The sequence below is a fragment of the Haliea atlantica genome, assembly GCF_054779855.1.
Map to the genome: position 1 here is coordinate 284,754 of NZ_BAAGXL010000003.1, position 228,148 is coordinate 512,901.

The following is a 228,148-nucleotide window of genomic DNA, read 5'->3' on the forward strand; positions in this document are numbered from 1 at the left end:
CATCGGTCAGGGTATAGATGATCTTTGCTGTCATGGTGCTTCCTTGACGTCTAAGGAGTTTCAGGAAAGAGAGGCACGCCGCCTGTCCCATCGCCGGGGGAATCGCTTATCATGCAGCCAACTGGAACTTGCAGCACGGCAAAACGGGCGGGATTGTAGCACGCAGGCCCGCCCTTGTGCAGCGCAACCCGGAGCCGGGATGGCCCGTATTCTCTTGTTCAACAAGCCCTGGGGAGTCCTCAGTCAGTTCACCGACCGCGAGGCCGGGCGCCCCACCCTGGCCGACTACCTGGACGCGCCGGGCTTCCGCGTGGCCGGCCGCCTGGACCGCGATTCCGAGGGCCTGCTGGTGCTCACCGATGACGGCCGCTGGCAACAGCGCATCGCCAACCCGCGGCACCGGCACTGGAAAACCTACCTGGTGCAGGTGGAAGGCGAAGCCAGCGAGCAGGCACTGGCGACCCTCGCCGGCGGCCTGCAACTGAAGGACGGCCCCACCCTGCCGGCCCGGGTCCGCCAGGTACCCGAGCCCGACTGGCTGTGGCCCCGGGATCCCCCCGTGCGCGAGCGCAAGAACGTGCCCGACTGCTGGCTGGAGATCCGCATCCGCGAGGGGCGCAACCGCCAGGTGCGGCGCATGACCGCCGCGGTGGGGCTGCCCACCCTGCGCCTGCTGCGCGTCGCGGTCGGCGACTGGTCACTGGCCGGCCTGCCCCCGGGGGGGCACTGTTTCCACGAGCTGCCCGAATTGCCTGGCGCCACGGAGGGCAGGCCATCGACCGGCACGTCACAGCGACGCCGGCCACCGAATCGCCCGCAGCCGAAGCGCCGCGCCGGCGCGCGAGCCGGGAAGCGCCATTCGAGAAGGAACACGTCATGAGCAGACACTGGCACCCCCACCTGACCGTGGCCACCGTGGTGCACCGGGACGGCCGCTACCTGCTGGTGGAGGAGCGCGACAAGCAGACTGGCGCGGTGGTCTTCAACCAGCCCGCGGGACACCTGGAGCCGGGCGAGAGCCTGGCCCAGGCAGCCCTGCGCGAGACCCGCGAGGAAACCGGCTGGGGGGTGACGCTGGCGGGCATCCTCGGTTTCTCGCTTTACCGGGCCCCGTCCAACGGCGAAACCTATTACCGCAGCAGCTTCCTCGCCACCCCCGTCGGCCCACTGGAGGGCGCGACCCTGGACCCGGACATCATCGCCACCCACTGGTTCAGCGGCGAGGAATTGCGCGCCATTTCTGATAGAATGCGCAGCCCGCTGGTGCTGGCGGACATCGAGCGACACCGCCGCGGCACCCTCTACCCCCTGGACCTGATACACGAGTACTGAAACCGCCAGCATGGGCCTCAATTCTGCCACCAAGGTGATCGTCGGCATGTCCGGCGGCGTCGACTCTTCCGTCGCCGCCCTGCTCCTGCGCGAGCAGGGCTATCAGGTGGAAGGCCTGTTCATGAAGAACTGGGAAGAGGACGACGGTACCGAGTACTGCACAGCGAAAGAGGATTACGCGGACGCCCAGGCGGTCGCGGACAGCCTCGGCATCACCCTGCACGGGGCCAATTTTGCCGCCGAGTACTGGGACAATGTGTTCGAGCACTTCCTCGCCGAGTACCGCGCCGGGCGCACCCCCAATCCGGACATCCTGTGTAACCGCGAGATCAAGTTCCGCGCCTTCCTCGACTACGCGCTGCTGCTCGGCGCCGACTGCATCGCCACCGGGCACTATGCCCGCCGCGGCGAAGCCGATGGCAAGGCCACTCTGCTGCGCGGTCTCGACAGCAACAAGGACCAGAGCTACTTCCTGCACGCGGTGGGTCACCAGGAGCTGGCCCGCACCCTGTTCCCGGTGGGCGAGCTGCCCAAGCCGGAGGTGCGCGAGATTGCCCGCCGCCACGGTCTGGCCACCCACAGCAAGAAGGATTCGACCGGCATCTGCTTTATTGGCGAGCGCCGCTTCAAGGATTTCCTGCAGACCTACCTGCCGGCGCAGCCCGGGGAAATCCGCAGCCTGGAGGGCGAGCACCTGGGGCAGCACCAGGGCCTGATGTACCACACCCTGGGACAGCGCCAGGGCCTGGGCATCGGCGGCCTGGCGGGCCACGACGAAGCGCCCTGGTACGTGGTGGGCAAGGATCTCGAGCACAATGTGCTGCTGGTTGGCCAGGGCAATGAGCATCCCGCCCTGTTCAGCAATGCCCTGGAAACCGGGGAGTTTTACTGGATTGCCGGCGAAGCCCCGTCGCTGCCCCTCGCCTGCAGCGCCAAGGTGCGCTACCGCCAGCCGGATCAGGCCTGCCGGGTGGAAGCCCTGGATGACGGACGCTGCCGGGTCACCTTCGACAGCCCCCAGCGCGCCGTGACCCCCGGCCAGTCCGTGGTCTTGTACGCGGGCGAGCGCTGCCTCGGCGGCGGCGTCATCGAGACCACGCGCTGAGATGCCTATGGACACGGACAATCCCCTGGTCCAGCAGACCATCGCCCTGGCCGGCGTGACCCAGGCCGCCAGACTGGTGGAACAGGTGGCCCGCACCGGCAGCTGCCCCGAAAACTTCCTGCAGGCCTCCCTCGATAGTCTGTTTGTCTTCGAGCAGGAGCGCGCCGAGGAGATTTTCGGCGGCACCGCCAACCTGCGCCTGGGTCTCGATAGCCTGGCCGGATTCATGCTGAATCGCGCCGAAGTCCGCCAGGCGGCGGTGGTGCGCTACCTCTTCAACCTGCTGCACCTGGAGCGCCGCTTCGCCGCCAACCGCGAGATGATGTCGGTGGTGCGCTCACGCCTGGAGCACACCGGCTTTCGCAGCGAACATTTTGACAGCTCCCTGAACACCCTCTGTCACAGCATTTCAGGTATTTACCAGGACACCCTCAGCACCCTGCCCTTCCGCATCCAGGTCACCGGCAGCGCGGAGCAGCTGCAGAAGCCCGAGTGCGCGGACCGCGTGCGCGCGCTGCTGCTGGCAGGGGTACGCTCGGCCTTCCTCTGGCGCCAGCTGGGCGGGCGGCGCTGGAAACTGCTGCTGCAGCGCCGCAGGCTGGGACTGATCGCCCGGGACCTGGCCCGGGATCTCGACACCGCACCTCATCACTGAATTACCGGAGAACGGCATGAACCTCACCCCCCTCACCGCGGTATCCCCCATCGACGGCCGCTATGGCAACAAGACCGACAGCCTGCGGGCGGTGTTCAGTGAGCACGGCCTGATCCAGCGCCGGGTGCTGGTGGAAGTCCGCTGGTTGCAGCAGCTGGCCGCCCTGCCCGGGATCCCCGAGGTGCCGGCCCTGTCCAACGCTGCCAACGCCTACCTGGAGAACCTGCTGGACAACTTCAGCGTACAGGACTCCCAGCGCATCAAGGATATCGAGGCGACCACCAACCACGACGTCAAGGCGGTGGAATACTTCATCAAGGAGCGCCTGGCAGAGCAGGCGGAGCTCGCCGCGATCAGCGAGTTCGTGCACTTCGCCTGCACCTCCGAGGACATCAACAACCTGTCCCACGCCCTGATGCTGCGCGACGGCATGCAGCAGGTGCTGCTGCCCGCCATGCAATCCGTGGTCGAGGCCCTGACCGACCTGGCCGAGGAGCACGCCGCGGTGCCCATGCTCTCGCGCACCCACGGCCAGACCGCCAGCCCCACCACCCTGGGCAAGGAGCTGGCCAACGTGGTGGCGCGCCTGCGCCGCCAGCTGGACGGCCTGCAGCGGATCGAATACCTGGGCAAGATCAACGGCGCGGTGGGCAACTACAACGCGCACCTGGCGGCCTATCCCGACGTCGACTGGCAGGCCAACGCCGAACAGTTCGTCACCGGGCTCGGACTGACCTGGAACCCCTATACCACCCAGATCGAGCCCCACGACTACATGGCCGAACTGTTCGACGCCATGGCGCGCTTCAACACCATCCTGATCGACCTGGACCGGGACGTCTGGGGCTACATTTCCCTGGGTTATTTCCGCCAGCGCACCGTGGCAGGGGAAGTGGGTTCCTCGACCATGCCGCACAAGGTCAATCCGATCGACTTCGAGAACTCCGAGGGCAACCTGGGCCTGGCCAACGCCATCTTCCAGCACCTCGCCAGCAAACTCCCGATCAGCCGCTGGCAGCGCGACCTCACCGACAGCACGGTGCTGCGCAACATGGGCGTGGGCTTCGGCTACTCGCTGATCGCCTACCAGGCCAGCCTGAAGGGCATCGGCAAGCTGCAATTGAACGCAGCAAAGCTGCAGGAAGACCTGGACCACAGCTGGGAGGTGCTGGCCGAGCCGATCCAGACGGTGATGCGCCGCTACGGCATCGAGCAGCCCTACGAGAAACTCAAGGCGCTGACCCGCGGCCAGGCCATCACCCGCGAGTCCCTGGAGACCTTCCTGCAGACCCTGGAACTGCCGGCGGATGCACGGGAGGCGCTGCTGGCCCTGACCCCGGCCAATTACACCGGCAACGCCGCCGACCAGGCCCGGGCCATCCGGAAGTCCTGAAGTGGCAGCCCGCGGCCTGCTACCCGATCCCGCCGGCTTTCTCGAGCGCCACTGGCAACGGGAGCCGCTGCTGATCCGCGGCGCGCTGGCCGACTTCCAGCCGCCGGTGAGCGCCGGGGAGCTCGCCGGGCTGGCGCTGGAGGCGGAGGTCGAGTCGCGCATCGTGGTGCGCCGCGACCAGGACTGGGAACTGCGTCACGGCCCCTTCGACGCCGGGGACTTTGACTGCCCCGATCCCTGGACCCTGCTGGTGCAGGGCGTCGACCAGCTGCTGCCGGAGGTGGCCGAACTGCGCCGGCTGGTGAATGGTCCACCGCTCTGGCGCCTGGATGACATCATGGTCAGCTACGCCAGCGACGGCGGCGGTGTCGGGCCGCACTTCGACCGCTACGACGTCTTCCTGCTGCAGGGCAAAGGCGAACGGATCTGGCGTCTCGGCCAGCGCTGCGACGAGCACAGCGCGCTGCTGCCCCACGACGAGCTGTGCCTGCTGGAGGACTTCAAGTGCCAGGCGGAATACCGCCTGCAGTGCGGCGATGTACTCTACGTGCCCCCCGGGGTCGCCCACTGGGGCATTTCCTGTGGCGAATCCACCTGTTTCTCCATCGGCTTTCGCGCACCGCGCCTGGCCGACCTGCTCTCGCGCTGGACCGACGTGCGCCTGGAACAGCTCGGCGACCACCAGCTCTTCGGCGATGCCTGCCGCGGGCCGGCGCGGCGCCCGGGGGAAATCGACCCCTCGGACATCGACCGGGCCGTCGCGCAGCTGCGCGCCCTGCTGCAGGCAGACAGCGACCCCCAGTGGTTCGGCGAAGTGATCACGGAGGGGCAGCCCCCCGACCCCGACCGCGAGGTGATCGACGCGCTCCTTGTGGCGCTGTCGACCCCCGGCGCCCGGGTCTGCCTTTCACCCGAGGCCAGACTGGCCTGGCAGGCGCTGCCCGACGGCGACCTGCGGGTCTTTGTCAACGGCCACAGCCAGCGCTGTGCTCCCGCCCTGACCGACACACTCGGCGCGCTGTGTGACGGGCAGACTCTGCCGGTCTCGACCATACTGGATCAGCATGAGAGCGCCGGCGCGGTGCTCGAGTTCCTGGTGGTCATGGGAGGACTGGATGTCGACTGAGGAAGCGGAGACCACGATTCGCCGGGCGCAATGGCCCGAGGAGGAAAGCCTGTTGCGCCAGCTGCGACAGGCGGTATTCGTGGAAGAACAGGGTGTGCCCCCGGAGATCGAGTGGGATGGCCGCGACGCCGAGGCAAGCCATGTGCTCGCTCTGCGCAACGGGCGCCCCCTGGGCTGCGGCCGACTGCTGCCGGATGGCAAGATCGGCCGCATGGCGGTACTGCCGTCGGAGCGCGGCCGGGGCATCGGCCATCGACTGTTGGAAGCACTGCTCGACGCGGCAAGCGAGGCGGGGCTCGAGGAAGTCTACCTGCACGCGCAACAGCATGCTGCGGATTTCTACCGCCGCGCCGGCTTTGTTCCCACGGGCGCGCCTTTCGAGGAAGCCGGCATCCCGCACGTTGCCATGCGCCGTCCGCTGCTGCAGCTACCTCCAGCGGGTTTCCAGGGCGGCGTCACCTATCCGCAGCCCTTTGCCGACTATGCGGTCGCCCTGGCACAGTCGGCCCGGCGCAGCCTGTGCCTGCTCTCCCCCGCCCTCGATCACCGGGTGTTCGACCGCCAACCCCTGGTGGACGCCCTCAGCCAACTGGCCCGGGACTCCCGCCAGTCGGAGGTGCGCATCCTGGTCAGTGACTGGCGTCCGATGGTGCAGCGGGGCCACCGCCTGCTGGCACTGGCCCGCCGGCTGCCCTCCTCGGTGCGCCTGCAGCAGCTCACCGAGCATCCCGACTGGAAAGGCGAGACCCTGCTGATCCGGGACCGCAGCGGTCTGCTGTGGCAGCCGGGGGAAAGCGACAAGAGCGGCTTCTGGCAACCGGACTCAGCCGCGGAGGTCCGCCCCTACCTGGATCGCTTCGAGGAGCTGTGGCGACACAGCGCCACCCACGTGGAGTTTCGCAGCACGCCCCTGTGACAGACGCTGCCTCGGGCAGGTCTTGGCCGGAGCTCAGGGCAGCATGACGCCCACGGCATTGCCCTCGTAGACCAGGGAGTAGGACCTCAGCATGCGACAGGGCTCCTCGCTGTGGCGCAGCACGGCACCCGAGTCCAGGGCAAAACGGTAACCGTGCAAGGGGCATTCGATGGCGCCATCCGCCACAGCGGCGTCCAGCAGCGGATGCCCGCGATGGGGGCAACGGGCCGCCAGCAGATAGCGCTGGCCCTGCTCCTGAATCAGCAACAGTTCCAGCTCGTCGATCTTGTACTGGCGACGGTAGCCGTCGTGGAGGTTGATGAGCTTTTCCAGGGAGAAGAAGCGCATCAACCGCAGCTCACATCAGGTCAATCAGCTGCCTGGCCGCATGCCAGGCGGTGATTTTGCCCGCCTCCACCTGCTGCTCCAGCTCGGGCAGCAGGCGCTTGACCTCGGGGTTCTGCTTCAGGCGCAGCATCAGCATGTCGTTCATCAGGGAACGCATCCAGTCGCGGTTCTGGCGCGCGCGCTTGGCGTCGAAGGCGTCCGCCTTGCGGGCCGCGCTCCAGTAATCCACCACCATACCCCAGACCTTGTCGATGTTGATGTTTTTCAGGGCGGAGCAGGTCGTCACCTGGGGCGTCCACCAGGTGCTGTGACGCAGCAGATTCATGGCCGAGTTGTAGTGCTGGCGAGTGCGTTTGGCGGACAGCTCGCTGTCGCCGTCCGCCTTGTTGATCACCAGCGCGTCGGCCAGCTCCATGATGCCGCGCTTGATCCCCTGCAGTTCGTCGCCGCCACCGGGGAGCATCAGCACCATGAAGAAGTCCACCATGCCCGCCACCTGGTACTCCGACTGGCCGACACCCACGGTTTCCACCAGGATGACGTCGAAGCCCGCAGCCTCGCAGAGCAACATGGTTTCGCGGGTTTTCTGGGCCACCCCACCGAGGGCACCGGAAGACGGCGAGGGCCGGATATAGGCCTCCGGGCGACGGGACAGCTGCTCCATCCGGGTCTTGTCGCCCAGGATGGACCCGCCCGCTACCGGGGAGCTGGGGTCCACCGCCAGCACGGCGACACGCTTGCCCTGCTCGATCAGGTAGAGGCCGAAGGCCTCGATGAAGGTGGACTTGCCCACCCCCGGCACGCCGGAAATACCGATGCGGATGCTTTTGCCGGCCTGCGGCAGCACCTGCTCGAGTACCGTCTGGGCCTCTTCGCGGTGTTGCGGCAGGCTGCTCTCCACCAGGGTGATGGCCTTGGCCAAAGCGCGACGATTGCCGCCAACCAGAGCTTCCAGGTCAAGGGCAGTCACGTCAGGCCGACTTGCCCTGGGCTTCGCTGACCGCGTCCATCACCTCCCGGGCGCAGACCGGGATCGGCGTGCCCGGGCCGAAGATGCACTTGACCCCCGCCTGGTAGAGGAAGTCGTAGTCCTGCCGCGGGATCACGCCACCGGCGATTACCACGATGTCCTCGGCGCCCTGCTTGCGCAGTTCTTCCACCAGCTCGGGAATCAAGGTCTTGTGGCCGGCAGCGAGGGAGGAGGCTCCCACCACGTGGACGTCGTTCTCGATCGCCTGACGCGCCACTTCCTCGGGGGTGGAGAACATCGGCGACAGGTCGATGTCGAAGCCGACATCGGCGAAGGCCGTGGCCACCACCTTGGCGCCCCGATCGTGACCGTCCTGGCCCATCTTGCACACCAGCATGCGCGGGCGGCGACCGAATTTCTCTACGAATGCATCGATATCCATGCTGATCTGCTTCCAGTTCTCGTCTTCCTGGAACGCCGAGCCGTAGACCCCGGAGACGGTCTGTGCCTGGGCATTGAAACGCCCGTATTCGCGCTCCAGGGCGAAGGAGATCTCCCCCACGGTGGCCCGGCGGCGGGTGGCCTCGATGGACAGCTCGAGCAGGTTGCCCTGGCCGCTCACCGCGGCCTGGTAGAGCTGCTCGAGGATATCCTCGACCGCGGCCTCGTCGCGATTCTCGCGCACGGCAGCCAGGCGTGCCAGCTGCGACTTGCGCACGGCTTCATTGTCGATTTGCAGGACGTCGACTTCACTGGCGTCGTCGGTCTGGTATTTGTTGACCCCGACAATCACGTCGTCACCGCGGTCGATGCGCGCCTGCTTGCGGGCCGCCGCCTCTTCGATGCGCAGCTTGGGCATGCCGGTCTCGATGGCCTTGGCCATGCCGCCCGCTTCCTCGACCTCCTCGATCAGCTCCCAGGCCTTGTCGGCGATATCCTGGGTCAGCTTCTCCATCAGGTAGGAGCCGCCCCAGGGATCGACCACATTGGTGATCCCGGTTTCTTTCTGGATGATCAGCTGGGTGTTGCGGGCAATGCGCGCGGAGAACTCCGTGGGCAGGGCAATCGCCTCGTCCAGGGCGTTGGTGTGCAGCGACTGGGTGCCGCCAAAGACCGCGGCCATGGCCTCGATGGTGGTGCGGACCACATTGTTGTAGGGGTCCTGCTCGGTCAGGGACCAGCCGGAGGTCTGGCTGTGGGTCCGCAGCATGGAGCTCTTCGGGTTCTTCGGGTTGAACTCGGAAACGATCTTCGCCCACAGCAGACGCGCGGCGCGCAGCTTGGCGATCTCCATGTAGAAGTTCATGCCGATGCCCCAGAAGAAGGACAGGCGCGGCGCGAACTGGTCGATATCCAGGCCCGAGGCCAGGGCGGTACGGATGTACTCCTTGCCGTCGGCCAGGGTATAGGCCAGTTCCAGGGCGGCGTTGGCGCCGGCTTCCTGGATGTGGTAACCGGAGATCGAGATGGTGTTGAAGCGCGGCATGTGGTTCGAGCAGTAGGCGATGATGTCGCCGATGATCTTCATGCTCGGCTGCGGCGGGTAGATGTAGGTGTTGCGGACCATGAACTCCTTGAGAATGTCGTTCTGGATGGTCCCCGCCAGCTGCTCCTGCTTCACGCCCTGCTCTTCCGCGGCGACGATGTAGCCCGCCAGGACCGGCAGCACCGCACCGTTCATGGTCATGGAGACCGACACCTGCTCCAGCGGGATGCCGTCAAACAGGATCTTCATGTCTTCCACGGAGTCGATCGCGACACCGGCCTTGCCGACATCACCCGAAACCCGCGGGTGGTCGGAGTCGTAGCCGCGGTGGGTCGCCAGGTCGAAGGCCACGGAAACCCCCTGGCCACCGGCTGCCAGCGCCTTGCGGTAGAAGGCGTTGGACTCCTCGGCAGTGGAAAAACCGGCGTACTGGCGGATAGTCCAGGGACGACCGGCGTACATGGTCGCCTGGGGCCCGCGGATATAGGGCGACAGACCGGGCAGTGTATTGGTGAACTGCAGCTCGTCCAGGTCCTCGGCGGTGTACAGCGGCTTGACGGCGATACCCTCGGGGGTCTGCCAGGTCAGGCTGTCCAGCGGCTTGCCCTTGAGGCTTTTCTCCGCCAGGTTGCGCCAGTCGTCCAGGTTGGTTTTGCTCTTGTCGTAGATCTTGTCGCTCATGGGGTTCTCCGCGGGTCCGCTCAGTGCTCGTCGCCCGGCTGGTTAATTTCAATCAGGACGCCGTCACAGCTCTTCGGGTGAATGAAAATCACCTTGGAATTGTGGGCACCCGGCGCCGGCGCATCGGACAGGAACTGGTAGCCCTTTTCCTTCAGTCGCGCCACGTCCTCCTCGATGTTGTCCGAGCGGAAACACAGGTGGTGCAGGCCGCCGCCGCGCTTCTCCAGATAGGTGGCGATGGGGCCCTCACCGTTCAGCGGGTGCACCAGCTCGATGTTGGTCGGCGGCAGCGGGAAGAAGGCAGTGCTGGTCTTCGCCGGCACCACGTCCTCGGTACCCTCGAAGGGCAGGCCGAAGTCTTCCATAAAGCGCTTGATGGCCTTCTCCAGGTCGGGCACGGCAATGGCGATGTGATCCAGTGCGGTAATCATGGCAAACCCTCTCAGATAACCTGTGTCAGGAAGCGTGCGGTGGCCTCGCGGCGGCGCTCGGCCAGTTCCTCGGGGGATTCCACCTCGATCTTCTCGTCCGGCGTGATCTTGAACAGGGGCTGCCCCTTGTGAATGATCACGCCATCGGTGTCCACCAGCACCTTGTCGATGGTACCCGAGAACGGCGCGTAGACCTTGTTGAACATCTTCATCACTTCGACGATGTACAGCGGATCGCCGGCTTCGAAGTGGTCGCCCTCCTGTACATAGAGCTCGTGCTCCGGGGACTCGCGACCGTAGAACATACCGCCGCTCTCGGCCAGGATCTCGTCGGACTTGGCCACCGGTGGCGGCACCAGCACCTTGGCCATGCGGCCCTGCAGCTCGGCGTCGAGCAGGCGCTCCGGAATGTGGATGGACAGATCCTCGTTCACCGTCAGATCGTAGAAGCCGGTGGCCTCGGCAATGCTGGGCAGGATGGCCAGGATGCTGACCCCCGACTGGAAGCCCTTGTGGGCCGCGCGCACCTGCAGCCAGGTGGCTTCGGACATGCCCGCCGGCGCCTGCTCGCTCTCCAGTGCCGACTGCAGGGCGATCCAGTCCTCGGCATCCAGCTGCTGGGACAGCTCGGCGTAGAAATCCAGGGCCTCCTGCAATACCTGGTGATCGTGATCCCAGATCACCGTGGCCGCCGGCGCCTCGGGCGAGTAGTCCATGTTGAGGAAGTGGTAGGTGTCCGCCAGCAGCTCGATCGGGTTCTCGTTCCAGCTCACCTTGCCGTCGATCAACGTGTAACAGTCGCGGTTGACGCTGAGCCAGCCGCTGAGGATATGCGGCTCCTGGAGCAGCCGCTCCACCGGGCGCAGCAGCAGGGTGCCCTTGCGGTCCAGGCTGTCCCGCAGGGCCTTGGCGGCCGCGTCGCTGTGGCCTTCCAGGGCCCGGCGGCAGATCTGATCCCAGGCGAAGTGCAGGTCCAGGTGGTTGGCCTGGCTCTTCAGCTCACCCACGGCCGTCAGGTAGGGAACGATAAAGCGGGTGGTCGGACGGGCGTTGATGTTCTGGCCGATGAACCAGTTGACCAGGCCATAGTGGAACTCGAGGTTGGTGGCCAGGTCTTTGCCGCGCATGCGGGTGCGGCGAATGACCTCGGCCATGCGCTCGTAGGTCTCCAGGCGCGACTCGCCCACGGTCAGCAGCAGGGCGATGTTGGAGTCATAGGCACCCGCCAGGGTGTATTTCATGAACACGTCGGTGTCCGGGTTGTGCAGGCTGATGCCCTGGTCGTCGCGGATCTCGCCTTCCAGGGCATCGCTCCAGCCTTCAATGACACCACCGGCCGAGGGCTGCAGAGCCTGGTTGGTGGCGTTGAGGCGCGCCTCCACGGAGTCGTTGTGGCGCAGGTGGCGGGTCGGCCGGGGCAGTTTCGGGCCGTGGGCCGCCAGCAGTACCATGGCTTCCACCAGGGACTCGACCACGAAGTAGTCGTTGTCGTCCTCGGGGTTGCTGAAGCGCAGGGAATAGCACAGCTCGGTGACCCGGTGCTCCACCTGGATCCGGGTGTTCATCTCCATGAAGAAGTGCTTGTCGCGGTCGACGATGCACTCGAAGGTGGAAACCGAGTCGAGACCGACGGCGGCGCCGAAGCGGGAGGCCTCGTCTTCCATCTCCTGCAGGGTCTTCAGGTCCTGGCGCAGGATAGCCGCCTCGGTGCCGCGGCCGGAGGCCTCGGCCTGGGCGATGGCCTTTTCCAGGGACTCCACGGTGACCGAGACTTCCAGCAATTTCTGCTCGTGCATCTGCAGGGAGCAGTCGCGGCCGCCCATGGTCATGCACCACTCACCGTTACCGATCACCTGGATTTCCTGGTGACGGGTGGTTTCGATGTTGAGCTCCACCAGCACGTTCTTGTTGTCGCCGACGCCAGTGGTCTTGACCTCGTTGAGGATCTCGCGGACCAGCTCGGCGGTGCGATCCGCCTCGCCGATACCCAGGATGCGCTGGCCCTTGCCGCCGCCGCCGCTGATCGCCTTGAGGCGAACACGGTTTTCCGGGTAGTCGGCGGCCATTTTCTTGACCGCCTCGGTCAGGGTTTCGCACAACTCGTCAACCGTGTACAGGTCGACGCCCTTGTTGTAGGACGCGGCGAGCACCAGATCCGCCTTGTCTTCCAGGCTGATGTCCGGATCGTCGAGTTTCGCATCGTCCACATCCAGACCGTTGGCCTGGCACAAGGCTTTCAGCGCATCCACGTCGGGGTGCTTGCGCAGCAGCGTCAGTGCAGTGCCGTTGTCGATCCCGGGAGTGACCGATACCCCGGACTTCAGCGCGGTGCGCTTGGCTTCATCCTTGAGGCCCGCATCGTGGACCGTGCGCGAACAGGGGCCAATGAAATTCAGGCCGGCCTTTTCCATGGCCGCAACCATGTTTTCGTCCTCGGCCATGAAGCCATAGCCGGCGAAAACCGCGTTGTAGTCATTGTCCCGGGCGATGCTGATGATCTGCTGGATACGCTGGTCGCGCTCTTCCTTGTTGGCCCCCGTGTAGTCGGGCACCCGGTGCACCCGGTCGGGATCGGCAATGGCGCGCAGCTCGGGCGCCAGGGCGTTCTGGTAGACGATCGAGTCCTTTTCCGAGAGCAGGATGCCGTAGTGCTCGATCCCCATCTCGGCAAACACGTCCATGGCTTCCTTGCGGATCGGACCACGGCAGATGATCAGGGGACGCAGGCCGGTGCAGTCGAACTGGCGGACCCAGGGTGAATGGTGGCGACCCAGGCGACGGTCACGGTGAATCAGGGGGTTGCGCAGATAGTATTCGTTGGACACGCTTTTTTCCTCAATCAGGCGTTGGCCGGGGCGTCGATCAGTGGAATTCACGCTGGACAGAGCCCAGCGGTTCCGGCGTGTAGTGTCGGAGACAGAAGTCCATGTGCTCCGCCAGGACGGTGCGCAGGTCGGAGGGCATCACAATCTGGGAGATGGACCCCAGGCTCAGGGCTTCGTTGGGGTTCATCAACTCCTGTTCGTAGCGCTGGGCCAGGGCCTGCTCCTCGGACTTGACCCAGGCGTGCACCAGCTGCTCGGCAGCGGATTTCGCCTGATCCGCCGGCAGGCCCGCGCGCATCTGCGCCTCGGTTTCATCGGCCACTTTCTTGCCGATACTGCCGCGGATCTTGCGCAGTTCATCCTTGTAGACGTACTCGACCCCGGCCGGCCCCATCACGGCGACCCGCGTGGTGGGCAGGGCCACCACGAAGTCGGCGCCGGTGGCGTAGTTGTTGTAGGAGGCATAGGCGCCGCCGAAGGCGTTGCGCACCAGCACCAGGAAGCGCGGGGTGCGCAGGTCGACGATGGCATCCAGCATGGCGCGACCCGCCTGCACGATACCGCCCGCCTCCTGTTCCTTGCCGGGCAGGAAGCCGGTGGTGTCCTCGAGGAAGATCACGGGGATGTTGTAGAGGTTGCAGAAGCGGATGAAGCGCGCGTTCTTGTAGGCGGCGGCAATGTCGATCTGACCCGAGGCCACCGCGGAGTTGTTGGCCACGAAGCCGACCACGTTGCCCCCCAGGCGACCCAGGGCGGTGATGGTGTTGCGCGCACGCTCCGGCTGGATTTCCAGGAAATCGCCGTGATCGCAGAGCTGCTGGATCATGATGCTGATATCGAAGGGCGTGTTGTAGCCGGTGGGCGAATTGAAAGCCTTCTTGAGCAGGATATCGATATCCCAGGTCTTGCGGTTTACCGGGTCGGAAGAGGCCTGGTAAGGCGCCAGGGAACCGTTATTGCTGGGGAGGTACTTGAGCAGCTCGCGCACCTTGCGCAGGGCCGCCACCTCGTCGGGCACGACAAAATCGGTCACACCGCTCTGACTGTGCACACCCGGCCCGCCGAGCTCGTCGGGGGTCACGTCCTCGCCGAGGACCGACTTGACCACACCGGGGCCGGTCAGGCCGAAGAAGGTGTCGTTGGGCTGGATCAGGAAGCTGCCCTGGCGCGGCAGGTAGGAGCCGCCGCCGGCATTGAAGCCGAACATGCACATGATGCTCGGCACCACGCCACTGATCTTGCGCAGGGCGGTGAAGGCATCGGCGTAGCCGTCCAGCCCGCCAACACCAGCCGGAATGTAGGCACCGGCGGAGTCGTTCAGGCCTACCAGGGGAATGCGGCGCTGGGCCGCGAGTTCGAACAGGCGCGCCAGCTTCTCGCCGTTGGTGGCGTCCATGGAGCCGGCACGCACGGTGAAATCGTGGCCGTAGATGGCGACGTCGCGCCCCCCTACCTGTATCAGCGCGGTCACCAGCGAGGCGCCGTCGAGATTCGGGCCCCAGTTCTGGTAGAGGACCGTCGGCTCGTTGTCAGACAGGCAGCGAATACGCTCCCAGATGGTCATGCGGTGCTTCTGGTGCTGGCGCTGGGTGTTCTTCACGCCGGCGGCGCGGAAGGGCCGCTGCTGCAGCTCCCAGCCAGCCTTGAGCGCTTTCTCGTAGAGGCCCGGCGCAGTGGCCAGCTGACCCGGCACCCGGAACTCCTGTTCGTCATGGGTGGCGAAGGGGTTGCTGAGGGAGGCGATCAGGTCTGAGTGCTTGTCTGTCATAGGTGTGTAGTCCATGCTGATGGGCTGTCTGCTCTTCCGAGCCGGCAGATACCTGTACCAGTGGTCGTGGGTCCCGGGTTTACAGTCGACAATGGCGGGGCTTACGATGACCGACCCGGCCTGAAATCGGCGCACCACCTTAATTCCACGACCCGCAAAAGTCAATTTGGACAGGCCCGATACGAGCCATTGTTTTTTTGCGTAAGCCCTTGTATTTACTTGAACAACCGAGTAATTGCGTAGCCTTGGCGGCAGTGTACTACGCAACAAGGCAATGCCCATTCACTGCAGGTGACAGGAAAATCGACCCTTGACGACACCGCGACTGCAGCTGGACGAAATCCCCTACCGGGAAGACGCCAGCACACTGTTCGAGACACTGCGCCAGCGCCCCGGTGCCGCCTGGCTCGACAGCGCGCAACCCGCCGCCAGCGGGGGCCGCTACGACATCATGGTCGCGGACCCGATGCCGGACTGCCCGCGCGCGCCCGCCGCAAACGCCCAGGCCGCCGCCTGGCGCAGCTGGCTCGAGGACCTCAAGGCCTTTCATTCCCAGCACTGGGGAAACTACCCTCCCACCGACCCACCGCTGCCTTTCTGCGGCGGACTCCTCGGCTACCTGGGCTACGAGGCGGGCAGCGCCCTCGAGGGCGTAGCCGTCCCCTGCCAGGCCCCGGGCGAGGTCGCCGCCCCTGTCGCCCAGGTTCAGGGCTACCGCTGGTGCGTCGTCCAGGATCACCTTCTGCGCCGGGCCCTGCTGGTCAGCCAGTCCGCCCTGCCCGCCAGTGAAAAGGCCGGGCTGCTGCGGGCACTGCAGGCCGCGCCCACCCAGCCCCCGCGGGCCCTCGCCCCGGGCTTCGCCCTGCAGCGGCGCTTCGAGCCGACCCGCAACCGCCAGTGGTATCGACAGGCCTTCGAGCGCATCCAGGATTACATCCACGCCGGCGACTGCTACCAGGTCAACCTGGCCCAGCGTTTCACCGCGGCCTGTGAGGGTGATCCGTGGCTTGCCTACCAGACCCTGCGCCGGGTGGCAGCGGCGCCCTTCTCGGCCTTTATCAGCCTCGACCAGCAGGATGCGCTGCTGTGCCTGTCCCCCGAGCGCTTTCTCTCGCTTCAGGGCCACCAGGTGGAAACCCGCCCGATCAAGGGCACCCGCCCCCGCCACCCGGACGCCGCCGAGGATCTGCGCAGCGCCCAGTCCCTCAAGAACAGCACCAAGGACCGGGCAGAAAACCTGATGATCGTCGACCTCCTGCGCAATGACCTCGGCCGCAACTGCCTGCCGGGCAGTATCCGCGTCGATGCCCTTTTCGCCCTCGAGAGCTACCCGACGGTGCACCATCTGGTCAGCACCATCCGCGGCGAGCTGGCCCCGGGCCGCCACGCCCTCGATCTCCTGCGCGACAGTTTCCCCGGTGGCTCGATCACCGGCGCGCCCAAGCACCGCGCCATGCAGATCATCGCCGAGCTCGAGGCCTGCCCGCGGGAGGCCTACTGCGGCTCGGTGTTCTATCTCAGCGCCGATGGACGCATGGACAGCAACATTGCCATCCGCAGCCTGCTCTGCCAGGACGGTGAACTGCGCTGCTGGGGAGGAGGCGGCATCGTGGCGGACTCGCAGGCGGATGCGGAGTACCAGGAGACGCTGGACAAGGTCGGGCGACTGCTGGCGGCACTGGAGGAGCGTTTCCTCTGAATCACCCCGCGCACTGATCGCCCCGTAGCTTTGGTTTCGCTGCCGGGTACGTTAGCGACATCTCGCTCCGACATGAGTATTGCCCGCATTAAGGTCCGGCGGTGACCGGAAACACTGACGCTTCGATCAAGCGCCAACGAGCTCAGCGGGAGGGCTCGTAGTAAACAGCGCGCGGTGATAGCGCGAGGCGAGCAGCCCCTCGGGCCAATGCCGAGAACACATCCTGGAGTGGGGCCAGCACAAACGCTTGAGCGAGTGAGTAGAGCGCGCAGAAACCACCACGCCGCAAATTTGCCGCGGAGGTGCCGGTGCGCAGGGCGCCGGTGGGGACCTTCGGCGGCATGGACGCCGCCGAAGAGCTACAGGGACGTACTTGCTGCGTGTCCCCACCGGCGCCCTGCGCACCGGCACCGGAACCCGCTAACGAAGCGGCGAGGTGTCCGCGGCAGGGTGTCAGAGGCTGAGCTTGCGGTTGCTGGCGTCGAGGAAGGCCTGCTTGAGGGCGGGGAAATCGTGCACCGCCGTGAACTGCGGGAACTCGTCGATCACATTCTGCGGCGCATGGAACAGGATGCCCACGTCCGCTTCGCCGAGCATGGTGGTGTCATTGTAGGAGTCCCCCGCGGCAATGACCCGGTAGTTGAGGCCGTGCAGGGCCTGTACCGACATCCGCTTGGGGTCCTTCTGGCGCAGCTTGTAGTCGACCACCCGCCCGCTGTCGTCGACTTCCAGGCGGTGGCAGAACAGGGTCGGCCAGCCCAGCTGGCGCATCAGCGGCTGGGAGAACTCGTAGAAGGTGTCGGAGAGGATGATCACCTGGAAGCGCTCGCGCAGCCAGTCGAGAAACTCCGCGGCGCCGGGCAGCGGCTCCAGGCCGGCGATAACTTCCTGAATGTCGTCAATCTTCAGGCCGTGCTGATCCAGCAGGCGCAAACGCTGCTTCATCAGGACATCGTAGTCGGGAATGTCGCGCGTGGTGGCACGCAGTTCGTCGATGCCGGTGCGCTCGGCGAAGGCGATCCAGATTTCCGGTACCAGTACGCCTTCCAGATCCAGGCAAGCCAATTCCACGTGCTGTTCTCCCACTCGTTCAGAAAGGCGCACAATCTACCCAAGGGCGGCGGCTGCCACAAGGGGCCGTCAATAGACCGGCAGCTCAATATGCGAGAAAAGCTCGTCCAGTTCAGTCTTGCTGTGCTGACGGAAGGCCTCCTCGACGACGTCGCGGGTCAGGTGAGGCGCAAAATCGGTGATGAAATCGTACATGTAACCGCGCAGAAAGGTGCCGCGGCGACAGCCGATCTTGGTGATGCTGCTGGCGAAGAGATGGTTGGCATCCAGCGGGACCAGGTCGCTGTCCGCCTTGGGGTCGTAGGCCATGCCGGCAACGATCCCGATACCCAGGCCGAGGCGCACATAGGTCTTGATGACGTCGGCGTCTGCCGCGGTGAATACGACCTTGGGTGTCAAGCCCCGGGCGACAAAGGCCTCATCCAGCTTCGATCGTCCGGTGAAGCCAAACACGTAGGTGACGATGGGGTGGGCGGCAACATCCTCGAGGGTGAGCTGTGACAGCTGCGTCAGGGGGTGGTCCCGGGGCACCAGCACGCAGCGATTCCAGCGGTAACAGGGCAACATGATCAGGTCGCTGAAGAGCTCGAGCGCCTCGGTGGCAATAGCGAAATCCACGGTGCCATCTGCGGCCATTTCGGAAATCTGCATCGGCGTTCCCTGGTGCATGTGCAGCGACACGTCCGGGTAGCGCTTGATAAAGGCGCGAATGGTCTCGGGCAGGGCATAGCGCGCCTGGGTGTGGGTGGTGGCGATCGACAGGCTGCCCTTCTTCTCGTTGGAGAACTCCTGGGCCACCTGCTTGATGCTCTCGACCTTGCGCAGCACCTCCCCCGCTGCCTCGAGGATGGCCTCCCCGGCAGGCGTGACATGGGTCAGGTGCTTGCCGCTGCGGGCAAAGATCTCCACCCCGAGCTCGTCCTCCAGCAGGCGAATTTGCTTGCTGATGCCCGGCTGCGAGGTGAACAGACTCTGGGCGGTCGCGGACACATTGAGCTCGTGATGGGCAACTTCCCAGATGTAGCGCAACTGCTGCAGTTTCACGACCCACCTCCGCGACAGATTCCGCCACCGGCGGTGTGTCCGGTAGCGCCCAAGGCTTATGAAACAATAGTACCTCAGGGCACTGAAAGCCAACAGTTTTGGAATAAGAATGGTTGCAGATGCTGATCAGAGCCACCACCCCGCGACGTTACCGCGGAGGTGCGGGCGTTTACTTGGCCTTGGGGGACCGTCGCCGGCCATGGATGGCCGGCGACGAGCGTACAGGGATGTACTCGCAGCGTGTCCCCCAAGGCCATGTAAACGCCCGCACCGAACCCGCTAACAACGTCGCCCAAAGGCCGATGGCACAACCCCCTCAGGTCGCCCGCGGATTCGCCACCCCGTGCGGCACATGCCCGGTGGCGATGTGTGGACTCGCCAGGCGGCAGTGGGTCTCCTGGTCGTCGAAAAACACATCGGCCTGATAGGCGCGCAGGAACTCGGTCTTGTTCAGCCCGCCGAGGAAAATCGACTCGTCGATGCGGATGTTCCAGGCCCGCAGGGTGCGGATCACGCGCTCGTGGGCGGGCGCCGAACGGGCGGTCACCAGGGCTGTGCGAATCGGCGCCTCACTGGCGGGAAAGGCCTGCTGCAGGGTGTGTAGGGCGGCCAGAAAAGGCTTGAAGGGACCGCCACTCAGGGGCGTGCGCGCCGCCGCCCGCTCGCTGGCGGTGAAGGCCTCCAGTCCCTCCTGTTTGTAGATGCGCTCGGCCTCGTCGGAGAAGATCACCGCGTCGCCATCGAAGGCAAAGCGCAGCTGGTCGGTGCTGCTGCTGGCGGCCTTGTTGGACACCAGGGTGGCGGCGGCAACGCCGCTATCCAGGGCCGAGCGCACGTCGTCGGGCTCGCTGGAGAGAAACAGCTGGCAGCCGAAGGCGTGGATGTAGCGCCAGGGGCTTTCGCCGCCACAGAACGCCGCGCGACTGATGTCCAGGCCGTAGTGCTGGATCGAGTTGAAGACCCGCAGGCCGGTATCCGCACTGTTGCGGGACAGCAGCACCACCTGCACCCGCGCGGCATCCCCCAGCAGCGTATTCAGCCGGAGCATTTTCTGCACCATCGGAAAGGCCTCCCCGGGCTCCAGGGGCTCCTCCTCGCGGGCAATCTGGTATTCGGAATAGGCCTGCAGCCCCTCCTCCCGGAACACCCGGTGACTCTCGTCCAGGTCGAACAGGGCGCGGGAGGAAATGGCCACCACAAGTTGGCGATCGTCGCTTTGCGTTGCTGCACTCATGCCTTCAGCTTACTCCCTCAGGGGCTCTGCTCGCCAGCCGCAAAATACGTGCGGGTCATGCGAAAAACCAGGGGGGAAAGCAGCAGCAAGGCGACCAGGTTGGGAATCGCCATGAAGGCGTTCAGGGTGTCGGCAATCAGCCATACCAGCTCCAGTTCGATCAGGGTGCCCACCGGAATCGCCAGCACCCAGAGCAGGCGGAAGGGCAGACTGCCGCGCACGCCGAACAGGAAGACCACGCAGCGCTCGCCGTAAAACGACCAGCCGATCATCGTGGTGAAGGCAAACAGGCACTGACCGATGGTGACCACATATTCGCCCCCGGGGAAGGCTTGCCCAAAGGCCATCGAGGTCAGGCTGGCGCCGCTGATACCCGAGGGCAGGACGTCCATGATGACAATCACCAGGCCGGTGATCGAGCACACCACCAGGGTATCGATGAAGGTGCCCAGCATGGCGATCATCCCCTGGTGGATCGGCTGATTGGTGCGGGCCGCTGCGTGGGCAATTGGCGCACTGCCCAGGCCCGCCTCGTTGGAGAAGATGCCCCGGGCCACACCAAAGCGCAGGGCGGCCCAGACCGTGGCACCGGCGAAACCGCCTGCGGCTGCCGAACCGGTAAAGGCGGACTCGACGATCGTGATCACGGCCGCGGGAACGGCCTGCAGGTGGCTGACAATTACCACCAGCCCCATCAGCAGGTAGGCCACCGCCATGAAGGGCACCAGCAAGCTGGCGACCGAGGCGATGCGCCGCACCCCGCCCAGCACCACGGCGGCGACCAGCACCGCCAGCACCAGCCCTGTCGCCAGGGGCGGTACCGACAGTGCGTCCCCCAGCACCTGGGAGACCGCATTCGACTGCACGGTGTTGGCAATCCCGAAACCCGCCAGGCTGCCGAACAGCGCAAAAGCCCAGGCCAGCCAGTGCCAGCGGCGGTGCAAGCCGTTGCGGATGTAGTACATCGGGCCGCCACTGTAGTTGCCGCGCGCATCCTGCTCGCGGAAGCGCACCGCCAATACGGCCTCGGCGTACTTGGTGGCCATCCCCACCAGGGCTGTCATCCACATCCAGAACAGCGCCCCCGGCCCGCCCAGGGCCAGGGCCGTGGCCACGCCGGCAATGTTGCCGGTGCCGATGGTGGCGGACAGCGATGTCATCAGGGCACTGAAGGGCGAGATATCGCCGCCGCCCTCCCCCGTTCGGCCAGCAAACAGCAGGCGGAAGGCCCGGGGGATATTGCGCACGGTCATGCCCCGCAGGCCCAGGGTTAACCACAGCCCGGTACCCAGGAGAAGAACCAGCATCACCGGGCCCCAGGCCCAGCCGTTGACGGTGCGAATGATTCCTTCGATGTCCATCGACACCTCGTTGTTATTCAGCGGGAAAGATCGAAGCCAGCCGCCTGTGGAAAGACCCCGAACACACCACCGGTGTGCAGGAACACGATGTCCCGGCAGCCCTCAAAACGGCCCGCGGCAATTTCCCGCAGCATGCCCAGGAAGGCCTTGCCGGTGTAAACCGGGTCCAGCAGCACCCCCTCGAGCGCGGCCAGGTCGGCGATCAGCTGGAACACCTCGCGGCTGGCGCGGGCATAGCCCTCGCCGACATAGCCGTCCAGCACCCGCACGTCGAGTTTTGCCGGCAGCGCTTCACCGCTGCGGCGGGACCAGTCGGCGGCGTCCGCGGCCACCTTGTCGAGAAAGGTCTGCTCGTCATCGCAGACATTGACCCCCCAGACCGTCAGCGGCAGGTCCAGGAGTCCGGCCCCGAGAGTGAGGCCGGCCTGAGTGCCCCCCGACCCGGTGGCAGTGACCAGGTGCGCGGCAGGCAGTTCCGCCGCAGCCATGTCCCGGGCCAACTCCTCGCAGGCCGCGAGGTAGCCCCAGGCGCCCAGACCATCGCTGCCGCCGGTGGGAATCACCAGTGCCTTGTGCCCGCGACGGGCGTAGTCAGAGCGCCAGTGCTCGAGCAGATCGGCCTGCTCGCGCAGGTACTGCGCCCGGGGATAGCAGCTGACCCGGGCCCCGGCGAGATGGTCGAGCAGATAGTTGCCTTCGGCCCGCTCCGGAGTATCACCGCGCAGCACCAGATGGACCTTGAGACCCAGCTGCGCGCCGACAAAAGCCGTGGCGCGGCAGTGATTGCTCTGCAGGCCGCCGCAGGTGATCAGCGTGTCATAACCGTGGTCGAGAGCGTGGGCGGCAATGAATTCCAGCTTGCGCACCTTGTTGCCACTGAGCAGGCAGCCGGTCAGGTCATCGCGCTTGATCCACAGCCGGTGCCCCCGCCCCCAGTGTTCGGTGGCCCGGGTCAGCAACTGGAGGGGGGTTGGACGGCGGGCCAGCTCGACCCGCCGCGGGAAGGTCAGCGAGGTCATGCCTCAGCCGATGGACTTGAGGGTTCCCTTGGGAAGGACTGCGTGTACATGGATACGCTGGAACTTCATGTCCACATTGTTGGCGACGTTGAGCACCATGTAATTGTCGTCCAGCGAGGTGATGCGACCGAGGATACCCGAGGTGGTCACCACCTCATCGCCCTTGCTCAGGGCGGAGACCATGGCGGCGTGCTCCTTCTGCCGCTTGCGCTGGGGGCGGATGGCGATGAAATAGAACAGGGCGAACAGACCGATCAGGAACACGATCTGGAACAGTTCACCGCCACCCTGGGGAGCGGCGCCCTCGGCCTGGGCCCAGGCACTGCTGATAAATAGGCTCATGCAGAATTTCCTTGCTGCGAATGGTCAGAACAGGCGCCGTCGACGCCGCGGGAAGACGCACAATGTAACCGTAATGGCCGACCCGCTGCAATCCGTAGACCATCGCCGCGGGCGCCTTTGAGAGACATAAAAACCTAACCACGGTCAAGATATGACGCCGACCGAGGGCGGTGTATCATACCGCCTGCATCAATCAACCCACGGGGCACCGCTGCCCACTATAACAGGGAGACACCCGAGATCATGAGTGACTTGGCCGAGATCACCCAGCGACTGCAGACCGCGACCGAGCAGTTGACCGCACCCGGCGCCCCGTTCGAGCTGGAAACCCGCGAGGTCAACGGCATACCGCTGCGGGTCTACAAGAACGCACCGCGCACCCTGCCCGCCGCGCTGGCACAGGCGCGGGAGCACGGCGACAAGACCTGTATCACCTACCAGGACGAACGCTACAGCTTCAACGAGTTCTTCGCCGCCGCCGACCGCCTGGCCCACTACCTGGTTAATCAGGCCGGCGTGAGCAAGGGCGACCGGGTGGCCATTGCCATGCGCAATTATCCGGAATGGATGATGTCTTTTGTCGCCATTGTCTCCGTGGGCGCAGTGGCGGTCCCCCTGAACAGCTGGGGCCGTGCCGAGGAGCTCGGCTACGCCCTGGGGGACGCGGCGGCGCGGGTGGTGATCTGCGACATCGAGCGCCACGTCCTGGTTGCCCCGCAGCTCGGGGAACTGCAGTGCAAGGCGATTGTGGTGCGCGCCGGCGACACGGATATCGGCGAGGCGACATCCTGGGAAACCACCCAGAGCGCCCCCGCGGAATGCCCGCAAGTGGAGATCGCCCCTGACGACCTGGCTCTGATCATGTACACCTCGGGCACCACCGGCAAGCCAAAGGGTGCCGCCTCAACCCACTTCGCGATCGGCCAGTCCCTGCACAACTTCAACCTGCACGCTTTCAGTTCGGCCATGGCCAACCCCGAGGCCGTGGGCCGGATGATGGAGTCCGGCTTCGAGCCCTCCACCCTGCTCGCCGTGCCGCTGTTCCACGTGTCCGGCTGTTACGCCGTGTTCCTGCTCAACCTGGTGGGCGGGCGCAAGACCAGCATCATGTACAAGTGGGACCCCGAGGAAGCTCTGAAGATCATCGAGCGCGAGCGCATCACCGTGTTCACCGGGGTGCCGGCCATGACCATCGCCATGCTTGAGTCAGCGGCCTTCGAGGAAGCCGACACCCGCAGCCTGTTTTCCGTAGGAGCCGGCGGCACCGCCTGCCCGCCCCACCTCAAGGACATGATCTACGGCAAGCTGCCCCACGCCTACCCCGGCACCGGCTACGGCATGACCGAAACCAACGCCGCGGGCAGCAGCTGCACCGGGGAAGCCTGGCGCCTGCAGCCGCGCTCTTCAGGCACGCTGCCGCCGATCATCGAGATGCGCGCCGTCAGCCCCGAGGGCGAGGTCCTGCCCCGGGGCGAGGCTGGCGAACTCCAGGTGCGCAGCCCGACCAATATGCGCGAGTACTGGAACCGCCCCGACGCCACCGCGGAAACCATCGTCGAAGACGGCTGGCTGCGCACCGGGGATATTGGCTACGTCGACGAGAATGGCTTTGTTTTCATCGTCGACCGTATCAAGGACATGGTGATCCGGGCGGGGGAAAACATTTACCCGATCGAGGTCGAGGGTGTGCTCACCGCCCATGACAAGGTCATCGAGGCCGCCGTCTACGGGCTGCCCCACCCCCAACTCGGCGAAGAACTCGCGGCGACCGTCTACGGGCGCGGTGGCGTCACCGCCGAGGAGCTGCGCAGCTACCTGAAAGCGCACCTCGCGGGTTTCAAGATTCCCACCCAGTGGGTGCTCGCCAGCGAGCCGCTGCCGCGCAACGCGACCGGCAAGATACTCAAGCGGGATGTTCGCCAGGCGCACCTGGCGAACTGGGAATACAACTGAGGAAGGCCGGCGGCGCCCCGCACCGGGGCGCCATCAGCAGGTTCTCGCGCGAAAGAGCGCCAATGCGTTCCCGCGCGAAAGAGAGTCAGTGGAACCCGGCGTCTAGCGCACTCAGAGCCCCATGAAGTCCGGGGCGTTGAAGACCCAGCTTTTTTCCTCCACCCGGCGACTGATGCGCCAGCCAGCGTCCGTGCGGCGGTATTCATCCAGGTACCACAGACCGATCAGGAAAATCTGGGTGCCCCCCTCCGGCAGGTTCATCTCCATCGGGTTGAAGCACATGATGCGCCCGCGACCGGTGTCGCCGTCCACTGTCACCTGCAGATTGGCGTTGAGGTGCTGGGAATGGGGAAAGCGCGCGTCGGAGACGGCATCGCTCAGATAGGCAACGGTCTCCTCGACATTGCCGACACCGCCACCAAAGGCCGAGTAGTCGATGTGGGCATCGGCGGTGAAGACTTCATCGCGCAGTCGCTGAAAGTCCTTGCGATCGATCAGGTCAGCGTAGTGATAGAGCAAATCCTGGATTTCAAAGCGGTCTGAAATTTCCTGTTGAGACAACATCTTATAAATTCCTCTTAATGTTATTTATTACTAGATATAGACCGCGGACCAAGGCCGGGCGTGGCCCGCGGCAAGGCTAGAAGTCCATCGGCAGGGGGATATGGCTGGCGAACATGCGGTCGCGGTGGGCCAGCAGTCGCGGGGTCAGCACCGCTGCCACCGCCGGACTGAGATCGCTGTACATGGCGCGCAGGCCCTGGTCCATCGGGCAGTCAGTCGCTGACAGGGGCCGCAGCATGCCGGCGAAGGCCGCCCAGTAGAAGTCGGGCGCGGCCGGCTCCGCCCCGAGGAAGTAGGCGTGGCCTTCCGCCTCACTGGCCGCCAGAACCTCGTCCAGGTGAGCCAGCAACGCGACCAGTCGCGGCTCGGCCTCCGCGGCGGCCGTCTCCGACCAGCCAAAGCGCTGCGCTATCGCCGACACCATGGCCGGCGGCTCCGGCATCTGCATGCCGGGTGCCAGCAGCTGCAGGCGGCGCTGCCAGCCGATGCCCTCGACCCCGGCAACCAGGGCCGAGAGGCCTATCGCCCGGGCCCGCCCTGCGGGGTCCGCGGGAAGCAGCGGCCGCTCCGGCGCCAGGCGCTCCGCCAGGCACAGCAGATCCAGCCAGTGACAGACCGGCGGTTCGTCGTTGTAGACCGCCACCGGCGCGGAGGCCTGGCCAGTCCACTCGCGAAGCTCGGAATTCTCCTCACCGGCCACCTGACGCACCGGCAGGTAATCCAGGCCCTTCCAGCCCAGAATGGCCTTGGCGGCCTCGCCCCAGGGACCGGGCGCACCCGCCGTCAGCACCAGGCGCAGCCCCGTGGCTCGACGCCCCTCCTCCACACTGGCGTATTCCATGGCTACTGATCCAGCTTGAATACGCGGATGGCGTTCTCGCGCAGGAACTTCGGCCACACCTCGTCGCGGAAGGGCACGTCAGGCAGCTCGCGGAAGATACGATCCAGGGACAGGCCCATGGGGAAGTACCCGGCGTACATGACCTGATCGGAACCGCGGGTGTTGGCAAAATGCACGATATCCTTGGGGTAGTGCTTTGGTGCGAAGGCACTGGTCATGTAGTGCAGGTTGGGATACTTGAGCATCAGCTTCCAGGCGACGTCGGTCCAGGGCTCGCAGCCGTGGCGGGTGACCACCCGCAGCTCGGGGAAGAACCACAGCACCTCGTCCAGCAACTCGACCTTCTGCGGGCCGAAGGGCAGACGCGGGCCGGGAATGCCCATGCAGGGGCAGAAGGGAATGTCCAGCTCCACCAGCTTGGCGTAGATGGGGTACCACTTCTTGTCGTTGACCGGGACCGGCGGGCAGATCATCGCCGGAGACGCCGTCACCGCCTTGATGTCGAACTCTTCCTTCATGGCGACGATGGTGCGCACTTCGTCCATGCCGTTGTTGGGGTTGGCTTCGTAACAGGCAAAGAAACGATCCGGGTAGCGGCGCAGGGCCTCCTTGTGCTGCTCGGCGTAGGGGCCGACGCCGATCATCGCCCGCTCGATCCCGTGCTTGTCCATCTGCGCCACGGTGTAGGCGACGTAGTCGTCCTGACCGTCAATCTGCGGAATGTCCTTGAACATGTACTGGGCCGGCATCTTGAACATCTCATGGCTCTGCTTGTCCATGAGCATCGGCTTGATCCACTCGTAGAAGTGGCTGTTGTCATCGCCGGGCACTGCCAGCATCAGGTCAATAACGCCGACATCCGTGGGCATGGGCATGGGGGCTTCTCCTGTCATTGGGCAAACTGACATTGTGCGCGCTGGCGCCGGGGATCCCAAGCTTCAAGGCCCCCGGATGCGCACAATTTGCCCCGGGGCACAAAAGCATGAACCGCCCGCCAGCGGCGCCGACAGCAGGTTACGAAGCGACCTCAAATGCTATCGGCATTTCCTTGATTCCATTAATAAAGTTCGATCTCAGCCAGCGTATCTCGCCATCCAGTCGCGGCTTGCGGATGCGCTTGACGATCTCGCGGAATATCACTTCCAGCTCCAGCCGGGCCAGGTGCGAACCCAGGCAGAAGTGCTGCCCGATGCCGAAAGCCCGGTGGCCGTTGCGCACATCCTCGTACTGGTTGCGCTGGATATCGAAGCGGTCGGGGTCGGAGAATACCGCCTCGTCGGCGCTGGCGGCGCCGTAGAAGAGCTGCACCAGGTCACCCTTGCGGATCGTCGCACCGCCCAGTTCGACGTCCTCCATCGCGGTGCGCCGGAAGGCGATCACCGCCGGGTTGTAGCGCAGGAACTCCTCGATGGCATCGGGAATCAGCTCGGGGTCATCCACCAGCTTCTGGTACTGCTCCGGGTTCTCCAGCAGCAGACGCATGCCGTGGCTGGTTACCGTGCGGGTGGTTTCGTTGCCCGCCACGATCAACAACAGGAAGAAGTAGCAGAACTCATCGTCGGACAGGGGTTCATCCTCGACCGTTCCCTCCAGCAGGGTGCCGACAATGCCCTCGGAAGGGCTTTCCCGATGCGCCGCCGCCAGCTCCATGCCGAGCATGAACATCTCCATCATCGCATTCATGCCGTCCTCTTCCGAGGTGGTCAGCTCCGGGTCGTCCATGCCGAGCATGATATTGGTCAACTCGAACAGGCGTTTCCGGCGATCCAGGGGAACCCCCATCAGCTCGCAGATGGCGATCAGCGGCAGCTCCATGGCGACATCCTCGACAAAGTCGCAACGTCCACCTTCGACGGCGCGATCGAGGATCTCCGAGGCGATCTCGCGGAAGCGCGGGCCATAGCTGTCCACCTTGCGCGGGGTAAAGGCGCTGCGAACCAGGCGGCGATACTTGAGGTGCTTGGGCGGGTCCATGTTGATCATCAGCAGGCGCTGCATCGCCAGCTGATCCGGGGGAAGGTCCTGGAGAAAACAGGTGCGCTCCTCGGAGGAAAACAGATCCGGGTGTTTCGACACGTAGTCCAGATCTTCCTGGCGGGTAATCACCCAGTAGCCAGGCTGATCGTCCCGGGGCTCGTGCCAGGAGACCGGCTGGTTTTCCCGCAGCCAGTGGAAGGAGGCCCGCGGCAGGCCGCCGTGGTAGGTATCCGGGTCGTTCAGGTTGATGTGATAGGGACAGACAGACATGGCAGCAGACCTCGACAGGGCATCCGCCACACAGGCGGACTAATGATCGTTAGTCTATGCAGTGTAGCCGCTTTCTGCGACTCCTGAAAACCCCCGCCCGGGGCGGGGGTCTTCAGCCGATTTCAGCCAAGCTGCAGGGGCAGCCGTCGCTGCCGCTCGCCGGTGGCGGCAAACAGGGCATTGGCCAGGGCGGGGGCGGCCGGGGGCGTACCCGGCTCACCCACCCCGGTGGGCGGCGCGTCGCTGTCCACCAGCACCACGGTTACATCCGGCATGTCAGTGTGGCGTAGCATGCCGTAATCGTGGAAATTGCTCTGCTGCACCGCCCCACCCTTCAGGGTGATCTCGCCGGAGAGGGCCGCACTCAGGGCAAAGGCGATGCCGCCTTCCATCTGGTCCTTGACGATCTGCGGATTGATCACCTGACCGCAATCGATGGCGCAGTAGACATGCTCGATGCGCGGCTTGCCGTCCTGCAGGGAGACTTCCACGACTTCCGCCACATAGCTCTGGAAGGAGGCGTGTACGGCGAGGCCCTGATAGCGCCCCGGCGCGGCCTCTCCCCACCCGGCGGCGCGCGCCACCGCCTCCATGACACGGCGCTCGCGGGAGCCCTCCGGCAGGTGGCGGCGACGGAAAGCAAGCGGATCCTCGCCAGCCGCATGGGCCAGTTCGTCGACAAAACTCTCGACGACAAAGGCCGTATGGCTGTGGCCCACCGAACGCCAGTAGCCCAGCGGCACCGGAATGGGCAGGTTGTGGTATTCAACCTGGATACCATCGAACTGGTAGGGCAGGCTGTCGGCGCCCTCCACCGAGGCGAAGTCCTCGCTGGCCACGACCGTGCCGATCAGCTGGCGCGCCCCCCCGGGGACCCACTGGGGCAGCATCGCCTTGGCCAGCTCGGGCATCATGAACTGGTTGATGCTGGGGCCAACCAAACGGTGGCGCCAGTGGGAGACGACACCGTCGGGATGCACTCGCGCCTGCAGCTCACCGGCAAAGGGCGGCCGGTAGTGATCGTGCTGGATATCGTCCTCGCGACTCCAGACCAACTGGACGGGGCGCTGCACATGCTGCGCGATCGCCGCCACCTCGGCCACGTTGTCCGCCGCGGCACGGCGCCCGAAGCCACCGCCGAGATACTGGTTGTAGACCCGCACCGATTCCCGGGGAATGCCCAGCTGGCGGGAGGCCGCATCGCGGGCAATATCCGGTGCCTGGCTGCCCACCCAGATTTCGCAGTGGCCGTCGCGCAGGCGACAGGTGGCATTCAGGGGCTCCATGGGCGCGTGCGCCAGCAGGGGCAGCTCGTAGCGCGAGCGCAGCAGCTTGCCGCCGGCCTCGCGGCTGGATTCATCCTCGCGGATACTGGCGAAGTCATCGGCGTCCAGCGCGGCCTGCATGGCGGAGGAGATCGCCTCGCTGTCGCGCAGCTCGCCCTCGGGACCGGTGAAGCGAACCTCGACCTTTGCGGCGGCCTGACGCGCGTACCAGTAGCCCTCGGCCACCACCGCGACGCCGTAATCGGTGGCAAAAATATCCACCACCCCCGGCATGCTCCGCGCCGCCTCGGCCTCGAAGCCCTCGACGCTGCCGTCGAACCAGGGGCAGCGCAACAGCACCGCAACCAGGGCGTCCGGTGGCGCGGCGTCGATGCCGAAGCGGGCACTGCCGTCCGACTTGACGCGGGCATCGACACGCTCGTCGTAGCGACCGATCCAGCGGAACTGGTCCGCGGTTTTCAGGGCCACGTCCTCCACCACCGGCAGACTGCCCGCCAGGGGCACCAGCTGGGCATAGGTGGCGCGGTAGCTGCCGTTGCTGGCCAGCACTTCGCCGTCACTCACCTCGAGGCTCTGCCGCGGCAGCCCGCTCTGCTGCATGGCCGCAGCCACCAGGGTTTCGCGGGCGGAGGCACCGACCTGGCGCAGGACATCGTAGAACACGCGGATGGAGGCGCTGCCCCCGGTAATCTGCAACTGCATTTCGGGGTCGGCAAAGGCGCTGTGTACCGGGGCCATCTCCCAGTCGATGCGCTGTGGCGACACCTCCAGCTCCTCGGCCACCAGCGTCACCATGCCGGTCACGATCCCCTGCCCCATTTCCGCCTTGGGAATCTGCAGGGTGATGGCACCTTCCGGGTCAATGCGCAGGAAGGCATTGGGGCGGAAATCCTCCGGCTCGCCCACCACCAGGGGGCGGTCGGAACAGCCCGTCAGGTGGAAACCCAGGGTGAGCGCCCCACCGGCCACGGAAACATTGCGAATAAACTGTCGACGCGAGAGCTTCACGCTTGCTCCTCCTCGGCCCCGGGCTCCCAGTGGCCCACCTCGGCGGCGCCGAGCACCGCATTCTGGATACGGTTGTAGGTGCCGCAACGGCACAGGTTGCCCGACAGGGCGTTGCGCACCTGCTGGCGATCCGGCGACGGATTCTCCGCCAGCAGTGCGGCGGCAGCCATCACCTGCCCCGACTGACAATAGCCACACTGGGGCACTTTGTGTTCGACCCAGGCGGCAAACAGTGGGTGCTCGGCATCCAGGCCTTCAATGGTGGTGACGGAACGCCCGGCAACCCCCTGCAGCGGCAGCGTGCAACTGCGGGTGGCGACACCGTCCACGTGCACGGTGCAGGCACCGCACAGCCCCATGCCACAGCCGAACTTGGTGCCAGTCATGCGCAAATTCTCGCGCAGGGCCCAGAGCAGGGGCATGGACGGGTCGGCCTCGATGGCTACCGGCTGGCCATTCAACTGGAATTCGACACTGCTCACAGCTGCAACTCGCGGATCAGCGCCAGCACATCATCGTGGTGGGTCTTGGTCTTGACCTTGTCCATGACGTGCTTGAGCCGTCCGTCCTTGCCGATAATGAAGGTGGTGCGCAGAATCCCCATGAACTCGCGCCCCATGAACTTCTTCAAGCCCCAGGCGCCGTACTTTTCCGCGATCGCGTGGTTCTCGTCGGACAGGAGCGTGAAGTTGAGCGACTGCTTGTCGATGAACTTGCCCAGCCGCGACACCGGATCGGGGCTGACGCCAAGAACCACCGTGTCGAGCGCTTCCAGCTCCGCCCTGGCGTCGCGCAGACCGCAGGCCTGCACGGTACAACCCGGCGTCATGGCCTTGGGGTAGAAATACAGCACGACATTCTTGTCGTCACGGAACTGCCGGAGGCTGACCTTGTTACCATCCTGGTCCGGCAGCGTGAAGGCCGGAGCCAGATTGCCGATCTTGGGGAATGCCATGCTTGCTTTTCTCCTTGTTTCTGCCGGGGCATGCCGCCGGGCAAAGCCGGTTTCAGAGACGCCCGCGTCGCTCGATCGCGGAAATGCGCACCGGAAATTCGCCATCGGGCCGGTCCTCAAAATACTCCCGCAGCGTTTCCCGCACAACCGGGAAGGCGATCTCGTCCCAGGGTATCTCGCTCTCGCTAAACAGGCCGCTGTCGGTGCTCTCGGGGCCCACCCCGAAAACACCGTCAACCAGGTCGCAGCGGTAGAACAGATAGACCTGGTTGATGTGCGGGACATCGAACAGGCGGTAGAGCTCCATATTCTGCACCCGGGCACGGGCCTCTTCCCAGGTTTCCCGGGCCGCGCCCTGCTGGCTGGTCTCGCCGTTCTCCATGAAACCGGCGGGCAGGGTCCAGTAGCCGCGGCGCGGCTCGATCGCCCGTTTGCACAGCAACACCCTGCCCTCGTGAACGGGCAGGCAGCCCACGATCACCCGCGGGTTGATGTAGTGGATTTCCTCGCAGGCGGTGCAGACATAGCGCTCGCGGTCGTCACCCTCGGGGATGCGCAGAGTGACGCTGGCGCCGCACCAGGTGCAGTACTTCATGCTCAGGCCAGGGCGCGGTAGGCGCCGCCGTAGAACAACAGCGGGTCACCTTCGGCGAGGTGAACCCCCTCGACCCGACCCACCAGAATGATGTGATCGCCACCGGGGTGCGCCGCTTCCAGACTGCACTCCAGGCTCAGCAGAGCCCCTTCGATGATCGGCGCGCCGCTGTCGCCCATCCGGTAATGGCCCGCTTCGAGACCGTGATCGCCCTTGCGGGCGTAGCGATTGGACAGCTCCTGCTGGCCGTCGGAGAGCACATTGATGGCGTAGCGCTTGGCCCCGGAGTAGATGTGGTACACGTCCGAGTTGTTCTGCAGGCTCCACAGCACCAGCGGCGGCTCCAGGGACACCGAGCTGAAGGAGTTGGCCGTCAGCGCCAGCGCCTCGCCCTCCTCGTTGACGGTGGTAATCAGGCATACCCCCGTGGCAAAGCGTCCCAGTGCATTGCGCAGCTCGCGCCCATCCAGTTGCATAGTCATCTCCTGTGGTTGAATCCCCCCGGGGGGATCTGGCTAAAATCAATCTACGGTCGACAGCGCCCGGGCGATCACCGCCGCCAGCGCGAAGCCCGCTGTTCATCTGCCTTTCTCGCCTCGACCCAGCGGGCTGCCCCCGGGCCGTGCTCCTTCTTCCAGAAGGGCGCCTCGGTCTTCAGGTAATCCATCAGGCACTCGCAGGCGGCAAAGGCGTCGGCGCGGTGAGCGGCACTCACCCCGACCCAGACAATACATTCCCCGGCAGCCACGAAGCCGACCCGGTGCACCACCGCCGCCGCCGCCAGGGTCCAGCGCTCGCGCACCCTGTCGATCAAGGCCGCGAGGCTGGCCTCGGTCATGCCCGGATAGTGCTCGAGCTCCAGGCCAGCGACCTCGCGACCGCCGTCCAACCCGCGCACCCTGCCGATAAAGGTGACCGCGGCACCCGCCTCGGGACTGGCCGCAGCCAGTGCCTGCTCCAGGGCCGCGGGGTCCAGGGCCGGCGTCTGTACACGACTCCAGAAACGCCCAGTCATCCCTCAGCCCCCGGTCACCGGCGGGAAAAAAGCCACCTCGTCGCCATCTTCCAGGGGGGCCTGCAGATCGGCCACCTGCTGGTTGCGCGCGCAGCGCAGATCCGGCTTATCCAGGGCTTCCGCCCAAAGCGGACCCCGCGCCATCAATGCCGCATGCAAGTCGGCGATGCAGGCCCATTCGGGCTGCCAATCCAGGGTCAGCGCCGCACAGTCGAGGCGCTCGCGCAGGCTGGCAAAAAAGCGCACGGCCAGCATCAGTCCGCGCCGCCCCCGTCGCGAACCCAGTGCCCGGACGCGCCGCCACGCTTCTCGGCCAGCCCGAGATCGCGGATACGCATGCCGCGGTCGACGGCCTTGCACATGTCGTAAATCGTGAGTGCGGCGACAGAAGCCGCGGTCAACGCCTCCATCTCCACACCGGTGCGGGCGTTTACCCGGCACAGGGCGCGGATACCGACACAATGTGCCGCTTCGTCCAGATGAAAATCGATATCCACCTTGCTCAGGGGCAGCGGGTGGCACAAGGGGATCAGGTCGGCGCAGCGTTTCGCCGCCTGGATGCCGGCAATACGCGCCACTGTCAGCACGTCGCCCTTGGCGTGTCCGCCGCGCTGCAGCAGCGCGAAGGTTTCTGCCTGCATCTCGACCACCGCCTCGGCGAGAGCCTCGCGGGTGGTCACTGGCTTGTCGCCCACGTCCACCATGCGCGCCGTGCCGGTGGCATCGAGGTGGGTCAATTCGGCCATGCCTGTCCTCGGTATCCTGATTGCGCAAGCCGCGAGTGTATCCAATCACCCCCGGGAATGCACCGTCGGGCTTTGTCCCGGGTCGCGATTCCCTTACAGTAGTCTGATAAATAACGATAAGGATAGCAGCGTGCCTCAGTCCCGGGATGCCTCCACCGGCTACAGGCGATTCGTGCTGGTCATGCTCACGATCGTCTACGCCTTCAACTTCATTGACCGCCAGATCCTGGTCATACTCCAGGAGCCTATCAAGGCCGACATGGGGCTCAGCGATGCCCAGCTGGGCCTGCTCAGCGGCTTCAGTTTTGCCCTGATCTACGTTACCGCCGGCATTCCCATTGCCTGGTGGGCCGACCGCAGCAACCGGCGCAACATCGTCTCCCTGGCTCTCGCGGTGTGGAGCGGGATGACCGCCCTCTCCGGCTTTGCCCAGAACTACACGCAGTTGCTGCTGGCCCGCATCGGGGTCGGGCTCGGCGAAGCCGGTGGCAGCCCACCAGCGCACTCCATGATCAGCGACTACTTCCCGCCCGAGCAGCGTGGTCGCGCACTGTCGTTCTATTCCACCGGGATCTACATCGGCATCCTGCTGGGCTTCATGTTCGGCGGGGTCATCGCCGATACCTTTGGCTGGCGCACGGCCTTCCTGGTGGTGGGGATACCCGGCGTCCTGTTCGCGCTTGTCCTGCGTTTCACGGTGAGGGAGCCCCCCCGGGGACGCTGGGACGGCGGCGGTGACAGCCAGCGACAACCCAGCCTGCGCGAGACGCTGAGGGTACTGCGCAACCGCCCCTCCTTCTGGTACATCTGCTTCGCCTGCGCGCTGACTTCCTTTGTCAGTTACGGCGTCGGCAACTTCTTTCCATCATTTCTGATTCGCAGCCACGGCCTGGGCATCGGCGAAGTGGGAGTCATTCTGGCCCTGGTATCGGGTGTCACCGGCGCGCTGGGCACCTGGTTCGGAGGCTACCTGGGGGACCGCCTGGGCGCCCGGGACCCACGCTGGTACCTGTGGGTGCCGCTGGTGGGTGGCGCGACCGCCTTTTTTCCCTATTTCTACGTGCTGCTGGGCAGCAACACCGCGCTGGTTCTGAGCGTCCTGGTGGTGACCAACCTCCTCACCACCCTGTATCTCGGGCCCTGCATCGCCATCTCCCACGCCCTGGTACCTCCGGCCATGCGCGCCCTGACCTCGGCCATCCTGTTTTTCGTGCTGAATATCATCGGCCTGGGCCTGGGCCCCTTCCTCACCGGCCTCGCCAGCGACTTGCTGGCCCCCCGTTTCGGCACCGAAAGTCTGCGCTACGCCATGGTGATCAGCGCCATGACTGGCCTGGTGGCACTGGGCCTGCTTTGGCTGGCAGCGCGGCAGCTGCCCGCCGACCTCGAACGGCGCCGGGAAGAGGGCCTGGCGGTGGCGTGAGTCAGGCCACCCCGTCCTCGGACACCGCCGGCGATTCCGGTGGCCCCGCGGGCTCGGCGTAGAACTCCAGCATGAAGATCTGCCAGAAGGCCACGAACAGGGCCGCTATCAGCGGCCCGATAACGAAGCCATTCATGCCGAACAGGGCAAAGCCCCCCAGGGTTGAAAGCAGCACCACGAAATCCGGCAGTTTGGTATCCCGTCCGACCAGTATCGGGCGCAGGACATTGTCCACCAGGCCAATCACCCCGGCGCCAAAGGCCACCAGCACCGCCCCTTCCTGCCATTCGCCGACGGCGAACAGGTAGACGGCAACCGGGGCCCAGATCAGGCTGGCCCCCACTACCGGAATCAGCGAGAGCAGGGTCATCACGGCCCCCCAGAGCAATGCCCCGGGAATATCCAGCACCCAGAAGATCAGGCCACCGAGGCTGCCCTGAACCACGGCCACCATCAGGTTGCCCTTGACCGTGGCGCGAGTCACCTCGGCAAACTTGCCCAGCAGCTGCCGCTCCCGCTGGTCGCCAATCGGCAGTGCGCGCACCAGCAGATCGACCAGGTAGTGGCCGTCGCGCAACGCGAAAAAAGCCAGGTACAACATGATCGCCAGCTGAACGAAGAACTGCAGCGTGTTCTGTCCGACCTGCCAGGCATTCTGCGCAAGCTGACGGCTGCCGCTCAGGGCAATGCCCGAGAGCTGCTCCAGGAGGGCATCCAGGCGCACATCGAAGCGATCCAGCAGGTTTTGCACGACGGGAAAGGCCCCGCGAATCTGCTCGAGATAGCGGGCCGGGTCGATCTCCCCACTCTGGAGTTTCTGGTACAGCGCCGCGCCCTCCTGAACGAACGACGTAAACAGAAATACCGCGGGCAGCACACCGATGGTCATGCCCACGAGCAGCGTCACCAGGGTTGCCGCGCTGGGGCTGGTGATGCGCCGCTGCAGCCGCTGCTGCAGCGGCGAAAACAGAATGGCAAACACACAGGCCCAGAAAATGGCGCTGAAAAAGGGCTCCAACAGGGCCATGAAGAGCAGGCTGACGGCAAGCAGGAGTGCGAGAAAAGAGCGCCGCTCCAGCGCCGCATGCTCCGCCTCGTCCGCGGAATTGCCCGGGCCCGGTAAATTCATTCCAAGTACTCCATTAAACTTGACGCTTTCTGGACAGACCCCCACACTCCGCGAACGGAAGCACCCCAGACAGGTAGACAGGCAATGCCATACCCGGACGCACTTTGGCATGAAAACTGAGCGCATGACAACACAGATGCCAGAACCGAGTCAGCCGTGAACACCGGCCGTATTGTCATACTCGACGACGAGCCCGATGTGGCGCAGACCGTGGCGCTGGTAGTCGGCTCGGTTGGGCTGGAACCGGTGATCACACCCACAGCCAGCGCGTTTTTCGAGGAAATCGACCGGCGCATGCCCGAATTCATCGCCCTGGACATGGTGATGCCGGACATGGATGGGGTCGAGGTCATGCGCCGGCTGGCTGAGCGCGAGTGCTCGGCTCAAATTATCGTGATCAGCGGGCTGGGCGGACGTGTCCTCGGGGCGGCCGAGCGCTCGGCCCTGGAACACGGCCTGAATATCATCGGCGCGGTGCCGAAACCCTTCTCCAGCCTCGAGCTGCGCAAGCTGATCATCGGCGCGCGTCCAAATGCACCGGCAGCCAGTGCGCCGTTCCCCACCAGTGAGCCCATGGTCTCCGAGAGACAGCTGATGCTGGCCCTGGAGAGCGACCAGTTCCGACTGGCCTATCAGCCCAAAGTACACTGCGGCCACGGCCGACTGGCCGGCTTCGAGGCGCTGCTGCGCTGGCACCACCCGGAGCACGGGGTCATCATGCCCGACCGCTTCATTCCCCGTGCCGAGCGCCTGGGCTTGATGGACCTGATTACCCGGGAAGTGCTGCAACAGGGGCTGGCGTGGTTCAGCAACCACTTCAAGGCCTGCCGCCCCTGCTACGGAGCTGGCGAGGGAGAAGCGGCAGACGCCTCGCGCCCCACCCTGTCCTTCAACCTGTCGGCGAAGAACCTGCATGACATCGATTTCGCCGACACGCTCCAGGATCTCTGCCGGCACCATGCAATCGACTGTGACCAGGTGATTCTCGAACTCACGGAAACCAGCGCCATGGACGATCCGGTCACGTCACTCGACCTGATGACACGCTTGCGCATGAAAGGTTTCCAGCTCTCCCTGGATGACTTCGGCACCGGCTACTCCTCCATGGCGCAGCTGGTGCGTCTCCCCTTCTCCGAGATCAAGGTGGACAAGACCTTCGTCATGAGCGCCAACCGCTCGCGGGAATCGCGCACCGCCATCCATTCGATTGTCGAGCTCGGCCACAACCTGGATATGCGCGCGACCGCCGAAGGGGTGGAGGAACTGGCCACACTGGAATTTCTGCGCGAGGTCGGCTGCGACCTGGCCCAGGGCTACTACATCGCCCGCCCCATGTACGGCGACGACGCCCTGGCCTGGTGCCGCGCCCACGCCGGCAGTAGCGACCCGACAGACAACGACGCCAGCTAATCCGCGCCCCGCGGCCGCTCCCGAGGGCCCTGGTCATCCAGCACCTTGCGCACTTTCAGCGCCAGTTGCTGACGCCGGTAGGGCTTGGAGAGCAGTTGGACCCCCTGGTCCAGACGCCCCTGGTGAACAATGGCGTTTTCCGTATAGCCCGAGGTATACAGCACTTTCAGCCCGGGGTAGCGCCGGGTCGCCTCCTCCGCCAGCTGCCGACCGCTCATGCCACCTGGCATCACTACGTCGGTAAACAACAAATCCACTGTCGGGCTCCGCGCCAGCGCCTGCAGGGCGCCCTCCCCGGAAGCCGCCTCACTGACGCGGTAACCCAGGCCCTGCAGCAGTGACACGACATGCTCACGCACCAGCGCATCGTCCTCCACCACCAACACGTGCTCGCTACCGCCCATCACCGACAGCTCGGGTGCCGTCGCACTGGCCGCCTCGTCGCGGGCCGAGGCACGCGGGAAATACAAACGAACCGTGCTGCCCTCACCAAGCTCCGTGTAGATCTTGGCGAAGCCCCCCGACTGCTTGACGAAGCCGTAGACCATGCTCAGACCCAGGCCACTGCCCTTGCCTGCCGGCTTGGTGGTGAAAAAGGGCTCGAAAGCATGCGCGACAACATCGGCTGTCATCCCGCTGCCGGTATCCGACACCGAAACCATGACATATTGACCGGGTATGGCGCCGGGATTGGTCGCCGCGTAGTCATCATCGAGCCGGCTGTTGGCGGTTTCGATGGTCAGACGGCCACCGTCGGGCATGGCATCGCGGGCATTGATGGCCAGGTTAAGTACCGCGGACTCGAGCTGACCGGGATCCACCTCGGCGGGCCACAAGCCGCCTGCACGAATCCACTCGATCTCGATATCTTCGGTAACCGTACGTCGCAGCAGGCCCTCCATGCCCCCCACCAGGCGGTTAACATCGACCTGGCGCGGCGCCAGTGGCTGCCGGCGGGCAAAGGCCAGCAAATGGCTGGTAAGCTCCGCGGCGCGTCCGCCGGCCTTCACCGTCATATCCGCGAGGGCTTTCAGCGGCGGCCGGTCCTCCAGCTGCTCGCTGAGCAACTCGGTATTGCCGAGAATTACGGTCAGCAGGTTGTTGAAGTCATGCGCCACCCCGCCGGTCAACTGGCCAATGGCCTCCAGACGCTGGGACTGGTTGACCCGCTCCATGAGGTTGCGACGTTCGGTGACGTCGACCATGGAGCCCAGCATGCGCACCGCGCGGCCGCTCTCGTCGCGTACGAGGAAGGCGCGGTCGATCACCGTCAGCGCGCGCCCGTCCGCGTGCAGGAAGCGGTACTCCTCCTCCCAGTGATCGCCCTTGCTCGCGATCACCGCGTGCAGACTGCCGGTCACCCGCTCCACATCGTCGGGGTGGACGCAGCGAGCCCAGGCCGCCTCACCCCCGCTCAGCGCCTTGACCGGATAACCGGAAAAGGACTCGACGGCGTCATTCCACCAGATCCGGTCGGCGCGCAGATCCCAGTCCCAGATCACATCGTTGGTGGCCCGGGCGAGCAGGCGGAAACGCTCCTCATTGTGGCTGGCGGCAGCCTCGAGAGTCTTGCGCCGGTCGATATTGCGCACCGAGACCGCCAGCCCTTCCGGGGTTGGATTTGCCGTGACCTCGAACCAGCTGGACGGCGCGGGGAAAAACACTTCCCGGGTAGCCTGACTGTCCCCGGCCAGCGCCTCCGCGTAGAGCTCCTGCAGGCCGAGCGCCGCAGCCTCGGGAAACACATCCCAGATCACCCGCCCCAAAAGCTCGTCGCGGGAGTGCTGCAACAGTTCCTCGGCCAGTGGGTTCAGGTAGATAAAACACTGCTGCCGGTCCAGCAGGAAGAAGGCATCGCGCATGCCCTCCAGGGTGTGATACAGGGTATTCGACAGGCGCTGGGTCTCCTCGCGGGCCTGCATCAGATCGGAGACATCCTGAAAGGCGCCGTGAACTGCGAGCCCCGGCTCCCCGCTGCCTCCGTCGCGCTCGCCAATGGCGCGCACATGCCGCTTCACCCCGCTGCGGGCATGCAGCCTGACCACCAGATCATAGGGCTCCCCCCGCTCGACACAGCGCCTGAAGGCCTGCTGGATCGCTGCGCGGTCCCCCGGCGAATAGAAGGACAGGGCGTACTCCAGGGACACCACGCGATCCCCCGAGTGCTCGTGAATCTGCGCCGTCTCCTCGGACCACACCACGGTACCGGCATCAATCTCGGCACGCCAGTAACCCAGCTTCGCCACCCGGCCGGCAAATCGGGCCAGGTGTGCTGCGGCTCGCTCCTCGTCACGCATGCTGACGCTCCCTCCTCAGTAGCCCGCGCGGGTATCGACCTCGCCCTGCAGTGACTGACCGGCCAGGAAACGTTCGAGATTGCGCAGGAAGGGTGCCATCAGGCGCTGATGCGCCATGGGGTCACTCCAGGAAATATGGGGACTCAGGTGCACTCGCGGGTGAGCGTACAGCCAGTGCCCCTCGGGCAGGGGCTCGGGGTCGACCACATCCAGGTAGGCGCGGGCGACAATGCCCGCTTCCAGGGCCCAGTGCAGCGCCTCCTGGTCCACCAGGCTACCGCGCGCAATATTCACCACACGCAGACCGGGGCGCGCGATGGAGAGGCGCTCCCGATTCAGCCAGTGGTGAGTTTCCGGCGTTGCCGGCGCCGCCAGCACCAGGTAGTCGCAGTCGGCGAGCAGTGCCCGTTCGTCCGCCACACCCTCGATACCCTGGGGAAGATCGCGGGGTGAGCGCACCAGGGCACTGACACGCATGCCAAAGGCCGCGGCGCGCTCGGCCACGGCCTCGCCGATGGTGCCCAGCCCCAGCAGCCCCAGATGCCTGCCGTGCAGGACCTCCAGGGAAGCGAAATACCACCGCTCGGGCGGCTCCTTCACCCAGCTCGCCGGTAGCTGCTTGGCATCCGCGAGCAGCATGGCCATGACCCACTCCGAAATCGGAATTGCCGCGGCTCCCCGGGAGCAGGTCAGCTGCCGCCCCTGTACCTGCGCCAGCGGAAAGCCATCGACACCGGTGCCGTAGACGTGCACCCAGCGAACCCCCCGCTCCGGCGCCAGCAGCGCTTCGCGGTGACGCCCCGCAAAGGCCGTGGTCAGCAGGACATCCCCGGTGACGGATGCGGGCAGCTGCTCCAGCTGGCCGAGGCGCACCAGCTCCACTTGCCCGCCCAGGGGCGCGAGGTCTTCCTCAAGTTGGGGAATTTCGAGATCAGTCAGCAAGCGCAGGGGCATGGCGTATCCTTTCACCAGGGGTCGCGACGGAAGGCCGCGACTCGCAATCACGTTGGGAAGGATGATGCCGCTGCGGGCCGTAAAACGCAAAAGGGCCCCTTGCGGGACCCTTCTGCTTGGATATGGCGGTGAGGGAGAGATTCGAACTCTCGAACGGTTTCCCGTTACACACTTTCCAGGCGTGCGCCTTCGACCACTCGGCCACCTCACCGTGAGGGCGCGCATCATACCACAACGCGCCTTGTTTACCAGCCCCAAGAGGCCGTTTGTCACTTACTGCCGCGCCAGACGCCACCAGGGCGGTGCAGCGCCCCCGCTGCTGCGGAAGGGATTGATGTCGAGGCCGCCGCGGCGGGTGTAGAAGGCCTGCAGGTGCAGGAACTCGGGAGCGATGACGGCGTGAATGTCGCGGAAGATCTGCTCCACACACTGTTCGTGAAAGCCGCGGTGTTGACGGTAGGACAGCAGGTAAGTCAGCAAGGCACCGTGATCCAGTGCACGACCGCGGTAGTGCAGCCACAAGGTCGCCCAATCGGGCTGACCGGTTACCGGGCACAGGGAGCGCAGGCCATGGCTGAACAGCGACTCCTCAACGACATCATCACCCGCCACCAGCAGGCCCGCATCCGGCTCGCAGCGCGGCCAGCGTCCATCACTGTCATCAATACAGGTGCCTGTCGGCTGGCTCGCCGCCATGGCCGGGTCATCCGGCGCGAAGGCAACCACCGCCACGGGTGCGCCCACAACCGCGCTGACATCGCGCGTGATGCAGGCCAGCGCGGCGGCGTCATCGTCGAAGACCACGTTGTTGAGCGAATTCAAGTACAGCTTGAGGGACTTTGACTCCACCAGATTGGGCGAACTGGCGGGAATGGTGAAGCGCCCGATACGGCTCTGGGGCCGCTCCGCAGCATCCAGCCAGGACAGCTCCCAGGCGTGCCAGACGTCCACGCCCTCGAAGGGCAGCGGCTCGCCCAGGCCCAGGGCATCGCGGCCCTCGCGCCGGGGAATCGGATAGAGCAGCTCCGGAGCGTAATGGTCGACAACCGGCGTCTGCCGCCCGAGCAGGAGGTCACCCTGTTCCATCACCACCCCCTACTGCCGCAGCCGCTTGCCGGTGTTCAGCAGATGCATGCTGTAGAACCAGGCGATGGCGGTAAACAGCCCGATCATGCCAAAGGCAATCCAGATGCTCACGTCCGAGATTCCCAACACGCCGTAGCGGAAGGCATTCACCACGTAGACCAGGGGATTGAGCTTGGACACCGCGGCCCAGAAGGGCGGCAGCAGATCCATCGAGTAGAACACCCCGCCGAGGTAGATCAGCGGCGTCAGCACAAAGGTCGGAATGATGGAAATGTCGTCAAAATTGTTGGCGTAAACCGCGTTGATGAAGCCCGCCAGCGCGAACAGCAGCGACGTCATGGTGACGATGGCCACCACCACCAGCAGGTTGTGGATCTGCAGGTGGGTGAAAAACAGAGACACCAGGGTCACCACAATGGCCACCAACAGGCCCCGGCTGACACCGCCTATCACATAGCCCAGCAGGATCACGTAGTTGGGCGTGGGCGAAACCAGCAGCTCCTCCACGCTGTGGTTGAACTTGGAGCCGAAAAAGGAGGACACCACATTGCTGTAGGAGTTGGTGACGATGGCCATCATGATCAGGCCGGGCACCACGAACTGCATGTAGGTGAAGCCGTCCATTTCACCGATGCGCGAGCCGATCAGCGAGCCGAAGATGACGAAGTACAGCGACATGGTGATCGCCGATGGCAGCAGAGTCTGGGTCCAGATGCGCAGGTAGCGCTTGACCTCCTTGCGCAGGATGGTCATGAATGCAACGTATTGCTCCTGCAGCGTCATGCAGCCCCCTCTACCAGGTTCACGAACATTTCCTCCAGCCGGTTGGCGCGGTTGCGCATGCTGCTGATGCGGATACCCCGGTCATCGAGCAGATCGAAGACCTGGTTGATCGTCTGACCCTTTTCCACCTCGACCTCAAGTGTGTGCTCGTCCATGCGTCGTACCGTAAAGGCCTCCAGGCTCACCACCTCGGGCAGGCTTTCCACGCAGTCCAGGATAAACACCTCCCGGTGCAGCCGGCGCACCAGCTCCTTGATCGAGCTGTGCTCGACGATCTCGCCGTGGTTGATGATCGCAATATTGCGGCACAGGGCCTCGGCTTCCTCCAGGTAATGCGTGGTGAGGATGATGGTGGTGCCCTCGGCATTGAGCTTCTTGAGGAAATCCCACATGCTGCGACGCATCTCGATATCCACGCCCGCAGTGGGTTCGTCGAGGATCAGCAGGCGCGGCTCGTGCACCAGCGCACGGGCAATCATCAGGCGCCGCTTCATCCCGCCCGAGAGCATGCGCGACGCAACGTCACGCTTGTCCCACAGGCCCAGCTCGCGCAGATACTTTTCGGCGCGCTCCGCCGCCACGGGCAGGGGCAGACCGTAGTAGCCCGCCTGGTTGACGACAATGTCGAAGACCTTCTCGAACATGTTGAAATTGAATTCCTGGGGCACGATACCGATATTCTTCTTGGCCCCCGGAAAGTCCTGGTCGATATCCGTCCCGTAGACCGCAACCCGGCCACCGGTCTTGCTGACCAGGGAGCAAATGATACCGATGGTGGTCGACTTGCCTGCGCCGTTTGGCCCAAGCAGCGCAAAGAAATCCCCCTGCTGCACTTCCAGGCTGATGCCCTTGAGGGCCTCGAAGCCATTGCCATAGGACTTGCGCAGGTTTTCGATGGTCAGTGCTGGTATCATGACTCCCGACTTTTTCCGCAATCAATGAAGCAGGCCATTGTACTCGCAATCGGCCCGGTACACGACACGATGGATGACGCCCGCTACCTTCAACACTGCCGCCAACTTTGGCACGACTTCGCCACTACCCTGGAATTGCGCACCCGCAGTCTGGAGGAAGACGAGCCCCTGCGCCAACTGGCACAGGGCTTTTGCGCCGTGGATCGCGGCGAGGCCGATATCTACGAAGACGGCCCCGGCCTGATCATGCGCCTGTTCACCCATCACACCGAGTTCGCACCCACCCTGCCCCGCACACTGCTATGGTTTCTCGGCAGCGACTGCCTGCAGATGCTGACGGACGAGGAAATTGAAGGGTTCGAGACCTTGGAGGCCCGGCGCGAGGCCGCCGCGGCGCGCGGCGAAACTCTGGACTGGGACGCTGCTGCCAGGGACGTCCTGCCCCTCGCCTGACACAAAGCCGGGAAAATTATTGCCCAGGGTATTGACGCCCCCCCGGCCGCTGCCTAAAATGCGCGCCTCTTGTTTGAGACCGCTGCGTCCCCTTCGTCTAGTGGCCTAGGACATCGCCCTTTCACGGCGAGGACAGGGGTTCGAACCCCCTAGGGGACGCCACTCAAATAAGAGCGTTTGTTGCGGGAATAGCTCAGTTGGTAGAGCGCAACCTTGCCAAGGTTGAGGTCGCCGGTTCGAACCCGGTTTCCCGCTCCAATCTTTAACTCCCCACTTTACTCCCTACCCGAACCGTTCCAGGCATTGCCTCCTACCCGAATGTTGCCCTGCGACTGAAGGTTGCCGGTTCGAAGTGGATCGCCACCCCGGCCGTTTCCCGCTCCAGTCTTTTCACTTCCCCTAGAGATCCGCGACGACGGCCACCTGGTCTCGGCCACTGGCCTTGGCATGGTAGAGCGCCCGGTCAGCCAGCCGCTGCAGGGTTTCAGCGTCATCACCATCCTGGGGGTAGGCGGCAACGCCGAAGGACGCGGTGATGCTCGGCAGCCTGGCGCCCTGGTAATCGACCGCCAGGGACACCAGGCTCTGGCGGAGTGTCTCGGCGCGTTTGACCGCATTTTCCAGGCTGGCCTCCGGCATCACCAGCATGAACTCCTCACCACCGTAACGGCAGGCGATATCCTGCCCCCGCACATGGGCCCGGAGGTTATTGCCGAACTCCTTGAGCAGCAGGTCGCCCGCCTGGTGCCCGTGATGATCGTTGAACTGCTTGAAGTGATCGATATCCAGCATGATCAGGCTGAGCCGCGTATTGCCGCGGCGCGCGCGATGGAGTTCGCGGTCCAGGGTTTCCTCAAGGTATCTGCGGTTGAACAGACCCGTCAGAGGGTCCCGGATATTCTGCTGTCTCAGGGATTCCCGCAGCGAGATACCGGCGAGCGCTGCGCCGATGTGGGTGCCGGTGAATTCGGCGAGAGGTTTGATCTTCTCCAGCGTCTCCAGGGTAGAGCTCTCAATGTGAATCATGCCGACAATGTCCCCCTGTGCCGTCAGCGGCACACAGAGGGTGGAATGATCGTCGAGGGTCAGGTGGTGGCAACGCAGATCACTGTCGCCGCTTCGCTGATAGGTCCTGCCAAGGCGCAGCGCCCAGCAATCCGATGGCGCCATGGACACCGCCATGGCGCTACCGGGCTCCCCCCAAGTGGCCACCAGCTCCAGATGGTTGCGCGATGAGCGCATCAGGTACAGGCCACCCGCAGACGCGGGAAACAACCTCGTCAGGTAGTGACTGAGGATAGCTGCTGCGTCTTCACGACTCTCCGAGGATTGCAGGCTGCTGCTGAGCTCATTAATGACCCGGATGTCCCGACCGGTGCTGTCGAGCTCGTCGAGCAGACGCTGATTGCGTCGCATCGCGGCGAGGGTAAAGACAATCGCGATGATGAACAGCACAATGCTTACACCGGATGCCAGCGGGACCATCACCAGCAGTTGCTGCAAATGTCGCTCGGTAATCATGCTGCGCGCTGTTATCTGGTCTTGTTCAAAACCGAGGAGCGCGGATGCCGAATTGCGGATTTGATCCATAAGGCGCTTGCCAGTGCCGAGCGCAATTTGGTCGATTGCGGCATCACTCCCCTGCGCCTCGACGGTGAGTATCAACTCGTCCATCATCGCCAGGCGCTGGCGAACCAGCCCGACGAAATCCCGCGCCAGCGATGTCTCGCTGTGGGCCTTCGCAACACTTTCCAGCTCTGCAATGCCCCGGGCGAGGTGGTCTCGCTGCACCTGGTGCTCTACCAGAAAAATTCCGCTGCCCGTCGCGGCATAGGCCCGCTGGCTCGATTCCGCCTCGAACAGGGTTGTCACCACGCTATCCAGCAAGAGCAGATGCTCGACGCTCTGTTCCGACAGGCGATTGTTGGCCTGCTCCTGACGCGTGATCACCAGGGTCACGGCTGTCAGGCTGCCGAGAATCAGCAGGGCGACAATAAAAAAAACGATCAGTTTGTGCTTGAGTGTCTTCATCAACGATTGGGGAACTGCAAGGCCGGGCGAATGGAGGATGCACGAAAATGGCATTGGGTGTGGCTGAAGCCGGCGTCTATTGACGGATATGTCCGTCGATCAGCCACTTAACAGGCAACTTTGCCACTCCTTTCAAGGGTAGCCACACGGGTTCAAGGAAGCAAATACGGGAACGCCGGGTCGTGCGGCTCGCTCAGCCGAGAGTCACCTGACAGCCCAGCGCCTCGGCAAATTCGCGCTGGTGCTCCGTCGCCACCTGCACGCGACTGCCCGCCAGTTCCCGGCGCTCGCGGTAGTGGCGACGCAGGGCGTCAAAACCGGCGGGCACCTGCGCTGGCTCCGAGGCGCTCACCAGGGCACGCAGGGCGCTGTCGTCCTCCCGCGGGTCGTAGCGACTGCCGAGCAGCACCCGCCACAGGCCGGCACCCGCCAGGTGGCCGGGCAACGCGATGGTCTCGGGTGAAGGAAGCGCACCCGCCATGGCACCGGCGCGACCGAGAAACTCGGCCAGTGCATCGGCGAGCAGGCGTGTGGCTGCCCACTTCGCATCCAGGCTGTAACCGGCAATGTGTGGCGTGCCCAGCGCCAGGCGTTCGAGCAGTGCCGCATCCACCCGGGGTTCCGCCTCCCACACGTCGAGCACGGCACGGGGGGCATCAGCGGCGCGCAGACGCGCGGCCAGCGCGCGGTTGTCGACCACCGCACCGCGCGAGGCATTGATCAGCAACTGTTGCGGAGTCAGGGCCGCAAGACAGGCAGCATCCAGCAGGTGGTAGCTGGGCCAGGGGGCCTGGCGGGTGAGCTCACAATGCAGACTGATCACATCGCAGGCCAGCACCTCCGCGAGACTGCCGGGCGTCGGCAGCCTGTCCTCCGCCAGCCAGGGGTCGTACTGGCAGTTGGCGATGCCCAGCGCATCCAGGCGCGCCGCGAGCGTGCGCCCCACGTGGCCACACCCGACAATACCCACGCGGCCGCCATTCAACAGGCGCTCGGCAAAGTCATCCACCGCGCCGACAACCGCCAACACGTATTCAACCACGGCGTTGGCATTGGCACCCGGGGCCGCGGCGAAACCGATGCCCATGGCCCGCAAGCCGTCGCGGTCGACGTGATCCAGGCCCGCCGTGCCGCTACCCACAAAGCGCACCGGCGTACCCTCGAGGAGGTCGCGATCGACGCGGGTCACCGACCGGACCAGCAGCACATCGGCCTCGAGCAGGTGTTCCCGCTGCAGCGTCCGACCCTCTACCCGCCGCACCTCGCCCCAGGGTGAAAACACCGTCTCCACACCGGGGAGGTTACTGTCGGCCACAATGCGCAGTGCCGTCATCCGGGCTGCCCCGTCCGCAACTCGAGCAGACTGAATGACTCCGCCAGGGGATCCCTGCACTGCCAGTGTCGCGCCAGGGCGCTCGCGAAAACCGCCGCGCGTGGCGGCAGACCACGCTTTCGATAGTCATTGGCCTGCACCACCACGGCCCGCTCGAAGCGCGAGTGATCCGCTGCCTCGGGCCCCTCCCCCATCAGGTTGTCGATACTGACCCGGAAGCGGAAACCGCAAGCCCGCGACAGGCACCACTCGAGCGCCTGGGGCCTGACCTCCACCCGCTCGAAGGCAGCCTGTTGTGCCGGGCTGCGCCCGTCGGGGTGATACCAGTAGCCAAAGTCCGGCAGGCGCCGACGCTCGGGGCCGGCAATACACCAGTGGGAAACCTCATGGAGCGCACTCGCGAAATAATCCTCGCGGTACCAGATCACGGCATGGCCCTGGTCCGGGGAAGCGGGCACATACAGCGGTTCGTCGACACCGCCGCGCAGGCGCGTCGCCTCACTCCCGGCAAAGCAGCGATCAAAGATCGCCTCCAGTGCAGCGGCACAATGGGGTACTGGCTGGGCTGCCGTCACCCGGCCCCCTTGCGCAGCAGGTAAACAAACACCCCGTCAGCGACCTCCTCGACCAGCAGTTCGTGCCCGAGAAAGCGACAGAAACGCGGAATGTCGCGTTGCGTGGTGGGGTCGGTGGCAATGACCCGCAGGGTCTCCCCCGTCTGCAGCTCGGCGACCTTGTTGTGCAACAGCATCACCGGCTCCGGGCAGAACAGACCCGAGGTGTCCAGGGTGTGTTCCGCTTCAACTGTCACCGGGTGCATCCTGTGTCTGCAGCAGTCGGTGGGCCTCCTCCCGCGGGCACAGGTCCCAGGTTTCGCTGTCCTGGTCGAAGAGCAGGCAGAGCTCACCACGGGTCAGCTGACTGCGCAGATCGGCCACTTTCTCCGCCAGGCTGCGCTCCCGCTCGCCGTAGTCTGTGCCATCGCGGCTGGCGAACTCCTCAAGCAAACCCTCCAGGGCTTCTTCGCTGAGCGCCAGCGGGGGAATGTCCAGAAATGCCGCCAAGCGCTTACTCCGGCTTGCGGAAGCGCAGGGTCATGCGATCGCTCTCGCCGATGGCCATGAAGCCTTCGCGACCCTCGTCCCCACCGACCAGTGAGGGTGGCAGTGACCACACCCCCTGGGGATGATCGCGGGTATCGCGCGGATTGGCATTGATCTCGCTGCGACCGTCCAGGGTGAAGCCGGCGGCCTCGGCGGCGGCGATCACGTGGGCCTCGGTCACATAGCCGGTGCTGGCCATCTGCTCCTCGCTGCGACCGGCCTCGGCGCGATGCTGGACAATACCCAGCACACCACCGGGCTTGAGCGCGGCATGGGCGGCCTGGAACACGGCGTCGAGGCTGTCACTGCGCATCCAGCTGTGGACATTGCGGAAGGCCACCACCAGGTCCGCCGAACCGGCCGGTGCGACGGTGGTCTCCGCGGGGGGCTGCAACTGCGTGACCACGACCGGGCCGTAGAGCTCGTGGTTCGCCGCCAGCTTCTGCAAATAGCCGCCCAGGGATTTGCGGAAATAGGCGCCCGGTGCGTTGAGGCCGAAGTGCGCGGCATAGAGGGTGCCATTATCCACCAGCAGCGGCGCCAGGACTTCGGTATACCAGCCGCCACCCGGGGACAGCTCCACCACCGTCATGCCCTCACGCAAACCGAAAAACTCCAGTGTTTCCCGCGGGTGCCGGGCGTCATCGCGGGCGCGATTGGCTTCGCTGCGATGCTCACCGGCCAGTGCCGCATCCCAGTCCAGCTGCGCGTGCGCGGGCAGCACCGCGAGGGCGAGCAACAATCCGAGCAGTGTTTTCATGGCAAACTCCTTATCCCTGAAGGCGTGGCGGTTTACTATACGGGCTCAAACTCACAAAGTGGAGCCTGCAGCGTGGAATCAGCTTTTATCGTGACCTTTATCGGGGACGACCGCCCGGGGCTGGTCGAGGCCGTCTCCAGCGCCATTGAGCGCAGTGGTGGCAACTGGCTGGAGAGCCGGCTGTCCCAGCTCGGCGGCAAGTTCGCTGGCCTGGTGCTGGTCAACCTGCCGGAAAGCGCGGGCCCCGGACTGGAGGAGACCCTGCGCGGCCTTGCCGACAGCGGTCTGAGTGTGCGCGTCACGCCGGCGGCCAGCGAGGTCGCACCCCGCGGCGAGCGGCGGGTTACCCTGACCGTCGTGGGCCCCGACCGTCCGGGTATTGTCCGGGAAATCAGCCGCGCCCTGGCGGCCGAGCAACTGAACGTGGTGGAAATGGAAAGCGAAGTCAGCAGCGCGCCGATGAGCGGAGAGCAGCTGTTTCACGCCTGTATCGAGGCGGAACTGCCGGCGGGCGCCACCCTCGAGGCCCTGCAGGGCGCGCTGGACAGCGTCGCCGACGCCATGACCCTGGACATCGACCTCAGCCCCGCGGGCTAGGCTGTCAGCGCGGGCTGCGCCAGTGCCGCCAGGCCACCCAGAGCGCCGCTGGCAGCGCGGCGGCCAGCACCAGGAGGCCGACCAGCAACAGCGCTACCTGGAACATTTCCCAGACCCGCTCCGCGGGCACCTCGAAGCGATCCACCGCCGCCCAGACCAGCACCCCCATGGCGGCCGTACCCAGCACCGCCGTGCGCAAGTAACCGCGGCGAAACAGGCGCATACCTAGCCCCGCTCCGGCGCTGCCGCGGGGATGACCGGGGTCTCGCACTGGACATCGGCGTTCTGCCCCCGGTGGCGCAGCAGGTGATCCATCAACACCAGTGCCAGCATGGCCTCGGCAATGGGAGTTGCGCGAATACCGACGCAGGGATCGTGACGCCCGTGGGTCACCACCTCCAGGGGCTGCCCCGCAGTGTCGATACTGGCACCCGGCTGGCGAATGCTGGAGGTGGGCTTCAGGGCCAGGCTGACCGTGATGTCCTGGCCGCTGGAAATACCGCCCAGCACACCGCCGGCCTGGTTGCCGACAAAGCCACCGGGCGTGAGCAGGTCTCGGTGCTCACTACCCTGCTGCTCGACCACCGCGAAACCGGCACCGATCTCCACGCCCTTGACGGCGTTGATGCCCATCATGGCGTGGGCGATGTCAGCATCCAGGCGATCGAATACCGGCTCGCCCAGCCCCGGCATGACGCCACTGGCCACCACGTTGATACGTGCGCCGATGGAGTCCCCGCGCTTGTTCAGGGCCGCCATGTAGTCGGCCATCTCCGCCACACGATCGGGGTCCGGGCAGAAAAAGGGGTTTTGTTCCACCTGGTCCCAGTCCAGCTGACTGATCCTGATCGGCCCCAGTTGAGCCAGGTAGCCGCGCACCTGAATGCCGCAGCGCTCCCGCAGGTATTTCTTGGCGATGGCCCCCGCCGCCACCCGCATGGCCGTCTCACGGGCCGAGGAGCGCCCGCCACCCCGGTAGTCGCGGAAACCGTATTTCTGCTGGTAGGTGTAGTCGGCGTGAGCGGGGCGGAAGGTCGTCGCAATGTTGGAGTAATCCTTGGACCGCTGGTCGGTATTCTCGATCAGCAGGCCGATCGGCGTACCCGTGGTACGGCCCTCGAAAACCCCCGAGAGAATGCGCACTTCATCGGCCTCACGACGCTGGGTTGTGAAGCGCGAGGTTCCCGGCTTGCGGCGATCGAGGTCGGTCTGCAGGTCAGCGCTGCTCAGCGCCAGACCCGGGGGGCAGCCGTCAACGATACAACCCAGCGCCGGCCCGTGGCTCTCGCCAAAGGTGGTCACGGTAAACAGTTTCCCCAGGGTATTACCGGCCATGCTGCCTCGTTCTCCGCAAAAGTGACAAGTATACCGCTTATTGCCGCAGGCTTGCCCGGTGTTCGGCCAGTTCCGCGGCCGTCATGACAAATACACCGTGCCCGCCGTGCTCGAATTCCAGCCAGGTAAAGGGCACCCTGGGATAGGCCGCCTCGAGTGCCTCCCAGCTGTTGCCGACCTCGACCACCAGCAGACCGCTGGGCTCCAGGTAATCCTCCGCCTCAGCCAGGATGCGCCGGGTCAGATCCAGGCCATCGGCGCCAGAGCCCAGCGCTAGCGCGGGTTCGTGATGGTATTCCGCGGGCATGCTGGCCAGGTCCGCGGCATCCACGTAGGGCGGGTTACTGACAATGATGTCGTAGCGCTGCCCCGCCACCGCGGCAAACAGGTCCGACTGCAGCAGCCGGGTTCGGGCCCCCACACCCAGCAGGGCGGCATTCTCCCGCCCCAGGGCCAGCGCATCGGCGTCCAGGTCCACCAGGTCCACCGCCAGCGCCGGCTGGTAGTGCGCGGCGGCGAGACCGAGACAACCGCCGCCGCAGCAGAGGTCCAGCAGACGCAGCGGCTCGGGGCCGGTGTACCAGGGCTGAAAGTCAGCCAGCACAAGCTCGGCGATCGGCGAGCGGGGAATGATGGCGCGCGGGTCACAGCGCAGGTGCAGGCCGGCGAAATGCACCCAGCCCAGCAGGTAAGGCAGGGGCACGCGCTCGCGGATACGCCGGTCCAGCAGCGCCTGCAGGCGGGCCTGACGGGCCTCGTCGAGGAGATGCCCGAGGACGCTGTCATCGCTGTCCGCGGGCAGGTCAGCCACTGCCAACACCAGCTGCACCGCTTCGTCCCAGGCGTTGTCGGTGCCGTGTCCACAATAGACCCCGGCGCTCTCCAGGGCCGCCGACACCGACTCCAGCGCGCTGGCCACGCTCGCCTGTCCGCTCCTACTCATGCTATCGCTCCCGGCGCGCAGCCTGTTCTGCGTCACCACCATCCGTTAATGAACATCCTGTAAGCCACATTTGCCCGCCCCGGGCGCTGTGCTACTATCGCGGGCCTTTACTGGTCGCGGCCCCCATGGTGTCGCGGCACCGCCATGCCGCAGGGAGAATACGCGTGGAGCAGCACTGGTCAAGCATCATCACCGCCATCGGGGAAGATCTTTCCCGCCCCGGCCTGGCGGACACCCCGAAACGGGCGGCAAAAGCCTTTGAATTCCTCACCCGCGGCTACCGGCAATCGGTCGATGAGGTGGTCAACAACGCCCTGTTCCCCTCGGATTCCAGCGAAATGGTGCTGGTGCAGGATGTCGAGCTCTACTCCCTCTGCGAGCACCACCTGCTGCCCTTTATCGGCAAGTGTCACGTCGCCTACATTCCCACCGGCAAGGTCCTCGGTCTGTCCAAGGTTGCCCGGCTGGTGGATGTTTTTGCCCGCCGCCTGCAGATCCAGGAATCCCTGACCACGCAGATTGCGGAAACCATCATGGAGGTCACCCAGGCCGAGGGCGTCGGGGTGATCATCGAGGCCCAGCACATGTGCATGATGATGCGCGGTGTGGAAAAGCAGAACTCGGTGATGAAAACCTCGGCGATGCTCGGCACTTTCCGCAGCGAGCAGAAGACCCGAGAGGAATTTCTCTCACTCCTCCAGTTGCGTCGCTGAGTCTTCCCCGGCGCGCTCCAGCGCCAGCACATCCACATGAACGTACTGCCGGTCGCTGGTGCGGGCGCCGGCATAGAGGACCACGCGCCACTCGCGACCGTCCCGCTGCAGGGCGTGTACCCGATAGCGCTGTTCGTCCGCGCGGCCGTAGAGCACACGCTGCCCGAAGACCCGGTTGGCCCACTGGGCAGCGTGACCGCAGGCCCGGCCCTCGCAGCGGAACAACAGCCGCGAACCCCGCTCGACCAACTGCTCCTCCAGCGACCCCAGCACCTGCGCGGCGGCAAAGCCGTCGACGATACGGAAGGTTTCCCGGGTCAGGAGACCGCTGAGGCGCTCGCTGTCCCGGAACTCCCAGTCGCCGTGGATTTTCTGCAGGGCGCCGAGCCCCACCTGGTGATCGACCACCCGCAGCTCACGACGCTCCATGGACTCCGCGTGGGGAAAGGCCTCCAGGGTCTCGAGGACCCCCGGGCCCGCAGCGCCGCCACGGGCGTGTGCCGCCAGCAGCATCAGCAGGCCGAGGCCCTGTACCAGTGTCTTCCCTACCGAGCCTGTCCGTGTCCGCAAGGTCCGCCTCCTGCCTGCGCATTACGCCCTGGCGGCCCAGTCTAACAGGCCGGCCGGGCAGCGGCATCCCCGGCTCAGTCGCGCCGGCTCAGCTCCAGCAGCAGGCTGTTGAGACGCTCGACGTAGGCCGCCGGATCCTCTAGCTGCCCGCCCTCGGCCAGGCTGGCCTGGTCGAAAATAATGTGGGCGAGGTCGGCAAAGCGCGCCTCATCCTGTTCGGCGTCCAGCATTTGTAGCAATGGATGTGCCGGGTTGATCTCCAGAATGGGTTTGGTGTCGGGGACCTGTTGCCCGGCGGCCTCGAGCAGGCGCCGCATCTGGGCTCCCATGTCATACTCGCCGACCACCAGGCAGGCGGGGGAGTCGGTCAGGCGCACAGTCGGCCGCACTTCCGCCACCTGCGCTTCAAGCACCTTGCCCAGGCGCTCGACCAGGGCCTCGCTGTCCTTCTTCAACTGCTCCTGGGCTTCCTTGGCTTCATCATCCAGCTCCAGCGTGCCCCGGGCCACGTCCTGGAAGGACTTGCCATCAAACTCCTGCAGCTGGTTCATCAGCCAGTCGTCGACACGATCGCTAAGCAACAGGACCTCGATACCCTTCTTGCGGAAGACTTCCAGGTGCGGACTCTTGCGCGCGGTGTTGAAATTCTCCGCGACCACGTAGTAGATCTTGTCCTGGCCTTCCTGCATGCGGGCGACGTAGTCCGCCAGGGACTGGTCCTGCTCGGGCTTGTCCGTGTGGGTGGTGGAGAAGCGCAGCAGACCGGCTATTTTCTCGCGATTGCCAAAGTCCTCGGCGGGCCCCTCTTTCAGGACCTGGCCAAACTCCTTCCAGAAGGTCGCGTAGTCCTCGGGCTGCTTGCTTGCCAGCTTGCCCAGCATGTCCAGCACGCGCTTGGTCAGGGCACTGCGCATGGCCTCGACCTGGCTGTCCTGCTGCAGGATCTCCCGAGACACGTTGAGAGGCAGGTCACTGCTGTCCACGACACCCTTGACGAAACGCAGGTAGAGCGGCAAAAACTGCTCCGCGTCATCCATGATGAAGGTGCGCTGCACATACAGCTTCAACCCCCGGGTCATGTCCCGCTGCCACAGGTCGAAGGGGGCACGGCGGGGAATATACAGCAGGCTGGTGTACTCCTGCTTGCCCTCCACCTTGTTGTGACTCCAGATCAGGGGATCCTCGAAGTCGTGGGAGACGTGGCGGTAGAAGGCCTTGTACTCGTCGTCGCTGATCTCGTTACGCGGACGCGTCCACAGCGCGGTGGCCTCGTTGACCGTCTTGTACTCCTGCGGAGCCGGCTCCTCGCCCTCCTCGGTGTCACTCTCTGCGGGCTCGAGCATTTTTACCGGCACCGAAATGTGATCGGAGTACTTCTTGATCACGCTGCGAACGCGCCAGTCGTCGGCGAAGTCGAGGCAATCGGACTTCAGGTAAAGGGTGATGCTGGTGCCGCGCTGCTCGCGCTCGAGGGGCGCAATCGAGAACTCGGACTCGCCATGACTTTCCCAGAGCACGCCATTCGCGGCAGGCTCACCGGCCTTGCGCGTGCGCACTTCGACGCGGTCGGCGACGATAAAGGCCGAGTAGAAGCCCACGCCGAACTGACCGATCAGCTGGGAATCCTTCTTCTGGTCACCGGTCAGGTTCTCCAGAAATGCCGCCGTTCCCGAACGCGCAATGGTACCCAGGTTCTCGACGACCTCGTCGCGATTCATCCCCACACCGTTGTCGGTGATGGTGAGTGTTTTGCCCTCCTTGTCGAGGTCCACGCGGATCTCGAAGTCCGCCTGCCCCTCCAGCAGGGACTCGTCCGACAGCGCCAGGAAACGCAGCTTGTCGATCGCGTCGGAAGCGTTGGAGATCAGCTCGCGGAGAAAAATCTCCTTGTTGGAGTACAGGGAGTGGATCATCAGGTGCAGCAGTTGCCGCGCCTCGGTCTGAAAACCCAGGGTCTGCTTGTTCACGTCTGCGGTCATGGGACTCCTCGCTTGGACAATGCCGTTAGGCAGCAGTAAATGGGGTCGGATAGGCGAGATTTCAAGTTCGTCCAGGTAATCGGATATCGCAGTGATTCCCTTGACCCGTGCCTTCCCGGCATAATCACGCGATGAAACTCGACGACAACTTCAGACAGATCATGGAGGTGATACCGGACGCCGCCCTGGTGGTAGATCGCCGGGGCCACATCGTGTTCGCCAACCGGCTACTGCACGAGATGTTTGGCTACCCACCTGAGGCCCTGTGTGGCTGCTCCCTGGAACGACTGGTCCCGCCGGAATCGCACAGCCGCCACGATGCCGCTGTCGCCGGTTTCTTCGCCCAGATGCGGCACCGCCCCATGGGGCGCGGGCTCCAGTTCCGCGGACTGCGGGCAGACGGCGAGACCTTTCCCGTGGCCATCATGCTGAGCCAGGCCCATCTCGACGGCGAAGACCACGCCATGGCCTTCGTGCGCGACCATACCCACCAGCAAGCGGCGGAGGACCGCATCCGCCACGAGCTGGAACAGCAGCGAGCCATGGCTCTGACCGACCCGCTCACCGGCCTGGGTAACCGGCGCGCCTTTGACCTTGAGCTCAACGAGGAACTGAGGGAATTGCGCAACCAGGGCCGTCAGTTCGCCATCGGCTTCATCGACCTCGACGACTTCAAACAGGTGAATGATCGCTTCGGTCACGAACTGGGGGATCGCGTGCTGCGGGAACTGGCGCAATTGATTCGCGAGGCCTGCCGCAGCACCGACCTGGTGGCACGCATCGGCGGCGACGAATTTGCCACTCTGCACCCCAACGCCAGCCAGGAAGACGCCCTGCAGGTGCTGGAGCGGGTGCGTCTGCAATTCCTCGAGCACCTGCACGACAAGGATTGGCCGGTCACTGTGTCCATGGGTGTCTGTGCGTGTGACGACCCCGGGACCGAATATCACCAGGAGGCGATCCTGGCGGCGGCCGACCAGGCGATGTACGAGGCCAAGCAACGCGGCAAAAACCAGATCCGCCTGGCCAGACTGGAAACCAGACGAGCTGCCAACGCCTGAGCACCAGGTCACGCCTCGGCACTTCCCCGCCGCGCCGGAATGCGTCATAGTCGGGGTTCCTGAAACAGGAGCCCGAATGATGAGAATAAGCACAAATAACCGGGTTGGTCTGCTGGCAGCACTGCTGGCTCTTGCCCTGTCTGCCTGCAGCGACAGTAGCGATGGCCCCAAGGGGCCAGTGGAAATCCCTCTGCCCCCGCCACCCCCGGTTTTCGAGCCCATTGCACAAGCCAGCGTCAGCGAACCGCCGGAGGCCGGGTCGCCGGCTCTGCTGGCGACCACCTTCGACCTCGGCCTGCTGGGTTATCGCCAGGAGGAGTACTTTCTCACCGGCGAGGCCAGGGCCTTCCGCAATCTCTCACCACTGACAGAGAACGGCGAGTGGGACGTCGAAGCCGGCGCAACCGCCGACTACCGCACCCGTATCATCATCTACCGCCCCCAGGACCCCGCCGACTTCAGTGGCACGGTCCTGGTGGAATGGCTGAATGTGACCGCGGGTTTCGATACAGCCCCCTCCTACGCCACCGGCCACGTGGAAATCCTGCGCCAGGGCCACGTCTGGGTCGGTGTCTCCGCGCAGCAGGTGGGTATCGAGGGCTCAGCCAATGCAGTGGCACCGCTGCACCTGAAAGCGGCCAATCCCGAGCGCTACGAGAGCCTGCAACACCCCGGGGACAGCTTTTCCTACGATATCTTTTCCCAGGCGCTGCAGGCACTGCGTGAACCCGGCAACCGGAACCTGCTGCCCGACCTCGAGCCACAGCAGATCCTGGCTCTCGGAGAATCACAGTCCGCCGGCCGGCTGGTCACTTACATCAACGCCATCCACCCGGTCTACCGCCCCTTCGACGGTTACCTGGTGCACAGTCGAGGCGACGGCAGCCCACCCCTGTCGCAGCCCCCACAGATCGAGATCCCGACACCGGAGCGCGTGTTGATCCGCGACGATCTCGACGTACCCGTGCTCAATTTCCAGACCGAGACCGACCTGTTTCTGCTCGGCGCGGTCAGCGACCGCCAGGCTGACAGCGAGCGCTTCCGGCTGTGGGAGGTCGCGGGCACGGCCCACGGCGACTACTACTCGTTCATTATCGGTCGCGCCGATACCGGGGAAGATCCACGCTTCCTGCTGGTCGAGGAAGCCACCGGCATTCCCGGTTTCCTGCAGTGTGATCGCCCGGTCAACGCCGGCCCCATGGCCTGGGTCTTCGGCGCTGCTGTCAGGGCACTGGATACCTGGGTGCGGGACGGCACGCTACCGCCTGCCGCGGAGCGCCTGCAGGTCGACGACAGCCAGAGTGCTTTCGAGCGCGACAGCCTGGGTATCGCGCGCGGGGGTATCCGCACACCCTGGGTCGACGCACCCGCCGCCACCCTCTCCGGCGAAGGGCAGAGCGGCGATCGCCTGTGCTTCCTGTTTGGTACCACCGAGCTTTTCGATGCCGACCACATGGCCTCACTGTATGTGGACCAGGCTGGCTATGTGGCCGCCGTGGAGCAGGCACTGGAAGCGGCGATTGCCAAGGGTTTCCTGCTGCCGGAAGACGCGGCGCGGATCCGCGCGGTGGCGCCCCTGCAGTGGCAGTCCCAGGTGCCCTGAGGCACGCGCCCCAACTCGTCGGGGCACCCCGCCCTTACAACGCAAAAGGGGCGACACCTTCCGGTGCCGCCCCTTCTGTTGTAAACGTGCCCGGGGAAGCTTACTTCCAGCCGGTCACTTCAGCCAGCGCGCTGCCGATCTCGGCGAGGCTACGCACGGTTTTCACACCGGCGTCTTCGAGGGCCGCGAACTTCTCGTCCGCCGTGCCCTTGCCACCGGAAATGATGGCACCGGCGTGGCCCATGCGCTTGCCCTTGGGCGCGGTTACACCGGCAATGTAGGATACCACCGGCTTGGAGACATTGGCCTTGATGTAAGCTGCTGCCTCTTCTTCCGCGGTACCGCCGATTTCACCGATCATCACGATCGCCTCGGTGGCCGGGTCCTTCTCGAACATCTCCAGGATGTCGATGAAGTTGGAACCGGGGATCGGGTCACCGCCAATGCCCACACAGGTGGACTGGCCGAAGCCCGCATCGGTGGTCTGCTTGACCGCCTCGTAGGTCAGGGTGCCGGAACGGGACACGATGCCCACCTTGCCGGGCAGGTGAATGTGACCGGGCATGATGCCGATCTTGCACTCGCCGGGGGTGATGACACCGGGGCAGTTCGGGCCAATCAGGCGTACACCCAGTTCGTCACACTTCACCTTGCAGTCCAGCATGTCGAGGGTGGGGATGCCTTCAGTGATGCAGACAATCAGCTTGATACCGGCGTTGGCCGCTTCCAGGATGGAATCCTTGCAGAAGGGTGCGGGTACGTAGATCACCGAGGCTTCGGCACCGGTTTCAGCGACCGCATCGGCCACCGTATTGAAGACCGGCAGGCCCAGGTGGGTCTGGCCGCCCTTGCCCGGCGTCACACCGCCGACCATCTGGGTACCGTAGGCAATGGCCTGCTCGGAGTGGAAGGTCCCCTGGGAGCCGGTAAAGCCCTGGCAGATGACCTTGGTGTTCTTGTCAATCAGGATACTCATGTCAGGCGGCTCCTTCGGCTGCTTTGACTGCCTGCTGGGCAGCGTCGGTGAGACTGGTGGCGGCAATGATGTTCAGGCCGCTGTCGGCGAGTACCTGGCGACCCAGCTCGGCGTTGTTGCCTTCCAGGCGCACAACCACCGGCACCTTGACGCCGATTTCCTCAACCGCACCGATCACGCCTTCCGCGATCAGGTCGCAGCGCACGATACCACCGAAGATGTTGATCAGGACTGCCTTGACGTTGTCGTCGGACAGGATGATCTTGAAAGCCTCGGAGACGCGCTCCTTGGTGGCACCACCGCCCACGTCGAGGAAGTTCGCGGGTGCGCCGCCGTGCAGCTTGACGATGTCCATGGTACCCATGGCCAGGCCGGCACCGTTGACCATGCAGCCGATGTTGCCATCCAGCGCCACGTAGTTGAGTTCCCATTTCGCGGCGTGGGCTTCCCGGGCATCTTCCTGGGAGGGGTCGTGCATTTCACGCACGGCCGGCTGGCGGTACAGGGCGTTGCCGTCGACACCCAGCTTGGCGTCCAGGCAGTGCAGATTGCCTTCCTCGGTGATTACCAGCGGGTTGACCTCGATCAGCGCCAGGTCCTTGTCTTTGAACAGCTGCGCCAGGCCCATGAAGATCTTGACGAACTGCTTGATCTGTTCGCCCTGCAGGCCCAGTTTGAAAGCCAGCTCGCGGCCCTGGTAGGGCTGCGGCCCCACCAGGGGGTCGATGGTCGCGCGCAGGATTTTCTCGGGGGTTTCCTCGGCGACTTTCTCGATTTCCACGCCGCCCTCGGTGGAGGCCATGAAAACGATGCGGCGGGAGGAGCGGTCAACCACGGCGCCGAGATAGAGTTCCTCGGCGATGTCGGTGCAGGACTCCACGAGGATCTTGCTCACCGGCTGGCCGTTTTCATCGGTCTGGTAGGTCACCAGGTTCTTGCCCAGCCAGTTGGCGGCAAACTCGCGCACTTCGTCGGTAGTCTTGACGAGCTTGACACCACCCGCCTTGCCGCGGCCACCCGCGTGCACCTGGGCCTTGACTACCCACATGTCACCGCCGATGGTCTCTGCCGCCTTGACTGCATCCTCGGGCGTGTCAACAGCATAGCCCTTGGACACAGGCAAGCCGTATTCGGCAAACAGCTGTTTGCCCTGATACTCATGAAGATTCATGCTCTGTCCTGTGTGTATTTGAGGTTGTTACCCGGCATGGACGGTAGCCGTCCAAACCCCCAGTGCCCCAGCTGCGCAAGAGTCGTTGTTATGCGCGCGCGCCCTGGCAAAGTCTATTTCCGCGATTTGCGGTTGGCGATGTGAATGGCCTGGCCATGCACTGCCAGCGCCGCCTCGTGGACGGCTTCCGACAGAGTCGGATGACCGAATACGGTGAGCGCCAGATCCTCGGCGCTGGACCCAAACTCCATGGCGATCACCACCTGCTGCACCAGGTCGGCCGCGGAGGGGCCGACGATGTGGCAGCCGAGTACCCGGTCGGTTTCGGCATCGGCAAGTATTTTCACCATGCCGTCGGTATCGTTCGCGGCCAGGGCTCGGCCGCTGGCCGCAAACGGAAATACCCCCGCCTTGTAAGCGACGCCGTCGGACTTGAGCTCCTGCTCGGTCTTGCCCACCGCGGCCACTTCCGGGTGGGTGTAGATGACCGAGGGGATGCAGTCGTAGTTGACCTGCACCGGTTTGCCGACGATGCGCTCGACCGCCATGATACCTTCTTCGGAGCCCTTGTGTGCCAGCATCGGCCCGCGGACCACGTCGCCCACGGCGTAGACATGGGGCGCATCGGTAGCGCAGTAGTCATTGACGTAGATGAAACCGCGCTCGTCCAGGTTTACACCGCAGTCCGAGGAGAGCAGGTCCTCCGTGCGCGGCCGGCGACCCACGGAAACAATCAGCTTGTCAAATATTTCTTCCTGCTCGCCGTCGGCGGTGTCAAAGGTCACCTTGACCTTGCCCTTCTCCACTGACGTGGCCGTCACGCGACAGCCGAGGCGGATATCCAGGCCCTGCTTCTTGAAGATCTTGCCGGATTCCTTGGCGATCTGCGCATCCATCATCGGCAGCAGGGAATCGAGCGCTTCCAGCATGACCACGTCGGAGCCCAGCCGGGCCCAGACGCTGCCGAGCTCCAGGCCAATCACGCCGGCGCCAATCACACCCAGGCGCTTGGGCACCTTGTCGAATTCCAGGGCGCCGGTGGAGTCGACGATATGCGTGCCGTCGATCGGCGCCGGCGGAATGGAGACTGGCACGGAGCCGGCTGCGATGATGATATTGCCCGCCTCAATCACCGAGGTCTTGCCGTCCTTGTCGGTCACTTCCACCTTGCAGCCCGCCAGCACCTTGCCACGCCCCTGGATGCTGGTGACGCCATTGTGCTTGAACAGGCCGGTGATACCGCCGGTCAGCTGGTCGACGATCTTTTCCTTGCGGGCCAGCATGGCGCCGACGTCAATCTTCGGTTTGCCGACGCTGATCCCGTGCAGTTCGAAGTGATCCCGTGCCTCGACAAACTTCTGGCTGCTGTCGAGCAGTGCCTTGGAGGGGATGCAACCGACGTTCAGGCAGGTACCGCCCAGGCGGACCTTGCCGTCATCATCCAGCCACTGCTCCACACAGGCCGTGGAGAGCCCGAGCTGGGCGGCCTTGATGGCGGCGACATAGCCCCCGGGGCCCGCACCAATTACAACTACATCAAACTTGTCAGCCATGCTCGTTTCCAATCCGGTTTACTGGGCCGGGCGGACCGCGCCGCCGCGGCATTGCATTAGAGTTGCAGCAGTATGCGCGCGGGATCCTCGATCAGATCCTTGACCGCCACCAGGAACTGCACCGCGGTCTTGCCGTCGATCAGCCGGTGGTCATAGGACAGCGCCAGGTACATCATCGGCAGGACAACCACCTCGCCGTTGACCGCCATCGGCCGCTCCTGGATCTTGTGCATGCCGAGGATACCGGTCTGCGGCGGGTTGAGGATCGGTGTCGACAGCAGGGAGCCAAACACGCCGCCGTTGGTCACGGTAAAGGTGCCACCGGTCATGTCGTCGATACTGAGCTTGTTGTCGCGGGCCCGCTGGCCAAGGTCGCGAATCGCTGCCTCGATGTCCGCCAGGCTCATGAAGTCGGCATCCCGCAGCACCGGCACGACCAGGCCGTTGTTGGTGGAGACGGCCACGCCCACGTCCTGGTAGCCGTGGTAAACCACGTCGCTGCCGTCGATTGAGGCGTTGACTTCGGGGAAGCGCTTGAGCGCCTCGCAGCAGGCCTTGACGAAGAAGCCCATGAAGCCCAGCCGGGTACCGTTGTGGGTCTTTTCGAACTGCGCCTTGTAGCGCTCGCGCAGCGCCATGACCGGCGCCATGTTGACCTCGTTGAAGGTGGTCAGCATGGCGGTTTCCTGACTCGCCTGCAACAGGCGCTCGGCAATCCGCGCCCGCATGCGGGTCATCGGCACCCGCTTCTCGATGCGTTCACCGACGGGCGCATCCGCACTCGGAGCAGCGCGTTCGCCTCCCTTGGCGGTAGAAGGCGGCGCAGCGGCTTTCTCCGCCGCCCCCTCCGATTTGCCCCGGGGCTCCTTCAGATGCGCGAGCACATCTTCCTTGGTGATACGCCCACCCTTGCCGGTGCCGCGAATATCACCGGCCTCGAGGCCGTGCTCTTCGACCAGCTGGCGGGCCGCCGGGCCCATGACCGGCTCCTGGGCGTCGCTCCCGGACTCCGGGGCCGCGCTTTCCGACTGGTCTTCCTTTCCAGCGCTGCCGCTGTCGCCATCGGCGGGGGCCTTTCCTCTACCCTCACCCGGCGTCAACTCGCCCAGCACCTGGCCGCTCTGAACGGTTTCACCCTCGGGCGCCAGGATCTTGCCCAGTACGCCATCCGCGGGGGCGACGACCTCCATCACCACCTTGTCGGTTTCGATTTCAACGATCAGTTCATCGCGGGCAACTGACTCACCTTCCTGCTTGTGCCAGGTGGCCACCTCCCCGTCCGCGACGGATTCGGGAAATGTCGGGGCCTTGATCTCGATCGCCATGTCAGTTCCTTTGCTGTGTATCGCCCGCCTGGGCCGCCCCGCTCTCGCGAGGCTCCAAGGCGTCGTTAATGAAGGCTTCCTGCTGCCGCAGGTGCAGTGCCATGTAGCCAGCCGCCGGTGCTGCGGAGGGCTCGCGGCCAGCGTAGCGCAGGTAAACGTTGTCCTTGTGCGCCGCCAGTACCCGCCGCATGTGATGCTGGCTGGAGTACCAGGCACCCTGGTTCTGCGGTTCTTCCTGGCACCAGACCGCGTCGGTCACGCGCGGGTAATTCCCCAGCACCTCGAGCAGCTCGGCCTCCGGGAAGGGGTAGAGCTGCTCCAGCCGGATCAGGGCGATGTTGCCGAGCTCCCGGTCCCTGCGCGCCTGCGCCAGGTCATAGTATACCTTCCCGCTGCACAGAATGACCCGGTCCACCGAGGCCTTCTCGCTATTGTCGAGCTCGGGATCGTCAAGCACGTTGTGGTAGTGGCCGTGGGCGAGGTCCTCGAGCGAGGATACCGCCTCCTTGTGCCGCAACAGGCTCTTCGGCGACATCACCACCAGCGGCTTGCGCAGGGGCCGGATGGCCTGGCGGCGCAGCATGTGGAAGACCTGTGCCGGCGTGGTGGGAATACAGACCTGGATATTGTGCTCGGCGCAGAGCTGCAGGAAACGCTCCAGGCGCGCGGAGGAGTGCTCCGGCCCCTGGCCCTCGTAGCCATGGGGCAGCAGCATGGTCAGGCCACACAGGCGCGACCACTTGTGCTCGCCACTAGTGATGAACTGGTCGATCACCACCTGGGCACCGTTGGCAAAATCGCCGAACTGGGCCTCCCAGATAACCAGCCCCGTGGGCGAGGTGGTTGCGTAGCCGTACTCGAAGGCGAGCACGGCTTCCTCGGACAGCAGGGAGTCGTAGATGGTAAACGCCGCCTGTTCCTCACCGATGTGCTGCAAGGGAATGTGCCGGCTGCCATCCTTCTGGTTGTGCAAGACCGCGTGGCGGTGAGAGAAGGTCCCGCGACCCACGTCCTGACCGGTAATGCGCACCGGATAGCCGGCCTGCAGCAGTGAGGCATAGGCCAGGGTTTCCGCCGCCCCCCAGTTCAGAGGCATGGCCCCCGCGGCCATCTTGCGCCGGTCCTCGAGGATTTTGCTTACCTGCTTCTGCAGGGGAAAGTTCTCGGGGGCCACGTTGATGTCGTGGGCCAGGGCCTGCAGCGCGTGCAGGTCCATGCGCGTGTCGCACTCCAGGGTCCATTCGTGCCCCAGGTACGGCGTCCAGTCCACGAACAGGCTCTTGTTGGGCTCCGAGACCAGGCCGCTGACCAGTGGCTCGCCGCGATCGAGGGACTCGCGATAGGCGTTGACCAGGTAGTCGTCCTCCTCCGCACTCACCACGCCCTGCTCGATCAGGTGCGCCGCGTAGAGATCGCGGGTGGACTTCTGCTTGCGGATCTTGGCGTACATCAGCGGCTGGGTGACCGCCGGCTCATCGGCCTCGTTGTGCCCGCGGCGGCGATAGCAGATCAGGTCGATCACCACATCCTTCTTGAAGGTGTTGCGGAAATCCACCGCCAGCTGGGTGACAAACATCACCGCTTCCGGGTCGTCGGCGTTGACGTGGAAAATAGGCGCCTGGACCATCTTGGCCACGTCGGTGCAGTATTCCGTGGAGCGCGCATCCTCACGGGCACTGGTGGTGAAGCCGACCTGGTTGTTCAGCACCACGTGCAGGGTGCCACCGGTCTTGTAGGCGCGGGTCTGGGACATCTGGAAGGTTTCCATGACCACGCCCTGCCCGGCAAAGGCGGCGTCGCCGTGGATTACGATGGGCACCACCGTGTCGCCACTGGGATCGTCGCGACGGTCCTGGCGGGCGCGCACCGAACCCTCGACGACCGGCGAGACAATCTCCAGGTGAGAGGGGTTGAAGGCCAGCGCCAGGTGGACCTCCCCGCCGGGGGTCATCATGTTCGACGAAAAGCCCTGGTGATATTTCACGTCACCCGACTTGTCGTAAACCGCCCGCCCCTCGAACTCAGCGAACAGCTCGGAAGGGTTCTTGCCGAAAATGTTCACCAGCACATTGAGGCGGCCGCGGTGTGCCATGCCGATAACAATTTCCTTGGCACCGTAGGAACCGATGCGCTGAACCATCTCCGACAGCATGGGGATCAGTGACTCACTGCCCTCCAGGCCAAAGCGCTTGGTACCCGGATACTTGGAGCCGAGGGATTTCTCCAGGCCATCGGCCTTGATCAGGCGGCGCAGGATCTGCTTGCGCACCTCGGGCGAGTAACTGGGTGCCGAACGCACGGATTCCATGCGCTGCATGATCCAGTGGCGCTGCTCGGTATCCACGATGTGCATGAACTCGGCGCCAATGGTGTGGCAGTAGGTCCGCTCCAGCGCCTCGACGATCTCGCCAAGACTGGCGTCGGCCTTGCCGATATACATGCTGCCGGTCTGGAAGACCGTCTCCAGGTCGGCGACCGAAAGCTGGTGAAACGAAAGATCGAGGTCGGGCACCGACTCGCGCACATGCAGATCCAGCGGATCCAGCCGCGCCTTCTGGTGACCCCGCTGACGGTAGGCCGAAACCAGCTGGACCACCTTGACCTGCTTGCGCTCGTACTCGGTGGCCTGGGAATCGTGCGCCACGGTGGATGCCGTGCGCACCCGCATCTTGCTGATGCGGGCGAAGTGCTCGCGAATCGTTGAATGCGGGACATCCTTGAACTGGGCCTGCCCGGATTCCACCCGTGGCAACTTGTCAAAGTAGTCCCGCCATTGCTCGGGGACCCCGTTGGGGTCCACGAGATACTTCTCGTACAAATCCTCAACGTAGGCGGCATTGCCACCTGCGATGTGTGAGCTCCTGCGCAGGAGCTCCATGGGACTGTCTTGCATCGTCACTGTTCCGCGGATGGCTGGAGCCGGCGGTGACCCGGCGAATGGCACCCTGAAAACTCGATCCTCAGGTGGCCCGAGTCAGCAACATGTTGCGAATGTGGCCAATAGCTCGGGTCGGGTTGAGACCCTTGGGGCACACATTGACACAGTTCTGGATGCCGTGACAACGGAAGACGCTGAAGGGGTCATCCAGCCGCGAGAGCCGGTCGTCGGTCGCCGTATCGCGGCTGTCCGCCAGGAAGCGGTAGGCCTGCAGCAGACCGGCGGGACCGATGAAGCGATCGGGGTTCCACCAGAAGGACGGGCAGCTGGTCGAGCAGCAGGCGCACAGAATGCACTCGTAGAGACCGTCCAGCTTGGCCCGGTCTTCGGGCGACTGCAGCCGCTCGATCGCCGGCGCCGGCGTGTTGTTGATCAAATAGGGCTGGATCTTCTCGTACTGGGCGTAGAACTGGCTCATGTCCACGATCAGGTCGCGGATCACCGGCAGACCCGGCAGCGGGCGAATCACCAGCTTGTTGTTTTTCACCACCTCGGAGAGAGGGGTGATACAGGCCAGACCGTTCTTGCCATTGATGTTCAGGCCATCGGAGCCGCAGACACCCTCGCGGCAGGAACGGCGGAAGGTGACCGTGGTGTCCTGGGCCTTGATCTGCTCCAGCACGTCCAGCACCATCAGGTCCTTGCCCTGGGTATCGAACTGGAAGTCCTGCATCCGCGGCTTCGCGTCCGTTTCCGGGTTGTAACGATAGATACTTACTTGCAGCATTGTCCCTGACCTCTCAGTAAGTCCGAACCTTGGGCTGGAAGGCGTCCATGGTGCGCGGCGTGAAATTCACTTCCCGCTTGCCAACACGCTTCTCCTGCGGGTAGTACATGGAATGGCACAGCCAGTTTTCGTCGTCGCGATCCTGGAAGTCCTCCCGGGCGTGAGCGCCGCGGCTTTCCTTGCGGGCTTCCGCAGCCACGGCAGTCGCCTCGGCCACCTCGAACAGGTTTTGCAGCTCGAGGGCCTCGATACGCGCCGTGTTGAAAGTCTGGCTCTTGTCCGCCAGGGCCACATTGGCGATGCGCTCGCGCAGATCCGCCAGCTTGCGGATGCCTTCCTGCATGAATTCGCCGTTGCGGAACACCCCGAAATGGTTCTGCATGGTGTTCTGCAGCTCCTTGCGCAGGTCGGCGGCAGACTCGCCACCCTCGGAGGCGTTGAGGCGATCGAGGCGCGCGGTCGCGGCGTCGAGATCGTCCGCACTGGCTTCCCGGGCCTCGATACCCTCGCGCAGGGCCTTCTCAATGAACAGACCGGAGGCGCGACCGAAGACCACCAGGTCGAGCAGGGAGTTGCCGCCGAGGCGGTTGGCACCGTGCACCGACACACAGGCCACCTCGCCACAGGCGTAGAGCCCGGGAATGATCTTGTCGTTGCCGTTCTCGTCGACGGTCAGGGCCTGGCCGTGAACGTTGGTGGGGATACCGCCCATCATGTAGTGGCAGGTGGGCACCACCGGAATCGGCTCCTTGACCGGGTCCGCGTGGGCGAAGGTGCGCGACAGCTCGCAGATACCGGGCAGACGGGACTCCAGCACTTCCTCGCCCAGGTGGTCCAGCTTGAGGAATACATGGTCGCCCTCGGGCCCGCAACCGCGGCCTTCGAGGATCTCCAGCACCATCGAGCGGGCCACCACGTCGCGGCCGGCGAGATCCTTGGCGTTGGGCGCGTAGCGCTCCATGAAACGCTCGCCGTCCTTGTTGATCAGATAGCCGCCCTCGCCCCGACAGCCCTCGGTCACCAGCACGCCGGCACCGTGGATACCGGTGGGGTGGAACTGCCACATCTCGATGTCCTGCACCGGGAACCCGGCGCGCAGGGCCATGCCGATGCCATCGCCGGTGTTGATGTGGGCGTTGGTGGTGGAGGCGTAGATGCGCCCGGCACCGCCGGTGGCGAAGACCGTCGCCTTGGATTTCACATGGACCGTCTCGCCGGTCTCCATGTTGATCGCGATCACGCCGACAACCACGCCGTCCTGGTTCTTCACCAGGTCAACCGCGAACCACTCGTTGAGGAACACGGTGTTGTTCTTCAGGTTGCCCTGGTAGAGGGTGTGCAGCAGGGCGTGACCGGTACGGTCGGCCGCGGCACAGGTCCGCGCAGCCTGGCCGCCTTCGCCAAAGTTCTTGGACTGGCCACCAAAAGGACGCTGGTAGATGCGGCCCTCCTCGGTGCGGGAGAAAGGCAAGCCCATGTGCTCCAGCTCGAAGACCGCTTCCGGGCCGACGCTGCACATGTACTCGATCGCTTCCTGGTCGCCGATGTAATCGGAGCCCTTGACCGTGTCATACATGTGCCAGCGCCAGTCGTCGTTGGGATCGGAGCTGGCGATGGCACAGGTGATACCACCCTGGGCGGACACCGTGTGGGAACGGGTCGGAAATACCTTGGAAATCACCGCGGTCTTGTAGCCGGACTGAGCCAGCTGCAGCGCCGCGCGCATGCCCGCGCCGCCGCCACCCACGATTACTCCATCAAACGTAAGGGTTCGCAAAGCTGCCATGATTTCAATATCCCCAGAGGATCTGGACACCCCAGACCACATAAATGAAGAGAGCCAGGCTGATCAGCAACTGCAGGGAAATACGCAGAACGTTCCCCGTGGTCCCCATCAGGCGCTCGGTGAGATAGTCGGTCAGCACCGACCAGAGGCCGATCCAGGCGTGCGCGGCCAGGGAGAGCAAGGCCATGAGACTGAAGACCTTGACCCAGACCTGGTCAAACAGGGCGCGCCAGCTGGCGTAATCGACGCCGCCGGCCACCGCGGCGAGAATAAACAGAAAGTAGGCCAGGAGAATGACGCCGCTGACGCGTTGCAGCAGCCAGTCCGACAGACCCGAGCGACCAAAGCTGGTTACCGACGTTACCATATCCACACCCCCATCAATACTGTAAGTACGATCGTTGCCACGATCACCAGGCGTGCAGCCAGGGTGCCGCCCTCCATGGACTCACCAATGCCAAAATCCATGACCAGGTGCTTTACGCCGGCCAGGGAGTGGTAGATGAGTGCGGCAGCAATGCCCAGGAACACCAGTTTGGCCAGGGGCGAGGTCAGCACCTCCGCCAGAAAGGCGAAGCTGTCGGCACTGCGCAGGCTCATGTCCAGCCCCCAGATAAGGAAGCCCATGGCGACAAATAGAATGACACCGGTAATACGATGCGTGATTGATGCCCATGCAGTGATGGGCAGGCGCATGCTGCCGATGTCCAGGTTGACGGGACGATTGTCTTTCACAGGTCAGGTACCACCGTTGTGACGCCCTCTCTGGGGCGGTTAATGGGGCCCGCCGCGGAGGCGGCGTTCTCGCTATCCGCACAATGCAGGCACGGATAAAACGCGCGGAATTATAGGCAGTTACCGGTTCAAATACAAACCCGCCCCAAACGGGCAGCGGAATCCGGCAGACGGACAGCAGGTGGACAAAGTGCGGCGAACGTCGCTTAACTCCCGATTTTGAGAAGTCGCTGATTACCGGGTAGTTCGCCGCCACAGCGGGAGTTTTGGGCCCGATCAATTGACAAAAAGCCGCGAGTCTCTATAGTTGGGCACCCCACGAAACCACAACGCAGGACCCCTTATGAGTGACAAGCATGCAACCCTGAAAGTGGACGGGATCGAGGACGCGATTGAACTGCCCGTCTACTCCGGCACCCTAGGCCCTGACGTTGTCGATGTCGGCGCCCTGACCGGCAAGGGTCTTTTCACCTATGACCCCGGCTTTGTCTCCACCGCCGCCTGCACCTCCGAAATTACCTACATCGACGGCGCCGAGGGCGTGCTGCTGCACCGCGGCTACCCGATCGACCAGCTGGCCGAGCAAAGCGACTACCTGGAAACCTGCTACCTGCTGCTGTACGGAGAGCTGCCCAGCGCCGAACAGAAGCGCAAGTTCGAGAACACCGTCAAGCGCCACACCATGGTGCACGAACAGATCCGCACCTTCTTCAACGGCTTCCGCCGCGACGCGCACCCCATGGCTGTCCTTTGCGGCGTGGTTGGCGCACTCTCCGCCTTCTATCACGACTCCCTGGATATCGCCGACGAGCACCACCGCGAAGTTGCCGCCTTCCGCCTGATCGCCAAGATGCCCACCCTGGCGGCGATGAGCTACAAATTCTCCATCGGCCAGCCCTTCATGTACCCCGACAACAGCCTGGGCTACGCCGAGAACTTCCTGCACATGATGTTCGGCAACCCCTGCGAGCCGAGCAAGGTCAACCCGGTGCTGGCCCGCGCCATGGACCGCATCTTCCTGCTCCACGCGGATCACGAGCAGAACGCCTCCACCTCGACGGTGCGCCTGGCGGGTTCCTCCGGGGCCAACCCCTTCGCCTGTATCGCCGCCGGCATCGCGGCCCTCTGGGGCCCCTCCCACGGTGGCGCCAACGAGGCGGTACTGGAGATGCTCGAGGAAATCGGCGATGTCTCCCGCATCGACGAGTTCGTCGCCCGGGCCAAGGACAAGAACGACCCCTTCCGCCTGATGGGCTTCGGCCACCGGGTCTACAAGAACTTCGACCCCCGCGCCAAGGTCATGAAGGAGGCCGCGGACGAGGTGCTGGCAGAACTGGGCATCGAAAACGAGCCGCTGCTGGCAATCGCCAAGCGCCTGGAGGAAATCGCCCTCAACGACGAGTACTTCGTGGAGAAGAAACTGTACCCCAATGTGGACTTCTACTCGGGCATCATCCTCAAGGCGATCGGCATCCCCACCAGCATGTTCACCGTGATCTTCGCCGTGGGCCGCACCGTTGGCTGGATTGCCCACTGGCACGAGATGATCAGCGGCAACTACCGCATCGGCCGTCCCCGCCAGCTGTATACCGGCCACCCCAAGCGCGACTTCGTGCCGGTGGACCAGCGCGGCTGAGCTCTCACCGCCTCCGAAAAGGCCGCCCCGCGCGGCCTTTTTTATGCGTTACACTGTCGTCACATAACCAAGACTGACAGGATCTCCAGCCATGCGCGGTGTTGTGATCAGCGGTACTGGGCTTTATACACCCCCTGAAACCATCAGCAATGCGGAGCTGGTCGACGCTTTCAACGCCTGGGCCCAGGCACACAACGAGACCCATGCGGAAGCGATCGCCGCTGGCGACATGGCCCCGATGGAGCCCTCCTCGGCGGCCTTCATCGAGAAAGCCTCGGGCATCCGCTCGCGACACGTGATCGACAAGCGGGGCATACTGGACCCCGAGAGGATGGTTCCGGACATTCCCGAGCGCCCCGACGCGAGCCCCTCACTGCAGTGCGAAATCGGTGTCGCCGCCGCCCGGGAGGCGATGCAGCAGGCCGGCAGGGAGGCCGCGGACATCGACGCGGTGATTGTCGCCTGCTCCAACCTTCAGCGCCCCTACCCCGCCATCGCTATCGAAATCCAGAGCGCGCTCGGCATCCAGGGCTATGCCTTTGACATGAACGTGGCCTGCTCCTCCGCCACCTTCGGCATTCAGCAGGCCCGGGACGCCATCCTCGCCGGCAGCGCCCGCCGTGTGCTGATCATCAACCCCGAGATCTGCAGCGGCCACCTGAACTTCCGCGACCGCGATTCGCATTTCATTTTCGGTGATGTGTGCACGGCGGTACTCGTCGAAAGCGCACAGGACGCGATCGCCGACGAGCGTTTCCTGGTCGTCGACAGCCAGCTGCAGACCCGCTTCTCCAACAATATTCGCAACAACTTCGGGTTTCTCAACCGCGCCGCGCCGGCGGGGATGGGTCAGCCGGACAAGCTGTTCGTGCAGGAGGGGCGCAAGGTTTTCAAGGAGGTGTGCCCCGCTGTCGCCGAGCAGATCGGCGAGCAACTGCGGCGACTCGAGCTGGCCCCCGGGGAGCTTCGCCGGCTGTGGCTGCACCAGGCCAACCTGGGCATGAACCAGTTGATTGCGCGCCGGGTGCTGGGCCGCGAGGCCAGCGCGGAGGAAGCGCCGACGATCCTCGACGAGTACGCCAACACCAGCTCGGCGGGCTCGATCATCGCCTTTCACCGCTACCGAAGCGACCTGTGCTCCGGGGATATCGGCGTACTCTGCTCCTTCGGTGCCGGCTACAGCATCGGCAGCGTGGTCCTGCGCCGGCTTTGAGTGCGCGGCGCGGGAGGCGGACTCAGAGCAAGGGCGGCAGGGCGTCTAGCAGCGCATCGCACTCGGCATCGGTGCCGACGGTAATGCGCAGGTAGTCCCGCACCCTCGGCTGGTCGAACCAGCGCACGATAATGCCCTGTTCGCGCAGTGCCAGGAAAATGGCCCGCGCATCGCGCCCTTCACCGGGACTGGCGAGCACAAAGTTTGCCCGCGAGGGCAGCACCGAGAAGCCCAGGCCCTCGAGGGCGGCAGTGAGCCGCTCCCGGCTGGCGATCACCCGCCGGCAACTGTCCCGGAACCAGGACTCATCAGCCAGGGAAGCCACGGCCGCCCGCTGCGCAGGGGCGTCCAGAGGGTAGGAATTGAAGGAGTTCTTGACCCGCTTGAGGGCTTCGATCAGATCCGGGTGACCGAAGGCCATGCCCACCCGCAGGCCAGCCAGGGCCCGGGATTTGGACAGGGTCTGCACCACCAGCAGATTATCGAACTCGGGCACCAGCGCCAGCGCCGACTCCCCGCCAAAGTCGATGTAGGCTTCGTCCATCACCACGACTCGGTCCGGGTGGCTGCGCAACAGGGCGCGCACGCCATCCAGGCCCAGCAGAAGCCCGGTGGGGGCGTTCGGATTGGGCAGAATAATGCCGCCACAGGGACCGTCGAAGGCCGCGGGATCGACACTGAAGTCGGCCCGCAGCGGGACCCTGCGATAACGCACGCCGTAGAGGTCGGACCATACCGGGTAAAAACTGTAGGTCACATCCGGAAACAGCAGCGGCTCGGACTGCCTGAGCAGCCCCTGGAAGACGTGCGCCAGGACCTCGTCGGAGCCGTTGCCGACAAACACGTTGTCTGGCTGCAAGCCGTGGTAGGTGGCCAGCGCCTGACACAGTTCGACGGATTCGGGGTCGGGGTAGCGGCGCAGGGCTTCGCCGTCGACCGCCGCCAGGGCCTCGAGCACCGCCGGCGATGGCGGATAGGGCATCTCGTTGGTGTTCAGCTTGACCAGCCGGGCATGACGGGGCTGTTCCCCGGGCACGTAGGGGTTCAGGTGACGAACCACATCACTCCAGAAACGACTCATCGGGCTATCCGCGGGTGTGGGTGGTATGCCACGCGGACCACCACTGAGGGTGGCCCGCGGGAGAAGAGTGGCGTCCCCTAGGGGGTTCGAACCCCTGTCCTCGCCGTGAAAGGGCGATGTCCTAGGCCACTAGACGAAGGGGACGCAAGCTTCCGGCTGACCGGAAGCGCGCCATTGTACCGAAGGCCGGCTCCGATGCAAGCCTTAATACTTGAATTGCGTCTCCAGCGTAATGCGGTCGTAGTCCGTGGCGCTGCCCGTGAGGTCCTTGCCGAACTCGTTGTTGAAGTACCAGGTCAGCCCCACCTGCCAGCGCGCATCCAGGGCATAGGCGCCGTAGAAGCGATGGCCGGTGATATCGGCGCCGCCGCCAGCGGCATCGGAGTCGCGCAGCAGGCCGAGCACGGCATCGGCACCCACGTCGTCATACTGATAGCCGAGGTGCCAGCTACCCGCCGCACTGGCCTTGCCCAGGCGCACGCCTGCCAGCCAGGCACTGTCGTGGTCGTCGGCATCCAGGTTCTGGGCCAGATCGCCGTAGAGCGCCAGTGGCAGGCCGGCCACACGCGCACTCAGGCTGGCATACCACTCGAGCACTTCAAAATCACTGGCATAGACGCAGCTGGACACCGCACTGGTCGCACAGCGAATGCTGTTGCCGTAGAAATCATCGACGTCGCCGTAATAGCTCCCCTTGCCCGAGGTGGGCATGTGCAGATAGCTGACGGCACTTTCCAGTTCAACCGTATCCGTCAGGGACAGCCGGGTACCCGCTTGCAACCCCCAGTAGGTGGTCCGGTTGGCGCGCCGGCTGTCGCTCTCCAGGTGGTGGAAGGCGCCGTTGACAAACAGGGTGTCGCTGGACCAGCCAAAGGCAATGCCCTCGGGGGTGTAGTCGCCGTCCCAGAGCAGCTGGGTACCCTGGGGGGTGGCAAAGGTGTTGGCCATCTTGCCCAGGGTCAGGTAGGCCCCGTCGAAGGGGCGCCAGCGGGCCCAGGCACGGTCCAGGTAGAGCTCCTTGGAGCTGCCGCCATTGCCGAAGGTGACGTTGCCGCTGGTGGGGCTCTCGCTGCCAGCGGCGATGCGCACGCCGAGATCCAGCTTCGGGCTCAGGGCAACGTCGAGAGCGGTTCGGCTGCGCAGGCGGTGACGGGTCCTGGCGTCGGCATCCCCCACCTCGATATCGTCATAGCGGTAACGCAAATCGCCGCTTACCCGCACGCTGCGCACCCAGTCGGGCACCGGGGCCGCCGCCGGCGCCGCTGCCTGCGAGTCCGCTGTCAGCGTCTCTTCCCGCACCGTGCTCCCGGCAATCTCCCGCAGGCGGGCGTTCTCGGCTTCCAGCGCGCTTACCCGGCCGGCAAGCTCGCCCATGGCGGCCTTGAGTGCCTCGAATTCCGCGTCGCTGACGGCGGCCAGCGACGCCTGTGACAGACCGGCCAGCAACAAGGCCGGCGCAACTTGCTTGAGTGACTTGGACACGCCTTTCTCCCCTTCGTGTTATTCCGTGGCCCGAAGGCCATGTTACAGAAAGGCGACGATTATATGGCGTTTGGATGACAGAATTGTGACAGCGAGACCGGACGGCTCACTCGGTCTCGCTGTCCTCGACCTGGGCGATCAGCTCGTCGGGCTCGACGTGCCGCACATTCAGCCCGCGCACCAGGTAGATCACGTGCTCGGCAATGTTGGCGGCGTGATCCCCCACGCGCTCGAGGCTGCGCAGGGCCCACATCTGCCCCAGCACGGGCCCGATGGTGCGCGGATCCTCCATCATGAAGGTCACCAGGCTGCGCATGGCCGTGGCGTACTCCGCGTCGACATCGCGGTCGGCTACCACCACCTCCACCGCCTGGTCGACGTCGAGGCGGGCAAAGGCGTCCAGGGCCTTGCGCAGCATGTCGCCCACGTGGGCGCCGATGTGGCGAATCTCGACAAAGGTGCGGGTCTGCCCCCCCTCCTCCGCGGCCTTGATTGCCTGGCGTGCGATCTTGCTGGCCTCGTCGCCGATGCGCTCGAGGTCGGTAATCACCTTGGCGATCGCCAGCACCAGCCGCAGGTCACTGGCGGCGGGCTGGCGCCGGGCCAGAATCCGCGACACTTCCTCGTCAATGCTGATTTCCAGGTCGTTGACCGCCTCGTCAGTGGCCACCACGTCCTCGGCAACGCCGCTGTCCCGGGACAGCAGGCACTCCACGGAGCGCGCGACCTGCTGCTCCACCAGCCCTCCCATTTCCAGCAGGTGATTCTTGACCGCGTCCAGTTCGGCGTTGAACTGCCCGGAGATATGCTGTTTGTAGCTATCCTGATTGAGCATGCTCAACCTCCTCAGCCGTAGCGGCCGGTAATGTAGTCTTCGGTCTGCTTTTTCTCGGGATTGGTGAAAAGCGTATCCGTGTCGTCGAACTCGATCAACTTGCCCATGTACATGAAGGCGGTCATGTCGGAGACCCGCGCCGCCTGTTGCATGTTGTGGGTGACGATCACGATGGTGTAGCGGGACTTGAGCTCGTAGATCAGCTCCTCGATCTTCAGCGTGGAGATGGGATCGAGCGCCGAGGCAGGCTCATCCAGCAACAGCACTTCCGGCTCCACGGCGATGGTGCGGGCAATGACCAGTCGCTGCTGCTGACCACCGGACATGCCCAGGGCGCTCTGGTGCAGACGGTCCTTGACCTCCTCCCAGAGCGCCGCGGCGCGCAGGGCCTTTTCCACCACCTCGTCCAGCACCCGCTTGCGGTTGATGCCCTGGATGCGCAGGCCGTAGGCCACGTTCTCGTAGATCGACTTGGGAAAGGGGTTGGGCTTCTGGAAAACCATACCCACCCGGCGGCGCAGGGCCGCCACGTCCACACTGCGGTCGTAGACATCCTCGCCGTCGAGCAGCAGCTTGCCGCTCACCCGGCAGCCGTCCACCAGGTCATTCATGCGGTTGATGCAGCGCAAGAGGCTGGACTTGCCACAGCCACTGGGCCCGATGAAGGCAGTCACCTGCTGGCGAGGAATGTCCAGCTGGATATCGTGCAGGGCCTGGGCTGTGCCGTAGTACAGGTTGAGGTTCTCCATGCGCAGGCAGGTTTCCCGGCGGACCGGTGCCGCATTCCCGGGGAGGTCGCGCTTGAGCGCCTTGAGGTCGATAGCGTGGGAAGACATTGGAAAACTCCTAATGTTCCAGTGATTTGTAGCGCTCGCGCAGGCGATTGCGCAGGCTGACAGCGGCCAGGTTGAGCAGGGCAATGATCACCACCAGCAGGAAAGCCGTGGCGTAGACCAGGGGCCTGGCGGCCTCCACATTGGGGCTCTGGAAGCCGACATCATAAATGTGAAAGCCCAGGTGCATGAACTTCTGATCGAGGTGCAGGAAGGGGTAGTTGCCATCCAGGGGCAGCGTGGGCGCCAGCTTGACCACACCCACCAGCATCAGCGGTGCCACCTCGCCGGCGGCGCGGGCCACGGCCAGGATCAGCCCGGTCATCATGGCCGGGCTGGCCATCGGCAGTACCACGCGCCACAGGGTTTCCGCCCGGGTCGCCCCGAGGGCCAGGCTGCCCTCGCGGACCGCCTTGGGGATCCGGGTCAACCCCTCCTCCGTCGCGACGATAACCACCGGCAGGGTCAACAATGCCAGGGTCAGCGAGGCCCACATCAAACCCGGAGTCCCGAAAGTCGGCCGCGGCAGGGACTCGGGAAAGAACAGCTGATCCAGCTCGCCGCCGACAAAGTACACGAAGAAGCCGAGACCAAAGACCCCGTAAACAATCGACGGTACCCCCGCCAGGTTGTTTACCGCAACGCGAATCGTGCGCGTCACCAGGCCCTGGCCCGCGTATTCCCGCAGGTAGACAGCGGCCACCACACCAAAGGGGGTAACGATGATCGACATCAGGATGACCATCAGCACGGTACCGAACATCGCCGGAAAAACCCCGCCTTCGGTGTTTGCCTCCCGGGGCTCGTCGGAAAGGAACTCCCACAGGCGCTCCGCGTAGAGGCCCAGTTTTTCCACCGGCCCCAGCGCATTGGGCCGGTAGGCGCGAACAATCTGTGCGATGGGCAGCTGCCTGAGTTGGCCGTTCGCCAGCTCCGCCTCGATTTGATGGCCGCGGATGGATTCGTAGAGGGCGTTCAGTTCGTCCTGCAGACTGCGGAAGCGGGCATCCAGTGTCGCCCGCTCCTCCGCCAGCTCGGCCTGGGCGGCGGCATCGAGTTCACCGCGCATCTCCAGGCCGCGTTCGCGCAGGCGCAGCCGCTCGAGGTCGTGGTTGATGGCTCCGATAGCGCCCTGCTCGATCTCGCGGATATTCTCCCTGACCGACACCGTCTCGGCGATCAGCGCCTGCAAGGTCTCCCAGGCCCGCTGCGGTTCGTCGGTGGCATCTACCGCCGGCCCGCCCCGCGGGGTGACGCTGCGCAGATAACCGTAGAAGTTGCCCCACTCCAGGCGCTCGAGAACCATCACGCCCTCGGGCCAGGCAAGATTGGCAAACTGCTCGTCAATCAGCCAGACGAAGTCTGTCCCCAAGGCGTCCCGGTTGCCCTGCTTGAGCAAGGTACGCTGATAAAAGGGTCCCGGCCCGCTGAGTTCAAAACCGGCCTCGCGCAGCTGCTCCCCGGACACTTCAACCTGCTCGACCACCTCGCCCAGCAATGCGCGCGTCTGGCCCTGGTACTCCACGTCCACCGACAGCACGTCGGCTGGCCAGAAGTGGCCGAGACCGCGCACCGCCAGCAGCAGGAGCAGCCCCACCACGGCGATGATACTCACGCTCACGGCCGCAGCGTTCAGCCAGATCATCGGTTCGCCGCTGCGTAACCAGCCCTGCTGGCGGCCCCGGTTGGTGGCGTGGATATCCTGGTACTGTTGCTTGTCCATTACAGGGACCCGTACTTGATGCGCAGCCGCTGGCGGACAATCTCCGCCGCGGTATTGACGACAAACGTGAACAGGAAGAGCACGAAGGCGGCGAGGAAGAGCACCCGGTAATGCGTGCTGTCGACCTCGGCCTCGGGAATCTCCACGGCGATGTTGGCGGACAGGGTGCGCATGCCTTCAAAGATGTTGGCGTCCATGATCGGGGTGTTGCCGGTGGCCATCAGCACGATCATGGTCTCGCCCACCGCACGCCCCAGGCCAATCATCAGACCGGAGAAAATACCCGGGCTGGCGGTGGGCAGAACCACGCCCACCAGGGTTTGCCAGGGGGTCGCCCCGAGGGCGAGACTGCCGTAACTCAGGTGCCGGGGCACGGAGAAGATGGCGTCCTCGGCGATCGAGAAAATGGTCGGGATCACGGCCATGCCCATGGCAATACCCACCACCAGGGAGTTGCGCTGGTCAAAGGGAATCCCCAGCTCATTGGTCACCCAGCGGCGCATGTCACCGCCAAACAGCCACAGCTCCAGGGCGTCGTTACCGGCAAAGCTCACGTAGCCGATAAAAATGACCACCGGCACCAGCACCGCGGCGTGCCATCCCTCGGGCACCCGGGCCCGCACCGACAGGGGAAGGCGCGACCACAGGAAGGCGAACAGCAGAACACCCACCGGCATGGCCAGCAACAGTGTCACCACCGCCGTCAGCTTGTCCTCCACCAGGGGCGCCAGCCACAGGCCCGCCAGGAAGCCCAGAATCACCGTGGGCAGAGCTTCCATCAGCTCCACCAGGGGCTTGATCTTGCGACGCAGGGCCGGGGCCATGAAGTAGGCGGTGTAGATTGCCCCGCAAATGGCCAGGGGGGCGGCGATCAGCATGGTGTAAAAAGCCGCCTTGAGCGTGCCAAAAGCGAGAGGCGCAAAACTCAGCTTGGGTTCGAAATCGTTGTCCGACGCCGAGGATTGCCAGATGTGTGCCGGCTCGTCGTAACTCTCGTACCACACCTCGTCCCAGAGAGCCGTCCAGGAGATATCCGGATGCTTGTTGTGCAGCTCCCAGCTGTGCAACTGGCCATCGGCCTGCAGTTGCACCAACAGGTCGCCCCGGGGCGCGATGGCCGCCGGCGCTGCCCCGGTAGCGATCGTCTCATTCAGCACCCGCCGGTGGGCCGTCGTGTGGAAGATCTGCAGGGTGTCGTCGCTGCCCAGGCTGAGGAAACCCTTGCGACGGTGCTCGGGCACCAGCTGCTGCGCCGGCACGCCGTCGGTATCGAAACTGCGAATGCGCTGCAAGCGGTGGCCTTCCCCGGGGTCGCGAACCATGAAGGCCTGGACCAGCTCTCCGCGGTCGGAGCTGGCCAGCAGGGAGATGCCGCCGAGCAGCATGGTCGAGGTCTGCAGGCGCCCCGGTTCCTGAAACAGCCTGCCGCGGCTCACCACCGCCGCCAGCCCGCTGGCATCCCGGGCCTGCAGGTCGAGCACAGTGAAGGCGCCGGTGGCATCGACGTGATAGAGCCAGCGCTGGTCGCCCGAGAGATGGATGGTGGCCCCCTGCACCGGCATCGCCGGCAGCGGCAGGCTCTCCACACGGGTGGTGACCTCGCCACTGAGGAAGTTCTCCTCGCGGACCAGGCGCGCGCCGACCCAGGCGCCGCTGCGAGTGCCGCCGACCAGCACCAGGGCGTCGTCGGTATTGGCGAAAGTCAGTGATACCAGCGGCTCCTCCGCCAGCTGCAGCCGCTCGACCGACTCCAGCCGCGGCGTCACGACCTGCTCGCCGCCGGGGTAGGTCAGCCGGTATTGGTGTTGGAACAGGGCGACCTCGCCATTGCGCCAGGCAGCGGCGAACAGGCGGCTCTCGGCACTCTCGGCGACCACCAGGTCGGGGCTGCCCAGGGCAGGATCCAGCGCTTCCCGCAACACCGTGCTGCCGTCCGAGAGGCGCAGGAAATGGGCCACGCCCTGCCCGCTGACCGCCAGTGCCAGCTCCCCCTGCTCCTCTACCGCGAGGTACATCGGCGCACTCCGCAGGCTCGTGGCGACCGGTTCGCGCGCTTCGACTGACGCGCCACTGAACAGTGGTACAACCTCGTAGAGCAGGTAGAAGAAGATCAGCAGGATGGCAAACAGCACCCCGGCACCACCGGCAGTCACCGAGACCGTCGCAATGCGGTCCTTGATGCGGCGCCACTGGTTGGTACGTGGGGACAGGTGCTCAGTCAGGCTGGACAAGGGTGGCTCCCTCTCGCGCGTGGTAATGAATCCGGGAGCGGCCCGTGCCGGGCCCGCTCCCGCGGGGCTAGATGACGTCGGCCAGCCTTACAGGCCGAGCTGCGCGCTATAGCGCTCGACTACCGCGGCCGGCAGCGGGATATAGCCGTCCTTGGCGACCACTTCCTGGCCCTGGCGCGAGAACACCAGCTTGAAGAACTCGCGCTCCATCGGCGAAAGGGCCTTGTTGGGGTCCTTGTTCACGTAGACGTAGAGGAAGCGCGACAGCGGATAACGGCCGCTGGTTGCATTTTCCGCGGTGGCGGCGAAGGCTTCTCCGCCGGCCTGCCGGCTCAGAGGCACTGCCCGCACGCTCGACGTCCGGTAGCCGAAGCCGGAGTACCCGATGCCATTGATCGAGGTGGACACCGACTGTACCACCGAGGCCGAGCCCGGCTGTTCATTGACCGTGTTGCGGAAGTCACCCTTGCACAGGGCCTCGGTCTTGAAGTAACCGTAAGTGCCGGATACCGAGTTGCGGCCGAAGAGCTGGATGTCGCGATTCTCCCAGGCACCGGTCAGGCCCAGCTGGCCCCAGCGATCGACACCCTCGAGGGCGCCGCAACGGCGGGTGGACGAGAAAATGGCATCCACCTCGGCGATGCTCAGCGACTCGATCGGATTGTCCTTGTGCACGTAGACACCCAGGGCATCTATGGCGACCGGAACCGCGGTCGGCTTGTAGCCATAGCGGTTTTCGAAGGCCTCGATTTCCTTGTCTTTCATGTCGCGGCTCATGGGGCCGAGATTGGCGGTACCCTCGGTCAGCGCCGGCGGTGCCGTGGACGATCCCGCCGCCTGAATTTGAATATTGACGTTGGGGTAGGCACGCTTGAATTCTTCCGCCCACAGGGTCATCAGATTGGCCAGGGTGTCCGAGCCGATACTGGACAGGTTGCCGGAAACGCCGCTGGCCACCTGGTAGTCCTCCAGGGCCGGGTCGACCTCAACGCTGGCGGCAGTGTGGGCGAGGAAAGCGGCGCCCAGGGCGACCAGCGATTGCTTGACGAAACGTTGTATCAGCATGGGTAGGCTCCATAAGCTGTGACTGTGTTCGGCGCTCACGTTACCCCCAATATATGACAGAATGATGACACTGGCATGTCAGCCGCGCGGAAACCACAGGCTGAAGGTGCTGCCCTTGCCCGGCCGGCTCTCGATCTGCAGCTGGGCCTGGTGATTGGCGGCGACATGCTTGACGATGGCCAGGCCGAGCCCCGTGCCCCCGGTACGCGAGGAGCGACTGTCATCGACCCGGTAGAAACGCTCGGTGAGCCGGGGAATGTGGCTCGCCTCGATACCCACCCCCTGGTCCTGGACCGACAGCCGCAGGCCATCCGGCTCCTCGGCCCAGGTGACTGTCACACAACTGTCATCCGGGCTGTACTTGATCGCATTGAGCACCAGGTTGGAGATGGCACTGTGCAGCTCGCGCAAATCCCCGGGCACGCTGGCCTCCGTCTCGACCCGGAACTCCACCCGCCGCTGGGGATGCGATGTGGCCAGCTCCGACTGCAATTCACGCAGCAGCTGGCCCACGTTGACCGACTCCCGCCGTTCCCGCGGCTGCACGCTTTCGATGCGGGTCAGCCAGAGCAGATCCCGCAACAGCGCCTCCATCCGCTCCGCCTGCTGGGCCATCTGACCCAGCGGTCGCTGCAGACGTTCGGGCACCTGCTCCGGCTGGCCCAGGAGTGTCTCCAGGTAACCCTTGATCACGGTCAGCGGCGTGCGCAGCTCGTGGGAGACATTGCCGACAAAATCGCGCCGCATGTTTTCGAGGCGCGCCTCGCGGGTCACGTCCCGGGCAAATACCAGTCGATCATTGTTGCCAAAGCGGCTGATACTGAACTGCAGGTACTGCTCGCGCTCGCTGCCCAGGCGCACCTGCAGGGGCAGGCTGTAATCCTCGGCCAGAAAATAGCGGTGAAACTCCGGCAGGCGCACCAGGTTGAGCAGCGCCTGGCCACGATCCTTGGGAAAACGCAGGCCGAGCAGCTTCTGGGCCGCGCTGTTGCACCACTCGATGGCGCCACTGGCCGACACCATCACCGCCGCATCCTGCATCGACGACAGGGAGTCCTGCAGGTAGTCCAGGCGCGACTGCAGCAATGTCTGCTGTTCGCGGCTTTCCCGGCGCAAACTGTAGAGGCGGTCGTAAAAATCGCCCCAGATACCCCGCGCCTCGGGCGGCTCCACATCCGGAGAATCGAGCCAGGCGCGCAGGCGCTTCAGCTGCACCAGCCAGCGCAGCAAGAGCAGCAGCAAGAGCCCGGAGAGGACCTGAAAGGGATAACCCAGGGGCCAGCCCAGGGCCAGGGCCAGGAGGACCAGCAGGACCAGGCGGCGCAGTTCCACCAGCCAGGTCACCCGTGCCCTCACCGGTTGCCGGCTCCCCGGGAGGAGAAGCGGTAGCCCGTGCCGCGCACCGTTTGGATCAGGTCACTGTAATCGTGTGCGGGGCTCTGCAGCGCCTTGCGCAGGCGGCGGATATGCACGTCGACCGTGCGCTCTTCCACATAGACATTGGCCCCCCAGACGTGATCCAGCAACTGGCTGCGGGTGTAGGCCCGCTCGGGGTGGGACATGAAGAACTGCAGGAGGTTGAATTCCGTGGGGCCCATGTCCAGGGGGTCTTCCCCCAGGAACACCCGCCGGCTCTCACCCTCCAGCACCAGCTCGGAAACCTGCAGGCGCTCCTGCTCGTCGCCGCCACTGGTGCGCCGCAGCAGGGCCTTGATGCGGGCAATCAGCTCGCGCGGGGCAAAGGGCTTGGTAATGTAGTCATCGGCACCGACATCGAGACCCTGGATCACATTATCCTCGGCACTCTTGGCAGTCAGCATGATCACCGGCAACTCCCGGGTCGTATCGTTGCGCTTGAGACGGCGCAGCAACTCCAGGCCGCTGCCCCCGGGCAACATCCAGTCCAGCAGGACGATATCCGGGCGTTCATCCACGATCAGGGTGTAGGCGTCGTGGATGTTTTCCGCCTCGAGGCAGCGAAAGTCGGCGATTTCCAGGGCCATCCGCAACATGTCCCGGATGGCGAACTCGTCGTCGACGATCAGTACCTTGCGTTCATTCATTGGTCACAATCTCCCCTCCGGACACCATAAACTGCGTATTAGAGAGGGTTTTTGTGACAACAGTGTGACAAAGCGGCGATTTCCCGCCGCTTTGTCGGTGCAGCGGCCGCCTAGCGGAGGCTGCTGTTGATGTTGGCCAGCACCTTGTTGCCCGGACACAGGTCTTCCTCGGTCAGGGTATTGAGGGGCCTGCGGGAGGTTTCCAGCACATCGTGCAGATCCCGGGAGTCCTTGTCGATATAGATCAGCCCGGTCAGGATCTCCCCCGCCGCGCGGTGTTTCTCGATCGCCACCATCGCGGAGAGCCGGTCGAAGGGATCGAGTTCCTCGTCAAGCTTCTCCAGGTGCAGCACGGAGCCATCGTGCAGGGTCACCTCGGTGCCGGTGCCGGGCGCGTAGTGGGCGGTGATTTCCTCACGCATCGGTACGAAGTCCACGGTACCGGTGGCCTCGGCGTGTTCGCGCACGAACTCGTAGCTCTTGGTGGAGCCCGCATTGTTGTTGAAGGTCACGCAGGGCGAGACCACGTCAATCAGGGCGAAGCCGCGGTGGGACATGGCCGCCTTGATCAGCGGTACCAGCTGCCCCTTGTCGCCGGAGAAGCTGCGCGCCACGAAGGTCGCGCCGAGCTGCAGGGCCAGGCCCGGCAGGTCGATGGCGGAGAAGGGGTTGGGGTCGCCCTTCTTGCTGGCGGAGCCTTCGTCGGCGGTCGCCGAGTCCTGCCCCTTGGTCAGGCCGTAGCAACCGTTGTTCATGACGATATACACCATGTTCAGGTTGCGGCGGATGGCGTGGGCAAACTGGCCCATGCCGATGGAGGCGGTATCACCGTCCCCGGACACACCCAGGTAGAGCAGATCGCGATTGCCCATGGCCGCCCCGGTGACCACCGAGGGCATGCGCCCGTGGACCGAGTTAAAGCCGTGAGACTTGCCCAGGAAGTAGGTCGGCGCCTTGGAGGAACAGCCGATCCCGGACAGTTTGGCGATGCGGTGGGGCTCCAGGTTCAGCTCGTGGCAGGCGCGCACGATGGAACCGCTGATGGAGTCGTGGCCGCAGCCGGCACACAGGGTCGAAATGGCACCCTCGTAGTCGGCACGGGTGTAACCGAGCTCATTGACCGGCAGGTCGGGGTGACGGAACTTGGGAATCTGGTAACTCATGCGCTTACTCTCCTGCGGCGCTGACCAGGCGGTCGCGGCGCAATGGTGTCACGTTGTGGCCGGGCATCTGCTGCAGGATCTGCTGGCGGATGTTGCGGGCGCTGATCGGGGTGCCGTCGTAGCAGAGCACCGATTTCAGCTTGTCCGGCCCGAGTTCGAATTCGGCCATCAGCAGGGTGCGCAGCTGGGCGTCGCGATTCTGCTCGATGACGAAGACACGCTCGTGACGCTCCAGGAAGGCCTCCACATCGCGGTTGAAGGGGAAGGCACGCACGCGCATGGCGTTGATGCGCAGGCCGTCCTCGGCCAGGTAATCCAGAGCTTCCCGGGCCGACTCCTCGCTGGTACCAAAGTAGAGCACCGCGGTGTCGGTGTCCTGTCCACAGTCCTGCTCGATCGGCTTGGGCACCCACTCCTTGATGGTTTCCCACTTGGCCAGCAGCCGCTGCATGTTCTTGGCGTATTCCTCGCCCCGCTCGGTGTAGACCGCGTACTCGTCCCGGGATGTCCCCCGGGTGAAGAAGGCGCCCTTCTCCGGGTGGGTACCGGGGATGGTGCGGTAGCAGATACCGTCGCCATCGACGTCCAGGTAGCGGCCGAAGCGCTCCATGCGGTCAAGGTCCTCGGCATTGAGTACCTTGCCGCGGTCGTAGCGACGCTCGTCGTCCCATTCCAGCGGCTCGGACATGTTGTCGTTCATGCCCAGGTCGAGGTCGGTCATCAGGATGATCGGGGTTTGCAGACGCTCCGCCAGGTCGAAGGACAGGGCGCCAAAGTCAAAGCACTCCTTCGGCGTCGAGGGGAAGAGCAGTACCTGCTTGGTATCCCCGTGGGAGGCGTAGGCCGCCGCCAGAATGTCCGATTGCTGGGTGCGCGTGGGCATGCCGGTAGAGGGACCCGCCCGCTGCACGTCAAAGAGCACCGTGGGGATCTCGGCGAAATAAGCCAGACCGAGGAACTCCGCCATCAGCGAGAGACCGGGGCCGCTGGTGGCGGTGAAAGCCCGCGCGCCGTTCCAGCTGGCGCCAACCACCATGCCGATCGCCGCCAGTTCGTCCTCCGCCTGCACGATGGCGTAGTTCTTGCGGCCGGTGCCCGGATCGATACGCAGGCGCTTGGCATACTTCTCGTAGGCATCCACCACCGAGGTGGAAGGCGTGATCGGGTACCAGGCGGCAACCGTGGCGCCGCCGTAGATGGCGCCCAGACCGAGGGCCGTATTGCCGTCGAGTAGGACCTTGTCGCCCACCTTGTCCGCGGTGCGCACGCGCACGCCGATCGGGCAGGCAAAGTTTTCCTTGGCGTACTGGTAGCCCAGCTCCAGGGCGTGGATATTGGGCAGGATCAGCTTGTCCTTGCCCTTGAACTGATCGCTGACCAGCCCGGTGAGCACGGCGAAATCCATGTCCAGCAGGGCCGCCAGGGCACCGACGTAGATCACGTTCTTGAACAGCTGGCGCTGGCGCGGATCCTTGTACTCGTCGTTGCAGATCCGGGTCAGCGGCAGCCCGATGATGTTGACGTCATTGCGCACCAGGCGCAGGTCGAGGGGCTTGGTATTGTCGTAGATGAAATAGCCGCCCGGCTCCACTTCGCGGATGTCCTGGGGCATGCTCTGGGGGTTGACCGAGAGCATGATGTCCACGCCGCCCCGACGGCCCAGGTAACCGCGCTCGCTGACCCGCACTTCGTACCAGGTCGGCAGCCCCTGGATGTTCGAGGGGAAGATGTTCTTCGGGCACACCGGCACGCCCATTCGGAAGATCGCCTTGGCGAAGAGGTTGTTGGCACTGGCGGAGCCGGTGCCATTCACGTTGGCGAACTTGATGACGAATTCGTTGACGGATTGCAGGGATTGCATGGTTCAGAGTCCTGCCTTGGTAACGCTGTAGAGGAATTTCTGCATGTCCCACGCCGTGGTCGGGCAACGCTCGGCACACAGACCACAGTGCAGGCACACGTTCTCGTCCTTGACCATCACCCGGCGGGTGGGCAGCTCGGTGGAAACGTAGAGGTCCTGGGCCAGGTTGCCCGCGGGCGCATTGAGACGCTGGCGCAGCGCCTCCTCTTCCTCGGCGTTTTCCGTGAAGGTAATACAGTCGGTGGGGCAGACGTCCACGCAGGCGTCGCACTCGATGCAGCGCGGGGCATCGAACACGGTCTGCACGTCGCAGTTCAGGCAGCGCTCGGCTTCCTTGAAACCGGTATCCTGGTCGAAGCCCAGTTCGACTTCCAGCTTGCGGTTGCGCAGGGTCTCTTCCAGCGGTGCCAGCGGGACCACGTAGCGCGGGTCATTCTCCACCGAGTTGTCGTAGCTCCACTCGTGGATGCCCATCTTCTGGCTGACCAGGTTGGTGTAGGGGTCCGGACGCTGGGAGACATCCTCGCCGCGGCAAAAGAGGTCGATGCTGACCGCCGCCTGGTGGCCCTGGGCCACGGCGGTGATCACGTTTTCCGGACCGAAGGCGGCGTCGCCACCGAAAAAGACCCGCGGGTTGCTGGACTGGAAGGTGGTCGCATCCAGTACCGGCATGTCCCACTTGTCGAAATCGATGCCGATGTCCCGCTCGATCCAGGGGAAGGAGTTCTCCTGGCCGATGGCCATGAGCACCTCATCGGCGGGCATGAACACCAGGTCCTCGCCGGTGGGCACCAGGCTGCGCTTGCCGTTCTCGTCGTAGACCGCCTCGACCTTCTCGAACAGCATGCCGGTCATTTTGCCATCCTCGATGACAAATTCCTTGGGCGTGTGGTTGTCGTAAATCGGGATGCCCTCGTGCATGGCATCCTCTTTTTCCCAGGGCGAGGCCTTCATGTCGGCGAAGGGGCTGCGCACCACCACCCGCACATCCTCGCCACCCAGGCGACGGGAGGTACGACAGCAGTCCATTGCCGTGTTGCCGCCACCCAGGACCAGGACGCGCTTGCCAATGCTCTCGGTGTGCTCGAAGGCCACGCTGGCCAGCCACTCGATGCCGATGTGCACCTGCTTGCCGGCCTCTTCCAGGCCCGGCAGCTGCAGCAGCTTGCCCCGGGGGGCCCCGGTGCCGACGAAGACGGCGTCGTAGTCCTTGTCGAGCACTTCCTTGAGGCTGTCCACTTCCGTGTTGAAGAAGCTCACCACACCCATGTCGAGGATGTAATTCACTTCCTCGTCCAGCACCTCGCCCGGCAGGCGGAAGGAGGGAATCTGGCTGCGCATCATGCCGCCACCCGCGTGCTGGTTGTCGTAGATGTCGATGCTGTAGCCCAGTGGCATGAGGTCACGCGCCACCGTCAGGGACGCCGGACCGGCACCGATCAGGGCGATGCGCTTGCCGTTCTTTTTCTCGGGAATCTTCGGCAGGCGCGCACGGATATCCATCTTGTTGTCCGCCGCGACCCGCTTGAGCCGGCAAATCGCCACCGGCTCCTCGCCCTTGGCGATGCGACCGCGTCGACAGGCGGGTTCGCAGGGGCGATCACAGGTGCGCCCCAGGATGCCGGGGAACACGTTGGATTCCCAGTTGATCATGTAGGCGTCGTCGTAGCGGCCTGCGGCAATCAGCCGGATGTACTCGGGCACAGGGGTATGTGCCGGACAGGCGTACTGACAATCAACGACCTTGTGGAAGTATTCGGGGTTGGAAATATCGGTAGGTTTCACTGCTCTGGCCTGTGGGCTCCAAAATGGAATTGAGTGCCCGCACGCGGGCACAGGCAGCCGCAAATACTGTCACATTTCACTCAAGTTTGCATCCAGCAATGCGTATAAATGCGCACCTTTCCCATCCATTGGCAGGTGATTTCAGGGCATCGCGGCGACTTTTTGAACTGCATCAGAACAGGCCAAACCAGCGGCTCTGTCGCTTCAGCTCCTCCTCGCAACTGGCCAGCTGCCCGCGATAGCGCCGGGCGCGATCATCGACCCGCCGGGCCACGCTCTGCAGCCAGCGCTTGTCGCGGTAAGTGCCGCGATTGTAACCGCCGTGACCCTCGTGATAGGCGAGGTAGAGGCGATAGGCATCGTCTGAGGGAATTCCGCTGCGGTGCCGGGAACGGTCGTTGTACCAGCCGATAAAGTCGATGGCGTCGCCGAAGTCGCTGCGGCTGGCACTCCAGCGGCCGGCGCTTTCCTCGTACTCGGCCCAGGTGGACTTGAGCGCCTGGCTGTAGCCGTAGGCATCCGAGGGTCGCGGCCCCGGAATGACCCAGAGAATGCGCCCGCGCGGCGGCCTGGCCTTGGCCTGGAAACGGGACTCCTGGTACATGATCGCCATCATCACCGGAATCGGGCTGCCCCAGTTCTCGCGGGCATCGGCGGCCTCCGCGTACCAGTCATCCTTGTCGCGAAAAATGCTGCACAAATTGTCGACATTCACCGGCGGCGCGGTGGCGCAGCCCGTCCCCAGCAGGACCGCGGCGAGTAGCAGGCCTCGCCAGAGCGCCCTCACGGCTGCGCTCCGTGGCGCGCGAGGAGGTCCAGGAAGGCCGCCTCGTCGATCACCGGCACCCCCAGCTCCTCGGCCTTGCCCAGCTTGGAGCCGGCCCCCGGCCCGGCGACCACCGTGTGGGTTTTGGCCGAGACACTGCCGGCGACCCGGGCACCCAGGGCCTCCAGGCGCGCCTTGGCGGCATTCCTGTCGAGAGCCTCCAGCTTGCCGGTGACCACCCAGGTCTGACCGTCCAGGGGCAGCTGCTCCCGCGGCGGACGCGCCACGTCCGGCCAGTGCACACCCGCCTCCCGCAGTGCCCCGACGACCGCGAGGTTGTCGCGGGAATCGAGGAACTGCCGCAGGTGGTCGGCCACCACAGGCCCGACGTCGGGCACCTCGAGCAGCGCCTCCTCGTCGGCGGCGGCCAGGGCCTCCCAACTGCCGAAATGGCTGGCCAGGTTATTGGCCGTTGCCTCCCCGACCTCCCGGATACCCAGGGCAAAGATGAAGCGCGGCAGCGTGGTGTCCTTGCTCGCCTCCAGCGCCGCCAGCAAATTGTCGACCGACTTCTCCCCCATCCGCTCCAGGGACAGCCAGGCTTCCCGCGGCAGCCGGTAGAGGTCGGCCACCGTGGCGACCAGCTCGCGATCCACCAGCTGCTCGACCAGCTTCTCGCCAAGTCCGTCGATATCCATGGCGCGGCGCGAGACAAAATGACGAATCGCGGCCTTTTGCTGCGCCTGGCAAATCAGCCCCCCCAGGCAGCGCAGAACGGCGCCCTCCTCTTCCCGCTCCACCGGCGAACCGCACACCGGGCAGGCCTCCGGGGCCTGCACCGCGCGGGCGTCAGCGGGCCGGTCGGCGGCAATCACCGAAACCACCTGGGGAATCACGTCGCCGGCGCGGCGCACGATCACCCGGTCCCCGACCTGGAGGCCCAGGCGCTCTATTTCGTCAAAGTTGTGCAGGGTGGCGTTGCTGACGGTGACGCCCCCGACAAACACCGGTTCCAGGCGCGCCACCGGCGTGATCGCCCCGGTGCGACCGACCTGGAACTCCACCGCCACCACCCGGGTCGCCTCTTCCTGGGCCGGAAACTTGCGGGCGATCGCCCAGCGCGGCGCGCGGGAGACGAAGCCCAGACGCTGCTGTGCGCCGAGGTCGTTCACCTTGTAGACAATGCCGTCGATATCGTAGGGGAGACCATCGCGACGCTCCGCGAGGCTTTGGTAGTAGTCCTCGCAGGCCTCCACGCCGTGGACCACCTTCGATTCGGGATTGAGGCGCAGACCCCAGCGATGCAGGCGGTCGAGAATCTCGGAGTGGCGGTCGGGCATCTCGCCACCGCGGAACAGGCCGACGCTGTAGCAGCACATCTGCAGCGGCCGGCGTGCGGTTACCGAAGCATCCAGCTGGCGCAGACTGCCGGCGGCGGCATTGCGCGGATTGACAAAAATTTTCTCGCCGCGCTCTCGCGCCTCGTTATTGATGCGCTCAAAACCCTCCCGGGGCAGGTAGATTTCGCCCCGGACCTCCAGCAGCTCCGGGTACCCCTTGCCGCGCAGGCGCAGGGGCACCGAGGCCACGGTACGCACGTTATGAGTAATGTCCTCGCCCGTCGTGCCGTCGCCCCGGGTAGCCCCGCGCACCAGTCGACCCGACTCGTAGAGCAGGCTCACCGCGACACCGTCCAGCTTGGGCTCGCAGGCGTATTCCACCGCTTCGTCACCGGCCCCCAGGCGCTCACGGACCCGGCGATCAAAATCGCGCAGCTCCTCGGCGCTGAAGGCATTGTCGAGCGAGAGCATGGGGACTTCGTGGCGCACCTCGCCAAACTGGCTCAGCGGCTCGGCACCGACCCGCTGGGTCGGCGAGTCGGGTGTCACCAGTTCCGGGTGTTCCCGCTCCAGGACCTGCAGGCGCCGGAAACTGCGATCGTACTCCGCGTCGGGCACCTCGGGCGCATCGAGGACGTAGTAGGCGTAGTTCCAGTCCTCGAGCTGACGCCGCAGCCGGGCAATTTCCTCCTGGGGTGTCACCGGGGGCTCCTAGCGGGGAGGCTGGGCCAGGAGCAGACGGCGCTCCAGCTCGCGAATGCGCTGGCGGTGGTGCTCCAGGGTCTGCCGGGTCAGGGCCGAGCGGGTCTCGTCGAGCACGTCGCCGTCCAGATTGCGGGCGACGGTTTGCGCCGTCTCCAGCATGTAGTCAAAGGCGCGCATCATGTTCTGCGGCCCCGGCAGGGTCAGGAAAAAAGTCAGGCCCTGGGTGCGGAAATCGGCCATGTTGTCGATGTCGAAGACACCCGGCTTGAGCATGTTGGCCACGGAAAACTGGATCGGCCCGCGGCCGGCCTCCTGCTCGTGCCGGTGGAAAAAGCTCATCTCGCCGAATCGCAGGTCGCAGGCAAGCAGGATGTGCAGGATATCCTCGCCGGCAAAACCCTCTGGGCGACGGGACACCACATTGAGCATGAACACTTCCGGCTCGACATCCCGGGGCGGCACTGCAGCCGCTGCCGCAGGCTCGGGACTGGCGGGCGCGGCGTCCAGGGCGTCCAGCCAGTCCAGGTTTTCCGGTTCCGGGGGCGCCGGGTCCACATCGCTGGCCGCCTCCGGGTCCACCGAAGCCGCGGACAGGACCGGCTCGCGGCGCGGTGGCGCTGCGTCGCGCCGCCGCCCGCGGCGAAAACCCCGTTCGCGTGCGGGCGCGGGCTCGGGCGAGGCGACAGCCTCTCCCGCGGCCTCAGCCGGGTCGCCGTCCGAGCTCGACGGCTCGGCGCTGGCCGCCCCTTCGCGCCGGGCGGCCGAGGCGGCCATGGCCTGCGCCGCCGCCTCGCTGGCGGATTGGTCCCGCGGGTGCATCTCGCCGGCAGCCGGCGCCGAAGCGGGCTCGGCCTGTGCCGCACCGCGACCCACCCGTAGCCCCTCGGGCGGCGGCGAGTGTCGCGGCACGACCCGGGGCGAACTGATGCCCAGGTCTTCCGGGTCCAGTTCACGCTGATCGCTGCGGGAGAGCTTCAGGCGCACCTCGGCCCGCCGCTCGCGCAGGATACGCCGGCCGGCGTCCAGCAAGACCGCCAGGATCAGCAAGACACCGACGATTACCATCCAGTCCCGTAGAGTCAGTTCCATCTCGATCGCGTACGCTACCCTCGCCTAACTCGCCGCCAGTTCGGCCGCCTCCTCGACGTCCACTGTCACCAGCCGCGACACCCCCGGCTCGTGCATGGTCACCCCCATCAACTGATCTGCCATCTCCATGGAGATCTTGTTGTGGGTGATATAGATGAACTGTACCTTTTCCGACATCTCCTTGACCATCCGCGCATAGCGCCCGACATTGGCGTCGTCCAGGGGCGCATCCACCTCGTCCAGCATACAGAACGGCGCCGGATTGAGCTGGAAGATCGAAAAGACCAGGGCAATGGCGGTCAGGGCCTTCTCTCCCCCCGACAGCAGGTGGATGGTACTGTTTTTCTTGCCCGGCGGGCGCGCCATGATCGAAATACCGGTGTCCAGCAGGTCCTCGCCGGTCATCTCCAGATAGGCGCTACCCCCCCCGAAAACCCGCGGGAACAGTTCCTGCAGGCCGCTGTTGACCCGGTCGAAGGTGTCCCGGAAGCGGCTGCGGGTCTCCTTGTCGATCTTGCGGATCGCCGCCGACAGGGTTTCCAGTGCGGCCTCGAGGTCTTCGTTCTGGGCATCCAGGTAGTGCTTGCGCTCCGACTGCTGGCTGTATTCCTCGATGGCGGCCAGGTTGATCGGCCCCAAGCGGCTGATTCGCGCCGCCAGTTTTTCCAGCTCCGACTGCCATGCCTGCTGGCTGGCCTCCTCGGGAAGAGCGGCGAGCACCGCCTCGAGGTCATGCTCACCCTCGCGCAGCTGCTGCAGCACGGTATCCCGCTGCACCTGCAGGGTTTGCTGGCGCAGACGCACTTGCTCCAATTCCCCGCGCACCTCGCCGACGCGCTGTTCGATACCGGCGCGCTCGCGCTCGGCCGTGCGCAGGGCCTGCTCCACCTCGGCCACGGCGTCCCGCGCGCGGCTCAGTTCCGCCTCGGCCTCCAGGCGCTGCTCCAGCTGCTCCTCGAGGGCCAAGCGCACGTCCTCGAGGGGATTGTCGTTTTCTTCCAGCGAGCTGGCGAGGCTCGCCCGGCGCTCCTCGAGCTGCTGCATCTGACCCCGCGCGCGCTGGATCGCCTCGCGCACCGCCTGGACCTGGGTCTGCAGGGACTGGTGCCGCATGGCGGCCTGGTGCGCCTGATCCTTGTCGTGGCGGGCCTTCTGACGCACCCCGTCGAGCTGCCCGCGCACCTGATCGCGCTCGGTGAGCAGGGCCTCCCGCTGACGGGAGTCGCTCTCCATGCGCTCGATGGCCTCGGACAGCAGCAGACGGGCCTCGGCCATCGCCTCCTGCTCGTGCTGAAACTGCTCCCGGGTCTCGCTGATGTCCTCGCCCAGGCGTTCGCGGCGGGCCTGAATCTGCTCCTGGCGAGCGCGCTGGGCGGAAAGGCGCGCCCCCAGCTCGGAATGCTGGCGGGTGGCGGCCTGCAGCTCCCGCTGCGCCTCGCGGCGGGATTCCTCCAGGCTTTCCAGCTGCTCCCGCGCGGCCGCCTGTTCTTCCTCCAGGGTTTCCACCCGCGCCTCGGTCGCGGCGATATCCTCGGCCAGGGCCTCCAGTACCTGCTGGCGCTCGATCACACCACCCTGCTCCCCGGCCTGGCGACTGCAGCGCACCCAGTGGCGCCCCAGCCAGATGCCCTCGGGGGTAATCACCGACTCGCCCTCGGCCAGGCTGACCCGGCGCGCCAGCGCTGCCGGAAGGTCCGCCGCCGTGTAGATACCGGCCAGCAGACCCGAGGCAGCGGCGCTGCCACTGACCTGCGACGCCAGGGTTTCCGCCGCCGCGTCCCGGTGCGCGGCCGACTCCACCAGTACCAGCTGCCCGCTTTCCAGGTCGGCCAGGGCCTCGACAAACTCGCCGAGATCGTCGACCTCGACCGCCTGCAGGCTGTCACCGAGCACGGTTTCCACCGCCAGCTGCCAGCCGGCACTCACCTGAATCTGATCCAGCAGCCGGGGCCGCTGGTCGAGCTGGCGACTGGCCAGCCAGTCGCGCACCCCGCGATCACTGTCTTCCCGCGCGGCCTGCTGCAGTGCCTCCAGGGAGGACTGCCGGCCCTGCAGACGCTGCAGGCTGGAGCGGGCCTCGTTCAGCTGGCTGGAAAGCCCGGCATCTCGCTCGCGCACATCCGCCAGCTGCTGACCCAGGGTCTCCGCCTCCGCCTCGTGGCGCGCCATCAGCTCTTCGCTGCGGGCAATTTCCTCCTCCAGGGCGTCCAGCCCCTCCCGGGGCCCCTCGGCCAGGCCGCCCTGCTCTTCCTCGAGCTGCAGGATGCGGCGCTGCAGACGCTGCTGAGCCTGCTCCAGGTGCTGGATGCGGCTCTGTTGCACCTCCGCCTGCTGGCGGGGCTCCGCCGCCACCTGATTGAACTCGTCCCAGCGTTGCTGCCAGCGGGACATCGCCTCTTCCGCCTGCAGCAGGGCCTCGGCGGACTCCTCCTCCACCGCGGCCAGCATGTCCAGGTCCGGAGCCAGCTGCTCCAGCTCCTCTTCCGCAACCAGCAGCTTTTCTTCATCCTGATCCAGGTGGCTGCGCGACTCCGCCAGCGCCTCGGTCGTCTGGCGCAGGTCCTCGTGCAACTGCTGACCGCGCTCCTGCTGGTGCTTGAGGGTCTGCTCCAGGCGGGCCACTTCCGCCCCCAGGCTGTAGTAGGTGCCCTGCACCTGATTGAAGGCGTCGCTGCGCTCGCTGAAGGCCTCGCGGTGGCGCTCGATGGCCGCGTCCACCTGGCGGTGTTCGGCGTTGACCGCCTCCAGGCGAACTTCCAGCTCACCGATGGCGCGGCGACAGTCGCCCAGCTGCCCGTCCAGCTCGCGGTATTGCAGGGCCAGCAGCTGCGCCTTCTTCTGGCGCTCTTCGGCCTTCATCTCGGTGTACTTTTCCGCCGCCTGGGCCTGCCGCTGCAGGTGCTGCAACTGGCGCTCCAGCTCGTCGCGCAGGTCGGTGAGGCGCTCGAGGTTTTCCAGGGTGCGCCGCATGCGCGACTCGGTCTCCTTGCGGCGCTCCTTGTACTTGGAAATGCCCGCGGCCTCTTCGATGAAGATGCGCAGCTCCTCCGGCCGCGATTCGATCAGCCGGGAAATCATGCCCTGCTCGATAATCGCGTAGCTGCGCGGCCCCAGGCCGGTGCCGAGGAAGATATCGGTGATGTCCCGGCGCCGGCAGCGGGTGCCGTTGAGGTAGTACTCGGACTGTGCGTCGCGGGTAACCAGGCGCTTGATGGAAATCTCCGCGTAGCGGGCGTACTCCCCGCCGACACCGCCGTCACTGTTGTCGAAGACCAGTTCGATGGAGGCCTGGCCAACGGGCTGGCGGTTGACCGAGCCGTTGAAGATGACATCGGTCATCGACTCGCCGCGCAGATTCTTGGCGGAACTCTCCCCCATCACCCAGCGCACGGCATCGATGACATTGGACTTGCCACAGCCGTTGGGGCCCACCACCGCGCACATATTGCTGGGGAAGCTCACCGTGGTGGGGTCGACAAAGGATTTGAAGCCGGCCAGTTTGATGGATTTTAATCGCATGCTGACTTTAAGTTATGAGCTTATCCAGCTGAAAATCAAGGAAATTCCGCACCAGGGGACATTTCCCGGCCGACTGGCTCACAGTGTATCCAACTTCCCGGCGATACTCTATAGCCGGGACGGTGCTGGCAGCATTCAGCCTGGACGGGGCTCCAGCACCACGGGAAGCGCCTCCTCCGACATCGAGGGACTCAGGGGCCCGGCGCGGCCCAGCCAGGTGGCGCTGGCCTCGCCGGGGGTACCGTCGGGCGACACTTGTACCACGACCACGACCGACTCCGCCTCGGAAAGCTTTTGCCCGGCCATGGAGCTGCGGTCGTCCAGGCGCAGGGTCACCGGCAGCTGACCCGCCTGCAGGCGCTGCACGGCGATCGGCATGCGGCTGTCGCTCTCGGCCTTGCGCGCCAGCACGAAGACCGTGTCGCGGGGGTCCAGTTCGGCCCCGGGAGGCAGGCTGACAGCGACCGTCACACCCGCGCCGCCATCGGCCGCGGGCGGCGCACCGGCCTCAGCCGGTGGCTCACCCAGCGCTCGCCGCGCCTGGTCAATCACCCCGGCGATCATCTCGGCACCCTCGCTGCCCGGTGCCTCCATGGCCAGCAGGCGCTCCCAGTACTGGATCGCGGCGCGGTATTGCTCGCGCTCGAAGGAGACCATTCCCAGCAGCCCCAGGGCGGTGCGCTGGTGCGGGTTGATGGACAGGGCCTGCTCCGCCATGGCCTGCGCCCGGCTGTCGAGTTCGCGCCCGGCGGCCAGATAGCGGGCCTGGGCCGCATAGGCCAGGGCCTGGGGATCTTCCGGGGCTGCCTCCAGCAACTGATCGTAGTGGGCCGCGGCAGCGCGGTAGTTGCCGCGCCCCATATGGAAACGCCCGAGCAGAGAGCGGTAGTGAATATTCTCCGGGCGCTGCTCCGCGCGCGCTTCGATATGCGCCATCAGGGCCAGCAGGTCGGCCTCTTCGGTGTGCTCGTCCAGGGCCTGCAGGCGCTCGGCGATTTGCACATCCGCAGCGCCCCCCAGCTGGTAATAAAGCGCTGCCGAAAGCAGTGCCACCAGGGGCAGCAGGAGCCAGGCCGGAAAGCGGCGCTGCCCGCGGAGCGGCGCGCGCTCATTGGCTTCCGGCGCATCCTCCAACAGACGCAACTGGGCATCGGCCTCCAGGTCCTGCTCGCCCGACTCGCTGAGTTCGCGCTGGCGCAGGCGGTACCACTCGAGGTTGGCCTCGCGGGTATCGTCAAGCGGGCGCTGCCGGACCTTGCCGGGCCGGAGGTAAAAGACACCACTGAAGAGCACCAGCGCCGCGCAGGCCAGCCAGAAGGTCGTCACGATTTTTTCTCCGCGCTGTCAATGAGTGCCGCCAGGCGTTGGCGTTCGCTGTCATCCAGGGGCGCCGAGACCGCCCGGCGCCGGCGGTGCAGCATCACCCCGAGCACGGCGGCACCGATGGCCAGCATCAGCGCGGGCGCCAGCCAGAGCAGCGCGGTGGCGCGACTGAACTCCGGGCGGTAGCGCACGAACTCGCCGTAGCGGGCCACCATGTACTCGAGAATCTCCGCATCGCTGGCACCCGCTTCCAGCTGCTGATAGAGCTGCCGGCGCAGGTCCTGGGATATCGGCGCGTTGGAATCGGCAATGTTCTGGTTCTGGCACTTGGGACAGCGCAGCTCCTGGCTCAGCGCCCGGTAGCGCTCCTCCAGGGCGGGGTCACTGAATTCATAGGTCTCGATCACGGCCAGCGCCGGACCCGCGAGCCACAGGCCGGCAAACAGCGCCAGCAGTATCCATCGCAGCCGCATCAAATCTCTCCTCCCGCCGTGATTTCACGCCACAGCGGCTCCAGGGTGCTGCGCCAGACGCGCTCGTCGATGACCCCGACATGGCGATAGCGAATCACCCCCGCCGCGTCGACAAGGTAGGTTTCCGGCGCCCCGTAGACGCCCAGGTCGAGACCCAGGGTACCCTCGCGATCGACGATGTTCAGCACGTAGGGGTCGCCCAGGTCCGCCAGCCAGCGGCGTGCCGCCTCGTCGTTGTCCTTGTAGTTGACCCCGTAGATGGGGATGCCCTCGCCGGCGAGCTGCTCCAGGTAGGGGTGCTCCACACGGCAGGAAATACACCAGGTGGCCCAGACATTGAACAGGGCAGCGCGGCCGGTGACCGACTCCCGCGTCAGCTCGCGACCGTCCTCGAGGGCCGCCAGGCGGAAGGCGGGAAAGGGCTTGTCAATCAGCGCCGAGGGCAACTCCCGCGGGTCCAGGGACAGGCCGCGAAAGAGGAAGGCCGCCAGCACCACAAACAGCAGCAGCGGCAGGAAGAGCTTAAGCCTGGGCCCCATGGGCAGCCTCCTCCCGCAGGCGCTCGCGCGCGGCCCGGCGCTGGCGACGATAGCGGCGGTCGGCGACGGTGAGGAAGCCACCGATGGCCATCAGCACGGCCCCGGCCCACATCCAGCGGACAAAGGGCTTGTAGTGCAGACGGATGGCCCAGGCTCCCTCCTCGCCCACCGGCTCGCCCATGGCGACAAACAGGTCGCGGAAGAAGCCGGCGTCGATCGCCGCCTCGGTCATGATGTCGCCACTGGCCAGATAGCGGCGTTTCTGGGGCGCCAGACGCACCAGCTCACGGCCATCGCGGTAGACCGCAAAACGGGCCTCGTCGGCGACGTAGTTGGGGCCGCGCACACCACCCACCTCGAGGAAGCGGAATTCGTAGCCGGCCAGGGTCTCGCGGTCGCCGGGGCTCATCTTGATATCGCGCTCGATGGCGAACTGGCTGGTCAGCACAACCCCCAGCACGGCGGCAGCAAAGCCCAGGTGGGCGACCAGCATGCCCCAGTAGCTCGGCGCCAGGCGCCGCAGCCCCGCGACCGGGGAACTGGCGTTTTTCACCCGGTTCCAGAGATCCCGCAGCAGGGCCAGCAGCAGCCAGGCGGCGAGCAGGATGGCCAGGGCCGCCCAGATATTGTAGTCGCCGTGCAACAGCGGCAGGGTCACGCCACAGGCCAGCGTGGCAATTGCCGGCACCAGCAGTTCACGGCGCCAGCGACGGACGCTGTCCTGCTTCCAGCGCGACAGCGGACCGATGCCCATGAAGGGCATCAGCAGGGCCATCAGGGGCACGAAGACCGCGTTGAAGTACGGCGGCCCCACGGAGTACTTGCCCTGCCCCAGCGCATCCATGAGCAGCGGGAACAGCGTGCCGAACAGCACCGTCAGTGTGGCCACGGTGAACACCACGTTGTTCACCAGCAACAGCGATTCCCGGGACAGCCAGCCAAAGCCGACCCGGCTGCTAACCGCCGGCGCGCGCAGGGCGTAGAGCGTCAGCGAGCCGCCCACCACGATCCCCAGGAAGACCAGGATGAACAGGCCGCGGGCGGGATCGGTAGCGAAGGCGTGCACCGAGGTCAGCACGCCGGAGCGCACCAGGAAGGTTCCGAGCAGGCTGAGCGAGAAGGTGAAAATCGCCAGCAGCACGGTCCAGCTCTTGAACAGCCCGCGCTTCTCGGTCACCGCCAGCGAGTGCAGCAAGGCCGTGCCCGCCAGCCAGGGCATGAAGGAGGCGTTCTCCACCGGATCCCAGAACCACCAGCCGCCCCAGCCCAGCTCGTAGTAGGCCCACCAGCTGCCGAGCATGATGCCCAGGGTGAGGAAAGCCCAGGCGACGTTGGTCCAGGGCCGGGACCAGCGGGCCCAGGCCGCGTCCAGGCGCCCGCCCAGGAGGGCGGCAATGGCAAAGGCAAAGGCCACCGAAAACCCCACGTAACCCATGTACAACAGGGGCGGGTGAATGATCAGCCCGGGGTCCTGCAGCAGGGGATTGAGATCCTGCCCGTCCGCCGGCGTGCCGGGAAGCAGGCGCGCAAAGGGGTTGGAGGTGAACAGGGAAAAGGACAGGAAGCCGACCGCGACGAAGCCCATCATGGACAGCACCCGCGACAGCATCAGCAGCGGCAACTGGGGGCTGAAAACCGCCACCGCGGCGGTCCAGCCGGCGAGAATCAGTACCCAGAGCAGCAGGGAGCCCTCGTGGTTACCCCACACCGCGGAAAATTTGTACATGGCCGGCAGCAGGCTGTTGCTGTTGTTGGCCACCACCTCGACGGAGAAATCGTCCTGGAGGAAAGCCGCCGCCAGGCAGGCGAAACTGATCCCGGTGAACACAAGCAGGCCCATGGCCAGCCCCGGGGCCAGGGCCATGGCGTTGATGTCGCGGCGCCAGGCACCCCAGAGCGGCACCAGGGTCAACAGCACCGCCAGGCACAGGGCGATGATCAGGGCGAAGTGTCCGAACTCGGGAATCATTGCCCTGCCTCCATCCGCCGCTGCTTGGACGCCTCCAAAGCCTCCGCCACTTCCGGGGGCATGTAGTTCTCGTCGTGCTTGGCGAGCACTTCACTGGCCTGCAGGACGCCCTGCTCGTCCAGTTTGCCCGCGGCTACCGCACCCTGCCCCTCGTCGAAGAGGTCCGGGAGAATGCCTGTGTATACCACCGGCACCGTCGCCTCGTAGTCGGTGACCTCGAAGCGCACCTCCAGGCTGTCGCTGCTGCGCTGGACACTGCCCTCCACCACCATCCCGCCAACGCGGATTTTCTGACCCACCGGGGCCTTGCCCTGGGCCACTTCCACCGGCGGGTAGAACAGATTGATGTTGCCGCGCAGGGCGTAGGCCACCAGGCTGATCGCCACGGTGGAGACCAGCACAATAAAAAGCACCAGAAACAGGCGCTGTCGACGAACCGGATGCATCAGACCTCCCGAGACCTGTCGCGGGGGGGCGGCTGCCCTGCCTCGCGTTTCAATAGACCCGTCAACTGCCGCAGGGTTCTACGCTGTCGCCGCCAGGGGGCGACCAGCATGCCCACCAGCACCACCGCGGTGATGGCGTAGGCGGACCAGACAAAGGCCCCGTGGCCATTCATGGTCAGTGCCGCCGACAGGGACTCGAAATACATGGACAGTGTCACTCCCCGGCGGCCAGGCGGCGCACCCAGGCGGTGCGCGACTCGCGCTCGAGAATCTCGGCGCGCATGTTGAGCAGCAGGCAGCAGGTAAACAGGGCGTAGAAGGCCACGATCATCCACAGCAGCGGGTAGAGCATGCTCGGATCAATGGTGGTGCCGCCGGTAAATTTGATCGAGGCAGGCTGGTGCAGGCTGTACCACCAGTCTACCGACTTGTAGATGATGGGTATATTCACCGTGCCAACCAGGCTGAGCACGGCACAGGCCTTGGACGCTAGGGCCTTGTTCTCGTAGGCCTCGTAGAGGGCAATCACCCCCAGGTAAAGGAACAGCAGGATCAGCATGGAGGTAATCCGCGCGTCCCACACCCACCAGGTACCCCAGGTGGGCTTGCCCCAGATACTCCCGGTCACCAGGGCGACGAAGGTCAGCGCGGCACCCACCGGCGCGGTGGCGCGCATGGCGACATCGGCCATCTTCATCCGCCAGATCAGGCTGATCGCCCCGGCAATGGCCATCACATAGTAGCCGGCCAGGGCCACGACCGCTGCGGGCACGTGAATGTAGATGATCCGGTAGCTGTTGCCCTGGCGAAAATCCGGTGGCGTAAACAGTACGCCCCAGACGGCACCGGCCACCAGGGCCAGCAGTGTCAGGGGAAGCAGCCAACGCAATATGCTGCCGGACAGACGATACAGCCAGGGCGGGGAGCCGAACTTGTGAAAGAGAGTCCACATGGTGCGCCGAATTATACAGACCCCGGGGGCCCGGACAATCCAAAGCGGAACGATTTTCTCGACAGGCTTCAGGCGTCCGTGCTGATGCGCAGGCCGGCGGCGATCGCCAGCGGCGCCAGCGCCACCGCGAGACACAGCATCGCGCCCAGCAGCGCCAGGTAGGGCCCGGCCGGCACACCGTCCACCGCGGCCTGCACGGCGCCACTGCCGAAAATCAGCACCGGCATCTGGAAAGGCAGGATCAGCAGGCCGATCAACATGCCCCCCCGGCGCAGACCCACGGTCAGCGCCGCACCGATACCGCCCACCAGGCTGAGCACCCCGGTGCCCAGCAGCAGACTCAGCACCAGCGCCGGAATCGCGGCAACCGGCAGCCCCAGCATCAGCGCGAACACCGGCGACAGCAGGGCCAGCAGCACACCGGTGAGCAGCCAGTGGGCGGCCACGTAGGTCAGGCTGGCAAAATACAGCGACTGTGGCGCCAGCAGCAGCTGCTCCAGGCTGCCGTCATCGAAATCGCTGCGAAAGGCGGTATCGGCCGTCAGCAGACCGGCCAGCAGGGCCACGATCCACAGGATACCCGGGGCAAACTCCGCCAGGGCGGCGGGCTCGGGCCCCAGCCCCAGTGGGAACAGCGCCACCACGATGGCAAAGAACAGCAGGGGGTTGCCGATCTCTACCGGGCGCCGCAGGCCGAGCACCAGCTGCCGGCGCAGCAGACGCAGACAGAAGGCGGCGCTGCCGGGCACACGGCTCACGCCAGCTCTCCCGTGTCCAGGTTCAGGGTCTGCAGGGGGTGGTCTACCCGCACCGGCTGGTGGGATGTCAGCAGCACGGCGCCGCCCTGCCCCAGGTGGGCCGCCAGGCGCGCCTCGAGGGCGGCGACCCCGGCCCGGTCGATAGCCGTGAAGGGCTCGTCGAGCAGCCACAGTGGCGCCCGAGAGAGATAGAGGCGGGCCAGGTTCACCCGCCGGTGCTGCCCTGCGGAGAGGGCGTGGCTGGGCACATCCTCGTAGCCGTAGAGCCCGACCGCGGCGAGCGCCTCCTCGATCTCGCTGTCGCGCCAATCGGCCTCGCCGCTGATATGCCAGGCCAGGTTTTCCCGCGGGGTGAGCAGGGCCTTCACCGCGCCGTGATGGCCCAGGTAAAGCAGTGGCGCCCGGCGCCGCACCCGCCCCTCGAAGCCGTAGCGGGAGAGTCCCGCCAGGATCCGCAGCAGGCTGGTCTTGCCGGCGCCGTTGGCACCCTCGACCTGCACCAGCTGCCCGCGCCCCAGCGACAGGGACAGCCCCTGGAACAACTGGCGCCCACCGCGCTCCAGGGCCAGGCCCTCGGCCTCCAGCAGAGGCCCCTCCGGCGCCATCTAGAGATTGACGACGCGGATGGCGGGCAGGTGCAGATCGGTGTCCACCTCGGCCCGCAGGGACTGAAAATCAAACAGCTCCGTGTCCCCCAGCTGGGAGGGCGCGACATTGCAGATACTGCGGAAGATGGTCTCGGTGCGCCCCGGGTACTGGCGCTCCCAGTCCTTGAGCATCTGCTTGATCTGCACTCGCTGCAGGTTCTCCTGGGAGCCGCAGAGGTTGCAGGGGATGATCGGGAAGGCCTTGTAGTCGGCGTAGGCCACCAGGTCGGATTCCCGGCAGTAGGCCAGCGGACGAATGACCACGTTGCGCCCGTCGTCGGAAAGCAGCTTGGGCGGCATCGCCTTGAGCGTACCGCCGAAGAACATGTTGAGGAACAGGGTCTCGACGATGTCGTCCCGGTGGTGACCCAGGGCGATCTTGGTGGCGCCGATCTCGCTGGCGAAACCATAGAGACTGCCCCGGCGCAGGCGCGAGCAGATACCGCAGGTGGTCTTGCCCTCGGGCACTACCTGGCGAACGATACTGTAGGTGTCCTTCTCCAGGATGTACCAGGGGATGTCCAGCTCGCCGAGGTACTCCGGCAGCACGTGCTCCGGAAAGCCCGGCTGCTTCTGGTCCAGGTTCACCGCCACCAGCTCGAAATCCACCGGCGCACTCTGGCGCAGGTTCATCAACACGTCGAGCATGGCGTAGCTGTCCTTGCCGCCGGACAGGCAGACCATCACCCGGTCGCCTTCCTCGATCATGTTGTAATCGGCGATGGCTTTGCCCACATTGCGGCGCAGGCGCTTCTGGAGCTTGTTGAACTCGGTTCGTTCCTTGCGGGGAAGTTCGCGCACGATGTTGCGGTCCACGGTCGCTGTAAAGCCGACTAGTTTACCGCCAATCGCTTGTTTTTTCACCCGTTTCCCCACACAATGTGCGCCCCTGAAACACCCATACACCCCACGTTGCGAGGATTCCCTGTCCATGAAATCTCCCGTTCGAGTGACCGTTACCGGCGCCGCCGGCCAGATCGGCTACGCCCTGCTGTTCCGCATCGCCTCCGGCGCCATGCTGGGCGACGACCAGCCGATCATCCTGCAGCTGCTGGACATCACCCCGGCCATGGAAGCTCTCGAGGGCGTGCGCATGGAGCTGGATGACTGCGCCTTCCCACTGCTCGCCGGCATCACCTGCAGCGACGACCCCAACGTGGCCTTCAAGGACGCCGACTACGCCCTGCTGGTGGGTGCCCGTCCGCGCGGCCCGGGCATGGAGCGCAAGGACCTGCTGGAAGCCAACGCCGCGATCTTCTCGGTCCAGGGCAAGGCGATCAACGACAACGCCAGCCGCAACATCAAGGTGCTGGTGGTCGGCAACCCGGCCAATACCAACGCCCTGATCACCCAGCGCAACGCGCCGGACATCGACCCGCGCAACTTCACCGCCATGACCCGCCTGGACCACAACCGGGCCATGACCCAGATTGCCCAGAAAACCGGCAAGACGGTCAACGACGTGAAGAAAATGACCATCTGGGGCAACCATTCCGCGACCCAGTACCCCGACCTGTTCAACGCCGAAGTGAGCGGCCAGAAGGCCATCTCCCTGATCGACCAGGACTGGTACGAAGGCGACTTCATCCCCACCGTGCAGCAGCGCGGCGCGGCCATCATCAAGGCCCGGGGTGCCTCCTCCGCAGCCTCCGCAGCCAACGCGGCGATCGACCACATGCGCTCCTGGGCCCTGGGCACCGACGGTGACGACTGGGTTTCCATGGGCGTCTACTCCGACGGTTCCTACGACATCGCCGAAGGCCTGATCTACTCCTTCCCCTGCCGCTGCAAGAACGGCGACTGGGAAATTGTTCAGGGCGTGGACGTGGGCGACTTCAGCCGCCAGAAGATGACTGCCACCGAGCGGGAACTGGCGGAAGAACGCGACGCCGTTCAGCACCTGCTGCCCTGAGCATGACCTCGCCCCCGGCCACACGCAGTTACCACCACGGCAACCTGCGCTCCGCGCTGCTGGATACCGCGGTGGAACAGCTGGAAGTGCTGGGGGCGGACGCTCTCAGTCTGCGCGCCCTGGCGCGCCAGATTGGCGTTTCCCAGACGGCGCCCTACCGGCATTTCGAGGACAAGGGTGAGCTGCTGGCGGCGGTCGCCACCCGCGGCTACCGGCGCCTGATGGCGCGCCTGCAGGAAGCCGCGGACACCACCCCCGACTGCCCCCGGGAACAGCTCTGCACCCTGGCCCACAGCTATGTGGCCTGCGCCGCGGACTACCCGGAGATGTTCAAGCTGATGTTCGGGCCCGCGGTACAGCCGGTCGAGGAACACCCCGAACTGCGCGAAATCAGCCGCGCGACCTTTCACCAGGTGCAGGCCATTCTGCGCCAGGGCATCACCTCGGGCGAGTTCCGCGACCAGGATCTGGCCTACCTGACCAACGCCGCCTGGGCCGGCATCCACGGCCTGGCGACACTGCGCGTCGACGCACCGCACCTGTTCCAGCGCCACATTGACCTGGCACGCCAGGTGGAACTGGGCGTGCAGACCTTCCTCAAGGGCATCAGCGCCTGACCTGAGGCCAGTTCGGCGCACAGCTCCTCGAGCTGACTGCGCGGACCGCCGCACAACCCACTAGAGTTCCCGCAGCACCGCCAAGGGCGGGCTGGAGACAGCGCGCCGGCAACTCCAGGTCCCCAGCCCCCCGATCAACAACACACCCGCGGACAGCCCCAGTGGCCACAGCCAGGGTGACGGCGCGTAGCGCAGATCCATCGCCTGCTCCTGCAGAATGAACACCGAGAGCTCGGCACCGACAACCGCCAGCAGGCCGGCGAACAGGCCCAGGGCCGCAAATTCGATCAGCAAGCCCCCCAGCAACAGGCGCCGCGGAGCACCCAGGGCCCGCAGAATCGCGCTCTCGTGCATGCGCGCGTCCACCGAGGCCTGGACGCCAGCGACCAGGACCAGGGCGCCGGCCGCCAGAATCACCAACAGTACCAGCTCCACGGCGGCGGAAACCTGGTCGACAATCCCGCGCACCTGGTCGATCACCACATCCATCTCGATCACCGTGACGGTGGGAAAATCGCGGATGAAGCCATTGAGGAAAGACTTGTCCTCTGCCGCCAGGTGAAAGCTGGTCATGAAGGTGGCCGGAAAGTCATCCAGCAGACGCGGCGGAAACACCAGCCAGAAGTTGGGGTTGAAACTCTGCCAGTCGACTGCGCGAATGCTGCTCACGGTGGCTTCCAGGCTGCGTGCGCCAACCAGAAAGGTAACCCGATCCCCCAGGGTCAGCCCCATGCGCTGGGCAAACTCCTCCTCCACCGACACCTCCGCACTGTCGCTCCCCGGGGGCCACCACTCTCCCGCCAGCAGCTGGTTGCCCGCGGGCAGGTCTTCCGACCAGGTCAGGTTCGCCTCCCGCTGACGCGGTCCCTCTTCTATCTCGTCCCGCCGCGGCAACTCGCTGCCGTTGACCGCCATCGCCCGCCCGCGGATCATCGGATAGAGCGGTGCGCTGTCGATCTCCGCCTGCCGCAGGGCCTGCTCGACGCCCTGCACGTCCTCCGGGGCAATATTGATCAGAAAGTGGTTCGGCGCGTCCGCGGGCAGCTGCGTCTGCCAGGTGTCGATCAGCGAGGTGCGTACCAGCACCAGGACCAGCAACAGCATGATGGCCATGGCAAAGATCACCACCTGCACCGCGTTGGCGGCGCCCCGCCGCTGCAGCCCGGCCAGCGCCAGGCGCCAGATGCTGCCCGCACTCATGCCCACCAGTCGCCCGCCGCGCAGCAGCGTCAGGGCGAGCACCAGCCCCAGGCCGACGGTCACCCCCAGCCCCGCGAGCACGGCCGCCGTGAGCAGCAGGTCGCGGCTGTACCACCACATCAGACCGGTCACCGCGAGCAGACCGACGGCATAGTCGCGCAGGCTGCGCCGTTGCTCCAGGGGCATGTCACGGCGCAGCACCCGCAGGGGGATTGCCTGGCTCAAGCGACGCAGGGGTGGCCAGGCGAAGCTGAGCAGACAGACCAGGGCGGTGAGGGCGCCAATACCGTAGGGGCGCCAGCCAGAGGGCCCGGGTTGCACCGGCAGTTGGTCGGCAAACACCGCGAAGAAGCCGGCCTGCAGCGCCCAACCCAGGGCGCAGCCGAGGGTCGTGGCGACGCTGCCGAGCAGCAACAGGCTGCGCCCATAGAGCCAGCCGATGGTCTTCGCGGTGGCCCCCAGGCTTTTCATGATCGCCACATAATCGGTGTGACGCTCACTGAAACGGCGGGCGGCCAGGGCAATGGCGACACCCGCCAGCACCACCCCGAGGCTGCCGGCGAGGAGCAGGAAGCGCTCCGCCCGCTCCAGCGCGCGGCCGAGGCGGGGCTGGGCGCTGTCGACACTGAGCAGGCGCTGGCGATCCCCCAGCTGCGGCTCCAGCCAGTCGACGAAGGCATCCAGGGCGGTCGCCGGCCCGGCGAAGAGCTGCCGGTATTCCACCCGCGAGCCGGGCTGCACCACCTGTGTCGCCGCGATGTCGTCGTAGTGCATCAGCACCCGGGGCCCGAAGGACAACAACGAGGCGCTCTGGTCCGGCTCCGTGCGCGCGGCGGCGGTCACCCGAAACTCGGCATCGCCCACCGCGACACGATCGCCGATGGCCACCCCGAGCAGTGGAAACAGACGCGAGTCCAGCCAGACCTCGCCGCGGCCGGGGCCCGCGCCGGCCTCGCGCACCTCACCGAAAGGTTCAGCGCTGTAGCGCAGCACGCCGCGCAGGGGATACGCCCCGCTCACCGCCTTGACCGAGGCCAGCACCATGCTCTCCTCGCCGGCGTAGACCATGGAGGGAAAACTTAACGTCTGCGCCACCGCGAGGCCGCGATCTCGGGCCGCCTGCAGCCAGTCGTCGGGCAGCGCCTCGGCGCTGCGCACCACGCGATCCGCGGCGAGGAAGCGATGACTCTCCTGCTCCAGCGCACCCTGCAGACGCGCAGTGAAGGCACTGATGCCCGAGACCAGGGCCACCGCCAACACCAGCGCCGCCATCAGGATCCCCAGCTCACCGCCGCGCCAGTCCCGGACCAGCATCCGGCTCGCCGTCATCGACACCCCTCAGCCCTCCGCGACCAGGCGGCCGCTGTCCAGGCGCAGGCAGGTCTGGCAGCGCTCCGCCAGGCCCAGATCGTGGGTCACCAGCACCAGGGTGGTGGCTTCCTCGCGGTTGAGATCGAAGAGTAATTCGATCACCCGCGCCCCGGTCGCGGTGTCGAGATTGCCCGTGGGCTCATCGGCGAACAGGATGTCGGGGCGCGCAGCGAAGGCCCGGGCTATGGCCACCCGCTGCTGTTCCCCACCGGAGAGCTGGCGCGGGTAGTGCTGCATGCGCTCGCCCAGGCCGACCCGCTCGAGGAAGGTCCTGGCGTCCTTTTCTGCCTGCCGCTGCCCCTGCAGCTCAAGCGGCAGCATGACGTTTTCCAGCGCCGTCAGGGCCGGCAGCAGCTGGAAGGACTGGAATACGAAGCCCACCCGCTGGCCGCGGAACAGCGCCCGGGCATCCTCGTCCAGGGCGCTGAGCTCGGTGCCGTCGATCACCACCCGCCCGCTGCTGACGTCATCGAGACCCGCGAGCAGGCCGAGCAGTGTCGACTTCCCGGAGCCGGAGGCGCCGACGATGGCAACCGTCTCCCCCGACTTGATTTCCAGAGTGATCCCTTTCAGTATCTCCAGCTCGTCGCCGGCCATGGGCACGCGTTTGTGGAGATTGTCTACCTTGATCATGCAGCATTACCTCTTTCGCTCTGTACGCGCGCTGCTGGCTATCGGATGCTGCTGGCTGCTGAGCTGGCAGGTGCTGGCCGCACAGCCGCGCACGCTGCTGGTCCTGGGGGATAGTATCAGCGCGGCCTATGGCATGTCGCTGCAAGAGGGCTGGGTTTCACTGATGGAGGAAAAGCTGGCCCGGACACACCCCGGCGTGCGGGTGGTCAATGCCAGCATCAGCGGCGAGACCACCGGTGGCGGTTTGCGCCGCCTGCCCGGGCTGCTGGAAGAACACCAACCCGGCGTGGTGCTGATCGAATTGGGGGGCAACGACGGCCTGCGTGGTTTTCCGCCGGCGCGCATCGCCGACAACCTGACCAGCATGGCCAGCCTGGCCCGCGATGCCGGCGCCGAGGTGCTGCTCCTGAGCATGGAGATTCCCCCCAACTACGGCAGCCGCTACACCGCGGCCTTCCGCGACAGTTTTCGCAGCGCCGCCGAGGCCACTGGCGCGCGCCTGGTGCCCTTCCTGCTCGAGGGCGTGGCCACCGACCCCGCCCTGATGCAGGCGGATGGCATTCACCCCACCGCGGCGGCACAGCCACGTCTGCTGGCCAACCTGCTGCCCCACCTGAAGGAGACCCTCTGACGTGAAGGACTGGACCGCCAGCCAGCTGCAGATCCTGGACGCCAGCACCCTCTGGCACCCCTACGCCTCCGCCACCGAGGTGCCGGCCATCTACCCGGTAACCCGTGCCCGTGGCGTGCGCCTGCAACTGGCAGACGGCCGCGAACTGATCGACGGCATGGCCTCCTGGTGGTGCGCCATCCACGGCTACAACCACCCGGTCCTCAACCGGGCGGTCACCGAGCAGCTGGAGGCCATGGCCCACGTCATGTTTGGCGGCCTGACCCACACACCCGCTGTACGCCTGGCGCGCATGCTCACCGACCTCACCCCGCCGGGTCTCGACCGGGTTTTCCTCAGCGACTCCGGCTCGGTGTCGGTGGAAGTCGCCCTGAAGATGGCCATCCAGTACTGGTTCTCGGTGGGCCAGCCGCGCAAACAGAAGCTGGTTGCCCTGCGCAACGGCTACCACGGCGACACCTTTGGCGCGATGTCGGTCTGCGATCCGGTCACCGGCATGCACCACCTGTTCGGCGACGTGCTGCCGAAGCATTTCTTCGCCCCCGCACCAAGCACCCCTTTTGGCGAGCCCTGCAGCGACGACGACCTGCGCGAGATGGCTGGGCTGCTGGAGCGGCACCACCAGGAGATCGCCGCGGTCATCGTGGAGCCGGTGGTGCAGGGCGCAGGTGGCATGCGCTTCTACTCCGCCGACTACCTGGTGCGTCTGCGCGCCCTCTGCGACGCCTTCGACGTGTTGCTGATCTACGACGAGATCGCCACCGGCTTCGGCCGTACCGGCAAGCTATTCGCCCTCGAGCACGCCGGGGTGGAGCCGGATATTCTCTGTGTCGGGAAGGCCCTGACCGGCGGCTACCTGACCCTGGCCGCCACCCTCTGTAACCAGCGGGTCAGTCGCGGTATCAGCGAAGGCGAAGCCGGTGCCTTCATGCATGGCCCCACCTTCATGGGCAACCCCCTGGCCTGCGCCACCGCCTGTGCCAGCATCGAGTTGCTGCTGTCGCAACCCTGGCAGCGCCGGGTGCAGGAAATCAACCGGGGGCTGGAAATCGGCCTGGCCCCGGCACGGGAACTGGCGAACGTGGCGGAGGTACGCACCCTGGGCGCAATCGGGGTGATCGAGCTCAAGGAGGCCGTCGACATGGATCGCATCCAGCCGATGTTCGTCGAGCGCGGTGTCTGGGTGCGCCCCTTTGGCAAGCTGGTCTACTGCATGCCGCCCTATGTCATGAACCCCGATGACCTGGCCACCCTGACCGCGGCCATGGTCGATACGGTGGCGCAGCTCGCATGAACGCGGAACACCGGCAGAGCCCGCTGCAGAAGCGCTTCTATGAAGTGATCTTTGGCACCGAGACCCGCGCCGGGCAGCTCTTTGACATCCTGCTGATCCTGGTGATTCTCAGCAGCGTCACCGTCATCCTGCTCGACTCGATGCCCGGGCTGGACGCCTATTCGCAGCTGTTCTGGCGTATCGAGATCGGCTTTACCGTACTGTTTACCGTGGAGTACCTGGTGCGTATCTGGTGCGCGCCCAATCGCCGGGCCTACGTCGGCAGCGTCTACGGGGTGATCGACCTGCTGGCCATCGTTCCCACCTACCTGGCCCTGCTGATCCCCGGGACCATGCCCCTGCTGGTGGTACGCCTGCTTCGACTGCTGCGCATTTTCCGGGTCCTGCGCTTGCTGGAATTCCTCGACGAGGCCAATGAACTCGCCGGCGCCCTGCGCCGCTCGGGCCGCAAGATCTTCGTGTTCTTTTCCATGATCCTGCTGATGATGGTGGTCTTCGGCAGCCTGATGTACGTGATCGAGGGCCCCGCCCACGGTTTCACCAGCATCCCCCTGAGCATCTACTGGGCCGTGGTCACCATCACCACCGTTGGCTACGGCGACATCACGCCCATGACCTGGGCCGGGCGCGCCATCGCCTCGATCGGCATGCTCACCGGCTACGCCATCATCGCCGTCCCCACCGGCATCGTGTCCGCGGAGCTGGCGGTGACCGCCCAGCAGCGCCGACTGCGCCAGGTGCGCAACTGCACCCAGTGCGCCCGCGCCGATCACGACCCGGACGCCGACTACTGCAAGCACTGCGGTGCCGAGCTGCCAGACTTACCGCGCGAAAACGGCGCAAATCGGGTATAATCCGCTCACATTTTCGTCTTCCCGACACCCCCGCATCATGCCGACCCCCCTGTTCGCCTACCGCAAGTACTGGGCCGAGTGCTTTGGCCCGGCTCCCGAGCTGCCCATGTCCCGCGCCGAAATGGACGCCCTGGGCTGGGACAGCTGCGACATCATCCTGGTCACTGGCGATGCCTATGTGGACCACCCCAGCTTCGGCATGGCGGTGGTCGGCCGGGTACTGGAAGCCCAGGGTTTCCGGGTCGGCATCATCGCCCAGCCGGACTGGACCAGTGCCGAGCCCTTCACCGTGCTGGGCAAACCGAACCTGTTCTTCGGTGTCGCCGCGGGGAACATGGACTCGATGATCAACCGCTACACCGCGGACCGCAAGCGTCGCAATGACGATGCTTACACGCCGGATAACGTCGGCGGCAAACGCCCCGACCGGGCGGTGATCGTCTACAGCCAGCGGGTACGCGAGGCCTACAAGGATGTGCCCCTGATCATCGGCAGCATCGAGGCCAGCCTGCGCCGCATCGCCCACTACGACTACTGGAGCGACAAGGTGCGCCGCTCCATCCTGGTGGACTCCCGCGCCGACCTGCTGCTCTACGGCAACGCCGAGCGCGCCATCGTCGACGTCGCCCACCGCCTGGCGGCCGGCGAGCCGATCAGCCAGATCCGCGACCTCCGCGGCACCGCCTTCGTGTGCAAGAAGTTGCCCGCCGACTACCGCGTGATCGACTCCACCCACCTGGACGTGGTGGGGCCGGTGGAACCCCTGCTGAGCCCTTACGTGGACACCAGTGGCCCGAGTTGCGCCGAGGGCGGACCCGAAGCGCAAACCACCGGCGAGGGCGGCGTCGAGGTCATGGACCCCGCCGGGACGGGCGCCCCCAACACGGCCACCGCAGTGGCGGCCGTGGAGGCGGAACCCGTGACCCTGCTGGACCGCCCCCGGGAGGCCGGCCCGTCGGTGATCCGCATCCCCGCCTACGAGCAGGTCAGGGACGATCCACCGCTCTACGCCCACGCCTCACGGATCCTGCACAAGGAAACCAATCCCCACAACGCGCGGCCGCTGGTACAGGCCCACGGCGATCGCGAGGTATGGCTGAACCCCCCGCCGATCCCCCTGAGCACCGAGGAACTGGACTGGGTCTTCGAGCAGCCCTACACCCGCCTGCCCCACTCCAGCTATGGCGAGGCGCGCATTCCCGCCTACGAGATGATCCGTCACTCGGTGAACATCATGCGCGGCTGTTTTGGCGGCTGCACCTTCTGCTCCATCACCGAGCACGAGGGACGCATCATCCAGAACCGCTCCGAGGACTCCATCATTCGCGAAGTGGAGCGCATCCGCGACACCTCGAAGGCCTTTACCGGGGTCATTTCCGACCTCGGCGGCCCCACCGCCAACATGTGGCGGCTGGCCTGCAAGAGCGAGGAAATCGAGGCGAAATGCCGCAAGCTGAGCTGCGTGTTCCCTGGCATCTGCAAGAACCTGAACACCGACCAGACACCCCTGGTGCACCTGTACCGGCGCGCCCGCGCGGTTCCCGGGGTGAAAAAAGTGCTGATTGCCTCGGGTCTGCGCTACGACCTGGCGGTGGAAACTCCCGAGTACGTCGAGGAACTGGTGCGCCACCACGTCGGCGGCTATCTGAAAATCGCCCCCGAGCACACCGAAGACGGGCCGCTGTCGAAGATGATGAAGCCGGGCATCGGCACCTACGACCGCTTCGAGGCAATGTTCAACAAGTACTCTCAGGCCGCCGGCAAGAAGCAGTTCCTGATCCCCTACTTCATCGCCGCCCACCCGGGTACCAGCGACGAGGACATGATGAACCTGGCCCTCTGGCTCAAGCGGCACAAGCTGCGGGCGGACCAGGTGCAGACTTTCTACCCCTCCCCCATGGCCACCGCGACGGCCATGTACTACAGCGGCCGCAACCCGCTGCACAAGGTGCGCCGGGAGGGTGAACAGGTTTCCGCGGTGCGCGGCCTGTCCCAGCGCCGCCTGCACAAGGCCTTCCTGCGCTACCACGACCCCGACAACTGGCCGCTGCTGCGCACCGCCCTGAAGAAAATGGGCCGTGCCAACCTGATCGGCAACGGCAAGGTGCACCTGGTGCCCCCGCGCCAGCCGGCCAAGCGCCACGCCCGCGTGCCCGCCGACGCGAGGCCCTTCGCCACCCAGCACAACGGGCTGCCGCGCAATCCCGCGCGCCGGCGGCGCTGACCGCCCGAGCCGGCGGCGGCTGACCCCGGCTGGCTATCGCGGTTCGCGCCCCAGCTCGACATAGGCGCGCCAGGTGGCGTGCCCGAGCAGCGGGAAGATCACCGCCAGCCCCACCAGCCAGAATGCAGTGCCGAGGGCCACGAGGGCGGCGACCAGCACCGCCCACACCAGCATCACCAGCGGGTGCCGGCGGCACAGCGCGAGGCTGGCGCCCATGGCCTCGGTGGCGCTGAGGCCGCGATCAATGATCGCCGGCACGCTGATAACCGTGAGGGTAAAGCTGACCACCGCCAGGCCCAGCGCGGCGCCGGCGTAGACCAGCAACTGCACGGGGCTCAGCTGCGCCAGCACGTTACCCCACACCGTGCTTTCGATGCTCGGGGCGACACTGCCGTGAGCCCAGTACAACACACCCAGGGCGACGGCAAACCAGAGCAGCGCCACCAGCAAGAGGCCGCTGGCCAGCCTCAACAGTGGGCCGCGACAGCGCACCAGCACCTCCAGGGAGTGCCCGAAATCGGCCTCCTCCCCGCGCTCGCGACGCAGGGACAGCTCGCAGCAGCCGGCGGCAAACACCGGCCCCACCAGCAGAAAGCCGAGGACCGCGGCGGCCACGTAGAGGGGGTGCTGCTGATAGGCCAGCACCAGGATGCCCAGGGCGACCACGAGAACACCGTAAGCCAGGCTGGCCAGTGGGTGGGCCAGCAGATCCCTGGCGGCGGCCAATACCCAGGTGAAGGGACGCAAAGTCAGTGAGGCACCCGTTTCGCGGGGCTGAACGTCGCGCTGAGCCTGTTGTGAAATGACTGTCATTGGCGTACTCCCTGCGGATCGTGTCCGCCAGTTCAAGCATGTCACCCTGCGAGTATAGTTCATGCCGCAGCAGCCCGCGTCGGCGCCATTTTCCACTGGACGGCATCCCCCGCCGTGGTCTACGTTTCTGGTTTGGCAGGCGCGACTTTATCCAGCACGCTGATGCCGCTCGCAGACAAGGAGACGCAGCATGGAACTGAAAGGCAGCCAGACCGAACAGAACCTCAAGGACGCTTTCGCCGGCGAATCCCAGGCCAACCGCCGCTACCTGTATTTTGCGGCCAAGGCCGACGTCGAGGGCTACAACGATGTCGCCGCGGTCTTCCGCTCCACGGCGGAGGGCGAAACCGGCCACGCCCACGGCCACCTGGAGTACCTGGAGGAAACCGGTGACCCGGCCACTGGCCTGCCCATCGGCGCTACTGCGGACAACCTCAAGGCAGCGATTGCCGGCGAAACCCACGAGTACACCGATATGTACCCGGGCATGGCCAAGACCGCCCGGGACGAGGGCTTCGAGGAGATCGCCGACTGGATGGAAACCCTGGCCAAGGCCGAACGCAGCCACGCCAACCGTTTCCAGAAGGCGCTCGACACCCTCGACGACTGAGCGCCGGGGCTGCGAGCCATCCGGGACGCCCTTCCCGGGCGGCCCGCCCGATTGACGCGTCTGCGCAAGCAAAGAGAGGGAACGCCGTGAGAGAAGGCAGCCTGGAGGCACCCACCCGCCACCCGATCGACTGGCGCAGCGAGGATTTCTGGGAGCGGGAAAAACTCGACGCCGAGCTGGAGCGCGTCTTCGATATCTGTCACGGCTGCCGCCGCTGTGTCAGCCTCTGCGCCAGCTTCCCGACCCTGTTTGACCTGGTCGACGAGTCGGAGACCCTGGAGGTCGACGGCGTAGACCGGGGCGACTACCCGAAGGTGGTCGAGCAGTGCTACCTCTGCGATCTCTGCTACATGACCAAGTGCCCCTATGTCCCGCCCCACGAGTGGGCGGTGGACTTTCCGCACCTGATGCTGCGTGCCAAGGCAGTGCAATTCCGCGCCGAGGGCGCGCGGCTGCGGGACCGCGTACTGACCAGCACCGATCGCACCTTCGGGCTGGCCACCATTCCCCTGGTGGATGTCACCGTCAACGCGCTGAATCGCAACGCCACCTTCCGCAAGGGCCTGGAATCCAGCCTGGGCATCCATCGCGAGGCCCCGCTGCCGACCCTGCACAGCCGCACCCTGCGCAAGCGTGCCGCGCCGCTGGTGCGCGAGCTGGTACCCCTGGCGGTGGGCGAAACCACCGGCAAGGTGGCGCTCTATGCGACCTGCTACGGCAATTACAGCAGCCCCGACCTCGGCGAGGACTTTATCCGGGTCTTCCAGCACAATGGCATACACATCGACCTGGTGCCCCGGGAGCAGTGCTGCGGCATGCCGAAACTGGAGCTGGGGGACCTGGACAGTGTCGATCGCCTCAAGCAGGCCAACATTCCGGCCCTGGCCGCCCTGGTGGACCAGGGCTACGACCTGACCGCACCGATTCCCTCCTGCGTGCTGATGTACAAGCAGGAGCTGCCCCTGATGTACCCCGACGACCCGGCGGTGAGGAAAGTGCAGGAGGCCTTCTACGATCCTTTTGAGTACCTCTGGCTGCGCCACAAGGGCGGCGCCCTGAAGACCGACTTTTCCAACCCCGCGGGCAATGTCGCCTACCAGGTCGCCTGCCACCAGCGAGTACAGAACATCGGCCTGAAGACCCGCGACGTCCTGGCGCTGATTCCGGATACCGCGATCACGCCTCAGGAGCGCTGCTCCGGCCACGACGGCACCTATGCCGTAAAGCGGGAAACCCGCGAGCGCTCGCTGAAAATCGCGCGGCCGGTGGTGCGCAAGGTCGACCAGCAGTCCCCCGACCACTTCATCAGCGACTGCCCGATGGCCGCCACCCAGATTGCCCACCTCTCCGAGACCGTCGACCGGGCGCTGCATCCGATGACCCTGCTGCGACTGGCCTACGGACTGTAAAGCGACAGGAGCCAGACACCATGCCACAGCTCTCACGCGCCGATCTCTGGTCACTGGAAGAATACGCCGAGATCCGACCGGCTTTCCGCCAGCAGGTCATGCAGCACAAGAAGAGCCGCCAGCTGGCGCTGGGGGACCATGCCCGTCTCTGTTTCGAGGACGCCCTGACCATCAAGTACCAGATCCAGGAAATGCTGCGGATCGAAAAAGTCTTCGAGGCGGAGGGCATCCGCGAGGAGCTGGCGGCCTACAATCCGCTGATCCCGGATGGGCACAACTGGAAGGCCACCTTCATGCTCGAGTATGCCGACCCGGCGGAGCGCGCCCGCCGCCTGCAGGAGTTGCGGGGCATCGAGGACCAGGTCTGGCTGCAGGTCGGCAGCGGCGCACGCATCTACCCCATTGCCAACGAGGACTTGGAACGCAGCAATGCCACCAAGACCTCCTCGGTACACTTCCTGCGTTTCGAGCCCGGCGCCAAGTCAATTGCCGCCGCCCGGGCGGGGGAAGCGATCCGCGCGGGGGTCGATCACCCGGCCTGTCATATCGACGCGGTCCTGCTGGACGAGCCCGTGCGGGCCTCCCTGGTCCGCGACCTGGAGCCCGGCGCCCTGCACTGAGGGCACACGCCGCCGTGCAGGAAGCAGCTCAGGCAGCGCCCTCGCGGCGGCGGGTGCGCGTGGTGGCGGTGGCAGTGAGCGGGTCCTCCGGCCAGGGGTGCTTGGGGTAGCGGCCCTTCATCTCCTTGCGAACCTGCGGGTAGACATCGCGCCAGAAGGTTTCCAGGTTCGCGGTGACTGCCAACGGACGCCCGGCGGGCGACAGCAGGTGCAGCAACAGCGGCTGGCGACCCCAGGCTATGCGCGGTGTCTGCAGGCAGCCGAACATCTCCTGCAGTTTCACCGCCAGCACCGGCGAATCCTGCCGATAGTCGATCCGTCTCGCCGCCCCGGAGGGCACCGTCACCGCCAGCGGCGCCTCGGCCTCCAGCTCCCGCGGCAGGGGCCAGGGCAGCAGCTGCTGCAGTAGAGCCAACAGGTCCAGGCTGCCGAGACCGCGCGCGATTTCCGGCGCGCACAGCGCCGACCACAGCCAGTCCCCCGCGCGCTCCAGCAGCGCGGCTTCGTCGGTCGCGGACCAGTTCGCGTCTTGCCGCGGGTCCAGTCGCCGCAGCAGGTCCACCCGGGCACACCACTGGCGCGCGGCTTCGGTCCAGGGGAGCTCCGCCAGCCCCCGCTCCCGCAAGCGCTGCAGCCAGGCATCGGCACGCATTGCCGGGGTGACCGCGTCCAGCGCCTCGCGGGAAAGACGCAGCGCACCGACCCGCTGTTCCCGCCAGGCGCGCAGGCGCTGCCCCTCCCAGACGGTCCGCTCGGCCACCTCGACCCGGTCCGCCAGCGCGGATTCAAAGCAGCGCGGATCCAGGGCCACGGCCCGCCAGATGCGATCCACTGCCTCCCCGGCGCGCCCCCCCAGTTCCGCCACGGCCAGCCATTCACTTCCCGCCAGGGGGGCATCCCCCGGCAACTCGGCACTGCGGCCATTGGCCAGCTGGTACTGCCCCGGCGCGGAGCCTGCGCGCGCCCGGGCGATATGGTCGGGCCAGGCCGCGGCCACCAGCACAGCAAGCGTCTGCTCTGCCGTCAGATGCCCGTCGGGCATGTGGCCCGCTTGCGGCGCCCGCTGCGCCAGTTGCCGATAGCGCCGCGCCTGCTGCGACACGTCGCGCGCCCAGCCCCCCCTGCGCGCGTCCGCACCCTCCAGGTCCCGGAGCAGTTCCTGCAGGTCCACACTGCGGGACAGGCCCGGGTCGCGCGCCTCCAGCAGGGCGGCCAGCTGTGCTGCCAGCGGCGCCGCGCCCAGGCCGGCACCGGTCAGCAACAGCGTGCCCAGGCGCGGGTGCAGGGGCAGTTCCGCCAGGCGCAGGCCGCGGGGCGTCAGCTGTGGCGGGCTGCCCTGCCGCAGCGCACCGAGGGCGGCGAGCAGATCCAGCGCCTGCTGGAACAGTGCCGGCGGCGGCGTGTCCAGCCAGGCCAGCTCGCCCGGTTCGGACACCCCCCAGGCCAGCATCTGCAGGGCCAGCGGCGCCAGGTCCGCGCGCAGCACCTCGGGTTCGCGCTGGGCCACCATGCGCCCCTGCTGTTCCCGGGACCACAGCCGCAGGGCCACCCCCGGGCCCAGGCGCCCCGCCCGCCCGGCGCGCTGCTCCGCCGACGCGCGGGAAATGCGCCGGGTCGTCAGGCGCGTGGTGCTGGTGGCGGGGTCAAAGCGCGCCAGCCGCTCCATGCCGCAGTCCACCACCACCTGCACGCCCTCGATAGTCAGGCTGGTCTCGGCGATGTTGGTTGCCAGCACCACCTTGCGCACACCCTCGGGTGGCAGATCGATCGCCCACTGCTGTTGCTCCAGGCTGAGCCCGCCGTGCAGCGGCGCCAGGCGCAGGTGCTTCCCGGCGAGGTCCGCCAGTTCCCTGCAGGCGCGCCGAATCTCCGCCTGGCCGGGCAGAAAGACCAGCACATGTCCCGGGTGATCCCGCAGCGCCTCGCGCACCGCGGCGACCACCGCCGGAACCGGCGACTCCCCGGGCCCCGGCCCGGCGCGATAGTGCAGGTCCACCGGATAGCGCCGGCCCTCGGAGGTCAGCACACGGGCACCGGGGAGCACGCGCGGCAGGTCAATGCCCGACAAGGTCGCCGACATCACCAGCAGACGCAGGGGCTCGCCCTCGCGAAACAATTCGCGCCCCTGCAGCCCGAGCGCCAGGCCCAGTTCAGCGTCCAGGTTGCGCTCGTGGAACTCGTCGAAGATCAGCAGGCCTACCCCGATGAGTCCCGGGTCCTGCTGCAGGCGCCGGGTCAACACCCCTTCGGTCACCACTTCAATACGGGTGGCGGCACTGACCCGGCTCTCCAGACGGATCCGGTAGCCCACCGTGTCCCCCGGCTTCTCGCCGAGCAGCGCTGCCATGCGCGCCGCCGCGCTCCGGGCCGCCACGCGCCGGGGCTGCACCAGCACAATCGACTGCCCCCGCAGCCACTCGGCGTCCAGCAGGGCCAGGGGTACGAGGGTGGTCTTGCCCGCGCCGGGGGGCGCTTCCAGCACCACGTCAGCGCCTGCCGCAAGGGCGTCGCGCAATTCGGGGAGTATTCGGTTGACCGGCAAGTCAGGCAGTAGGGACGCTGTCATGGCGCAAGGATACGCCAGCCACCGCCGGGACCAAAGCGCTTCCCGTCGGCACCGAGCTGGTGCAGCCGCCACCTTTCTGGTGCAAGGGCGGAGCGCGCTGCGCCGTCATCGGCCTGTCATCCGCGGCTGTCAGGCTACTGGCATCACAATTGCACCGGTAATCGGAAGAGATGGCCAGCGGCGGCCACAGCGTGCCGCCGGCGATTCCCCAGTCGGGAGGTGGGCATGGCAGCAGCCGCATTGGAGCAGCACCTGGAATCCGTGGAACGGGAGAGCGAGCCGCGGGGCGTCGCCTTCTTCGACCTCGATGGCACCCTGATCGCGGGATACTCGATCATCGCCCTGGCCCTGGAGACCCTCCGCGAGGGCCTCCGCCAGCGGCGTTTCCGCGAGTCCCTGCGGCTGCTCGCGGATATCGTCGGACAGAAAACCGCGCGCACCGACAAGGGTAGCCACTACCACCGGCTGGTGCGGCGACTCGGTCGCAGCCTGGCGGGCATTCGCGAGGAGGAACTGCTGGAGCTGGGGGAACGCGCCTGTGAGCGCCACCTGCTGGGGCAGCTGTTTCCGGAAGCCATTGGACTGGTCGAGGCCCACCGTGCCGCCGGACACCACCTGGTGATTGTCACTGCCGCCAGCCACTACCAGGTGGCCCCCCTGGCCCGCCTGCTGGGGATCGACGAGATCTGCTGCACCCGCCTGGAGGTTATCGACGGCCATTTTACCGGGCGCGTGCTCAACCCACTCTGCTACGGCGAAGGCAAGGCACTGGCCGCCCGGCGGGTCCTGCGCCGCCGCCGTGGGGCCCTGCGCCGCAGCTGGTTCTACACCGATTCCCTGGCCGATCTGCCCCTGCTGCGACGCGTGGGTCACCCGGTGGCGATCAACCCGCGCGAAGATCTCGCCCGGGAGGCAGCGCGCAACGACTGGCCAATCCTGCGCTTCTCCAGTCGCGGTACGCCGGATCTGGAGTCGCTCTTGCGCACTGCGCTTACCGGCCAGGCCCTGGCGGCCACCGCCCTGGTTGGCAGCCTCGCCTCGCGCCTGGGCGGCAACCGCCTCGCCAACGCCAGCCGGGTGGCCCAGTTGCTGGGGGATGTGGGCAGTGGCCTGGCGGGACTCGAGTTCGAGGTGGAGGGCGCGGAGCACCTCCACGCGGTGCGCCCGGCCGTCTATATCTTCAACCACCAGAGCCTGCTCGATGGCATGGTGATCGCGCACTTGCTGCGTCGCGATACCGTTGCCCTGTGCAAGGCGGAGATGGCGCGGGTGCCGGTACTGGGAAACCTCCTGCGCCAGACCGACACCATCTTCGTCCAGCGCGAGGAACAGGACCAGCGCGAGGTGCTGCAGCGCGCGATGGCGGTGCTGCGCGAGGGGCGCTCACTGGTGGTGGCCCCCGAGGGTACCCGCAGCAGCCTGGGGGATATCCGGCCCTTCCGTCCCGGCGCTCTGCTACTGGCGCGCAAGGCCGGTGTGCCGCTGGTCCCCATCGTCCTGCACAACGTCAAGGATGCGCTGCCCAAGGGCTCGCTGCTGATTCGCCCCACGACCATTCGCATCACCGTCCTGCCGCCCCTGGATGCCGCGGCGGGGGGCAATGTGCGGCAACTCGCCCGCGAGCTGGAACTGCGCTACCGGGACCTGCTCGTCACCTCACCCCGCGCCGGGCTGCCGAACGGGCTCAGGCAGCCGGCCCTCAGTGACCAAAGGCATAGCGCAGCCTGACCCAGGCCTGCCGGCCCGGTTCATTGACGCGCGGCGCGGTCGGCTCGAAGGGATCCTGATTGCCGGCATTGACATGGTAGGCATAGCTGCGGTCAAACAGGTTTTCCACGCCCAGCTCCAGGGTCAGGTCTGTCGCCAGGCTGTAGTGACCGTAGAGGTGCAGCACGGAAAAGCCCGGGGTCGGCCCCTCGGCGTCGACCGCCGGATTGAAATGCGTCTGCCGGTCGGCGACCAGCCACTCCAGGCCGACAGCCCAGTCGTCGCGGCGGTAGTCCAGGTTCAGGCGCAGCTCCAGGGGCGCAATCTGGGCCAGGTCCTCGCGGTCGCTCTCGCCCCGGGTCCAGGAAAGCCCGGCGCGCGCTGACAGGGCGTCGTTCAGGCTCCAGTGCCCATCCAGCTCGAGACCGTGGCGCAGGGCGTCCGTATTGCGGTACAGGTCGGTACTGCCCTCGCGGTAGCGCTCGATGTAATCGTCCACCTGATCGGCAAAGACACTGAGCGCCCAACCCAAGGCGGCGTCGCCGCGCTCCAGGCGCAGGTCGATCTGCTGATGCCGCTCCGGTTCCAGGGCGGGGTTGCCGACCCAGGCCCCCATGGGGGTCTGCCGCGCCATCCAGCGCTCCGAGCTGTCCGGCATGCGCAGGGTGCTGCTCAGGTTGGCGCTGAACAGCAGGGCGCTGTCCAGCTGGCGGTCCCAGCCCAGCACCACACTCAGGCCGGCATCATCCTGCTGCCCGGCGGCGCTGCCATAGAAGCTCGCGTAGAGCCGCTCGGGCGTGGCCATTCCCTGCATCCCCGCCGGCAGGGCACTGCCGCGGGCCTCGCTGGCGTGATCGTCCCAGCGCAGTCCCAGGCGCAGACTGTCCACCGCGCTCGCCGCGTAGTCCAGCTCCGCAAACACACCGCGATGACGGTGGCGCACATCGGGCCACATCCGCGACACCAGGGCGTCGTAGATACCGTCCTTGCCCTGGTCACTGTAGAGCGTGGCGCCCTGTTCGTTGACCCGGTAGTCCGCCCCCAATCGCCACTCCACGGCACCCCTCTGCCAGCTTGCCAGCAGGCGCCCGCCCCAGGTGTCGGAGGAGGATGGGGCCGCCATGCCCATCGGCATCGGACTGCGGTCGCGCACCGAATAGGTATCCATCAGGTGCTCGACATCACTGCGGTAGACCGACAGCTCCAGACCGTCCAGCGGCCCGAGATCCTGCTGACGCCAGCGCAGGCTGGTGGAGCGGGAATCGGCGTAGACGCCGTCCATGCCGTTGCCCGCGTAGGCAATGTCTTCCTCCGCCGAGCGTTCGTGGGACAGCTGCAGGTCTCCCCGGGAGCCCAGCTCCATGCCGGCCACCAGCCCCAGGGAGTCCGAGTCGAAACGTGAAGCCACCTGGCGTCCATCGCCGTCCTCGTAGTCATCGGCGCGTTTACTGGCGGCGAACACCCGCAGGTAGCCCCGGTCATTGCCCGCGGCGACATCCCCCGACAGGCTGCGCAGGTCACTGTTGCCGGTATAGCCAGTCGTCAGTGAACCGCTCACACCCCGCTCGCCGAGTTGCGGGCGCTCGTGTTCAAAGAGCAGTGTTCCGCCACTGCCGCCCGGGCCGTGAATGACCGAACGATGGCCCTTGATCACCGCCACCCGGTCAAAGCTCTCGACGCCAATATAAGTGCTCGGCGGGTCCATGCGGCCGGGGCAGGCACCGAAATTGTAGGCGCCGTTGGCCACCACGTTGAGGTTGCTCTGGCTCTGTCCGCGGATAATCGGGTCGAAGCCGCGACCGCCCCGCCGCAGCGCCTGCATGCCAGTGACCGAGCGCAGCAGCTCGCCGGCATCGTGGGTCGGCCGGGTCACGGCGCTCTCGCTGAACAGCTGCGCGTCCGCGCGGGTCCGCTGGGCGGAGACCTCGACCAGCTCGATTGCCTGGTCGTGATCGCGTTGGGCCCACACTGCTGGAGTGTGGGCGAGAATCAGACCGCAGAACAGCGGGGAAAGGAGCAACGGACGACGCATCGGGAAACCACCTGCAGGAAAAAACGCGTCGCGGATTATAGGGAATGCGGGGGGCGCGCGGGATGCGACAAAGTGTCACGCTCCCGCGGCCGCGAGGCTCACTGGCGCTGTGCCACCCACTCGCGCATGCGGCTTTCCAGGGCATTCAGCGGGATGGCGCCGGCCCCCAGCAGGTGGTCGTGGAAGGCGCGAATATCAAACGCCTCACCCAGTTCCCGCTCCGCCAGGGCGCGCAGTTCGAGCATCTTCAGCTGGCCGATCTTGTAGGCCAGGGCCTGGCCCGGCCAGCCGATGTAGCGGTCGATCTCATTGACGATATCCGCCTCGGTCTTGCCGGCGTGGGCCTTGAAGTAGTCGATCGCCTGTTCGCGACTCCAGCCGAAATGATGCATGCCAGTGTCCACCACCAGCCGCACCGCCCGCCACATGTCATAGGTCAGCTGTCCGTAGCGCGAGTAGGGGTCGCTGTACAGGCCCATGTCGTAGCCCAGGCGCTCCGAATAAAGACCCCAGCCCTCGATAAAGGCCGTTTCGCCACCGAGCTTGCGAAACATGGGCAGGTCGTCGAGCTCCTGGGCCAGGGCGATCTGCAGGTGATGGCCGGGCACCGCCTCGTGCACACTGAGCACCTCCATCTCGTACTTGGGCCGCACCTCGGGCCGGTACAGATTGACGTAGTAGTAGCCGGCCCGGGTGCCGTTGGCCGCGGGGCGACTGTAATAGGCAGTGGTGGTATCCGGCGCGATCGAGGCGGGAATCGGTCTGACCCCGTAGGGCATGCGTGGCAACTTGCCAAACAGCGTCACCAGCTCGGGGTCGAGGCGCTTGGAGATAGCCAGGTAGCCTTCGTAGAGGGCTTCCGGGGTCTCGTAGTAGAACTGCGGGTCCGTGCGCAGGAAGTCGTTGAAGGCCTGCAGGTCCCCCTCGAAACCGACCTCCTCCTTGACCGCTTCCATCTCCTTCAACAGACGCGCCACCTCGCGCTCGCCCACGGCGTGAATCGCCTCGGGTGTCATGTCCGTCGTGGTAAAGCGCCGCGTCAGGTGGCGATAGATGGTATCCCCCCCCGGCAGGCTGCCGACACCGGCCTCGTCGCGACAGGCCGGCAGATAGCGGTTGGCGAGAAAATCGCCGAAGCTTTCCAGCGCGGGATTGATGCCGGCCTCAATCGCCCCTCGGGCACTGCGCCGCAGTTCCTCCCGCGTCGCCGGGGACAGGGTTTCCGGCAGCTCGGCGAAGGCCTTGAAGAAGGGACTCTCCTCCACCGGCACGCTGGTGAGACGGCGAATCTGCTCCGGCACCCGCTGCATGATCACCCGCGCCTGGGTGCGCTCCTGCATCAGCCCCTCTTCCAGCAGCTCGCGATACTGCTCCAGCAGCTCGGGGTAGGTCTGCAGGCGCACCAGCCAGTCGCGGTAATCGGCTTCGCCGCGAAAGGCAATCTGCTCCTGCAGGCTATGCAGGTGCTGGGGGCCGCTGCGCATGTTCACCGCCATCAGGTGCAGACCCAGTGCGTAGGCCTCGCGCTCCAGGCTCAGCTGCTGGTGCAGCATCTGGTGGCTGAGCCGGTCCTGCGCATCCAGCGCCGCCGGGTCGATGGCGTCCAGCCGCGCCAGGAAGCGCTCGCGCGCGGCATCCCGCTCCGCGTGGGCTTCCAGACTCATGTCGTCCCAGCGATGATTGGCCCCCGGATCGCCGAGGTGGGTGCGCAGCTGCGGCGAGACCTTCAGCTGCCAGTTCCAGTGTGCCTCCAGCAGCTGCTCGAAATCAGCCGCCGGGCTGTCGGCGCGAACCATTCCCGCGACTACCAGCAGGCACGCGAGCAACACGCCGTTCAGGGTCTTCTGCATCGTTTTCTCCTTGTTCCATCGAATGCCAGCGAGGGGCTTTCCCGGCGCGGGGAGCGGACGCGAAACCAACAAGCGCCCGCGCACTTTCTTCAGGGCAGCACCAGGTATTTGTCGCCGGTGGCGCGGCGGTTGTAGGCCTGCATCACCGCGGAGTCGAGCATCTCCGCCAGACTGATACGATGGCTGTACTGACTGGCAAAGGTGGTGTTGATCTCCCGGGCGACTCGCGCGCGCATCGACTCGGTGCGTTCGGGCCCGGCGCGCTGCAGGAACTGTGGCAGCAACCAGCCGCCGACGCCCCAGGCAAAGCCGAAGTTGCGGGTCAGTGTGGTCGGCGCCAGGTCGAGGGCTCCATAGATATAGACCTGCTTGTAGGTATTCGAGCCGTAGCGGTTGTATTCGCTCATCTGTTGCGCCGCCACCGACTCCATCGCGGTGAGAATCTGACTGGCCAGCTTGCCGCCGCCCACGGCGTCGAAGGCCAGGGTGGCCCCGGTCGCCTCTATCGCCGACACCAGGTCGGACATGAAGCTGTCACTGCTGCTGTCCAGTACATGCGCGGCGCTTTGCGAGCGCAACAGGGCAACCTGCTCCTGGCGCCGCACGATGTTGACCAGGGGAATATCGTCCGCCTGGCAGAGGCGATTGAGCATCTGCCCGAGGTTGCTGGCGGCCGCGGTGTGCACCAGGGCACTGTGCCCTTCCATCATCAGGGTTTCCCGCATTCCCAGGGCGGTCATCGGGTTGACGAAGCAGGACGCGCCCTGTTCCGCGGTTGTGCCCTCCTCCAGCGGCAGGCACTGCAGGGCATTCACGCAGCGATACTGACTGAACATCTCACCGCCGAAGACCCCGACGGTGCGACCGAGCAGTGCCTGGGCCTGGGCGGAATCACCCGCGGCAATCACCGTTCCCGCGCCCTCGTTGCCGGCCGCCAGGGCCTGTCCAACGCGCGCCTGCACCAGCGGCAACGTTCCCTCCGGCAGGGTCAGGGTGACCTCGGGACGCTCCGGCGTACCCTCGACCCGGGCGCTCGCCGGGTCCGCCGGACCGAAGAGCAGAAAGAGATCCGAGGGATTGATCGGTGCCGCGCCAACCCGCAGCACGACTTCCTCCGGCCCCGGGCGCGGAACCGGCTGCTCCTCCAGCCACAGGGTCAGGGTTCCCTCGGCATTGACCCGCGTACGCAACTGCAATCCCGTGTCGCTCATGGTATTTTCCCTCTTATTGGTGACTGGCATGGCCCGGTCACTATAGCGGATACTGTTTACTGATGCCTGCCACCCGGAAGCTCCACCCGATGAATGCCCTGCTACAACTCACCCGTATCGTCCAGGCCGCCGCCCAGGCGGAGGAAACCGACGACCAGGTGCGATTGATTGTGGAGGCCATTCACCGCAGCATGGGTGTGGAAGTGTGCAGCCTGTATATCGCCGCGGCCGATGGCAGCATGCTGCTGGCCGCGACCGAGGGCCTCGACCCCCGCGCCGTCGGCCACAGCAGCCTGCCACCAGGCCGCGGCCTGGTTGGACGGGTAGCCCAGACACGCCACCCGGTGGTCGTGGCGGACGCCCCGGCACACCCCGACTTCTGTTACCTCGCCGAGACCCACGAGGACGAATTCCGCAGCTTTTGCGGGGTGCCCGTGGTGCGCGCCGGCGCCGTCATTGGCGTACTCGTGGTGCAGTCGCGGGAGCCGCGGCTGATGTCCGAGGAAGAGCAGGCCTTCCTGGTCACCCTGGCCACACAGCTGGCACTGGTGCTGCCCCCGGAGCCCCTGGCCAGCGCGGGCGGCAGCAACACCCTGCGCCGCGTTCGCGGGGTCAAGGGCGCCCCGGGCACGGGTATCGGGCAGGCCTGGCTGTGCGATACGGTGGACCTCTACGCCGTACCCGATCGACCTTGCGAAAACGTCGAGGCCGCGATCGACGAATGGCGACAGTTGCTGGCCCAGGTCAGCGCGGACGTCGAGACCGAACGGCGCAGCATGGAGCAGGAACTGTCGGAGGGAGTGGCGGCGGTCTTCTCCGCCTACCAGATGCTACTCAATGATCCGGGCCTGCGACTGGGGGTAGAGCAGGCCATTGCCCAGGGCAACTGGCTCCCCGGCGCCCTGCGCCAGGTGGTGCACCACTACGCCGAGCTGTTTCGCGCCATGGAGGACCCCTACCTCAAGGCCCGCCACGAGGACCTCCACCATCTCGGCAACAAGCTCTACCAGGCCTGGAGCGGTGCCCCGGAGCACCGGCCCCAGGGCATTGATGGCCCCATCATCCTGGTCGGGGACAAGGTGAGTGTCTCCGACATCGCCGCCTGTGACCCGCAGCGCCTGGCGGGGATCGTCTGCTTCAGCGGTTCCAGCCTGTCGCATACCGCCGTGCTGGCCAACGCCCTGGGCGTGGCCGCCGTCATGGGCACCGGCAAGCTCAAGGGCGTGGACAACGGCGTGCCCCTGATTGTCGACGGCAATGTCGGCCAGGTCATCGTCCACCCCAGTACCTCGGTGCGGCGAGAGTTCGAGCGCCTGCAGTACGCCGAACAGGCGCTGAAAGGCGAGCTGGCCGGCCTGCGCGACCTGCCGGCCACCACCACCGACGGCGTGCGCATCCGCCTGCTGGCCAATACCGGTTTGCTGGCGGACATCTCCCCGGGGCTGGCCAATGGCGCCGAGGGCATCGGGCTTTACCGCACCGAAATGCCCTTCATGATCAGCGACACCTTTCCCTCGGAGGAAGACCAGGTCAACACCTACAGCCAGGTGCTGGCTGCCTATCGCGGTCGCCCGGTCTACATGCGTATCCTCGACATCGGCGGCGACAAGCCCCTGCCCTACTTTCCGATCCACGAGGACAATCCGGCGCTGGGCTGGCGGGGAATCCGCTTCTGCCTCGACAACAGCGCCCTGCTGATGACCCAGGTGCGGGCCATGCTGCGCGCGGCGGCGGGCGGGGAAGAACTCCACATCCTCCTGCCGATGATCAGCAACACCGGGGAAATCGTCGCCTTTCACGCCCTCCTCGACGACGCCCTGGCACAGCTGACGGAGGAGGGCCTGCCCGTGCGCCGTCCACCGGTGGGCATCATGGTGGAAGTGCCGGCGGCGATCTCGCTGTTGCCGGCCTGGGCCAAGCGCCTCGACTTCGTCTCCATTGGCTCCAACGACCTCAGCCAGTACCTGCTCGCGCTCGACCGCAACAATCCACGGGTGGCCGGAGCCTACGATCACATTCACCCCGCCGTGCTGCAGGAAATTGCCCGGATCGCGCGGATCACGCGGGAAACCGGCCTGCCCCTCAGCCTGTGTGGGGAAATGGCCTCCGACCCGGCGGCGGTGCTGTTCCTGCTCGGCACCGGTGTGCGCCAGCTCAGCATGAGTGCCTCGAAACTGCCGCGCATCAAGTGGCTGCTGCGCTCCATCACCGAGACCGAAGCCGCCGATCTGGCCGGCAGGGCGCTGCAACTGGACAACAGCCAGGCCATCCGGACACTGCTGGAAAATGCCCTGCACGAGCGCGGTCTGGGCCGCCTGCTGGGGAGCGAGTAGCAAGTGGCGGCCGACAGACGAGCGGCAGCGCCGAAGGCACCCGACCCGGGCCTGCAACGGCACATCGAACAGGCACTGCAGGTCAGCCCGCCCCGGGACCTGGAAACGTTCGCCCGTCAGCAGCTGGTGCAGCGGGTATTCCGGCCGCAACTCAGCGGACTCGAGCGGCTGTCCGAGGGGCCCTGCCTGTTCGTCGGCAACCACAGCCTGTTTGCCCTCGACGCGGTCATCGTGGCCACCGTGATGCAGCGGGAGCAGCAGCGCTTCCTGCGCGCCCTCGGGGACCGTTTCCTGTTCCACTACCCCTTGACCGAACGGGCCCTGCTCAGCCGCGGTGCGATCATCGGACACCCCGAGGTCTGCCGCGCCCTGATGGAGGCCGGCGAAGACCTGCTGGTTTTTCCCGGCGGCGCCCACGAGGCGGTCAAGCCGGCCAGCCAGCGCTACCGGCTGCAGTGGCGCGAGCGCTTCGGCTTCCTGCGCCTGGCCGCCCGCCAGGGCTACACCATCCAGCCCTTCGGCATGGTCGGCCCCGACGAATTCTACGACCAGCTGATCAGCAGCGCCGACCTGCCCGACTCACCCCCGGGTCGCCTGCTCCGGCAACTCGGCATTCTCACGCCCGATACCCGGCGGGATATCCTGCCCCCGGTTCCCCTGGGCGCCCTGGGCAGCCCCCTGCCGAAGCCCAAGCGCTGCTTTATCGGCTTCGCCGAGCCCCTCGATCTGTCCCGTTTCGCCGGCCGCACCCCGACGCCGCGGCAATTGGAGAAGCTGCGGGACGATATCGCCGGGCGCATTGACGGCCAACTGCGGGAGTTGCTGCTCTACCGGGAGCAGCACCGCAGCGAGGACGGCCTGCTGCGGCGCATCCTGACGCTGTAGCCGCTGCGCGCGCCTCCAGCTCCAGAGGGTCCGCAGCGGGTCGCAGTCATGACCTGTTTGGGACACGCGGTAAATACGTCCCTGTAGCTCTTCGGCCGCGTCCATGCGGCCGAAGGTCCCAAACAGGTCATGACTGCGACACGCTGCTCCGTGGGACGATAAACGCTGGGTGGCCCCGCTCCTCTAAAAGAGCTGCATAGCGGGATACCTGACTGCGGCAGACACTTGCAGACAGGATGCGCGCTCTCAGGCTACCCGGAGCCGTGGCTTCGCAAGCGGGGCTATGGGGACCGTCGGCGACAGGGATGTCGCCGTCGAGCTACAGGGACGTATTCACTGCGTGTCCCCATAGCCCCGCTTGCGGAGGCACGGCGGTCCCGCAGAATGCACCAAGCAATCCAGACAAGTGGCATGCCCGAGGCGCAGAACTCGACTCACGGGAGACACGCGGGCATGCGTGGTCGGTGCGGGGCTACTCGGCCATGACCCGCGCCAGGCGGTCGGGGTGGCGCCAGCGGTGGCCGAGCAGGCGCAGGAGGTAGATCACCGCCAGGGCCAGCAGCATCGCCACGAAGCCCCACCAGCTCACCAGCGGCGGGTAGTCCAGTACCTTGATCATCACCCACTGGGTCGCCAGCATCAGCACGTGCAGGCTCATGCTGGTGTTCATCAGCCAGCGGGTGTCGCCGGCGCCGCGCAGAACGCCGCTGCTGACCAGGATGACCGCATCCGCCAGCACGTAGGTGGCCATGCCGATCATCATGCGGGCACCGATCTCCACGATCACGCTGAAGTCCTCTTCCGGGGTGCTGAAGACCTCCATGAAGGGCACGCGAAAGATCACGAAGACCACGGCCAGCACCGCGGAGTAACCCAGGGCGATGGCAAAGCCGGCGGCGATCACCTGGTTGGTACGGGTCATGTCCCGGGCCCCCACGGCGTTGCCGATCATGCTGGTGACCGCGATATTCAGGCCGATCAGGGGCACGTAATTGAGCATGTCCCAGTTGAAGACGATGGCCATCGCGGCACCTTCGGCGACGCCGTAGGACTGGAACAGCAGCAGGAAGAAGTTGAAGGTCGCCGCGCCGACGAAGGTTTCAAAGCCGGAGGGCAGGCCCAGGCGCACGTAGCGCCGCAGGATGGCGAGGTCGAGATGGAAGGAGCGCAACACCTGGAAACGCTCGCGATGCACGCGGTTGAAATAGAAGACGGCGTACACGCAGAGGGTAAAAGCGGTCGCAATCACTGTCCCCAGGGCCGCCCCGCGGATACCCAGTTCCGGCAAGCCAAAGTGCCCGAATACCAGGGCCCAGGTCAGAGGAACGTTGACCATCACCCCGAGCACATCGGCAATCATCACCACCCGCGTGCGGGAGATGCCACAGAAGTAGCCCGCCACGCAGGCCTTGCTCAGCCCGAAGAAGGCACCGGCGAGCATCACGTAATAGTAGTCGCGCTCCAGCTGCACCTGTTCCGGCGGGTGTCCCATCAGCGCAAACAGGTCGCCCGTGAACCAGCCCAGCAACCACAACAGGGGCTGGCAGGCAGCCGCCATGATGATGCCCTGGGTGAGAACCCGCGGGCACTTGGCCAGCTGGCCGGCACCCTGGTACTGCGCAACCAGGGCCGTGGCGTAGGACATGACGCCGATAAAAAGAGCGACTGTCACGAAGAAGGTCACCCCACCACCCAGGGCCGCGGCAATGTGCAGGGCGTCGATCTGCGCCATGAACAGGCGGTCGGTGAATACCATCAGGGCGAAGGCACTCTGGGACACCACCATGGGCAGGGCCAGGCGGAACAGCTCGCGGGTTTCCTTGACACTCAGCATGACGGGCCGGCCCAACGTCCAAAGCACCCCGCCACCCGTGCCTGCGCGCGGGTGGGAATAGGGTGATAGCAAAAGCGGAGATTATAGTCCCCGCGAGGCCGGGGGACACGGGCCGCAATGCAGCAAAGCGACGAATTGCCGGAAATTCACGCCCAAGGGCGCCGGAACCGCCCTTGGGGCGCCGCTACCCCGACGCGGGAACCCTCAAGAATCCGATCGCCGGGCCACACCGAGCTCGCCCAGGGTGGCCGCCATGTCCTGGGCGGCGGTTTCCGGATTGATGTCAGTGTCGACCTTCAGCACCGTGCCGTCGGCACCGATGTAGACGGTGTGTCGCTTGGCAAAGCCGAGGGGAGAGAGCACCCCGTAGGCGCGTGCAGCGTCTTTTTCCTCGTCACTCAGCAGGGGAAAATCCGCCCCGGTGTCCTCGGCGAACTCGCGGTTCTTCTCCAGTGGGTCCACGCTGGCCATGAAATACTGCACGTCGTACTCGCGGATCAGGTGGCCGTTCTCCGCCAGGGACTTGCACTCAATGGTGCAGCCCGAGGTAAAGGCCCGGGGGAACCAGGCCAGCACAACCGCCTGCTTGCCCACATAGTCCGCGAGACGGTAGGTCTCGCCGTCACTGGCGGGCAGGGTGAAATCCGGAGCGGGTTCCCCCACGACGGGTTGTGCACTGGCGGGCAGTGCCAGCAGAGCGAGGGACAGCACTGCCAGTGACTGGCGGGCGAAGCGGCGAAGGACGGATGGCAATGACATGGATGGGACTCCCTGGGATGAGGTTCATACGCGTCGCGCATCGTTGTATGGTACGCCTTTGGCCCGGGCTGGATCACCCCCGGCGCCGTCGCATTCAGGAGAAAAACATGCGCTTGTTCCGATTGATCCGTCACCTGCTGCCACTCTGGCTGGGCCTCGCGGCCAGCACACTCGCAGCCGGCGACGCGCCCGCCGACTGGTCGGTGGCCGAACCGCAACTCGGCGCCGACCCCCTCAGCGCGAAAATCGATGTGCGGGAAGGCACCTGGATGAGCCTCGACGTGTCCCCGGACGGGCGCCATATCGTCTTTGACCTGCTCGGCGACATCTACGAAATCCCCATCACCGGCGGCAAGGCCACTCCCCTGCTCTCCGGGCACGCCTGGGACATGCAGCCCCGCTACAGCCCCGATGGCCGGCATATCGCCTTCACCTCGGATCGCCAGGGCGGCGACAACCTCTGGCTGCTGGACCGCCAGAGTGGCGAGCAGCGGCAGGTCACCTTCGAGGACTTCCGTCTGCTGAACAACCCGGTCTGGAGCCCGGATGGCAACTACCTCGCCGCCCGCAAGCACTTCACCACCTCGCGCTCCCTCGGCACCGGGGAGATCTGGCTCTACCATACCGACGGTGGCAAGGGGCGAAGCGGACAGCAGGTGGTAGAACGGCCCAGCGAGACCTTCCAAAAGGAACAGGGCGAACCGGCCTTCAGCCCCGACGGTCGCTTCCTCTACTTCACCCTCAACGTCACCCCGGGGGACACCTTTATCTACCACCAGGACAGCAACACCGAGCTGTTCCAGATCCGCCGGGTGGAACTGACCACCGGCGAGGTGAGCACCGTCGCCGGCGGCCCCGGTGGCGCCGTTCGTCCCACTCCCTCCCCCGACGGCAAGCGCCTCGCCTACGTCAAGCGCGTGCGCGCCGAGTCGCGCCTGTTCGTCATGGACCTGGACAGCGGCGTCGAGCGCATGGTCTACCCGGACCTCGACCTCGACATGCAGGAAACCTGGGCGGTGCAGGGCCTCTACCCCAACATGGCCTGGACCCCGGACAGCCGCGAGCTGGTGTTCTGGGCCGGAGGAAAACTGTGGCGACTCGCCGTGGATAACGGCCTGCTGCAGGATATCCCCTTTCACGTGCAGGATACCCGCAGCCTCTACCCGCCGATCCGCGCCAGCGTCGAGGTTGCCCCCGAGAGCTTCCCCCTGCGTATGCTGCGCTTCGCCAGCCCCTCCCCCGATGGCGAGTCGGTGGTCTTTGAAGCCCTGGGGCAGCTCTACCTGCAGCGGGGTGATGACAGACCCGAGCCCCTGACCCGGGATCGCGGCGAGGGCTTCGACTACGCGCCGGTGTGGTCACCGGATGGCAAGAGTGTGTATTTCCTGCGCTGGCAGGACAACAAGCTGACCAGCGTGCGTCGGGTCAGTGCCCGCGGCGGCAAGTCAACGGCACTGGAACACCCCCCGGGTCAGTATGTGGAGCTGGCCATCGACCGCGACGGGCAGACCCTGGCCCTGCGCAAGCTGGCGGGGAATGCGCTGCTGCACCCGGACTGGGGCGTGAAGCCCGGGCTCTACCTGCTCGACAGCGAAGGCGGCGAGCTGCGTTTTGTCAGCCAGCGCGGCAGCCACCCCCACTTCGGCTCCGACAGTACGCGTCTCTACGCCCAGGAGCGGGCCGAAACCGCCACCGGGCGCGGCAGCTCCACCGCCAAGACGCAGCTGATCTCCATGCAGCGGGACGGGCAGGATGTGCGCGTGCTTGCGGAGGCGGATTTCGCCACCCGCATCATGCTCTCCCCCACCGGCCGCCATATCGCCTTTGAAAACGCCCACCACCTGCACCTGGCCGAATTCACCCCCAGCGGCAAGCCGCTGGTACTGGATGCCGCCGAGCCGGCCTTCCCGGTGGTCCGGGTCAGCGAGACCGGGGGGGCCTTTCCCGGCTGGAACCAGGACGGCAGCGCCGTGCACTGGAGTACCGGGCCCAACTTCAAGCAAGTGGCGGTGGCCACCGCCATGCAGCCGGAGTTCTCCCCCGCGGACCCCTCGCGCCCCCTGGAAGTCAGCGTCGAGCACGCCGCCCCGGAAAGCCGCCTGGCCCTGACCGGGGCGCGCATCGCGACCATGGATGAAAAACGCCGGGTGATCGAGAACGGCACCCTGCTGGTGCAGGGCAATCGCATCCAGGCAGTCGGAGACGCCGACCTGGCAATTCCCGCGGGCTACACCCGGGTGGATCTGGCGGGCAGCACGGTCGTCCCCGGCTTCGTGGATGCCCACGCCCACGGCCCCTACGGCCACGAGGACATCATCCCGCAGAAGAACTGGAACCTGCTGGCGCACCTGGCCCTGGGGGTCACCACCCTGCACGACCCCTCGAGCCGCGCCGCGGAGGTATTTGCCGCCGCCGAATACGCCCGCACCGGGCGCATTCTTTCACCCCGACTCTTCTCCACCGCGGAAATCATCTACGGCGCCAAGAGCACCTACTGGTCGCCGGTGGACACCCTCGAGGACGCCCTCGCCCACGCGCGTCGCCTCAAGGCCCAGGGTGCTATATCGGTGAAGAACTACAACCAGCCCCGGCGTGAACAGCGCCAGCAGGTGAATGCCGCGGCGCGGCGCGAAGGCCTGCTGTCCGTGGCCGAGGGCGGTTCCCTCTACCACATGGACATGAGCCTGATCGCCGACGGCGTCACCGGTATCGAGCACAATATCCCCGTGCTCAGCCTGTACGATGACGTGATGCAGTTCTGGCGCCAGAGCGGCGCCGGCTACACACCGACCCAGGTGGTCAGCTACGGCGGGCTGACCGCCGAGGACTACTACTACCAGCACACCGAGGTGTGGAAACACCCCATCCTCTCCCGCTGGGTGCCGCCACAGGTGCTGCAGCCGCGCTCGGTGCGCCGCCCGATGGCACCGGCGGCGGACTATCGCGACGATGAAGCGGCGGCATCGGCTCGCGCCCTGCTGCGGGCGGGTATCCGCGTCAACACCGGCGGTCACGGCCAGCGCGAGGGCCTGGCCACACACTGGGAAATGTGGAGCTTCGTGCGCGGCGGCTTCACCCCCATGGAAGCCCTGGCGGCCGCCACCATCAACCCGGCACACTACCTGGGCATGCAAGCGGACCTGGGCTCCCTGGAGGCGGGCAAGCTCGCCGACCTGGTGGTCATCGACGGCAATCCCCTGGCGGATATCCGCCAGAGCGACAAGATCACCCGGGTGATGCTCAACGGCCGGCTCTATGACGCCCGCACACTCGACGAAGAAGTCACCGGTGAGGCAGAGCTGGCGCCGCTGTACTGGCAGGAGCGCCCGGCGGCACAGATTCGCTAGGCCGAAGAGCTGCCATTCGGCACCTGACGCCCGCGGGCCATCACGGCTCCCGTGGGCCCTCGGGCACCCCGGTCACGCGGGCCTCCGCAGCGGCAATGAAGGGCTCCTGCCAGGGCTGCAGAGACTGATAGTCCTGGCTGAGGAGCTCCCAGGTCTGCTGCATCAGGTTCTCCTGCGCCGGGATCAGCGCCTCGCAGCCGCTCAGGGCTTCGAAAATGGCCAGGCCACAAAAAGGGCTCATGTTCGGCTCATAGCCACCTTCGTGCACCATGACCAGCCGCCCGCCACAGACCTCATCAGCCACAGCGGACAGTTGCCGTGTCATTTGCCGGTAGCTCTCCGGCACGAGCAGCTGCCGGGCAGTGGGATCGTTGGCCGCGGCGTCCAGGCCACTGGCCACCACGATCAACTCCGGGCGGAAACGGCGCAACGCAGGCGCCACCACACGTTCCATGGCAGCGAGGTAAGCACCGGAACCCGAACCCGGTGGCAGCGGAATATTGAGGTTGCAACCCTGTGCTTCGCCGGCACCCGTATCCTCCACGCCGCCGCGCCCCGGCACCATGCCATCCTGGTGAATCGACAGGGTGAATACCTGCGGATCGTGGAGAAAGACCGTTTCGGTGCCATTGCCGTGGTGCGCGTCCCAATCGACGATGGCGACCCGGCGCAAGGCGCCCCGTGCCTGGGCAAGGCGCACGGCAACTGCAATGTTGGCAAAGATACACAGCGACATACCCGCATCCGGCTCGGCATGATGTCCCGGCGGCCTCACCAGTGCGTAGGCGTTGTCGACCTCACCCGACAGCACCGCCATGATAGCCGCCCCGGCACCACCCGCCGCCAGGCAAGCCAGTTCGTAGCCTCCCGGGGCCATGGATACCCCACGACCGGCGCTGCCGCCCCGGCGCGAGAGTTCCTGGATCTGGTCGATGTAAGCCGCTGTGTGCACCCGCGCCAGGTCATCGCGGGTCACCGCAAAGGCCGGGATCCTGTGCAGCCGCTCGAGCAGGCCGGTGGCCGCAAGCAGATTGAGGATGCGACGCTTGCTTTCGGGGGTTTCGGCCGGCGTACCGGGCTGCAGCCAGGGCGTATGGCCGAAGACATCGGCATAGGAACCGAAGTCGAACCACATGAAGCGCTCCTCCCATACCAGGCCGGTCTTTCGCATGTACTCGATCCTTTCTCGATAGGGTCAATACTCCACGTCGGGGTCGCCCACCACCAAGCCACCCAGTTCAGCACTGCGCAGCAGCGTGAGCAGCATGGTGACCCGACGGTCCAGGGGCGCCTGCTCCCGCAGACGCGGATTGTTGATGCACAGGGTGCTCCAGCCAACCAGCATGACCAGCACCATCTCCGCCGTTTCCTGGATCGGCACGGAATCCGGGATCTCGCCCAGCGCACTCGCAACCTGCACATCGTCCAGTAACTGGTCGTAGACTTCCTGAAAGGCTGAGCGGCTGCTGTCCGCTACCCGCGCGTCGCGGGAGGATTGCTGCCAGAAGGCCAGTCGCGCCTTCCACTCGTGCAGGATCTCCTCGCGATAGGGCAGCAACTGGCGCAGGCGGATCTCCAGCGCCGCCAGGCCCCGATGATCCCCCACCGCGCGATGAACACGCGCCAGATAGGTCCGGTTGGCCCACTCCGCAGCCGCCGCCACCAGCGAGGCCTTGTTGCCGAAATAGTGTTCGACCAGCCCTTTGGAACAACCCGCCGCTTCGGCCACTGCGCGTACCGTCAGACGCTCGATACCCGCACGCGCAATCACGCCGACAACTGCCGATTCAATGTGCGCGCGGCGCTCATCACCACCTTCCGCCACGCGCGGAAATTCCGCCTTGCTCATCCCGCTCCACTTCCATGCTCACCGGGGGACGACGTACTCCAGAGCCAGAGAACCGCATCGACACCCCTGCCCCGGCCCGTGTACGGCGACCCGAAATTGCCGGAAAGCATACCACAGGACAAATGGCTTGCTAGCAAGCCATTTGTCCTGCTATGGTCAGATCCTGCCGAACAGACCAACAATCATCACAGGGGACTGCAGCATGAACAGGGGATTTGCCAGAAACACCATCAGCAGCGCCATTGCCATGGCGACGCTTGCCGGTGCCGCATCGGTTGCCGCACAGGGGATTGAAGAGGTCGTGGTGACCGCGCAGAAGCGCCAGGAAAGCAGTCAGGACGTGCCGATTTCCATCACCGCACTGGGGGCGGACACCCTGGAGCAGCGCGGCCTGACCAATTCCGGGGATCTGATTGGCGCGATTCCCGGCGTCGGTGGTTTCGAATCCCCCGGGTCCCGCGGCACTACCGGCCTGACCCTGCGCGGGGTCTCCGGCGGTTCCCCCGCCAACCTCTCGGTGGATCCCGCCGTCGCCATCTACCTCGACGGGGTCTTTGTCGGCAAACAGCTGGGCTCGGCCATGGACGTGGCGGAGCTGGAGCGCATCGAAGTCCTGCGGGGCCCACAGGGTACCCTGTACGGCCGCAACGCCACCGGCGGCGCGGTCAACTTCATCTCGCGCAAGCCGCTGGGCGAGCTCGCGCTGCGCGCCACCGCCGGCGTCGGCAATTACGACTATCGCCACACCAAGGTCAACCTGGACCTGCCAGCCGTGGGTGTCACCGGGGAGGGACTGGGCTACCTTGCGGTCAGTGGTGGCTACCAGTTGCGCCAGCGGGATGGCTTCCAGGACAACCTCAGCCACCCCGGCCGGGACTTCAATGACATGGATCGGGAAGCCTGGCGTATCGCCGTCGCCTGGGAGCCCAGCGAGCGCCTCAGCGTCGACTACAGCTATGACCACAGCGAGCTGGACGAGGTGAATGCCCTGGAGCAGATCGTCGGCTTCACCAGCCTCGACGCCGGTGGCTTCTACGACCGCGTGACCGCCATGCAGGATGTGCTGGCGGGCGCCCGCTACTGGTCGACCCTGCCCGGCAGCGACCCGCGCATTGCGGAGCGCTGGATTCCCTCGCTGGAGCAAAGCATCGACGCCTATCAGCAGGCCATCGCCCAGGGCGAGGGGCGCGCAAAGCAGGGCCGCGCGGACTTCACCCCGATTTCCCGCAATGAAGTCGACGGTCACGCACTGACCATCAGCTGGGATCTGGACAAGATCACACTGAAGTCGATTACCGGCTACCGCGACATGTCCACCTATGTCTTCGGCGACCTCGAGGACATCGACAGCCGCCTGGACGGCGACGGAGTCGGTGCCTACCACGACCTGCTGCACCTGACCCTGGGACAGCTCTACGGCGGGTCCGGCGGTTACGCCTATCCCCTGCTGGACGGTGTCTGGGCCGCGATAGACGACATCGGCGCCTTCCACAGCAAGCAGGATACCTGGAGCGACTACGAGCAGTGGTCCCAGGAGTTGCAACTGATCGGCAGCACCGATGCCCTGGAATACGTCTTCGGCCTGTACTACTTCGACGACGACGCCCGCTACATCAACCCGGGGGTCTACGCTGCCCCCCTGGGCGGTGTCCCCTCGCAAAACTACGCAACCCGCACCGAGGCTCTCGCAGCTTACGGTCAGGGCACCTGGCGCCCCGACGGCTTTGACCAGCGCCTGGCGCTGACCCTCGGCCTGCGCTACACCGAGGAAGACAAGGCAATCGACTACCGCTACGCATCCTACCAGACGCCCTTTGGCCCGGTCCCGGCCCAGGCCGTCAGCCGCGAGGAGAGTTTTGACAATATCAGTGGCAACCTCACCGTGGCCTGGGATCTGACCCCGGATGCCAATCTCTACCTGCGCTACGCTACCGGCTATCGCAGCGGTGGCTTCAACGGCGAGGTCTTCGACAATCCCTACGCAGAGGAGACCATCGAAACCCTGGAGGTCGGCCTGAAGAGCGACTGGTGGGATCGCCGCCTGCGAATCAATGGCTCCCTCTACACCTACACTTGGGATGATGTGCAACTGTCCACCATCCAGCTGCAAGACAGCACGCCGACCACCTCGATCCTGAATGCCGGCGAGGCCGAGCGCTGGGGCGCAGAGGTGGAAATCACCGTCAACCCCATCGCGGACCTTCTGATCGGGCTCAACTATGCCTATATCCACGGCGACTTCGAGGATTACCCGGATGTCTGCGGCTCCGCCGAGCCCCAGGTCTGCCTGCAGGGCGAGCGTTACGCCAAACGCACCTCGGCCCCTGGCAACCAGCTCAACGTCTACCTCGACGCACTCCTGGCGCGAACCGGCGCGGGGAATCTCAGAGCCTACCTGGAGGCCAACTGGCAGGACGAGTGGTACCCCTCTGCCCTGAATGCCGCAGTGATCGACGGCGTGCCGGTCATTCGCGACACGCAGGTCATGGATGCCCGCACGCTGATCAACGCCCGCCTTAGCCTGGAAGAGATTCCCGCAGGGGACGGCACCCTGAACGTGAGCCTGTGGGGCCGGAACCTCAGTGACGACGATCACCCGGTCTACTCGATCAACTTCGGCGAGTTGGGGCCGATCACTGAACAGTACGGCGCACCGCGCACCTATGGCCTGGACATCACCTATGAATACTGAGTCCGGACCGCGGATCAGTCGCCGCAGCTGCCTCAAGGCAGGTGTACTCGGCGCCGCCAGTAGTCCCTTGCTGGTGGGCTGTGGCGGCGATGATCATACGACCTCAGCTCCCGGCGGCGCCGCGTGGCAGGTGCCGACCGAGCGCGAGGCCCAGTTCGAGCAGGGCATGTCTCCGCTCGAGGGCAGCGGCTGGGTACCGGACGTGGCGCGCTACCCGGCGCTCGCGCAATCCATCCAGGCGGATGTCTGTGTGATAGGCGCAGGCCTGGCCGGAAGTTCACTATGCCTGCACCTCACCCGGGCGGGGCTGGATGTGGCTGTGCTCGAGGCGCGCCAGCCCGGCTGGGGCGCCTCCGGGCGCAACGCCGGCCACGTCCTGCCAACCCTGCGGGATCGCAGCGTGTTCCAGCGCTTCCCGGATGGCGGCAAGGCCTTTCTGGCGGCCTTCCGGGAACACCACAGCATCCCCTTCGAGCTGGCCCGGGAGTACGCCATCGACTGCGACGCCACCCGCAGCGGCTACCTGCACGCCACCCACCGGGAAGGCACCTTCGAGGATCTCCGACAGCGCTCGCGTTTCTGGCGGGAACAGCAGGGGCAGCCGGTCGACTTCCTGGGTGCCAACGCGATGCGCGAGATGACCGGGAGTGCCTACTACAGCCACGGCGTGCTCTATCGCGACGGCGGTCGGATCAACCCCTATCTGTTCACCAACGGCATGATTCGCGCGGCGCGCACACGAGGGGCGCGCGTGTTCGGAGACAGTGCGGCGCTGACCTTGCAGGCCGAGGGGCGACGCTGGCGCGTCACCACCGAAACCGGCAGTGTCCTGGCGGACCGAGTGGTCCTGTGTACCAATGCCTACCCGGGTCCGATTGAGCCCCGCGTGACCGACAACTTCTACCCCCTGACCGCCTACGGAATTGCCACGGCACCCCTGCCCGCGGAACTCGCGGCCGAGATCATGCCCGGCGGGGCCACCCTCGCCCAGGAACCGGTTGACTTGCACCCCTTCCTGATCGATGAAAACCGGCGCATTGTGGTCTCCAGCCTGCCCTCCACCGCGCGCCCCGCCGACGGCGACTGGCACTTCGAGCAGCACCTGCGCTGGATTCATCGCACCTGGCCCGCAACCCGCGACGCGGATATTCGCCTGCAGCACTACTGGACCGGGCGGGTCGCCCTGCGCGAGGAGGAGTTTCCGGGCGTGTTCGAGTTGCACCCCGGCGTCTTCGGCCTGATGCACTTCAACGCCTGGGGCAATGTCATGGCGCCGCTGATGGGCAAGCTGCTTGCCGAGGGACTGGCGAGGGAGCGGCTGGATACTCTGCCCTTCCCCTTGACCCGGCCACAGCCGGTGAACAACCCACGCAAGCAGCATCTGATCATCCGCCGCCTGCTAATTCCGGCGGCGCGCATGGCCCAGCGGATCGGCCTGCTCTAGGCTCCGTCGCGCCGAACCGCCGCTGCCTGCAGCAGCTGCCGTATCGGCGGACACGCCAGGTCTCCCCGTGCAGCCGGGCGCTTGCCGGTCGCGAGGCCCCGCAATACCATTCGCAGCATGCCGGAAGAGACCCACGAAGCGCCCCGCAAGATCATCCATATCGACATGGATGCCTTCTTTGCCAGTGTCGAGCAGCGCGACAATCCAGCCCTGCGTGGCAAGCCGATCGCCGTGGGGGGCTCGGCGGAACGCGGGGTGGTCGCCGCCGCCAGCTACGAGGCCCGGGTCTTCGGCGTGCGCTCCGCCATGCCCTCGGTCACCGCCCGCCGCCGCTGCCCGCAGCTGATTTTTGTGCCGCCGCGCTTCGAGGCCTATCGCGCCGTGTCCCGGCAGATCCACGATATTTTCCGGCGCTTTACCAGCGTGATTGAGCCACTCTCACTGGACGAAGCCTATCTGGACGTCAGCGAGGATCTGCAGGGCGTCGGCAGCGCCACCCGCATCGCGCAACGGATCCGCCAGCAGATCCTCGAAGAAACCGGCCTGACCGCCAGCGCGGGGGTCAGCTACAACAAGTTCATCGCCAAGATAGCCTCGGACCAGAACAAGCCCGACGGGCTCTGTGTCGTAAGACCGGAGCAGGGCCCGGCCTTTGTCGCCGGCCTGCCGATTCGTCGCTTCCACGGCGTCGGCCCGCGCACCGCGGAGCGCATGGCCCGTCTGGGTATTCACACCGGGGCCGATCTGCGTGCCCAGCCGCTGGAGCTGTTGCGGGAGCATTTCGGCAAATCGGCGGACTATCTCTACCGCGCCAGCCGCGGCATCGACTTCCGCCCGGTCCGCTCCGAGCGCATCCGCAAGTCGATTGGCGGCGAGCGCACCTACCGCGAGGACTTGCTGTCGGACGAGGCCCTGCGCTCGGCGCTGACAGCGATCATCGACCTGGTGTGGGAGCGTATCGAACGGCAGGCTGCGCGCGGGCGAACGGTCACCCTGAAACTCAAATACAGCGACTTCCGTCAGATTACCCGGGCGCGCTCCCTGGCGGGCGCCATATCGGGTCGCGGGGAATTCGCGCGCCTGGCGGACGAGTTGCTGGAGGGCGTGCTGCCGGTCCCCCGAGGGGTCCGCCTGCTGGGCCTGACCCTGTCGGGACTGGAGGCCCGCACCCCGCTCGACGCAGCACAGAGCGTGGCGGAAGCGCCACCGCGCCAGGCGCACTTCGAATTCTAGCGGGCGGAGCAAGCACCTTGGCCGCTAGCGCCCCTCGCTGCGGGCCAGGATCCAGTCCGCCAGTGCGTGCCGCGCCTCGCCGGCCTTGCGCGGCAGCCGCAGGGCGGCGAACCAGCGCGCCAGCTGCCGGCGATCGCGGTCTTCCACCTCGCCCATCAGCGGCGCGTCCAGCTGCAGGGCACTGCGGTCGGCGTGGGTCCGCGTACACAGGCGCTGCTGGTGCAGCAGTGCGCGCCCCAGCAGCACAAAGGGAAAGTTGGGATTGCGCGAGGGCCCGACGCTGAGCAGCTTGCCACCACTGGGAATGCCCTTGACCCGCAGCTGGGCGATCTCGTCGGCGTAGCGCAAAGCCGCGACACCGCCGGAGGCGGCCCCGAAGGCCCCGCTGACCAGGGTGCCCAGGCCACCGGTCAGGCCCGCGGTAACCGTGTCCAGCACCACCCCGGTGCCGCCCCCCACCACGGCCCCGGCGGAGGCCGCCACCATCGCCAGAGCACGTCGGTCCAGACCCCACAGATACCACTGTTCAATGTTGAACAGTTCCTCCGCCTCCAGGTCCAGGTCGACCTCCTGGCGCTGCAGGCGATGATAGTGGTAGACCTCCTCCACCTGGCGCCGGCAGCGGCGCTCCCGCGCCTGCAGTTCCTGGCGAAAGCGGGCATACAGGGTTTTCTGCACCGGCTCCAGCGGCAGGCCCTCGGGCACCCGCTGGCTGACCTGGAACTCCAGCGCCACGGCAATCCACTCGGCGATCAGCAGGGCAGCCTCGCGGTGCTGGCGACTGCGTTCGGCGCGGAGGATTTCCACCGCCCGCTGCAGGGAAGCCCGCCACTGTTCGTCCAGATGCCCGAACAATTCCAGCAGCTCCAGCTGCTTGGTGACCTCCGCGCGCTGGGCATTGAACAGGCGCACGGTACGGAAATATTGCCCGAGACCCGCGCGCCACTCCTCGGCGAAGTCCTCGTTGTCGATGGGATTGATCAGTGCCAGGCTGGGCCTGCCGGTCCAGCGCAGGATCTCCATCTCCGCTTCGTAGTCCGCCCCGAAAGGTACCGAGCCATCGACCACGTAGATGATGCCCGCGCCTTCGATGATCGGGCGCAGCAGCTCGCATTCGTCGCGGAACTTCGCCTCGCCCTGGTGAGCCTCGACGAAGGCGCGCACGGTCGACGGTCGGCTGGCGGCATCGGTGCCGTGGGCCTGCAGCCACTCGAGGACCGCACGCGCCCGCTGGATGCCCGGTGTATCCACCAGGGTGTAGAGGGTTTCCCCGTCCACCCGCATGGGGAAGGCGCGCGTTTCGCGGGTCGAGCCGGCGCGCGACTCGATCGCCACGGAATCGTCCCGCGCCAGGGTAGCGACAATGCTGGACTTGCCCTTGTTGGGGCGCCCGACCACCGCAAAGACCGGCAGATTCATGCACTCACCACTGGGCTGAGCAACTGCAGATCCACCGCGTGGAAAGGCAGGCCGCGGGCAAACAGACGCCAGTCCTCCACCTTGCGATGCGGAATCGCCTGCCCGGGCAGGGGCGCCAGATAGACGCTGCAACGGGGCACCGGACCCAGCACCTCGAGCAAATCGGCCAGCTCGGCAACCGGCGGCTCCCAGCCCTTGACCACCAGGTGCAGATGCCGGATTTCCTCCACCGGCAGCGAGGCAAGCTGCTGCCGGTCCTGCTCCAGGTCACCCGTGCCGAGGGCCAGGCGGTGCAGGGGTCGCCAGTCGCTCAGTTCCTCGAAGCCCGCGGTACCGGCCGGCCCCAGGGCACCGGCCAGTTCCACCAGCAGGGAGTCCGGCTCGGTGACTGCCGGGGGATCATCCGGCGCCGCTTCCCCGCTTGCCCGGCTCGGCTCCGACGCTGCGCCGGCGGCCTCACCCAGGGTCGTTACCAGGGGGGCCTGCAAGCGCGACAGCAGGCGCTCCACCCCGGGGTAAGCGAGGACCGCCCGGTCCAGCTGCCGCCGATACCAGCGCCGGGAAAGCTCCCACAGCAGCAGCCGCGGCAACAGCGCGTAGCTCAGCAGGCAGAGCATCAGGAAACCCCACCAGCCGCGCATGCTGGCGATCTGCTCGGCGTCGAGGCGGCTGGCGGCGGCGTGATAACGGCTGCTGGCCAGCAGCTCGGGCGAGATGGTGGCGGCGGGCAGAACTGACTGCCAGGGGCTGGCGAGAGCATCCACCACCGTCTGCAGGGTGGACTCACCCAATGCATAGGTGGAGCCCCAGACAAAGCTGTAGTCGGCCAGCAGCGGCAGCAGCAAAAAGGCCAGTGCCGCACCCAACAGGAACAGGGCTCCCAGGGCCTGCCCGTGGCGCAGGAACAGCAAGCGCAGCAGGGGCTGCGCCTCGCGCAGATCGCGCGCATCCGGGGGACTGCGAGCGACCAGCCAGCGACCCGGGTGAACCGGCAGCACCTGTGGCACGCCGCCGCGCCAAAGCCGCCAGAGCACCACGACATTGCCCAGCATCAGCAGCCACTGCAGCACCACGAACAGGGCCAGGAAGACCAGCACATTGACCAGCGCCCGCTCGCTGCCCAGCAGCAGGCCGGCCAGCGCGGAGAAGCCCAGGGCAAAGGCCAGCAAACCCGCCAGCTGCGCTGCCAGTGCGGGCCGCCAGAACCCCCTCTCCTCCGCCGGCGGCGCCACCGCCTCCAGCCAGCCCAGCACCAGGTCGAGACGCCCGCCCGCGGCAGCAGCCGGCGCAAGCCCCGCGCCCACCTGCCGATCGCGGCTCTGCAGCTCCGCCAGTGGCAAATCGCGGTCGCGCTCGACCTGCGCGGCGAGGCGATACAGGTCGCTGAGATCGGGGCGTCGACGCAAGTCGTCCTCCGTGTGTTCGCTGGCATCCGGTCCGTGTACGATACAGGCATTCATCGTGGAACGGGAGGCTGCATGGACGCGCAGGATACGGGGCGCTGGCCGATACGCTGGGACCTGCTGGTTCGCTACCGCTATATCGAGACCATCAGCTTGTGGGAGGGTCGCCTCACCTCGCGACACCTGTGCGACACCTTCGGCATCGGCCGCCAGCAGGCGAGCAAGGATCTCAACCGCTACCTGAAGGAGATCGGCCCCGGCAACCTGTTCTACGACAGCTCCCTCAAGGGCTACCGCCCCACCGCCGAGTTCCGGCCACGGGTGACCGCCGGCCTGGCGGACGAGTATCTCCACCTGATGGCGCGCAACAACGAACTGTCCAATGTCTTCGAGTCACTGGCGCTGAACGTGGCCAATATCGAGGTATTGCAGCTGCCCGTGCGCGACGTGCGGCCCGAGGTCCTGCGCCCCATTGTCCAGGCCGCCCGCGACCGCCAGCGACTGGAGGTCGACTACGTTTCCCTGCACAACCCCGATCGCGAGGGCCGCATCATCGTCCCCCATACCCTGGTGTTCAGCGGCCTGCGCTGGCATGTGCGCGCCTGGTGCGAGAAAAACCAGGACTACCGCGACTTCGTGCTCAGCCGCTTCCGCGATATCCCCGAGCCACTGGGCGACTCACCCCACGGGGTCGAGCAGGATGAGGAGTGGAACACCCGAGTGGAGCTGCGTATTGTCCCGGACCCGCGCCTGCGCCCGGAACAGCGCGCCGTGGTGGCGGCCGACTACGGCATGCAGGACGGCGTCTTGATCATTCCCCTGCGCGCCCGCCTGGTGCCCTACGCCCTGAAACTGCTGCACATCGAGCCCGGCGAACCGCAGTCCGACCCCATGGCCCAGCAGATCGTGGTGGAAAACCGCGACGACCTGGCACCGTGGCTGTTTTCCTGACCCATCGATAAAAAGAGGAGCGCGCCATGTTTTCCCGTCCCCTGCTCATACTCCTGTGCCTGATCCTGCTCGGCGGCAACGTCGCCACCCTGACCTGGAGTGCCGCCACGGCAGGCCTCTCCGGAGTGCTCGGCGCCGCGGGCATCAACACCGTGTACCAGCGCATGCAGTCCCGCCAGCAGGCCCAGGCCCGGCAACTGGCCGCGGTAGAGGCGCGGGAAGCCACCCTGCGCAAGACGGTGCAGGACACCGGCAAGCGCATCCAGAAGCGCACTGTGCGCAGCGCCGCCGCGAATATCGGCTCCCTGCCCGCCGAGGCGATCCCCTACCTCGGCTGGGCGGTGGTGGTGGGCGTCACGGGTTACGAGCTGATGCTGGCCTGCGACAACCTGCGCGACCTGCAGGACCTCTATCGGGAGATGGACGCGGGCGAGGTGGCAGCCCCCGAGGCCATGCAGGCGATTTGCGAGCCGGGGCTGAAGAGTTTCAGTGAGGCCTGGGACCAGGTCCCCGAGAGCCTCGCCGAGGAGTACGCGGAGTTCCAGTCCTGGGCCCTGAACGCGGCCGCCAGCGGGACTATGCCGCCGCTGGCACCTGAAGAATGATCTTGCCGATGTGGCGGCTGCTCTCCATCAGACGGTGGGCCTCGGCCGCTTCCGCCAGCGGGTAGCGCGCCGCCACCACGGGGCGGAAGTGCCCGGCCTCCAGCAGCGGCCAGACCTGCTCCCGCAGGGCCGCGGCCATGGCCCCCTTGGCGGCCGTGGACTGGGGCCGCAGGGTGGAAGCCATCAGGCTGAGCCGCTTCATCAGTACCGGCACGAAGTTCACCGTCACCTCAAAACCCTGTTGAAAGGCGATATTGACGATGCGCCCCTCGACCGCCGCCAGGGCAATATTGCGGTTGACGTAGTCGCCACCCACCATGTCGAGAATCACATCCATGCCCGCGCCCTCGGTAGCCTCCTTGAGCACCTCGACAAAATCTTCCTCGCGGTAATTCACCGCGCGCCGGGCACCCAGGCGCTCACAGGCTGCACACTTCTCCGTGCTGCCCGCCGTGGCATAGACCTCCGCGCCCAGGGCTACCGCCATCTGGATCGCGGTCACACCAATCCCCGAGCTGCCGCCGTGCACCAGCAGGCGTTCCCCGGCGCGCAGGCCAGCCCGATCAAACACATTGGTCCAGACGGTAAAACAGGTTTCCGGAAGGCCGGCGGCGTCCTCGAATGACCAGCCCGCCGGAACCGGCAGGCACTGCGCCGCCGGCGCGCTGACAAACTGGGCATAGCCGCCACCATTGGTCAGGGCACACACCGTGTCACCCACGCGCCAGGAGCTCACGCCTTCACCGAGTGCCTCGATGCGGCCCGCGACTTCCAGGCCGGGCAGGTCAGAGGCACCGGGGGGCGGCGGATAGAGCCCCCGCCGCTGCATGATATCGGGGCGGTTCACCCCGGCGGCGGCTACCGCGATCAATACCTCGCCGGGCCCGGGTACCGGGCGCTCGCGCTCCGCCAGCCGAAGCACCCCGGGATCACCGGGCTCGGCAATTTCTACACACTGCATGGCACGCTCCCTGTGTCAGCTACGCAATTTCTGCAGGATATCCACCGGCAGCGGAAATACGATCGTGGAGTTGTTGTCACCGGCAATTTCCACCAGGGTCTGCAGGTAGCGCAGCTGGATCGCCGAGTCCTCAGTGGCGAGGGTGCGTGCGGCCTCGGCCAGCTTCTCCGCCGCTTCCTGTTCGCCCAGGGCGTGGATGACCTTGGCCCGGCGCTCGCGCTCTGCCTCGGCCTGCTTGGCGATGGCCCGGATCATGGATTCGTTGAGATCCACGTGCTTGATCTCGACATTGGCCACCTTGATCCCCCAGGCTTCTGTCTGCTGATCCAGCAGCGTCTGGATGTCCGCGTTCAGCTTGTCCCGCTCCGCCAGCATGTCGTCCAGCTCGTGCTGGCCGAGGACCGAGCGCAGGGTGGTCTGGGACAGCTGACTGGTCGCCTCCAGGTAGTTCTCCACCTGGATGATGGCTTTCTCCGGGTCCATCACCCGGAAGTAGATCACCGCGTTGACCTGCACCGAGACGTTGTCCCGGGAGATCACGTCCTGGGTCGGCACGTCCATGACTACCGTGCGCAGATCCACCCGCACCATCTGCTGCAGGACCGGAATGATGATGATCAGGCCCGGGCCCTTGACCCGGTAGAAGCGGCCGAGCATGAAGATCACACCGCGCTCGTACTCCCGCAGCACCCGGAACATGGACAGCACCAGGGCCAGGAATAGCAGGAGCAGCACGCCCCCGAAAGTCTCCAGTTCCAACATCAGTTCTCTCCCTGTTTGTCCGCCGGGCTGACCACCGCGACCAGCCCGTCAATGGCTTCCACTTTTACCCTGTCACCCCGGGCCAGGGGGCGCTCGCTGCGCGCCTGCCACAATTCACCGTCCAGCCAGACCCAGCTGCGACCGTTGTCCACCCGCCCGACCGTGGTCAGCTGCCCGAGCAAGTGGTCGATACCGCTGACCACCGCGGCCTTGCGCGCACGCAGCACCATGCCCAGGGCAAACACCAGCAGGCCGGCGCTGAACAGGGCCACCGCGAGAATCATCGGCCAGGCGATGCGATAGCCAGGCAGCTCGCTGTCCATCAGCATCACCGAGCCGAAAACAAAGGCGACAATGCCTCCCAGCCCCAGCACTCCGAAACTCGGGGCGAAGGCCTCGGCCACCATCAGGGCCACCCCGAGGGCCAGCAGGCCCAGGCCGGCATAACTCACCGGCAGCATCTGGAAGGCGTACAGGGCCAGCAGCAGACAGACCGCCCCGGTAATGCCCGGCAGGCCCATGCCGGGGTTGTAGAACTCGAGAATCAGGCCGTAGATGCCCACCATCAGCAGGATATAGGCCACGTTGGGGTTGGTGATGATGGCGAGGAACTCGCTGCGCCAGTCCATCGCCCGGGTCTCCAGGGGCGCCCCCTCGACATCCAGGGTGAGCTGTCGCTCACCCACGGTGACCGCGCGCCCCTGCAACTGCGCCAGCAGGGCCCGGGGGTTGTCCGCCATGAGGTCGATCACGCCTTTTTCCAGGGCCTCCGAGGCCGGCAGACTGGCGCCCTCGCGCACTGCCAGCTCGGCCCAGTCGGCGTTCCTGCCGCGCATCTCCGCCAGGCCACGCAGGTAGGCGACCGCGTCGTTGACCACCTTGCGTTCCATGGCCCCGCCACCCGAGGATTCTTCCTCCTTGCCACCGGGCATCGAGGGCATACCGCCGATCTGCACCGGGGTGGCGGCGCCGAGATTGGTGCCCGGGGCCATGGCGGCGATATGGCTGGCGTAGAGCAGATAGGTCCCCGCGCTGGCGGCACGGGCTCCGCTGGGCCCGACCCAGGTGGCCACGGGCACATCCGCCGCGAGTATCCGCCGGATCATGTCGCGCATCGCGGTATCCAGACCGCCGGGTGTATCCAGCCGCAGGATCACCAGCTGGACGCCCGCTGCTTCGGCCCGATCGAGACTACTTTGCAGGTGTTGCGCGGTGGCGGGACCAATCGCCCCTTCCAGATCGACCAACCACACTGCCTCGGCCGCGCGCGCGGGTGTTGCCAGCGCACTTGCCAACAGCAGCAAACCGAGTAACCATGTTTTTGTCATGCACCGAGTATAGTCCCATGACCCGGGCACCGCGAACTGCGGCAGGCAAGCGGGCATGGACAGGCAAGGGGCAAACCAGGGGAGTGGAAGGATGCATCATTTCGGCACGCTGCTGCTGGCCACGGCACTACTCAGCCACGGCGCACTGGCTGGCGGCAACACCGCAGACAGCACCGCATCAACCCGGACCGAAGAGGCCCGCGCACTGGTGGGCCGCTTCGTCGGCCAGCTGAAACCGCAACTCCAGCAAGCCATGGCGGCGGGCGGCCCCGCCCAGGCGGTCGCGGTCTGTGCCGAGGTGGCGCCGGCGCTGATGGACAGCCTGAGCGCCGAAACGGGCTGGCAGGTGCGCCGAGTGAGCCTGCAAGCGCGCAATGCCGAGCGCGCCGAACCCGATGCCTGGGAGCGCGCGGTGCTGCAGCAGTTCGCCGCACGGCAGGCGGCCGGCACGCCGGCCAGCCAGCTGCAGCAGGCCGCCGTCACCGACGGCCGCTTCCGCTACATGCAGGCCCAGGGTACCGAGGGTCTCTGCCTCGCCTGCCACGGGGAAACCCTCTCCCCCGCGGTGCAGGAAGCCCTCGACACCCACTACCCCGATGACCGCGCCACCGGCTATCAGCTGGGTGAAGTGCGCGGAGCCATCAGCCTGATCGCACCCGCCTCATGATTCGCGCCAAACTGCTTTCCGGTCGCGATCACTCCCAGCTCGGCGGGCAGGAGCTGGTGGCCGAGTGGCGCGCCCACAGCAACGGCTACCTGTGGCTGGACATCCAATCGGAAATCACGCCCGAAATCCGCGAGCTCCTGCTGTCCCTCGGCTGTGGCGAGCTGGCCATCGCCGACTGCTCGCGCAACAGCCACCCGCCCAAGGTGGAGGAGTTCGAACACACCACCTTCATCCTGTTCCGCGGCATGGCCGGCTTCGACGACGACCTGACCCTGCAACCGCAACAGCTGGGCATCTGGGTCGGCCACCGCCTGCTGATCACCGTGCGCCGGGGCCACTCGGTCAGCATCGCCCAGTTCTGGGACAGCCGCGAACATCAACACCTCTTGCAGACACCCCCTATCCTGGTCCTGCGCATGCTGCACTACGCAGCTGGACGCTACCTGGACAGGATCCTCGACTTCGACGACACCCTGGCAGAGCTGGAGGACCGTCTTCCCGACGAGCGCAGCGACCACGCTCTGCGGGAGCTGGTGACTTACCGCTCTCGCCTGCGCAAGTTGCGGCGCATCTTCAATTACCACCAGCGCCTGGCGGAGCAGATTCTCAACGGCGGCACCGCGCACATGGGCACGGGCCGTGACGCCGGCCATCACGCACGGCGGGATTTCTTCGACCGCTGCGAGCGGGTGCACAGCCTGACCAACATGTACTACGAGATCTGCGGCGATCTGGTGGAGAGCCACATTTCCATCAGCTCGCATCGCCTCAACAACACCATGAAAGTGCTCACCATCATCACGGCGATTTTCGTGCCGCTGAGTTTCCTCGCCGGCGTCTACGGCATGAACTTCGAGGTCATGCCCGAGTTGCGCACCCGCTACGGCTATTTCGTGGTGCTCGGGGTGATGCTCACTCTCGCGGCGGGCATGCTGGGCCTGTTCCGGCGCTACCGTTGGCTGTAACACAGGCTTCCCCGGGCATCGCTTAGCGTCTATTGTAGGCGGACCAGTGACAGCCGGGGGAAGCCATGCGCCCCATCAGCCTGCCCGACGCCAGCTTCCTGCTGGTGGAAAAACGCCAGACGCCCATGCACGTCGGCGGACTGCACCTGTACACCTTCCCCCGCGGCGTCAAGCGCCACGAATTCCTGGCTGAGTTGCTCGACCTGCTGCGGACACAGGAGCCCTACCGCCCGCCTTTCGGCGAGTTTGTCGCCACGGGCCGGGCCGGCCCCCTCGGGCCGCTGTACTGGCAGGAAGACGAGCACTTCGACATCGATTATCACGTGCGCCACCTGGGCCTGCCCTGGCCGGGGCGCTACCGGGAGCTGTTCATGCTGGTGTCGCGGCTGCACGGCCAGCTGCTCGACCGCAGCCGTCCGCTGTGGGAGATGCACCTGATCGAAGGCCTGAAGGGACGGCAGTTCGCCCTCTACAGCAAACTGCATCACGCGGCCATCGACGGCGTGTCGGCCATGCACATGACCAACGCCATGTACTCCACCGATCCGGCGGCCCGGGCCAGCCACTCGCCCCTGTCCCTGGAGAACTACGAACGCTACAAAGAGCGCCTGCTGCAACGGCGCTGCGAGTCCGCCCCGAGCCGCCAGGAAGTGCGCAACGTGCTCGGCGCCCTGGCCGAGCATTTCCAGACCGGGGTACACCTGGGCAGTGCCCTGCGCCGCTTTGGCGGCGTCTTCCTCGGCCGCGGCGGCGACCTCTCGGCGCCCTGGTTTCGGATTCCGCACACCTCGATCAACACGCGGGTATCCGGGGCGCGTCGCTTCGTCGCCCAGTCCTATCGCTTGTCCCGTCTGCAGGCGGTGTGCAAGGCCAGCGGTGGCACACTCAATGACGTCATTCTGGCGATGTGCGCGGGAGCCCTGCGCCGCTACCTGATCAGCCGCGACGAATGCCCGACCTGGTCCCTGAAGGCCATGGCGCCGATTTCCCTGCGAGAAACCCACGACCTGGACAGTTCTAACGCGGTCGGTTTCATTACCGCCGACCTGGCTACCGACGAGGCCGATCCCGAGCGGCGCCTGCGCCGTATCCAGGCATCGATGGCCGCCGGCAAGGCGCTGTACCAGTCGCTCACGCCGCGGGAAGCCACCCTGTTCACGGTGCTGACCCAGGCGCCCACGCTGCTCAGCTCGATCCTCGGCCTCGGCGAGCGCTTCCCCGCCTTCAGCACAGTGATTTCCAACGTGCCCGGGCCCCGCGAGCCGCTCTACTGGAACGGGGCCCGTCTCGACGGGATTTACCCGGCCTCGGTCGTTTTCGACGGCTTTGCCCTCAACATCACCCTGGTGAGCTACCGCAATCAGCTGGATTTCGGCATCGTCGCCTGTCGCCGTGCGGTACCCCAGATGCAGCGGCTGATCGACTACCTGGAAGAGGCGCTACAGGAACTCGAGGCCATGGTCGGCAAGGGCCGGCCGCGGCGCAGCACCGGCAAACGCACCAGCAAGGAAGGCTGAAATGTCAGAGAGCCTGTTACTCGGCGGCAATGGCCAGGCCAGCGTCGGCCTGCTGCCGCGCTACGCCAATCGACACGGCCTGATCGCCGGCGCCACCGGCACCGGCAAGACCGTGACCCTGCAGTGCCTGGCGGAGGCTTTCTCCGCGCGCGGCGTGCCGGTCTTTCTCGCCGACATCAAGGGCGACCTCTCCGGGCTCGCACAGGCGGGCACGCCGCACGCGAAGATTGATCAGCGCGTGCAGACCATCGGCATCCCCGACTACCGGCAAAGCGGCTTCCCGGTCGCCTTCTGGGACCTGTTCGGGGAACAGGGCACCCCGGTGCGCAGCACCGTCTCGGAGCTTGGCCCGCAGCTGCTGACCCGGCTGCTCGATCTCAACGAGACCCAGGAAAGCGTCATCACCCTGGTCTTCGAGTTCGCCGACAGCGAGGGCCTGCTACTGGTTGACCTGGCCGACCTGCGCAGCGTCCTCGATTACCTGGCCCTGCACGGCCGTGAGCTGGGCCCCGGTTATGGCGTGTCAAAAGCATCGGTCAATGCCATTCTGCGGCGCCTGCTGATGCTGGAGCGCGAAGGCGGCGACGCCTTCTTCGGTGAACCGGCCCTGGCCCTCGGCGACTTCATGCAACGCGACCGCGAGGGACGCGGCGTGATCAACATCCTCGCCGCCGACCAGCTGATTCGCAGGCCCCGGGTGTATTCGACCTTCCTGCTCTGGCTGCTCGCCGAGCTGTTCGAGGAACTGCCCGAACGGGGGGACCCGGAGCAGCCGGAGCTGGTGTTTTTCTTCGACGAGGCGCACCTGCTGTTTCGCGATGCCCCCAAGGCCCTGCTGGAACAGATCGAACAGGTCGTGCGCCTGATCCGCTCCAAGGGCGTCGGGGTGTACTTTGTCACCCAGAGCCCGGCGGATATTCCGGACAGCGTCCTGGCGCAGCTGGGCAACCGCATCCAGCACGCCCTGCGCGCCTACACCCCGAAAGAGCGCAAGGCGGTGCGGGTAGCGGCGCAGTCCTTCCGCGACAACCCGGCCCTGGACACCGAAACGGTGATCGGCGAGCTCGGCGTTGGCGAAGCCCTGGTCTCGACCCTGCAGGACAAGGGGATACCCGCGCCGGTGGAGCGGGTGCTGATCCGGCCGCCGGCGTCCCGCATGGGCCCCATCACCCCGGCGGAGCGGCAGGCGCTACTCGCCACTGACCACAACCTGCGACGCTACCGCGATGCCGTCGACCCGCGCTCCGCCCACGAGATTCTGGCAGAGCGCACCGCGGCGCGGCAGGCCGCGGAGAAACAGGCGAGCCTCGAGCAGCGCGCGAAGCGCGGCAGTCGCCGCGGCAATCGCCAGAGCGGCGGCGAGGCCTTCGTGAAAAGTCTGCTGCGCAGCCTTGGGTCTGCCGTGGGCGGGCGCCTCGGGCGACAGCTGTTCCGCGGCCTGCTCGGGTCGCTGCTCAAGTAGCCGGCGGCGCGGCCACGGGGGCTCAGAACTCGTATTCCAGCAGGCCGCGCAGGGTATAGTCGGGGGTCGGCGCATCCAGGCCCAGAATCACCCCCATCTCCCAGTGCAGGGACTCGCGGGTACCCAGGCGCGCGCTGCCGAGCAGCACCGGGCCCGCCGCTCGGGTATCCTCGCCCAGGTGCAGTTCAATCGCCGGTTCCAGCCAGCGCGCGTGACGGTAGCGGCCCTGCAGGGCGAGGGAGGTTTCCCACTCGCTGTCGACACCGTTGCCCCATTCGCGGATCAGGCCCAGGTTGGCGGTGGCACTGAAACGCCCGAATTCCCGCTCCAGCAACAGCTTTGCCGCCGCTTCCCAGTCGTCGAACTCCCGTTCGTGTTCGAGCTCAAACAGCAATCCATAGTCCAGGGCGTACTCCCCCTGCTCGCTGAGTTGCCAGAGGAGCTCCAGCTCGCTGGCCGCCAGCCGCAGCGACTCGCCCGCACTGCGCTCGCCAATCAGATAGCCCTCGAGGAACAGGCGATCACTCAGGGCGCGTCCCAGGCCGAGCGCGTGCTCCTGGAGGCGCTCGCGTCCATCCTCGGGGTTCTCCTGGACATGCAGCGCACGCCATTCGAGGTCCCACTCCAGGGGCGTCACGTAGGGGTGATAAACCTTGCCGATGGATACCCCGTCGGCCAGCGCCAGCCCCGAACAGAGTACCCAGAACAGCCCCACCCAGTGTCTACAGTGTGTCATTCGCCCTCCCCCCGATACGGTAGCCCAGCCAGATAGACAGGGCAGCGAGGCCCAGGCTGCCGACATACAGCGCCACCTGAACCGGACCCGGCGTGGCTTCGTAACCCAGTACCGCGAACAGCAACTGTCCGAGAAGGGACTGTTCACTGAGCAGCCAGCTGCTGTCCCAGAGCGGCGGCTGTGCGGGCAGCCAGTCCACCTGCTCCAGTAGCAGCGCCGCCTGCATGACCATGCCGGCGCCAATCACCGCCAACAGGCCCAGGCAAACCGGGAAGGCACGCGCCGGGCGCAGGGCGCGCAGGGCCGACCAGGCCAGCACACCGGCACTGGCGCCGATACCCAGGCCCAGCGCGCTGCCCGCATAAACACCGAGGCGGTATTCATCCACGGCGGAAAACGCACGCACGTAGATCAGGATCTCCGCACTCTCGCGGACCAGCGCCAGGCCCACCGCCGCCGCCATCAACCCGGGCAATACCCGCCCGCACTGCCGCATCCGTCGCGCGGCAATCACGCCGAGCGCCAGCACGGGCATCAGCAGCAAAAACACCGTCATTTGCAGCGCCGCATTCAGGACCTCCTGACCCGCGCCCTCCAGCGCATCCGTGATGCCCTGCATGCCACCGGCATACAGGGCCACCCCGACCGCGGCCAGTAACAGACCCAAGCCCACCCAGCGAGATCGCAGAGCCAGCACCTGCCCGAATACCAGCATGACGCACAGCAGGAACGCCGCCTCGAGAACTTCGCGCAGCACCAGTATCACCGCATCCAGCAACATGCTCAGTCCCCCTCCACGACCAGAATGCGCCCCTGGGCCGTGCGCGGATTGAATTCGCCAAAAAAGGGATAGACCCCCGGGGCGAGCGGGCCGACAAAAATACTCGCGCTGCGCCCCCCCATGATCACTTTCTCGCGATTGAGCTCATAACTCTCGAACTCCTCGGGAGTGGCATCGCGATTGTGCACCCGCAGCTTGACCTTGGTATCGGCGGGAATACGCAATTGCTCGGGGAAAAACAGGTGCCCGCGAATCTCGATCTCGTAGACCGGCGTGGCCGCCAAAGCCTGGGTCGGCAGCAGCGACAGCAGGGCGCCAAGGGCAAACCAGCCTGACCGTCTCATACCTCGTCCCCGCCTGGCGCCGGAAACTCGACAGTGACACCCAGGCCGCTTGCACCCAGTCCCTCCGAGAGTGTGAGGCGGGCGTGATGCAGACGGGTGATGTGCTGCACGATGGTCAGGCCCAGTCCGGCGCCCGTGCTCGCGGCCCCTTCCTGGCCGGCGCTGCGATAAAAGCGCTCCAGCACCCGCTCGCGCTCCGCCGCCGGCACCCCACGCCCGGAATCCGCCACCACCAGGCGCGCGCCGCCTCCGTCGACCGCCTCCACCGCGACCTGGACCTCGCCGCCGCGGGGCGTGTATTTGCCGGCATTGTCCAGCAGGTTGCGCAACAGAATGTCCAGCATCGCCGGGTCGCCCAGTACCTGCGTCGGCTTGCCGGCGAGCGAAAGACTCTGCTGACGCGCGGCAAAAGCCGGCCACAGGTCGGCCGTCACCTGGCGGGCCAGCGCGTGCAGGTCCAGACCCTGGAAATTCGCCTGGATCAGGTCCGGCTGGGTGCGGCTGAGATCGAGAATCTGCTCGACCAGATGCTGCATGCGCTCCACGCCGGCATTGGCGTGCCTCAGCGCCTCGCTGTCTGCTGGCAGCTCCTGTGCCAGATTGTGCAAGTGCACCTTGAGCACACTGATGGGGGTGCGCAGCTCGTGGGCGGCGTGGGCAGCGAACTGCTGCTCCCGCTGCAAGGCACCGGCCAGGCGCAGCAACAGCGCGTTGGTCGCCGCCACCAGCGGCGCCAACTCCACCGGTGGCGCGGATATCGACAGGGGAGACAGGTCGTCGCTGGCCTTGCGGTTGATGGCCGCCGAGAGCTGACGCAGGGGCGCCAGCCCCCAGCCCACCACGACCCAGATCAGCCCCGCCGCCACCGGCAACCACAGCAGCAGGGGAACCACTGCCTCCAGTACCACCTGCTCGGCGATCAGGTGGCGCAGATCGGCGCGCTCGCCGACCATCAACCAGCGGCCGCGGCTGTCCTCCTCGGTGAGGGTGCGCCAGCGGTAGCCGGCGAAATTGTGGTAATCCAGCCCGGGGGCAAAGGCCGCCACGGGCTCCGCCGGCGCCCCCGGCGACTGCAGCTGCAGGTGTCCCTCCGCCCAGACCTGGAAGACAATCTCGCCCGAGCCCTCGGCGGCGACTCCTCCCGCCCCGGGTACCGCGGCGGTGCTCCGCAGTATTTCCATGGCATAACGCAATTGGGTATCCAGCAGCTGCTCGGCCCGGGCCATGCTCGCGCGGTAGCCGTTGAGTGCCGCGAGAAAGGACACCAGGGTAAACGCGGCCACCAGCATCAGTACCAGGGTACGGCGGATGGACGTCATGGTGCTGCCAGGGTATAGCCGATACCGCGCACGGTGCGTATCAGATTCTCGGGAAGCTTCCTGCGCAAGTGATGGACATGTACCTCGAGGGCATTGCTGCTCACCTCCTCTCCCCAGCTGTAAAGCTTGCCCTCCAGGGCCTCCCGGGTCAGCACCCGCCCGGCACTTTCCATCAGCGCCTTGAGCAGCATGTACTCGCGGCGGGGCAATTCCAGCGGAGCGCCATCCACCGTCACCTGGTGGGAGGCGACATCGAGCTGTACCGGACCTACGGTGATCTGTGCGCTCGGCGCACCGGACAAGCGACGGCCCAGGGCGCGCAGACGCGCCGCCAGCTCCTGCATGTCGAAGGGCTTGGCCAGGTAGTCGTCGGCGCCCAGGTCCAGGCCGGCGACCTTGTCGTCAGCGCGACCGCGAGCGGTGAGTATCAGCACCGGCAGTTGTGCGGCCTGGCGCCGAATGCCCGCCAGCACCTGCAGGCCGTCCATGTCCGGCAGCCCGAGGTCGAGCACCACCATGTCCGGACACTCCGCGCGCACGGCGGCCAGGGCCTGGCTACCGGTGGCGACCGGGTTGACCACATAACCCTCACGGGCCAGGGCGGCTTGCAGGCCGGCAGCCAGGGAGGGGTCGTCTTCTATCAACAGCAGGCGCATGCCGCGAGTTTACCCCCGGCCCTGGACCGCAGCCAGCGCATGCCGGCGAATCACCGGCAACTGCCGGTACAGGGCCCGGTCCACCAGGCCGGGCAAAAAGGCATTCACGCGGGCGAAGAAACGCTCGGGACGCCCCATCAACAGTTCGGGACGCGGGCGATGGACCAGCTGCATGAGCGCCTCGGCGACCGCTTCCGGGGTGTCCGTGGCGGTACCCAGCTCGCGGTTCATTGCCGTGACTTCCGCGCAGTTCATTTCGGTATGGGTTGCCCGCGGAGCCAGGTAGGACACGACCACCCCACTACCCGACAGTTCGCGGCCCAGGGCCTGGGAAAAACCGCGCAGGCCGAACTTGCCCGCACTATAGGCGCAAAAACCCGGATAACCAATCTGGCCAAAGGCCGATCCGACGTTGATGATCTGGCCGCGGCGGCGCTGGATCAAAGGCAGCAGTTGCCGGGTCAGCAGAATCGGTGCCACCAGGTTGATCTCCAGCTGTTGCGCCAGGCGCTCGGGCGCCTGGTCAGCAAACAGGGCGAAGTCATTGACGCCGGCGTTGTTGACCAGCAGGTCCAGCGTCCCTTCACAGGCCGCCAGGATCAAAGCCCGGCCCTCCGCAGTGGCAATATCTGCAGTGACCACGCGGTGCGTATCCCCGGCGAGTTCGGTGAGCACCGCCTCGAGACGCTCGCGATGGCGGCCCACCAGCAGCAGCTCTGCCCCGGCCGCGGCCAGCGCCAGACTGATGGCCCGACCGATACCGCCAGAGGCACCGGTCACCAGAACACGTTTACCCGACATGAACATGTTGCAGCTCCTCTTCACAGGGCAGGAAGGCCGCGGCCTGGCTGGCCTCGACACTGTCGAATACGCCGGCATAGAGACGGTAGAAGGCCCCGGCGCAGTGGGTCACCGCAGTCCGGTCCGCCTCGCGGTCCAGCCGGTTCATCAAGCCGGCGAAGAAGTCCACGTGGCCGACGTCCAGGGCACCGTGGGATCGCAGGTAGCTGAAGGCACGATTGGGCAGGCCGGTATTTGCCTGTATGGCATCGGCGGCCCGCGAGGCCACACTCACGGAGGTCCCTTCCAGCACGTGCACCATGCCGAAGAATCCGACCGGGTTGCCGCGATCAATGACGTGGTAGGCATAGGCCACCATCATCTCGGTGGCGAAATTCGGCCGGCAGTTGCGCACACGCTCGGCGTCGTAGCCACAGGCGGCGATGTCGTTGAGCACCCACTCCTGGTGTCCCAGCTCTTCTTCGACATATTCCGCCAGCGCCTCGCGCAACCACTCCTGTTCCGGCCCCAGGCGCGAGCCGGCGGCCATCAACAGCGGCACGGTGTGGCGCACGTGGTGGTAGGCCTGGACCAGAAAGGCCACGTAGCGCTCGCTGGTGAGCTGCCCGCCGAGCGCCTCCTGGACCAGTGAGGTCTGCATCAGGGCCTCGCGACCGGCGGCCGTCCGTTGTGCAAGTTTCTGGTAAAAACCGCTCATGCAGTCATCTCCTCGGTGGGTAAATACAGACGTTCAATCAAGCTGCGATAGGTCTCCGCAAAGCGGTCCCGACGCAGGCGGCCATTGCCGGTGAGCAGCCCGCTCTGGGCCGATAGCGGCTGCGGCAGGCGGGCCCAGCGGCGCACCCGCGCGTAATCGGGCAGGCGGGCATTCACGCGTGCAATGTGGGCATCCAGTTCGGCATCACTGAGCCGCGCATCCGCGGGCCAGACCAGGGCCACGCAATGGGGACGCGCATCCCCCAGGACCACTGCCTGCATCAGGCCGCCGCCGGCAAGCAGTTCACTCTCCACCCACTCGGGGCTGATATTGCGGCCAAAGCTGCTGATCAGCAGGTGTTTGCGGCGCCCGGCGATGCGCACAAACCCCTCCGCATCCAGTTCGGCGATATCCCCCGTGCGCACGGGACAGTGTGGCGGGTGGGGCGATTCACCGAGGTAAGCGAGAAAGGTGTTGCCCGCCACCACCAGCTCGCCGTCTTCCACCGACACCTCTACATGCGGCAAAGGACGACCACTGCTGCCCGGCCGATCCGCGGCGGGGGTATTCAGACTGACCACCGAGGCGCATTCGGAGAGGCCGTAGCCCTCGTAGACCGGCAGGCCGCGATCGCGGATGCGTTGCAGCAGTGCCGGTGCCACCCGCGCCCCACCGACAGCCACAAAGCGCAGGGAAAGCGGTGGCCGCCAACCCGCTGCCAGGGCACGGTCCAGGCCCTGAAGCCACTCGGGAACCAGAATCAGTGTCTCGGGCTGCCAGCGCTCCAGGGCCCACAGGAAGCCCGGCAGGTGGACGCCGGAACTGCCGCTCAGCCCGAGGTCCGCCGGATCGGGCAGGATCACCACGCCGCCGGCGAGCAGGGTACGGTAGAGACCGGCAATGTTTTCCAGCAGCACCGCCAGGGGCAGCAAAGACAGATGACGGGCGCCGGGACAGTCCACCGCGTCCACCAGAGAAGCCACCACCGCCAGGCACTGCGCATTGGACAGGCAGACGCCCTTGGGCTGGCCGGTCGAGCCCGAGGTAAAGGTAATCTTGCCGGTGGCCGAAGGCAGCGGCGAGCGCTCGCATGCCGGTAACTCGAGAGCCACCAACTGGCGCAGACCCGACGCTTGCTGGATGGTCTGTGAGGGCCCCGCCAGCATCTCGGCGGCCTCGGGCCCCAGCAGGAGACAGTCGACGCCACTGGCGGTCAGCGCGTATTCGCGCTGCTCGGCACTGAAAAAGGTCGGCAGCCCTACCAGGCAGATGTCCGCCCGCAGGCAGGCCAGGTCGGCGAGCACCCAGTCGATGCCATTGTCCGCCCACAGCCCCAGGCGCTCGACACCGTGGTCGCGCAACCACTCGGCCAGCTCGCCGCTGCGCGACCAGAGCGCCCCAGCGCTCAGGGTCTCCGCACCACTGACCACACTGTCCATCTGCGGCTGACTGACAGCGCGCGCAGCCAGGCACGACAACAGTTGCTCCACACCCGCGGTCACTGGCGCACCTCACTCAGGACGCTCGCCAGGCCGGCAATGGCGCTGTCGTAGTGGGCAAGCAGCGCCGGCACGCCCTGCCGCTGCCGGGCCTGGCGGTCGGTCAGCGCCATATCGCCCAGCATGACCACCGGATTGCCATCGTAGTAGCGCCCCCACTCCCCCGCCCGGGATCCCAGGCGCCCGGCATCGGCGGGCCCAACAACCAGCGGGGTAAAGCCGCTGCGCAGGATCGACAAGCGCACTGCGCGGTTGGCGGCAAACAGCAGGTAGCGCACACCGGCGCGATGGGCCGCCTGGGTTGCCAGCAGATACAGCAAGGCACCGCGCCCCGCCGAGCTGGCAGCCAGATTGCCCAGCTCCATGATATCGGCCCGCTCGCAGACCTGCCCGTGCAAGCGCGCCGGCACCGCCAGCAGGGGCTCGTCGAGGTACTGTTCACAGAAAAGCCGCTCCCGGGCGGCGGCGCGAAGCCCCAGCACCGCCTCCGGCACAGCGTCAGCCTGAGGCTGCAGGCTGCACAGCCAGGGCAGGAAGCGGGTGACATGCGCCCCCCAGGCCCGCTCGAAAACACTCGCCACAAAACCTTCCTCGATACAGCGGTCAGCTGCAGCGGGCCCCTTTATCATCAAGGAGGGAAGCGCCGGCTGAACATGCTGCGGCGGCGCGGGAGAGACCTGTGGAGACACGGCTGACATCGACATCGCTGACCCTCACGGGAAGTTGGTGAGGGTAGTGTGCGTCAGCTGTCTTAGGGCAACCTTAAGCCCGACCCGGTTCCGGCACTTCCGCCACCGACACGTTGCCGTGGGCAGAGATTTCGCGCGCCCGCTGGCGCTCCCCCGGGGAGGGTTCCTGCGGTCCCTCGTGATCGTCGCGGCCGGGCTCCAGGGCCAGCTCCACCCACAGCGGGAAGTGGTCCGAACCGATATCCGGAAGTCGGCGCAGGGACAGCAGGCTGAAGTGGCGGCTGTGGAACAGGTGGTCCAGGGGCCAGCGCAGGAAGGGAAACTTCACGTGAAAGGTATTGAACATGCCGCGCCCGATGCGCGGGTCTAGCAGCCCGCTGATACGCCGGAACAGCCGGGTGGTCGAGGACCAGGCGACGTCGTTGAGGTCCCCGGCCACCACCACCGGCTGGCGGCTCTCCAGCAGACTGCGAGCGACCACCAACAGCTCGGCATCGCGCTCGGTGGATTCCTCGTTTTCCGAGGGGCTGGGGGGTGCCGGATGCAGCACATGCAGGCGCACCGACTCCCCGCCGGCGAGCACCACCCGGGTGTGTATCGACGGCACATCCTCCTCCACCAGGAAACACAGCTCGGTCTCCTCCAGGGGCAGCCGGGAATACAGGTGCATGCCGTAGAGGTTGTCCAGGGGGCATTTCACCGACCAGGGGTAGTCGGTCTCCAGGGGCGCCAGCTGCTGCTCCCACCAGTGATCGGATTCCAGCGTGATGACCAGGTCCGGCCGCTGTTGACGCACCAGAGCCAGCAGCGCATCGGCACAACGGTTGGTCATCAGCACATTGGCGGAAAGCAGGCTCAGGCTCGGCCCTCCCGGCGAACCACTGCGCGGTACCTGACGGCGCCAGAAGGGGGTGTAGGGCAGCACCCAGCTGAGCTGGTAAGCCAGGCAGACCAGCAGCAGGCCCTGCAGGGCCCAGCCGGCCGGACCCAGGGGCTGCCAGCGATGCAGGGCGAAACCGGCGAGCAGGACCAGCAGCGCCAGTACCGCCAGCTGCAGGCGCGGGAAGTCGAGGCCGCGAATCCACCACTGCGGGCGGCGCGAGAGGGGCAGCAGCGACGCCAACACCAGTAGCACCGACAGCCCCACCCACGCACCGACCAACCCGGCCATCAGGGTTTCCCTCCACCCTTGCTACGGCGTGTCGCCCCGCTGCTCTTGCCGCGTTTCGTGGCCCGGGCATAGCGCGGCAGCTTGCCGCTGGCCAGGTAGCGGTGAATGGACTCCTGGGCGCGGATACGCGCGGCCTTCTTGCGCCGGGGAACAAACTGGTTCGACTGGGCAGCATCCAGTACCCGCGCTTTCACGTTGTCGTGCCACTGCTGGTCGAGGATATCCTGCAAGGTACGTTGCGCCGCCGGGTCGCGCACCGGGCACAACACCTCGACCCGGTGGTCCAGATTGCGGGTCATCAGGTCCGCAGAGCCCATCAGGTAGCGCGGGTGGCCGCGGTTGTAAAAGACATAGACCCGCGGGTGCTCGAGGAAGCGATCGACAATGCTGATACCGCGGATGTTCTCCGACAGGCCCTTGACCCCGGGCAACAGCGAGCACATCCCGCGCACGATCAGCTTGACCCGGACACCGGCCTCCGAGGCCTCGTAGAGTTTCATTACCAATTTCCGGTCAACCAGGTTGTTGCACTTGAGCAGCATCTCCGCGCGATAGCCGGCGCGGGCGTTGGCAATTTCCTGTTCGATCAGGTGCAGCAGGCCCGGGCGCGTGCTGTGGGGCGACACCAGCAGGGTCCGGTAGCGGTGGCGCTTGTAAGTGAACTGCAGGAAGTCGAAGACATCGTGAATATCGCGCCCGATATTCTGGTCGTAGGTGAGCAGGCTGAAATCGGTGTAGGTGCGCGACGTCTTCTCGTTGAAATTGCCGGTCCCCACGTGGCTGTAGAAACGCGCCTCACCGTCCTCCCGGCGCTCGATCAGCAACAGTTTACTGTGCACCTTGAGGCCCGGGATGCCGAAGATCACCTGGATGCCGTTTTCCGTGAGGCGCTGCGCCCAGCCAATATTGGCCGCCTCGTCGAAGCGGGCCGCCAGTTCCACCACCGCCAGCACACGCTTGCCGTTCTGCACCGCATTCACCAGGGCGTCAATCACCCGGGACTGACGGGCCACCCGGTAGAGGCAGATCTTGATGGTGGTCACCTGGGGGTCCAGGGCCGCGGTTTTCAGCAGGTCGATGATGTAGTCGAAGGGGTGGTAGGGAAAATACAGGAAGACATCCTGCTCGCGGATGTTGTCGAACAGGCTGCCCGGGTCATCCAGCCGCGGCAGGCGGATCGGCGGCAGCGGCTTGAACTCGAGGTATTTGGGGCCCACGTTGGGGAAGGACATGAAGTCCTTGGAGTTGTGGTAGCGCCCCCCCGGAATCAGGCTGTCGTACTTGCCGAAACCAAAACGCGTACAGAGGTGATCGAGCAGACGCGTGGGCATCGCCGCATCGTAGACAAAGCGCACGGCTTCGGCCCGGCGCCGCTGGCGCAGGCTGCTCTCCATCTTCTCGATCAGGCTCTCGGTGATATCCTGGTCCATCTCCAGCTCGGCATCCCGGGAGAACTTGAAACAGTAGGCCGCGGCCTCGTCGATCCGGAATACCCCGCGGAACATCTGCACCAGGCAGGCACGGATAACATTGTCCAGGGCGATGAAGACTTTACCCTGCTTGCCCTTGCGGCGGGGAATCTGCACAAAGCGATCCAGCCGGTCGGTGGGCACTTCCACCACCGCGTAGTGATAGTCGTCGCCGGTGCGCACATCCAGTGCCAGGTAGATCGACTCGTCGTTCAGGGGCGGGATGGGATGACCATCCCGCAACAGGATGGGCTCCAGTTCCGGCAGCACGGCACGGCTGAAGTAGTCCTGCACGAAGGCCGCCTGGCCGGCGTCCAGCTGACGCTCGTTGATCATGTAGATGTGCCGGCTGGCCAGCTCCCGCAGCACCCCCGTGTAGACCTTCTCGAACTGCTTCTGCAGCTGGACCACCTGCTGCTGGATGGCCGCCAGCAGGTCCTTCGCCTGCTGGCGGTCACTGCCCTGGGACACGGTAATCAGGCGCCGCACCTCGGCCACCCGCACGCGGAAGAACTCGTCCATGTTGTTGGAGAAGATGCCCAGGTAGCGCAGCCGCTCGATCACCGGCACCTCGGGCTCGGCGGCCTCCTGCAGGACCCGCGCGTTGAAGGACAGCCAGCTCAGCTCACGGGGCATGAAGCGCTTCTGGTCGAGGTCGGCGAGGCGGCGATTGAGCGACTTTTGCATGGTTTGCGTCGGGTCCTCGGTCAGGTCGGGTGAGTGCCGCAGGCCCGGGGGCACGGCAGAGACGACAGCATGCCGCATTCTCCCATCCCCCGCGTGACAGTTTTGTGACAGTCACTCATCCGAAGAACCAGTAGGCTACCGCAATCGCCGCGGCAATACCCGCAGCATCCGCGGCCAGGCCGCAGCCCAACGCGTGCCGGCCGTGGCGGATACCCACGGCGCCGAAATACACCGCGAGGGTATAGAAGGTGGTTTCGGTGGAACCCTGCAGGGTGGCGGCGAGGCGCCCCTGGAAGGAATCCACGCCAAAGGTGTTCATGGTGTCCACCATCATCGCCCGGGCGCCGGAGCCGGACAGCGGCTTCATCAGTGCCGTGGGCATGCCGTCCACCCAGCGCGCGTCCCAGCCACCACTGGCCACCGCGCTGCGCAGCAGCTCCAGCAAGAGCTCGAGGGCGCCGCTGGCGCGGAACACCCCGATCGCCACCAGCATCGCCAGCAGGTAGGGAATGATGCCGATGGCAGTTTCAAAACCCTGCCGGGCCCCTTCGATAAAGGTCTCGTAGACATTCACCGCCCGGCGGTGAGCCACCACCAGGAACAGCAGGATCAGGCTCAGTATCAGCAAATTGCTGAACAGACTGGATTGCCGCTGCAACTGCTCGGCGCCGAGGGTCGAGAGCCAGGCCACCAGGGCCAGCAGGAAAGCAAACACCCCGGCCAGGCTGCCCAGCAGGACCGTGTCCCAGAGGCGGATGCGCTGTACCCAGGCCGTCACCAGCAGCCCCGCCAGGGTCGAGGCACTGGTCGCCAGCAGAATGGGAATGAACACTGCCGCCGGGTCCCCGGCGCCCATCTGCGCCCGGTACAACAACACCGTCATCGGGAACAGCGTCACCGAGGAGGTATTCAGCACCAGGAACAGGATCTGGGCATTGCTGGCCACCCCCGGTGTGGGATTGAGGGTCTGCAGATCGCGCATCGCCTTGATGCCCAGGGGCGTCGCCGCGTTGTCCAGGCCGAGCACGTTGGCGGAGAGGTTCAGGGTCATCGAGGAGATCGCCGGATGCCCCCGGGGCACCTCCGGCATCAGGCGGGTAAACAGCGGCGAGAGCAGGCGCGCCAGCCGGTCCACCAGCCCCGAGGCCTCGCCCACGGCCACCACCCCCAGCCACAGGGCCATCAGGCCGATCAGCCCGATGGCCAGCTGCACCGCCAGCCCGGCCATCTCGAACAGGCTGCCCACCATGCGCTGGAACACCTCGCTGTCGCCCTGACCCAGCCACTGCCAGAGTCCGCTGAGGAAGGCCGCGACAAAGAAGCCCAGCCAGATCCGGTGCAGCATCAGGCCGCCTCGCGCAGGAAACGCAGCACCCGTTCCGCGGTGGCCGCGGGTTGCTCCAGCGGGAACAGGTGCCCCCCGGGCAGGGTGTCCAGCTCCGCCCGCGGCTGCAGCTGCCGCCAGCGCTGCAGGGCGCGCGGGGTGAGGATATCCGAGTGCTCGCCGCGCAGGCCCAGGGTGGGCAGGCGCAGGCGGCGCAGGCGCGGCCAGACCAGGGGCACCGAGGCATACACCGCCGCCTCCCAGGCGCCGGACCAGGCCAGACTCACGCCCTCCCCGCTGGCCTGTGTCCCGGCCTCGATGTAATCCCAGAGCACGGCGTCACTCAGCCCCTGGAAGGCGCGCTTGCCGCGATGGAAGTCGAAGGCGGCCTGGCGGTCGGCGAACTGCTCGGGCCGGCGCAGGGCACTGCGGATCATCGGCAGGCGCGTCAGCTGCCCGCGGGGCGTCAGGTTCAGGGCAATCGCCTGGCGCCACCCCAGAAACACCGGGTCGAGCAGAATCAGGCCGCGGTAACGCCGGGGCTCCTGTATCGCCGCCAGCAGGGCCACCACCCCGCCCAGGGAGTGCCCCATGACCCAGGCCGGCTGGTCCAGGCTGTGGGCGAGGGCGTGGTTGAAATCGCGGGCGAACAGGTGCCAGTCGGCCCGCGGCGGCGCCGGCTCGCCAGACCACAGGGGCCGGTGGCGGAAGCCGCTCACCGCGAAACGCGCCGTGAGCGGCTCCAGCAGACGCCGGTAACTGCCCGGCGGGAAGCCGTTGGCGTGGGCGAATACCAGGGGCTCTCCGGCCCCGCCAAATTGTTCAATCCTGTCCTGCACCCCGGGCCTCCCGTGTTTTTGCCCAGACTAATGCAAACACGGCAGCTTGTCCCCTGCGGGGCCAGCTCGTACCATGCGAGCACTACGCACGCAGGAGAGATCAGCATGAAAACACGCGCCGCTGTCGCCTTTGCCGCCGGCAAGCCCCTGGAAATCTGCGAGGTGGACCTCGAGGGCCCCCGCGATGGCGAAGTCCTGGTGGAGATCATGGCCACCGGCATCTGCCACACCGACGCCTTCACCCTCTCGGGGGACGACCCGGAAGGCGCCTTTCCGGCCATCCTCGGCCACGAGGGCGCGGGGATCGTGCGCGAGGTCGGCGCCGGGGTGAAATCGGTCAAACCCGGTGACCACGTCATTCCCCTCTACACCCCGGAATGCCGCGAGTGCAGTTTCTGCCTGCACCCGAAAACCAACCTGTGTCAGTCGATTCGCGAGACCCAGGGCCAGGGTGTGATGCCCGATGGCAGCAGCCGCTTCTCCCTCGACGGCGAGCCCCTGCGTCATTACATGGGCTGCTCCACCTTTTCCAACTTCACCGTATTGCCGGAAATCGCCGTGGCCAAGGTGCGCGAGGACGCGCCCTTCGACAAGATCTGCTACATCGGCTGCGGCGTCACCACCGGGGTCGGCGCGGTGGTCTACAGCGCCAAGGTTACCCCGGGCAGCAACGTGGTGGTCTTCGGTCTCGGCGGTATCGGCCTGAACGTGATCCAGGGCGCGCGCATGGTGGGCGCCGGCAAGATCATCGGTGTCGACCTGAACCCGGCCCGGGAAGCCATCGGGCGCAAGTTCGGCATTACCCACTTCATCGACGCCAGCCAGGTCGACAACGTGGTGGAGGCGGTGCAGGACCTCACCGATGGCGGCGCCGACTACAGCTTTGAATGCATCGGCAACGTCCAGGTCATGCGCCAGGCCCTGGAGTGCTGCCACAAGGGCTGGGGCGAATCCTACATCATCGGCGTGGCCGGCGCCGGCCAGGAAATCGCCACCCGGCCCTTCCAGCTGGTCACCGGGCGCTCCTGGCACGGGGTCGCCTTCGGCGGCGCCCGGGGCCGCAGCGACGTCCCCACCATCGTCGACTGGTACATGGAGGGCAGGATCAATATCGACGACCTGATCACCCACACCATGCCCCTGGAGGACATCAACCAGGGCTTCGACCTGATGCACGGTGGCGACAGCATCCGTTCGGTGGTGCTCTATTGACGGGGAGACGGGGATGAACGTGGAAATCGTGGCCGAGAACCGCTGCTTCGGCGGGCGCCAGCTGCGCCTGCAACATCGCAGCGACACCCTCGGTGGCTGTGAGATGCACTGCGGCCTCTACCTGCCGCCCCAGGCAGAGGACGGCCCGGTGCCGGTACTCTACTGGCTCTCGGGGCTGACCTGCAGCGACGAGAATTTCGTGCAGAAAGCCGGGGCCCAACGCTACGCCGCCGAGCACGGCGTGGCCCTGGTGGCCCCCGACACCAGCCCCCGCGGGGACGCTGTGCCGGACGACCCCGAAGGGGCCTGGGATTTCGGCCTCGGTGCCGGGTTCTACGTCAACGCCACCCGGGCGCCCTGGGACCGGCACTACCGCATGTACGATTACATCGTGGAAGAGCTGCCGGCCCTGCTGGAGCCGGCCTTCGGTCTGGACGGCACTCGGCGCGCCATCTTCGGCCACTCCATGGGCGGCCACGGCGCCCTGGTGATCGCCCTGCGCAACCCGGACCGCTACCGTTCGGTCTCCGCCTTCGCCCCCATCGTGGCGCCCAGCCAGGTGCCCTGGGGTCACAAGGCCCTGGGCCATTACCTCGGCGATGATCGCCAGGCCTGGGCGGACTGGGACAGCTGCGAGCTGATCCGTGCCGGCGCGCGGCAGCTGCCCTTGCTGGTGGACCAGGGGGAATCGGACAACTTCCTCGTCGAGCAGTTGCGCCCGGAGCTGCTGGAGCGGGCCTGCGCCGAAGCGGACTACCCGCTCACCCTGCGTCGCCAGCCCGGTTACGATCACAGCTATTTCTTTATCGCCAGCTTCATCGGCGAGCACATCGCCTTCCACGCCGGCTGAGCTGCCGCCCCCGCGCGGGAAGAGCGGCGACAGCTCAGCTGCGGTCGCGGCTCAGAGCCGCGAGATCTCCCGGTCCAGTTCGAAGCGCCGGGAGGTCACATAGGACTCCATGGCCTCGACCCGGCGCAGGGCGGCATCCAGGCGCTCCCGGGCCCGGCGCAGGCGCACCGTGCTGGAGTCGCTGTAGCGGAAGGCCCGGCGCGGCCGGTAGACATGCTGGAACTCGTCGTACTCCATGTCCACGGGCGGTTCATCGTCGCCACCCTCTGCTTCCCAGCGGCTGCGGGATTCCCGCTGCGGCCGCGGTACCAGCAGAATCCAGGCGGCGAGATAGGCCCACAGGGCCAGGGTACCGGTGAACAGGATCCCGGCAATCCACAGCAGGCGGACCAGCCAGGGCTCCACGTTCCAGTACTCGGCGATGCCCGAGCACACGCCCCCGAGCCGGCTGCGGCGGGTATCGCGATACAGGCCGATGCCCCAGCCGGAGGCGCGATCCAGGCGGAACTGCCGTTCCCCGCTCCTGTGGCCAGACCCGCGCTGATCCGTGTATCGACGTCCTCGTGTCATGATCCTGTCTCCTCTTCACGCGCTTCCCGCTCGCTGCGGTTGCGCCAGTCCGGGTGGTCGCTGTCGAGTATGGTCTCCAGCACCTGGATGCGGTTGGAGAGCTGGTCGACGGTCGCCAGCATCTCCTCCAGCGCCTGCCGGTCCTCGGCGTTGAGGCTGCGGGACGAGCGCTGTAGGCTGCGGTAGTGCATCACGATCCAGATGGGCGCCACGATCACCAGGAACAGGATCGTGGGCACAAACATGAATTGCCAGAATTGCATGGGTGTCGCTTCCTAGGCCGGTGGGGTCAGCCCGCAGGCTGACACATTCCGCCGGGCGGGCCAATCAGGCCTGCGCCTTGCGGTTATCCAGTTCGCGTTTCAGGCGCTCGAGTTCCTCGTCGATGCGCTCGTCCTCGACCAGGGCGTCGATCTCCGCCGCCAGGTCCGCCGGCGCCTCGCGGCCCAGGTCCATGGACTCCAATTGCCCCTCGAGGGTGTCCATCCGGCGCTCGAAACGCTCGAAGCGCTGGAAGGCGTCGTCCAGGGCTTCGCGCTGGATCTGGCGCTTGACGCGGATGCGCGACTCCACCGTCTGGCTGCGCATCAGCATGGCCTTCTGCCGCGCCCGGGCATCGCCGAGCTTCTGCTGCAGCTGGCCGATTTCCTCGTTCAACTGACCGATGTGCTCGTCGGTAGCCGCCAGCTCGGCTTCCACCGCCGCCAGCTCCTCGCCCAGCAGCTGCTTCTCCTGCAGGGCGGCGCGGGCCAGGTCCTCCCGGCCCTTGCCCAGGGCCAGCTTTGCCTTGGCCTCCCAGGACGCGATGTCTTCGCGCACCAGCTCCAGCCGGCGGGCAGCGGCCTTGCGCTCCGCCAGGACCCGCGCCGAAGAACTGCGCACTTCCACCAGGGTGTCCTCCATCTCCTGAATGATCAGGCGGATCATCTTTTCCGGGTCCTCGGCCTTGTCCAGCAAGGCGCTGAGGTTGGAATTGATGATGTCGGTCATGCGCGAAAAGATTCCCATGCTGCTGCCCTCCAGGCGTCGACAATCTGGCCCCGGCGCCCAGTGGGCGGCTCGGGGGTCCGTTCCGGCCGGCGAAAAATGGCCGGCAGTCTCTGCCGCTACTGTTACAAGAGGCGTGCCAGCAAGCATCAAGCCATTGATAAAACGGGGTTTTTTACAATTCGCACTGCCTGCGGAGGCGGGTCTTTCCGACAAATTGGTATATTTGACCTATATTTTTGGTAAATTATACCAACTACGGCATTCCTGACCGGAGAACCCCATGCAGGCCTCGGAAAATCTTGTCGGCCAGTCCCTCGCCCTGGCGGAGGCGCTGGAGCAGGTCTCGCGCCTGGCGAGCATCAATCGTCCGGTGTTGATCCTCGGGGCCCGCGGTACCGGCAAGGAACTGATCGCCCAGCGCCTGCATTACCTCTCCTCCCGCTGGGACGCGCCGCTGGTCAAGGTGAACTGCGCCGCCCTCGCCGAATCCCTGCTGGAATCCGAACTGTTCGGCCACGAGGCGGGGGCCTTCACCGGTGCGACCCGGTCGCGGGCCGGGCGCTTCGAGCGCGCCGACGGCGGCACCCTGTTCCTCGACGAGCTGGGCAGCATGTCCCTGCGCCTGCAGGAAAAGCTGCTGCGCCTGGTCGAATACGGGGAATTCGAGCGCCTGGGTGGGCAGCAAACCCTGCGGGTGGATGTGCGGGTGCTGGGGGCCACCCACGCCGACCTGCGGGCACAGGTGGCCGCCGGCGAGTTCCGCGCCGACCTGCTGGACCGCCTGAGCTTTGACGTGATTCACCTGCCGCCCCTCCAGCACCGCCGCGAGGACATCCTGGAGCTGGCCGAGCACTTCGCCGTGCAGGTCTGCCCCGAGCTGGGCTGGCCGCTGTTTCCGGGCTTTACCGAGACCGCGCGGGACCAGCTGCTCGGGCACGACTGGCCGGGCAACGTACGCGAATTGAAGAATACCGTCGAGCGCTCCCTGCACCGCTGGGGCGACCCGGAAGAGGCCGTGGACGAGATCGTGCTCGACCCCTTTCGGCCGCCCTGGCAGAACAGCCGCGAGGATAGCCCGGACGCGGCGCCGGCGACGGCCGGCGGCACGAGCCCGGGGGAGCGCGAGCCGGCAGAGCCCGGGGGCGATTTTCCGCTGGATTTCCGCCGCGCAATGCAGCGCGCGGAGCGCGACCTGCTGGTGCGGGCCCTGGAGGCCCACGGACACCACCAGGGGCGCACGGCAGAAGCCCTGCAACTCAGCTATGATCAACTGCGAGGCCTGCTGCGCAAGCACCGGCTGGCCGGCCGCCGGCGCACCGGGCGCTAGCCTGGGCAGCGGCAGACTGCCCCGCGCAGCGCGGCCACGGGGACCGGGCGCGCCCACGGCGAAGGCGACAGCGCCCCACAGCGCATGAGAGACTGGCCTGTGACAACCGGGCCCGCACATTTTCCGCTTTGGACAGAAGGATGAGCCACATGCAACTGAAACTTTCCGATCCCAGCCTGCTGCAGACCCGCGCCTGGATCGATGGCGCCTGGGTGGACGCCGATGACGGAGCCACCTTCGCGGTCAAGAACCCCGCTACCGGCGAGACCATCTGCGAAGTCGCCAAGACCGGAGCAGCAGAGACCCGCCGGGCGATCGAAGCCGCCGAGCGGGCGATGCAGGACTGGAAGCAACTCACGGCCAAGGAGCGCGCACAGATCCTGCGCAAATGGTTCGACCTGATGATGGCCAACCAGGAAGACCTGGCGATCATCATGACCGCGGAGCAGGGCAAGGTGCTGGCGGAATCCCGCGGCGAGGTCGCCTACGGCGCAGCTTTTGTCGAATGGTTTGGCGAGCAGGCCAAGCGCATCGACGGGGACGTGATCCCCGGCCCCGGTCCCGACAAGCGCATTGTCTGCATCAAGCAGCCGGTGGGCGTGGTCGCCGCCATTACCCCCTGGAACTTCCCCAATGCCATGATCGCCCGCAAGGCGGCCCCGGCCCTCGCCGCCGGCTGCAGCATCGTGATCAAGCCGGCCACGGAAACGCCGCTCTCGGCCTTTGCCATGGCCGTGCTGGCGGAGCGGGCCGGTGTGCCCGCCGGGGTACTCAATGTGCTGGCGGGCTCCTCCTCCGCGATTGGCGGCGAGCTGACCAGCAACCCCATCGTGCGCAAGCTGACCTTCACCGGCTCTACCCCCGTGGGCAAGATGCTCGAGGCCCAGTGCGCGGAAACCATGAAGAAGACCTCCATGGAGCTGGGCGGCAACGCCCCCTTCATCGTCTTCGACGACGCCGACCTGGACGCCGCGGTGCAGGGTGCCCTGGCCTCCAAGTACCGCAACTCCGGGCAGACCTGCGTCTGCTCCAACCGCCTGCTGGTACAGGACAGCGTCTACGACGCCTTCGTGGAAAAACTGGTGAAGGCCACCCGCGAGCTGGTCGTCGGCAACGGCCTGGAGGACGGCAGCCAGGTCGGCCCGCTGGTCAACGCCGGCGCCGTGGAAGACGTCGATGAGCTGGTCCAGGCGTCGATTTCCGCGGGGGCCCGGGTTGCCCTGGGCGGCAGCCGCCACGAACTCGGTGGCTGCTTTTATGCCCCGACCATCCTCACCGATGTCACGGCGTCGATGCCGGTATTCCGCAACGAGATTTTCGGTCCGGTCGCCCCGGTCGTGCGCTTCCGCGACGAGGACGAAGCCATTGCCATGGCCAACGATACCGAGTTCGGCCTCGCCTCCTACTTCTACACCCGCGACATCGGCCGGGTGTGGCGCGTGGCGGAAGCCCTGGAGTACGGCATTGTCGGCATTAACGAGGGTCTGATCTCCAACGAGATGGCCCCCTTTGGCGGGGTGAAGGAATCCGGCTCCGGCCGCGAGGGTTCCAAATACGGTATCGACGACTACGTCGAGATCAAGTACATCCTCATGGGCGGCCTGGGCCGCTAGTTACCGGTCAGCAGTACGCGCCCCCTCGCCGGGGCGCCACCTCTCCCGCAACTGCTCACCGAAAGACGCCCCGCCACTCCGGCGGGCGCCGCTCAGCGCGTTGTTGATCGCGCCGACTCCCCCACTCACCGGCAGCGGCGCGGCAGGTGCTGCACGAAATTACCCTGAGCGATAGCGCTACGCAGGCATCAACAAAACATCACCGATCGTTCACACGAGTGTCACGCACCCTCCCTAGAGTGCCCTCCCGGACACAGGACGTTCCGCAGGCTATTGGCCTGTACCGATGTTTTATCCCTCAGAGGTATATTGATGAAACCCGCCAAGTATTTTGCGCTCTCACCCCTTGCGCTCGCTATCGCCAGCGCTGCCACCCTGGCCAACGAACCCGCCTCCGAAAGCGCAGCCCAAAACGCGAATCAACTGGAGGAGATGGTGGTCCTCGGCCAGAAGCAGACCTTCGCCTCCAACCGCGTGGCCATGGAGATGGTCGCCCGACGCCCGGCGAACGCCTCGGTCAATACCGTGGTCCAGGAACTGCCCGGCGTGATTGTTGAAGAGGCCGACACCTTCGGTTCCTCCGACTGGATGACCAACATCAGGATGCGCGGCTTCAACACCAACAATGGCCAGATCGGAACCACCATCGATGGCCTGCCCAATGGCGGCTCCGGCTACGGCGGCGGCAGCAAGGCAAACAAGTTCATCGATGTCTTTGATCTGGAAACCGTCGAAGTCAGCCAGGGCACCGCGGATATCAGCTCGCGCTCCAACGAGGCACTGGGCGGCACCCTGAACTTCATCACCTCGGACCCGATGCCCGAGCAGAACCTGAGCCTGGTCTACATGGCCGGGGACCAGGACGCCAGCAAGTACCGCTTCCGTTACGACTCCGGTGAAATCGCCCCGGACACCTATTTCTATATCAGTGGCTCCAGTGCCGAGAACAAGGACGTCTGGGACAATGAAGCGATCACCGAGAAGGACTACCTGACCGGCAAGCTGAAAACGCAGGTCAATGGCTACAACCTCACGGCATTCGCCACCTACAACGACTCCAACGAAAACGAGTACGAGTACGTGTCCCTGGAAAGCTATCGGGAAAACCCCAATCACGATGGCCTGCACATGAACTGGAGCGGTATCCCGGGCCTGGATGAAAACTACCGCGCCGGCTGGCGCGCACTGCGCGAGAACACCTTCTTCAGTTTCACCGCGGACAAGGACTTTGGTGCCATTCGTTTCAACTCCTCCGCCTACTATCACCGGGTGAAGGGGCGCGGTGACTGGATTCCGCCCTATGTGACGGATGTCGACGGCGACGGCGACCTGTCCACGGAACTGTCCGGAGAAGCCATCTACGGCGACTACCTGGGCGAGGACATCTTTTTTGTCGACGCCGGCACCACGCGCCCGGCCACCCCGATCGAAGGCTGCAGCGGTCGCTTTGGCCTGTCCGCGGCCAAGGACCCCAACTGCTACCAGGGCAATGTCGAAGGCGTGAGCTCCTACCGCACCTCCAACTACTCCAACCACCGCTACGGCCTGACTGGCGATCTCTCCTGGGCGTTCAACACCGGCGATCTGGCACACACCCTGCGCGGCGGTTTCTGGTACGAGAACTATGATGCCGACGTGGTCCGCTCCTGGCACCTGATCCGGGCCCCGGAGACCAGCCTTGAATTCAATCGCAGCCCCTACTGGGTACAATACAAGACCGAGGCGAACACCAAGGAACTGATGTTCTACCTCCAGGAGAATGTCGACTTCGGCCCGCTGAGCGCGAGTATCGGGGTCAAGCGCTTTGACGTGGATACCCAGGTCGACCACTTCTACAACGACTTCCGCACCGGCGAGCTCGACTCGACCTCGGACCCGCTGCTCTACGCCGGCCTGACCTACGAGACACCGATCGCGGGGCTGGAAACCTTTGTCGGCTACTCGGAAAACTACAAGTCCATCGTGCCCGGGATTATCGATTCCGGCCTGTCCAATAACGAACTGGGCACCATCGACCCGGAAACCTCGGAAAACATCGAGCTGGGCCTGCGCTACAACAACCATGGCTTCCGCGCTGCACTGACCTTCTACGACATCGAGTTCGACAACCGCATCGTCAAGATCGACGCCAGCTCCCTGGAGGGCATCGACTACAAGGGAGAAGTGGACGGCACCTATGTCAACGTCGGCGGCCAGCAGAGCCGGGGCGCCGAACTGCTGGCTGCGTACCAGCTGACTGACCGCGTGCGCTTGTCCGGGTCCTATACCTACAACGATTCCGAGTACCTGACCACCGGCGACACCGGTCTGGACGAAAGTTCGGGCATTCGCGCCGGCAACGAGGTCTACGGCGACCCGAAAACCTTTTACACCATCGCCGCCGACTATGCGGGCGATGTCATCAGCTCCGGGATCGCCATGCGCCATGTCGGCGATCGCTATATCAACTTCCAGAACTCGGCAACGGCACCCAGTTACGAAGTGCTCGACGCTTATATCAGCGCCGATCTGGACAACCTGCCCGCGGGCATCGACGCCATGCGCATTCGCCTGAACGTCAACAACCTGCTGGACGACAACTACATCGCGGCAATCGGCAACAACAGCGTCTACCCCGGTGCACCGCGCACCGTCACTGTCTCAGTTGGGGTCGATTTCTAAATGACTGACATCAATCGACGCCAATTTCTCGGCGCTGCGAGCGCCGCGGGGCTATTGGCAAGTTTCCCCGCGATTGCCCGCGCCCTGTCCATTCCCGCGGCGGTAAAAACCGGCACCCTGCAGGACGTGGAGCATGTCGTGATCCTGATGCAGGAAAACCGCTCCTTTGATCACTACTTTGGCACGCTGCCCGGCGTGCGCGGTTTTTCCGACCCTTACCCGGCCCCGGGGGCCCTGGCGGGCGATGACCGCGGCGTGTTCACCCAGCTGAACGAGCAGCACCCCGGTCCCGCTCACGTCGCCCCCTTCCCCCTCAATGTGCGCCAGAACTTCGCCCACATGCGGGTGGAGGGCACCCCCCACTCCTGGCCGGATGCCCAGGCGGCCTGGGATCACGGGCGCATGGCGCGCTGGCCCGAAGCGAAGCAGCTGCACGCCATGGGCTACTTCCAGCGCGCCGACATCCCCTTCCAGTTTGCACTGGCCGAAGCCTTCACGCTGTGCGACGCCTACCACTGTTCCCTGCACGGCGGCACCAACCCCAACCGGCTGTTCCTCTGGAGCGGCACCAATGACGGCGCCGCCCGGGCCGGTGGCCCCGCCATCGGCAACTCCCACGACCGACTGCCCACCGATGGTGGCGCACCTGTGCCCTATACCTGGACCACCTACGTCGAGCGCCTGCAGCAGGCGGGTATCGACTGGGCCATCTACCAGGACATGGCGGACAACTTCACCGACAACCCCCTGGTCGGCTTCGCAGCCTTCCAGGCCTCTGTCGCCGGAGCCCCGGGCTCCGACCCGGAACTGGCGCGACGCGGCCTGAAGACCCGCGCCCTGGATCAGCTTCGCGCGGATGCGCAGTCGGACAGCCTGCCGGCAGTCTCCTGGATCGTGGCCACCGCCGCCGGCTCGGAACACCCCGGCCCCTCGAGCCCCGCCCAGGGCGCCGCCTACACCGCGGAGGTGCTGGACGCCCTCACCGCGCGCCCGGAGGTCTGGTCGAAAACCGCGCTGTTTATCATGTTCGACGAGAACGACGGTTTCTTCGATCACATGCCGCCCCCCGCACCCCCCTCACGACTCGAGAGCGCGTCAGGCGGTTTCGCCGGGCACTCTCAGGTATCCACGGAGGGGGAATACCACCTGCATCACTCTGCCGCGGACGCGGAGCTGGAACGCGAGGCCTACAGGGGCCGCCCCTACGGGCTGGGGCCCCGGGTCCCTGCCTATGTCATTTCCCCCTGGAGCCGCGGGGGGTACATCAACTCGGAAGTGCTCGACCACACCTCGGTGATCCGCTTTCTCGAGGCCCGCTTCGGGGTCTACGAGCCAAACATATCCCCCTGGCGCCGCGCCGTCTGCGGCGACTTCATGAATGCTTTCGACTTTGCCCAGCCCAACCGCGGGGATTTGCCAGGCTTCCCCGACCCGCACAGAGATGCCAAACGGGCAGCCGGGCTCCCGGGGCGGACCACGCCACCAGTTCCCTTGCGGGCACCCCAGGCCGGCCAGGAACCTGGCCTGCGACCGCAGCGGCCAAATCGCTACGACCTGGAGGCCCTGGTCAAAGTGCAGCCGGCAGAGGGGCTGGTCGCCCTGACCCTGGTCAATCGCGGTGAGCGTGCGGCGGTGTTTCAGGTCTACGACCGTCGCGATCCCGCAGCACTGCCCCGCCGCTACACCATCGACCGCAAAAACCGCTTCCGGGACAGCTGGCAGTGCGAGGAGGGCCACTATGACCTGCAGGTCATGGGGCCGGAAGGTTTCCACAGGCGCCTGCGGGGAGCCTTGTCCACGGCGAGTGATGACGAACCGGTGGCACTGGTGTTCGAGGGGAAGGGCTGTCATCTGCTGGCGAGAGCCGGCGGTTACCGCGTCCGCTTCAACAACCGGGATGGCGGGGAGCAGGCACTGTTTGCAGGCGCCAAAATCACGGTTCCCCTGGATGCCAATGCCCGCTACGACTTTCGCGTGCACGGTGGCAGTGCAGCCGGATACCTGCGGGAGTACGCCGGCCGACTCGCGGCGCGGGCCAGCACGGCTAAAATCTGAGTCTGGCTTCCACTGACGCCTCCGGCAAGACCCGCGAGGATTACTTTCTCGGCGGCCGGCAACTGGGGCCCGTGGTCGCCGCCATCAGTTACTCCGCCAGTGCCACCTCCGCCTGGACCCTGCTCGGGGTCAGCGGCATCGCCTATGTGGCGGGCTTTTCGACCCTGTGGCTGGTGGCTGGCGTGGTGCTCGGCTGTGTCGTGGCCTGGTGGTGGGTGGCCCCGCGCATGATGGCCTACAGCCGCCAGCACAATATCGTCACCCTCACCGAGTTTCTCGCCCACCGCAGCAGCGGCGCCGCCCGCCAGCGCATCGTGCTGTTTGCCACGCTGATCGTGCTGGTCTCCTTCGTGTTCTACATCTCCTCGCAGTTCCAGGGTGCCGGCAACAGCTTCAGCAGCACCTTCGGCCTGGACAGCGACAGCAGCATCCTGATCGGCGGCGGCATCATCATGCTCTACACACTGCTCGGTGGCTTCTGGGCGGTCAGCCTCACCGACACCCTGCAGGGCCTGATGATGGCCCTGGCGGCCCTGCTGCTGCCGCTGGCGGCCTGGCTCGCGGTGGGCGGCAGGCGCGCTGGATCGCCACGAGCTGGTATGCACTGGTGTTTTCCGGCATGTGCTTCGTCGGGCTCGCCGGGCGGATTCTGCTGCCGGAGACAGCAGTGGCCGAGAATATCTTCTTCGAGTTGATCGCCCTGCTGTTCTCGCCCCTGGTCAGCGGCATCCTGCTGGCCGCCGTGCTCTCCGCCATCATGTCCACGGCAGACAGCATGTTGCTGGTGGCCGCGTCCAGCCTGTCTATTGACCTGGGCCTGAGCCGGCATTTCCCCAGCAAGCAGCTGCTGGCCTCCATGGCGACCGGCTTCACCCTCGCGGTGGGGCTCTACCTGGCCCCGGACGCACCGGGGCAGATCTTCGAGCGCCTGCTGCCCTTTAGCGCTGCTTTGGCGGTGCTGTGGCTGAGCCGGGTACGCGGCGCGCAGCCCGGGCCTTCTCAGGCAACCAGCAGGCCTTCTGCACTGACGTAGGCCAGGGTGTCGTCCAGGGCGCGCCCGAGGCTGTCCACCAGTTCGTCCACCTGCTCCCGGGTAATCACCAGCGGCGGGCACAGGGCGATGCTGTTGCCGCCCATGGCACGCACGATCAGCCCGTGCTCCTGGGCGCGCCGGGCACAGTGGCCGCCCACCGCGTTGTCGCCAAAGGGCTGCCCCGAGGCCTTGTCCGCCACCAGCTCCAGCGCGGCGATCATACCCATGCCGCGCACCTGGCCGACCAGCGGGTGATCGGCAAACTCCCGCAGACGGGCCTGGAAGTACTCCCCCAGCTCAGCGGCGCGCTCGAACAAGCGGTCGCGGCGATAGATCTCCAGCACCTTGCTGGCCACGGCACAGGCCACCGGATGGCCGCCGTAGGTATAGCCGTGCCCGAAGATACCCACCTCGGCACTGGGCTGGATCATCGCCTCGTGCATGTAGCCGGGCACCACCGCGGCACTCACCGGCAGGTAGGCCGAGGAGAGGGCCTTGGCCAGGCTCATCATCTGCGGGCGCATGTTCAGGCTGGTGGCGCCGAAATCCGCACCGGTGCGTCCGAAGCCGCAGATCACCTCGTCGTCCCAGAAGAGGATGTCGTACTTGTCCAGCACCGCCTGGATGGCCGCGTAATAGCCCGCCGGTGGCACGATGACGCCGCCGGCACCGCTGATCGGTTCGGCGAGGAAGGCGGCGATAGTATCCGGCCCCTCGGCGAGGATCAGCGCCTCCAGCTCCTGTGCCCGGCGACTGACGAACTCCGCCTCGCTCTCCCCCGGCTGGGCGTCGCGGTAATAGTGGGCCGAGCCGGTGCGCAACACCCCCAGCGCCTCGAAGGGCAGACTGAAGTGGGCGTGGTTGGGTGGCAGGCCGGTGAGTGACGCCGCGGCGACGGTGACGCCGTGGTAGGCCCGTTCCCGGGCGATGATCTTGTGTTTCTCCGGTTTGCCGATGACATTGAAGTAGTAGCGCAGCAGCTTGACCTGGGTATCGTTGGCGTCCGAGCCGGAGTTGCCGAGGAACACGCTGGCGTTGTCGATCGGCACCATCTCCGCCAGCTCGTCCGCCAGCTGCATCGCGGCGGGGTGGGTCTTGCCGCCAAACAGGTGGGAGTAGGCCAGGGTGCGCATCTGCCGCTCGGCAGTCTCGATCACCTCCTCGTTGCCGTAACCCAGCGCCGTGCACCAGAGGCCGCTCATGCCCTCGAGGTAGCGCTTGCCGCGGTTGTCGTAGACGTACACGCCCTCCCCCCGTTCAATGACCAGCTGCTCGACGGCGGCGAGGTTGGTGGTGGGGTAGATCATGTGGGTCATGGGAATACCTCCTGCTTGATCGGATACGGCCCCGCCGCGGGCGGCGACCGCAGGCCCTGCGGCATCAGTGGGCGCTAACACGCTCCTTGCCGCAACGCTGGCAACGGTAGCAGGTTACCAGCCGGCCCTGCTTGACGTCGAACTGGCGGGCCTTGTCCACCACCCACTTGTGGTGGTTGTGCCGGCACAGCACCTTGCCCTGGTGTTTTTCCTTCAGGGAGGGTTTGCGAAACTTGAGGATCTCAGCCATGTCCGTCACTCACGCGAGAGTGCGCTCCAGTGCCGCCTGCCAGGACACCAGTCGCTGGCGCCGCTGGGCGGGGCGCATCTTCACCCGGAACTCGGCCTCCACCTGCCAGATGTTGCGAATCGCCGCCGTGTCCGGCCACAGCCCGACGCCCAGGCCGGCCAGGTAACTGGCACCGGCCACGGTGGTCTCGACCACCCGGGGCCGGATCAGCTTGCGCCCCAGCACGTCCGCCTGGGTCTGCATCAGCAGGTCGTTGGCGGCGGCGCCGCCGTCCACCCGCAGGGGCCGCATGCGCTTGCCCAGGTCGCGCTCCATCGCCCGCAGAATGTCGGCATTCTGCAGCGCCATCGCGTCCAGGGTGGCGCGGGCAATATGCCCGCGCTGGCTGCCGCGGGTCAGGCCGCACAGCAGGCCGCGGGCCTCCGGGGCCCAGTGGGGCGCCCCCAGCCCGGTCAGGGCCGGCACGAACTCCACTCCGCCGTGGTCGGGCACCGAGCGCGCCAGGGCCTCCACCTCCGACGAGGTGCGGATGATGCCCAGGCCGTCTCGCAGCCACTGCACCGCGGCCCCGCACACGAAGGCCCCGCCCTCCAGGGCATAGACCGGCTTGCCGCCCTGCCCCAGTTGCCAGGCCACGGTGGTCAGCAGGCCGGAGCGCGACTGCAGCACCTCGCTGCCGGTGTTCATCAGGATGAAGGAGCCGGTGCCGAAGGTGCACTTGGCGTCGCCCGGAGCAAAACAGGCCTGGCCGAACAGGGCGGCCTGCTGGTCCCCGGCCACGCCGCAGACGGGAATGCCATCCGGCAGGCCGGGCACCCCCCGGGTACGCGCCAGCTCCCCACTGGAGGGCACAATGGCGGGCAGTATGGCTTCCGGCAACTCGAACAGGTCGAGCAGCTCGCGATCCCAGGAACAGCGCTTGAGGTTCATCAGGGAGGTGCGCGAGGCATTGGAGACATCGGTGACGTGTGCATCACCGCCGCTCAGGCGCCAGAGCAGAAAGCTGTCCACGGTCCCCGCGGCCACCCGCCCCGCGCCCAGCAGGCGCCGGATTCCCCGGCTGTTCTGCAGCAGCCAGCGAAACTTGCTGGCGGAAAAATAGGGGTCCAGCAGCAGGCCGGTCTTGCGCCAGACCCGTTTCTCGTGGCCCGCCGCCTTGAGGGTTTCGCAGTACTCGGTGGTGCGCCGGCACTGCCAGACAATCGCCCGGTTCAGGGCCTCGCCGGTCTTGCGGTCCCACAGCAGGCTGGTCTCGCGCTGGTTGGTGAGGCCGATGGCGACAATGTCCCGGGCGCGGCACTCGCCCTTGCGCAGGACCGCGCGGATGCCGGCCAGCACCGACCCCCAGATATCCTCGGCATCGTGCTCGACCCAGCCCGGCCGCGGGTAGTGCTGGGGAAACTCCCGATTGACGCTGGCCAGAACCTGGCCATCGGACCCGACCAGGGCCACGGTACTGCCCGTGGTGCCCTGGTCGATGGCGAGTATCACCTCGCGCATGCTCAGGTGCCGTAGCCTTCCACGGCCTTGATCTCGAGGAAGTCGGCAAAGCCGTGGGCGCCCCACTCGCGGCCGTTGCCCGACTGCTTGTAGCCGCCAAAGGGCACGTCGTAGCCGCCGCTGGCGCCGTTGATGTGCACATTGCCCGCCCGGATGCGCGCGGCCACGCGGCGGGCGTGGTCAATATTTTCGCTCTGCACATAGCCCGCCAGCCCATAGGGCGTATCGTTGGCAATGCGGATCGCCTCGTCCTCGCTGTCGTAGGGAATCATCACCAGCACCGGGCCGAAGATCTCTTCCCGGGCGATGGTCATGTTGTTGTTGACCTCCGAAAACACGGTGGGACGCACGTAGTAACCCTGGTCGATGCCCTCCGGGCGCCCCGGGCCGCCCACCACCAGCTTGGCACCTTCGGCCACGCCCTGCTCGATCAGGCCCTGGATCTTGCTGAACTGGACCTCGGAGACCACCGGCCCCATGGTGGTGGCTTCGTCCTCGGGGCTGCCCAGCTTGACCATGCTCTCGGTCACCTGCTTGGCAATCGCCTCGGCCTCCGCCAGCCGCGCCCGGGGCACCAGCATGCGCGAGGGCGCATTGCAGGACTGCCCGGTGTTGTTGTACATGTGCAGCACGCCGCGGGTCACCGCGGTCTCGAGGTCGGCATCGTCGAGGATGATGTTGGGCGACTTGCCCCCCAGTTCCTGGGCCACCCGCTTGACCGTCGGCGCGGCGTTCTGGGCCACCTGGGCGCCGGCGCGGGTGGAGCCGGTGAAGGACATCATGTCCACCCCCGGGTGCTTCGACAGTGCCGCGCCCACCGTCGGGCCGTCGCCGTTGACCAGGTTGAAGACCCCGGCGGGCACCCCGGCCTCGTGCATGACCTGGGCAAAGATGTAGGCGGACAGGGGCGCCACTTCGCTGGGCTTGAGAATCATGGTGCAACCCACCGCCAGCGCCGGCGCGACCTTGCAGCCGACCTGGTTCATCGGCCAGTTCCAGGGGGTGATCAGGCCGCACACGCCGATCGGTTCCTTGAACACGCGGTGCTCGCCGAGCACTTCCTCGAAGGGATATTCACGCAGCACACGGGCCGCCTCCTGCAGGTGGCCCAGGCCGGCGTGGGCCTGCGCCTTCACCGCCAGGGAACGCGGCGCGCCCATTTCCTCGCGGATGGCATCGGCAATGTCGTTGTAGTACTTCTCGTAGGTGGCGACACAGGACTCCAGCAACTCGACACGCTCCTGGCGCGAGGTCTGGCTGTAGCTCTCGAAAGCCCGGCGGGCGGCTGCCACCGCGCGATCCACATCCGCCTCGCCACCCAGGGAAATGTGGGCGCAGACCGCTTCGGTCGCCGGGTTGATCACGTCGCAGGTTTTCGCCTCGACCGGGTCCACCCATTGCCCGTCGATGTAAAACTGCAGGTACTCGCGCATGCCGGATTCTCCTGATTGTGATGCTGGCAAATGTCGTCGGGCACCTAGTGTAGCACCCGGTGTGTGGCGGGCTACCACCCCTTGGGGTTATCATTCGGCGTTCCTGAAGGGAGAATTAACTTATGGATAATGAAGAGATGACCCTGTTCCGGGACATGGCCCGCCGCGCCTTCGACAAGGAGATCGCGCCCCACTACGCCGAGTGGGAAGCGCAGCAGATGGTGCCGCGCAGCCTGTGGAACACCCTCGGCACCGCGGGGCTGCTCTGCCCCGACGTCGATGAAACCTACGGCGGTGCCGGCACCTCGCCGCGGATCACCCTGGCGCTGATCGAGGAGCTCTCGCACATGGGCTTCGGCGGCCTCGCCTCCGGCTACGGCATCCACTCGAATATTGTCGCCCCCTACCTGATCCACCACGGCACAGATGCCCAGAAGGAGCGCTGGCTGCCGAAGATGGTCAGCGGCGAGGCCGTCGGCGCCCTGGCCATGACCGAGCCCGGTGCCGGCTCCGACGTGCAAGGGATCCGAACCCACGCGGTGCGCGACGGCGACGAGTGGGTGCTCAACGGCTCCAAGATCTTCATCACCAACGGCATGCACGCCGACCTGGTGATCGTGGCCGCGATCACCGACCCCGGCAAGGGCGCCAAGGGCACCTCCCTGTTCCTGGTGGACGCCTCCCTGCCCGGCTTCGAGCGCGGCAAGAAGATCGAGAAAATCGGCCAGCACGCCTCGGATTCCGCCCTGCTGTTCTTCCAGGACATGCGTCTGCCGGCCGATGCCCTCCTCGGGGAGGTCAACCAGGGTTTCGTGATCATGATGCAGGAGCTGCCCCGGGAGCGCCTCGGCATCGCCGCCCAGGCGGTCGCCTCCGCGGAGGGCGCGCTGCAGCTGACGGTGGACTATGTGCTGGAGCGCCAGGCCTTTGGCCAGAGCGTGGCCAAGTTCCAGAACACGCGTTTCAAGCTGGCGGATGTGAAGACCCAGATCGCCCTCAACCGGGCGCTCTTCGAGGAGTGTGCCGCGGAGTATGCCCGCGGTGAGCTGACGGCCGACAAGGCCGCCCTGCTCAAGCTGGCTTCCTGCGAAATGCAGTGCGACACCATCGACGACTGCCTGCAGTTGTTCGGCGGCTACGGCTACACCGTCGAATACCCCATCTCGCGCTTCTACACCGACGCCCGGGTACAGCGCATCTACGGGGGCTCCTCGGAAATCATGCGCGAGCTGGTGGCACGGACCCTGCTCGGTCGCTGACACCCGGGGCGGCACGAGCTGGCCCTGCTCGCGGCGAGCGGGGCCCGAGGCCGCCCGGCCTCTGTCCCAGGTCGGCGCCGCTCAGGCCGGAACCAGGCCCAGCAGGGCCAGCAGGGCAAAGCCCGCGGTAATGCTCAGGGCCGACAGCAGCGTGGTCAACACGATGATGTTGGCCGCCAGCGTGCCATTGCCGCGCAGGGCCACCACCATGACGAAGCTGGCGGCGGCCACCGGCGAGGCGAGCAGCAGAAACAGTACCCCGAGCGCCTCCCCGCGCACCCCCAGCAAGAGCGCAATGACCACCCCGAGTGCGGGCCCGATCAGGAGCCGCCAGAGGGTTGCTTCCCAAGTGAGCCGCCCGGCGTGACGCAGGGCCGACAGACGCAGGGAGCCGCCGATGGCCACCAGCATCAGGGGCAGGAAGCCGCGGGATAACAGACCTTCGACCGTCGCCGCCAGCGGCGGCAGTGACACTCCCGAGAGGGAAACCGCCAGGCCGACAAGGATGCCCAGCAGCAAAGGGTTGCGCAGCAGGCCGCGCAGCACACCGCGCAGGGAGGGATCGCCCCCCAGGGTGTGCTGCAACAGCCAGACTGCCAGCACATTGTAGAGCGCAGTGAGCAGCGCCACCGGTAGCGCCGCCAGACGCAAACCGCTCTCGCCGAAGGCGGCGTGACACAGGGCGATGCCCACAATCGCCAGGTTGGAGCGGAAAGCCGCCTGGGCAAACACCCCCAGATCGGGCGGTGACAGCCCACGCCAGCGGCCCCAGCACCAGGCACCGCCGAGGGTCACCAGGGTCGCCAGTACGCCCGCCAGCAGATAGGTTGCGCCCCCCAGTGCCCCCAGGTTGACCCCCGCCGCGCCGAGCGCCAGCAGCAGGGGCAGCGCGGTGCGAAAGGCCAGCCGGGAAAAGCCATCGATCAAGCCCGGGGACAGCCAGCCCAGGCGCGCAAGCAGGGCCCCGAGCACCACCCAGCCAAAGGTGGGCAGGGTAACCGAGAGCGCAGAGAGGATCAGGGCGAACAGCGAGGCGAGGGACAAGGTACCGGCTTCAGGACAATGTACAGCCGTCGATTATGCCAGTTCCACCAGGGTCTCGCCGAGGGCATTGAGCAGGCTGTCGATCTGTGCCTTTTCGATCACGAAGGGCAGTCCCAGCTGCAGGGTGTCACCGCCATAGCGAAGGTAGAAACCCTTCTCCCACAGTCGCATGGCGAGCTCGAAGGGGCGCCGGGCGGGCTCCCCCGGCCAGTGCTCCAGCTGCAGGGCGCCGGCAAAGCCGAAATTGCGGATATCGGACACGTGCGGGGCGCCGCGCAGGCTGTGCAGGCCAGCCTCGAAATACGGCGCCAGCTCCGCCACGCGTTCGGGCAGGGCCTCCTGCTCGAGGATGTCCAAAGCCGCCAGCCCCGCGGCGCAAGCCACCGGGTGGGCGGAATAGGTGTAGCCGTGGGGAAACTCCAGCATGTAGTCGGGGCCACCGGCTGCCATGAAGGTCTGGTAGATCTCGCTGCGCGCCACCACCGCCCCCATGGGCACGGCGCCGTTGGTCAACTGCTTGGCCAGGGTCATGATGTCGGGCACCACGCCGAAGGCATCCGCCCCGGTGAGGGCGCCGCAACGGCCGAGGCCGGTGATTACCTCGTCGAAGATCAGGAGGATGTCGTTGGCCGTGCAGATATCCCGCAGGCGCTGCAGGTAGCCTGCTGGGGGCGGTATCACCCCCGTCGATCCGGCCATGGGTTCGACAATCACCGCGGCGATATTGCTGGCATCGTGCAGCGCGATCAGCTCCAGCAGCTCCTCCGCCAGGTGCCAGCCCTGGGCGGGCTGACCGCGGGAGAAGGCATTCTCGGGCAGCAGGGTGTGGGACAGGTGGTCGGCCTCCACCGCCTGACCGAAAAGCTTGCGGTTGGCGCCGATGCCGCCCACGGAGATACCGCCGAAGTTGACCCCGTGATAGCCGCGGGCGCGCCCGATCAGACGGGTCTTGGCCGGCTGCCCTTTCTGCCGCCAGTAGGCGCGGGCCATCTTCAGGGCGGTATCGGCACTTTCGGAGCCGGAGTTGGTAAAGAACACATAGTCCAGCCCCGCCGGCGTCAGGGACACGATGCGGTTGGCCAGATCGAAGGCGCCGGGGTGACCGAACTGGAAGGCGGGGGCGTAATCGAGGGTGCGCAGCTGGCGGCTGACAGCCTCGGCAATTTCCGGCCGGTTGTGGCCGGCGCCGCAGCACCAGAGCCCCGAGAGGCCGTCGAGAATTTCGCGGCCATTGTCGTCGATCAGGTGCACGCCCTCGGCGGCGACGATCATGCGCGGATCGCGCTTGAACTGGCGGTTGCCGGTGTAGGGCATCCAGTAGGCTTCAAGTTGCTCGCGGGTCAACTTGCGGCTGGCGGGCATCCGCGACATGGGAAAACTCCGGTTGCTGGCGGCACCTGATCACAGGGCCCGGGTAAAATTGCGAGAATGTCTGTCTATCTACACCCATCCGCAGTGGAATACAACAGAGGCTCGGGTATGCTGCCGGCTGCTCACTGCAAACCTTTGGAGACACCCGACATGCACCGACTGCTCGCCCCCCTGGCCCTGCTGCAACTGGCGGTATTCGCCACGCCTGTGCTGGCCCATTCCTCTGTGGATATCGGCGGCGGCTTTGCCGCCGGCCTGATGCACCCGGTACTGGGCTGGGATCACGTCGCCGCCATGGTCGCGGTGGGCCTGTGGGGCGCCTTCCTGGGCAACCCGGCGCTGTGGTTGCTGCCGGTGATCTTCCCCCTGGTCATGGCCGTGGGTGGTGTCCTCGGCCTCGCCGGGGTAGCGCTGCCCGCGGTGGAAATCGGCATCGCCGTCTCTGCCCTGGTGCTCGGCATACTGATCCTCCTGGCCGTGCGACTGCCGCTGTGGCTGGCGGGCACGATCGTCGGCGCCTTCGCGATCTTCCACGGCCACGCCCACGGCACCGAACTGCCCCACGCCGCCAGCCCCCTCGCCTACAGCCTCGGCTTTGTCATCAGCACCGGCCTGCTGCACCTGGCAGGGATCGCCTTTGGCTTGCTCACCGCCAGCCACCTCGGCCGCCAGCTGGTGCGCGGCCTGGGCGGGGTGATCGCCGCCGCCGGCACGCTGTTTCTGATTCAGGCACTGTGAATCCGGGTCGCCTGTGGCTGCCGTGCCTGGCAGCTGCGCCCCTGCCCGCCATGGCCCACGGCCCGGTGGCGGGTATCGGCGCCTTTTACAGCGGCCTCCTGCACCCGCTGATGGTGCCCGCCCATCTGCTGGCCCTGGTCATGCTGGGCTTGTTGGTGGGTCAGGCCGGCATGACAGCCATGCGGCGCGGCTACGCGGGCTTTCTGCCCGGGCTCGTACTGGGCCTGGGACTGGCGGTATTCGACGGGTACTGGCCGCTGGAACACCCCCTGCTCCTGCTCAGCGCTAGCGCCGGGCTGGTGGTGGCATTGCAGTGGCGCCTGCCAGCCGCAGCCCTGTACACCCTGGCGGGCGCGGCGGCGGGCCTGATGATCGGCATCGACTCGGGCCCCGATGGCGGTACCCGTGGGCAGCGACTGGGTGCGCTGCTGGGCACCGGCCTCGGGGCCTTCGCCTGTCTGTTGCTGGTGGGGGATTTGGCTGAGCGCACCCGTCGCCACTGGCAGCGCGTGCTGTTGCGGGTTCTGGGTTCCTGGGGCGCCGCGGCGGCGCTGCTGGTGCTGGCCCTGGCCGAATTACGCCCGTGAATGGCGTCTTCGACCAGGGCCGAAGCCCGGGGCTTGCTCAGTCCCGGTAGCCGGTAATGGCTTTCGCGGCCTGGTAGGCGAAGGTCATGGCCGGGCCCAGGGTTGAGCCGGGGCCCGGGTAACAGGGCAGGGTCGGTGCACTGCAGTTGCCGATGGCATACAGGCCGGGAATCACCTCGCCATCCTCGCGCAGCACCTGGGCATTTTCGTTGCAGACCATGCCGCCCTGGGTGCCGAAATCGCCCGGGTCCACTTTCATCGCGTAATAGGGAGCCTTGTCGATCGGCGCCAGGCAGGGGTTGGGCGTGATGCGCGGATCGCCGTAGTAGCGATCGTAGGCGGAATCCCCGCGGTGGCAGTCCGGGTCGATACCGGTGCGCGCGTATTCGTTCATCTTGGATACGGTGTCCGCGAGACCCTCGGGGTCGACGCCGATCTTGCGCGCCAGTTCGGGAATGGTGTCCGCCTTGGCGAAGAAACCCTCCTCCTCGAAACGCTTGGGCAGGGCCCAGTCCGGGCGGAACTTGCTGTTGTACAAGGGCCCCACGAAGTAGCGCGCGCGGAAATTGGCATCGAAAACCTGCCAGGTCGGGTGGCAGGGATACTCCTCGCTGTGCTTGCGGAAGGTTTCCTGCTGGAAGGCCATGTAGTTCTGGGACTCGTTGCTGAAGCGCTCACCGGCCGGGTTGACCACGATCGAACCGGGATAGGATTTCTCCATGATGGACAGGCGCGGAATCGTCTCGCCGGGCACGGAGATGGTATTGCACCACCAGGCCTCGTCGAGGCGATGCATCTTCGCCCCCAGGCGCTGCCCTTCCAGGATCGCATCGCCGGTATTGTCCTGCGTACCGGCACTCCAGCGGTGATCCGTGGGCTTGGGCAGGTACTGCTCGCGCATCTGCTGGTTGTGCTCAAAACCGCCGGCGGCCAGCACGACGCCCTTGCGCGCCTGGATGCGCAGGGTCTCGCCGCGCCGGCGCACTTCGATACCCAACACCTTGCCGTTGTCGTCGATGATGCGGGTCATCGGGGTTTCCAGCCACAGCGGGATGTCCCGGTCGAGCATCGAGGCACGCAGCCGAGCCACGCCGGCGCAGCCGGTCGCCAGGCGGCGGTGGTACTTGTCCTTGAGGCGCCAGGGAATGTCCAGCATGTAGGCCGCGACCAGCTTCGCCGCAGTCTTCCACCAGCCTGGCTGCTGCCCCACCAGCAGGGCCGCTTCCACCTGGGTAAAACCGATCAGGCCACCCAGGTGCATCATCGGGTGGGTACGCCGCAGTCGCCGCCACTCCTCGCCCAGCTCACTGGCCTGGAAGGTCTCCGGCTCCATGGAGCGGTGACCGACCATGGCGCCGTCCAGATTGGTGTAGTAGTCGGGATAGTGTTCCAGTGTGACGTAGCGCACCCGGGTGCGCTCGTGGAGAAAGTCGACCATCTTCGGGCCGTTTTCCAGGAAGGCGTTGAGCTGGTACTCGGGGACTTCTTCCTCGGTGATCAGCTGGCGCAGATAGGTGCGGGCCTTCTCCACCGAGTCCTCGGCGCCCGCTGCCCGCGCATAGCGGTTGCCGGGGATCCAGACACCGCCGCCGGAAATGGAGCTGGTACCGCCGTAGAGATCGGACTTCTCCACCACCAGCACATCCCGCGTTCCCATTTCATAGCTGCACAGCGCAGCGGTCAGGCCACCGTTACCGGAGCCGACCACGACGACGTCAAAACTGTAGTCCCACTCTTGCGTGCTCATAGCGTACCTCGTAGTGCAAACCGCGCAATGTTAGCGCAGGCCGGGCACCACCGACGGCGCGAACGCCGCCTTGCCCCGGCAAAGTTCAACATGTTGGTCGTCGGGCACCGCAGAGAAGCGCTTGCGCGCCGTCGGAGCCTGTGGCTACCATGGTGCTCCACCCCATCAAGGAGAGATTGCATGCCCGCGTTAAGCAAGGCCACCCGCACCCTGGCGTGTGTCACCGCACTGACCCTGGCCCCCCTGGCCACTGCCCATATGGACGAGAAGGAGCCCCTGCAATCCTACCGCCAGTCCTACTTTGCCTTGCTGGCTGCCAATTTCGGCCCCCTCGGCGCCATGGCACAGGGCGACATGCCCTGGAACGACGAGATGGTGCAGCTGTTCGCGGCCGACCTGCAGTCCGTGTCTTCCCTCAATCTGATGCGCGGCTTCGCCGAGGGTTCCGAGCGGGGCACCACCCGTGCGAAACCGGAGATCTGGGAAAACCTGAACGATTTCGAGGCAAAGCTGCAGGACATGCGCGATGCCGTGGACGGCCTCTCGGCCGTGGCCGCCAGCGGTGATCGCGAGCAGATTGCCCAGCAGATCGGCGCCGTGGGCCAGGCCTGCAAGGCCTGCCACGACGACTACAAGTCCAAGGACTACCTCTACTGAGGCCGCCCTCTCTGGTCTGAAGGCGCTCTCTGCACCGCCGAGGGCGCAGGCTGCAAGGCCGAGGGCACTTTCCACCGGCCCGCAACAGCGGGCCGATGCTTACCACAATCGCGGCGGCTGCGGTGCCAGGGCCACGGCCGTCGCCAGGGCGCCGCCCACCAGAGCCAGCAGCACCAGGGCACGCCAGGGGGGAACCGGCGCCTGCAGGCCACTGCGGCCCTCACTGCGGCCTCGCAGCATGGCCTGGATCAAGGGCTCCCCACGCCCCCACTGGTGCCAGGCAACCGCCGCCAGATGCAGGGCTATCATGACCAGCAGGGCATCGAAGGCCCACTCGTGAAGCTCCCCCATGAAGCCCTGCAGCTCGGTGCTGGCGGCGTAGTGGAAGGGCCCGCGAAAGAGCAGGTCGTCGGTATTGAACAGGCCGCTGACGGATTGCGCCAGCAGGAGTGCCAGCAACACCAGCACCGACCAGCCCCCGAGGGGATTGTGGCCTGGAACGTCCTGGGCTGCCCCCCGCAGCCAAGCCCACACCGTCCGCGGGCCGCGCAGAAAATCGGCAAAGCGCGAATGCCGGCTGCCCAGGAAGCCCCAGAAAATCCTGAACACCACCAGCACCAGCACGGTATAGCCCAGCCACTTGTGGCGATTCATCTGGCCCTCTTCCGCCGTCCACCAGGCCAGCGGCAGACAGATCACCACGCCCCAGTGGAACAGGCGCGTGGGCCAGTCCCAGAGAACCGCTTTCCGTTCCTGTGCAGTCACGGTTCGCGGTCCGCTTCACCGGCCTGCAGCAGGTGCAGCAGGGCCACTACCGTGGCTTCTACGCCCAGGGTCACCGCTGGCTCGGGCGCCACGCGGAACTGCGGGGAGTGATGGGAAGGCACTGGCGCCCCGCCCTCCGCGGCGGCTCTGACCTCGGCCATCGGTGTACCGCCCACCGCGAAATAGGTGCTGGGAATATAGGGATCGGTGGTAAACCAGGAGAAGTCCTCCGCTCCCATGCCCTTGCGCTTGCCATCCATGAACACCCCCGAGCCGAAGTGCTCGCTCCAGACCCCGCGCAGCTCGCGGGACAAGGGTGCGTCGTTGACCGTGGGGGGCACCGTCTCCGTCTGCGAGACAATCACCTCCGGCAGGCGGTCCTCGGGCATCCCCGCAACCCGCCCCATGTTCTCCGCCACCCGGCGGATACCGTCGATCAGCAGCTCGCGTACCTCGGCATCGTCATTACGCACCGTCAACTGCAGATGCGCGCGCTCGGGGATGATGTTGTGCTTGCTGCCGGCGTGGAAACTGCCCACGGTAATCACCCCGGCATCGCGCGGGGCCTTCTCCCGGGAAATCACCGTTTGCAGGGCCAGCACGATCTGGCTGGCCAGCACCACCGGGTCGACCCCCTGGTGGGGGCTGGCACCGTGGGCACCCACGCCGTGGACGATAATATCCACGGTGTCCGACCCGGAGTACGGCGATTCCTCGGTCACTGAAAGTTGACCGGCGGGCAGCTGCGCCGCCACATGGAAGGCCAGGGCATAGTCCGGTTTGCCGAAGCGCTGCCAGAGATTGTCTTCCATCATGGCGCGCGCCCCGCTGATGGTTTCCTCGGCGGGCTGGGCAATCAGCATCAGGGTGCCCGACCACTGCTCCCGGCGGTCGGCCATCTGCCGCGCGGTACCCACCAGACTGGTGATGTGCACGTCGTGACCGCAGGCATGCATGACCGGGACTTCCTCGCCGTCGCGGTTGACCTGGGTGGCGCGCGAGGCGTAGTCGAGGCCACTGTCCTCGCGCACCGGCAGCCCGTCCATATCGGCGCGCATCATCACCACCGGACCCGCGCCATTGCGCAACAGCGCCACCAGCCCGGTGCCGCCGACTCCCTCGGTCACCTCGAAACCCGCCTCCCGCAGCTCACTGGCCAGGCGGGCAGCGGTCTGTACCTCCATACCCGACAGCTCCGGGTTGCGGTGGAGGTGTTCGAACAGCGCGGCCAGGTGGGACTGGTAGTCGCGGTCGATCGCCGCCTCCAGATCCGCGAGGGCAGCCTGGGACAGCGGGGTGCCCAGGGTCGCCAGCAGACCGAGCAGGGCGAGACTCTTGGATGGGGATAGACGCATGCGGAACTCCTTGGCCAGGGGGCCGTTGATCAAGGCGATTATCGACGGGCTGCGGCGAGTACTCAGCCGCGGCGCTGCAGGGCCAGCGCCAGCATGGAGAGGTCGTAGCCCAGCCGGCGCACCTGCTCCGCTTCATCGGCCAGCACGGCGGGGTCGCGACTGCTCAGCCACAAATTCACCGAGCGCGTCCCCGAGCGACAGAAGGCCAGGGTCGCCCCTTCCCCGGGGTCGAAGACCTCGGCCAGGCTCTCCGGGTCGGGACCGGGAAAAGTCTGCGCGGTGACCGGGTAGTGGCGGTAGGTGAGGCCCTGCGCCGCGGCTGCCTCGGCCAGGGCCTGATGGCTCGGCTGGCCGGGTACTTCGTTGTCGGGACGGTTGTTGACCAGTACCGTGAAGCCCGCCTCGGCGATGGCGGGAATATCCTCGAGGGCGACCTGGTCGGCCACGGCGAACTGCGGATTGATCCTGACCACTTTCATGCTGTCTCTCCGGATACATAAAGGTGCTGCGCAACTGGGCCGCAGCCGAAAACCTCTATCCTGCCGCGAAGCGCCTCAGGATGCCAGCAATCCCGCACCGCCGACCCAGAGCAGGCGCAGCCCCAGCACCACCAGGAACACGCTGATCACCCCGTAGTAGAGGCTGGGGGAAGAGTGCCGCACCAGGAAGTGACCCAGGCGCACTCCCACTGGCGCCAGTATCACCAGGGCCAGGGCGTAGCGCAGGTTTTCCGTACTGAACTGCCCCAGCAGGTAATAGGGCACCAGTTTCACCGCGTTGACCACCGCGAAGAAAATGCCGGCGGTGCCCGCGAACAGCAAGGGCGGCAGCCCCTTGGGCAGCAGGTACATGGTCAGCGGCGGGCCGCCGGCGTGAATGCTGAAGCTGGTGAAGCCGGCGAGGGTGCCGAAGAAGCTGGCCGGGCCGCGCCGGTGCTCGCTGCCGGCGGCGGACTTCCAGCCCAGCAATTGCTGCAGCCCGAAGACCAGGGACATCAGGCCGATCAGCACGCGCAGCAGGTTGTCGTCCATCACCCGCACGCTGAGCCAGCCCAGCGCTATGCCCAGCAGCGCCCAGGGCAGCAACAGGCGCAGGGCGCGACGGTCGAAATGCCCCCAGTAGGTTTTCACCACGAACACGTCCATCACCACCAGGATCGGCAGCAGGATCGCGGCGGCCTGGGCCGGCGACATGACCAGGGACATCAGCGGCACCGAGAGGATGGCGATGCTGCCCCCAAAACCGCCCTTGGCGATGCCGTAGAGCAGCACCGCCGGCACGCTGACCAGCCAGAACAGCGGATCGCTCAGCATGGACAGGCTCAATCCACCAGGCCGAATTCACTCCCGAGGATCCCGACAATCTCGTCGCGGGGGTCCTCCGGCAGGTGCAGGGGGCCACCGGTGATGCGCTCGGCAATACCGATGTAGGTGTCGGAGACGGCCTGCATGATCTCCAGCGGCAGCGCATTGTCCCGGGCCAGGGCGCTGCGCTCGTCCATGCGGTTCTTGTTCAGCAGGATGTCCGGGTCCGGAAAATGGCTGAGCAGGCGCTGGCGAAAATCCTCCTTGGAGTTCTCGACAATGCGGCCCTCGCGCCAGGCCGGGCCATCCCAGATGCGCGAGGAATCCGGCGTACCCACCTCGTCCATGTAGATCAGCTGCTCGCGCCCCGACGCGTCGGTGACGTAGCCGAACTCGAACTTGGTGTCGACAAAGATCTGGTCCAGCTTCGCCAGTTCCTCGCTGATCACCGCAAAGCCTTCCTTCAGCAGGGTCTCGTAACGATCGACGTCAGCCGCATCGCGGAAGCGGAAAGCCGCCGGATGCGCGCGCAAGTCCTCGCGGCTGACATTCACATCGTCCTGCTCCGGCACTCCGGGGATGCCCTTGAGCACGCCCTTGGTCGACGGCGTGATCAGCAGCTCGGGCAATTTCTGGTCCCGCTGCAGGCCATCGGGCAGTTGGATACCACAGAATTCCCGCTCGCCCTTGCTGTAGGCGCGCCACATGGAGCCGGTGATGTACTGCCGCGCAATCGCCTCGATCATCACCGGGCGCGCCTTCTGCACCACCCAGACCAGGGGATGGGGAATTTCCAGGATGTGACTGTCCGCCAGGCCGCGCTCGCGAAACAGGCGAAACCAGTGGTTGGAGATGGCATTCAGGGCGGCCCCCTTGCCGGGTATGCCCTGCAGGCCGCCCTCGCCGTGCCAGATGCACTCGAAGGCGGAGATGCGGTCGGAGATCACCATGATCGCCAGCGGCGCATCGGGGGCTGCGGCATAGCCGCGCTCGGCAATCAGCCGGCGGCTGTCCTCGGCGGTCAGCCAGTAGACCGAGCGCACCTTGCCGCTGTGCACCGGCTGGTCGGTGCGAATCGGCAGGTCGGTATTCACCGCGAGAACCTTGTTTGCGAGAGTCATTGCCAGCTCCTGTGCGGCCCGGGACGCAGGGCCTTGGTGGCCACCGGGCGGAAAAGCCGGCATGATAGCAAAGCCGGGGCCCTCCAGGCACCGGGATTCCCAGTCACCTGTACCGGCTCGCGAGGCATTCGAAACCATGCGCCCATTTGTCCCGCCCCTCGCCCTGCTCCTGCTGCCCTGCCTCGCACCTCTCCCGGCCTGGAGTGCCGAGGGCCTGGGCGAGTGCGCGGCGATCGAACAGGACCGGCTGCGCCTCGCCTGCTACGATCAGCTGGCCCGGCGCGCGGCGGACGCCGGGGAAGCAGCCGGCGCGGAGAATGGCGAGACTGTGGCCCGCGACAGCCTGACCGAGGAGGTGCTGCCGCTGAACCTGGCCACCGAGGAGCTGATGCTCGGCCAGCGGCTGGCGGCGGAGTCGGAAATCACCCAGCTGGCCTGGGTGATCACGCCCCACGAGCGCAATTACCTGCTGCCGGTCACCTGGAACAGCAACCCGAACCGCGAGGCCTGGGCGCTGCAGGAAAGCGACAGCGCAATGGACGATATCGAGGCCAAGTTCCAGGTCAGCCTGAAGACCCTGCTCTGGCACGAGGTCTTCAGCCCCGGCTCGCACCTCTGGGTGGCCTATACCCAGGAAAACTGGTGGCAGGTCTACAACACCTCCTCCCCCTTCCGGGAAACCAACTACCAGCCGGAGGTCTTCATGACCTTCGACAACGACTGGCGCATCGGCGGCTACACCAACACCCTGCTGGGTATCGGCTTCAACCACCAGTCCAACGGCCAGGGTGGCGAGCTGTCGCGCAGCTGGAACCGGGTCATTGGCAGCGCCGTGTTCGAGCGTCGGCGCATGTCCCTGCAGCTCCGCGCCTGGTACCGGGTACCCGAACGGGAAGCCGACGACGACAACCCGGACATCGACGACTACCTGGGTTATGGCGACATCACCGGTATCTGGAAATGGCGCGAACACGAGTTCGCCCTGCGCCTGCGCAACAACCTGCGCAGCGAGAGCCGCGGCGCCGTCGAGGTGGAGTGGACCTTCCCCCTGAACGAGCGTTTCAAGGGCTATATTCAGCTCTACAACGGCTACGGCGAAAGCCTGATCGACTACGATCGCAGCGTCACCCGCATCGGCTTCGGCATCTCCATGACCGACCTGATGTAAGCCGCCGCACGGGAGCTCCAGGGGTCTGACATGGCAACCACCGGGCGGGCAATTCCGCGCCCGGACAGGTACACTATGCGCCCCTGCAACAACCCGGAGCGACAGTCATGTCCCGCCCGCAAACTCCCTACGAGATCCTCGGCGAAGACGGTATTCGCCGGCTCTGCGAGACCTTCTACGGCATCATGGACCGGGCCCCGGAAGCGCGCGAGCTGCGCGCCATGCACGGCCGCGACCTGAGCGACATTACCGACCGGCTTACCGACTACCTGGTGGGCTGGATGGGCGGTCCGCCCCGCTATGCGGAGAAGCACGGCGGGGTCTGCCTGACCGAACCCCACGCCCCCTACCACATCGGCCCCAAGGTGACCGCCCAGTGGCTGTGGTGCATGGAGCGCGCCCTGGAGGAAATCGACGCCAGCGAAGACGTCAGGGAAATGCTGCGCGTCCCCTTCCAGCGCATCGCACAGGCGGTGCAGAACCGCGACACCGACGACTCCCCCCGCGACAATCCGAATATCATCGCCGCAGGATAATGACCATGTTCAGCAAGAAAATTCTGGCCGGCAGCCTGCTGCTGGCCGCTGCCCCACTCACCCTGGCTGAGGTCGAACTCGAACAGGTTCTGGTCAGCGCCAAGCGCATCAGCGAGGACGCCACGCGGCTGCCGCTGTCCTTCTCCGCCGTGGATGAAAGCGCCATCGACCTGATCGGGCACACCCACGTCAACGAGATCATGCAACAGGTACCCGGCGCCTGGATCAGCCGCGGCAACGGCCAGGAAAGCCTGATTGCCCTGCGCTCCCCGGTGCTGACCGGCGCCGGCGGCTGCGGCTCCTTTTTCACCGCCTGGGACGGCATCAGCCTGCGCGCCCCGGGCTTTTGCAACGTCAACCAGCTGTTCGACGCCAACATCGAGCAGGCCGGGCGCATCGAAGTCATCAAGGGGCCAGCCAGCGCCGCCTGGGGCTCGAGCGCCATGCACGGCGTCATCAACGTGCTCACCGCTGCGCCCAGCGCCGGTGCCGGCCAGCAGCTGGCACTGGAAGCCGGCCCCTGGGACTACTACCGCGGCCGCTACCAGTACAGCGACGTGCACGGGGACCACGGCATCAGTCTGCGCCTCAACGCCACCACAGACGGCGGCTACCAGGATGCGGCGGGCTACGATCAGCAAAAACTGACCCTGCGCCACGACTACAGCGGTGCCCTCTGGTCCTTCACCAACGCCCTGGAACTCACCCAGCTGCAACAGGAGACCGGCGGCTATGTACAGGGCTTCGAGGTCTACAAGGACAGTCGCGCCCGGCGCAAGAATCCCAACCCCGAGGCCTACCGGGACACCTGGTCCCTGCGCGCCTACAGCGAAGCCAGCCGCGAGCTGGACCAGGGCCGGCGCCTGACGGTCACCCCCTATGTGCGCCGCAACCAGATGGAGTTCCTGCAGCACTTCCTGCCCTGGAAATCCACCGAGCGCAACGGCCACGACTCCCTCGGCCTGCGCCTGGCCCTGCACCAGGACGAGGGCCAGGTGACCTGGTCCGGCGGACTGGATTTCGACTACACCGACGGCTGGCTCACCGAGGTACAGGACCAACCCTTCAGCGCCAACCAGCCCCAGGGCGTGCACTACGACTACCAGATCGACGCCCTGCAGAGCGCCGCCTGGGGCCAGTTGCGCTACGCCATCGACGAGCGCTGGACCCTCGACAGCGGCCTGCGCCTGGAGCACACCCGCTACGACTACGACAACCGCGGCGAAGCCGGCGCCGTGTGTGGCCCCGAGGCCACCGCCTGCCGCTTCTTCCGGGTCGCCGACCGCGACGACACCTTCACCGACTGGTCGGTCAACGTCGGCATCAGCCGTCTGCTGGGTGAGGACCACACCGCCTTCGCCCGGGCCGCCCGCGGCTTCCGCGCCCCGGACACCAGCGAGCTCTACCGCCTGCAGCAGGGGCAGTCAGTGGCCGACCTCGACTCCGAAGTCATCGACAACCTGGAGCTGGGCCTGCGCGGCAGCCTCGAGGGCGTCCTGCGCTACAGCGCCTCCGTGTATTACATGGAAAAGGACGACGTGATCTTCCAGGACACCGAGCGCCGCAACGTCTCCGGCGCCAGCACCGACCACCTGGGTCTGGAGCTGAGCCTCGACTACCGCGGCGACGGACCCTGGTACGCCGGTATTGACCTCACCAGCGCCCGCCACCGCTACGCCAACAACGCCCGGCCTCTGGGAGTCGGCGGCAACATCGACGGCAACGACATCGATACTGCCCCGCGCCTCTACGGCAGCGCCCGCCTCGGTCGCGACCTGCGCCCCTTCTACGGCCGCCCGGGTGTGGTGGAGCTGGAGTGGGTCTACATGGACGAGTACTACCTGGACCCGGAAAACCAGTTCGAGTACGAGGGCCACAGCCTGCTCAACCTGCGGGTACAGACCGCCCTGGCCCCCGACCTGGACGCCACGCTGCGCCTGACCAACCTGCTGGATGAGGATTACGCCGAGCGCGCCGACGTGGGCTTTGGCCAGTACCGCTACTTCGTCGGTCATCCGCGCAGTCTGTTTGTCGAACTGCGCTATCGGTGGGGACAAGACTGAGTTATCGCACTCTGGCCAAGGAGGGGCTATAACGGCCCCGACGGTCCGAAGCACCGGACCCAGTCGTCAACCCATGCGTGAGATGCCCACGGCCTCGCGCACCTGCGCCAGTAGCGGCATGCTGGTTTCCCGGGCGCGCGCGGCGCCGGCCTTGAGCACCTGCTCGATGTAGCCGGGGTCGGCCAGCAAGCGTTCGTACTCCTCGCGGGCGGGCGCCAGCTGGGCATTGATCAATTCGAACAGCTGTTTCTTGGCCTCGCCCCAGGCGATGCCCGCCTCGAACTCCCGGCGCATGCGCGCGGTTTCCGCGGCGTCGGCGAAGGCGGCCCAGATCTGAAACACGGTGGAGTCCTCCGGGTCCTTGGGCTCCCCCGGCTCCAGCAGGTTGGTCTTGATCTTGTTGATCGCCTTGCGCAGCTGCTTTTCCGGCAGGAACAGCGGGATGGTGTTGCCGTAGCTCTTGCTCATCTTGCGGCCGTCGAGGCCCTGCAATACCGCCACGTTGTCGTCGACCACGGCCTCCGGCAGGGTAAACAGCGGCGCGAAGTGGTGGTTGACGCGCTGGGCAATGTCCCGGGCCATTTCCACGTGCTGTATCTGGTCGCGGCCGACCGGCACGCTGTCGGCCCGAAACATGAGGATGTCCGCCGCCATCAGCACCGGGTAGCTGAACAGGCCCATGGTGACACCGTAGTCGGGGTCTTCCCCCGCCTCCTCGTTGGCCTGCACCGCGGCCTTGTAGGCATGGGCGCGGTTCATCAGGCCCTTGGCGGCGTTGCAGGTGAGAATCCAGGTCAGCTCGGTGATCTCGGGGATATCCGACTGGCGATAGAACACCGCGCGGCTGGTGTCCAGGCCCAGGGCCAGCCAGGTGGCGGCGATTTCCTTGCTCGACTGACGCACCTGCGCCGGGTCGTGGCACTTGATCAGGGCGTGGTAGTCGGCGAGGAAGAAGAAGGACTCCACGCTGTCGTCCCGGGAGGCGGCGATGGCCGGACGGATGGCACCGACAAAGTTGCCGAGGTGCGGGGTTCCCGTGGTGGTGATACCCGTGAGGATGCGTTGCTTGCTCATGCGGCCCTGGACTCCAAAACGACAAAGCCGGAGATTCTAGCGGCTATCACCGCCAGTGGCTATGTGCGGGCACCGCGAGTGACTATCTGCGGGCACCGCCCGTGTCTACGCCCGGGCGACCAAGGTGCAGTCGCGGATCGCCTCACGGTAGCGCGGCGCCAGGGCGCCGGGGAAGACACCGGACATGTCCAGGGCGGCGACCGGCAGCTGCCCGGCAAGTTGGCGAATCCGCGCCGCGGCGGCTTCGGCCTCGCGACGGGGGTCGTCCGGGTAGACCGGATAACAGCAGTCCTTGGGGTAGAGCTGGGGATAGACCAGGCGCACCGGCACCACCGGCTGGCAGCCCCTCGCCACCGCCTCCTGCAGGGCCAGGCCCTGGAACTCGTGCAGGGCGGTGGAGAGCACCACGTCGGCCCCGCGCAGCAGGCCCAGGTAATCCTCCCGACGGGGCAGGTTGCCGCAGTGGACCAGCACCTGGCTATGGCGTGCCTTCAGGGCATCCAGTGCCGCGGGCACTTCGCGGAACTCCTGCCCCACCACCGCCAGCTCCAGCGCCGGTCCGTCCGCGGCCAGGGCGTCCATCACCGCCAGCAGTCCCTCGAGCCCCTTGTCGTATTCCAGCCGCCCCAGCCAGAGCAGGCGCAGGGGGCTCTCGCCGGAACGCCTTCGCCGGACGCCGGGCCACCAGGACCGCTCGCCCTCCACAGGCGCCGCGATCGGCACCGGCAGCACCCGGCTGCGGCGGGCCAGTCTGTCCACCACACCATCCGGCACGAAGTCGGGCAGCTTGCGCAGCAGGGCAGCACAGCCCTGCAGGAAGGAGTCCCGGTTCCAGGCGCTGTTGAAGGCCAGCTGGTCGGCCGCCAGGGCACTGTAGAGACTGACCACCTGCGCTTCCAGCAGACTGTGCTGGCGCGGGCTGGCCGGGTAGGCAAACTGGTTCTCGTGGAAATACAGGAGGGTCGGCAGTGCCGCGAGTCCGGGCACCAGCCCGCGCAGGGTGGCCAGGTCCACCATGGAGGTGGCCACCAGCAGGTCGTGGCCGGCGACGAGCTGCTCGCGCTGCTCAAGGGCCCAATAGAGCGGATTGCCGCGCACCCGCCAGCTGAAGTGCCGGGGCGGCAGTTCCAGCACGCGCCACTGCCACTCCGGCAGCATCTGCTGCAGCGAACGGGCCCAGTAGTGGTGGCTGCGGGCCGCGTAGGCGGAGAGCAGCAGTGCGCGACCGCTCACGCCGAGAACAGCGCGCCCGGGTGGTTGAAGAAACGCGCCAGCACCCGGCTCAGGTCGTGGGCGTCGCGCCGCCCCGCCAGCTCGCGGATGGAGTGCATGGCGAAGGTCGGGACGCCGATATCCAGGGTGCGCACACCGGTCCCCCCGGCGGTAATCGGGCCGATGGTGCTGCCGCAACCCAGGTCGGTGCGGACCACGAAGCTCTGTACCGGCACCGATTCCTGCTCCGCCAGCAGGCGGTACAGCCCGGCTGTTTCGGCATTGGTGGCATAGCGCTGGTTGGCATTGATCTTGATCACCGGCCCCGCGTTCAGGCGCGGGCCGTGGTTGTCGTCGTGGCGGTCAGCGTAGTTCGGGTGGATGCCGTGGGCATTGTCGGCGGAAATCATCATCGATCCTTCCACCAGGGCAGCAAGCGCCGTGTCATCCCCCGCCAGGCGACGCAGGGTGGCACTCAGGAAAGGCCCCTGGGCACCCGAGGTGGACAGGCTGCCCACCTCTTCGTGATCGTTGCAGACCAGCAGGCAGCTCTCCTCGCCACCGGCCTGCAGCAGGGCCTGGAGACCGGTGTAGCAACTCAGCAGGTTGTCCAGGCGCGCCGAGGCAATAAAGTCCTCCTGCAGGCCCACCAGCGCCGGTGGCTGGGTATCGTAGAAGCCCAGCTCGTAGTCCAGCACCGCGTTCACGTCACAGCCGGGCTGCTCCCGCAACAGCTGCTCCCGCAGCAGGGCGCGGAAGTCCGGCGGATCGCTGGCGTCGTGCAGCGCCAGTACCGGCGGAATGTCGGTCTGCGGGTTGACGCTGCGGGACTGGTTGGCCTCGCGGTCGAGGTGGATGGCCAGGCTGGGAATCACCGCCAGGGGACGCCGAAAATCCACCAGTGCCGTGCGCAAGCGCCCCGCGCTGTCGGCGTAACTGATCCGCCCCGCCAGGGACAGGTCGCGGTCGAACCAGGGGTTGAGTAGCGCCCCGCCGTAAACCTCCACACCCAACTGGTAATAGCCCTGGCGCAGCTTGACCGGGTTGGGCTTGACCATCAGACAGGGGCTGTCGGTATGGGCGCCGACCATGCGCAGCCCCGCCGCCGGCGACGCGCCGCGGCCGTGGACGAAGGCGATTACGGAGCTGTCATTGCGGGTCAGGTAGTAGCGGCCCCCGGACGCCAGGTCCCAGGGGGCATTCTCCTGCAGGCGTTCAAAGCCCGCCTGCTCCAGCCGGCGACACATCGCCGCCACCGCGTGGAAAGGCGTCGTCGCCTCGGCCAGGAAGGCCAGCAGGCCCCGGTTGAATTCGGATTCGCTCATGTGCGCAGACTCCTCCGGCTCACAGGCTGAGCCAAACACCATACAACAGCGCGGCCAGGACCACGCGATACCAGACGAAGGGCATCAGGCCAACGCGATCCAGCAGGCGCAGGAACGCGGCAATACAGGCATAGGCCACCAGGCCCGCAGTGAGGCTGGCCAGGGCCAGCTGTGCCCAGTTCACTGCGTCGCCCGCCTCGATCAGGTCGAGGACCTTGAGCAGACCGGCACCGGCAATCACCGGAATCGACAGCAGGAAGCTGAGCCGCGCCGCGGCCTGGCGGGACAGCCCCAGCAACAGCCCCGCGGTCAGGGTCACACCGGACCGGGATACCCCCGGCACCGGCGCCAGCGCCTGGGCCAGGCCCACCAGCAGCGCCACACCGAGACTGAGCGGGCGCCAGCGGCTCGCGCCGCCGCCACCGGCCCCGGGAGAGTCCGCTGCGGCAGAGGCGCGCCGGGCACGCCATTCCGCCAGCCCCAGCAAGAGACCGAAAACCAGGGTGGTAGTCGCAATCACCGGCAGGCTGCGCAGGTGGTTCTCGATAAGATCCTTGCCCAGGAAGCCCACCACCACCGCAGGCAGTGTCGCAAGCGCCAGCCAGAGGACCAGGCGCGCGTCGTCGTTGGCCTGTCGCTGGGCCGCGGCGCGCAGGCAGCCGCCAGCCATCGCCAGCAGGTCGCGGCGGTAATAGAGCACGACCGCCAGCAGGGTACCCACGTGCACGGCGACGTCGAAGGCCAGCCCCTGGTCGGGCCAGCCCAGCAGCAGGGAGGGAAACACCAGGTGCGCCGAGCTGGAAATGGGCAGGAACTCGGTGAGCCCCTGCAGTAGTGCGAGACACAGTGCCTGCCAGGTCTCGATCACGCCGCGGGCCCCTGCTCGGAAAGCTTCTTCCAGCTGATCTCGTCGCGCACATAGACCGGGCAGACCGCCTCTGCCGCCTGCAGGCGGCCGGCCTCCCAGTCGGCCAGGGCCAGAGGCAACAGATCGCGGGCATCCGGCAGCAACTCGGCATGCCGGGAGGCAAAACCCGCCTGCACTGGCGCGGGCAGGCGCTCCAGGTAAACCAGACCGCTGCCGATGGCCACCGGCGGCACGTCACCCGGCACCTGCAGTGCCTCTGGCCGGCATACCGCGGCCTCGGTCAGGGGGACCGCCATGCCCTCCTGGACACGGTAGCTGGCCCAGTACAGCTCATTGATCTGCGCATCCAGGCAACTGAATACCGATTCCCCCTCGGCCAGCAGGCCCTGGCGCAGGGCGGTCTGCACCTGCCCGGCCAGCGTCGACACCGGCAGCGCCGGACAGTCGAGTGCGAAACAGATACCCTGCACCGCACTGGCGGCAATGCGCAAGCCGGTAAAAGACCCCGGACCACAGGCCCAGGCAACCGCGTCCACGCCCCGCGGGCCCTCGGGGAGCAGATCCGCGAGCATCGCCAGCAGCCGCTGATTGTGTCGACGCGGCGCGTGCTCCCAGCGAGCCTCGATCTCGCCGTCGCGGTACAGCGCGGCCGAGCAGGCCTCGGTGGATGCATCAATGGCCAACAGGGTGGGCATGGCAGAAACTCGGTGACTGGACAGAAAGGGGCCGTCGGTGGACGGCCCCGCAAGACTCGCGCATTATCCCACAAGCACTGGAGAGACTGAAATGCGCGAGGCGGGCATCGACTGGGGACTGATACTGGCAGGGGGCGCCGGGCGCCGGGTGGGCGGCGCCGACAAGGGCCTGCTGCCCGGCCCCGACGGCGCGCCCCTGGTGGCAAGCGTTGCGCGCCGTCTGCGGCCCCAGGTGGGGCAGCTGTTCATCAGCTGCAACCGCAACCCGGCGCGCTATGCCGCCCATGCCGATGCCCTGCTGCAGGATAGCCGGCCGGACTTCGCCGGCCCCCTCGCCGGGCTGGCCAGCTTTCCCTGGCAGACCCATCCGGGGCTGTTGCTGCTAAGCCCCTGCGATACGCCCCACCTGCCCGCCGATCTCGGGCAGGCTCTGGCCCGCCCGCTGCAACGCGACCCGGACCTGCAGGTCAGCTACGCCGTGGTCGGGCCACAGCCGCATTATCTGCACGCGCTGCTGCGCACGCAGGCACTGGCCACGCTGGCGGACTTTCTGGCGGAGGGGGGACGCGCGGTGCGCCACTGGTACGCCACCCTGGCCTGTGCGCCGGTGGCCTTTGCGGGCACGGAAGACACCTTCGCGAACTGGAACACGCTGTCGGCCCGATCATCCCGGGCCCGAGGCTGACCCGCCCGGTCATCCGGGCCGGGCAGAAGGCGCGGCAACCCCGGCGCGATGACCGGGGCACCGTGGATCAGGGACGCAGAGCCGCCATCACCCGCTGGCGGATGTCGTCGACGCTGCCGACACCGGCGACGCGGTGGTAGGTCGGGGCATTGTCGCCCTGCATGTTGCGGTAGAAATCCACCAGGGGACGGGTCTGTGACTGGTAGATTTCCAGGCGCTTGCGCACGGTTTCCTCGCGATCGTCGTCGCGCTGCACCAGGGGCTCACCGGTGACGTCGTCCTGGCCCGGAGTCTTCGGCGGATTGTGCTCGACGTGGTAGACACGGCCGGAGTCCGGATGCACACGGCGACCGCTCATGCGCTTGACGATTTCCTCGTCGTCGACGTCAATTTCCACCACGTGATCGATGTTCACACCGGCGTCGACCATGGCCTGGGCCTGGGGAATGGTGCGCGGGAAGCCGTCGAAGAGAAAGCCGTCCTGGCAGTCCGGCTGGGCAATGCGTTCCTTGACCAGGCCGATGATAATCTCGTCGGAAACCAGGCCACCGGCGTCCATCACTTCCTTGGCCTGCTTGCCCAGCTCGGTCTGCGCCTTGACGGCGGCCCGGAGCATGTCCCCGGTGGAGATTTGCGGGATGCCGAAGGCTTCGGTAATGAACTGGGCCTGGGTGCCCTTGCCGGCGCCGGGAGCGCCCAAGAGTATCAATCGCATGCAGGTTTATCCTCGAATCTGGGCCGCGCCCGGCACCGCGAAAACGGCACAACGCCCCCAGGATTGCCAAAAAAGGGCGCTAACCTTACACAGGCAGCCCGCTCAGCGCAACTCGCCGCGCTTGGCCGCCTGCCAGAGCGCCTCCAGCTCCCCGGCGGTCAGTGCCGCCAGGTCGCCCTGCCCCGCGGCGTCGGCCGCGTGCTCCATGGCGCGGAAGCGGCGCTCGAACTTCTGTGATGCGTGGCGGAGGCTGGTCTCGGCGTCCTGGCCCAGGTGACGAGCCAGGTTGACACAGGTGAACAGGACGTCGCCCATCTCCTCCGCCACGGCCTCCCGGGAGTCCGTCGCCAGTGCGGCGCGCAGCTCGTCCAGCTCCTCCTGCAGCTTGTCCAGCACCGCCGCGGGCTGCGGCCAGTCAAAGCCCACCTGGGCGGCGCGCTTCTGCAGTTTCTGCGCTCGCGGCAGCGCCGGCAGTGCCACCGGCACATCATCCAGCACGCCATGATGGGCGCGGGCCGCGCGCTCCTCGCGCTTGATCGCCTCCCAGCTGGCCTTGACCGCCGCCTCGTCGGTGCTCGCGTCGACGATGCCCTCGATCTCGCCAGCGGCGAAAACGTGGGGATGGCGGCGCAGCAGCTTTTCCACCAGGGTCTGCACCACGGTGTCGAAGGAAAACAGCCCCTGCTCTTCCCCCAGCCGCGCGTAGAAGACCACCTGGAACAGCACATCCCCCAGCTCCTCGGCGACATGCGGGAAGTCCCCCTGCTCGATCGCCTCGGCCAGTTCGTAGCACTCCTCCAGGGTGGAGGGCACGATGGAACGGAAATCCTGGCGCAGGTCCCAGGGGCAGCCGCTGTCGGGGTCGCGCAGGCGCTGCATCACGCGCAGCAGATCGCCGACGTCGTAGCGGGGTGCGGTCATTGCGGGCTCCTATTTCGAGACACGGGCCACGGAAATCACGTTGCTCAGGCGGTCGATACGCTCCAGCAGCCGCGACAGGGCACCCAGGTCGGGCACTTCCACGGTCAGGCGCATGGTGGCCGTGTGCTGTTTCTTGTTGGTGGCGGTATTGATCGACAGCACGTTGAGGCGGGCATTGGCGAACAGCGCGGTGATGTCGCGCAGCAGGCCCTGGCGATCGTAGGCCTCGATGGCCACATCCACCTCGTAGTTGTCCCGGGGGGATTCGCCCCAGTCCACCGCGATAATGCGCTCGCGGGCCTTTTCCTGCAGCTGGATCAGGCGCGCGCAGTCGCTGCGGTGAATGCTGACGCCGCGGCCCTGGGTAATGAAGCCGGTAATTGCGTCCCCGGGCACCGGCTTGCAGCAGCCGGCCATGTGAGTCAGCAGATTGCCGACCCCCTGCACCCGGATCTGCCCGGGGGATTTCTGCGCCGAGGAGGGGCGCGCCACCTGCAGCGGGCGCTCGGTGCGTTTCTCCACCAGGGACTGCGCCGCGGTCATCACCGAAGCCGAGGAGAGATCCCCGGCCCCCACCGCCGCGTACATGTCGTCGACGCTGGGCATGTGCACTTTCTCGGCCACCCGGCGGTAATCGACACTGGTCAGGGCCAGGCGGCGGAACTCGCGCTCCAGCAGGTGGCGCCCGGCATCGACGTTGTCCTCCCGCGCCTGGGCGCGGAACCAGTGCTGCACCTTGGCCCGGGCCCGGGAGGTCTTCAGATAACCGAGGCTGGCCTGCAGCCAGTCCCTGCGCGGTGCGGCCTGCTTGCTGGTGAGAATCTCCACCCGCTCGCCGGTCTTCAGGGTGTAGGTCAGGGGCACAATCACGCCGTTGACCTTGGCGCCGCGGCAGCGGTGGCCGACCTCGGTGTGCACGTGATAGGCGAAATCCAGGGGCGTCGCACCCTGGGCCAGGTTGACCACATCCCCCTGGGGCGTGAACACGTAGACCCGGTCCTGGGCCTGGTCGGCGCTGAACTGCTCGGCCACATCGCCGGCGTCGCCGGTCTCCTCGTGCCAGTCCAGCACCTGGCGCAGCCAGGCGATCTTTTCCTCGTAGCTGCTGGCGGAGCGCCCCTCGGCGTCGGAGCCCTTGTAGCGCCAGTGGGCACAGACCCCGAGCTCGGCCTCCTCGTGCATGGCCATGGTGCGGATCTGCACTTCCAGGATCTTGCCCTCGGGCCCGATGACCGCGGTGTGCAGGGAGCGGTAGCCGTTGTCCTTGGGGTTGGCGATGTAGTCGTCGAACTCGTTGGGAATGTTGCGCCACAGGCCGTGCACCAGGCCCAGGGTGGCGTAGCAGTCCTTCACTTCCGGCACCAGGATGCGCACGGCGCGAATGTCGTAGACCTGGGAAAAGCCGATACCCTTGCGCTGCATCTTCCGCCAGATGCTGTAGATGTGCTTAGCGCGGCCGTTGATCTGGAAACTGAGGCCGGCGTCGGTGAGCACCCGGGTCAACTCACCGGTCACCCGGGCGATGAAGCGGTCGCGCTCCAGACGCTTGCCGTCGAGCAGGCGGGCGATGCGCTTGTAGGCATCGGGATAGATATAGCGGAAGGACAGGTCCTCCAGCTCCCATTTCAGGTGGCCGATGCCCAGACGGTGGGCCAGGGGGGCATAGACATCGAAGACCTCCCGCGCCACCGGCCAGCGGCGCTCGTCGTCATGCTTGACCGCGCGGATGGCGCAGGTGCGCTCCGCCAGCTTGATCAGGGCCACGCGGACATCGTCCACCAGGGCCACCAGCATCTTGCGGATATTGTCCTTCTGGCCGTGCGCCTGGCCCAGCACCGCGGCGTCGGTCTGGGTGCGCAGGTCACTGATGGCCGCCATGCGCAGCACGCCCTTGAGCAGACGCCGCACCTCGAGGCCAAAACCCGCCTCGATCTCGTCCAGGCTCAGGCGCCCCTCGCGCACCGTGCGATAGAGCAGGCCGGCGATCAGGCAGTCGACACCCACATGCAGCTCGGCCAGGATCTGGGCGATGTCCAGGCCCGACAGGTAGCAGTTGGATTCCCGCGCCCAGTCCGGCTGGTCCTGCCCCGGGCGGGCGCAGGCGGCGCGGGCCTCGGTACAGGCCTGCATCAGGCGCTGCCGGTCAGCCTCGTCCAGGACCAGCGGCAGCTGCCCCAGCCAGCGCTGCAGGTCGATTTCCCCGCTGGCGGACAGATGTGCCTGGTCGCGTACTCGTACCAAAACCCAAACCTCAGGAGCCGGCGAACACGCCCGTGGACAGATAGCGATCGCCGCGGTCACAGACAATCGCCACGATGACCGCGTCACTGACTTCGGCGGACAGACGCAGGGCCGCGGCGATCGCGCCCCCGGAAGACACCCCGCAGAAGATCCCCTCCTCCCGCGCCAGCCGGCGCATGGTCTGCTCCGACTCCGCCTGGGAAATGTCCATCACACGGTCCACCCGGGCAGCGTCAAAAATCTTCGGCAGGTAGGCCTCCGGCCAGCGGCGAATCCCGGGAATGGAGGAGCCCTCCAGTGGTTGCAGGCCAATGATCTGGATATCGGGGTTCTGCTCCTTGAGATAGGCGGAGACGCCCATGATGGTGCCGGTGGTGCCCATGGAACTGATGAAGTGAGTCACGCTGCCGGCGGTCTGCCGCCAGATTTCCGGCCCGGTGCCGCGGTAGTGGGCCAGGGGATTGTCCGGGTTACCGAACTGGTCGAGCACGCGGCCGACACCGTCGGCCTGCATCTGCAGGGCCAGGTCCCGGGCGCCCTCCATGCCGGCGTCCTGACTGACCTCGATCAGCTCGGCGCCGTAGGCCGACATAGCCTGTTTGCGCTCCTCGCTCATGTGCGAGGGCATGATCAGCTTGAGGTGGTAGCCGCGAATGGCCGCCGCCATGGCCAGGGCAATGCCGGTGTTGCCGCTGGTGGCTTCGATCAGGGTATCCCCGGGGCGGATATCGCCGCGGGCCTCGGCCTCGCTGATCATGCTCAGGGCCGGCCGGTCCTTGACCGAACCGGCGGGATTGTTGCCCTCGAGCTTGGCCAGCAGGGTGTTGCTGGTCTCGCCGGGCATGCGCTGCAGACGCACCAGCGGGGTGTTGCCGATGCAGGCTTCTATCGTGGGATACTCGGGCATGATAAATCACCGCTGAAAACCCGCGCAGTATATCGACTTTCCCGCCCCGGGGCATGCCCCCGCTGCGGCGGCCACACAGCGCGCGCCCCGCAGCCAGCCGGGTGACGCGCTAGACCAGAGCCGCGAACGCCACGCTGTAGCGCCGCTCGTCGGAGATGCTGATCAGCACCGCCTGCCCACCCCGCGCCTGCAGCACCGCTCGCGCACCGCCATTGAGCTCTACCCGGGGGGCTCCCGCGGCGTCGTGGGCGATGTGGATATCCTGCCAGCTGACCCCGCGGCCGATACCGGTCCCCAGGGCCTTGGCCACCGCCTCCTTGGCGGCGAAGCGCCGCGCCAGCAGACGCGCCGGCTGGCCACTGGCCAGGTAGTCGGCAAACTCGCCCTCGGTGAGAATGCGGCGGGCGAAGCGCTCCCCCTGGCGGTCAAGCACCGCCTCGATCCGCGCCAGCTCGAGAATATCCGTGCCCACGGCAATCATCCCCGCCCCTCCCCGGTCAATCGCGCGCGAAACAGCTCGCGGCTGCGCAGGGGGCGATCCCCCAGGTGCACCGCGAGGGCCTGGCGCAGCAGGCCCTTGGCGCTGCGGGCCACCTCCCCGCGGTAATCCCCGCGGGCCATCGCCAGCAGGTGATGCCCCGGGTAGACCGGCGCGCCCCCCGGTTGCGCCACACCCGCGGGCCACAGGCCGCTCTCGGGGTCGAAGTGGTAGCAGCGATCCGCCTGCACCGTCTCACCGCTGCTGGCATCGATATCCGGCTGCAGGTGATAGCCCAGGGTATCCAGCAGCTGGCTCTCGAAGGCGCGCAGGTGAGGAGCGACCTCGCCCTCCTCCGCCAGCGCCTCCAGGGTCAGCCCGTAGCCGGCGAACAGCTCCGGGTGGGGATCCTGGCGCTGCAGCAGGCGCACCAGCAATTCGTTGAGGTAGAGGCCGCTGAACAGACGCTCGCCGGCCAGGCCGAGGGCGGCCCCCGGCGCTTCCACGGCGGTGAGCTGCTGCAGTTCACCGCGGCCGCTGAAGCTGAGCAGGAGGGGGCGGAAGGGCTGCAGATGGGCGCCCAGGCTGCCGCCGCGGCTGCGCCGGTGCACCCCGCGGGCGACCAGGCCCAGGCGGCCGCAGTCGGCGGTGAAAACATCCAGCAGCAGACTGCTGTCGCGGTAGGGGCGGCTGTGCAGTAGCCAGGACGGTTGCAGCTGGACGCGCACCCCGCAGGCCCGTTCAGCGGTCGTCGTAGCCGAGGCTGCGCAGGGCGCGGTCATCATCCGACCAGCCGCTTTTGACCTTCACCCAGAGGTTGAGCATGACACGGCTGTCGAACAGGCGCTCCATGTCGCGGCGAGCCTCGCTGCCAATCGCCTTCAGGCGGCTGCCCTTGTCGCCGATAATGATACGCTTCTGCCCGCTGCGCTCGACCAGGATCAGGGCGTGAATATGCAGCATGCCCCCGTCCACGGCGAAGTCCTCGATCTCGACGGTGGTCGCGTAGGGCAGCTCGTCGCCGAGCTGACGCATGATCTTTTCGCGCACGATTTCCGCCGCCAGGAAGCGCTGGCTGCGATCGGTAATCTGCTCCTCAGGGAAGAAGAACGGCGCCTCGGGCAAGCGCCCGGCGATCTCATCCTCCAGCGCCTGCAGGTTCTGCCCGCGCAGGGCGGACAGGGGAATGATGGCCTGGAAGTCGCCCTTCTCCTGCAGGGCCTGCAGGTGCGGCAGCAGTTGCCCCTTCTCGGCCAGCAGGTCGACCTTGTTCAGCACCAGGATCGCCGGCAACTCGCTGCGCTGCACCTGCTGCAGCACCCACTCGTCTTCCTCGGTCCAGGCGGTGCGGTCGGCCACCATGACCACCAGGTCGACATCGCGGATGGCGCTGGCGGCGGCGCGGTTCATGTAGCGGTTGATGGCCCGGGGCTCGTCCCGGTGCAGGCCGGGGGTATCCACGAAGACCACCTGGCAGTCGCCCTCGGACTTGATGCCCAGGACCTGGTGACGGGTGGTCTGCGGCTTGCGCGAGGTAATGCTGATCTTCTGCCCCAACAGGTGGTTGAGCAGGGTCGACTTGCCCACATTGGGGCGCCCCACCAGCGCCACATAGCCGCAGCGCGTGGTGTGTTCCATCTCAGCCATCTCAGCCATCTCAGCCATCCAGTGCCTCCAGTGCCGCCGCCGCCGCGCGTTGCTCCGCCCGTCGCCGACTGCTGTCCTGCCCCTCGAAAGTCATGTCCAGGTCCGCGAGGCGGCAGACGACCCGGAACTGCTGGCGGTGATCCGCCCCCTGCACGCCCAGCAGGGTATAGTCGGGCAGGCCCTTGCCCCGCCCCTGCAGCCATTCCTGCAGGCGCGTCTTGGCATCCTTCTCCGCCGCCTCCGGGGGCAGGTTCTCGAGGCGATCGCCAAACCAGCGCAACAGGCACTCGCGGCAGCGTTCAATGTCGCTGTCGAGCAGGATCGCGCCGGCAATGGCCTCCACCGCGTCCGCGAGAATGGAACCGCGGCGATGCCCCCCGCTCTTGCGCTCGCCGGGCCCGAGCACCATGTACTCCCCCAGCCCCAGCTCGCGACCCAGCTCGGCCAGGGTTTCGCCCTTCACCAGGCTGGCGCGCAGCCGGCTGAGCTGGCCCTCCCGGGCGCGGGGAAAGCGCTGGTACAGGAACTCGGCAATCACGTGGTTGAGCACGGAGTCACCGAGGAATTCCAGGCGCTCGTTGTTGCCCCCCGCCACACTGCGGTGGCGCAGGGCCAGGGACAGCAGTTCCCGGTCCCGGAACGGGTAGCCCAGGCGGCGCTCAAGTGCTTGCAGGTCGTTCATTGGCTAGCGGGCCCGCCGCTCCCCCGCCTCCACCAGCAGGTCATCAAAACTGATCACCGCATCGATATTGGCCACCAGGGGGATGCGCGCCTCGTAGCGGGCGTCGATCCAGGTCTGCCCGTCTTCGCGGTAGATCTCGATATCCCCCGGCTTGAGGCCGTAGATCTGGTTGGTGTTGAAGAGATTGGATATCCGGCGACGGATATCGGCAATGGTTTCAGTGGCGGGATCGTGTTCCTGGGCCACGCGCTCGACCACATCGCGCACCGCCATGTATTCAAAGTAACTCGGCGCCATGCGAATACCGGCCATGACGAAAAAACCGACCATCACCGCGATGGTCAGCATACCGGGGAGGGACATGCCCCCCTGACGCTGTCGCATTTGCATTGGCAGGGCTCTCCGCTGGGTTATTTAATCAGGCCCACGCGGCTGAAACTGGGCAGGCTGAGCAGGGACTCCCAGTGCATCCAGATGGCGAAGGCCTTGCCTACTATATCCTTTTCCGGCACCAGTCCCCAGACCCGGCTGTCACTGCTGTTGTCGCGGTTGTCGCCCATCATGAAGTAGTGGCCCGGCTCCACCACCACGGTGAAGTCGCGCCCGGAGCGGCTCAGGTCGACCTGGGCCAGGTGCGGCTCGTCGCCCAGGGTCTCCAGGGCCACCTGGTAGCGCGAGCGGCCCTCGGGCACCACGGCCAGGGGCTCGATCGGCAGGGCCTCGCCGTTGACGAAGAGCCGCTTGTTGCGATAGCTGACGGTGTCCCCGGGAATGCCGATGACCCGCTTGATGTAGTAGGTGTCGTTCATGTGCGGCGGGAAAAACACCATCACGTCGCCCCGCTCCGGTTCGCCGAGGTCCAGTACCTTGGTGCGCACCACCGGCAGGCGGATACCGTAGGTGAACTTGTTGACCAGGATGTAGTCGCCCACCTCCAGGGTCGGCACCATGGACGAGGACGGGATCTGAAAGGGCTCCACCAGGAAGGAACGGAGCACGAAGACCACAAACAGCACCGGGAAGAAAGACCGCGAATACTCCACCAGCGTGGGCTCGGCCGCGCGGCTCTCGACAGCCTCGCGGTAGCGCTGCTGGTCGACGCTCCCCTCACGTTCCCAGGCGGGCCACTGGGCCTGCAGGTCCCGCTCTACCAGCCGGCGCTTGGGCGCCAGGACCAGCGCGTCAAACAGCCAGATCAGGCCACTGCCGAATACCAGGATGACCAGAACCAGGGGAAAGTCGATTGCCATGGGCTTTAATCCACCTTGAGGACGGCAAGAAAGGCGGACTGGGGAATTTCCACCGAGCCGACCTGTTTCATGCGCTTCTTGCCGGCTTTTTGTTTCTCCAGCAGTTTTTTCTTGCGCGTGGCGTCACCGCCGTAGCACTTGGCGGTCACGTTCTTGCGCAGTGCCTTGACCGTGGTGCGGGCGACCACCTTGCCGCCCACCGCCGCCTGGATCGCCACGTCGAACATCTGCCGCGGGATCAGCTCCTTCATCTTGTCGGTCAGCACCCGGCCGCGGTGCTGGATCTGATCGCGGTGCACGATCACCGCCAGGGCGTCGACGCGCTCGCCGTTGATCAGGACATCCAGGCGCGCCAGCTGGGCGGGCTCGAAGCGGTCGAAGCTGTAGTCGAGGGAGGCGTAGCCCCGGCTGACCGACTTGATGCGGTCGAAGAAGTCCAGCACCACCTCGGCCAGGGGAATGTCGTAGACCACCGACACCTGGGTGCCGAGGAACTGCATGTCGATCTGGTTGCCGCGCTTTTCCGAACAGAGGGTAATCACATTGCCCAGGTAGTCCTGGGGGACCAGGATGCTGCAGCGGGCGATCGGCTCGCGCATTTCCTCGATTTCGCCGGTTTCCGGCAGCCGCGAGGGGTTGTCGACGTAGACCACCTCGCCGTCTTTCTTTTCGATCTCGTAGACCACGGTGGGCGCCGTGGTGATCAGGTCCAGGTCGTACTCGCGCTCCAGGCGCTCCTGGATAATCTCCATGTGCAGCATGCCGAGGAAGCCGCAGCGGAAACCGAAGCCCAGGGCATCGGAGGTTTCCGGCTCGTAGAACAGCGAGGCGTCGTTGAGGGTCAGCTTGGCCAGGGCCTCGCGGAAATCCTCGTAGTCATCGGTGGAGATGGTGAAAATGCCGGCGTAGACCTGGGGCTTCACCTTCTTGAAGCCGGGCAGGGCCGGCACATCCGGCTGCTGGGCATTGACCAGGGTATCCCCCACCGGGGCCCCCTGGATGTCCTTGATGCCGGCGACCACGAAGCCCACTTCACCGGCGCGCAGGACACCGGTCTCCAGCCGCTTGGGGGTAAAGATACCCACGGCGTCCACCTGGTGGGCCTTGCCGGTGGACTTGGGAATGATCTTGTCGCGCTTGCGCAGCTGCCCCTGCTTGACCCGCACCAGGGAGACCACGCCCAGGTAGTTGTCGAACCAGGAGTCGATGATCAGGGCCTGCAGGGGGGCGTCGCGGTCGCCCTCGGGGGGTGGAATGTTTTCCACCAGGTATTCCAGGGCATCCTCGATGCCGAGGCCGGTCTTGGCACTGACCAGGCAGGCCGTGGTGGCATCGATACCGATGATGTCCTCGATCTCGGCGCGCACCTTGTCCGGGTCCGCCTGGGGCAGGTCCATCTTGTTGAGGATGGGCAGGACTTCCAGGCCCTGCTCGATGGCGGTGTAGCAGTTGGCCACCGACTGCGCCTCGACCCCCTGGCCGGCGTCCACCACCAGCAGGGCGCCCTCGCAGGCAGACAGGGAGCGTGACACTTCATAGGAGAAGTCCACGTGCCCCGGGGTGTCAATGAAATTGAGCTGGTACACCTTGCCGTCGCGGGCGGTGTAGTCGAGGGTCACGCTCTGGGCCTTGATGGTGATGCCGCGCTCGCGCTCGATATCCATCGAGTCGAGCACCTGCTCGGCCATCTCGCGGTCGCTCAGCCCCCCGCAGTACTGGATGAAGCGGTCGGCCAGGGTGGACTTGCCGTGGTCGATGTGGGCAATGATGGAAAAATTGCGGATATGGCTGAGGTCGCTCACGCAAACAGGCTCGGCTCGAAGTCAGGGGTTGGCGCCGGGGGTGAGCCCGGCGAAAGGACGCGGGATTGTACCCTGATTCCCCCGCCGCTGCCATGCACCCCCGTGCGGGGGCGCCCGGCAGAGGAACGCCGCCTATTGCGGCAGCTTGAGGCCGATAAACATCGGGTTGCCGCGGCGGATCAGCCGCACCGGTACTGACTCGCCGGCCTTCAGTTCACCCACGGCACGCTGGAAGCTGTCGACGTCCTTGGTCGGAGTCGAGCCCAGCAGGGTAATCACGTCACCGGCGACAATACCGGACTCCGCGGCCACCGAATCGGGGGCCACCTGGCGCACCACCACGCCACCGCTGATGCCGAAGCGCTGCAGGGCCTCCGGCGGCGCGGTCTCCACGGACAGACCCAGCCGGTTGCCGTCACTGGCCTGGCCGCGGTCATTGAGCAGAGCGAAGCTGTCGTCGGCATCCAGCCCGCCGACCTCGACCTTGAGGGTGCGCCGCTTGCGCTCGCGGATCAGCTCCACCGGCACGGTCTCGCCCGGGGCAATCAGGCCCACCACATGGGGCAGGTCCGCGGAGGAGTCGATCTCCTTGCCGTCGAAGGTGAGAATGACGTCACCCGGTTCCAGGCCCGCCTTGCCGGCGGGGCTGTCCGGCGCCACCTGGGACACCAGGGCGCCCTGGGGACGATCCAGCCCGAAGGACTCGGCCAGGGTCCGGTCGACATCCTGGATGGTCACGCCGAGCCAGCCCCGCACCACCTTGCCATCCTCGCGCAGCTGCTCCACCACATTGCGCACCACCGACGCGGGAATGGCGAAGGACAGGCCGATGGAGCCGCCACTGCGGGTGAAGATCTGGGAATTCACCCCCACAACCTCGCCGTCGAGATTGAACAGCGGGCCGCCGGAGTTGCCGGGGTTGATGGCGACGTCGGTCTGGATGAAGGGAACGTAGTTCTCGCCCTGCTCGGTGGGCAGACTGCGGCCCATGGCACTGACGATGCCCGCGGTCACCGAGTAATCGAGCCCAAAGGGCGAGCCGATGGCCAGCACCCATTCCCCCACGCGGAGCGTGTCGTCGGGCTCCAGCTCAAGGAAGGGTAGGTCCTCGGCGTCGATGCGCAGCAGGGCCAGGTCGGAGCGGGGGTCGGTGCCGATCACTTCGGCGTCGAACTCCCGGCGATCGATCATGCGCACGACCACGGCGTCGGCACCTTCCACCACGTGGTTGTTGGTCACGATATAGCCGTCGTCACTGATGATGAAGCCGGAGCCCATGGACATCCGCGCCCGCGGCTGCGGCGGCGCACCGCGGTACTCGAAGAAGCGCCGCAGGTATTCGGGAATCTCCTCGGAATCGAAGGGCGGCGCATTGCTCGCCCGGCCGCCGCTGGACTGCACCATGATCTTGACCACGGCCGGTGAACCCTGCTCCACCACATCGCGGAACTCGGGGAGGTTGCGTGCCTCGAGTGCCGGCGCCATCAGCAGCAGCGCGCACAGGAACAACAGGGGCATGGGCATCTTGATTGTCATATCACCATCCACTTGCGAAAAATGTGTCGTCAGGAAGCGCTGCGCGCCAGCACAGCGGCGGGGTCCGGGGCCGCGGGCTCGCCGCGGGGCAGCACGGCCAGCAGGACCGGTTGCATCTCGGGATTGTCGCGGTGGCGCCAGGCGTGCCAGCGCACCACCGCCAGGCCCAGGCACAGTCCGAGGGCAGCGCCGGCCATGGCCGCCGGGTCGCTGCTGGCTGCGGGGGCCAGTGCGGCCCCCAGCGCGGCGCCGGCAAGCAGGGTCGCCAGGGGCAACAGGTAGAGCAGCAGAGACGCGCGCAGCAACAGACTTTCCGGGATGCTGATGCGCACCTGGTCGTCGATACGGCAGTCGCCGGGCCCGGCCTCGCCGGGCAGCACCCGGATCAGGCCCCGCTGCCCCTCGCGCACCCGCTCCAGCAGGCCGTGGCCGCAGCCCTGGCGCACACCGCAGGCATTGCAGGTGCTGCGTCGCACGGTTTCAACCCACAGGCCGTCATCGTCCACGGCCACTACACGTCCGGTTTCGGTCAGCATTCAGGGCTCCAGCCGTACGCCGTCGGCGACCATGCGCGCGGTATTCACCGGCACTTCGCCAATCACTGTGACCAGCACCGGCCGCTCCGCCAGTACCAGGCCGCGGGTGTAGGAGGCAGTACTGCCCTCCCGCACCAGCCCCTCACCGGGGCGGATCCCCTCGCGCAACGGCTCCAGGAACACGGAAAACACCACCAGGCCATCGGTGAAGGTACGCCGGGGGTGAGTCGCCGCGGCGCTGTCAGTGCGGGTAAACCCTTCCGGCAACCAGCCTGGCTGCCAGGGCAGCCCGACGGTCTCGGCCGGTGGCCCCTGGTCGGGATGGGGGTGATCGGCCCGGTGCTCCACGGCAGCCGCGCCACCCGTGTCCGGGGCATCACCGATGCTCAGCTCGGCAAACTGCACCCGCTCCAGCACGCGCTCATCGCGGGCGAGGATGAGCGAACGCAACAACAGGCCGGTGTCCCGGTCCAGCTCGAAAATGTGGGCATAGCGATACATGTCGCGCGGCAGGGCGCTGACCCGCACCGTACTGCGACCGGCGACACGCTCGCCGTCCTCGACCTGGAAGCGATAGTGGCGCGCCAGATGGCAGATATTGACCTCGGTGCCGTCGGCGGTGCGCAGCAGGGTGTGGCCGGGGTGCAGGCAATCCTGGGGATGGGCGCGGGTCACCCGGGCGTCCTGGCCGGTGAGGCGGGTGAGATGCTCCTCGGTGCGTCCGTCGCGCACATTGTGCACCACCCGCAAGACCTGCAAATCATCGCCCCGCTGCAGGGTCACGACGCCGCGATAGGAGAGTTCCTGGTGGCTGCGGGACATGCGCTCCAGCCAGCCCAGGGCCTCCGTGTCCGCTGCAGGGCAGTCGGCCGGGGCCGAGTGTGCCGGGGCCGCCAGCGAGAACCAGAGTACTGCGAGTGCGCCGATCGCCGCTTTCACGCGTGACCTCATTCCTCGATGCGGGGAACCCGGGCGTAGGGGATCAGGCCCTGGGGGGTATTCAGGGCGGCCTGCTCGGCGTGCTGCTGGCTGTACATCAGCATGCGCTGCCGGGCCAGCTCGTGGTAGGCGGTGCGAACCGCCGGTGTCAGTTCAAGCTCGGCGCCGCTGCCACTGCCCAGGCTCGCCTGGACCGGTGCACCGCCGAGGGTGTTCACAAAACCGAGCGCCGGCGCCGCCGCGGACTGGCTGGCCACTTCCACCGGCGCCTGTGTCTGCGACCACTGCTGGCCACCGACCACGACCACCGCCGCCACCGAGGCCGCGACGGCGAAGCCGCCCAGGGGGCGCAGCATGCGCTGCCAGCGCGCGGCGGTGGCAGGACTTTCCTGCTCGCCGATACTGGCCATCACCCGGCCGGAAATATCCCACTCCATCGACGCTGCGCCCTGGCCGCTGGTCGCGGCGCGCACGGCCTGGTAGCGCACCCAGGTTCCGCGCAATTCACTGTCCTGCCCGATTCGCGACAATACGCGTTCCAGTTCCAGTTCGTTGGCCTCATCGTCCATGAGAGCCGACAGGGATTCACGCAGTTGTTCCGTCATTGTTGCTGTCCTCCGCGCCGCCGCGCGAGTGGGTTGTGACTCGACAGGCTTCAGGACTCGCCGTCCAGTTGCAGCCTGACCTGCTTGTCGATGGCCTCTCGGGCCCGAAAGATCCGCGAACGCACGGTGCCGACGGGGCAATCCATGACCTCCGCGATGTCCTCGTAGCTGAGACCATCAAATTCACGCAAAGTTACCGCTGTTCGCAAATCATCGGGCAAATCGTGTAATGCCCGCTCCACCACGGTCTTGAGTTCATCACCGAAGAGAGCGTTTTCCGGAGTCTCGATTTCCCGCAGTGCGCCGGCACCTTCGTAGTGCTCGGCGTCGGCGATCTCCACGTCCGAGCCCGGCGGGCGGCGGGAGCGGGAGACCAGGTGATTCTTGGCCGTATTGATGGCAATCCGGTAGAGCCAGGTGTAGAAGGCGCTGTCACCGCGAAACTTGGGTAGCGCCCGATACGCCTTGATAAACGCTTCCTGTGCGACATCCTGCACTTCGTCCGGGTCGTGAATATAGCGACCGATGAGTCCAAAAATACGGTGCTGGTATTTCAGTACCAGCATGTCAAAGGCCCGCGAGTCGCCCTTCTGTACCTTGGCGACCAGCTGCTGGTCCGTCGGCGCGGCCGTCATGCTCCCCTCCCCTCCCTGGCCGGGCGCAGCACTGCGCCGGCATGCGCTGCCTTAGCATCGCGCCGCCTGTATGAAATTTTTCTGCCGCAAAAGTTCCGCAATCCCCGATTTCCTTCCTGACCGCCACCTCGTTTATACTCGCGACCCCGATGGCTCGATTCGTAAGTTATTGAGCTGCATAATATATTTGACAACATACAGGCAGCAAGCACCGAAATCATGTCGAGCCGGCTTTTCCAACACGATGTTCTGGTCATCGGCAGCGGCGCTGCCGGTCTTAGCGTGGCCCTGCGTCTCCCCCGCCACCTGCGCATCGCCCTGGTCTGCAAGGGCGACCTCAACGAGGGCTCCACCTACTGGGCCCAGGGCGGCATGGCGGCGGTACTCGACGCCACCGACTCCGTCGACGCCCACGTGGAGGATACGCTGATTGCCGGCGCCGGTCTCTGCCAGCGTGAAGCGGTCGAGTTCACCGTGCGCAACAGCCGGCGCTGCGTCGAGTGGCTGGTGGAACAGGGGGTCAATTTCGATGCCTCGGCGGAGGAGCCCGGCCACTTCCACTTGGCGATGGAGGGCGGACACAGTCACCGCCGCATCATCCACGCCGCCGACCACACCGGCCAGACGATTTCCGAGGTCCTCACCCGGCGGGTGCTGGAGGCAGACAATATCGAGGTCTTCAGCCAGCGGGTGGCGGTGGACCTGGTGGTGCGCGAGGGGCGCTGCGAGGGCGCCTACCTGCTCGACCGCGAGCGCGATTGCGTGGACCTCTACCAGGCGCGCAAAGTGGTATTGGCCACCGGCGGTGCCAGCAAGGCCTATCTCTACACCAGCAACCCCGACGGCGCCAGCGGCGACGGCATCGCCATGGCCTGGCGCGCCGGCTGCCGCGTGGCCAACCTCGAGTTCAACCAGTTCCACCCCACCTGTCTCTACCACCCCAAGGCGAAGTCCTTCCTGATCACCGAGGCAATCCGCGGCGAGGGTGGCCTGCTGCGCCTGCCGGACGGCACTCGCTTCATGCCGCGTTTCGACGAGCGCGCCGAACTGGCGCCCCGGGACGTGGTGGCCCGGGCCATCGACCACGAGATGAAGCGCCTGGGCCTGGACTGCGTGTACCTGGATATCTCCCACAAGCCGCGGGAGTTCCTCGAGGAACACTTCCCCACCATCAGCGCCCGCTGCCGGGAGCTGGGCATCGACATCGCCGCGGAGCCGATTCCGGTGGTGCCCGCCGCCCACTACACCTGCGGCGGCGTGGTGGTGGATACCGCCGGGCGCAGCGACGTGGCGGGGCTGTATGTGATTGGCGAGACCTCCTGCACCGGCCTCCACGGTGCCAACCGCATGGCCAGCAATTCCCTGCTCGAGTGCATCGTCTACGCCGAGTCGGCGGCGAAGGATATCGCGGCAACAATCGAGGCGACCCAGGCGCCACGGTCGGCGCCGGACTGGGACGAGAGCCAGGTCACCGACTCCGACGAGGACGTGGTGATCTCCCACAACTGGGACGAGCTGCGCCGCTTCATGTGGGACTACGTGGGCATCGTGCGCACCAACAAGCGCCTGGCCCGGGCCGAACACCGCATCCAGCTGCTGCAGCGGGAAATCGCCGAGTACTACAGCAACTACAAGGTCAGCAACGACCTGCTGGAATTGCGCAACCTGGCGATGGTGGCGGAGCTGATGATCCGCTGTGCCCAGCAGCGGCGGGAGAGCCGCGGCCTGCACTACACCCTCGACTACCCGGACACCCTGGCCGAGGCCGCCGACACCGTGCTGGAACCCGACAGTCAGGGCTGAGCCCGCCCCAGCGGAAGGCCGCCGGGCGAGCTGGCACTGCGCTAGAAGAAACCCAGGCCGACCTGGAACAGCTTCTCCACCTGCTTCACCGCGCGCTTGTCGGCGACAAACAGAATCACGTGGTCTTCGGCGGCAATTTCCACATCGTCGTGGGCCACCATCACCTCTTCCCCGCGAATGATTGCCCCCAGCAGGGTGCCGGCCGGGAGGGCGAGCTCGCCGATGCGCCGCCCCACCACCCGCGAGCTGTCGCGGTCGCCGTGGGCCACCGCCTCGATCGCCTCCGCCGCGCCCCGGCGCAGGGCGTGCACTGCCACCACATCGCCCCGGCGCACGTAGGTCAGCAGCGCACCGATGGTGGACTGCTGGGGCGAGATGGCGATGTCGATCGGGCCGCCCTGGATCAGGTCCACGTAGACGCGGTTGTTGATCAGGGTGATCACGGTGCGCGCCCCAAGGCGGGCCGCCAGCATGGAGGCCATGATGTTGGCCTCGTCGTCGTTGGTCACCGCGAGAAAGGCGTCGATACCGGCAATGCCCTCCTCGGTCAGCAAATCCGGATCGGTGGCCTCGCCGTGGAGCACGGTGGTCTGCCGCAACTGCTGGGACAGCACTTCGCAGCGGGGCAGTGAACACTCCACCACCTTGACCCGGAACTGCGCCTGGATGTCCCCCGCCAGGCGCGCGCCGATGTTGCCGCCACCGGCGATCATCACCCGCCGGTAGGGTCGATCCTGGGGGCGCAACAGATGCATGATCTCCCGGGAGTCCTGGCGGCTGCTGATGAAGAAAACCTCGTCGCCCTCCTCCACCACGGTGTCGCCCCGGGGCATCAGCGCGCGGTCGCGGCGGAAAATCGCCACCACCCGGGCATCGCGCCCGGGCGCCAGGCGCCGCAGCTCGGCGATTTCGCGGCCCACCAGGGCGCCGCCATAGCCCGCGCGCACCGCCACCAGTTGCACCCGGCCCTGGGCGAAGTCCAGCACCTGCAGGGCGCCGGCATAGGTCAACAGGTGCTCCAGCCGCCGGGTGACCAGGGCCTCCGGGCTGATCAGCACATCCACCGGAAAGCCCTCGGGGCCGAACAGGGCGTCCTCCTGGGCCAGGTAGTCCGACTCGCGCACCCGGGCGATGGTCTTGGGCACACGGAACAGGCGCCGCGCCACCTGGCAGGCGACCATGTTGATCTCGTCACTGCTGGTCACCGCCACCAGCATGTCGACGTCGTCGACCCCGGCCAGGCGCAGCACGCGCGGGTGCGAGGCCTGGCCACAGACCACACGCAGGTCGAACTTGTCCTGCAAGGCCTGCAGGCGCGGGTTGTCGCAGTCCACCACGGTGACGTCGTTGCCCTCCCCCACCAGGTACTCCGCCAGGGAGCCGCCGACCTGTCCGGCACCCAGAATCACAATGCGCATGATCAGTCCCCCTGTCCCAGGAATCGGTAACCCACACCGGTCTCGGTCTGGATGTATTGCGGCGCGGTCGGCGGGTCACCCAGCTTGGCCCGCAGGCGGCCGATAAACACCCGCAGGTAGTGGGTATCCTCGCGGTGCCCGGGACCCCACACGGCATCCAGCAGCTGCTGCTGGGTGACGATGCGCCCCGGATGCTCCATCAGCTGCCGCAACAGCTCGAACTCCTTGCGCGAGAGATGCACCTCGGTGCCGTTCACCGCCACCCGCCGGCCGGGAAAGTCCACCGCCAGATGGCCATCGTGGTAATTCCCCAGCGCCGGTTCGCGCGCGGCCACGTGCCGCAGCAGGCTTCTGACCCGTGCCAGCAATTCAGCCACCCCGAAAGGTTTCTCCACATAGTCGTTGGCGCCGCTGTCCAGCGCCCGGACCTTCTCCCGCTCGCTGCTGCGCACCGACAGAATCAGCACCGGGCCGGCAAAGATCTCGCGCAGCTGCAGCAACAGGGCCTGGCCGTCCATGTCCGGCAAGCCGAGGTCCATGATCACCAGGTCCGGCTGCTCGAGCACCAGCGCCTGCAGGCCCGCCCGGGCGTCCTCGGCCAACACCACCGTGTAGCCCTGGGATTCCAGACCAATGGATAAAAAGCGGCGAATCTGCGGTTCATCATCGATCACCAGAATCCGGCTCACGCGTCCTCCTTTTCCCCGCGCGGCGGGCGAACCAGGGGCAGGGTCATGCGCAGAACCGCCCCCTGCCCCGGCGGGCTGTCCAACACCTCGACCGCGCCGCCGTGGGCCGCCAGGATGCTGCGGCAGATCGCCAGGCCCAGGCCACTGCCCGCGGCGTACTGATCGCCGTGGCTGAAGGTATGGAACATGTCGAAGACCTGCTCGCGCTGGGCGGGGGGTATGCCCGGGCCGCTGTCCCGCACGTCGATGACAACGCTGTCCCCGGCGCGCTCGGCGCTGAGCCAGATGCGACCCTCGGCGGGCGAGAAGCGCAGGGCATTCTCCAGCACGTTGAACAAGGCCTGTTCGATCAGGGCCGGGTGGACGTAGAGCAGCGGCAGGTCCGCGGGCAGTTCCAGCTTGATCTCGACCTGGCCCAGCAGGGGCTGCAAACGACGGAGTACCACGCTGACGATGTCGTCCAGGCCCACCCAGTCGCGGTCCAGGGTCAGCTCCCCGTGACCGAGGCGAGTCATGTCCAGCAGCTTCTGAATGTAGCGGTCCAGGCGCCGCGCCTCGCTCAGGGTATTGCCGAGCAGCTCCCGGCGCTGCTCGGGTCCCAGGGCATCCGCCAGGTCAATCAGGCTGGAAACCGAGCCGATCATGCTGGACAGCGGCGTACGCAGATCGTGGGACACCGAGGAGAGCAGCGCCGCGCGCAGCTGCTCCCGTTCCTTGCCCAGGGTTTCCTCGCGCAGGGACTCCGCCAGCTGCACACGCCCCCAGGCAAGCCGGGCCACCCGGGTCAATACCTCCAGCCGGTCGCGGTGCCAGTCGCTCACCGGCTGCGCCGCCGAAACGCGCAGGCCGGCAACCGGGCGGCCGCGGTCATCGCCGAGCAATACCGACGCCCCGGCGCGATCCTCGCGCCAGACAACGCCGCGCTGAAGCTCGGCCACCGGAACCCCGGAGGCATCCAGCTCCGATAGCTCCAGCGCCCGCACGTGCCAGCCCAAGGCGCTGCGCAAATGCCGGCAGAGTGTGTCGACCACGCAGGGCGGGTCGACACAGGCGGAGAGATTCCTGGCGCAGTCCATCTGCAGGTTGTTCCAGGCCTCCGCCGCCTGCAGTGCCGTCACCTGCTCCTTCAGACGCCCGGCCAGGTGACTGGTGATCACCGCCACCACCACCAGCATGACCGCCGTAAGCACGTCCTCATCGTGGCGCATGGCGAAGGACCAGCGCGGCTCGGTGAGAAAGAAGTTGTAGGCAAGAAAGCTGAGCACAGCACTCAGCAGCGCGGGACGCCAGCGCGTCGCAACGGCAGTGACCAGCACCCCGGCCAGGTAGACCAGCGCCAGGTTCGCCACCGGCACCACCGGCAGCAACAGCATGCCCAGCCCGGTCGCCAGCAGCGGCCCCAGCCAGGGGAGCGTCAACGCCAGCCAGTCTTCCCGGGAGAAAGCGCGCGGGTGTTTCATCCTAGCCTCTCCAGAAGGTGCGCGAGAACAGCACCATGATGGTCAACAACTCCAGCCGACCCAGCAACATGGCGAAGCATAGCAGCCACTTGGCGGGGGCCGGCAGGGAGGCAAAATTCCCCGCCGGTCCGACAATCTCGCCGAGACCCGGGCCGACGTTGGTCAGCGCCGTGGCCGCGGCGGTGAGGCTGGTCACCAGGTCGAGCCCCATCAGTGCCAGCAGAAGCGTCGCCGCGGTCAGACAGACAAAAAACAGGAAGGAAAACGCCACTGCGGAGAGCATGATGTCGTCAGGCAGCGGGCGACCATTGTAGAGCGCCACATAGATGCCCCGCGGATGAATCAGCTTGCGCACCTGCTGGCGCAGAAACAGCGCGCTGAGCTGAAAGCGGAAGACTTTCATGCCGCCGCTGGTCGACCCGGAGCAGCCGCCGATAAAGGTAACGAAGAAAAACAATGCCACGCTGAAGGGCCCCCACAGGCTGTAGTCGGTAGAGGCGAAGCCGGTGGTGGTAATCACCGAAATCAGGTTGAACAGGGCCTGGGTCACCGCCGCCCCCGGCTCCATGCCGAGGCGCCACACCAGGTACAGGGCCAGGACCAGGGTCAGGCTGAGCACGATGAGCAGCAGCCCGCGAATCTGCTGGTTGTCGAGAATCGCCAGGGAGGGACGCCGGGCAAAGCCGATAATCACGGTGAAGGGCAGCGCGCCGACCAGCATGAACAGGCTGGCAACCCACAGCACCGGGCTGTCGAAGCGACCGAGGGAGCGGTCGTCTGTGGCGTAACCGCCGGTGGACACGGTGGTCATGGCGTGATTCACCGCGTCAAACCAGCCCATGCCCACCGCCGCGTAGGCCAGCGTGCAGGCCAGGGTGATCGCGAGATAGGTCACCAGCAGCAGGCGCGCCAGGGTCTGGATCCGCGGCATGGATTTTTCCGACCAGTCGGAGGATTCGGTATGAAACAGGCGCATGCCGCCGATGCGCAGGTAGGGCAGGATCGACACCGCCATGCCGATCACCCCCAGCCCCCCCAGCCACTGCAGGAGCGAGCGCCACAACAGCAGACTGGGCGCCAGGGTCTCGATGCCGGAGAGTACCGTGGAGCCGGTCGTGGTGATCCCGGACACCGCCTCGAAGACTGCGTCGGTAAAACTCAACTGGAAATGGCTGAAAAACAGCGGCAGGGCACCCGCCAGTGACATCAGCAGCCAGGCGGCGGTGGTCAACAGGTACAGCTGCCTGGCCACCAGGTGAAAGTGTCGTGTGCGCCCCCAGGCCAGCATGGCCAGCCCGATACCCAGGGTGATCAGGG

The 228,148-nt window shown here is 66.4% G+C and carries 203 protein-coding genes and 4 tRNA genes (2 of these 207 only partly in view); 59 read left to right on the forward strand and 148 right to left on the reverse strand.

Translation table 11 applies throughout. The annotated features are described in order from the left end of the window. On the reverse strand, window positions 1-34 hold the 5' portion of the coding sequence (locus ACYVGS_RS01350) for an NADP-dependent isocitrate dehydrogenase (RefSeq protein WP_460586831.1). 2,192 nt of this gene lie to the left of the window's left edge; the window shows 34 of its 2,226 coding nt (coding positions 1-34); its start codon is at window positions 32-34; its stop codon lies off the left edge, out of view. A gap of 165 nt (window positions 35-199) precedes the next feature. Here ACYVGS_RS01350 and ACYVGS_RS01355 point away from each other — a divergent pair, with 165 nt between their 5' ends. The 7 genes from ACYVGS_RS01355 to ACYVGS_RS01385 are packed head-to-tail and all read left to right on the forward strand — an operon-like array spanning window position 200 to window position 6,527. Further along, on the forward strand, window positions 200-880 hold the full coding sequence (locus ACYVGS_RS01355; RefSeq protein WP_460586832.1) for a pseudouridine synthase family protein: 681 nt from the start codon (window positions 200-202) through the stop codon (window positions 878-880). Further along, entirely contained in the window at window positions 877-1,332 is a 456-nt protein-coding gene (locus ACYVGS_RS01360) for an NUDIX hydrolase (protein ID WP_460586833.1), read from the forward strand. Before ACYVGS_RS01355 ends, ACYVGS_RS01360 begins: the two co-directional genes overlap by 4 nt. Before the next feature lie 10 nt (window positions 1,333-1,342). Further along, the gene (mnmA, locus tag ACYVGS_RS01365; protein ID WP_460586834.1) at window positions 1,343-2,437 is read left to right on the forward strand and encodes an MnmA/TRMU family protein; all 1,095 of its coding nucleotides are present in this window, start codon (window positions 1,343-1,345) and stop codon (window positions 2,435-2,437) included. Between the two features lie 7 nt (window positions 2,438-2,444). Further along, complete coding sequence (gene hflD, locus ACYVGS_RS01370) at window positions 2,445-3,092, forward strand: lysogenization protein HflD (RefSeq protein ID WP_460586835.1); 648 nt, start codon at window positions 2,445-2,447, stop codon at window positions 3,090-3,092. A 16-nt stretch (window positions 3,093-3,108) separates the two neighbouring features. Beyond that, window positions 3,109-4,485 (forward strand): adenylosuccinate lyase, encoded by a 1,377-nt coding sequence (purB, locus tag ACYVGS_RS01375; protein WP_460586836.1) that lies wholly within the window; start codon window positions 3,109-3,111, stop codon window positions 4,483-4,485. 1 nt (window position 4,486) lies between these two features. Further along, a complete protein-coding gene (locus tag ACYVGS_RS01380) occupies window positions 4,487-5,611 on the forward strand; it encodes a cupin domain-containing protein (RefSeq protein WP_460586837.1) in 1,125 nt (374 codons plus the stop codon). Beyond that, window positions 5,601-6,527, forward strand: a complete 927-nt coding sequence (locus ACYVGS_RS01385) for a GNAT family N-acetyltransferase (RefSeq protein WP_460586838.1) — start codon at window positions 5,601-5,603, stop codon at window positions 6,525-6,527. Before ACYVGS_RS01380 ends, ACYVGS_RS01385 begins: the two co-directional genes overlap by 11 nt. A gap of 33 nt (window positions 6,528-6,560) precedes the next feature. Here the strand turns inward: ACYVGS_RS01385 and ACYVGS_RS01390 are convergent, their stop codons facing one another. The 6 genes from ACYVGS_RS01390 to ACYVGS_RS01415 are packed head-to-tail and all read right to left on the reverse strand — an operon-like array spanning window position 6,561 to window position 15,036. After that, window positions 6,561-6,875, reverse strand: a complete 315-nt coding sequence (locus ACYVGS_RS01390; RefSeq protein ID WP_460586839.1) for a Rieske (2Fe-2S) protein — start codon at window positions 6,873-6,875, stop codon at window positions 6,561-6,563. A 10-nt stretch (window positions 6,876-6,885) separates the two neighbouring features. After that, a complete protein-coding gene (meaB, locus tag ACYVGS_RS01395; RefSeq protein WP_460586840.1) occupies window positions 6,886-7,845 on the reverse strand; it encodes an ArgK/MeaB family GTPase in 960 nt (319 codons plus the stop codon). 1 nt (window position 7,846) lies between these two features. Continuing rightward, window positions 7,847-10,012 (reverse strand): methylmalonyl-CoA mutase, encoded by a 2,166-nt coding sequence (scpA, locus tag ACYVGS_RS01400; RefSeq protein ID WP_460586841.1) that lies wholly within the window; start codon window positions 10,010-10,012, stop codon window positions 7,847-7,849. Window positions 10,013-10,032: 20 nt separating this feature from the next. Further along, window positions 10,033-10,443: a VOC family protein gene (gene mce, locus ACYVGS_RS01405; protein WP_460586842.1), complete on the reverse strand. Its 411-nt coding sequence runs from the start codon at window positions 10,441-10,443 to the stop codon at window positions 10,033-10,035. 11 nt (window positions 10,444-10,454) lie between these two features. Next, window positions 10,455-13,268 carry an ATP-binding protein gene (locus tag ACYVGS_RS01410; protein WP_460586843.1) on the reverse strand — a complete coding sequence of 938 codons (2,814 nt, stop codon included), beginning with the start codon at window positions 13,266-13,268 and terminating at the stop codon, window positions 10,455-10,457. Window positions 13,269-13,305: 37 nt separating this feature from the next. Then, a complete protein-coding gene (locus tag ACYVGS_RS01415; protein WP_460586844.1) occupies window positions 13,306-15,036 on the reverse strand; it encodes an acyl-CoA carboxylase subunit beta in 1,731 nt (576 codons plus the stop codon). A 310-nt stretch (window positions 15,037-15,346) separates the two neighbouring features. Here ACYVGS_RS01415 and pabB point away from each other — a divergent pair, with 310 nt between their 5' ends. Continuing rightward, the gene (gene pabB, locus ACYVGS_RS01420) at window positions 15,347-16,735 is read left to right on the forward strand and encodes an anthranilate synthase component I family protein (protein ID WP_460586845.1); all 1,389 of its coding nucleotides are present in this window, start codon (window positions 15,347-15,349) and stop codon (window positions 16,733-16,735) included. 453 nt (window positions 16,736-17,188) lie between these two features. On the opposite strand, the gene thrH is transcribed toward pabB, so the two are convergent. The 6 genes from thrH to yajC form a co-directional block, all read right to left on the reverse strand. After that, a complete protein-coding gene (gene thrH, locus ACYVGS_RS01425) occupies window positions 17,189-17,806 on the reverse strand; it encodes a bifunctional phosphoserine phosphatase/homoserine phosphotransferase ThrH (protein WP_460586846.1) in 618 nt (205 codons plus the stop codon). Window positions 17,807-17,875: 69 nt separating this feature from the next. Continuing rightward, the gene (gene cysB, locus ACYVGS_RS01430) at window positions 17,876-18,850 is read right to left on the reverse strand and encodes an HTH-type transcriptional regulator CysB (RefSeq protein WP_460586847.1); all 975 of its coding nucleotides are present in this window, start codon (window positions 18,848-18,850) and stop codon (window positions 17,876-17,878) included. 316 nt (window positions 18,851-19,166) lie between these two features. Next, a complete protein-coding gene (locus tag ACYVGS_RS01435) occupies window positions 19,167-20,084 on the reverse strand; it encodes a 5'-nucleotidase (RefSeq protein ID WP_460586848.1) in 918 nt (305 codons plus the stop codon). A 17-nt stretch (window positions 20,085-20,101) separates the two neighbouring features. After that, window positions 20,102-21,445, reverse strand: a complete 1,344-nt coding sequence (locus ACYVGS_RS01440; RefSeq protein WP_460586849.1) for an alanine/glycine:cation symporter family protein — start codon at window positions 21,443-21,445, stop codon at window positions 20,102-20,104. A gap of 17 nt (window positions 21,446-21,462) precedes the next feature. Continuing rightward, window positions 21,463-22,464 (reverse strand): 1-aminocyclopropane-1-carboxylate deaminase/D-cysteine desulfhydrase, encoded by a 1,002-nt coding sequence (locus ACYVGS_RS01445; protein WP_460586850.1) that lies wholly within the window; start codon window positions 22,462-22,464, stop codon window positions 21,463-21,465. Window positions 22,465-22,467: 3 nt separating this feature from the next. Then, window positions 22,468-22,806, reverse strand: coding sequence for a preprotein translocase subunit YajC (gene yajC, locus ACYVGS_RS01450; protein ID WP_460586851.1), 339 nt, complete (start codon window positions 22,804-22,806; stop codon window positions 22,468-22,470). Between the two features lie 243 nt (window positions 22,807-23,049). On the opposite strand from yajC, the gene ACYVGS_RS01455 reads away from it, so the two are divergent. Next, entirely contained in the window at window positions 23,050-24,759 is a 1,710-nt protein-coding gene (locus tag ACYVGS_RS01455; protein ID WP_460586852.1) for a class I adenylate-forming enzyme family protein, read from the forward strand. Window positions 24,760-24,870: 111 nt separating this feature from the next. Here ACYVGS_RS01455 and ACYVGS_RS01460 read toward each other — a convergent pair whose 3' ends face one another. The 12 genes from ACYVGS_RS01460 to moaC form a co-directional block, all read right to left on the reverse strand. Beyond that, window positions 24,871-25,323 (reverse strand): nuclear transport factor 2 family protein, encoded by a 453-nt coding sequence (locus ACYVGS_RS01460; protein ID WP_460586853.1) that lies wholly within the window; start codon window positions 25,321-25,323, stop codon window positions 24,871-24,873. Between the two features lie 76 nt (window positions 25,324-25,399). Next, window positions 25,400-26,164, reverse strand: a complete 765-nt coding sequence (locus tag ACYVGS_RS01465) for a glutathione S-transferase family protein (RefSeq protein ID WP_460586854.1) — start codon at window positions 26,162-26,164, stop codon at window positions 25,400-25,402. A 2-nt stretch (window positions 26,165-26,166) separates the two neighbouring features. After that, complete coding sequence (locus ACYVGS_RS01470) at window positions 26,167-27,039, reverse strand: amidohydrolase family protein (RefSeq protein ID WP_460586855.1); 873 nt, start codon at window positions 27,037-27,039, stop codon at window positions 26,167-26,169. Window positions 27,040-27,178: 139 nt separating this feature from the next. Then, complete coding sequence (locus ACYVGS_RS01475; protein ID WP_460586856.1) at window positions 27,179-28,411, reverse strand: cytochrome P450; 1,233 nt, start codon at window positions 28,409-28,411, stop codon at window positions 27,179-27,181. Between the two features lie 122 nt (window positions 28,412-28,533). Next, on the reverse strand, window positions 28,534-30,705 hold the full coding sequence (locus tag ACYVGS_RS01480; protein WP_460586857.1) for a xanthine dehydrogenase family protein molybdopterin-binding subunit: 2,172 nt from the start codon (window positions 30,703-30,705) through the stop codon (window positions 28,534-28,536). Continuing rightward, window positions 30,702-31,187, reverse strand: coding sequence for a (2Fe-2S)-binding protein (locus tag ACYVGS_RS01485; protein ID WP_460586858.1), 486 nt, complete (start codon window positions 31,185-31,187; stop codon window positions 30,702-30,704). Before ACYVGS_RS01485 ends, ACYVGS_RS01480 begins: the two co-directional genes overlap by 4 nt. Further along, a complete protein-coding gene (gene bcp / locus ACYVGS_RS01490; RefSeq protein WP_460586859.1) occupies window positions 31,184-31,660 on the reverse strand; it encodes a thioredoxin domain-containing protein in 477 nt (158 codons plus the stop codon). Before bcp ends, ACYVGS_RS01485 begins: the two co-directional genes overlap by 4 nt. A gap of 52 nt (window positions 31,661-31,712) precedes the next feature. Beyond that, window positions 31,713-32,255 (reverse strand): NUDIX hydrolase, encoded by a 543-nt coding sequence (locus ACYVGS_RS01495; protein WP_460586860.1) that lies wholly within the window; start codon window positions 32,253-32,255, stop codon window positions 31,713-31,715. A gap of 2 nt (window positions 32,256-32,257) precedes the next feature. Continuing rightward, window positions 32,258-32,731, reverse strand: coding sequence for a flavin reductase family protein (locus ACYVGS_RS01500; protein WP_460586861.1), 474 nt, complete (start codon window positions 32,729-32,731; stop codon window positions 32,258-32,260). 74 nt (window positions 32,732-32,805) lie between these two features. Next, the gene (locus tag ACYVGS_RS01505; protein ID WP_460586862.1) at window positions 32,806-33,270 is read right to left on the reverse strand and encodes a molybdenum cofactor biosynthesis protein MoaE; all 465 of its coding nucleotides are present in this window, start codon (window positions 33,268-33,270) and stop codon (window positions 32,806-32,808) included. Between the two features lie 3 nt (window positions 33,271-33,273). After that, window positions 33,274-33,525, reverse strand: a complete 252-nt coding sequence (locus ACYVGS_RS01510) for a MoaD/ThiS family protein (protein WP_460586863.1) — start codon at window positions 33,523-33,525, stop codon at window positions 33,274-33,276. Further along, window positions 33,525-34,016, reverse strand: coding sequence for a cyclic pyranopterin monophosphate synthase (gene moaC, locus ACYVGS_RS01515; RefSeq protein WP_460586864.1), 492 nt, complete (start codon window positions 34,014-34,016; stop codon window positions 33,525-33,527). Before moaC ends, ACYVGS_RS01510 begins: the two co-directional genes overlap by 1 nt. Before the next feature lie 130 nt (window positions 34,017-34,146). Here moaC and ACYVGS_RS01520 point away from each other — a divergent pair, with 130 nt between their 5' ends. Then, a complete protein-coding gene (locus ACYVGS_RS01520) occupies window positions 34,147-35,439 on the forward strand; it encodes a spinster family MFS transporter (RefSeq protein ID WP_460586865.1) in 1,293 nt (430 codons plus the stop codon). Window position 35,440: 1 nt separating this feature from the next. On the opposite strand, the gene ACYVGS_RS01525 is transcribed toward ACYVGS_RS01520, so the two are convergent. Further along, window positions 35,441-36,568, reverse strand: coding sequence for an AI-2E family transporter (locus tag ACYVGS_RS01525; protein ID WP_460586866.1), 1,128 nt, complete (start codon window positions 36,566-36,568; stop codon window positions 35,441-35,443). A gap of 156 nt (window positions 36,569-36,724) precedes the next feature. Here ACYVGS_RS01525 and ACYVGS_RS01530 point away from each other — a divergent pair, with 156 nt between their 5' ends. Next, window positions 36,725-37,978 carry an EAL domain-containing response regulator gene (locus ACYVGS_RS01530; protein ID WP_460586867.1) on the forward strand — a complete coding sequence of 418 codons (1,254 nt, stop codon included), beginning with the start codon at window positions 36,725-36,727 and terminating at the stop codon, window positions 37,976-37,978. Here the strand turns inward: ACYVGS_RS01530 and ACYVGS_RS01535 are convergent. The 6 genes from ACYVGS_RS01535 to ACYVGS_RS01560 form a co-directional block, all read right to left on the reverse strand. Then, window positions 37,975-40,275, reverse strand: coding sequence for a hybrid sensor histidine kinase/response regulator (locus tag ACYVGS_RS01535; protein WP_460586868.1), 2,301 nt, complete (start codon window positions 40,273-40,275; stop codon window positions 37,975-37,977). The two genes, ACYVGS_RS01530 and ACYVGS_RS01535, sit on opposite strands and share 4 nt — an antisense overlap. A 15-nt stretch (window positions 40,276-40,290) precedes the next feature. Then, window positions 40,291-41,229, reverse strand: a complete 939-nt coding sequence (locus ACYVGS_RS01540) for an NAD(P)-dependent oxidoreductase (RefSeq protein WP_460586869.1) — start codon at window positions 41,227-41,229, stop codon at window positions 40,291-40,293. 123 nt (window positions 41,230-41,352) lie between these two features. Then, window positions 41,353-41,440, reverse strand: a tRNA-Ser gene (locus tag ACYVGS_RS01545). A 62-nt stretch (window positions 41,441-41,502) separates the two neighbouring features. Further along, window positions 41,503-42,315 (reverse strand): NADPH-dependent 7-cyano-7-deazaguanine reductase QueF, encoded by an 813-nt coding sequence (gene queF, locus ACYVGS_RS01550; protein WP_460586870.1) that lies wholly within the window; start codon window positions 42,313-42,315, stop codon window positions 41,503-41,505. A 9-nt stretch (window positions 42,316-42,324) separates the two neighbouring features. Next, window positions 42,325-43,098: an ABC transporter permease gene (locus tag ACYVGS_RS01555; RefSeq protein WP_460586871.1), complete on the reverse strand. Its 774-nt coding sequence runs from the start codon at window positions 43,096-43,098 to the stop codon at window positions 42,325-42,327. Next, a complete protein-coding gene (locus tag ACYVGS_RS01560) occupies window positions 43,095-44,012 on the reverse strand; it encodes an ABC transporter ATP-binding protein (RefSeq protein WP_460586872.1) in 918 nt (305 codons plus the stop codon). The genes ACYVGS_RS01555 and ACYVGS_RS01560 overlap by 4 nt, the downstream gene beginning before the upstream one ends. Window positions 44,013-44,036: 24 nt before the next feature. Between ACYVGS_RS01560 and ACYVGS_RS01565 the strand changes: the two genes are divergently transcribed. The 3 genes from ACYVGS_RS01565 to ACYVGS_RS01575 all read left to right on the forward strand — a co-directional run bounded on the left by ACYVGS_RS01565 (window position 44,037) and on the right by ACYVGS_RS01575 (window position 44,723). Next, entirely contained in the window at window positions 44,037-44,465 is a 429-nt protein-coding gene (locus tag ACYVGS_RS01565) for a PA2817 family protein (protein ID WP_460586873.1), read from the forward strand. Between the two features lie 86 nt (window positions 44,466-44,551). Further along, a tRNA-Glu gene (locus ACYVGS_RS01570) sits at window positions 44,552-44,627 on the forward strand. A 20-nt stretch (window positions 44,628-44,647) separates the two neighbouring features. Beyond that, a tRNA-Gly gene (locus ACYVGS_RS01575) sits at window positions 44,648-44,723 on the forward strand. A gap of 141 nt (window positions 44,724-44,864) precedes the next feature. On the opposite strand, the gene ACYVGS_RS01580 is transcribed toward ACYVGS_RS01575, so the two are convergent. From ACYVGS_RS01580 to ACYVGS_RS01605, 6 genes are all read right to left on the reverse strand, one after another. Further along, on the reverse strand, window positions 44,865-46,496 hold the full coding sequence (locus tag ACYVGS_RS01580; RefSeq protein WP_460586874.1) for a diguanylate cyclase: 1,632 nt from the start codon (window positions 46,494-46,496) through the stop codon (window positions 44,865-44,867). A 193-nt stretch (window positions 46,497-46,689) separates the two neighbouring features. After that, on the reverse strand, window positions 46,690-47,829 hold the full coding sequence (locus ACYVGS_RS01585; RefSeq protein ID WP_460586875.1) for a 4-phosphoerythronate dehydrogenase: 1,140 nt from the start codon (window positions 47,827-47,829) through the stop codon (window positions 46,690-46,692). After that, window positions 47,826-48,404 carry an elongation factor P hydroxylase gene (locus ACYVGS_RS01590; protein ID WP_460586876.1) on the reverse strand — a complete coding sequence of 193 codons (579 nt, stop codon included), beginning with the start codon at window positions 48,402-48,404 and terminating at the stop codon, window positions 47,826-47,828. The genes ACYVGS_RS01585 and ACYVGS_RS01590 overlap by 4 nt, the downstream gene beginning before the upstream one ends. Then, window positions 48,401-48,640 carry a sulfurtransferase TusA family protein gene (tusA, locus tag ACYVGS_RS01595; RefSeq protein WP_460586877.1) on the reverse strand — a complete coding sequence of 80 codons (240 nt, stop codon included), beginning with the start codon at window positions 48,638-48,640 and terminating at the stop codon, window positions 48,401-48,403. Before tusA ends, ACYVGS_RS01590 begins: the two co-directional genes overlap by 4 nt. Then, window positions 48,630-48,893 (reverse strand): YheU family protein, encoded by a 264-nt coding sequence (locus ACYVGS_RS01600; protein WP_460586878.1) that lies wholly within the window; start codon window positions 48,891-48,893, stop codon window positions 48,630-48,632. Before ACYVGS_RS01600 ends, tusA begins: the two co-directional genes overlap by 11 nt. 4 nt (window positions 48,894-48,897) lie before the next feature. Further along, window positions 48,898-49,692: a class I SAM-dependent methyltransferase gene (locus ACYVGS_RS01605; RefSeq protein ID WP_460586879.1), complete on the reverse strand. Its 795-nt coding sequence runs from the start codon at window positions 49,690-49,692 to the stop codon at window positions 48,898-48,900. A gap of 72 nt (window positions 49,693-49,764) precedes the next feature. On the opposite strand from ACYVGS_RS01605, the gene ACYVGS_RS01610 reads away from it, so the two are divergent. Then, a complete protein-coding gene (locus ACYVGS_RS01610) occupies window positions 49,765-50,289 on the forward strand; it encodes a glycine cleavage system transcriptional repressor (protein ID WP_460586880.1) in 525 nt (174 codons plus the stop codon). Window positions 50,290-50,293: 4 nt separating this feature from the next. On the opposite strand, the gene ACYVGS_RS01615 is transcribed toward ACYVGS_RS01610, so the two are convergent. The 3 genes from ACYVGS_RS01615 to prmB are packed head-to-tail and all read right to left on the reverse strand — an operon-like array spanning window position 50,294 to window position 52,567. After that, window positions 50,294-50,512, reverse strand: coding sequence for a hypothetical protein (locus ACYVGS_RS01615; RefSeq protein WP_460586881.1), 219 nt, complete (start codon window positions 50,510-50,512; stop codon window positions 50,294-50,296). A gap of 2 nt (window positions 50,513-50,514) precedes the next feature. Next, window positions 50,515-51,624 carry a chorismate synthase gene (aroC, locus tag ACYVGS_RS01620; protein WP_460586882.1) on the reverse strand — a complete coding sequence of 370 codons (1,110 nt, stop codon included), beginning with the start codon at window positions 51,622-51,624 and terminating at the stop codon, window positions 50,515-50,517. 37 nt (window positions 51,625-51,661) lie between these two features. After that, on the reverse strand, window positions 51,662-52,567 hold the full coding sequence (gene prmB, locus ACYVGS_RS01625; protein WP_460586883.1) for a 50S ribosomal protein L3 N(5)-glutamine methyltransferase: 906 nt from the start codon (window positions 52,565-52,567) through the stop codon (window positions 51,662-51,664). 125 nt (window positions 52,568-52,692) lie between these two features. Between prmB and folE the strand changes: the two genes are divergently transcribed. Next, window positions 52,693-53,280 carry a GTP cyclohydrolase I FolE gene (gene folE / locus ACYVGS_RS01630; RefSeq protein WP_460586884.1) on the forward strand — a complete coding sequence of 196 codons (588 nt, stop codon included), beginning with the start codon at window positions 52,693-52,695 and terminating at the stop codon, window positions 53,278-53,280. Here the strand turns inward: folE and ACYVGS_RS01635 are convergent. Together ACYVGS_RS01635 and htpG are read right to left on the reverse strand one after the other, a co-directional pair. Next, window positions 53,257-53,850 (reverse strand): DUF4892 domain-containing protein, encoded by a 594-nt coding sequence (locus tag ACYVGS_RS01635; RefSeq protein ID WP_460586885.1) that lies wholly within the window; start codon window positions 53,848-53,850, stop codon window positions 53,257-53,259. The genes folE and ACYVGS_RS01635 overlap by 24 nt on opposite strands. Before the next feature lie 74 nt (window positions 53,851-53,924). Continuing rightward, window positions 53,925-55,829, reverse strand: a complete 1,905-nt coding sequence (gene htpG / locus ACYVGS_RS01640; protein WP_460586886.1) for an Hsp90 family chaperone protein — start codon at window positions 55,827-55,829, stop codon at window positions 53,925-53,927. Window positions 55,830-55,960: 131 nt separating this feature from the next. Here htpG and ACYVGS_RS01645 point away from each other — a divergent pair, with 131 nt between their 5' ends. Together ACYVGS_RS01645 and ACYVGS_RS01650 are read left to right on the forward strand one after the other, a co-directional pair. After that, window positions 55,961-56,890, forward strand: a complete 930-nt coding sequence (locus tag ACYVGS_RS01645; protein ID WP_460586887.1) for a sensor domain-containing diguanylate cyclase — start codon at window positions 55,961-55,963, stop codon at window positions 56,888-56,890. 79 nt (window positions 56,891-56,969) lie between these two features. Beyond that, window positions 56,970-58,493, forward strand: coding sequence for an alpha/beta hydrolase domain-containing protein (locus ACYVGS_RS01650; protein WP_460586888.1), 1,524 nt, complete (start codon window positions 56,970-56,972; stop codon window positions 58,491-58,493). Between the two features lie 100 nt (window positions 58,494-58,593). On the opposite strand, the gene sucD is transcribed toward ACYVGS_RS01650, so the two are convergent. From sucD to sdhC, 9 genes are all read right to left on the reverse strand, one after another. Then, window positions 58,594-59,469 (reverse strand): succinate--CoA ligase subunit alpha, encoded by an 876-nt coding sequence (gene sucD / locus ACYVGS_RS01655; RefSeq protein WP_460586889.1) that lies wholly within the window; start codon window positions 59,467-59,469, stop codon window positions 58,594-58,596. Window position 59,470: 1 nt separating this feature from the next. Then, a complete protein-coding gene (sucC, locus tag ACYVGS_RS01660; RefSeq protein WP_460586890.1) occupies window positions 59,471-60,640 on the reverse strand; it encodes a succinate--CoA ligase subunit beta in 1,170 nt (389 codons plus the stop codon). Window positions 60,641-60,753: 113 nt separating this feature from the next. Beyond that, a complete protein-coding gene (gene lpdA / locus ACYVGS_RS01665) occupies window positions 60,754-62,193 on the reverse strand; it encodes a dihydrolipoyl dehydrogenase (protein ID WP_460586891.1) in 1,440 nt (479 codons plus the stop codon). Window positions 62,194-62,249: 56 nt separating this feature from the next. After that, complete coding sequence (odhB, locus tag ACYVGS_RS01670) at window positions 62,250-63,518, reverse strand: 2-oxoglutarate dehydrogenase complex dihydrolipoyllysine-residue succinyltransferase (protein ID WP_460586892.1); 1,269 nt, start codon at window positions 63,516-63,518, stop codon at window positions 62,250-62,252. A gap of 1 nt (window position 63,519) precedes the next feature. Next, a complete protein-coding gene (locus ACYVGS_RS01675) occupies window positions 63,520-66,411 on the reverse strand; it encodes a 2-oxoglutarate dehydrogenase family protein (protein WP_460586893.1) in 2,892 nt (963 codons plus the stop codon). 67 nt (window positions 66,412-66,478) lie between these two features. Continuing rightward, the gene (locus tag ACYVGS_RS01680; protein WP_460586894.1) at window positions 66,479-67,183 is read right to left on the reverse strand and encodes a succinate dehydrogenase iron-sulfur subunit; all 705 of its coding nucleotides are present in this window, start codon (window positions 67,181-67,183) and stop codon (window positions 66,479-66,481) included. A 13-nt stretch (window positions 67,184-67,196) separates the two neighbouring features. Further along, window positions 67,197-68,969 carry a succinate dehydrogenase flavoprotein subunit gene (gene sdhA, locus ACYVGS_RS01685; protein ID WP_460586895.1) on the reverse strand — a complete coding sequence of 591 codons (1,773 nt, stop codon included), beginning with the start codon at window positions 68,967-68,969 and terminating at the stop codon, window positions 67,197-67,199. 4 nt (window positions 68,970-68,973) lie between these two features. Continuing rightward, window positions 68,974-69,336 (reverse strand): succinate dehydrogenase, hydrophobic membrane anchor protein, encoded by a 363-nt coding sequence (sdhD, locus tag ACYVGS_RS01690; protein WP_460586896.1) that lies wholly within the window; start codon window positions 69,334-69,336, stop codon window positions 68,974-68,976. Then, entirely contained in the window at window positions 69,330-69,704 is a 375-nt protein-coding gene (gene sdhC / locus ACYVGS_RS01695) for a succinate dehydrogenase, cytochrome b556 subunit (RefSeq protein WP_460586897.1), read from the reverse strand. The genes sdhD and sdhC overlap by 7 nt, the downstream gene beginning before the upstream one ends. Window positions 69,705-70,047: 343 nt before the next feature. On the opposite strand from sdhC, the gene gltA reads away from it, so the two are divergent. Next, complete coding sequence (gene gltA, locus ACYVGS_RS01700) at window positions 70,048-71,340, forward strand: type II citrate synthase (RefSeq protein ID WP_460586898.1); 1,293 nt, start codon at window positions 70,048-70,050, stop codon at window positions 71,338-71,340. Between the two features lie 91 nt (window positions 71,341-71,431). Beyond that, entirely contained in the window at window positions 71,432-72,553 is a 1,122-nt protein-coding gene (locus ACYVGS_RS01705) for a ketoacyl-ACP synthase III (RefSeq protein WP_460586899.1), read from the forward strand. Window positions 72,554-72,575: 22 nt separating this feature from the next. Here ACYVGS_RS01705 and hisC read toward each other — a convergent pair whose 3' ends face one another. The 27 genes from hisC to ttcA form a co-directional block, all read right to left on the reverse strand. Next, the gene (gene hisC, locus ACYVGS_RS01710; RefSeq protein ID WP_460586900.1) at window positions 72,576-73,634 is read right to left on the reverse strand and encodes a pyridoxal phosphate-dependent aminotransferase; all 1,059 of its coding nucleotides are present in this window, start codon (window positions 73,632-73,634) and stop codon (window positions 72,576-72,578) included. Between the two features lie 68 nt (window positions 73,635-73,702). Then, a tRNA-Glu gene (locus tag ACYVGS_RS01715) sits at window positions 73,703-73,778 on the reverse strand. 60 nt (window positions 73,779-73,838) lie between these two features. Then, a complete protein-coding gene (locus tag ACYVGS_RS01720; protein ID WP_460586901.1) occupies window positions 73,839-75,116 on the reverse strand; it encodes a putative porin in 1,278 nt (425 codons plus the stop codon). 106 nt (window positions 75,117-75,222) lie between these two features. Then, entirely contained in the window at window positions 75,223-75,951 is a 729-nt protein-coding gene (gene phoU / locus ACYVGS_RS01725; RefSeq protein ID WP_460586902.1) for a phosphate signaling complex protein PhoU, read from the reverse strand. An 11-nt stretch (window positions 75,952-75,962) separates the two neighbouring features. After that, complete coding sequence (gene pstB / locus ACYVGS_RS01730) at window positions 75,963-76,787, reverse strand: phosphate ABC transporter ATP-binding protein (protein ID WP_460586903.1); 825 nt, start codon at window positions 76,785-76,787, stop codon at window positions 75,963-75,965. 10 nt (window positions 76,788-76,797) lie between these two features. Beyond that, entirely contained in the window at window positions 76,798-78,507 is a 1,710-nt protein-coding gene (pstA, locus tag ACYVGS_RS01735) for an ABC transporter permease family protein (protein WP_460586904.1), read from the reverse strand. Next, on the reverse strand, window positions 78,507-80,738 hold the full coding sequence (locus tag ACYVGS_RS01740) for an ABC transporter permease subunit (RefSeq protein WP_460586905.1): 2,232 nt from the start codon (window positions 80,736-80,738) through the stop codon (window positions 78,507-78,509). Before ACYVGS_RS01740 ends, pstA begins: the two co-directional genes overlap by 1 nt. 87 nt (window positions 80,739-80,825) lie before the next feature. Then, on the reverse strand, window positions 80,826-81,803 hold the full coding sequence (locus ACYVGS_RS01745) for a PstS family phosphate ABC transporter substrate-binding protein (protein WP_460586906.1): 978 nt from the start codon (window positions 81,801-81,803) through the stop codon (window positions 80,826-80,828). A gap of 78 nt (window positions 81,804-81,881) precedes the next feature. After that, window positions 81,882-83,159, reverse strand: coding sequence for a phosphate regulon sensor histidine kinase PhoR (gene phoR, locus ACYVGS_RS01750; RefSeq protein WP_460586907.1), 1,278 nt, complete (start codon window positions 83,157-83,159; stop codon window positions 81,882-81,884). Continuing rightward, window positions 83,156-83,866, reverse strand: a complete 711-nt coding sequence (gene phoB, locus ACYVGS_RS01755) for a response regulator (protein ID WP_460586908.1) — start codon at window positions 83,864-83,866, stop codon at window positions 83,156-83,158. The genes phoR and phoB overlap by 4 nt, the downstream gene beginning before the upstream one ends. A gap of 110 nt (window positions 83,867-83,976) precedes the next feature. Continuing rightward, window positions 83,977-85,029, reverse strand: a complete 1,053-nt coding sequence (locus tag ACYVGS_RS01760; RefSeq protein ID WP_460586909.1) for a 2-oxoacid:ferredoxin oxidoreductase subunit beta — start codon at window positions 85,027-85,029, stop codon at window positions 83,977-83,979. A gap of 4 nt (window positions 85,030-85,033) precedes the next feature. Then, on the reverse strand, window positions 85,034-86,890 hold the full coding sequence (locus tag ACYVGS_RS01765; protein ID WP_460586910.1) for a 2-oxoacid:acceptor oxidoreductase subunit alpha: 1,857 nt from the start codon (window positions 86,888-86,890) through the stop codon (window positions 85,034-85,036). A 3-nt stretch (window positions 86,891-86,893) separates the two neighbouring features. Continuing rightward, a complete protein-coding gene (locus ACYVGS_RS01770) occupies window positions 86,894-88,675 on the reverse strand; it encodes an FAD-dependent oxidoreductase (RefSeq protein WP_460586911.1) in 1,782 nt (593 codons plus the stop codon). 172 nt (window positions 88,676-88,847) lie between these two features. Then, on the reverse strand, window positions 88,848-89,462 hold the full coding sequence (locus ACYVGS_RS01775; RefSeq protein WP_460586912.1) for a transglycosylase SLT domain-containing protein: 615 nt from the start codon (window positions 89,460-89,462) through the stop codon (window positions 88,848-88,850). Next, window positions 89,459-91,483 carry an NAD-dependent DNA ligase LigA gene (gene ligA / locus ACYVGS_RS01780; RefSeq protein WP_460586913.1) on the reverse strand — a complete coding sequence of 675 codons (2,025 nt, stop codon included), beginning with the start codon at window positions 91,481-91,483 and terminating at the stop codon, window positions 89,459-89,461. The genes ACYVGS_RS01775 and ligA overlap by 4 nt, the downstream gene beginning before the upstream one ends. A gap of 9 nt (window positions 91,484-91,492) precedes the next feature. Continuing rightward, window positions 91,493-92,575, reverse strand: coding sequence for a cell division protein ZipA (zipA, locus tag ACYVGS_RS01785; RefSeq protein WP_460586914.1), 1,083 nt, complete (start codon window positions 92,573-92,575; stop codon window positions 91,493-91,495). Between the two features lie 24 nt (window positions 92,576-92,599). Then, window positions 92,600-96,094: a chromosome segregation protein SMC gene (gene smc / locus ACYVGS_RS01790; RefSeq protein WP_460586915.1), complete on the reverse strand. Its 3,495-nt coding sequence runs from the start codon at window positions 96,092-96,094 to the stop codon at window positions 92,600-92,602. A 135-nt stretch (window positions 96,095-96,229) separates the two neighbouring features. Continuing rightward, entirely contained in the window at window positions 96,230-97,420 is a 1,191-nt protein-coding gene (gene ccmI / locus ACYVGS_RS01795) for a c-type cytochrome biogenesis protein CcmI (RefSeq protein ID WP_460586916.1), read from the reverse strand. Beyond that, the gene (locus ACYVGS_RS01800) at window positions 97,417-97,890 is read right to left on the reverse strand and encodes a cytochrome c-type biogenesis protein (protein WP_460586917.1); all 474 of its coding nucleotides are present in this window, start codon (window positions 97,888-97,890) and stop codon (window positions 97,417-97,419) included. Before ACYVGS_RS01800 ends, ccmI begins: the two co-directional genes overlap by 4 nt. Next, window positions 97,890-98,429 carry a DsbE family thiol:disulfide interchange protein gene (locus tag ACYVGS_RS01805; RefSeq protein ID WP_460586918.1) on the reverse strand — a complete coding sequence of 180 codons (540 nt, stop codon included), beginning with the start codon at window positions 98,427-98,429 and terminating at the stop codon, window positions 97,890-97,892. The genes ACYVGS_RS01800 and ACYVGS_RS01805 overlap by 1 nt, the downstream gene beginning before the upstream one ends. Continuing rightward, a complete protein-coding gene (locus tag ACYVGS_RS01810; RefSeq protein ID WP_460586919.1) occupies window positions 98,413-100,398 on the reverse strand; it encodes a heme lyase CcmF/NrfE family subunit in 1,986 nt (661 codons plus the stop codon). The genes ACYVGS_RS01805 and ACYVGS_RS01810 overlap by 17 nt, the downstream gene beginning before the upstream one ends. Next, a complete protein-coding gene (gene ccmE, locus ACYVGS_RS01815) occupies window positions 100,395-100,844 on the reverse strand; it encodes a cytochrome c maturation protein CcmE (protein ID WP_460586920.1) in 450 nt (149 codons plus the stop codon). Before ccmE ends, ACYVGS_RS01810 begins: the two co-directional genes overlap by 4 nt. Further along, window positions 100,844-101,050, reverse strand: coding sequence for a heme exporter protein CcmD (gene ccmD / locus ACYVGS_RS01820; protein ID WP_460586921.1), 207 nt, complete (start codon window positions 101,048-101,050; stop codon window positions 100,844-100,846). The genes ccmE and ccmD overlap by 1 nt, the downstream gene beginning before the upstream one ends. An 8-nt stretch (window positions 101,051-101,058) precedes the next feature. After that, complete coding sequence (locus tag ACYVGS_RS01825; RefSeq protein WP_460586922.1) at window positions 101,059-101,796, reverse strand: heme ABC transporter permease; 738 nt, start codon at window positions 101,794-101,796, stop codon at window positions 101,059-101,061. Between the two features lie 68 nt (window positions 101,797-101,864). Then, window positions 101,865-102,554, reverse strand: a complete 690-nt coding sequence (gene ccmB / locus ACYVGS_RS01830) for a heme exporter protein CcmB (protein ID WP_460586923.1) — start codon at window positions 102,552-102,554, stop codon at window positions 101,865-101,867. Beyond that, window positions 102,551-103,159, reverse strand: coding sequence for a cytochrome c biogenesis heme-transporting ATPase CcmA (gene ccmA, locus ACYVGS_RS01835; RefSeq protein WP_460586924.1), 609 nt, complete (start codon window positions 103,157-103,159; stop codon window positions 102,551-102,553). The genes ccmB and ccmA overlap by 4 nt, the downstream gene beginning before the upstream one ends. Beyond that, window positions 103,160-104,002, reverse strand: coding sequence for a tRNA 2-thiocytidine(32) synthetase TtcA (gene ttcA / locus ACYVGS_RS01840; RefSeq protein WP_460586925.1), 843 nt, complete (start codon window positions 104,000-104,002; stop codon window positions 103,160-103,162). It abuts the gene before it with no gap. Between the two features lie 130 nt (window positions 104,003-104,132). On the opposite strand from ttcA, the gene ACYVGS_RS01845 reads away from it, so the two are divergent. Both ACYVGS_RS01845 and ACYVGS_RS01850 read left to right on the forward strand, forming a co-directional pair. After that, window positions 104,133-105,113, forward strand: coding sequence for a malate dehydrogenase (locus ACYVGS_RS01845; protein ID WP_460586926.1), 981 nt, complete (start codon window positions 104,133-104,135; stop codon window positions 105,111-105,113). Between the two features lie 2 nt (window positions 105,114-105,115). Next, complete coding sequence (locus tag ACYVGS_RS01850; RefSeq protein ID WP_460586927.1) at window positions 105,116-105,730, forward strand: TetR/AcrR family transcriptional regulator; 615 nt, start codon at window positions 105,116-105,118, stop codon at window positions 105,728-105,730. Window positions 105,731-105,790: 60 nt separating this feature from the next. Here the strand turns inward: ACYVGS_RS01850 and ACYVGS_RS01855 are convergent, their stop codons facing one another. Together ACYVGS_RS01855 and ACYVGS_RS01860 are read right to left on the reverse strand one after the other, a co-directional pair. Next, entirely contained in the window at window positions 105,791-108,259 is a 2,469-nt protein-coding gene (locus ACYVGS_RS01855; RefSeq protein ID WP_460586928.1) for an ABC transporter permease, read from the reverse strand. Between the two features lie 9 nt (window positions 108,260-108,268). Continuing rightward, a complete protein-coding gene (locus ACYVGS_RS01860; protein ID WP_460586929.1) occupies window positions 108,269-108,934 on the reverse strand; it encodes an ABC transporter ATP-binding protein in 666 nt (221 codons plus the stop codon). On the opposite strand from ACYVGS_RS01860, the gene ACYVGS_RS01865 reads away from it, so the two are divergent. From ACYVGS_RS01865 to ACYVGS_RS01880, 4 genes are read left to right on the forward strand one after another with little or no spacing between them, the layout of a single operon-like run. Continuing rightward, entirely contained in the window at window positions 108,933-109,565 is a 633-nt protein-coding gene (locus ACYVGS_RS01865) for an arylesterase (protein ID WP_460587577.1), read from the forward strand. The genes ACYVGS_RS01860 and ACYVGS_RS01865 overlap by 2 nt on opposite strands. A gap of 1 nt (window position 109,566) precedes the next feature. Continuing rightward, on the forward strand, window positions 109,567-110,859 hold the full coding sequence (gene bioA, locus ACYVGS_RS01870; protein ID WP_460586930.1) for an aspartate aminotransferase family protein: 1,293 nt from the start codon (window positions 109,567-109,569) through the stop codon (window positions 110,857-110,859). After that, a complete protein-coding gene (locus tag ACYVGS_RS01875; RefSeq protein ID WP_460586931.1) occupies window positions 110,856-111,713 on the forward strand; it encodes an ion transporter in 858 nt (285 codons plus the stop codon). Before bioA ends, ACYVGS_RS01875 begins: the two co-directional genes overlap by 4 nt. A gap of 37 nt (window positions 111,714-111,750) precedes the next feature. Then, window positions 111,751-113,937, forward strand: coding sequence for a B12-binding domain-containing radical SAM protein (locus ACYVGS_RS01880; RefSeq protein ID WP_460586932.1), 2,187 nt, complete (start codon window positions 111,751-111,753; stop codon window positions 113,935-113,937). Window positions 113,938-113,970: 33 nt separating this feature from the next. Here ACYVGS_RS01880 and ACYVGS_RS01885 read toward each other — a convergent pair whose 3' ends face one another. After that, a complete protein-coding gene (locus tag ACYVGS_RS01885) occupies window positions 113,971-114,750 on the reverse strand; it encodes a DUF2189 domain-containing protein (RefSeq protein ID WP_460586933.1) in 780 nt (259 codons plus the stop codon). A 190-nt stretch (window positions 114,751-114,940) separates the two neighbouring features. Here ACYVGS_RS01885 and ACYVGS_RS01890 point away from each other — a divergent pair, with 190 nt between their 5' ends. The 3 genes from ACYVGS_RS01890 (at window position 114,941) to ACYVGS_RS01900 (ending at window position 117,389) form a co-directional block, all read left to right on the forward strand. Then, window positions 114,941-115,360, forward strand: coding sequence for a rubrerythrin family protein (locus ACYVGS_RS01890; protein WP_460586934.1), 420 nt, complete (start codon window positions 114,941-114,943; stop codon window positions 115,358-115,360). A gap of 86 nt (window positions 115,361-115,446) precedes the next feature. Then, window positions 115,447-116,769, forward strand: a complete 1,323-nt coding sequence (locus tag ACYVGS_RS01895) for a heterodisulfide reductase-related iron-sulfur binding cluster (RefSeq protein WP_460586935.1) — start codon at window positions 115,447-115,449, stop codon at window positions 116,767-116,769. A 20-nt stretch (window positions 116,770-116,789) separates the two neighbouring features. Beyond that, window positions 116,790-117,389: a DUF3501 family protein gene (locus tag ACYVGS_RS01900; RefSeq protein WP_460586936.1), complete on the forward strand. Its 600-nt coding sequence runs from the start codon at window positions 116,790-116,792 to the stop codon at window positions 117,387-117,389. 28 nt (window positions 117,390-117,417) lie between these two features. On the opposite strand, the gene hrpB is transcribed toward ACYVGS_RS01900, so the two are convergent. Further along, window positions 117,418-119,955 carry an ATP-dependent helicase HrpB gene (gene hrpB, locus ACYVGS_RS01905; protein WP_460586937.1) on the reverse strand — a complete coding sequence of 846 codons (2,538 nt, stop codon included), beginning with the start codon at window positions 119,953-119,955 and terminating at the stop codon, window positions 117,418-117,420. A gap of 225 nt (window positions 119,956-120,180) precedes the next feature. On the opposite strand from hrpB, the gene ACYVGS_RS01910 reads away from it, so the two are divergent. Beyond that, a complete protein-coding gene (locus ACYVGS_RS01910) occupies window positions 120,181-121,683 on the forward strand; it encodes an HAD-IB family hydrolase (protein ID WP_460586938.1) in 1,503 nt (500 codons plus the stop codon). On the opposite strand, the gene ACYVGS_RS01915 is transcribed toward ACYVGS_RS01910, so the two are convergent. From ACYVGS_RS01915 to ACYVGS_RS01925, 3 genes are all read right to left on the reverse strand, one after another. Further along, complete coding sequence (locus ACYVGS_RS01915; protein WP_460586939.1) at window positions 121,655-123,694, reverse strand: TonB-copper family protein; 2,040 nt, start codon at window positions 123,692-123,694, stop codon at window positions 121,655-121,657. The genes ACYVGS_RS01910 and ACYVGS_RS01915 overlap by 29 nt on opposite strands. A 98-nt stretch (window positions 123,695-123,792) precedes the next feature. Next, window positions 123,793-125,544, reverse strand: a complete 1,752-nt coding sequence (locus ACYVGS_RS01920; RefSeq protein WP_460586940.1) for a DUF885 domain-containing protein — start codon at window positions 125,542-125,544, stop codon at window positions 123,793-123,795. A gap of 89 nt (window positions 125,545-125,633) precedes the next feature. Beyond that, window positions 125,634-126,755: a zinc-binding dehydrogenase gene (locus ACYVGS_RS01925; protein WP_460586941.1), complete on the reverse strand. Its 1,122-nt coding sequence runs from the start codon at window positions 126,753-126,755 to the stop codon at window positions 125,634-125,636. 62 nt (window positions 126,756-126,817) lie between these two features. Here ACYVGS_RS01925 and ptsP point away from each other — a divergent pair, with 62 nt between their 5' ends. Then, window positions 126,818-129,088, forward strand: coding sequence for a phosphoenolpyruvate--protein phosphotransferase (ptsP, locus tag ACYVGS_RS01930; RefSeq protein ID WP_460586942.1), 2,271 nt, complete (start codon window positions 126,818-126,820; stop codon window positions 129,086-129,088). A 3-nt stretch (window positions 129,089-129,091) separates the two neighbouring features. Continuing rightward, a complete protein-coding gene (locus ACYVGS_RS01935; RefSeq protein ID WP_460586943.1) occupies window positions 129,092-129,973 on the forward strand; it encodes a lysophospholipid acyltransferase family protein in 882 nt (293 codons plus the stop codon). A gap of 472 nt (window positions 129,974-130,445) precedes the next feature. On the opposite strand, the gene ACYVGS_RS01940 is transcribed toward ACYVGS_RS01935, so the two are convergent. Together ACYVGS_RS01940 and ACYVGS_RS01945 are read right to left on the reverse strand one after the other, a co-directional pair. Further along, on the reverse strand, window positions 130,446-131,807 hold the full coding sequence (locus ACYVGS_RS01940; RefSeq protein ID WP_460586944.1) for an MATE family efflux transporter: 1,362 nt from the start codon (window positions 131,805-131,807) through the stop codon (window positions 130,446-130,448). Window positions 131,808-132,011: 204 nt separating this feature from the next. Then, the gene (locus ACYVGS_RS01945) at window positions 132,012-132,566 is read right to left on the reverse strand and encodes a peroxiredoxin (protein WP_460586945.1); all 555 of its coding nucleotides are present in this window, start codon (window positions 132,564-132,566) and stop codon (window positions 132,012-132,014) included. A 107-nt stretch (window positions 132,567-132,673) separates the two neighbouring features. Between ACYVGS_RS01945 and ACYVGS_RS01950 the strand changes: the two genes are divergently transcribed. Further along, window positions 132,674-135,913 (forward strand): amidohydrolase family protein, encoded by a 3,240-nt coding sequence (locus ACYVGS_RS01950; protein WP_460586946.1) that lies wholly within the window; start codon window positions 132,674-132,676, stop codon window positions 135,911-135,913. Between the two features lie 40 nt (window positions 135,914-135,953). On the opposite strand, the gene ACYVGS_RS01955 is transcribed toward ACYVGS_RS01950, so the two are convergent. Continuing rightward, window positions 135,954-137,084, reverse strand: coding sequence for a class II histone deacetylase (locus tag ACYVGS_RS01955; RefSeq protein ID WP_460586947.1), 1,131 nt, complete (start codon window positions 137,082-137,084; stop codon window positions 135,954-135,956). A 24-nt stretch (window positions 137,085-137,108) separates the two neighbouring features. Further along, window positions 137,109-137,762 (reverse strand): TetR/AcrR family transcriptional regulator, encoded by a 654-nt coding sequence (locus tag ACYVGS_RS01960; RefSeq protein WP_460586948.1) that lies wholly within the window; start codon window positions 137,760-137,762, stop codon window positions 137,109-137,111. A 202-nt stretch (window positions 137,763-137,964) separates the two neighbouring features. Here ACYVGS_RS01960 and ACYVGS_RS01965 point away from each other — a divergent pair, with 202 nt between their 5' ends. The 3 genes from ACYVGS_RS01965 (at window position 137,965) to dinB (ending at window position 143,131) form a co-directional block, all read left to right on the forward strand. Further along, a complete protein-coding gene (locus tag ACYVGS_RS01965; RefSeq protein ID WP_460586949.1) occupies window positions 137,965-140,454 on the forward strand; it encodes a TonB-dependent receptor in 2,490 nt (829 codons plus the stop codon). Further along, window positions 140,444-141,898, forward strand: a complete 1,455-nt coding sequence (locus tag ACYVGS_RS01970) for an NAD(P)/FAD-dependent oxidoreductase (RefSeq protein WP_460586950.1) — start codon at window positions 140,444-140,446, stop codon at window positions 141,896-141,898. Before ACYVGS_RS01965 ends, ACYVGS_RS01970 begins: the two co-directional genes overlap by 11 nt. An 81-nt stretch (window positions 141,899-141,979) precedes the next feature. Continuing rightward, window positions 141,980-143,131, forward strand: a complete 1,152-nt coding sequence (dinB, locus tag ACYVGS_RS01975) for a DNA polymerase IV (protein WP_460586951.1) — start codon at window positions 141,980-141,982, stop codon at window positions 143,129-143,131. Window positions 143,132-143,155: 24 nt separating this feature from the next. On the opposite strand, the gene ACYVGS_RS01980 is transcribed toward dinB, so the two are convergent. Both ACYVGS_RS01980 and ACYVGS_RS01985 read right to left on the reverse strand, forming a co-directional pair. Continuing rightward, window positions 143,156-144,550 (reverse strand): DUF3482 domain-containing protein, encoded by a 1,395-nt coding sequence (locus ACYVGS_RS01980; RefSeq protein WP_460586952.1) that lies wholly within the window; start codon window positions 144,548-144,550, stop codon window positions 143,156-143,158. After that, on the reverse strand, window positions 144,547-145,956 hold the full coding sequence (locus ACYVGS_RS01985) for a DUF2868 domain-containing protein (protein WP_460586953.1): 1,410 nt from the start codon (window positions 145,954-145,956) through the stop codon (window positions 144,547-144,549). Before ACYVGS_RS01985 ends, ACYVGS_RS01980 begins: the two co-directional genes overlap by 4 nt. 72 nt (window positions 145,957-146,028) lie before the next feature. On the opposite strand from ACYVGS_RS01985, the gene ACYVGS_RS01990 reads away from it, so the two are divergent. Then, window positions 146,029-146,904: a helix-turn-helix transcriptional regulator gene (locus tag ACYVGS_RS01990; protein WP_460586954.1), complete on the forward strand. Its 876-nt coding sequence runs from the start codon at window positions 146,029-146,031 to the stop codon at window positions 146,902-146,904. Window positions 146,905-146,930: 26 nt separating this feature from the next. Next, the gene (locus ACYVGS_RS01995) at window positions 146,931-147,509 is read left to right on the forward strand and encodes a hypothetical protein (protein ID WP_460586955.1); all 579 of its coding nucleotides are present in this window, start codon (window positions 146,931-146,933) and stop codon (window positions 147,507-147,509) included. Here ACYVGS_RS01995 and ACYVGS_RS02000 read toward each other — a convergent pair. The 3 genes from ACYVGS_RS02000 to ACYVGS_RS02010 are packed head-to-tail and all read right to left on the reverse strand — an operon-like array spanning window position 147,481 to window position 150,560. Continuing rightward, window positions 147,481-148,470 (reverse strand): NAD(P)H-quinone oxidoreductase, encoded by a 990-nt coding sequence (locus ACYVGS_RS02000; RefSeq protein ID WP_460586956.1) that lies wholly within the window; start codon window positions 148,468-148,470, stop codon window positions 147,481-147,483. The genes ACYVGS_RS01995 and ACYVGS_RS02000 overlap by 29 nt on opposite strands. A gap of 15 nt (window positions 148,471-148,485) precedes the next feature. Beyond that, window positions 148,486-149,232: a slipin family protein gene (locus ACYVGS_RS02005; protein WP_460586957.1), complete on the reverse strand. Its 747-nt coding sequence runs from the start codon at window positions 149,230-149,232 to the stop codon at window positions 148,486-148,488. Next, entirely contained in the window at window positions 149,232-150,560 is a 1,329-nt protein-coding gene (locus ACYVGS_RS02010; RefSeq protein WP_460586958.1) for an NfeD family protein, read from the reverse strand. The genes ACYVGS_RS02005 and ACYVGS_RS02010 overlap by 1 nt, the downstream gene beginning before the upstream one ends. Before the next feature lie 91 nt (window positions 150,561-150,651). Here ACYVGS_RS02010 and ACYVGS_RS02015 point away from each other — a divergent pair, with 91 nt between their 5' ends. The 4 genes from ACYVGS_RS02015 (at window position 150,652) to ACYVGS_RS02030 (ending at window position 155,171) form a co-directional block, all read left to right on the forward strand. Continuing rightward, window positions 150,652-151,227, forward strand: coding sequence for a Tll0287-like domain-containing protein (locus ACYVGS_RS02015; protein WP_460586959.1), 576 nt, complete (start codon window positions 150,652-150,654; stop codon window positions 151,225-151,227). Beyond that, entirely contained in the window at window positions 151,224-152,192 is a 969-nt protein-coding gene (locus ACYVGS_RS02020; protein ID WP_460586960.1) for a magnesium transporter CorA family protein, read from the forward strand. Before ACYVGS_RS02015 ends, ACYVGS_RS02020 begins: the two co-directional genes overlap by 4 nt. A gap of 65 nt (window positions 152,193-152,257) precedes the next feature. Then, window positions 152,258-153,709 (forward strand): WS/DGAT/MGAT family O-acyltransferase, encoded by a 1,452-nt coding sequence (locus ACYVGS_RS02025; protein WP_460586961.1) that lies wholly within the window; start codon window positions 152,258-152,260, stop codon window positions 153,707-153,709. A 1-nt stretch (window position 153,710) separates the two neighbouring features. Continuing rightward, window positions 153,711-155,171, forward strand: coding sequence for a P-loop NTPase family protein (locus ACYVGS_RS02030; RefSeq protein WP_460586962.1), 1,461 nt, complete (start codon window positions 153,711-153,713; stop codon window positions 155,169-155,171). 22 nt (window positions 155,172-155,193) lie between these two features. Here ACYVGS_RS02030 and ACYVGS_RS02035 read toward each other — a convergent pair whose 3' ends face one another. The 13 genes from ACYVGS_RS02035 to ACYVGS_RS02095 all read right to left on the reverse strand — a co-directional run bounded on the left by ACYVGS_RS02035 (window position 155,194) and on the right by ACYVGS_RS02095 (window position 168,183). Further along, entirely contained in the window at window positions 155,194-155,907 is a 714-nt protein-coding gene (locus ACYVGS_RS02035; RefSeq protein ID WP_460586963.1) for a hypothetical protein, read from the reverse strand. Continuing rightward, the gene (locus ACYVGS_RS02040) at window positions 155,894-156,688 is read right to left on the reverse strand and encodes an FTR1 family protein (RefSeq protein ID WP_460586964.1); all 795 of its coding nucleotides are present in this window, start codon (window positions 156,686-156,688) and stop codon (window positions 155,894-155,896) included. The genes ACYVGS_RS02035 and ACYVGS_RS02040 overlap by 14 nt, the downstream gene beginning before the upstream one ends. 2 nt (window positions 156,689-156,690) lie before the next feature. Next, window positions 156,691-157,032, reverse strand: a complete 342-nt coding sequence (locus tag ACYVGS_RS02045) for a cupredoxin domain-containing protein (RefSeq protein ID WP_460586965.1) — start codon at window positions 157,030-157,032, stop codon at window positions 156,691-156,693. Beyond that, entirely contained in the window at window positions 157,029-158,351 is a 1,323-nt protein-coding gene (locus tag ACYVGS_RS02050) for a sensor histidine kinase family protein (protein WP_460586966.1), read from the reverse strand. Before ACYVGS_RS02050 ends, ACYVGS_RS02045 begins: the two co-directional genes overlap by 4 nt. Further along, on the reverse strand, window positions 158,348-159,007 hold the full coding sequence (locus ACYVGS_RS02055; protein ID WP_460586967.1) for a response regulator transcription factor family protein: 660 nt from the start codon (window positions 159,005-159,007) through the stop codon (window positions 158,348-158,350). The genes ACYVGS_RS02050 and ACYVGS_RS02055 overlap by 4 nt, the downstream gene beginning before the upstream one ends. A gap of 9 nt (window positions 159,008-159,016) precedes the next feature. Next, the gene (locus ACYVGS_RS02060) at window positions 159,017-159,808 is read right to left on the reverse strand and encodes an SDR family oxidoreductase (protein ID WP_460586968.1); all 792 of its coding nucleotides are present in this window, start codon (window positions 159,806-159,808) and stop codon (window positions 159,017-159,019) included. Then, on the reverse strand, window positions 159,798-160,505 hold the full coding sequence (locus tag ACYVGS_RS02065) for a TenA family transcriptional regulator (RefSeq protein WP_460586969.1): 708 nt from the start codon (window positions 160,503-160,505) through the stop codon (window positions 159,798-159,800). Before ACYVGS_RS02065 ends, ACYVGS_RS02060 begins: the two co-directional genes overlap by 11 nt. Then, complete coding sequence (locus tag ACYVGS_RS02070; protein ID WP_460586970.1) at window positions 160,502-162,007, reverse strand: acyl-CoA synthetase family protein; 1,506 nt, start codon at window positions 162,005-162,007, stop codon at window positions 160,502-160,504. Before ACYVGS_RS02070 ends, ACYVGS_RS02065 begins: the two co-directional genes overlap by 4 nt. Beyond that, a complete protein-coding gene (locus tag ACYVGS_RS02075) occupies window positions 162,004-162,708 on the reverse strand; it encodes a thermostable hemolysin (protein WP_460586971.1) in 705 nt (234 codons plus the stop codon). Before ACYVGS_RS02075 ends, ACYVGS_RS02070 begins: the two co-directional genes overlap by 4 nt. Before the next feature lie 58 nt (window positions 162,709-162,766). Further along, complete coding sequence (locus ACYVGS_RS02080; protein WP_460586972.1) at window positions 162,767-163,864, reverse strand: endonuclease/exonuclease/phosphatase family protein; 1,098 nt, start codon at window positions 163,862-163,864, stop codon at window positions 162,767-162,769. Further along, window positions 163,864-166,020 carry a polyphosphate kinase 1 gene (gene ppk1, locus ACYVGS_RS02085; RefSeq protein ID WP_460587578.1) on the reverse strand — a complete coding sequence of 719 codons (2,157 nt, stop codon included), beginning with the start codon at window positions 166,018-166,020 and terminating at the stop codon, window positions 163,864-163,866. Before ppk1 ends, ACYVGS_RS02080 begins: the two co-directional genes overlap by 1 nt. A 115-nt stretch (window positions 166,021-166,135) precedes the next feature. Beyond that, the gene (locus ACYVGS_RS02090; protein WP_460586973.1) at window positions 166,136-167,365 is read right to left on the reverse strand and encodes a nucleoside recognition domain-containing protein; all 1,230 of its coding nucleotides are present in this window, start codon (window positions 167,363-167,365) and stop codon (window positions 166,136-166,138) included. Further along, entirely contained in the window at window positions 167,365-168,183 is an 819-nt protein-coding gene (locus ACYVGS_RS02095; protein WP_460586974.1) for an alpha/beta fold hydrolase, read from the reverse strand. The genes ACYVGS_RS02090 and ACYVGS_RS02095 overlap by 1 nt, the downstream gene beginning before the upstream one ends. A gap of 105 nt (window positions 168,184-168,288) precedes the next feature. Here ACYVGS_RS02095 and ACYVGS_RS02100 point away from each other — a divergent pair, with 105 nt between their 5' ends. Then, entirely contained in the window at window positions 168,289-169,395 is a 1,107-nt protein-coding gene (locus tag ACYVGS_RS02100) for an S-(hydroxymethyl)glutathione dehydrogenase/class III alcohol dehydrogenase (protein ID WP_460586975.1), read from the forward strand. Between the two features lie 19 nt (window positions 169,396-169,414). Then, the gene (fghA, locus tag ACYVGS_RS02105; protein ID WP_460587579.1) at window positions 169,415-170,245 is read left to right on the forward strand and encodes an S-formylglutathione hydrolase; all 831 of its coding nucleotides are present in this window, start codon (window positions 169,415-169,417) and stop codon (window positions 170,243-170,245) included. Window positions 170,246-170,296: 51 nt separating this feature from the next. On the opposite strand, the gene ACYVGS_RS02110 is transcribed toward fghA, so the two are convergent. The 3 genes from ACYVGS_RS02110 to pspA form a co-directional block, all read right to left on the reverse strand. Next, entirely contained in the window at window positions 170,297-170,815 is a 519-nt protein-coding gene (locus ACYVGS_RS02110) for a PspC domain-containing protein (RefSeq protein WP_460586976.1), read from the reverse strand. Further along, the gene (gene pspB, locus ACYVGS_RS02115) at window positions 170,812-171,078 is read right to left on the reverse strand and encodes an envelope stress response membrane protein PspB (protein WP_460586977.1); all 267 of its coding nucleotides are present in this window, start codon (window positions 171,076-171,078) and stop codon (window positions 170,812-170,814) included. The genes ACYVGS_RS02110 and pspB overlap by 4 nt, the downstream gene beginning before the upstream one ends. A 64-nt stretch (window positions 171,079-171,142) precedes the next feature. Continuing rightward, a complete protein-coding gene (gene pspA, locus ACYVGS_RS02120; protein WP_460586978.1) occupies window positions 171,143-171,823 on the reverse strand; it encodes a phage shock protein PspA in 681 nt (226 codons plus the stop codon). A gap of 262 nt (window positions 171,824-172,085) precedes the next feature. Between pspA and pspF the strand changes: the two genes are divergently transcribed. The 6 genes from pspF to ACYVGS_RS02150 all read left to right on the forward strand — a co-directional run bounded on the left by pspF (window position 172,086) and on the right by ACYVGS_RS02150 (window position 180,494). Beyond that, window positions 172,086-173,132, forward strand: coding sequence for a phage shock protein operon transcriptional activator (gene pspF, locus ACYVGS_RS02125; RefSeq protein ID WP_460586980.1), 1,047 nt, complete (start codon window positions 172,086-172,088; stop codon window positions 173,130-173,132). Between the two features lie 149 nt (window positions 173,133-173,281). Beyond that, a complete protein-coding gene (locus ACYVGS_RS02130; RefSeq protein ID WP_460586981.1) occupies window positions 173,282-174,745 on the forward strand; it encodes an NAD-dependent succinate-semialdehyde dehydrogenase in 1,464 nt (487 codons plus the stop codon). Window positions 174,746-175,057: 312 nt separating this feature from the next. After that, a complete protein-coding gene (locus ACYVGS_RS02135; RefSeq protein WP_460586982.1) occupies window positions 175,058-177,406 on the forward strand; it encodes a TonB-dependent receptor in 2,349 nt (782 codons plus the stop codon). Next, window positions 177,407-179,461: a phosphocholine-specific phospholipase C gene (locus ACYVGS_RS02140; protein WP_460586983.1), complete on the forward strand. Its 2,055-nt coding sequence runs from the start codon at window positions 177,407-177,409 to the stop codon at window positions 179,459-179,461. A gap of 2 nt (window positions 179,462-179,463) precedes the next feature. Further along, window positions 179,464-180,156, forward strand: coding sequence for a sodium:solute symporter family transporter (locus ACYVGS_RS02145; protein WP_460587580.1), 693 nt, complete (start codon window positions 179,464-179,466; stop codon window positions 180,154-180,156). Further along, on the forward strand, window positions 180,081-180,494 hold the full coding sequence (locus ACYVGS_RS02150; RefSeq protein WP_460586984.1) for a sodium:solute symporter family transporter: 414 nt from the start codon (window positions 180,081-180,083) through the stop codon (window positions 180,492-180,494). The genes ACYVGS_RS02145 and ACYVGS_RS02150 overlap by 76 nt, the downstream gene beginning before the upstream one ends. Here the strand turns inward: ACYVGS_RS02150 and ACYVGS_RS02155 are convergent. From ACYVGS_RS02155 to ACYVGS_RS02170, 4 genes are all read right to left on the reverse strand, one after another. Further along, on the reverse strand, window positions 180,461-181,810 hold the full coding sequence (locus ACYVGS_RS02155; RefSeq protein WP_460586985.1) for a PLP-dependent aminotransferase family protein: 1,350 nt from the start codon (window positions 181,808-181,810) through the stop codon (window positions 180,461-180,463). The two genes, ACYVGS_RS02150 and ACYVGS_RS02155, sit on opposite strands and share 34 nt — an antisense overlap. Window positions 181,811-181,874: 64 nt before the next feature. Continuing rightward, window positions 181,875-182,060, reverse strand: a complete 186-nt coding sequence (locus ACYVGS_RS02160; protein ID WP_460586986.1) for a hypothetical protein — start codon at window positions 182,058-182,060, stop codon at window positions 181,875-181,877. A gap of 9 nt (window positions 182,061-182,069) precedes the next feature. Next, window positions 182,070-183,560 carry an FGGY family carbohydrate kinase gene (glpK, locus tag ACYVGS_RS02165; protein ID WP_460586987.1) on the reverse strand — a complete coding sequence of 497 codons (1,491 nt, stop codon included), beginning with the start codon at window positions 183,558-183,560 and terminating at the stop codon, window positions 182,070-182,072. Window positions 183,561-183,562: 2 nt separating this feature from the next. Beyond that, window positions 183,563-184,993 (reverse strand): aldehyde dehydrogenase family protein, encoded by a 1,431-nt coding sequence (locus ACYVGS_RS02170; RefSeq protein WP_460586988.1) that lies wholly within the window; start codon window positions 184,991-184,993, stop codon window positions 183,563-183,565. A 122-nt stretch (window positions 184,994-185,115) separates the two neighbouring features. On the opposite strand from ACYVGS_RS02170, the gene ACYVGS_RS02175 reads away from it, so the two are divergent. Next, window positions 185,116-186,252, forward strand: a complete 1,137-nt coding sequence (locus tag ACYVGS_RS02175) for an acyl-CoA dehydrogenase family protein (protein ID WP_460586989.1) — start codon at window positions 185,116-185,118, stop codon at window positions 186,250-186,252. An 81-nt stretch (window positions 186,253-186,333) separates the two neighbouring features. Here the strand turns inward: ACYVGS_RS02175 and ACYVGS_RS02180 are convergent, their stop codons facing one another. Both ACYVGS_RS02180 and aptA read right to left on the reverse strand, forming a co-directional pair. After that, the gene (locus tag ACYVGS_RS02180; protein ID WP_460586990.1) at window positions 186,334-187,296 is read right to left on the reverse strand and encodes an AEC family transporter; all 963 of its coding nucleotides are present in this window, start codon (window positions 187,294-187,296) and stop codon (window positions 186,334-186,336) included. A gap of 33 nt (window positions 187,297-187,329) precedes the next feature. Beyond that, window positions 187,330-188,667 (reverse strand): aspartate aminotransferase family protein, encoded by a 1,338-nt coding sequence (gene aptA, locus ACYVGS_RS02185; RefSeq protein WP_460586991.1) that lies wholly within the window; start codon window positions 188,665-188,667, stop codon window positions 187,330-187,332. 150 nt (window positions 188,668-188,817) lie between these two features. On the opposite strand from aptA, the gene ACYVGS_RS02190 reads away from it, so the two are divergent. Together ACYVGS_RS02190 and ACYVGS_RS02195 are read left to right on the forward strand one after the other, a co-directional pair. Then, entirely contained in the window at window positions 188,818-189,405 is a 588-nt protein-coding gene (locus tag ACYVGS_RS02190) for a HupE/UreJ family protein (RefSeq protein WP_460586992.1), read from the forward strand. Then, window positions 189,402-189,992, forward strand: coding sequence for a HupE/UreJ family protein (locus ACYVGS_RS02195; protein ID WP_460586993.1), 591 nt, complete (start codon window positions 189,402-189,404; stop codon window positions 189,990-189,992). Before ACYVGS_RS02190 ends, ACYVGS_RS02195 begins: the two co-directional genes overlap by 4 nt. A 37-nt stretch (window positions 189,993-190,029) precedes the next feature. Here the strand turns inward: ACYVGS_RS02195 and ACYVGS_RS02200 are convergent, their stop codons facing one another. Beyond that, on the reverse strand, window positions 190,030-191,739 hold the full coding sequence (locus tag ACYVGS_RS02200; RefSeq protein WP_460586994.1) for an FAD-dependent oxidoreductase: 1,710 nt from the start codon (window positions 191,737-191,739) through the stop codon (window positions 190,030-190,032). A 180-nt stretch (window positions 191,740-191,919) separates the two neighbouring features. On the opposite strand from ACYVGS_RS02200, the gene ACYVGS_RS02205 reads away from it, so the two are divergent. Beyond that, window positions 191,920-192,396 (forward strand): c-type cytochrome, encoded by a 477-nt coding sequence (locus ACYVGS_RS02205; RefSeq protein WP_460586995.1) that lies wholly within the window; start codon window positions 191,920-191,922, stop codon window positions 192,394-192,396. Window positions 192,397-192,495: 99 nt separating this feature from the next. Here the strand turns inward: ACYVGS_RS02205 and ACYVGS_RS02210 are convergent, their stop codons facing one another. The 5 genes from ACYVGS_RS02210 to ACYVGS_RS02230 all read right to left on the reverse strand — a co-directional run bounded on the left by ACYVGS_RS02210 (window position 192,496) and on the right by ACYVGS_RS02230 (window position 196,941). Next, complete coding sequence (locus ACYVGS_RS02210) at window positions 192,496-193,161, reverse strand: cytochrome b/b6 domain-containing protein (RefSeq protein ID WP_460586996.1); 666 nt, start codon at window positions 193,159-193,161, stop codon at window positions 192,496-192,498. Beyond that, window positions 193,158-194,516, reverse strand: a complete 1,359-nt coding sequence (locus ACYVGS_RS02215; protein ID WP_460586997.1) for an amidohydrolase — start codon at window positions 194,514-194,516, stop codon at window positions 193,158-193,160. The genes ACYVGS_RS02210 and ACYVGS_RS02215 overlap by 4 nt, the downstream gene beginning before the upstream one ends. Before the next feature lie 62 nt (window positions 194,517-194,578). Then, on the reverse strand, window positions 194,579-194,995 hold the full coding sequence (locus ACYVGS_RS02220; protein WP_460586998.1) for a protein tyrosine phosphatase family protein: 417 nt from the start codon (window positions 194,993-194,995) through the stop codon (window positions 194,579-194,581). Window positions 194,996-195,070: 75 nt separating this feature from the next. Continuing rightward, window positions 195,071-195,829: a sulfite exporter TauE/SafE family protein gene (locus tag ACYVGS_RS02225; protein ID WP_460586999.1), complete on the reverse strand. Its 759-nt coding sequence runs from the start codon at window positions 195,827-195,829 to the stop codon at window positions 195,071-195,073. A gap of 8 nt (window positions 195,830-195,837) precedes the next feature. Further along, complete coding sequence (locus tag ACYVGS_RS02230; RefSeq protein ID WP_460587000.1) at window positions 195,838-196,941, reverse strand: phosphoribosylaminoimidazolesuccinocarboxamide synthase; 1,104 nt, start codon at window positions 196,939-196,941, stop codon at window positions 195,838-195,840. A 136-nt stretch (window positions 196,942-197,077) separates the two neighbouring features. Here ACYVGS_RS02230 and ACYVGS_RS02235 point away from each other — a divergent pair, with 136 nt between their 5' ends. The 3 genes from ACYVGS_RS02235 to ACYVGS_RS02245 all read left to right on the forward strand — a co-directional run bounded on the left by ACYVGS_RS02235 (window position 197,078) and on the right by ACYVGS_RS02245 (window position 200,708). Then, window positions 197,078-198,109, forward strand: a complete 1,032-nt coding sequence (locus tag ACYVGS_RS02235; protein WP_460587001.1) for a phospholipase A — start codon at window positions 197,078-197,080, stop codon at window positions 198,107-198,109. A gap of 107 nt (window positions 198,110-198,216) precedes the next feature. Continuing rightward, on the forward strand, window positions 198,217-198,645 hold the full coding sequence (locus tag ACYVGS_RS02240; RefSeq protein WP_460587002.1) for a group II truncated hemoglobin: 429 nt from the start codon (window positions 198,217-198,219) through the stop codon (window positions 198,643-198,645). A 5-nt stretch (window positions 198,646-198,650) separates the two neighbouring features. Continuing rightward, the gene (locus tag ACYVGS_RS02245) at window positions 198,651-200,708 is read left to right on the forward strand and encodes a TonB-dependent receptor (RefSeq protein WP_460587003.1); all 2,058 of its coding nucleotides are present in this window, start codon (window positions 198,651-198,653) and stop codon (window positions 200,706-200,708) included. A gap of 66 nt (window positions 200,709-200,774) precedes the next feature. Here ACYVGS_RS02245 and ACYVGS_RS02250 read toward each other — a convergent pair whose 3' ends face one another. From ACYVGS_RS02250 to tsaB, 5 genes are all read right to left on the reverse strand, one after another. Beyond that, on the reverse strand, window positions 200,775-201,782 hold the full coding sequence (locus tag ACYVGS_RS02250; protein WP_460587004.1) for a tryptophan--tRNA ligase: 1,008 nt from the start codon (window positions 201,780-201,782) through the stop codon (window positions 200,775-200,777). Between the two features lie 105 nt (window positions 201,783-201,887). Then, window positions 201,888-203,015: a tRNA-queuosine alpha-mannosyltransferase domain-containing protein gene (locus ACYVGS_RS02255; RefSeq protein WP_460587005.1), complete on the reverse strand. Its 1,128-nt coding sequence runs from the start codon at window positions 203,013-203,015 to the stop codon at window positions 201,888-201,890. Next, window positions 203,012-204,319 (reverse strand): M18 family aminopeptidase, encoded by a 1,308-nt coding sequence (locus tag ACYVGS_RS02260; RefSeq protein WP_460587006.1) that lies wholly within the window; start codon window positions 204,317-204,319, stop codon window positions 203,012-203,014. Before ACYVGS_RS02260 ends, ACYVGS_RS02255 begins: the two co-directional genes overlap by 4 nt. 19 nt (window positions 204,320-204,338) lie before the next feature. Further along, entirely contained in the window at window positions 204,339-205,184 is an 846-nt protein-coding gene (locus ACYVGS_RS02265) for an undecaprenyl-diphosphate phosphatase (RefSeq protein WP_460587581.1), read from the reverse strand. Then, entirely contained in the window at window positions 205,184-205,882 is a 699-nt protein-coding gene (gene tsaB / locus ACYVGS_RS02270) for a tRNA threonylcarbamoyladenosine biosynthesis protein TsaB (RefSeq protein WP_460587007.1), read from the reverse strand. Before tsaB ends, ACYVGS_RS02265 begins: the two co-directional genes overlap by 1 nt. A gap of 91 nt (window positions 205,883-205,973) precedes the next feature. On the opposite strand from tsaB, the gene mobA reads away from it, so the two are divergent. Further along, window positions 205,974-206,567: a glycosyltransferase family protein gene (mobA, locus tag ACYVGS_RS02275; protein WP_460587008.1), complete on the forward strand. Its 594-nt coding sequence runs from the start codon at window positions 205,974-205,976 to the stop codon at window positions 206,565-206,567. Window positions 206,568-206,634: 67 nt separating this feature from the next. Here mobA and adk read toward each other — a convergent pair whose 3' ends face one another. The 16 genes from adk to rpoE all read right to left on the reverse strand — a co-directional run bounded on the left by adk (window position 206,635) and on the right by rpoE (window position 221,461). Further along, window positions 206,635-207,282, reverse strand: coding sequence for a nucleoside monophosphate kinase (gene adk / locus ACYVGS_RS02280; protein ID WP_460587009.1), 648 nt, complete (start codon window positions 207,280-207,282; stop codon window positions 206,635-206,637). A 102-nt stretch (window positions 207,283-207,384) separates the two neighbouring features. Beyond that, the gene (mazG, locus tag ACYVGS_RS02285; RefSeq protein ID WP_460587010.1) at window positions 207,385-208,203 is read right to left on the reverse strand and encodes a nucleoside triphosphate pyrophosphohydrolase; all 819 of its coding nucleotides are present in this window, start codon (window positions 208,201-208,203) and stop codon (window positions 207,385-207,387) included. 9 nt (window positions 208,204-208,212) lie between these two features. Beyond that, on the reverse strand, window positions 208,213-210,444 hold the full coding sequence (gene relA / locus ACYVGS_RS02290) for a RelA/SpoT family protein (protein WP_460587011.1): 2,232 nt from the start codon (window positions 210,442-210,444) through the stop codon (window positions 208,213-208,215). A gap of 10 nt (window positions 210,445-210,454) precedes the next feature. Further along, window positions 210,455-211,351 carry a cysteine synthase CysM gene (cysM, locus tag ACYVGS_RS02295; RefSeq protein ID WP_460587012.1) on the reverse strand — a complete coding sequence of 299 codons (897 nt, stop codon included), beginning with the start codon at window positions 211,349-211,351 and terminating at the stop codon, window positions 210,455-210,457. Between the two features lie 109 nt (window positions 211,352-211,460). Then, the gene (gene acpS / locus ACYVGS_RS02300; RefSeq protein ID WP_460587013.1) at window positions 211,461-211,832 is read right to left on the reverse strand and encodes a holo-ACP synthase; all 372 of its coding nucleotides are present in this window, start codon (window positions 211,830-211,832) and stop codon (window positions 211,461-211,463) included. Then, complete coding sequence (recO, locus tag ACYVGS_RS02305) at window positions 211,829-212,557, reverse strand: DNA repair protein RecO (protein WP_460587014.1); 729 nt, start codon at window positions 212,555-212,557, stop codon at window positions 211,829-211,831. Before recO ends, acpS begins: the two co-directional genes overlap by 4 nt. Before the next feature lie 13 nt (window positions 212,558-212,570). After that, window positions 212,571-213,485, reverse strand: a complete 915-nt coding sequence (gene era / locus ACYVGS_RS02310; protein ID WP_460587582.1) for a GTPase Era — start codon at window positions 213,483-213,485, stop codon at window positions 212,571-212,573. A 1-nt stretch (window position 213,486) separates the two neighbouring features. Further along, window positions 213,487-214,158: a ribonuclease III family protein gene (rnc, locus tag ACYVGS_RS02315; RefSeq protein WP_460587015.1), complete on the reverse strand. Its 672-nt coding sequence runs from the start codon at window positions 214,156-214,158 to the stop codon at window positions 213,487-213,489. A 3-nt stretch (window positions 214,159-214,161) separates the two neighbouring features. Beyond that, window positions 214,162-214,548 (reverse strand): DUF4845 domain-containing protein, encoded by a 387-nt coding sequence (locus ACYVGS_RS02320; protein ID WP_460587016.1) that lies wholly within the window; start codon window positions 214,546-214,548, stop codon window positions 214,162-214,164. A gap of 20 nt (window positions 214,549-214,568) precedes the next feature. Next, complete coding sequence (gene lepB / locus ACYVGS_RS02325) at window positions 214,569-215,408, reverse strand: S26 family signal peptidase (protein ID WP_460587017.1); 840 nt, start codon at window positions 215,406-215,408, stop codon at window positions 214,569-214,571. A gap of 5 nt (window positions 215,409-215,413) precedes the next feature. Then, entirely contained in the window at window positions 215,414-217,210 is a 1,797-nt protein-coding gene (gene lepA, locus ACYVGS_RS02330; protein WP_460587018.1) for an elongation factor 4, read from the reverse strand. Window positions 217,211-217,342: 132 nt separating this feature from the next. Continuing rightward, window positions 217,343-218,746 (reverse strand): DegQ family serine endoprotease, encoded by a 1,404-nt coding sequence (locus ACYVGS_RS02335; protein WP_460587019.1) that lies wholly within the window; start codon window positions 218,744-218,746, stop codon window positions 217,343-217,345. Window positions 218,747-218,775: 29 nt separating this feature from the next. Beyond that, window positions 218,776-219,282 (reverse strand): SoxR reducing system RseC family protein, encoded by a 507-nt coding sequence (locus tag ACYVGS_RS02340; RefSeq protein ID WP_460587020.1) that lies wholly within the window; start codon window positions 219,280-219,282, stop codon window positions 218,776-218,778. Beyond that, window positions 219,283-220,221, reverse strand: a complete 939-nt coding sequence (locus ACYVGS_RS02345; RefSeq protein WP_460587021.1) for a MucB/RseB C-terminal domain-containing protein — start codon at window positions 220,219-220,221, stop codon at window positions 219,283-219,285. 8 nt (window positions 220,222-220,229) lie between these two features. Next, window positions 220,230-220,826, reverse strand: coding sequence for a sigma-E factor negative regulatory protein (locus tag ACYVGS_RS02350; protein ID WP_460587022.1), 597 nt, complete (start codon window positions 220,824-220,826; stop codon window positions 220,230-220,232). A 50-nt stretch (window positions 220,827-220,876) separates the two neighbouring features. After that, entirely contained in the window at window positions 220,877-221,461 is a 585-nt protein-coding gene (gene rpoE / locus ACYVGS_RS02355; protein WP_460587023.1) for an RNA polymerase sigma factor RpoE, read from the reverse strand. A gap of 219 nt (window positions 221,462-221,680) precedes the next feature. Here rpoE and nadB point away from each other — a divergent pair, with 219 nt between their 5' ends. After that, on the forward strand, window positions 221,681-223,264 hold the full coding sequence (gene nadB, locus ACYVGS_RS02360) for an L-aspartate oxidase (protein WP_460587024.1): 1,584 nt from the start codon (window positions 221,681-221,683) through the stop codon (window positions 223,262-223,264). Window positions 223,265-223,305: 41 nt separating this feature from the next. Here the strand turns inward: nadB and trkA are convergent, their stop codons facing one another. The 4 genes in view from trkA to ACYVGS_RS02380 are tightly spaced (at most 2 nt apart) and all read right to left on the reverse strand, a layout consistent with a single transcriptional unit that may run on beyond the window. Beyond that, complete coding sequence (trkA, locus tag ACYVGS_RS02365; RefSeq protein WP_460587025.1) at window positions 223,306-224,682, reverse strand: Trk system potassium transport protein TrkA; 1,377 nt, start codon at window positions 224,680-224,682, stop codon at window positions 223,306-223,308. Window positions 224,683-224,684: 2 nt separating this feature from the next. Continuing rightward, on the reverse strand, window positions 224,685-225,371 hold the full coding sequence (locus ACYVGS_RS02370; RefSeq protein WP_460587026.1) for a response regulator transcription factor: 687 nt from the start codon (window positions 225,369-225,371) through the stop codon (window positions 224,685-224,687). Continuing rightward, on the reverse strand, window positions 225,368-226,831 hold the full coding sequence (locus tag ACYVGS_RS02375; protein WP_460587027.1) for a sensor histidine kinase: 1,464 nt from the start codon (window positions 226,829-226,831) through the stop codon (window positions 225,368-225,370). Before ACYVGS_RS02375 ends, ACYVGS_RS02370 begins: the two co-directional genes overlap by 4 nt. Window position 226,832: 1 nt before the next feature. After that, a protein-coding gene (locus tag ACYVGS_RS02380; RefSeq protein WP_460587028.1) for a TrkH family potassium uptake protein crosses the window boundary here: on the reverse strand, window positions 226,833-228,148 show its 3' portion. The gene runs 130 nt beyond the window's last position; 1,316 of the gene's 1,446 nt are visible here — the last part of the coding sequence; the start codon falls outside the window, past its right edge; the stop codon is at window positions 226,833-226,835.

What these genes read in the sequence shown, in the direction of transcription:
- ACYVGS_RS01355 (WP_460586832.1), top strand. Translation starts at nt 200, where the DNA reads ATGGCCCGTATTCTCTTGTTCAACAAGCCCTGGGGAGTCCTCAGTCAG.
- ACYVGS_RS01360 (WP_460586833.1), top strand. Translation starts at nt 877, where the DNA reads ATGAGCAGACACTGGCACCCCCACCTGACCGTGGCCACCGTGGTGCAC.
- mnmA (WP_460586834.1), top strand. Translation starts at nt 1,343, where the DNA reads ATGGGCCTCAATTCTGCCACCAAGGTGATCGTCGGCATGTCCGGCGGC.
- hflD (WP_460586835.1), top strand. Translation starts at nt 2,445, where the DNA reads ATGGACACGGACAATCCCCTGGTCCAGCAGACCATCGCCCTGGCCGGC.
- purB (WP_460586836.1), top strand. Translation starts at nt 3,109, where the DNA reads ATGAACCTCACCCCCCTCACCGCGGTATCCCCCATCGACGGCCGCTAT.
- ACYVGS_RS01385 (WP_460586838.1), top strand. Translation starts at nt 5,601, where the DNA reads ATGTCGACTGAGGAAGCGGAGACCACGATTCGCCGGGCGCAATGGCCC.
- ACYVGS_RS01390 (WP_460586839.1), bottom strand. Translation starts at nt 6,875, where the DNA reads ATGCGCTTCTTCTCCCTGGAAAAGCTCATCAACCTCCACGACGGCTAC.
- scpA (WP_460586841.1), bottom strand. Translation starts at nt 10,012, where the DNA reads ATGAGCGACAAGATCTACGACAAGAGCAAAACCAACCTGGACGACTGG.
- mce (WP_460586842.1), bottom strand. Translation starts at nt 10,443, where the DNA reads ATGATTACCGCACTGGATCACATCGCCATTGCCGTGCCCGACCTGGAG.
- ACYVGS_RS01415 (WP_460586844.1), bottom strand. Translation starts at nt 15,036, where the DNA reads ATGACAGACAAGCACTCAGACCTGATCGCCTCCCTCAGCAACCCCTTC.
- ACYVGS_RS01435 (WP_460586848.1), bottom strand. Translation starts at nt 20,084, where the DNA reads ATGAGTGCAGCAACGCAAAGCGACGATCGCCAACTTGTGGTGGCCATT.
- ACYVGS_RS01440 (WP_460586849.1), bottom strand. Translation starts at nt 21,445, where the DNA reads ATGGACATCGAAGGAATCATTCGCACCGTCAACGGCTGGGCCTGGGGC.
- ACYVGS_RS01445 (WP_460586850.1), bottom strand. Translation starts at nt 22,464, where the DNA reads ATGACCTCGCTGACCTTCCCGCGGCGGGTCGAGCTGGCCCGCCGTCCA.
- yajC (WP_460586851.1), bottom strand. Translation starts at nt 22,806, where the DNA reads ATGAGCCTATTTATCAGCAGTGCCTGGGCCCAGGCCGAGGGCGCCGCT.
- ACYVGS_RS01455 (WP_460586852.1), top strand. Translation starts at nt 23,050, where the DNA reads ATGAGTGACTTGGCCGAGATCACCCAGCGACTGCAGACCGCGACCGAG.
- ACYVGS_RS01460 (WP_460586853.1), bottom strand. Translation starts at nt 25,323, where the DNA reads ATGTTGTCTCAACAGGAAATTTCAGACCGCTTTGAAATCCAGGATTTG.
- ACYVGS_RS01465 (WP_460586854.1), bottom strand. Translation starts at nt 26,164, where the DNA reads ATGGAATACGCCAGTGTGGAGGAGGGGCGTCGAGCCACGGGGCTGCGC.
- ACYVGS_RS01470 (WP_460586855.1), bottom strand. Translation starts at nt 27,039, where the DNA reads ATGCCCATGCCCACGGATGTCGGCGTTATTGACCTGATGCTGGCAGTG.
- ACYVGS_RS01475 (WP_460586856.1), bottom strand. Translation starts at nt 28,411, where the DNA reads ATGTCTGTCTGTCCCTATCACATCAACCTGAACGACCCGGATACCTAC.
- bcp (WP_460586859.1), bottom strand. Translation starts at nt 31,660, where the DNA reads ATGGCATTCCCCAAGATCGGCAATCTGGCTCCGGCCTTCACGCTGCCG.
- ACYVGS_RS01495 (WP_460586860.1), bottom strand. Translation starts at nt 32,255, where the DNA reads ATGAAGTACTGCACCTGGTGCGGCGCCAGCGTCACTCTGCGCATCCCC.
- ACYVGS_RS01500 (WP_460586861.1), bottom strand. Translation starts at nt 32,731, where the DNA reads ATGCAACTGGATGGGCGCGAGCTGCGCAATGCACTGGGACGCTTTGCC.
- ACYVGS_RS01505 (WP_460586862.1), bottom strand. Translation starts at nt 33,270, where the DNA reads ATGACTGGGCGTTTCTGGAGTCGTGTACAGACGCCGGCCCTGGACCCC.
- ACYVGS_RS01510 (WP_460586863.1), bottom strand. Translation starts at nt 33,525, where the DNA reads ATGCTGGCCGTGCGCTTTTTTGCCAGCCTGCGCGAGCGCCTCGACTGT.
- moaC (WP_460586864.1), bottom strand. Translation starts at nt 34,016, where the DNA reads ATGGCCGAATTGACCCACCTCGATGCCACCGGCACGGCGCGCATGGTG.
- ACYVGS_RS01525 (WP_460586866.1), bottom strand. Translation starts at nt 36,568, where the DNA reads ATGAATTTACCGGGCCCGGGCAATTCCGCGGACGAGGCGGAGCATGCG.
- ACYVGS_RS01535 (WP_460586868.1), bottom strand. Translation starts at nt 40,275, where the DNA reads ATGCGTGACGAGGAGCGAGCCGCAGCACACCTGGCCCGATTTGCCGGC.
- ACYVGS_RS01540 (WP_460586869.1), bottom strand. Translation starts at nt 41,229, where the DNA reads ATGCCCCTGCGCTTGCTGACTGATCTCGAAATTCCCCAACTTGAGGAA.
- queF (WP_460586870.1), bottom strand. Translation starts at nt 42,315, where the DNA reads ATGGAACAGGGTGACCTCCTGCTCGGGCGGCAGACGCCGGTTGTCGAC.
- ACYVGS_RS01555 (WP_460586871.1), bottom strand. Translation starts at nt 43,098, where the DNA reads ATGACGCTGCAGGAGCAATACGTTGCATTCATGACCATCCTGCGCAAG.
- ACYVGS_RS01560 (WP_460586872.1), bottom strand. Translation starts at nt 44,012, where the DNA reads ATGATACCAGCACTGACCATCGAAAACCTGCGCAAGTCCTATGGCAAT.
- ACYVGS_RS01565 (WP_460586873.1), top strand. Translation starts at nt 44,037, where the DNA reads ATGAAGCAGGCCATTGTACTCGCAATCGGCCCGGTACACGACACGATG.
- ACYVGS_RS01580 (WP_460586874.1), bottom strand. Translation starts at nt 46,496, where the DNA reads ATGAAGACACTCAAGCACAAACTGATCGTTTTTTTTATTGTCGCCCTG.
- ACYVGS_RS01585 (WP_460586875.1), bottom strand. Translation starts at nt 47,829, where the DNA reads ATGACGGCACTGCGCATTGTGGCCGACAGTAACCTCCCCGGTGTGGAG.
- ACYVGS_RS01605 (WP_460586879.1), bottom strand. Translation starts at nt 49,692, where the DNA reads ATGAAAACACTGCTCGGATTGTTGCTCGCCCTCGCGGTGCTGCCCGCG.
- ACYVGS_RS01615 (WP_460586881.1), bottom strand. Translation starts at nt 50,512, where the DNA reads ATGCGCCTGTTTCGCCGCGGTTACTTGCGCACGGCGGTGCTGGGTACG.
- aroC (WP_460586882.1), bottom strand. Translation starts at nt 51,624, where the DNA reads ATGGCCGGTAATACCCTGGGGAAACTGTTTACCGTGACCACCTTTGGC.
- prmB (WP_460586883.1), bottom strand. Translation starts at nt 52,567, where the DNA reads ATGAGTAGGAGCGGACAGGCGAGCGTGGCCAGCGCGCTGGAGTCGGTG.
- folE (WP_460586884.1), top strand. Translation starts at nt 52,693, where the DNA reads ATGGTGTCGCGGCACCGCCATGCCGCAGGGAGAATACGCGTGGAGCAG.
- htpG (WP_460586886.1), bottom strand. Translation starts at nt 55,829, where the DNA reads ATGACCGCAGACGTGAACAAGCAGACCCTGGGTTTTCAGACCGAGGCG.
- ACYVGS_RS01645 (WP_460586887.1), top strand. Translation starts at nt 55,961, where the DNA reads ATGAAACTCGACGACAACTTCAGACAGATCATGGAGGTGATACCGGAC.
- ACYVGS_RS01650 (WP_460586888.1), top strand. Translation starts at nt 56,970, where the DNA reads ATGAGAATAAGCACAAATAACCGGGTTGGTCTGCTGGCAGCACTGCTG.
- sucD (WP_460586889.1), bottom strand. Translation starts at nt 59,469, where the DNA reads ATGAGTATCCTGATTGACAAGAACACCAAGGTCATCTGCCAGGGCTTT.
- sucC (WP_460586890.1), bottom strand. Translation starts at nt 60,640, where the DNA reads ATGAATCTTCATGAGTATCAGGGCAAACAGCTGTTTGCCGAATACGGC.
- lpdA (WP_460586891.1), bottom strand. Translation starts at nt 62,193, where the DNA reads ATGGCTGACAAGTTTGATGTAGTTGTAATTGGTGCGGGCCCCGGGGGC.
- odhB (WP_460586892.1), bottom strand. Translation starts at nt 63,518, where the DNA reads ATGGCGATCGAGATCAAGGCCCCGACATTTCCCGAATCCGTCGCGGAC.
- ACYVGS_RS01675 (WP_460586893.1), bottom strand. Translation starts at nt 66,411, where the DNA reads ATGCAAGACAGTCCCATGGAGCTCCTGCGCAGGAGCTCACACATCGCA.
- ACYVGS_RS01680 (WP_460586894.1), bottom strand. Translation starts at nt 67,183, where the DNA reads ATGCTGCAAGTAAGTATCTATCGTTACAACCCGGAAACGGACGCGAAG.
- sdhA (WP_460586895.1), bottom strand. Translation starts at nt 68,969, where the DNA reads ATGGCAGCTTTGCGAACCCTTACGTTTGATGGAGTAATCGTGGGTGGC.
- sdhD (WP_460586896.1), bottom strand. Translation starts at nt 69,336, where the DNA reads ATGGTAACGTCGGTAACCAGCTTTGGTCGCTCGGGTCTGTCGGACTGG.
- gltA (WP_460586898.1), top strand. Translation starts at nt 70,048, where the DNA reads ATGAGTGACAAGCATGCAACCCTGAAAGTGGACGGGATCGAGGACGCG.
- ACYVGS_RS01705 (WP_460586899.1), top strand. Translation starts at nt 71,432, where the DNA reads ATGCGCGGTGTTGTGATCAGCGGTACTGGGCTTTATACACCCCCTGAA.
- hisC (WP_460586900.1), bottom strand. Translation starts at nt 73,634, where the DNA reads ATGAGTCGTTTCTGGAGTGATGTGGTTCGTCACCTGAACCCCTACGTG.
- phoU (WP_460586902.1), bottom strand. Translation starts at nt 75,951, where the DNA reads ATGCTCAATCAGGATAGCTACAAACAGCATATCTCCGGGCAGTTCAAC.
- pstB (WP_460586903.1), bottom strand. Translation starts at nt 76,787, where the DNA reads ATGTCTTCCCACGCTATCGACCTCAAGGCGCTCAAGCGCGACCTCCCC.
- pstA (WP_460586904.1), bottom strand. Translation starts at nt 78,507, where the DNA reads ATGGACAAGCAACAGTACCAGGATATCCACGCCACCAACCGGGGCCGC.
- ACYVGS_RS01745 (WP_460586906.1), bottom strand. Translation starts at nt 81,803, where the DNA reads ATGCTGATACAACGTTTCGTCAAGCAATCGCTGGTCGCCCTGGGCGCC.
- phoB (WP_460586908.1), bottom strand. Translation starts at nt 83,866, where the DNA reads ATGAATGAACGCAAGGTACTGATCGTCGACGACGAGTTCGCCATCCGG.
- ACYVGS_RS01760 (WP_460586909.1), bottom strand. Translation starts at nt 85,029, where the DNA reads ATGAGTTACCAGATTCCCAAGTTCCGTCACCCCGACCTGCCGGTCAAT.
- ACYVGS_RS01765 (WP_460586910.1), bottom strand. Translation starts at nt 86,890, where the DNA reads ATGCAATCCCTGCAATCCGTCAACGAATTCGTCATCAAGTTCGCCAAC.
- zipA (WP_460586914.1), bottom strand. Translation starts at nt 92,575, where the DNA reads ATGGAACTGACTCTACGGGACTGGATGGTAATCGTCGGTGTCTTGCTG.
- smc (WP_460586915.1), bottom strand. Translation starts at nt 96,094, where the DNA reads ATGCGATTAAAATCCATCAAACTGGCCGGCTTCAAATCCTTTGTCGAC.
- ACYVGS_RS01800 (WP_460586917.1), bottom strand. Translation starts at nt 97,890, where the DNA reads ATGCGGCTGCGATGGATACTGCTGGCGCTGTTTGCCGGCCTGTGGCTC.
- ACYVGS_RS01805 (WP_460586918.1), bottom strand. Translation starts at nt 98,429, where the DNA reads ATGGGGCCCAGGCTTAAGCTCTTCCTGCCGCTGCTGCTGTTTGTGGTG.
- ACYVGS_RS01810 (WP_460586919.1), bottom strand. Translation starts at nt 100,398, where the DNA reads ATGATTCCCGAGTTCGGACACTTCGCCCTGATCATCGCCCTGTGCCTG.
- ccmE (WP_460586920.1), bottom strand. Translation starts at nt 100,844, where the DNA reads ATGCATCCGGTTCGTCGACAGCGCCTGTTTCTGGTGCTTTTTATTGTG.
- ccmD (WP_460586921.1), bottom strand. Translation starts at nt 101,050, where the DNA reads ATGTATTTCGAGTCCCTGTCGGCGGCACTGACCATGAATGGCCACGGG.
- ACYVGS_RS01825 (WP_460586922.1), bottom strand. Translation starts at nt 101,796, where the DNA reads ATGTGGACTCTCTTTCACAAGTTCGGCTCCCCGCCCTGGCTGTATCGT.
- ccmA (WP_460586924.1), bottom strand. Translation starts at nt 103,159, where the DNA reads ATGGCGCCGGAGGGGCCTCTGCTGGAGGCCGAGGGCCTGGCCCTGGAG.
- ACYVGS_RS01845 (WP_460586926.1), top strand. Translation starts at nt 104,133, where the DNA reads ATGAAATCTCCCGTTCGAGTGACCGTTACCGGCGCCGCCGGCCAGATC.
- ACYVGS_RS01850 (WP_460586927.1), top strand. Translation starts at nt 105,116, where the DNA reads ATGACCTCGCCCCCGGCCACACGCAGTTACCACCACGGCAACCTGCGC.
- ACYVGS_RS01855 (WP_460586928.1), bottom strand. Translation starts at nt 108,259, where the DNA reads ATGACGGCGAGCCGGATGCTGGTCCGGGACTGGCGCGGCGGTGAGCTG.
- ACYVGS_RS01865 (WP_460587577.1), top strand. Translation starts at nt 108,933, where the DNA reads ATGCAGCATTACCTCTTTCGCTCTGTACGCGCGCTGCTGGCTATCGGA.
- ACYVGS_RS01860 (WP_460586929.1), bottom strand. Translation starts at nt 108,934, where the DNA reads ATGATCAAGGTAGACAATCTCCACAAACGCGTGCCCATGGCCGGCGAC.
- ACYVGS_RS01875 (WP_460586931.1), top strand. Translation starts at nt 110,856, where the DNA reads ATGAACGCGGAACACCGGCAGAGCCCGCTGCAGAAGCGCTTCTATGAA.
- ACYVGS_RS01880 (WP_460586932.1), top strand. Translation starts at nt 111,751, where the DNA reads ATGCCGACCCCCCTGTTCGCCTACCGCAAGTACTGGGCCGAGTGCTTT.
- ACYVGS_RS01885 (WP_460586933.1), bottom strand. Translation starts at nt 114,750, where the DNA reads ATGACAGTCATTTCACAACAGGCTCAGCGCGACGTTCAGCCCCGCGAA.
- ACYVGS_RS01890 (WP_460586934.1), top strand. Translation starts at nt 114,941, where the DNA reads ATGGAACTGAAAGGCAGCCAGACCGAACAGAACCTCAAGGACGCTTTC.
- ACYVGS_RS01900 (WP_460586936.1), top strand. Translation starts at nt 116,790, where the DNA reads ATGCCACAGCTCTCACGCGCCGATCTCTGGTCACTGGAAGAATACGCC.
- hrpB (WP_460586937.1), bottom strand. Translation starts at nt 119,955, where the DNA reads ATGACAGCGTCCCTACTGCCTGACTTGCCGGTCAACCGAATACTCCCC.
- ACYVGS_RS01910 (WP_460586938.1), top strand. Translation starts at nt 120,181, where the DNA reads ATGGCAGCAGCCGCATTGGAGCAGCACCTGGAATCCGTGGAACGGGAG.
- ACYVGS_RS01915 (WP_460586939.1), bottom strand. Translation starts at nt 123,694, where the DNA reads ATGCGTCGTCCGTTGCTCCTTTCCCCGCTGTTCTGCGGTCTGATTCTC.
- ACYVGS_RS01920 (WP_460586940.1), bottom strand. Translation starts at nt 125,544, where the DNA reads ATGCAGAAGACCCTGAACGGCGTGTTGCTCGCGTGCCTGCTGGTAGTC.
- ACYVGS_RS01925 (WP_460586941.1), bottom strand. Translation starts at nt 126,755, where the DNA reads ATGAGCGACACGGGATTGCAGTTGCGTACGCGGGTCAATGCCGAGGGA.
- ptsP (WP_460586942.1), top strand. Translation starts at nt 126,818, where the DNA reads ATGCCTGCCACCCGGAAGCTCCACCCGATGAATGCCCTGCTACAACTC.
- ACYVGS_RS01940 (WP_460586944.1), bottom strand. Translation starts at nt 131,807, where the DNA reads ATGCTGAGTGTCAAGGAAACCCGCGAGCTGTTCCGCCTGGCCCTGCCC.
- ACYVGS_RS01945 (WP_460586945.1), bottom strand. Translation starts at nt 132,566, where the DNA reads ATGTCATTGCCATCCGTCCTTCGCCGCTTCGCCCGCCAGTCACTGGCA.
- ACYVGS_RS01950 (WP_460586946.1), top strand. Translation starts at nt 132,674, where the DNA reads ATGCGCTTGTTCCGATTGATCCGTCACCTGCTGCCACTCTGGCTGGGC.
- ACYVGS_RS01955 (WP_460586947.1), bottom strand. Translation starts at nt 137,084, where the DNA reads ATGCGAAAGACCGGCCTGGTATGGGAGGAGCGCTTCATGTGGTTCGAC.
- ACYVGS_RS01960 (WP_460586948.1), bottom strand. Translation starts at nt 137,762, where the DNA reads ATGAGCAAGGCGGAATTTCCGCGCGTGGCGGAAGGTGGTGATGAGCGC.
- ACYVGS_RS01965 (WP_460586949.1), top strand. Translation starts at nt 137,965, where the DNA reads ATGAACAGGGGATTTGCCAGAAACACCATCAGCAGCGCCATTGCCATG.
- ACYVGS_RS01970 (WP_460586950.1), top strand. Translation starts at nt 140,444, where the DNA reads ATGAATACTGAGTCCGGACCGCGGATCAGTCGCCGCAGCTGCCTCAAG.
- ACYVGS_RS01980 (WP_460586952.1), bottom strand. Translation starts at nt 144,550, where the DNA reads ATGAATCTGCCGGTCTTTGCGGTGGTCGGGCGCCCCAACAAGGGCAAG.
- ACYVGS_RS01990 (WP_460586954.1), top strand. Translation starts at nt 146,029, where the DNA reads ATGGACGCGCAGGATACGGGGCGCTGGCCGATACGCTGGGACCTGCTG.
- ACYVGS_RS01995 (WP_460586955.1), top strand. Translation starts at nt 146,931, where the DNA reads ATGTTTTCCCGTCCCCTGCTCATACTCCTGTGCCTGATCCTGCTCGGC.
- ACYVGS_RS02000 (WP_460586956.1), bottom strand. Translation starts at nt 148,470, where the DNA reads ATGCAGTGTGTAGAAATTGCCGAGCCCGGTGATCCCGGGGTGCTTCGG.
- ACYVGS_RS02005 (WP_460586957.1), bottom strand. Translation starts at nt 149,232, where the DNA reads ATGTTGGAACTGGAGACTTTCGGGGGCGTGCTGCTCCTGCTATTCCTG.
- ACYVGS_RS02010 (WP_460586958.1), bottom strand. Translation starts at nt 150,560, where the DNA reads ATGACAAAAACATGGTTACTCGGTTTGCTGCTGTTGGCAAGTGCGCTG.
- ACYVGS_RS02015 (WP_460586959.1), top strand. Translation starts at nt 150,652, where the DNA reads ATGCATCATTTCGGCACGCTGCTGCTGGCCACGGCACTACTCAGCCAC.
- ACYVGS_RS02020 (WP_460586960.1), top strand. Translation starts at nt 151,224, where the DNA reads ATGATTCGCGCCAAACTGCTTTCCGGTCGCGATCACTCCCAGCTCGGC.
- ACYVGS_RS02025 (WP_460586961.1), top strand. Translation starts at nt 152,258, where the DNA reads ATGCGCCCCATCAGCCTGCCCGACGCCAGCTTCCTGCTGGTGGAAAAA.
- ACYVGS_RS02030 (WP_460586962.1), top strand. Translation starts at nt 153,711, where the DNA reads ATGTCAGAGAGCCTGTTACTCGGCGGCAATGGCCAGGCCAGCGTCGGC.
- ACYVGS_RS02035 (WP_460586963.1), bottom strand. Translation starts at nt 155,907, where the DNA reads ATGACACACTGTAGACACTGGGTGGGGCTGTTCTGGGTACTCTGTTCG.
- ACYVGS_RS02040 (WP_460586964.1), bottom strand. Translation starts at nt 156,688, where the DNA reads ATGTTGCTGGATGCGGTGATACTGGTGCTGCGCGAAGTTCTCGAGGCG.
- ACYVGS_RS02045 (WP_460586965.1), bottom strand. Translation starts at nt 157,032, where the DNA reads ATGAGACGGTCAGGCTGGTTTGCCCTTGGCGCCCTGCTGTCGCTGCTG.
- ACYVGS_RS02050 (WP_460586966.1), bottom strand. Translation starts at nt 158,351, where the DNA reads ATGACGTCCATCCGCCGTACCCTGGTACTGATGCTGGTGGCCGCGTTT.
- ACYVGS_RS02055 (WP_460586967.1), bottom strand. Translation starts at nt 159,007, where the DNA reads ATGCGCCTGCTGTTGATAGAAGACGACCCCTCCCTGGCTGCCGGCCTG.
- ACYVGS_RS02060 (WP_460586968.1), bottom strand. Translation starts at nt 159,808, where the DNA reads ATGTCGGGTAAACGTGTTCTGGTGACCGGTGCCTCTGGCGGTATCGGT.
- ACYVGS_RS02065 (WP_460586969.1), bottom strand. Translation starts at nt 160,505, where the DNA reads ATGAGCGGTTTTTACCAGAAACTTGCACAACGGACGGCCGCCGGTCGC.
- ACYVGS_RS02075 (WP_460586971.1), bottom strand. Translation starts at nt 162,708, where the DNA reads ATGTCGATGTCAGCCGTGTCTCCACAGGTCTCTCCCGCGCCGCCGCAG.
- ACYVGS_RS02080 (WP_460586972.1), bottom strand. Translation starts at nt 163,864, where the DNA reads ATGGCCGGGTTGGTCGGTGCGTGGGTGGGGCTGTCGGTGCTACTGGTG.
- ppk1 (WP_460587578.1), bottom strand. Translation starts at nt 166,020, where the DNA reads ATGCAAAAGTCGCTCAATCGCCGCCTCGCCGACCTCGACCAGAAGCGC.
- ACYVGS_RS02090 (WP_460586973.1), bottom strand. Translation starts at nt 167,365, where the DNA reads ATGCTGCACCGGATCTGGCTGGGCTTCTTTGTCGCGGCCTTCCTCAGC.
- ACYVGS_RS02100 (WP_460586975.1), top strand. Translation starts at nt 168,289, where the DNA reads ATGAAAACACGCGCCGCTGTCGCCTTTGCCGCCGGCAAGCCCCTGGAA.
- ACYVGS_RS02110 (WP_460586976.1), bottom strand. Translation starts at nt 170,815, where the DNA reads ATGACACGAGGACGTCGATACACGGATCAGCGCGGGTCTGGCCACAGG.
- pspB (WP_460586977.1), bottom strand. Translation starts at nt 171,078, where the DNA reads ATGCAATTCTGGCAATTCATGTTTGTGCCCACGATCCTGTTCCTGGTG.
- pspA (WP_460586978.1), bottom strand. Translation starts at nt 171,823, where the DNA reads ATGGGAATCTTTTCGCGCATGACCGACATCATCAATTCCAACCTCAGC.
- pspF (WP_460586980.1), top strand. Translation starts at nt 172,086, where the DNA reads ATGCAGGCCTCGGAAAATCTTGTCGGCCAGTCCCTCGCCCTGGCGGAG.
- ACYVGS_RS02130 (WP_460586981.1), top strand. Translation starts at nt 173,282, where the DNA reads ATGCAACTGAAACTTTCCGATCCCAGCCTGCTGCAGACCCGCGCCTGG.
- ACYVGS_RS02135 (WP_460586982.1), top strand. Translation starts at nt 175,058, where the DNA reads ATGAAACCCGCCAAGTATTTTGCGCTCTCACCCCTTGCGCTCGCTATC.
- ACYVGS_RS02140 (WP_460586983.1), top strand. Translation starts at nt 177,407, where the DNA reads ATGACTGACATCAATCGACGCCAATTTCTCGGCGCTGCGAGCGCCGCG.
- ACYVGS_RS02150 (WP_460586984.1), top strand. Translation starts at nt 180,081, where the DNA reads ATGTGCTTCGTCGGGCTCGCCGGGCGGATTCTGCTGCCGGAGACAGCA.
- ACYVGS_RS02155 (WP_460586985.1), bottom strand. Translation starts at nt 181,810, where the DNA reads ATGACCCACATGATCTACCCCACCACCAACCTCGCCGCCGTCGAGCAG.
- ACYVGS_RS02160 (WP_460586986.1), bottom strand. Translation starts at nt 182,060, where the DNA reads ATGGCTGAGATCCTCAAGTTTCGCAAACCCTCCCTGAAGGAAAAACAC.
- glpK (WP_460586987.1), bottom strand. Translation starts at nt 183,560, where the DNA reads ATGCGCGAGGTGATACTCGCCATCGACCAGGGCACCACGGGCAGTACC.
- ACYVGS_RS02170 (WP_460586988.1), bottom strand. Translation starts at nt 184,993, where the DNA reads ATGCGCGAGTACCTGCAGTTTTACATCGACGGGCAATGGGTGGACCCG.
- ACYVGS_RS02175 (WP_460586989.1), top strand. Translation starts at nt 185,116, where the DNA reads ATGGATAATGAAGAGATGACCCTGTTCCGGGACATGGCCCGCCGCGCC.
- aptA (WP_460586991.1), bottom strand. Translation starts at nt 188,667, where the DNA reads ATGTCGCGGATGCCCGCCAGCCGCAAGTTGACCCGCGAGCAACTTGAA.
- ACYVGS_RS02190 (WP_460586992.1), top strand. Translation starts at nt 188,818, where the DNA reads ATGCACCGACTGCTCGCCCCCCTGGCCCTGCTGCAACTGGCGGTATTC.
- ACYVGS_RS02200 (WP_460586994.1), bottom strand. Translation starts at nt 191,739, where the DNA reads ATGAGCACGCAAGAGTGGGACTACAGTTTTGACGTCGTCGTGGTCGGC.
- ACYVGS_RS02205 (WP_460586995.1), top strand. Translation starts at nt 191,920, where the DNA reads ATGCCCGCGTTAAGCAAGGCCACCCGCACCCTGGCGTGTGTCACCGCA.
- ACYVGS_RS02215 (WP_460586997.1), bottom strand. Translation starts at nt 194,516, where the DNA reads ATGCGTCTATCCCCATCCAAGAGTCTCGCCCTGCTCGGTCTGCTGGCG.
- ACYVGS_RS02220 (WP_460586998.1), bottom strand. Translation starts at nt 194,995, where the DNA reads ATGAAAGTGGTCAGGATCAATCCGCAGTTCGCCGTGGCCGACCAGGTC.
- ACYVGS_RS02225 (WP_460586999.1), bottom strand. Translation starts at nt 195,829, where the DNA reads ATGCTGAGCGATCCGCTGTTCTGGCTGGTCAGCGTGCCGGCGGTGCTG.
- ACYVGS_RS02230 (WP_460587000.1), bottom strand. Translation starts at nt 196,941, where the DNA reads ATGACTCTCGCAAACAAGGTTCTCGCGGTGAATACCGACCTGCCGATT.
- ACYVGS_RS02235 (WP_460587001.1), top strand. Translation starts at nt 197,078, where the DNA reads ATGCGCCCATTTGTCCCGCCCCTCGCCCTGCTCCTGCTGCCCTGCCTC.
- ACYVGS_RS02240 (WP_460587002.1), top strand. Translation starts at nt 198,217, where the DNA reads ATGTCCCGCCCGCAAACTCCCTACGAGATCCTCGGCGAAGACGGTATT.
- ACYVGS_RS02245 (WP_460587003.1), top strand. Translation starts at nt 198,651, where the DNA reads ATGTTCAGCAAGAAAATTCTGGCCGGCAGCCTGCTGCTGGCCGCTGCC.
- ACYVGS_RS02250 (WP_460587004.1), bottom strand. Translation starts at nt 201,782, where the DNA reads ATGAGCAAGCAACGCATCCTCACGGGTATCACCACCACGGGAACCCCG.
- ACYVGS_RS02260 (WP_460587006.1), bottom strand. Translation starts at nt 204,319, where the DNA reads ATGAGCGAATCCGAATTCAACCGGGGCCTGCTGGCCTTCCTGGCCGAG.
- tsaB (WP_460587007.1), bottom strand. Translation starts at nt 205,882, where the DNA reads ATGCCCACCCTGTTGGCCATTGATGCATCCACCGAGGCCTGCTCGGCC.
- mobA (WP_460587008.1), top strand. Translation starts at nt 205,974, where the DNA reads ATGCGCGAGGCGGGCATCGACTGGGGACTGATACTGGCAGGGGGCGCC.
- adk (WP_460587009.1), bottom strand. Translation starts at nt 207,282, where the DNA reads ATGCGATTGATACTCTTGGGCGCTCCCGGCGCCGGCAAGGGCACCCAG.
- mazG (WP_460587010.1), bottom strand. Translation starts at nt 208,203, where the DNA reads ATGACCGCACCCCGCTACGACGTCGGCGATCTGCTGCGCGTGATGCAG.
- cysM (WP_460587012.1), bottom strand. Translation starts at nt 211,351, where the DNA reads ATGCCCGAGTATCCCACGATAGAAGCCTGCATCGGCAACACCCCGCTG.
- acpS (WP_460587013.1), bottom strand. Translation starts at nt 211,832, where the DNA reads ATGATTGCCGTGGGCACGGATATTCTCGAGCTGGCGCGGATCGAGGCG.
- era (WP_460587582.1), bottom strand. Translation starts at nt 213,485, where the DNA reads ATGGCTGAGATGGCTGAGATGGAACACACCACGCGCTGCGGCTATGTG.
- rnc (WP_460587015.1), bottom strand. Translation starts at nt 214,158, where the DNA reads ATGAACGACCTGCAAGCACTTGAGCGCCGCCTGGGCTACCCGTTCCGG.
- ACYVGS_RS02320 (WP_460587016.1), bottom strand. Translation starts at nt 214,548, where the DNA reads ATGCAAATGCGACAGCGTCAGGGGGGCATGTCCCTCCCCGGTATGCTG.
- lepB (WP_460587017.1), bottom strand. Translation starts at nt 215,408, where the DNA reads ATGGCAATCGACTTTCCCCTGGTTCTGGTCATCCTGGTATTCGGCAGT.
- ACYVGS_RS02335 (WP_460587019.1), bottom strand. Translation starts at nt 218,746, where the DNA reads ATGACAATCAAGATGCCCATGCCCCTGTTGTTCCTGTGCGCGCTGCTG.
- ACYVGS_RS02340 (WP_460587020.1), bottom strand. Translation starts at nt 219,282, where the DNA reads ATGCTGACCGAAACCGGACGTGTAGTGGCCGTGGACGATGACGGCCTG.
- ACYVGS_RS02350 (WP_460587022.1), bottom strand. Translation starts at nt 220,826, where the DNA reads ATGACGGAACAACTGCGTGAATCCCTGTCGGCTCTCATGGACGATGAG.
- rpoE (WP_460587023.1), bottom strand. Translation starts at nt 221,461, where the DNA reads ATGACGGCCGCGCCGACGGACCAGCAGCTGGTCGCCAAGGTACAGAAG.
- nadB (WP_460587024.1), top strand. Translation starts at nt 221,681, where the DNA reads ATGTCGAGCCGGCTTTTCCAACACGATGTTCTGGTCATCGGCAGCGGC.
- trkA (WP_460587025.1), bottom strand. Translation starts at nt 224,682, where the DNA reads ATGCGCATTGTGATTCTGGGTGCCGGACAGGTCGGCGGCTCCCTGGCG.
- ACYVGS_RS02375 (WP_460587027.1), bottom strand. Translation starts at nt 226,831, where the DNA reads ATGAAACACCCGCGCGCTTTCTCCCGGGAAGACTGGCTGGCGTTGACG.